The sequence below is a fragment of the Kineosporia sp. NBRC 101731 genome (assembly GCF_030269305.1).
GTDB lineage: Bacteria > Actinomycetota > Actinomycetes > Actinomycetales > Kineosporiaceae > Kineosporia.
The window spans coordinates 288,358-519,043 of sequence record NZ_BSTC01000005.1; the positions used below are offsets into that span (position 1 = coordinate 288,358).

A 230,686-nucleotide genomic window follows, 5' to 3' on the forward strand; every position below is an offset into this window, starting at 1 on the left:
GCAGGTTCTTCGTCAGCCCGCGCACGTGCGTCTCGTAGATCACCGTCCGGGCCCACGGCGTGTGCGGTTTCGTCGACGGGCCCGGCGGCGAGGCCGGCAGGACCACGCCGTGGGCGGCGTAAGGCATCGAGTCGCGGTGGTCGATCGCGCGCGGGTTGCCCTTCAGCTCGGCGTCCACCGGGTGACCGAAGAGCTCGGGGCGCAGTCCGTGTTCCGGTGGCACGACCGCCCGTGCGTACGGGTCGAGCAGTAGCTTGGCCGGGTTGTGCCGGTGCCCGCCGCGCGGGTCCCAGGGGCCGTGCACGCGGAGCCCGTAGCGCTGACCGGGCTGCACGTCGGGGACGAAGCCGTGCCAGATGCCGTAGGTCAGGTTCGGCAGATCGATCCGCCGTTCGCTCCAGCGCCCGGCATCGGCCGGATCGGGGTCGAGCAGGCAGAGCTGGACCCGGTCGGCGTGGGCGGCCATCACCGCCACGTCGACGCCCTGGTCGCGGGGGTGGACGCCGAGCGGATACGGAAGAGACCTGGCCACTGACTCAGTGTGCCGGAATCCTCGCTCCGGGGGCTGGTCCAGGGCCGGTCGGAGGCGGGTCGAGCGCGCTCCGGTGACGGGGAAGGGGACGAATGCATCGCTCGTCCGGGTGCCTGGACTAGGCTCTGGGACCATGACGGATCCCACCTCCCTGCCCTCGTTCCCGCCTCCGCCGGACGAGCACCCGCTGCGCGGCAAGGTGCTGGACGCCATGATCGACGAGGGCCACCAGCCCCGGATCGACGAGGACGGCGATGTCGCCATCTCGATCCAGGAGCAGATGCTGTTCGTGCGTACTCTCGACACCCAGCCGCCGATGATGCGTGTCTTCGGCCAGTGGCTGCTCGACGACTCGATGGCCGGTGACGAGCTCACCCGGCTGCGGGCCGCCAACGCCGTCACCAGCGCGCTGAACCTGGTCAAGGTCACGGTGAACGCCGACCGGCTGGCCGTCGCCGTCGACCTGATCGTCTCCGACGGTGTCGACCTCGGCCCCCTGCTCAGCGCCACCCTCGAGGCCGTGCTCGGTTCCGTGCGCACCTGGCACCAGACCGTCACCCAGCTGATCGAGAACACCAACGAGCCCGACGAGGCCTGAGCCTTTCCTCTCCGGGGCGATCGGGCGGCGGGCCTGCGTCGGGCCGCCACCCGGGGGAGCCGGATGGAGGACGAGGCTGCCGGCGGACGCGCGCCCGCGGGCGTCCGCCGGTCGGTCCCCCTACGCTCCGGTGAGGCATCTCCTCGGGCGCCGGATGTGGGGTGGCCGATAGGCTCGGGGGTTTCCGGGCACCGACCGCACCGAGTAGACAGACCGGGCAACCACTTGAGCAGCAGAACACCTGAGAGGGAGTGCTGACGTGGCAGAGCTCGTGCGCCTCGATGTGGAGGACTCGATCGGCACCATCCGCCTGATGCGGCCGACGATGAATGCCCTGAACGCCTATATGACCGAGGGCATCCGGGGCGCGGCCGAGGAGGCCTCGTCCCGCGCCGACATCGCCGCGGTGGTCGTGTACGGCGGCGAGAACGTCTTCGCCGCCGGTGCCGACATCAAAGAGATGCAGTCGATGGACTACACCGATGCCTTCGTGCGCGGTGCCCGGTTGCAGAAGGCGTTCGACGCGGTGGCCGCGATTCCCAAGCCCACCGTCGCCGCCGTCACCGGATACGCGCTCGGTGGTGGCTGCGAACTGGCTCTGGCCTGCGACTTCCGGGTCGCCGCAGACGATGCGCAGTTCGGCCAGCCGGAAATTCTGCTCGGCCTGATCCCCGGCGCCGGCGGCACCCAGCGTCTGCCGCGCCTGATCGGCCCGGCCCGGGCGAAGGACATCATCTTCAGCGGCCGTTTCGTCGATGCCGCCGAGGCCCTGGCCATCGGCCTGGTCGACGAGGTGGTACCCGCCCCGGAGGTCTACGCCGCCGCCCGTCGGCGGGTACAACCGTACGTCGGCGGTGCCGGCGTCGCGCTGCGCGCCGCCAAGGAAGCCATCGACCGGGGTCTGGAGACCGACCTGGCCACCGGTCAGGAGATCGAGCGAGGGCTGTTCTCCGGCCTGTTCGCGACCAAGGACCACGCCCTGGGTATCGCCTCGTTCATCGAGAACGGCCCGGGCAAGGCAAAATTCGAAGGACGTTGATGAGCGACGAGACGGCGACCGGCCCCATCCCCGACGACGCGAAGGCGTCCGCGGCGGTGAACAGTCCGACGGAGCGGGCGGCCGGTTCCGTCTCGTCCGCGCGGCAAGACCCAGCGGGGGGCAGAACCGAGGGCGGGCCGGGGGACCAGGCTCCCCGCCCCTCGAAGAACCCGGTGCGTAAGCCGCGGGCCGCCAAGACCGCGGCGCCGACCGGTGACGGGGGCAAGCAGACCGCGGCCCGCAAGCCCACGTCCAAGCGCGCCCCCGCGAAGAAGACCGCACCCCGCAAAGCCACGCCCAGTGTTGCCGGACCGGTTGCCGGGTCGCCTGCGGTGCCGGTGGCGGAGGTGCCTGCGGTGCCGGTGGCTGACATGCCCGCGGTGCCGGTGGCTGAGGTGCCTGCGGTGCCGGTGGCCGAGGTGCCCGTGGTGCCCGTGGCTGACACGCCTGCGGCCCCGGTGGCTCCCACGTCCGAGGTTCCGGACCAGGTGCTGGCCGAGGCGGCCAGTGCCGAAGTCCGGCGGACCCAGCCGGAAACCCTCGGTTCGGATGGCGAAAAGGCCTCGGGGAAGGTAACTCCGGCAGCTGTGGAGTCGCAGCCGCCGGCCACCGGCGAACCGGTCGCACCGTTCACCGACCCCCTGATCAAGCCGGGCACCGACCGTTCCGCAGCGGCCCGGCCGGCGGCCCCCGCAGCCCCCACGACCTCCCCGGTCGAGCCCGCGACCCGGACCGGCACGGCCGATGGTGAGAACCTCGCACCGTCGCTGCCCGGAACGGGCCTGACCGGCGGGGCTGCGAGCGGCGAGACCGTGACCGGGGCGGGTGTTTCGGTGCAGCCGGTGGCTGCCGAGCCGACGCCGGGTTTGCCGTCTGCCGGTCCGGCGATGCCCGCCACCTTCACCCCTGATGAATCGGTGGAGCAGGAAGTGGCGGTGCCGGTTTCTTCCACGCCGAAGACCCCCACCCCGAAGGTACCTAACCCGAAGACCTCGAACCTGACACCGGCGTCTTCGCCCACTTCTGACGAGAGTTCCGCCGAGGAGCCGGGGCCCGCGTCCTCTGCTGGAAAGACCGGCCCCACACCGGAGCCGGCCGGGGAAACAGCCTCGTCAACCGGCTTCTCCCCCACCGAGAAGACCAACCCGCCCACGATGTCTGCCGCGGTTCCCGCCGTCTCCGCGAAGGTGACCCCGCAGGAGGCGCCGGTTGCCTCGTCCACCATGGGTGGGGGTACCCGGCCCGGCGCCAAGGGAGCCCAGGGGGCGGGGTATGCCCGCGACCGGTTCTCGGCACTGGTGGGTGCGCGGGTGCAGCGCCGCGAGAAGCAGCCGTACGGCGATGCTCTCGAGGTGGGAGCAGGGTCGACGTTCGGGTTCTCGCTCGGCCTGCTGCAGTCGGGGGTGGTGAGTCGGCTGTCGATCAGTGACCTGGCCACGTCCGCGCTCGCGGCGGCGGGGCGTCGCGCCGAACAGCTGGGCCTGCGCATCGAGAACGAGGAGCTGGCCGACCCGGAGATGCTGCCCTTCGACGACGACAGCTTCGACCTGGTGGTGGCGCATGCCCTGCTGCACCGTCGGATGGACCCGGCGAGCACCCTGACCGAGATGCTGCGGGTGCTGCGGCCGGGCGGACGGTTCGTGATCACGGGCGAGTCGACACGGCTCAAGGACTGGGCCTCGCGAGGGTTCGCGCGGGAACAGGGCAGCGTGGGCCGGGTCGGCATGTCACGGGCCGGTAAGGCCCGCACCCTCCTGCCCGAACGGCTGCGCACGCTGACGGGGGCCCCGGACGCGTCCCCGACCGTCCCTGACCGGCTCGAGGCCGTCGCGGCCCAGGCCGGGGCGAAAGACGTGCGGGTGCGTCCCGAGGAGCTGCTCGCCACCGTGCTGCCGTATCCGGGGGCCGAACCGGGGCAGGCGGTGATCCGCTCGCGCGAGCGGCTGGCCGGGCTGGACCGCAAGCTCTCCCAGGTACTGCCGGTCACGGCCTTCCCGACGGTGGGGCTCACCGGCACCCGCTGAGGCTGACGGATCAGAGTCGGTCCGGTGGATGATCGCCGGCTGCGAGGGCGGGACGTGTCTACCGCTCACGGCCTGAACCACCTGATCTACCTGATCCGTAGGACAGGCTCCAGGTCACGCCCGGCGGCGGCTCAACGCCGGGCGTCGACCTGCCGACACCCCAGACGTGAGCCAGCGCCCTGCGGACAGTCCCGGGAACGACCAGCCGAGCGACCCGGTCCAGTCGGTCCAGTCGGTCCAGTCGGTCCAGTCGGTCCCGTCGGCCCCGTCGGCGCAGCCGGTGAGAAGCCTGGTCATGCCGGTGCGCCCGGGACAGATCCCGCCGAGTGTGCTGCGGGCCGACGGTCCTCCGCCGGAGGTGCTGCGGCAGTGGAGTGACGCCCTGTCGGCGGCGGGCCTGTACAGCGAGGCGCTCGACGTGCACCCGGCGCTCGAGCGGGCGGACGTGGTGCGCCTGGCGGAACTGGCCGTGCTGGCCGGGATCCATACCCAGGCCCAGGAACTGCTGCGGGAGCTGAACGAGGCCGAGAGCGAGCGCAGCCGCCGCAACGGCACGGTGCTCGGGCCGGACCGCCCGGCTCCGCCCAGCCCCTGGCTCGATCTGCTGGCCCGGGTGGCGGAACTGCTCGCCGGCACGGGCGACCTGGCGGCGGTCGATGCCGCGGCGAGCAAGGTGCAGCCCTCGGCGGGGATGGACTGGATCGTCGCGCTGGCCGCGGTCTCGGTGGGCGACCTGCTGGCGGCGGCGCCGCTGGCCCGGGCGGCCCGCCAGGGCGGCTGCCGGGACCTGCGGATGCTGACGATCGCCGCGGCTGACGAGGCGCGTCAGGGTCAGTACGCCCAGGCGCTCGCCCTCACCGCCCAGGCGCAGTGCATCGCTCTTCCCGACGAGGACCCGGCCGCGCTCACGGTGCACGTGCTGCAGCGCTGCGGCTTCGCCGACGCCGCCCGGGCCCTGGCGCTGGCCGGGGTGGGGGACTCCTCCCTGTCACCGGCTTCGCGGGCCGACTGGAAGGCTGCCGCGGCCTCCACCGGCGCGGGCGGGCTGGGCCTGCTGCGGGAGCGGGTGAAGGCGCACGGCCACCGGTCGCGGCGCCGCGCCGAGCGCAAGGCCCGGGAGGCCGAGGCGATCGCGTCGTACGACCTGACCTGCCGCTGCTACGCCTCCGGCGGCTGGATCGGCCCGTCGCGGCACTTCTACCTGCAGCATCACCTGCACGAGCTGCTGCCCGTCCCGGTCGCCGGCCTGGACGCCCGGCTGATGATCTGCCGCGCCACCAGCCTGACCTTCCTCGACCTGGTGGCCCGGGAGATCACGTTGCCCGTGCCGTCCACGCCGCCAAGTACCGTTCTCACCTCCGGTACGGACGAGGAGCGCCCCACCCCGGGCATGGGTGTCAGCCTGGGACTGGCCCTGCCCGCCTAGGCGAATAAAGGCACAATCGGGTGAGTTAATTCACAGGCCCCTGGTCAGAGTGGCCGTCCGGCCTGGGTAGCGTGGGGGATCAGCGCTCCAGGGGTGCTCCCGGGCGCTCCAGGGGTGGCCCTCCCGGCCCCGGATGAGAAACTTGTTCCGGGTCATTCCAGGTAAGCGGTCGCTCAGGTCGCGGAAGCCACCTCCTGGCCGGTTGTCCCCAGAAGCTACGCAAAGAGTCGAGAGGCGCTCATGAACATCGTGGTGTGTGTGAAGTACGTACCGGACGCCCAGGCGGACCGGACATTCTCGCCGGACGACAACACCACGGACCGCGAAAACGTCGACGGCCTGCTCTCCGAGCTCGACGAGTACCCCGTCGAGGAGGCGCTCAAGCTCGCCGACGCCACCGACGGCAAGGTCATCGTGCTCACGGTCGGCCCGGAAGACGCGACCGACGCGGCCCGCAAGGCGCTGCAGATGGGCGCGCACGAGGCGGTCCACGTCCAGGACGACGCGATCCACGGCTCGGACGCCCTGGCCACGTCCAAGGTGCTGGCCGCGGCCATCGCCAAGCTCGAGTACGACCTGATCCTCACCGGCATGGCCTCCACCGACGGCTCGATGGGCGTCGTGCCCGCCATGCTCGCGGAGCGTCTCGGCCTGCCCCAGATCACGCTGGCCAGCGAGCTCACGATCGAGGGCGGCAAGGCCGTCATCCGCCGCGACAACGACGCCAGCACCGAGATCATCGAGGCATCGCTGCCGGCCGTGGTCAGCGTCACCGACCAGATCAACGAGCCGCGCTACCCCTCGTTCAAGGGGATCATGGCCGCGAAGAAGAAGCCGCTGCAGACCTGGTCGCTCGAAGACCTCGGCCTGAGCGCCGACGAGGTGGGCTCGGCCGCCGCCTGGACCACGGTCACGTCGGTCGCCGAGCGCCCGGCCCGCACCGCCGGGCAGGTCGTCACCGACGAGGGCGACGGCGGCGCGAAGCTCGTCGAGTTCCTCGCCGGCGCCAAGCTGGTCTGACCCCCTCTTCCCCCCACTGAACTGAAGGACCGATTCGATGTCCCAGGTACTCGTGCTGGTCGACCACGTCGACGGCGCCGTCCGTAAGACCACCACCGAACTGCTCACCATCGCCGCGCGTCTGGGCGAGCCCGCCGCCGTCTTCATCGGCCAGGGATACGACAACGCCTCCGCCACGCTCGCCGAGTACGGCGCGCAGACCGTCTACCGGGTCGAGGGCGAGGGCATCGAGGACTACCTCGTGGCGCCCAAGGCCGAGGCGCTCGCCGCGGTCGTTCAGCAGGCGTCCCAGGCCGGTGCCCCGGCTGCCGTGCTGCTCGCCAGCTCCGGCGAGAACAAGGAGATCGCCGGGCGTCTGGCTGTGAAGCTCGACTCCGGCCTGATCACCGACGCCGTCGACGTGCAGCAGGGCGCTGACGGCCCCCTCACCACGCAGTCGGTGTTCGCCGCCGCGTTCACCGTCACCGCCTCGGTGACGAAGGGTGTCCCGGTCATCACGGTGAAGCCGAACTCGGCCGAGCCGATCGCGGTCGCCGGGGTCGCGCCCGAGGTCGTCACCGTCCCCGTCACGGTCTCCGACCTGGCCCGGGCCGCGAAGATCACCGAGCGCCGCCCGAAGGAGAAGAGCGGGCGTCCCGAGCTCACCGAGGCCGCGGTCGTGGTTTCCGGCGGCCGGGGCACCAACGGTGACTTCTCCCCGGTCGAGAGCTTCGCCGACGCCCTCGGCGGTGCCGTGGGCGCCTCCCGCGCCGCGGTCGACGCCGGCTGGTACCCGCACAGCAGTCAGGTCGGCCAGACCGGTAAGCAGGTCTCCCCGACGCTCTACGTGGCGAGCGGCATCTCCGGCGCGATCCAGCACCGGGCCGGCATGCAGACCTCGAAGACGATCGTCGCCGTCAACAAGGACCCGGAGGCGCCGATCTTCGAGCTCGTCGACTTCGGCGTGGTCGGAGACCTGTTCACGGTGCTGCCGCAGGCCACCGAAGAGGTGCTCAAGCGCAAGGGCTGACAACTGACGCCGGGGCGGTGACGAACCGCCCCGGCCCGGTCCGCGCACGCAGTGCCTACACTCGACTCCGTGACTGCTTATCTCGACCACGCGGCGACCACGCCGATGCTGCCCGCAGCGGTGGCGGCCATGGTCGAGGAGATGGCGTCCACCGGCAACGCCTCGTCCCTGCACTCCTCCGGGCGCCGGGCCCGCCGGGTGGTCGAGGAGGCCCGCGAGCAGTTCGGCGCGGCGCTCGGCGCCAGTCCCAGTGAGGTGATCTTCACCTCCGGCGGCACCGAGGCCGACAATCTGGCGGTCAAGGGCCTGTTCTGGGCCCGGCGCGCTCTCGACGGCCACCGGCGCACGATCGTGGCCACCCCGATCGAGCACCACGCCGTACTCGACCCCCTCGAGTGGCTGGTCACCCACGAGGGCGCCGAGATTCTCTGGGCCCCGGTCGATCACGCGGGTCGCGTGGATCTCGACGGCCTCTCACAGCTTTTGGACGCGCATCACGACGCGGTCGGCCTGGTCACCGTCATGTGGGCGAACAACGAGGTGGGCACCGTCCAGCCGATCCCGCAGATCGCGGAACTGGCCCACCGGTACGGCATCCCGGTCCACACCGACGCGATCCAGGCGGTCGGGCACCTCCCGGTCGACTTCGCCGGCAGCGGCGCCGACTGCCTCAGCGTGAGCGGGCACAAGCTGGGCGGCCCCGTCTCGGCCGGCGCCCTGCTGGCCCGGCGCGGGCTCGACCTGGTGCCCGGACTGCACGGTGGCGGGCAGGAACGCGGCATCCGCTCCGGCACCCTCGACGTCCCCGCGCTGAAGGCGTTCGCCGTCGCGACCATCCAGGCCGTGCAGACCCAGCCCGCCGAGGCCGCGCGCATCGCGGCCCTGCGCGACGACCTGGTGCGGGCGGTCTGGAAGGCCGTGCCCGACGCCGTGCTGAACGGCCCGGTGCCCGACGGCCTGGCCGGACTCGGCCCGGCCCTGGCCCCCGAAGGCCCCTTCGACCGCCTCCCCGGCAACGCCCACTTCACCTTCCCGGGCTGCGAGGGCGACTCCCTGCTCTACCTGCTCGACGCCCGCGGCGTGGAATGTTCCACCGGTTCGGCCTGCCAGGCGGGAGTACCGCAGCCCAGTCATGTGTTGCTGGCCATGGGCGTGCCCGAGGCCACGGCCCGGGGTGCGCTGCGCTTCAGCCTGGGCCACACCTCCACCGCCGCCGACGTGGCGGAGCTGGCCGAGGCGATCGGCCCCGTGGTCGACCGCGCCCGGGGCGCGGGCCTGAGTTCCGGTTTGTCGAAGGGGTAGCACTGATGCGAGTACTGGCTGCGATGAGCGGCGGGGTCGACTCCGCCGTGGCCGCGGCGCGCGCCGTCGACGCCGGGCACGAGGTCGTCGGCGTGCACCTGGCGCTGGCCCGCAACCCGCAGACCCTGCGGGCCGGCGCTCGCGGGTGCTGCACGATCGAAGACGCCGGGGATGCCCGCCGGGTCGCCGACATCCTCGGGATCCCTTTCTACGTCTGGGATCTGGCCGAGCGTTTCCAGGAAGACGTGATCGACGACTTCGTCGCCGAGTACAAGGTCGGCCGCACGCCCAACCCGTGCGTGCGCTGCAACCAGAAGATCAAGTTCGCCGCCCTGCTCGACAAGGCCGTGGCCCTCGGGTTCGATGCCGTCAGCACCGGGCACTACGCGCAGATGATCGACGGCCCGCACGGCCCGGAGCTGCACCGCGCGCTCGACATGGGCAAGGACCAGTCGTACGTGCTGGCCGTGCTCCCGCCCGACCGCCTGGCCCGGTCGCTGTTCCCGCTCGGCGACACGCTCAAGGACGACGTGCGCCGCGAGGCCGCCGAGCGCGGTCTGCGCGTCGCCAGCAAGCCCGACAGCCACGACATCTGCTTCATCTCCGACGGCGACACCCAGGGCTTCCTGGCCAAGCGGCTGGGTGCCCAACCCGGTCCGATCGTCGGTACCGACGGTCAGCAGCTCGGAGAGCACTCCGGGGCCTACGGTTTCACCGTCGGGCAGCGCCGCGGGCTCTCGATCGGGACGCCCGCCGCCGACGGCAGGCCACGGTACGTGCTGAGCATCGAGCCGGTGTCGAACACGGTGGTCGTGGGGTCGGCCGAAGAGCTCCAGGTGAACGGCATCAGCGGGGCCGAGGCCACCTGGTGCGCGCCCGTGCCCGACCTCGGTGAGCCGGTGTCGGTCCAGGTCCGGGCGCACGGACGTGCGGTGCCCGCGCGCGTGCTCTCGTACGGCCCGGCGGCGGGGGAGGGTGCTGTGCAGACCCTTCCGGCCACGCTCGAGGTGGCCCTCGACGAGCCGATCAACGGCGTCGCCACCGGCCAGACCCTCGTGCTGTACCGGGGCACCCAGGTGATCGGGTCGTCCACCATCAGCGCGACCAGCTGAAGCCCTGACCCGACCGACTCCATCGAATCAACCGAACCGGCCCGACCGGCTCGACCGGCTCGACCGGCCCGACTGGCTCGACCGGCCCGACCGGCCCGACCGGAGCGGGACGCTCGGTCATGTCGCGTGCAGCGGAGGCGCTCGGGCAGAAGACCTTTCGCGCGCGTTCCAGCAGTCTTGGAACGTCGTCAGCATCGCGGGGCCATGGCCAAAGAGCCCTGCGCGTTGTGTACACCTGGTACATCCGGTACCGGATGTACCAGGTGTACACAACGCGCATGATCCGGGGACTCCATGGTCCTACGCGCAGGAGCCGGTCCGGTCGCCGAATCCTCGCGAGAAACCATCACCGCGGCTGCCGATACACGGCTGCCGGGACAAGACCGCTGTCACGGAGCCCGCCAGGTCTGGGGGTTACAGGTCCGGGGCTGCCCGGTCGGGGGGGCTGCCCGGTCGGAGGGCTGCCGGGTCGGAGGGCTGCCGGGTCGGGAGGGGTGCCAGGGTGAGGGCTGCCCGGTCGGAGGGCTGCCGGGTCGAGGACTGCCAGGTCGGGAGGCTGCCAGGGCGAGGGCTGCTCGGTCGGGGGGTTGCTCGGTCGAGGGCTGCCTTCGCCCTGTCGGCCGGTCCCGGTTGTCCCCACCACCCCGGTTCCGTGAGGGGCGGCCCGCACCGTCGTGGTGCGCGTCCTCCATCGGGCTTGTGGGCGCCTGCATCATCGGCCGTGAAACCCGCCCGGTTCGAGCACCTATGCTCGATGGTCGTGTGTCATCTCCCCGAGGGACTGAGTCGTGCGCGGGCGTTGCGCGACGTGCTGCTCGCCCTGGCACTGATCGTCTTCGCGTTCGCGACCGGTGGCACGTTCGCCGTGGTGCTGGGAGCCGTGAACCGGGACCGGCCCGACGACCTTCTGTCGGTGGTTCTGTTACTGGCGCAGTGCCTTCCGCTGATCGTGCGGCGGACCCGGCCGGATCTCGCGCTGGGCGTGATCGGCCTGGCCTGGGGCGTTTACCAACTGATGGGGTATGAGGGCAGTAGCGCCGGGCTGGCCCTCTACATCGTCCTCTACAGCGCGGGCGCCCACCTGACGCGCAGACGCTGGCAGACCGCCGCCGGGGCGACGTTCGGTTACCTGGTGCTCGCTGTGACCCTGCACCGTACCCCGTACCACGAGACACCGCTCAGTTACGTGACGTTCGCGCCTGTGCTCGTGCTGTTCTGGATGATCGGTGAGGGAGTTCGCGCCCGGACCCGGGCCGAGGCGGCGCGCCGGGCGGCCCAGAAACGCGAGGCGGTGGCGCAGGAACGGGCCCACATCGCGCGGGAACTGCACGACGTGGTCACGCATCACGTCACGGCGATGGTGGTGCAGGCCGAAGCCCTGCCCTACCTGCTGCCGGGTAACCCCGACAAGGTCCGCGACGGGCTCGGAACCATCAGCGCCACCGGGCGTTCCGCGATGACCGACCTGCGTGAACTGCTCGACGTGCTGCACGACCCGGGCACCTCCACCGACCAGGAACGCACCCCGGCCCGCGAGTCCCTCGAGGTCCTGGTCGAGCGCGCCCGCGCCGCCGGGCAGGATGTCACGTTCGCCGAGCACGGCGACCCCGCCCCGATCCCCACCGGCCTGGGTCTGGCCCTGCAGCGCGTGGTGCAGGAATCCCTGACGAACGCCCTGAAACACGCCCCGGGCCGCACCACCGCGGTGACCCTGACCCATGGTGAGGACGAACTCGACGTCGCCGTGGTCACGTCCGGCGGGGCCACGACCCCCCGCCGCCCCTGGGCCCGTTCCGGGCGCGGCATCAACGGTATGCGCGACCGCGTGGCCGCTTTCGGCGGTGAACTGACGGTGGGACAGGAGCCGGGCGGCGGTTTCGCGGTGCGGGCGAAGTTGCCGCGCCGGCCGGCTGCCTGAGAGACCAGGCACCTGGTCACGGCGCCGCGGGCGGCTCCATCAGCCAGAGCCGGTTGCCGTCGGGATCCTTGATCGCGGCCATCCGCCCGAACGGGCTGTCGAAGTCGCGGCCGGTGATCCGGCCGCCGGTGCTCTCGACGAACTCCAGGGCCTCGGTGATGCTGCGGACCTGGAAGTACGCGAGCCAGTAGGGGGACGCGTCGTCCTCACCCATCATCGGGCCGATACCGCCCAGGGGCCATTCCTCGTCCGGATGCGAGTAGGTCTGGTAGGTGTCGCCCGCGCCCATCTCCGGCGGTAGCGGTGCGTTGTCGAAACCGAAGATCCGGCGGTAGAACTCGCGGGCGGCGGTCGGATCGGACGAGCGCAGGTCGTCCCAGACGAAGGCGCCGGCGTCGCGCACGTGGCCGCTGCCGATGGCATCGCCCGCCTGCCAGAGCCCGAACGGTGCCCCGGCCGGGTCGCAGGCCACCGCCCGATGTCCGCGGGTACCCGCGCTGCGGGGCGGCAGCAGGATCTGCCCGCCGTGCGCCACCACGGCCTCGGCGGTCGCCCGCAGATCGTCCGCGGCGAAGTGGATCAGCCAGCCGGTGGGCGCGTCCTCGTGGATCTCGGTGATCCCGGCCGCCTCGGCGCCGTCCACCGTCGCGATCACCAGGGAGTGCTCCGAGGGCGACCGCTCGAACGACCACCCCAGCAACGGCCCGTAGAACGCCCGGGCATCGTCGACGTCCACCGCCGAGAGCTCGGTCCAGCAGGGTGTTCCCGCGCGCCAGCGTTCGGTCCGGATGGCCACGTGCGTCTCCAGTTCCGTCGTGGTGCGGCGCTCGGGTGAGGAGCGCCGGCCGTCTACAAGATCTCGCGGACAGTAGCCGCGTGATCACCGTACTGGGTGGCGGCCCGCAACCGGGGCTGACGCAGTGGGTCGTTCGGCGCCGTAGGCTCGCAGGGTGTCGACCCCCACTGACAACCTTCATCTTCCCGACCCGGCCGATGCCTCCGGCGCCTCTGGTGAGGATGCGGTCGTGATCGGCCCGGGCGCGGCCACCGGCATCGGTTCGTGGCCGGGCACCGACGTCCTGGACACCATGCGCGTGGTCTTCGGCGAGCTCGGCGATCCGCCGGCGATCCCGCACCTGCCCGAACTGCCCGCGCGGGGGCCGGGCGCGGACATGATCGGACGGGGCGCCGGTCTGCTCGTCGACCTGCCCGTCGACCTTCAGCCGTCCGGGTGGCGCCTGGTCGACCACCCCGGCCGCGACCACAGCCGCACCCGGTCGTGGTTGCGGCAGGACCTGGACGTGCTCGCGGAGGTCGCCGACGGGTACGAGGGCCTGCTGAAGGTTCAGGTCACCGGCCCGTGGACGCTCGCGGCGAACCTGTGGTTGCCGCGCCTGGAGCGCGTGGTGGTGGACAAGGGGGCCTGTCGCGACGTGATCGAGTCCTTGGCCGAGGGCGTCCGACAGCATCTCCAGGAGGTGCAGCGGCTGGTGCCGAAGGCCCGGCTGGTGCTGCAGGTCGACGAACCCTCCGTACAGTCCGTGCTGGAGGGTTCGCTGCCCACGGCCAGTGGCTTCGGGCGGCTGCGGGCGGTTGACGGGCCGGTCGTGATCGAAGGGCTGCGGACGGTGCTGGAGGCGGCGACCGCGGCCGGTGCGGTGCGTACCGTGCTGCACTGCTGTGCCTCGAAACCGCCGGTGGAGGTGCTGATCCGGTCGGGCGCGTCGGCACTGTCGCTGGACGTGTCGCAGCTGGGTACCCAGCGCTGGGAGCAGGTGGCCGAGGCCACCGAGAACGGTCTGGGGCTGTGGGCGGGAGTCGTGCCGACGGCCTCCGGTCTGAAGCCCGCGGCCGTGGCCGACGCGGTCTGGAACCCGTGGCGCCGGCTCGGGCTGGATCCGAAGTCCGTCGCGGACGTCGTTCTCACCCCGGTCTGTGGGCTCGCCGGATCTTCTCCCCAGCAGGCTCGCTCGGCGCTGAAGGTGGCGCGTGAGGCGGCGCGCATCCTGAGTGAGAAGGCGTACGAGTAGCCGGCCCTCCGATGTCGGGCGGGTTGAGGTCGGGCCGGGCTGAGGCCGGGCCGGGCGTCGCGCCGACGCGAAACTGTCGGTGGGTCGCGGTTGAATGTGGACGTGGCTGAAGCAGAGATGGGTGCGGCGGACGACCTGCCCGGCGGCGAGGTGGCCGGTCAGGGGGAGATCCCCGAAGAGGCACGTCACCGGTGGGCCGATCTGGCCGACCAGATCCGCGAGCACCGCTTTGCCTACTATGTGCGGGACGCGCCGACGATCTCCGACGGTGACTTCGACGCGCTGATGAAGCGGCTCGAGGCGCTGGAGGAGCAGTACCCCGGCCTGCGGACGCCCGACTCGCCGACCCAGCAGGTCGGGGGCACGTGGTCCACGGACTTCGAACCGGTCGATCATCTCGAGCGCATGCTCAGCCTCGACAACGCGTTCAGCGTCGAGGAGTTGCGGGAGTGGGCGGCCCGGGTCGAGCGCGACGCCGGTGCGGTGCGGTACCTGTGCGAGCTGAAGATCGACGGCCTGGCCATCAACCTGCTGTACGAGGGCGGCCGGCTGATGCGGGGCGCAACCCGGGGCGACGGCCGCACGGGCGAAGACGTCACGCTCAATGTCCGTACCATCCAGGGCATCCCGCACTCGCTCACCGAGGTCGAGGGCGTGCCCTTCCCGGAGCGGGTCGAGGTGCGGGGTGAGGTGTTCTTCCCGATCGAGGCGTTCGCCGAGCTCAACGCCAAGCTGGTCGAGCAGGGCAAGCCGCCGTTCGCGAACCCCCGCAACGCCGCCGCCGGGTCGCTGCGCATGAAAGACCCGCGGGTCACCGCCACCCGGCCGCTGCACATGCTGGTGCACGGCCTGGGCGCCCGCACCGGGTTCGACATTGTCTCGCAGTCGCAGAGTTACGACCTGCTGAAGGCGTGGGGTCTGCCGACCTCCGGCACCTACCGGGTGGTGGGCAGCGTGGACGAGGTGGTGGAGTTCATCGAGTTCTTCGGTGAGCACCGGCACGACCAGATCCATGAGATCGACGGTGTGGTGGTCAAGGTCGACGAGGTGGCCCAGCAGCGCCGGCTCGGGGCCACCAGCCGGGCGCCGCGCTGGGCCATCGCCTTCAAGTACCCGCCCGAAGAGGTGAACACGAAGCTTCTCGACATCCGGGTGAACGTCGGGCGCACCGGCCGGGTCACGCCCTACGGCGTGATGGAGCCGGTGCTCGTGGCCGGTTCCACGGTCGCGATGGCCACGCTGCACAACGCTTTCGAGGTGAAGCGCAAGGGTGTGCTGATCGGCGACACGGTGGTGCTGCGCAAGGCCGGTGACGTGATTCCCGAGATCGTCGGACCGGTGGCCGAGGCCCGCGACGGCAGCGAGCGCGCGTTCGTCATGCCGACGCACTGCCCGGAGTGTGCGACGGAGCTGCGGTACGAGAAGGAGGGCGAGAAAGACATCCGCTGTCCCAACTCCCGTACCTGCCCGGCGCAGCTGCGGGAGCGGTTGTTCCACGTGGCCGGTCGGGGAGCCTTCGACATCGAGGCGCTGGGCTGGGAGGGCGCGATCGGCCTGCTGCAGGCCGGGGCGGTGAAAGACGAGGGCGACCTGTTCGACCTGACCCCCGAGATCGTGAGCACCGTGCCGCAGTACACCCGCAAGGACGGTGAGCTGTCGGCCAACGGGCAGAAGCTGCTCGACAACCTTCAGAAGGCCAAGAATCAGCCGCTGTGGCGGGTTCTCGTGGCCTTGTCGATCCGGCACGTGGGCCCGACCGCGGCCCGGGCCCTGGCGCAGTCGCATCGCTCGATGGATCGGATCCGGGAGGCCACGGAGGAAGAGCTGGCCGCCGTCGACGGCTGCGGCCCGGTGATCGCCGTGGCGGTGCGGGAGTGGTTCGAGGTCGACTGGCACACCGAGGTGGTGCGGCGCTGGGCCGACGCCGGCGTGCGGATGGCCGACGAGGTGGACGAGTCGGTGCCGCGCACGCTGGAAGGCATCACGGTGGTCGTCACCGGTTCGCTCGAAGGCTTCAGTCGCGACGAGGCCAAGGAAGCCATCCTGAGTCGCGGTGGCAAGGCCTCGGGCAGCGTCTCGAAGAAGACGAGTTTCCTGGTCGCGGGGGAGAGCGCGGGCAGCAAACACGACAAGGCCGTGCAGCTGGGCGTGCCGGTGCTCGATGAGGCAGGCTTCCGGCTACTGCTGGAACAGGGGCCGGAAGCGGTGACACCGGTTGTCGAGGCGGTGCCTTCTGAGGCGGTGCCTTCTGAAGCTGTGGCCTCGAAGGCAGTGGCCTCAAAGGCGGTGCCTTCCGAGGCTGGCGATGGCGAGACAGCCGTGGATTGACCCGCTGCGGTCCGGCCCTACGCATCGTGCCGACCCCGCGCATCGTGTGCATTCCTCGCGCCCCGGCCGCAACGACTGCACACGATGACTTCTCAGACCCAGCTGGTGACCGCCGACAAGACCTGGCGCACGGTGGTGGCGACCGGCCGGATCAGGGTCTCGTTCACCTGGCGGGCTTCGGCGGCGACTCCCCGGCCGATCGAGCGGGCCAGGGCGGCGATCGCCCGGCCGAAGGGGGCGACGACGTTCTGCCAGATCCAGCGGGTCGCCAGGCCGAGGGGGCGCAGGGTGTAGCGGTAGGCGAGGTGCAGCAGCCATCCGGCGCCGCGCCGGCCGGGACGCAGGAAGTACACGTAAAGGCTTCTGATCAGCCAGGTTACGGGTTTTACCACGAGTAGGTGGAGAGCTCGTCCGATCGCGACGAAGACCGGCGTCAGGAGCTCGGCCAGCCGGGTCACCATCCACTGGAGCCCGTGCGCCGCCGGCGCGATCAGGTAGTTCCGGACGAAGCCCAGCACCGGGACGACGACCACGTGCCAGATGAAGCGGCCCGGCACGACGACCAGGTACCGGATGAGGAAGAGCGCCGGAACGACCAGCAGGTGGCGGCCGAGGAAGAGCCCCGGGACGACCAGCAGGTAGCGGCCGATGAAGCATGCCGGGACGACCACTAAGTAGCGCCAGAGAAAGAGCACCGGCACCAGGACCAGCTTGTCGAACAGCCAGACCGCGGGCCGGAGTACGTAGTCGGCGAACAGCCTGCCGGCCACCCGGAGCAGCTCCCACGCCAGGCGGAACGGCAGCACGACGATGATGGCCAGCACCCGCACCGGCCACGGCACGGTGGGGTCGGGGGAGTAGGTGCGGTGTCCGGGCTCGCTCACGGCCCAGGGACGACACCGCGGCCCAGCTTGTTGCACGTCGCCGGTCCGGAGCGGGTTGCGGGGAGACTGCTGAACAAGACATTCGCCGGCCCCTTCGTTCGTGATCATGCGATCCCCCAGCCCTCGGCCGGGAGGTGCCCCACTTCTCCGGTGTTCCAGAACTTCCACGCCCAGAGTTCTAGAACTCTGGGGAGGTTTTGCATGATCACGGAAGAAGTTGGGGGGATTACGTGAGGGTCAGGGGGCGAGTGCGGTGAACGGACTGGGCGGATCGGGGGCGGCGTGGTGGGATTCACGGATGGACGCTGACGTCATCGTGGTGGGGGCCGGGCTGGCTGGGCTGGTAGCGACGGCCGAGCTGGTGGACGCGGGACGGCGGGTGATCCTCGTCGACCAGGAGAGCGACCAGAACGTGGGGGGTCAGGCGCACTGGTCGTTCGGCGGGCTGTTCCTCGTGGACTCGCCGGAGCAGCGCCGGATGAAGATCAGGGACTCGCACGAGCTGGCCTGGCAGGACTGGCAGGACACCGCCGGGTTCGACCGCGACGAGGACCACTGGCCGCGGCGCTGGGCGGAGGCCTACGTCGACTTCGCCGCGGGGGAGAAACGGTCGTGGCTGAGTCAGCGGGGCCTGAAGTGGTTCCCGCTGGTGGGCTGGCCCGAGCGCGGTGAGGGCCGGCCCGGCGGGATCGGCAACACCGTGCCGCGGTTCCACATCACCTGGGGCACGGGGCCAGGCGTGGTGGAGCCGTTCGAGCGCCGCGTGCGCGAGGCCGTGGCCCTGGGCCAGGTGACACTGGCGTTGCGGCACCGGGTGGACGATCTGGTCGTCCGTGACGGTGCGGTCACCGGGGTCGCGGGGCAGCGACTGGAGGCGGACCGGCGTCCCCGGGGTGTGAACGGAAATCACCGGGAGATGGGTGAATTCAGTTTCAGTGCGGAGGCGGTGATCGTGACCTCCGGCGGTATCGGAGGCAGTCACGACCGGGTGCGGGAGGCATGGCCGCAGCGACTGGGCACCGCCCCGTCCACCATGGTCACCGGTGTCCCCGCGCACGTGGACGGCCGGATGATCCCGATCACGCAGCGCGCGGGCGGCTGCGTGATCAACCCGGACCGGATGTGGCACTACACCGAGGGCCTGCACAACTGGGACGAGGTCTGGCCCGGCCACGGCATCCGGATCCTGCCCGGTCCCTCGTCGCTGTGGCTGGACGCGACCGGCCACCGGCTGCCGGCCCACCTGTACCCGGGCGCCGACACCCTGGGAACGCTGGAGTACCTGCGCACCACGGGCCACGACCACAGCTGGTTCGTGCTGAACCAGAAGATCGTGGAGAAGGAGTTCACGCTGAGCGGTTCCGAACAGAACCCGGATCTCACCGGGAAGTCGGTGCGGCAGCTGCTGCAGCGGGTGAAGCCCGGGCCGACCCGGCCGGTGCAGGACTTCCTCGACAACGGCAAGGACTTCGTCATCGCCGACAACCTGCCGGACCTGGTGCGGGCGATGAACGAGACCACCCCGCAGCCGCTGCTGGACCTGGCCGACGTCGAGGCCGCAGTGCTGGAGCGCGACCGGCAGATCGTCGACCCCTCGTCCACCGACGACCAGATCCTCGCCATCCGCGACCTGCGCAGTTACTTCGGCTACCGGCTGCTACGGACGGCGGGCGAGCGGCGGCTGCTCGATCCGACGGCGGGCCCGCTGATCGCGGTGCGGCTGAGCGTATTGACCCGCAAAACCCTGGGTGGCCTGCAGACCGATCTCGGCTCCCGGGTGCTGACCGAGGCCGGCGAACCGGTGCCCGGCCTGTACGCGGCGGGCGAGTGCGCCGGGTTCGGCGGCGGCGGGATGCACGGATATCGCGCTCTGGAAGGAACTTTCCTGGGCGGGTGCATCTTCAGCGGGAGAACAGCGGGGCGATCAGCAGCCGAGGCAACCCGCGCCTAAAACCTCACGGAGGGGTTGGTCGGGGGTTTACCGCGTCGTATCGCGGTTGATGCAGGATGTGGGCATGGCCGTCAGTCTGCGACCGGGACCCCCGCTGCGCTTCATCACCCCTTCGATGACCCCTGCCCTGCGCCGTTACATCGACAACGAGGCGAGCAGCGCAGCCGTCCTGCTGGTCGCGAGTCTGGTGGCTCTGCTGTGGGTGAACTCGCCGTGGGGCGAGAGTTATCACCACCTGTGGGAACTGCCGGTGCGGATGTCCTTGGGCGACGGGGTGTTCGAGCTCGACCTGCATCACTTCGTCAACGACGCCGCGATGGCCGTGTTCTTCATGGTGGTCGGGCTGGAGGTGGCGCGCGAGACCACGGCCGGTGAGCTGAGCGACCGCCGGGTGATGAGCGTGCCCGCCATCGGCGCGGTCGGCGGTCTGACCGTGCCGATCGTGATCTACCTGATCATCAACGGCGTGTTCGGTGACGGTGGCGAGGCGATGCAGGGCTGGGGCATCGTGATGTCCACCGACACGGCGTTCGTGCTCGGTGTGCTGGCCCTGTTCGGCCCGCGCTGCCCCGACCGGCTGCGGATGTTCCTGCTGGCTCTGGCCGTGGTCGACGACATCGGCGCGATCACCGTGATGGCGATCTTCTACTCCGAGGAGATCCGGATCGGGCCGCTCCTGGTGATGATCGCGATCGTCGGGCTCTTCGTCGCGCTGCGCTGGGTCGGCTACTGGAAGCTCACGCCGTACGTCTTCCTCACCGTGGCCCTGTGGTTCGCCGCCTACGCCTGCGGGGTGCACCCCACGCTGGCCGGCGTGCTCGCCGGTCTCCTGATCCCCGCGTCCACCCCCCAGAGCCGTGGCCGGGAGCTGGTCATCTTCGGCCGGGCCCTGATCGAGAACCCCTCGGCCGACGGCGTGCGGCTGGCGAACCTCGCGGCCAACTCCACCGTCTCGGCCAACGAGCGCCTGCAGAGCTGGCTGCACCCCTGGTCGGCGTTCGCCATCATCCCGGCGTTCGGCCTGGCCAACGCCGGGGTCGAGCTCAGCGCCGAGACCCTGAACGCGGCCCTGACCTCCACCGTCACCATCGGCGTGGCCGTCAGCCTGCTCGTCGGCAACGGGGTCGGGATCACCCTGTTCGCCATCGCGGCCCTGCGCAGCGGTGTGGGCGTGCTGCCCGGCGGGGTGCGCTACAGCCACCTGTTCGGCGCGGCGCTGCTGGCCGGGATCGGGTTCACCATCTCGCTGTTCATCACCGACCTGGCCTTCACCGACCAGCTCCTGCGCGACGAGGCGAAGATCGGCATCCTGGTCGGCTCGCTGGTCTCCGCCGTGGTCGGGGCCTGGGTGCTGCGGGTCATGGGTGAGCGCATGCCGCTGTGCTCACCCGCCGGCGACACCGCGCCGCCGCAACTGCCGCCGCTGCCCTGGACCGCCCCCGGCTTCCCCGCGCCCTTCCCGAGGTGACCACCGATCACCATGGTGGACGCCCACCCGCGCGGGTGGGCGTCCACCATGGTGGTCACCCCCGACCGAACCGGCGCCGCCGCGCCGGAGCCGAGTTACCGAGTGCCGCGCGCCGCAGCGACGGGACGTCGACGACCCCCTGATAGGGCGCACCGTCGATGAACAGGGTCGGCGTGCCGACGACCCCGCTCGCGATGCCCGCCGCGTAGTCGGCCTGCACCAGTGGGGCGAACTCCTGGGCCTTCTCGCCCGCCGCCCGGTCCGGATCGGCGCCGACGAACTCGGCGTAGAGCCGCAGGTCGCCGTCGGTGAGCCGGGTCTGGTTCTTGAACAGCTTGTGGTGCATCTTCCAGAACACCTCCGACCCGCCCGTGACCTCGGCCGACTCCGCGGCCAGGGCGGCGGTGAGGGCGAAGGGATGGGTCTCGAAGAGCGGGAAGTTCTGGAAGACCAGCCGGATCCGCCCGTCCGACGACTCGACCAGCTCGTGCAGCGCGGGAGCCGCCCCGGCGCAGTACGGGCACTCGTAGTCACCGAACTCGACGATGCAGATCTCGGCGTCGGGATTGCCGAAGACATGACGGGCCCGCGCGGTGACGGCTTCGGCGGTGGTGTCCATCTCGCGGGGCCGGACGGCGTTGAAGGGCTCGAGCTCGGGTGTGCCCTCGTCGGTGGGCACTGGGGTGCTGGTGGAATCCACGTCCTGGGACACGGGACGACCTCCGGAAGCAGGGCGGGCGGGGACCGGCTGACGTAGCCGGACCCGGGGCCACCAGATTACGTAGATGAAACAGCCGCCGCAGGCGAGCGGCGCATGGCCTGGGTGATCGTGACCGTAGGATGTTCACCGGTGTAGGACGACACTAGGAAGGTTGTCTGATGCACCCGAATTCTTTGAAGTAGTTGCACTGTCACCGACTGCAAGGGAGATGCTCCTCATGCCCGCCATCTCGCGCGATGAGGTGGCCCACCTCGCCGGACTGGCCCGGATCGAGATGAGTCCCGACGAACTGGACCGGATGGCCGGTCAGCTCGACGTGATCCTCGGTGCCGTCGCCCAGGTCCGTGAGGTGGCCGGGGACGACGTGCCCGCCACGTCGCACCCCATGCCACTCGTCAACGTGACCCGCCCGGACGTGCCGCGCCCCGGCCTGTCCGCGGAGCAGGCACTCGCGGGAGCCCCGGCACAGCAGGAGCAGCGCTTCCGTGTGCCCCGCATTCTTGAGGAGGACTGATGAGCGAGCTCACCCGCCGCACCGCCGCCGACCTGGCACAGCTGCTGTCCTCCGGTGAGGTCTCCGCCGTCGAGGTGACCCAGGCGCACCTCGACCGGATCACCGAGGTGGACGCCGGCGTCCACTCGTTCCTGCACGTCGCCACCGAGTCGGCGCTCGCCGACGCGGCCGCCGTCGACGCCGCCCGCGCCGCCGGTGAGAACCTCGGCCCGCTGGCCGGGGTGCCCATCGCGGTCAAGGACGTGATGACCACGCAGGGCCTGCCCACCACGGCGGGCTCGAAGATGCTCGAGGGCTGGGTGCCGCCGTACGACGCGACCGTCGTTCGCAAGCTGCGCGAGTCCCGGTTGGTCATGCTCGGCAAGACCAACATGGACGAGTTCGCGATGGGCTCCTCCACCGAGCACTCGGCCTACGGCCCGACCCGTAACCCGTGGGACCTGAACCGGATCCCGGGTGGTTCCGGGGGCGGCTCGGCCGCCGCGCTGGCCGCCTTCGAGGCGCCGCTGGCGACCGGTACCGACACCGGTGGCTCCATTCGGCAGCCCGCCAGCGTCACCGGCACGGTCGGCGTGAAGCCGACCTACGGCGCGGTCTCGCGCTACGGCCTGATCGCCATGGCCTCCAGCCTCGACCAGGGTGGCCCGTGCGCCCGCACCGTGCTCGACGCGGCCCTGTTGCACGAGGTGATGGCCGGGCACGACCCGCTCGACTCGACCAGTCTCACCGACGGTTACCCGGATGTCGTGGCCGCTGCCCGCGCCGGCGCGAAAGACGGTATCGCCGGGCTGAAGATCGGCGTCATCCGCGAACTGCACGGCGGTGAGGGCGGTTACCAGGCCGGTGTGCTGGCCCGCTTCGACGAGTCGCTGGCGCTGCTGACCAAGGCCGGCGCCGAGATCGTAGAGGTCTCCTGCCCGAGCTTCACCGCGGCCCTGCCCGCGTACTACCTGATCATGCCGAGCGAGGCCAGCAGCAACCTGGCCAAGTTCGACGCCATGCGGTACGGCCTGCGCGTCGGCCCGCAGGGCGTGGAGGGACCGAGCGCCGAGCAGGTCATGGCCGCCACCCGCGCCGCCGGTTTCGGCGACGAGGTGAAGCGCCGCATCATCCTCGGTACCTACGCGCTCTCGTCCGGTTACTACGACGCCTACTACGGTTCGGCGCAGAAGGTGCGCACGCTCATCCAGCGTGACTTCGCCGCCGCGTTCGCCCAGGCCGACGTGCTGGTCAGCCCGACCGCGCCGACCACGGCGTTCGCGCTGGGCGCCAAGCTCGACGACCCGCTGTCGATGTATCTGCAAGACGTGGCCACCATCCCGGCCAACCTGGCCGGGATCCCCGGCATGTCGCTGCCCTCCGGCCTGGCCGACGAAGACGGGCTGCCTGCCGGTATTCAGCTCCTGGCCCCGGCCCAGGCCGACGACCGGCTCTACCGGGTCGGCGCGGCGCTGGAGTCCCTGCTGGTCGAGAGCTGGGGCGGCCAGATCCTGGACAAGGCCCCCGTGCTCGACGCCAAGACCCTGGAGGCGATCCGATGACCTCGCTCAGCCAGTTCGCCGAGGTGCTCGACTACGACGAGGCCCTGGCGACGTTCGACCCGGTGCTCGGCCTCGAGGTACACGTCGAGCTGAACACGAACACGAAGATGTTCTGCGGCTGCTCCACCGAGTTCGGCGCCGAGCCGAACACCCAGGTGTGCCCGGTCTGCCTGGGCCTGCCCGGCGCGCTGCCGGTGCTCAACCAGATCGGCCTGGAGTCGGCGATCCGGATCGGCCTGGCGCTGAACTGCTCGATCGCGCAATGGTGCCGGTTCGCCCGGAAGAACTACTTCTACCCGGACATGCCGAAGAACTTCCAGACCTCGCAGTACGACGAGCCGATCGCGTTCGAGGGTTACCTCGACGTCGAGCTGGAAGACGGCGAGACCTTCCGGGTGCAGATCGAGCGCGCCCACATGGAGGAGGACACCGGTAAGTCGCTGCACGTCGGCGGTGCCACCGGCCGGATCCAGGGCGCCGAGTACTCGCTGGTCGACTACAACCGGGCCGGTATCCCGCTGATCGAGATCGTCACCAAGCCGATCACCGGCGCCGGTGATCGCGCGCCCGAGGTGGCCAAGGCCTACGTCAGCGCGCTGCGTGAACTGCTGCGGGCGCTGAAGGTCAGCGACGTGAAGATGGAGCAGGGCTCGATGCGCTGCGACGTCAACGCCTCGCTGCGGCCGAAGGCCGAAGACCCCCAGCAGCAGGACGCGGTGCCGCTGGGTACCCGCACCGAGACCAAGAACGTCAACTCGCTGCGTAGTGTCGAGCGCGCGGTGAAGTACGAGATCTCGCGGCACGCGGCGGTTCTCACCGGTGGCGGGAAGATCCTGCAGGAGACCCGGCACTGGCACGAAGACACCGGCATCACCACCTCCGGCCGGGAGAAGTCCGACGCCGAGGACTACCGCTACTTCCCCGAGCCCGACCTGGTGCCGATCGCACCGGACGCGGCGTGGGTGGAGGAGCTGCGCGGCACCCTGCCCGAGCCCCCGGCCCTGCGCCGGCGCCGGCTGCAGGGGGAGTGGAACTTCTCCGACAAGGAGATGCGCGACCTCTACAACTCAGGAGCGGTCGAGCTGGTCGAGGCCACGGTCGCGGCCGGTGCCTCGCCCCTGGCGGCCCGTAAGTGGTGGACGGGTGAGCTGTCCCGGCTGGCCAACCTCGAGGAGAAGCAGCTCTCCGAGATGCCGGTGACGCCGGCGCAGATCGCGCAGCTGCAGTCGCTGGTCGAGTCGGGCAAGCTCACCGACACCCTGGCCCGGCAGGCGCTCGAGGGTGTGTTGGCCGGCGAGGGTGACCCGGAGCAGGTCGTCGAGAAGCGTGGTCTGGTCCTGGTCTCCGACGACGGCGCGCTGGGCGAGGCCGTCGACCGGGCGATCGCGGCCAACCCGGGTGTTGCCGACAAGATCCGCGCGGGCAAGGTGCAGGCGGCCGGCGCGCTGATCGGTTCGGTCATGAAGGAGATGCGGGGGAAGGCTGACGCGGCCCGGGTGCGCGAGCTCGTTCTGGAGCGGCTGCCCGTGGACGCCCCGGATGCCTGATCCACATCGATATCCACATCGATGCTGTGGGGCGCGGTGACCGCCCACCCCACCACCACGGTCAGGGACGTCGCGTACGGGGCGGTGGTCCTCGTGGCCGTCGCCTGCGCGGCGGCCCTGACCGTGGCCGGCATCACCCAGGGTGCCGACGCCCGGCCGCTGGCGACCGGGCTGACCGGCATGGTCGCGCTGCTGTGCGGTTCCCTGCTGGCCTGGAACGGAACGTGGGCGGGCTCCCCGGACGGTGAGCCCGTTCGGTACCGGCAGATCCTCGGCGCCGCCCTGATCCTCTGGGGCACCGGCCAGATCATCAATGCTCTGTCCGACCGCGGTTTCCCGACCATCGGCGACTCCATCGCGTTCGTCGCCGCGCCGCTGGGCGTGTGGGGCCTGCTGTCGGTGCCCCGGGCCGTGCCGGGCCGGCACCCGGCCTGGCGCCTGGGCCTGGACTCGGTGTTGCTCGGCGTCACGGTGGCGCTGCCCGCCTGGCACTTCGCCTTCGCCCACGTGTTCACCGACCGGCCGTTCGACGCCGATGCCGTGATGGCGGCGCTGGTGCTGATCGCGGATCTCACCGTGATCTGCTTCGCCACCCTCGCCTACGTGCGTGACCTCGACCGCAACCTGTTCATCGCCGCGGTCGGCGCCGGGCTCTACACGGTCGGCGACCTGGTGACGATGCGTGCCGGTCTGGCCGGAACCGATCCCTGGCCCTGGTGGGCGTCGCTGCTCTGGTGCCTGGCCTGGCCCGTGATTGCCTACGGACTGCTGCATTACGAGCCCCGGCCGGCCGACGAGCTACGCGTCCCGGTCGACCCGGACGCCCGCGGCGTCATCATCACGACCACCGTCAGCCTGGTGCTGCTGGTCGTCTCGCTGGCCGCGCTGCTGGTGGACGACCACACCGACCGGATCGCCCTGGTCCTGGTGATGATCGCGGTGGTCGTGTTCGGCGGCCGCGAGATGCTGAACACCCGCATCCGCTCGGCCCTGCTGCGCCGGCTGAACGAGGAGGCCACGGCCGACCCACTGACCGGCCTGGCGAACCGCCGCGTGTTGCAGGCCCAGATGGCACGCCTGCAACAGGGCGAGCCGTGGTGCCTGCTGACCGTCGACCTGGACGGCTTCAAAGACGTCAACGACCTGCTCGGCCACGCCACCGGTGACAAGCTGCTCGTCGCCGTGGCCCATCGCCTCGCCGCCGCGGTACCGCCCAACGCACTGGTCAGCCGCATCGGTGGTGACGAGTTCGCCGTGCTCCTGCCCGGCAGCATCGAGATCGGTACCCAGGTCGGTCAGACCATCGTCACCGCCGTGCGGCAGTCGGCCGCCGACGTCGAGGGCGTCACCCGGGTCGAGGTCTCGGCCAGCATCGGGGTCGCGGCCGTCGACGCCAAGGCCCGGATCGAGGGGGCGGCGTCGCTCGGGGGCAGCGACCCGAGTGACCCGAGCGACCTGAGCAACCTGAGCCCGGTCACCGCACCGGCCGACGACCCTGACGCCCCCGACCTCGCTGACGACTCCGACGATGCTGACGACGCGGCTGCACAGCCGGACCCCTCCGTGCAGACCGTGGTCGACCCGCTCGGCGCGCTCTCGGCCTCGGGCGCGGCGCTGCGCGTGGCCAAGGCCACGGGCCGCAACCGGGTCGAGGTGTACGACTCCACGGTCGCCCGCATCCGGCAGCGCCGCCTGCGGGTGGAGGAGCGGCTGCGTACCGCCGTCGAGACCCGTGCGATCACCGTGCAGTTCCAGCCCATCGTCGACCTGCGTCGCGGGGTGGTCACCAGCGCCGAGGCCCTGGCCCGCTGGACCGACCCGCAGCTCGGCCGGGTCGGGCCGGACGAGTTCATCACCGTGGCCGAGCAGACCGGGCTGGTCGTCGACATCGGCGAGCAGATCATGGAGGCCACGCTCAGCAGCGCCGTGAAGGAAGGCCTGTTCGACCGCGGCCTGCGCATCAACTGCAACGTGTCGCCCGTGCAGTTGCGGGTGCCCGGCTTCCACCAGGTGGTGCAGGAAGCGCTCACCGCCCACGGCGCGCCCCGCGAGCAGTTCGTCATCGAGGTCACCGAGCAGGTACTCGTGGAGGAGGGTCAGGCCGCGCAGACCCTGCACCGCCTCGCCGCCCTCGGTTTCACCATCGCGATCGACGATTTCGGCACCGGCTACTCGGCCCTGGGGTACCTGCAGCGCCTGCCCGCCGACATCCTGAAGATCGACCGGGCCCTGACCAGCAGCCTGATCTCCGAACCGCGATCGCGCGCCATCACCCGCGCCGTGCTCGACCTGAGCCGCACCGTCGGCGTGAGCGTCGTGGTCGAGGGGGTCGAGACCAGCCAGGTCGACGACCTGGTGCGCCGCATGGGGGTCGGCTTCGGCCAGGGACTGCACTACGGTCACGCGATGAGTGCCGGTGATCTGGCCGCCATGACCGATCGTCTGGGCCGCAACAACCCCTAAACCTTCCGATCTTCTCGATTCGGTAAAGATGCCCCTTTGATGGCCGGGAGCAACGGATACACCGATACCGTCGGCGAGGCCTTGCCGGGACGGTCGGGAGGCCGTACTCGACGGAAGGCGAGGAGCCATCGGATGGCCGACCTGCACGATCCTCGGCCTGCCCCCTCCCGCCGCGGTCCCGGACGGCACTCGTCCGGGCAGGCCGCTTCGCCGCAGGCCCCTCAGGAGCCTGAACAACCGGTGGAGTTCGGTGCCTCCGAACCCCTTCCCGAACGTCCGGGCCGTCCCCGTCCGCCCGGCCGCCGGGCGGCGGCCATCACCACGCCCAACGGTATGCCGGTGCTCGACGTGCTGCTCTCGAACTGGGAGCGCAGCGGTGAGATCTACCTCCAGGACAACGCTTCCCCCGACGGGGCCGGCCACCGTCCGCTGAACACCTACCTGCCGGAGTTCAGCCAGAACGCGACCCAGCCACCTCAGGCCGTAACCCGTTCCACCCAGCCCGACCCCGCGTCCTCAACGGTGGCCCGGCCCGTGCCGCAACCCGTGCCGGAAGCACGACCGGAACCGGCGTCCCAGCCGTACCTGTCCCGTGCCGAACGCCGCCGGGCCGAGGCCCGTCGCAGCGCCCAGGACGCGCCACCACCGGCACCAGCGACGGCCCCCGAGGCGCCGTCCGCCGATGCCTGGTGGCAGGGCCGGGAGCCGGAAGAGCGACGTCCGTCCCGGTCACGTGCCCGCGAGACAGATCCGGGAGTGCACGCCGACTTCGGCGCACGGGTGCACGGCGATCGCGGCGTGACGACGGGCGGCCCGGCCTCCGAGAGCCGGTCACCGAGCGCTGATGTCGATTCACCGCGGGTGACCGAGGGTTACGGCGGTCAAGCAACGGACGAGGTCCCCGGCGACCCAGGGCCCCTCGCCTCGGGTGACCCCGGGGGCAGCCGGCCGGAGCCCGGCGGCCGAGGATACGCGGAGCTCGACGTCAGGTCGCTGGGCGGCCCACCCCCGGAGCGCACACGCAGTGGACGCCGGGGGTCACGATCCGGCGCGGAACCGTTCGGCCCGCCCGTCGCCGACGACCTCGGTTCACCGAGACGGCAGCCGGGTGCCGCGGGCGAGCCCGGCGGGCGGACGTCTGACGCCGGCTTCGGGGAGTCCGGGGGACACGGTTCGCGCCGGCAGGATCCCGGTCGTCAGGCCGAGAACGACGTTGCGTCCGGCGTGCGTCCGCGGGGTGTGGGTTTCGACGCGCCGGGTGCCGACGGAAGCGGTCTGCGCAGGCGTGGTCCTGGATCCGGTGCGTCCGGCGTGGGTGAATCCGGTCTCCGGCCGCGTGCTGTGGGTATGGATGAGTCGGGTGCTGCCGGGAGCGGTCTGGAGCGGCGGGATCCGGGCTTCGGTCGGCCGGCTTCCGGTGAATCAGGGATGCGGACGAGGGGCGCACGCTCGGGTGGCTCGGGTCTGAGTGAGTCCGAGGTGCGGGTGCTGGGCGCGGACGTCGCGGAGCCGGGTGCCGGTGGGCGGCGCGGGGCCTCAGCTCCGGGGCTCGCGGCCACGGGCGCCCTGGGGTTCGTGTCCCGCATGCCCGACGCGGATTTCGGTCTGCCGAACGCGGGTGACGGGGGCTCACGGATGCTGGGGGCGGGCCCGCGGGCCCTCGGCGCGTCCGGTGCGAGTTCCGATGCGCCCGAGTCCCTGTCCGAAACCGAGCCTTCCGTTGCGGGGCAGCAGTTCTCGGGAATATCTGGATCGTTCGCAGAGGCCCCCGCCGACGATGATGCGTGGGCCCACGAGGAGCTCTGGTCGCCGGACGACGCCCGCGGGGATGTTCAGGAGGTGTCCTCGGATCAGCGGTCAGGGTCTGCGGGCACCCCGGATGTCAGTCGCGCCCGGCGGCGGTCACGGGCATCCAGGTCTGGCCCGGACGAGGATTTCGGTCCCGGGAACCCTTCCGGTTCCGACGCTGCTCCCGGATCGGATCCGGGAGCGCCCCAGGCGTTCTGGACCGAAGGCCCGACGGTTCTGCGGCACGGACGGACGCAGTCGCGGGGCGGCGATCTCCGGGGGCGGGCTCCGGGGTCTCCCGCAACCCCGCCCGGATTCCGGAACGTTCAGGGAAGCGTCGGTACGGGTGACCCGCAGGCGTTCTGGACCCAGGACCTGCCGATCCCCGGCCGTCGCAACGCCTCTCCCGCCCCGGCCGGTCACAGAGGACCGGGCTCCGAAAAGCCGGTCGATAACAGGCCGTCTGCCAACTATGACGACCGGGCCAACTATGACGACCCGGCAGGTCATGGCGACCAGACCGGTCATGGGAATCAGGCCGGCTACGGCAACCAGGCCGGTTACCCAGATGGGGCTGGTGACGGAGACGAGACCCGTTACCGAGACGGGGCCGCCGGCGAGGAGAGCGAGGAGAGCGCTGGTTACGGGGACCGCGACGAGACCGAGGACCGGTCACCGGATCAGCGCGGCCCGATGCCCGACGAGTTCCGGGCCGGGTCACGGTCACCGGGTGGACAGAACCGTGCTCCCCGGCTGGGTGCCGGGCGTGGTCCGCGTGGCCACAACCGCCAGCAGCGGGAGGAACGTGTCCACGACGAACAGGTTCGCGACGCGTCCGACGCCATCTGGCTGAAAGACCTGGCGCGCCCGGCCACTCCCGCGAACCTCTTCCAGCCCCGGCAGCCCGGCCCGCCCCGACCCCCGAACACCTACTCGCCGAACACCTACTCGCCGAACACCTACTCGCCGAACACCTACTCGCCGAACGCCCACGCTCCGAACCAGGGCTCCCCGAACCAGGGCTCACTGAACCAGAGCGCGCCGTACGGCAACCGGCCGGGGCAACCAGGACGTCCACCATCGGCCGGATCCCGACCCGCACAGTACCCACCGGGTGCGAACAACCGGCCGGGAGGCCGGCCGGGTCCGGTCTGGGTCGACTCGGCGCGCGGCCTGGCGATCGTGCTGGTCGTGTTCCTGCACGCGGCCGGATGGGTACAGCAGTCGGCGAGCACCATGCCACTGCTGAACGACCTCAACCAGATCGTCAGCACCGTGTGGACACCGCTGTTCTTCCTGAGCGCGGGCCTCCTCGCGACCCGGTGGCTGTACGCGTCCTGGTCGGAACTGCTGTCGCAGAAGGTCTTGTCGCTGGTCTGGGTATATCTGCTGTGGCAGGTCGTGAGCACCGTGCAGTCGGTGGTCGCGTCGACGTTCACGGGTGCGTCGCCGGGCCCGGCGAGCCTGCTGACGTCGCTGGCCCTGTCCCCGGCCCGCCCGGCGTTCGAACTCTGGTTCGTCTGGGCGCTGGCCATCTTCTTCGTGGTGGCCCGGCTGTGCTCCCGTTTCCCGCTGGCGCCCCAGCTGGCGGTGGGCGCGCTGATGGGGGCGCTGACGTTCTCCGACCTGATCCCCGCGATCAACCTGGGCTGGAGCGGTACGCCGAGCTACTACCTGTTCTTCCTGATCGGCTGCTACTACAGCCAGTTGCTGCAGATGCTGGCCGAACGCTTCACCCCGAAGGTCGCCCTGGGATCGGTCGGGGGCTGGCTGCTGATCTCCACGCTGATCCACGTCACCGGTCTGGACGGGCTGCCGGTGGTCGGGGTGATCGTGCACCTGCTCGGTCTGGTGGCGGGAGTCGGAGCGGCCGTGCTGCTGCAGAATGTGCAGCTGCTCAGCTATCTCGGCGCCCGCACGATCCCGATCTACCTGACCCACACCTCGGTGATCGTGCTGCTGGTGGCGGTTCTCCACCCGATCATGGGCGCGGTGCCGGGCCTGACCTGGATCCTGCCGTTCGCCCTGACGGTGCCGGCGATCTGGTTGTCGCTGAAGCTGTACGACGCGGTGATGCAGACTCCGCTGCGGTTCATCTACGAACCGCCCGAGAACCTCACCGACCTGGTCCGCAGCACCGTCGGGCAGCGTCGCGGCGGCGCCGACCGGCTGCCTCCCGCGCTGGTTCCGGGGCTGGTGCGCCAGCCGTTCGACCGTCAGATCGAGAGCGTGCTGATGTAGGAGTTACCCGAGGTCGATCCGCAGCACCCGGTCGTCGGTCTTCCCCGGCTCGCCGCGTCCGTCGGTGTTCGACGTGGTGATCCACAGGTGGTCGCCGGCGGGGGTCGCGGCGACGTTGCGGATCCGGCCGAAACGCTGGTGGAAGAGGCTCTTCGGAGTGCCCGCGGTCTTGTTCTGCAGGGGCACGGCCCACAGCCGCTCACCCCGCAGCGCACCCAGGTAAGCCACGTCGTCCACAATCGCCAGACCACTGGGAGAGGCATTCTCGGTGTGCCACTGCACCTTGGGTGCGACGTAGCCCTCGCGCTTCTTCTTGCCCTCCACCACCGGCCAGCCGTAATTCTTGCCGGGCAGGATGCGGTTCAGCTCGTCCCAGGTGTCCTGCCCGAACTCGGCGGCCCAGGGGTGCTTCTTCGAGTCGAAGGCGATGCCCTGCACGTTGCGATGGCCCAGCGAGTAGACCGGAGAACCCGGATACGGGTTGTCTTTCGGCGCCGAACCGTCGCTGTTGATGCGGAGGATCTTGCCGCCCAGGCTCTTCTTGTTCTGGGCGTTGCTGGTGTTCGCGCCGTCACCGGTACCGATCCAGAGCTTTCCGTCCGGGCCGAAGGTGATCTCTCCGCCGTTGTGGATGCTCGACGCGGGAATCCCGGTGAGCACGGCCTTGGGTTTGCCCAGCGAGTTGCCGTCGTAGCTCATCCGTACCACCCGGTTGTCGCCCTGCGTGCTGTGCACGTAGGCCCACACGTTCACCGGCTTGGCCTTCGTCGGTCGGGCACCCGGCTTCAGGGCCAGCCCGAGCAGTCCGCCCTCGCCGTCGTCACTCACCCCGGGCACGGTGCCGACCGTCGACTTCTTGCCCTTCGGGGTGATGCGCACGATGTCGCCGCTGGGCCGTTCCGACACCAGCGCCGAGCCGTCGGCCAGGAAGGTCACACCCCAGGGCACGTCGAGCTTCGTCGCGAGGGTCTTGCCCAGGGTCGCCTTGGGTACCTTGATGGTGGACGTGGTGGCGCCTGTGTCGCTCGGCTCACCCCCCGGGGTGGCCGGGGTGGTCTGCTCGTCGCTCGCCCCGACGCTCACCTGACCCGAGCCGCCAGAACCGTCCGAGGCCGACGAGCAACCGGACAGAGCCATGACGACGAGTGATCCGGCCGCGATCGTGTGTGACGTCTTCACCCGTCCGATACTGCTGGAAAAACCGGGGAAGTGCGAGCCGTCACACCCCCGTCAGCTCGGCCAGCTCGGCCACTGCCGCGTCGTACCTGTTCAGGGCCAGTTCGGTCAGCACGGGATGGGGCGCCATCGGGGCAGTGACGCGGTCGGCGCCGGCCGTGGCGAGCTTGCTGACGAACTGCCCGGGAGCCAGCAGGTAACCGGCGATCGTGACGGGCGTACCGGGATGTTCCTCGCGCAGCCGGGCGACGGCGTCGGCCACGGTGGGGGTGCCGGCGGCGGCGTAGGCCGGCACGACCACGGCTCCGTCCCGCGAGCGCGACAGGGCGGCCGCCATCTCCTCCACGGCTCTGGACGCGGCCGGATCGCTGGAACCTGCGGCGGCCAGCACGATCGCGTCCCCCGGCGCGGCCCCGGCCCCGGCCAGCCGGTCGTGCAGCACCTCCAGCAGGCGGGTGTCGGGACCGAGCGGATCCGCGGCCCGGGCCCGGCCCGGCGCGGAGGCCACGGCGTTGCCGATGTCCGTCTTCACGTGGAAGCCGGTGGAGAGCAGCAGCGGCACCACGACCAGGGACAGGCCCTCGGCCTTCAGCCGGTCCACCACGTCGGCGACGAACGGTTCCTGCACATCCACGTGCGCAGCCTCGATCCGCAGCCCGGGGCGGGCCCGGGCCAGGTCGGCGCGGAACTGGTCGATCACCTCCCGCCCGGCCGGGGACCGGGTGCCGTGGGAGCAGGCGACGAATACGGGCGCAGACATGACCGGGAAGTCTGGCACGACCGGACGGAACCCGGAGGTGTTCCGCGTCACTCGTCCGGAACGAAAAAACCTGCCGAAGCAGGAAACCTGAGGGCCGGTCGCCGGCGTCCTGGTTGCTGTCCGCGTCGTTCGTCGTTGTTCGTCCTGTGGGGGAGTCCACGTGATCGCCTTGTTACCGGCACTGCGCTTCTGGCGCATGCTGTCCCGACCGGCGGAGTCACCCGGTCATCGTCAGGAGTCCTTCCTCGAGAAGGGCTCCCGGAGCCGGGAACTGGACGACGAACCGGCCGAGATCGGGTTCCGCCGGTTCGTCGCTGCCCGCTGGGGGGCCCTGCAGCGGTACGCGTTCCTGCTCACCGGCGACCATCAGCTCGCCGAGGACGTGGTGCAGGCCGCGCTGGAGAAGTGCTGGCGGCGCTGGGGAAAGATTCAGAACGACTCGCCGGAGAGCTACGTGCGGGCCGCGATCGCGAACACCGCGGCGTCCCGTCACCGTAAGCGCTCGCTGCCGGAGACCTCGCTCGACGACCTGCTGGTCTCCCCGGCCGCACCCGGTGACCACGCGGAGAGTCACGCCCTGCGGTCCGGGCTCTGGTCGGCCCTGAGCGACCTGCCCCCGCGTCAGCGAACGGTCGTGGTGCTGCGTCTGTGGGAGGACCGCTCGGTCGAGGAGACCGCGCGGATGCTGGGCATCTCGTCCGGAGCGGTGAAGTCACAACTGTCCAAGGCGGTCGCTCACCTGCGGGAACACCCCGGGGTTCGCGGTCTGCTCCAGAACACCGGTGGGGAGGTCATCCGATGAGGAACACCGACGACCGGCTGGTCACCGAGGTGAAGGCTGTGTTCGACGAGGTCGACCGGGCGCTCGCCGCGCAGCCCGACCAGACCCCGCCGTGGGAGAACATCCAGGCGTTCGTGAAGCGGTCGCGCAACCGTCGCCGGCGACGTGTCGCCCTGGTGGCGGGCGCGGCGGCGATGGCCGTGGTCACCCTTTTCGTGTTGCAGGGCAAGCTGTTCCAGGTCTCCAACCAGGGACAGCCGCAGCCGGCCGCTCCCTCGTTCGAGGAGTGGGACAAGACCCAGGGGTCCCTGCGGGACGATGACGACTGGTTGTCCGACCTGCGGGAGTTCGCCGCCTACAGCGACGTGGCGAGTCCGGACGCGACCGGCGAGCCGCTCCAGACGCCGGGCAAGAACGTCAAGGTGCTCTTCGCGTCCGACATCGGCGAGTACCGGGTCGCGGTGGTCACGGCCGACTGGGAGTCGAACGACGGCACCCAGATGGCCGAGTTCGTCGGACCGCGCGGTGCCGCTGCGGAAGACATGGAACCGGGGGAGGGCGGCGGGTCGATCGAGGAAATGGGCAGCCTTCAGCAGGGTCTGGTCTATCCGGAGATGCTCCCCGATGGCTCGGACGTCGACCCGAACTCGGCCGCGGTCTACGTGCTGGCCACCGGTGACGTGCCGACGGTGCAGGTGCAGCGGCCGCCGACCATCGATGCACAGGGCAAGGTCACGCAGCACACCAGCCTGCTCGAGTTCGACGGTGGGGCCGCCACCGCCGCCTTCGACCAGACGGGGCACTACGCGGTCGTCATCCCCTCCATTTTGAGAAGTGGTGAGGAGTACGCCCTTTCCGACGGTTACCAGGACTTCACGATCGGGAGCGTAGATGCCGTGGACGCCCCGCCGGTGAACGTTGAATCGGTCCGAGGTGATCAGAGCCGGGTGGCCGAGATCGTGAACACGATGGCGCTGTACACCTGGTACGCGGTACGGCAGACGCCCGATCAGGGGGAGTGGCAGCTGCTGCTGGCCGAGCCGGGCGGACTGACCGCCACCGGCCCGAACCGGGTGGTCGTCGGGGTGCTCACCCTGCCGGGCGGAGCCCGGGTGGTCTCGGCCGGGCAGGTGGAGGCGGATACCTCGAACGACGGCTCGGCCGGGCTGTCGTGGCTCGACACGGCCCGGATCCTGCCGGCCGGTGATCCGGACGACGTCTCGATCGCGTGGCGTCTGGGCGAGGGCGGGGCGAAGGCGAAGCGCACCGCGGCGGTGGGGCCGGCCGGCACCGAGTCGGTGGAGTGGAGCACGAAGAACGGCGGGACGATCGAGGGGCAGGCCGTGGACACCCTGGCCACGATCGACCGCACCGACATCACCTCCGTGCGGTTCCTCGACGGCCAGGGGCAGGAACTCGGGTCGCAGAAGGTGCTGGCACCGGCGGAGCAGCCCGACCAGGAGTTCGGTGAACAGACGCTGGAGTCGCCCGACGTGATGGGGTACTGGCAGCTACCGGAGATCGAGGACGGTCTGGCCGGTTTCTGACCGCTTTCGGACAGCGATTTCGCGGACGCGGGTGCGGATGGGCTCCGGAGGGGGGAGCCCATCCGCACCTGCGGCGTAAAGTCGCCCGACGTGACCCAGCACACGCGCAACAGTGAGCACGACATCAAGCCACGCAGCCGGCAGGTGACCGACGGGATCGAGGCCACGGCCTCGCGCGGGATGCTCCGTGCGGTCGGTATGGGCGACGACGACTTCGCGAAACCACAGATCGGGGTGGCGAGTTCGTGGAACGAGATCACGCCGTGCAATCTCAGCCTGGACCGGCTGGCGAAGGCGGTGAAAGACGGTGTGCACGCCGGTGGGGGATACCCGCTGGAGTTCGGCACCATCAGCGTCAGTGACGGCATCTCGATGGGGCACGAGGGGATGCACTTCTCGCTGGTCTCGCGGGAGGTGATCGCCGACAGCGTCGAGACCGTCATGCAGGCCGAGCGTCTCGACGCCAGCGTGCTGCTGGCCGGGTGCGACAAGTCGCTGCCCGGGATGCTGATGGCCGCCGCCCGGCTGGACCTGGCGTCGGTGTTCCTCTACGCCGGGTCGATCCTGCCGGGCAAGGCGACATTCACCGACGGTACGGAGAAGGACGTCACGCTGATCGACGCCTTCGAGGGGGTCGGAGCGTGCGCCCGGGGTCTGATGAGCCGCGAGGACCTGGACATCCTGGAACGCGCCATCTGCCCGGGCGAGGGTGCCTGCGGCGGGATGTACACGGCCAACACGATGGCGAGTGCGGCCGAGGCGCTGGGCATGTCCCTGCCCGGCTCGGCCGCGCCCCCGGCCACCGACCGGCGCCGCGACGGGTTCGCCCGGCGCTCCGGCGAGGCCGTGATCAACCTGCTGCGCCGCGGCATCACGGCGCGCGACATCCTGACCAAGGAGGCGTTCGAGAACGCGATCGCCGTGGTGATGGCGTTCGGCGGCTCGACGAACGCCGTGCTGCACCTGCTCGCGATTGCGCACGAGGCCGAGGTGGAGCTCACGCTGGACGATTTCGCCCGGGTCGGGGCCCGGGTGCCGCATCTGGCCGATGTGAAGCCCTTCGGGCGGTACGTGATGTTCGACGTCGACCGGGTGGGCGGTGTGCCGGTCGTGATGAAGGCCCTCCTCGACGCCGGGCTGATGCACGGCGACGTGATGACCGTGACCGGCGCGACGATGGCCGAGAACCTGGCCGGCATCAATCCGCCCGATCTGGACGGCAAGGTGGTGCGGGCGCTGTCCGAGCCGATCCACCGCACCGGTGGTATCACCGTGCTGCACGGCTCCCTGGCCCCCGAGGGCGCGGTGGTGAAGAGCGCGGGGTTCGACAGCGACGTGTTCGAGGGCACCGCGCGGGTGTTCGAGCGGGAGCGGGCGGCCCTGGACGCGCTGGAGAACGGGACGATCACGGCGGGCGACGTGGTGGTGATCCGTTTCGAGGGGCCCAAGGGCGGGCCCGGGATGCGCGAGATGCTGGCCATCACCGGGGCGATCAAGGGCGCCGGTCTGGGCAAGGACGTACTGCTCCTGACCGACGGCCGGTTCTCGGGCGGCACCACCGGGCTGTGCGTCGGGCACGTGACCCCGGAGGCCGTGGACTCCGGTCCGATCGCGGCCGTGCGGGACGGCGACCGGATCCGGCTGAACGTCGCGGACAGCACCCTCGACCTGCTCGTGCCGGCCGAGGAGATCGCCTCCCGAATGCAGGATTTCATTCCGGTACCGCACCATTTCACCCGGGGCGTGCTGGCGAAGTACGTCAAGCTGGTCGGCTCCGCCTCCCAGGGGGCCGTGCTGGGCTGACCGCTCTTACCGCTCAACCGTCGCCCTTCCGCCGCCGATGGGGTGAGAGCGGCCTGACCAGGGTCGACGGTGAAAGTGGTGCACGGGTGGACTCATGCTGATTGCACTGATCGCGACGGGAGCTACGGCCGTGGCGGCCGCGAGCGTGGCCTTCGCGGCCGCCGCGCGCGAGCCGGCCTACCGGCGTGGCACCGTGCTGTCGGGACTCGGGATCCTGATCTGGGGCGGCGCCTCGATCGCCGTTCTCCAAGGGCTGCCGGACGTCTGGTTCTGGTGCCTGTTACGGCCCCTGGTCCTGGTGCTGTTCCTGTTCGGCACGGTCAGCAACCCGGCCTCCCGCCTGACCGGGCGCGACTACGCCGCGATGCTGGCCGACGGCTGGCTGGTGATCGCCAACCTGGTCGGGGTGGTCTGGATCGCCGCCTACCACCAGAACGTCATCGGCGTGCGTGAGCACGTCGTCCCCACACTGTTCTGGATCTTCCCGCTGATGCTGCTGGTGGGCATGGCCACCGGGGTGGCCCTGCGCACCCTGCCCACCGACCGCCGCGGATCGTTGATGGCCATCGGCTCGGGGGCCGTGTCGCTGACCGGTGACCTGGTCGGTCTGGCCACCCGGACCGAACTGGCCGTGCCGTTCTGGGGTGCGGCCTGGCTGCTGCTGGCCCTGACCACCCGGATGGAGAACGGCCGCGTCTACGGCCGTCTCGCGCTCGACCCGCGCCCCCGCACGCTGCGCCTGTGGCAGCTGCCGGTCCCGCTGGCCGTGATCCTCATCTTCGTCCCGGTCGGCACCGACCCCGTCGTCGGCATGGTGCTGGCCGGCACTTCGGTGGCCGCCTGCGCCGCCCTGGTCAACCAGTCCCGGCGCACCGAGGAACTCTGGCAGGACCTGACCGCCCGCAGCCAGCTCTACGAGGAACTGCTGGAGAACACCCAGGACGTGATTGTCCAGGTCGACGACTTCGGGGTGATCGAGTTCGCCAACCCGGCCTCGGCCCGGGTACTGGGTATGCGTCCGGACCAGCTCGTCGGCACCACCCTGATGGACTACCTGCACGAGGACGACCAGAAGATGTCCCGCGTCGTGGCCGGAGCACCGCAGTGGCGCCGGGGCGAGCAGCGCGTGGAGACCCGTTTCCTGCCGGTCGTCCCGGGGATGCCGCCGGAACCCGAGACGAAGAAGGAACCGCGCACGGCCGGTCTGGTCGGCAACATGTGGGCGGCGAACGAGTCACGCTGGCGGGTGATCGAGTGGGCCATCACGCCCCGCGAGGACGGCGGCGCGGTGCTGGTCGGGCGGGACGTCTCCGACCGGGTGCGGATGCAGACCGAATTGGTGGACGCCGCCCAGACCGACGCTCTTACCGGCCTTCTCAACCGCACGGCGTTCCTCGAGGCGGTCAACGCCCGGCTCGCCTCGGGTCAGCACGCCGCCGTGATGTTCATCGACCTCGACAACTTCAAGGAGGTCAACGACACCATGGGCCACGCCGAGGGCGACCGGCTGCTGCACCGCGCGGCCGAGTGCCTGCGACAGGCGGCCGGCCCGGGTGACTCGGTGGCCCGGCTGGGCGGTGACGAGTTCGCGGTGATGCCCGCCTCCGCCGACCCGGACGAGGCCAAGGCCGCGGCCGAGGCAGTGATCACCGCCTTCAACGGGTTCGACGAGACCGCGCACGGGCGGCCCTCGGTGTCGGCGAGCCTCGGTCTGGTGGTGGCCGACCCGGTGGTGACCCGCACCGCGCGGGAGGTGCTGCGCGACGCCGACCTGGCGATGTACCGGGCCAAGCAGCGCGGTGGCGCCGGGGTGGTGGATTTCGAGCCGTGGATGTCCGAGCGCGTGATGGAGCACCACCGGCTGCGCGGAGACCTGGAGACGGCGGTGCGGGACGAGAGCCTGGCGATCTACCTGCAGCCGGTCGTCGATCTGCACACCCGGCAGTGGGAGGGCTTCGAGGCCCTGGTGCGCTGGCCGGTCGGCGCCGAGACCTGGTCACCGGCGCAGTTCCTGCCGGTGGCCGAGGAGAGCGGCCTGATCGTGCCGATGGGTGCCTGGGTGCTGCGGGAGTCGCTGCGCCAGCTGTCCGGCTGGCGCGACCCGAAGCTCGGCATGGCGGTGAACGTGTCGGCCGCGCAGCTGGTCGGCACCGACTTCTACGACGTCACCATGCAGGCGCTCGCCGACAGCGGTGTCGCCCCCGGCCGGCTGACCCTGGAGATCACCGAGCAGGCCGCGATCCAGGACCTGGGCCGCACCGCCTCCCGCCTGGACATGCTGCGCTCCGAGGGCGTGCACGTGGCGATCGACGACTTCGGCACCGGTTTCTCGTCGCTGCAGTACCTGTCCCGGCTGCCCGTCGACATCCTCAAGATCGACCGCAAGTTCGTCTGGGGACTGGGGCAGCAGGCCGAGGACGACGTGCTGGTGCGTTCCATGCTCGGTCTGGCCGCGGAGCTCGGCCTCGAGGTGATCGCCGAGGGCGTCGAGACCCGGCGTCAGGCCGAGCTCCTGCTGGAGTACGGATGCCGCCTGGCCCAGGGCTTCCTGTTCTCCCCACCCCGCCCGATCGAGGAACTACGGGCCAGCGACCCCTTCGTCAGCCCCGCCCCGCCCATGCTCGCGGTCCCACAACCCCGCCGGGCCAGCACCGAGCGAGTCACGGGCTGATCCAGCAAAACCTTGTCGTGATCATGCAAAACCTCCCCGGCGTTCTAGAACTCCACGCGCGAGAGTTCTAGAACTCTGGGGAGGTTCTGCATGATCACGGAGGGGGTCTGGGGATCCCTCGCTCGCCCCTGATCACCCGGAAAAACCGCGTGATCACTGACAGTTGAGACTGACTGCGTTCGTGGCATTTCGGCGCTTACGGCGCCGGGTGCCCGGATACTGTCGTCACCGTGGTGCCCGCGATGCTGATGGCGGCCGCGGCCGTGGCTGCCGGGGCCGCCTGGACGCATGCCTTCGTGCGTACTCTGCGTCGCCGGCCCGGCCTGCTCACCCCGACGATCGCGATCGGGGGTCTGTGCTGGGCGCTCGCCTCCGGGGCCGCGCGGCTGCTCGATCCCTCGGCCTCCCTGGCGGCCGGGCAGATCGCCGACTTCCTCATGGTCATCGCGGCCGGCGGACTGCTCACCGCGACCGCCGGCACGGCCGACCGGATCGTGCCGGTGCGCCGGCCCGGCATCGGGGTCGCCGAGGCCGCGGTGCTGGCGTTCAGCGCGGCGACACTGGTCTGGCTGGCCGTCGACGCGCCGCTGCGGCTCCCGTCCAGCACCGCGTTCTCGCTCCTGCCCGCCGTGCTCGACCTGATCGCGCTGCTGACGATCCTGCGGCTGCCCACCCGCACCTCGTCATTGACGTCTCGGGCCGGGTTGATCGGCTACGTCGGGCCGGAGGGCAACCGCACCCCGGGCCGGTCGTGGGGTCTGCTGGTCACCGCCCTGACCGGCGTGCTCGCCGCCGACCTGCTGCGGGGCACCCGCATCACCGGTGCCGCCATCCCGCAGTGGCCACACGTGTCCGACGCCGGACTGGTGCCGGTCGTGCTGGTCTCGTGCGGGCTGCTGGTGCTCTACAGCGTCCGGCTGGCCCGGTTCCGCGGTTCGCCCACCCCTGCCCGGCACGAGAAGTCCGCCGACGACGTCCATTTCCTGCCCCGCCGCCGAGGGCGGGTGGTGCCCTACAGCGTCGCCCTGGCCGCCACGTCCGGCGCCGTGATCCAGGCCGCCACGAGCGGCACCGGCCCGATCCCGCTCTTCGGCCTGGGTTGCCTGGGCGTGGCCTTCACGGTCTGGCAGACGTTCCTGCTACTGGAGCAGGACGAGCTGCTGCGGGGGCAGGTGGAGGCCCGCCGGCAGCTGGGCGCCCTGGTCGAGAACACCAGCGACCTGCTGCTGCGGCTGGACACCAATGGCCGCATCGTCGCCGTGAACGCCGCTGCCACCCGCCTCCTGCACCGGCCACCCGCGTCCATTGCTCATCGCCCCTTCGAGGAGCTCGCCCGCACCGAGGACCAGCGCCGGGTGCGTGAGGCGGTGCTGGAGGTGACGCGGGGGCACCGGGACTCCGCACAGATCGAGGTGCGCCTGGCCGCGCCCGCCACCGGCACCGCCCAACTGCGGCTGCGGGCCGTGGACGGTGGTGCGGTGGCGAACCTCAACGACGTCACCGACTCGGTGGAGCTGCGACAGCGGCTGGAACGCCTGGCCCGGTTCGACCAGATGACCGGCCTGGCCAACCGCAGCCATCTGCTGGACGAGGTGAGCACCTGGCTGGACGCCTCCGACGAGGGCGAGATCGCCGTGCTCTACGCCGATCTGGACGGTTTCAAGGCGGTGAACGACCGGTTCGGCCACGCCGCCGGTGACCGGGTGCTGGTCGATGTCGCGGCCCGGCTGGACGCGGTGGCCGGGGGAGTGGACGCCCGGCGGCGGATCATCTCCCGGGTCGGGGGCGACGAGTTCATCCTGGCGCTGGAGGGCCTCGGGCCGGACACGGCCGCCACCGCCGCGCAGCGTCTGGTGGAGGCCGTGGCCCCGCCGTTCCGGGTGGTCGGGCGCACCGTGCAACTGGGTCTCAGCGTCGGCGTGGCGCACTGCGACGGCCGTCACGACGTCTCGGCCTCGACCCTGGTGCATCGGGCCGACCTGGCGATGTACGCGGCCAAGTCGGACGGCCGGGCCCGCTACGAACTCTGGCAGCCCGAGCTGGACGCCCGGGTGCGCCGACGGGTCGACCTGGCGCTCGGTCTGCGCGAGGCCCTGGAACGCGGTCGTCTCGCCGTGGCCTACCAGCCGATCGTGCGGCTCTCGGACGGCCGGGTGCAGGGTGTCGAGGCGCTGTTGCGCCTGCCCGCCGATCAAGCCGATCAAGCCGATCAAGCCGATCAGGCCGATCAGGCCGATCAGGCCGATCAAGCCGATCAGGAAGGCGTCGAGCACAGTCTGGCCGGCCTGGTCAGCCCGGCCGAGCTGGTCGAGGTGGCCGAGGACACCGGCGCGATCACCGAGCTGGGCGAGTGGGTGCTGCGCCAGGCGGTCACCCAGGCCGCGGGCTGGGCCCGGCAGGGCTATGGGATCTCGGTCAGCGTCAACATGTCCGTGGCCCAGCTGGTCTCGCCGGCCTTCGTGGAACTGGTCACCGGCATGCTCGAGGCCACCGGTCTGCCCCCGTCGCAGCTGGTGCTCGAGCTGACCGAGAGCCAGCTGGTCGAGCACTCCGGCCCGGCGCCGCAGGCTCTGCAGGCGCTGCGCGACGCCGGTATCCGCCTGGCCATCGACGACTTCGGCACCGGCTACTCCTCGCTGTCGTACCTGCGCCGGATGCCGGTCAGCATGGTCAAGATCGACCGCTCGCTGCTGGCCGGGCTGGGCACCGACCCGCGGGCGGCCGCCCTGCTGGAGGCCGTCGTCGCGATGGCCCGGGGACTCGACCTGGCCGTGGTGGCCGAGGGCATGGAAGACCTGGCGACCGCGCGGGCCCTGCGTGACCTCGGGGTGCAGGCGGGCCAGGGGTTCGCCCTCTCGAAGGCCCTGCCGGCCTCCGAACTGCGGCGCCTGCTGGAGTCCGGCCCGATCGACCTCGAAGACCCGACGGGGCCCGGGGAACTACCGGAAAAGGGTGCCGGGTCAGGAGCGATCGATCTGCCCGATTCCGCCGCACCTGGTCTGCTGCCCGAGGGGCGGGCGGGCCATCTCAGTCAGTGAGACCAATCGCGTCCCGATTGACATCCCCGTCATCCGGAGGCAACGTGTGAGCGTGCGTAAGACTCTCGTACTTGGACGGCGCGCCCGCTGAGGTCATGAAGACCCGCGAGCGCGCGACCCCTTGTGCCCATTGGGCCGAGGGGTCTTTTCGTCCCTGCCGACAGTTGTACGCAGTTCACCTGCCGGCATCGAGCAGTCCGATGCATGACAGTGATCCGACGAGCGAAGGAACCCCCTGATGCCCGGCCAGTCCCACACCGAGCCCTCCGGCGCACCCCGCGCCACCGCCACCCCGGTCGTCGCCGAGCCGATGACCGGGGCCCAGAGCCTCGTCCGCTCGCTGGAGTCGGTCGGCGTAGAGACGGTTTTCGGGCTACCGGGTGGGGCGATCCTTCCGCTCTACGACCCGTTGATGGACTCCACGAAGATCCGCCACATCCTGGTGCGCCACGAGCAGGGCGCCGGGCACGCGGCGGAGGGTTACGCCCAGGCCACCGGCAAGGTCGGGGTCTGCATGGCCACCTCCGGACCGGGCGCGACCAACCTGGTCACGGCCATCGCGGACGCCTACATGGACTCGATCCCGATGGTGGCCATCACCGGCCAGGTCAACAGCAAGCTGATCGGGACCGACGGGTTCCAGGAGGCGGACATCGTCGGCATCACCATGCCGATCACCAAGCACAACATGCTGATCACCGACGCCGCGGACATCCCGCGCGCGGTGGCCGAGGCGTTCCACATCGCGGGTACCGGCCGGCCCGGCCCGGTGCTGGTGGACGTGCCCAAGGACATCCTCCAGGCGCAGACCACCTTCTCCTGGCCGCCGAAGCTCGACCTGCCCGGCTACCGGGCCGTCACCCGGCCCCACAACAAGCAGATCCGGGAAGCCGCCCGGCTGCTCACCTCCTCGACCCGCCCGGTGCTCTACGTCGGTGGTGGTGTGCTCAAGGCACACGCCAGCGAGGAGCTGCGCCGGCTCACCGAGGAGTCCGGCGCCCCCGTCGTCACCACCCTGATGGCACTGGGCGCGCTGCCCGACTCGCACCAGCAGAACCTGGGCATGCCGGGTATGCACGGCACCGTCGCCGCCGTCACCGCGTTGCAGAAGGCTGACCTGATCGTCAGCCTGGGCGCGCGTTTCGACGACCGGGTCACCGGCAACCTGGACTCGTTCGCCCCGCACGCCAAGGTCGTGCACGCGGACATCGACCCGGCCGAGATCGGCAAGAACCGGCTGGCCGACGTGCCCATCGTGGGTGACGCCAAGGAGGTCATCGCCGAGCTGACGCTGGCCGTCGAGGCGGAGCACAAGGCCGGCCACCGGGCCGACCTGACCGCCTGGTGGTCGCAGCTGGACGGCTGGCGCGAGGCCTTCCCGCTGGGGCACGCCCCGGCGCCGGAGGGCGAGGTCTCACCCCAGCACGTGATCGCCCGGATCGGCGAGATCTCCGGCCCGGAATCGATCTACGTGGCCGGTGTCGGCCAGCACCAGATGTGGGCCTCGCAGTTCATCAAGTACGAGAACCCGCACACCTGGATCAACTCCGGCGGTGCGGGAACGATGGGCTTCGCCGTGCCCGCGGCGATGGGGGCCAAGGCCGGCCTCCCGGACACCGTGGTCTGGGCCATCGACGGCGACGGCTGTTTCCAGATGACCAATCAGGAACTGGCCACCTGCGTGATCAACCAGATCCCGATCAAGGTCGCCGTCATCAACAACTCCAGCCTGGGCATGGTCCGGCAGTGGCAGAACCTGTTCTACGACGGGCGATACTCCAACACCGACCTGCACACCTCGGTCGGCAGCCGGATCCCCGACTTCGTCAAGCTGGCGGAGGCCTACGGTTGCGTCGGCCTGCGCTGCGAGACGCCGGAAGACGTCGACGCGACGATCAAGAAGGCGATGGAGATCAACGATGTCCCCGTCATCATCGACTTCGTCGTGCACCGGGACGCGATGGTCTGGCCGATGGTCCCGTCCGGGGTCAGCAACGACCTGATCCAGATCGCCCGGGACACCCGCCCGGAATTCGACAGCGAAGCCTGAGGACGACAACAGTGACGCAGAAGCACACTCTCTCCGTGCTGGTCGAGGACCGGCCCGGCGTGCTCACCCGGGTCGCGGGCCTGTTCGCCCGGCGTGGGTTCAACATCCACTCCCTGGCGGTCGGCCCGACCGAGCACTCCGGCATCAGCCGGATGACCGTCGTGGTGGACGTCGACGAGCTGCCCCTGGAGCAGGTCACCAAGCAGCTCAACAAGCTGATCAACGTGATCAAGATCGTCGAGCTGGAGCCGGGTGCCTCGGTCCAGCGCGAGATGCTCCTGGTCAAGGTCCGCGCCGACTCCGCGACCCGCAGCCACGTGCTCGAGACCGTCGAGTTGTTCCGGGGCCACGTCGTCGACGTCGCTCCCGACGCGGTGACGATCGAGGCCACCGGCAGCCCGGACAAGCTCGCCGCCTTCCTCAAGGTGCTCGAGCCGTTCGGCATCCGCGAACTGTCGCAGTCGGGCCTGATCGGCATCGGCCGCGGCAACCGGTCGATCACCGACCGGGCCCTGCGCAGCGCCTAACCTCGACCCTGCTATTCGTTTACCACCCTCAATAAGGAGCACCAGCACCGTGGCAGCAAAGATGTACTACGACGACGACGCCGACCTGTCCGTGATCGCCGGCAAGGCCGTCGCCGTGATCGGCTACGGCAGCCAGGGCCACGCCCACGCACTCAGCCTGCGCGACTCCGGTGTCGACGTCCGCGTCGGCCTGGCCGAGGGCAGCAAGAGCCGGGCGAAGGCGGAGGCCGAGGGCCTGCGCGTGCTCAGCGTCGCCGAGGCCGTGCAGGAGGCCAACGTGGTCATGCTGCTCACGCCCGACCACATTCAGCGTCACGTGTACACCGAGTCCATCGAGCCGCACCTGGCCGAGGGTGACGCGCTGTTCTTCGGCCACGGCTTCAACATCCGCTTCGGCTACATCACCCCGCCGGCCGGCGTGGACGTCTGCATGGTTGCCCCGAAGGGCCCCGGCCACCTCGTGCGCCGTGAGTACGTCGACGGCCGGGGCGTCCCGGTGATCGTGGCGGTCGAGACCGACGCCACGGGCAAGGCCTGGGACCTGGCGCTCTCCTACGCGAAGGCGATCGGCGGTCTGCGGGCCGGCGGTATCAAGACCACCTTCACCGAGGAGACCGAGACCGACCTGTTCGGTGAGCAGGCCGTGCTCTGCGGCGGCATGTCGCAGCTGGTCCAGTACGGCTTCGAGACGCTGACCGAGGCGGGTTACCAGCCCGAGGTCGCGTACTTCGAGTGCCTGCACGAGCTCAAGCTGATCGTCGACCTGATGTACGAGGGCGGTATCGCCAAGCAGCGCTGGAGCGTCTCCGACACGGCCGAGTACGGCGACTACGTGTCCGGCCCGCGCGTCATCGACGAGCGTGTCAAGGAGAACATGCAGGCCGTTCTCGCCGACATCAAGTCCGGCGCGTTCGCCAAGCGGTTCATCGACGACCAGGACGCCGGCGCCCCGGAGTTCAAGGCCCTGCGCGCCAAGGGTGAGCAGCACCCGATCGAGGCCACCGGCCGCGACCTGCGCAAGCTGATGAGCTGGGTCAAGAGCACCGACTCGGACTACGTCGAGGGCAGCGCCGGCCGCTGACGCCAGTAGCACCCTTGAAAGCCCCCGGCCGCTGAAAAGCCCCGGGGGCTTTCGCCTGCCCAGAGCCCCAAAAAGCCTTCCGTGATCATGCAAAACCTTCCCAGCGTTCTAGAACTTTGTTGCCGAGAGTTCTAGAACTCCGGGGAGGTTTTGCATGATCACGAACAAAAATTGGGGGGGACGCGCGTCCTCATCGAACGCTCGGAGGCTCAGGTCAGAGGGGCGTGGAGGTCGATGTGGGTCCCGTCCGGGTCCTGCACCGTGGCCACCCGCCGGCCCCAGGGGGCGTCGAGGGGTTCGCGGAAGCCGAAACCGTCCTCGTCCAGCCAGGTGTAGAGCTCGTCCAGGTCGGTGGTCGAGTCACAGCCGACGGCCAGGGTGACGCCGGTGCGGGGGGCGTCCGGGTCGATGTCCCAGTTCAACTCGCGGAACAGCGCCTCGGTGTAGAGCAGCAGCTTGAAGCCGCCGAGGTCGGCGAGCACGGTTCCCTCGTGCCCGCCGGGCCCGAACGAGGCGCCCAGGCGCTGGTAGAAGGCGGTCGACTTCTGGATGTCGGCGACGACCACACCGACGGCGTCCATCCTGAATCCCATGGCGATCACCTTATTGAGATGAGTCGCCCGGGCCAGGCGAAACGCGCCCGGGGCGGGCCGCGTCCTCCTCTTGGCGCACTCCTGGCGGACCCGAAAAAGCATGTCCACATAGCGAGACCGAGTGACCGCCATCCGGACTCAAGGAGTAACATCCATGTCATGAGCACCTCGACCGCACCCACATCCGTCCGGCTGGCCGTCATCCCGGGTGATGGAATTGGCCCGGAGGTGGTGAGCGAGGGACTGAAGGTCCTGAACGCCGCTGTCGGTTCCGAGGTGTCCTTCGAGACCACCGAGTACGACCTCGGTGCTCGCCGTTGGCACCAGAACGGCGAGACACTGCCCGACTCCGTGCTGGCCGAGATCCGGCAGCACGACGTCATCCTGCTCGGCGCCATCGGTGACCCCGCCGTGCCGAGTGGTGTTCTGGAGCGGGGCCTCCTGCTGCGCCTGCGGTTCGAACTCGACCACTATGTGAACCTGCGGCCGGCGCGGCTGTACCCGGGCGTCACCTCGCCCCTGGCCCCCCACGTCCTCGAGAACGGGCTCGACTTCGTCGTGGTCCGCGAGGGCACCGAGGGTCCGTACGTCGGTAACGGCGGCGCGGTGCGCACGGGTACTCCGCACGAGATCGCCACCGAGGTCAGCATCAACACCGCGTTCGGCATCGAGCGGGTGGTGCGTGACGCGTTCACCCGCGCCGCCGCCCGTCCGCGCCGGCACCTCACCCTGGTGCACAAGCACAACGTGCTCACCCACGCCGGTCACCTCTGGCGTCGCACGGTGGAAGCGGTCAACGCCGAGTTCCCCGAGGTCACCACCGACTACCTGCACGTCGACGCGGCCACCATCTTCATGGTGCAGAACCCGGGCCGCTTCGACGTGATCGTCACCGACAACCTCTTCGGTGACATCATCACCGACATCGCGGGCGCCATCGCCGGAGGCATCGGCCTGGCCGCGTCGGGCAACATCAACCCCGACCGCAGCGCGGCGCCCAGCATGTTCGAGCCCGTCCACGGCTCCGCCCCCGACATCGCCGGTCAGCAGAAGGCCGACCCCACCGCCACCGTGCTGTCCGTGGCGATGCTGCTGGAGCACCTCGGCCTCGACAAGGCCGCCACCAAGGTCGAGCAGGCAGTCGCCGAAGACCTTGCCGCACGCGGTGACCGAGTACGCACCACGTCGGAGATCGGCGAGGCCATCGCCTCGCGTCTCGCCTGACCACAGGTCCAGTACGGCCGGTCGGGTGAATCCCCGACCGGCCGTCCGCATTTTCACGTCCGGACGGTTGCCGCAAGAAAGCCGGCGCCTCCGACGGACACCCCGTCGCGTGCTTTCTCCGCTGCTACCGTCGTCAACAGATTCTTTCCGGCCCATTCGCCGGGCCGGTTTGCGAGGGAGTATCGCGATGAACGCCAAGATTCTCGGCACCACCGAAACGCTCGACACCACAGACGTCGTCGACCCGGCCGGAACATCGGCACAGACGCCGGCGCAGCCGCTGACCTTCACCACCACGCTGAACCCCACGCCCGCCACCCCTGAGCGCCGCGCACAGATCCACGCCCAGCCGGGTTTCGGCAAGTTCTTCACCGACCACATGGTGTCGATCGACTGGACGCACGGTCAGGGCTGGCACGACGCCGGCCTGATCCCGTACGGCCCGATCCAGATGGACCCGGCCGCGGCGGTTCTGCACTACGCGCAGGAGATCTTCGAGGGGCTCAAGGCCTACCGTCACGCCGACGGCTCGGTCTGGTCGTTCCGTCCGGAGGCCAACGCGGCCCGGCTGGCCCGCTCGGCCCGCCGTCTGGCCCTGCCCGAACTGAGCACCGAAGACTTCCTGGCCTCGGTCGACCTGCTGGTCAAGACCGACCAGGCCTGGGTGCCCGACCACGAGAGCGGCGAGAGCAGCCTGTACCTGCGGCCGTTCATGTACGCGTCGGAGAGTTTCCTGGGTGTGCGGCCGAGCAAGACGGTGCGGTACCTGCTGATTGCCTCGCCGGTCGGCCCGTACTTCTCCGGCGGGGTCAAGCCGGTGAGCATCTGGCTCTCGAGCACGTACACGCGGGCCGCGGCCGGGGGCACGGGCGCGGCCAAGTGCGGCGGCAACTACGCGGCCGGTCTGGCGGCCCAGCTCGAGGCCGAGGCGCACGGCTGTGAGCAGGTCTGCTTCCTCGACGCGGCCGAGCACAAGTGGGTCGAGGAACTCGGCGGCATGAACATCTACTTCGTGACGAAAGACGGCACGCTGGTCACGCCGACCGTCTCCGGCACGATCCTCGAGGGCATCACCCGCTCGTCCATCCTCACCCTGGCCGGCGAGCTCGGCCTGAAGGTCGAGGAGCGCCCGATCAGCATCGACGAGTGGCGGGCGGGCGTGGCCTCGGGCGAGATCACCGAGGTCTTCGCCTGCGGCACGGCCGCTGTCATCACCCCGCTGGGCGCTCTGGCCTGGGAGGGCGGCGAACTCGAGATCCCGACCGGTGAGGTCGCGATGAAGATCCGCCAGTCCCTGCTCGACGTCCAGTACGGCCGGGCCGAAGACACCCACGGCTGGATGCGCCGACTGGCCTGACTTTTCGGGAATTGAGGACGAGGCGGGCACCCCGGGTGCCCACCTCGTCCTCAATTCGGAGAGGTTCCCGGACCGTTCACCGCCAGGTGTGGCAGAATCGGCGTCACCATGTACAGCACCAGCGTGATTATTCGCAGGCGCGTCGACACCGCCTAAGGCTCCCCAGGGCACCGTCGACGCGCAGACCTCTCGCATCCGCGAGGGGTCTTTTTTCATGCCAGCCCCACGACCAGAGGCGATCAACGATGGACACCACGTTCCAGGTGTACGACACCACCCTGCGCGACGGCGCCCAGCAGGAGGGGCTCAGCCTCTCGGTGCAGGACAAGCTGGCGATCGCCGGGCATCTGGACGAACTGGGTGTCGGGTTCATCGAAGGCGGCTGGCCGGGGGCGATTCCGAAGGACACCGAGTTCTTCCGCCGGGCCGCGACCGAGCTGAACCTCAAGCAGGCGGTCCTGGCGGCCTTCGGCGCCACCCGCAAGGCGGGCGTGGCCGTGCACGAGGACCCGCAGGTGAAGGCGCTGCTCGACTCACTCGCCCCGGCCGTGACGCTGGTGGCCAAGAGCGACATCCGGCACGTGGAGCGGGCTCTGCGCACCACCGCGCAGGAGAACCTGGCGATGGTCACCGAGACCGTGCACCATCTGCGCGAGCACGGGCGCCGGGTGTTCCTCGACGCCGAGCACTTCTTCGACGGTTACGCCTTCGACCGGGGGTACGCGCTGGAGGTCGTACGGGCCGCGGCCGAGGCCGGCGCCGAGGCGATCGTGCTGTGCGACACCAACGGTGGCATGCTGCCGCACCAGATTGCCGACATCGTGCACGACGTGCGCACGGAATCGGGTGCGGCACTGGGTATCCACTGCCACAACGACACCGGGTGCGCGGTGGCGAACTCACTGGCCGCCGTCGAGGCCGGGGTGATCCAGGTGCAGGGCACGCTGAACGGGTACGGCGAGCGCACCGGGAACGCCGACCTCGTCACTGTTCTCGCCGACCTGGAGCTGAAACTAGGCCGCCGGGTGCTGCCCGAGGGCCGGATCCAGGACATCACGCGGATCGCGCACGCGGTCAACGAGATCGCCAACGTGTCGCCCTACAACCGCCAGCCGTATGTGGGGGCCTCGGCGTTCGCGCACAAGGCGGGTCTGCACGCCAGCGCGATCAAGGTCGACCCCGACCTGTACCAGCACATCGACCCCTCGGCCGTGGGCAACGACATGCGCATGCTGGTCTCGGACATGGCCGGGCGCGCGTCGATCGAGCTGAAGGGCAAGGAGCTGGGTTTCGACCTGTCCAGCGACCGGGAGCTGCTGGGCGAGGTCACCGACCGGGTGAAGCACCTGGAGGCCCGGGGATACACGTTCGAGGCCGCCGATGCATCGTTCTCCCTGCTGCTCACCGAGGCGGTGCACGGCGCCCGCCCGGTGTTCTGCGAGGTCGAGAGCTGGCGCGTGATCACCGAATTCCGCGGTGCCACCGGTGAGGCCGTGTGTGAGGCGACGGTGAAACTGACCGCGGGCGGGAACCGGGTGGTCGCCACGGCGGAGGGCAACGGCCCCGTCAGCGCCCTCGACCGGGTGCTGCGCCAGGCGCTGCTGCCGGTCTATCCGGAGCTGGACCGGATGAAGCTGACCGACTTCAAGGTCCGCATCCTCGACGGGGAATCGGCCACGGATGCCGTCACCCGGGTGCTCGTGGAGACGACCGGCGCCGGGTCGGTCTGGCAGACCGTGGGGGTCGGGCCGAACATGATCGAGGCCAGCTGGCAGGCCCTGCTGGAGAGTTTCGTGTACGGGCTGTCGTCGATGGGTGTGGCTTCCCGGGTGTAGAGCACGAGGGAGGACGTGGTTGCCAGGTGGGCAACCACGTCGTCCCTCGTGCTGTCAGTGGTCTACAGCGGCGCGATCCCGCTCAGGACCTTCTTGCCCAGCGGCACGAGGAGATAGCTCGCCGTCGCCGGGTCGGCCACTCCGAAGCGGGCGTTCACGGCCCACAGGGTGTGGTTGACGAAGGTCGCGGTGCTCGGCACGTCGAGCTGCGGCGAGGTCAGCGTCCGACGCCAGGTGGCGCGCCAGCCTTTGCGGCTGTGGTGCAGTTTCAGGGCCTCGACCGCGTTGCGGCTGTTGCCACGGACCACGAACAGGGTGTGGCCCTTACGCTCCAGGCCATCTCCGCCGGTGATCCCCGGACCGCGCTTGACGAGGATGTTCTTGGTCTCGCCGGTGTGCGGGTCGACCGTGTAGATGCCGCCGTGCGTGCTGTTGTCCAGCAGCAGCGTGCCGTCCCACAGGTTGTCGATGCCGTTCGCGCCGTTGCCCGTGGTGGTTGCCGGCCAGGCGCCCTTCAGCGTGATGAAGTTCGTCTGGCCGGTGGGAAGCCCGGTCGCGGCCCGCAGATCGATGCGGGTCAGCCGGTCCACCCGGGAGTCGGTGACCCACACCGCGTTCGGCTCGATCAGCACGTCGTTCAGGAACGCCGATCCGGGCACCTCGATCCGGTGTTCCACCGCACCGGAGGTGGCGTCGACGGCCAGCACGATGCCCTGGGAGCCGTCCTGCCCCGCGGCCCAGAGCAGGTTCGAGCGCTGGTCCCACTGCAGACCACGCAGGGACCGGCCGGGCACCCCGGCCGTGAGCCGGTGCCCGGCCCCGGTCTTCAGGCTGCCGGTCCAGATGCAGCCGTCGGCCACGGATCCGGCGAAGAAGGTGCGACGGGGACCGGATGTGATGCCCTCGGGCCGGAAACCGGTCGGTAGATCGATGGTCGTCAGCGCCTTCTTGCTCGAGGCCGCCTTTGCCGGCGCGGGGCTCGACGGGGCTGCGCCGGTGAACTCCCCGGCGAGCGCGGGGGAAGCGAGCAGGGCCGTGCCGATCACCGCAGCGCCGGCGGCCGTGCGGATGCGCCCGAGATACGTGAGCCTTCTCGTATTCATACGTTCAGGGTCGAGGACGCAGGGCCGTCACCGACCGCGGAACACACGGCACGTTCGGCGTACTCGCTGGTCAACCGGTTGGTTAACCAGATGACTCCTGCCCCACCGGCCTCAGACGAAGCTGATCAGGGCTTCCAGGACGACGATCAGCCTCGCACGGAGTGCCTGGGAACGTTCGGCGAATTCCCTTTGCCGGGCCACGTACTCGGCCTTCCCCTCGGGGGTCTCGATCTTCACCGCGGGTTCGCCGTAGGCGGTGAGGTCGTAGGGGGAGGCCCTCATGTCGAGCAGCCGGATGTCGAGCGCCAGCTGGAAGCAGTCCAGGGCCAGGTCTCCGGGCACGGCCGGGCCGAGCTTCATGGCCCACTTGTGCCCGTCCATCGAGGCATGCAGGCAGCCGGGCTGATCCAGTTCGACCTGGGTCTCGCGGGTGGGCTGGAGCCGGTTCAGGCCCACGGCCTCGGGGGTGAAGAAGCGGAACGCGTCGAAGTGGGAGCAGCGGATCGGGTGCGCCTCGACCACCTCATCGGTGCCGGCCTGCCCCAGCCGCAGGGGGAGGGGATGCCGGTGCTCGCCCTGCCGATAGACCATCGCCCACTCGTGCAGGCCGAAACAGCCGGTGAAGGTGGGCCTGCCGCTGATGTTCGTGAGCAGGCGGTGGATGAACTGCACCGAGTCGCCGCGCTCGTCCATGAACCGGGCCGCGTCGAACCCGACCGTGCCCGCCTCGTCCTTCGTGTACCAGCGCCACTTCTCGTGCGGGGTCTCCCCCTGGAGACGAAGGCCGACGCCCGGGTGCCAGCGGCGCAGCGTCGAGGGACGTGTGGAGTAGTACTCGTAGAGGAAGTCCTCGATCGCGTGCTTGGTGTGCGTGGCCCTGCGCGCGCGCCGGCCCTGGGTGAGGCCGTCGGCGCGCTCCTCGTGCTGCCGTGCCAGAGGTTGCCACTCGCCCTCGGCCAGAACCCGGCTGCTGATCGTCGTCCCACCCGCCCTCGTCACACCGTCCAGTATCTCCCCTTCGGTAATGACATAAGGTCAAGGGCGTGCTCATCGCGAGATTCACCACCGGCGAAGACCCCAGGTACGCGATCGTGGAGGGCGGGCAGGGCAGCGGCTTCCTGCACGTCATCAGTGGCGATCCGCTTTACCAGACGGTCCAGATGACCGGGGAGAAGGTCAGGTTCGACGACGCGGTGCGGTTGCTCGCACCGGTCATCCCGCGCAGCAAGGTGGTTGCGGTCGGCAAGAACTACGCCGACCACGTGGCCGAGATGGCCACCACGCCGGGGGAGGCCCCGCCGGAGGAGCCGCTGCTGTTCTTCAAGCCGAACACCTCGGTGATCGGCCCGGGCGACCCGATCGTGCTGCCGCGTCAGTCGACGAACGTGCACTACGAGGGCGAGCTGGCCATCGTCATCGGCAAGCTCTGCAAAGATGTGCCGGTCGAACGGGTCAACGAGGTCGTGCTCGGCTACACGATCGCGAACGACGTCACCGCCCGCGACCTGCAGAAGTCCGACAAGCAGTGGGCGCGGGCCAAGGGCTTCGACACGTTCTGCCCGATCGGCCCCTACCTGGTGCTCGACACCGACCCCACCGACCTGCGGCTCACCACCCGCGTGAACGGCGAGGTCAAGCAGGACGGCAGCACCTCGCAGCTGATTCACAAGATCCCCGAGATCGTCGCCTACGTCTCGGCCGCGTTCACGCTGCTGCCCGGTGACATCATCCTCACCGGCACCCCGGCCGGGGTCGGCCCGATCGTGGCCGGCGACCGCGTCGAGGTCGAGATCGAGGGCATGGGTGTGCTGAGCAACCCCGTGGTCTCGCGCGACTGAGGCTCTTTCGTCCGGGCCAAAGTGAGGACGCGTGTGGGCTCCCCTCCTGGGGCCCACACGCGTCCTCACTTTGGCCCGTGATCGGCTCAGCGCGCCTCGGCCAGGTGCCCCTCACGCGCCGCGAGCCAGTCCATGAAGCCGGCCAGGGGCATCGGGGCGGCCAGGTAGAAGCCCTGCATGTTGGTGCAGCCCATGCGCTGCAGCTCGGCCCGGGTGGCCGCGTCCTCCACACCCTCGGCCACCACCGCCAGGTCGAGATTGGTGCCCAGATCGACGATGGAGCGCACGATCGCGGCGTCGTTCGGCTCGGCCAGCATGTTCATCACGAAGCTCTTGTCGATCTTCACCTCCTGCACCGGGAGCTGGCGCAGGTAGGACAGGGACGAGTAGCCGGTGCCGAAATCGTCGATGGACAGACCCACTCCGAGCGCATGCAGCTGATCGAGCACGATCCGGGTACGGGCCGGGTCACGGATCACCGAGCTCTCGGTGATCTCCAGCGTCAGCGCCTTCGCCGGAACCCCGTGGCGGTTCAGCAGCTGCTGCACGTTCTCGATCAGCTTCTCGTTGAGATTGCTGCGGGCGGAGAGGTTCACGCTCACCGTGAGCCGATGACCCGCTCGCCGCCAGCGCCCGCACGCGGCCACCGCCTGCTCGAGCACGGCGTCGGTGAGTTGCGGGATCAGGCCGTTGCGTTCGGCCAGGGGGATGAAGGTGTCGGGGAAGAGCAGCCCGTGCCGGGGGTGACGCCAGCGCACCAGAGCCTCCGCCCCGAGCACCATCCCGGTGCGCAGACTGGCCTGTGGCTGCACGTAGACCTCGAGCTGCCCGGCCGAGATGCCCTGCCGGAGCTCGGCGGTCAGGGCCAGTCGCTCGGGGGTCTCGTTGGCGTCGAGCCCTTTGTCGTACACATGCAGACCCGAACCGGAGTTCTTCGCGTAGTACATCGCCGCGTCGGCCCGTTTCAGCAGCGTGTGCCCGTCAGCCCCGTGCAGCGGCGCGACGGCGATACCGATCGAGACGCCGACCTCGACGTCCACCCCCTGGATGCTGACCGGCTTCTCCAGCCCGCAGCGCAACTGGGCGGCGATCTCGAGGGCCGCGGCCACCGAGTCGACCGCCGGCAGGAGCACGGTGAACTCGTCACCGCCGGTGCGGGCCAGCACGCCCCGTCCGGCCAGCCGGTCGTGCAGCCGCCGGCCCACCTGCTGCAGCAGCAGATCACCGAGGGCCAGTCCGAAGGTGTCGTTGACCTGCTTGAAATTGACCAGGTCGAGATTCAGCACAGCCAGGCCGGGGGAGCGGTCGTCGCGCATCTCCTGGATGGCCTGCAGCATCTCTTCCTGCAGCAGATTGCGGTTCGGCAGGTCGGTGAGCTTGTCGTGCAGGGCATCGTGCTTCAGCCGGTCGACCAGTTGCCCGTTCTGCAGGGCCATGCTGGCGTGGTTGGCCACGGTCATCAGTAACTGCACGTCGTCGGAGTCGAACGAGCGCACGTCGCTGATCCGGTCTCCGACCAGGATGGTGCCGACGATGCCCGCCTCACCCCGCAGCGGCACCAGCACGGCGTCGCGCAGGTCGCGGTCGGCCAGCAGGGCGCGGTGGCTGCGGTCGCCGCGGGGGATGAGCAGCGGACCTCCGCTGCCGAAGACCCCGGCCCAGCTCGGGTCGTTCGCGGCCTCGTCGCTCAGCCGCACGCGGCGCAGCTTGCCGTTGGAACCCCGGCTGTCGATGCGCAGCGGCTGGTGCCCGGCCTCGGAGGAGACGAAGACGATCTCGGCGTAGTCGGCCCGCAGCACCTCGCGGGCATGCTGCAGCACCCCGGTCAGGATCTCGTTCACCTCAGGAGTGCTGCTCACCGCGTGGCTGAACCGGTACAGCCGCTCCAGGCTCAGGTGGCGCTCGGAGAGGCTGCAGTAGCTGCGATAGGCGATGAGCAGCAGCACCATCGAGACCGCCAGGGGCACCGCGGCCCGGCTGTCGGCGTCGAGCGCGTGCACCGCGACCAGCGCGATGCAGGTGACCCAGGCCGAGGTGGTGGCACCCCGGCCGGCCTCGAGAAGGAAGTCACGGCGTTTGGTCTCACCGTCGACCACGGCGATCACCACGGTGACCGCGACGGCCGAGAGCAGCCCGCCGCAGATCGTCGCGACCAGCGCGGCGGCCCAGGCCCGGGGGTCGATGTGGACGTCCGAGCCGCGGATCAGGTTGAACAGCATCAGGGCCAGTACCGACTCGGCGAACAGCATCGAGCCGTTGAAGAACACCTTCACCGGGCCCTGCCGGCGCCACAGCACCAGTGCCACGAGCACCCCGACGAGCCGCCCGGCGACGAAACCACCCGGAGTGGCGAAGAACAGGCCCAGCACGGTGGCGATCTCGTTCATCGAGATGGCGCGGACCTGCCGATGGCCGTTGACCTGCACCATCTGCACCACGATCTCGCAGGCGGCGGCCAGCGCGGCCACCGTCCACCAGTCCAGGCGCAGCAGACGCCCCCGGGCGCCCATCTCCTGGGTGACGGGACACAGCCACAGCAGCGCGCCGAAGGCCACCAGCAGCAGACTGACCGCGATGATCCGCAGCGACGTGGCCCGGGGGGCCTTCGGCCGGGTACGCGTGTCGGTGTGCCCGGGGCTCGGAAGGAGAGCCAGCGGGGACAGTTCGAAGAGCCGGATACCCGAGACGGCCACTCGTCACCCCCTGCAACCGGGGTCGTGCGGGCACACGCGACCACGAGCCCGCAGGACGGATACCCCAGCGGCCCCGCGTGAGGTCATGGGCGCGCGCATCATCAGCGTCATCAGGCCGTCTCCGGCATTCCGCAACACCTGAAAAGCAGTGCTTGAACTGTGAACATCCCCGTCCCCCGGTGATCACGCTCCCCTGAACTGGAGCGTAGCTGAATCGCCGATACGCCAAGAGCGGAAGTCCGGACGAAACCTGTAGCCGACACCTTACCCATAGTCATTTCGCCGCCTGGAGATGTCGGACACATTCCGTCGTCCCGGAGGGGCGCAGGGGGCGCGGTTCGTGCGGCGCAGAGTTCCGGGGGATGACCCAAAGTAGTGGAAAGTTGTGTGGCTGAGGGTGACCTACGTCCCGTTCGCGTAGGTGTCCCGCGTGCCCGGCCTGATGCGGTCCGGGATCACCCGGCCGCTCGCCGACCCGGAAGTGTGACGTGCGTCTGATGTGCGACGGATTGATCGCTCACGCGGCCACCTGCCCGGGCTTGCGGTGTGGCGCTGGTCGCATCGGGGTGGATGGATGGGGAGTGGTTGGCGGGATGGTGGCCGGGCACTTTCGGATGTGGTGCCGGTCGCATCGGGGGGCGTGGCCGCGAGGGAAGGGACGGGGCTGCGAACGGGCTTGGAGCCGGAGCCGGAGCCAGAGGCGGAGGTGTGCGGTGGGGGTGCCGAGGGTGACTCCTCCGGGTCCGTTCGCGGGTCTCTTCGCGGGTCTGCTCGCGTGGCCGACGGGGGGAGGGCGCACGTGCCGGGCAGGTCGAGTGCTCCGAAAGGGGGTGGGTTTCTCCCCGGCGGGTGCACCGGCCGGCCGGTTCCTGATCTTTGAAGGCAGAGATTCGGTTTCTGGGCAGGCGTTTTCGGAGGTTGCACGGGCGGGGCGGGAGATTCGAGGGCGTCGTTCGGGATCCCTGATTTGGGCCAGCGCCCCCGGACCGGTAATGTTCTCGGTGGGCGCTCACCCAACGGAAAGATCTGAACCGCAAGACGAGGATCTGACCACCGGGTGTTTACCTACCATGGGGTATGGTGTAATTGGCAGCACGACTGTTTCTGGTACAGTTAGTCTAGGTTCGAGTCCTGGTACCCCAGCGCGGTTAGATCGCCGAAAAGCGGGCTTCGTGCTCGCTTTTAGAGCGGGTCGGACCGATTCGGTGAACAGCCAAGCAGTTGGCTAGAATCGAACAGCTGACCTGGTCAGCAAGGCCCCGTTGTGTAGTGGCCTAGCACGTCGCCCTCTCAAGGCGGTAGCGCGGGTTCGAATCCCGTCGGGGCTACATGAGAGACGGCCCTCGACCTCTTCTGGTCGAGGGCCGTCTTCATGTCCGGTAATCTCTCGCCGACCTGCGAGAACCCAAGGATGCTCGGGGGTGGAGCGCCGCCGCGGCGGCGCCACCGATCGATGGAGGTAAAGCTCATGACGGCCCAGATCGGCCAAACGGTTCGGGAGCTGCTGGTGGGCGATCTGAACGCCTACTTCGAGCAGACCAAGTCCCTGGACGAGCACGGCTGGAACGCTTTCGGCGAGGTTGTCGGCGCGGCCTTCTACAACGCCGTCGGGCGCAGCCTGTCCGGCCCGCAGGCCGACGTGCCGGGATTCGTCGCGGCTGCCGCCGTGCCCTACGCCCAGACCCCCGTCGCGATCGACGAGAACGCCGCACAGGCGCTGGTGCGCTCGGTGCTCGGTGACGACGCGTCGGTCGCCGAGGTGCTCGAGCAGCTGGACGAGCCCGACCTGGCTCGCATCGAGCTGGTGCTGCTGCGTCGCCTGATCGACGACAGCAGGGGCGAGATCACTGTCGACGCGCTGATCACTTCCGCGCAGGACGAGGCCGCCGAGTTCAGCGGCGAGGCCGGGGCTTCCTGACCCACGTCCCACCGGAACACCGACGAGCCCGTCACCCCCGGATCGGGGTGGCGGGCTCGTTCCGTTGGTCTCGGCGAGTTTTCGGCCCGGCCCTAAGCCTGGATCTGCCCCCGGCGCAGCACCTCGGTCAGCCGCCCGGCCGCGGCCACCACGGCGGTGGCGTGCTGCCGCCCCGGCTGACGGGTGAAACGCTCGATGGGGCCCGAGATCGAGACCGCGGCCACCACCCGGCCGGACGGGCCCCGCACCGGCGCCGAGACCGACGCGACACCCGGCTCCCGCTCGGCGATGCTCTGGGCCCACCCGCGCCGGCGTACGGCGGAGAGGGTGCTGGCGGTGAACTTGGCCCCGTTCAGCCCGCGGTGCAGGCGATCCGGCTCCTCCCAGGCGAGCAGCGTCTGCGCGGCCGATCCGGCGTGCATCGAGAGTGCCGATCCGACCGGGATGGAATCGCGGAGGCCGACCGGCCTTTCGGCGGCGGCCACGCAGATGCGCTGATCACCCTGACGGCGGAACAGTTGTGCGCTCTCACCGGTGTGGTCGCGCAGCGCCGCGAGAACCGGCCCGGCGGCGGCCAGGAGCCGATCCTCCCCGGCCGCGGCGGCGAGCTCGCCCAGGCGCGGCCCGAGCACGAAACGCCCCTGCAGGTCACGGCCCACGAGCCGGTGGTGCTCCAGCGCGACGGCCAGGCGGTGCGCGGTAGGGCGGGCGAGCCCGGTTGCGGTCACCAGCTGGGCCAGTGTCGCCGGCCCCGCCTCCAGGGCGTCGAGCAGCACGGCTGCCTTGTCCAGGACGCCGACTCCGCTACTCTTGTCCATGGAGCGATACTGGCGTCTCACGAAGCGAGACGCAAGTCCGGCGTCCGCGAGCCGGTCGCGAGGACCGGGAATCGCTGGGAACCACGGGTGCCGACAACGGTGCCCGTGAAACAAGCCGAACGGGTTCTGTCCCGGATGGAGGATGATCAGCGTGGGCCGCACTCTGGCGGAGAAGGTATGGGATGCGCACGTGGTGCGCGCCGGCGAGAACGGCGAACCCGACCTGCTCTACATCGATCTCCACCTGCTGCACGAGGTCACCAGCCCGCAGGCGTTCGACGGTCTGCGTCTGGCCGGGCGACCGATCCGCCGCCTCGACCTCACCATCGCCACCGAGGATCACAACACCCCGACGGTCAACATCGACCAGCCGATCGCCGACCCCGTCAGTCGCACGCAGATCGAGACGCTGCGGAAGAACTGCGCCGAGTTCGGTGTCCGGCTGCACTCGCTGGGTGACATCGACCAGGGCATCGTGCACGTGGTCGGCCCGCAGCTGGGGCTCACCCAGCCGGGTATGACCGTGGTCTGCGGAGATTCACACACCTCCACCCACGGCGCCTTCGGGGCCCTGGCTTTCGGTATCGGCACCAGCGAGGTGGAGCACGTCATGGCCACCCAGACGCTGCCGCTGAAGCCGTTCAAGACGATGGCGATCAATGTGGACGGCGATCTGCCCGCCGGAACCAGTGCCAAGGACATCATTCTCGCGGTGATCGCGAAGATCGGTACCGGCGGTGGCCAGGGCTACGTGCTGGAGTACCGGGGATCGGCCATCCGGGCGCTGTCGATGGAAGCCCGGATGACGATCTGCAACATGTCGATCGAGGCCGGCGCCCGGGCGGGCATGATCGCCCCCGACGACATCACGTTCGAGTACGTCAAGGGTCGCCGGCACGCGGCCGAGGGTGAGGACTGGGACGCCGCGGTCGAGTACTGGCGCACCCTGCGCACCGACGACGACGCCACGTTCGACACCGAGGTCCACCTCTCGGCACCCGACCTCGAACCGTTCGTCACGTGGGGTACGAATCCCGGTCAGGGCTCTCCGCTCTCGGCCGCGGTCCCGGACCCGGCGAGCATCGCCGACCCGGACGCCCGCCAGGCCGCCGAGCGTGCGCTCACCTACATGGACCTCACCGCGGGCACTCCGCTGCGTGAGATCGCCGTCGACACCGTGTTCATCGGCTCCTGCACCAACGGTCGCATCGAGGACCTGCGCACCGCTGCCGCGGTCGTGAACGGGCGGCAGAAGGCGGACTCGGTGCGGGTTCTGGTCGTGCCCGGTTCGGCGCGCGTGCGGTTGCAGGCCGAGTCCGAGGGGCTGGACAAGGTGTTCACGGCGTTCGGCGCAGAATGGCGTCAGGCCGGGTGCTCGATGTGTCTGGGCATGAATCCCGACCAGCTGGCGCCCGGTGAGCGCAGTGCTTCCACCTCCAACCGGAACTTCGAGGGACGGCAGGGAAAGGGCGGCCGTACGCACCTGGTCTCGCCGGCCGTGGCCGCGGCCACCGCGGTGCGCGGAACACTCTCCTCACCGTCCGACCTGGAGCCCGCCACCGGTCAGGGCGGCCCCGGTCTCGAGGTCTCGTCGCAGCAGGGCGCTTCCACCGGTCGCTGAGAGGAAGTTTCGGCGGTTCACGCGGTCCACTCAAGACTTCACATCGAAGGAACAGCGAAAACCATGGAGAAATTCAGCACCCACACCGGGGTCGGCGTCCCGTTGCGTCGCTCGAACGTCGACACCGACCAGATCATCCCGGCGGTGTACCTCAAGAGGGTGACGCGCACGGGATTCGAGGACGGGCTGTTCGCCGCCTGGCGTCAGGACCCCACGTTCGTCCTGAACCAGGAGGCCTACAAGGACGGTTCGGTGCTCGTCGCGGGCCCCGACTTCGGCACCGGCTCGTCCCGCGAGCACGCCGTCTGGGCCCTCAACGATTACGGCTTCCGGGTAGTTCTCTCGTCCCGCTTCGCCGACATCTTCCGGGGGAACTCGGGAAAGGCGGGACTGCTCGCGGGGATCGTCGAGCAGGCCGATATCGAGAAGCTCTGGACGGCGCTGGAAAGCCGCCCGGGCACTGAGGTGACGGTCGATCTGACGGCCCGCACCGCCGTCTGCGGCGACCTGACGGTGCCGTTCGAGGTCGACGACTACACCCGCTGGCGGCTCCTGGAGGGTCTGGACGACATCGGGCTGACCCTCCGGCACGTCGATGCGGTGACTGCTTTCGAGTCGAATCGGCCACACTTTCTGCCGACCACTCTTCCGGCCCGCTGAGCCCCCTCCGGCGGCCAAGCGGAATCACCATTCATTACTGGAAAACCTTCTGAGGTAATGAATCTCGTTAAACTCGGCGGCTCGTGCACGGCCTCGGAAGGGGCCGTGCGAGGGCCGCCGAGGGCCGTTTGCGGACCGGTTTTGCCTTGAGACACAACGACAAAACCTCACTCTGTATTGGATTTATAGGCCGGAGTGCGTTTACCTTCATCTTCCATCGGGCTGTCCGCTCGACCCCAAGTACCGGAGGATTGAAAGTGAACAAGGCAGATATCGTTGAGATTCTCCAGGAGCGTCTCGGGGGCCGTCAGTCCGCCGCCGACGCCCTGGACGCCGTGATCGACACCATCACCCGCGCCGTCGTCCGTGGCGAGAAGGTGACCATCAGCGGTTTCGGCTCCTTCGAGAAGGCCGTCCGCAACGCTCGTACCGGTCGTAACCCGCGCACCGGCGAGAAGGTCCGCATCAAGAAGACGTCGGTCCCGCGTTTCCGCGCCGGCACGTCGTTCAAGGCGTACGTCGCCGAGCCGCGCACCCTGCCGAAGCCGGTTGCCGGTTCGACCCGCGCCGCCACCACGCGTGGTGTGGCCGCTGCCGCCAAGGCCGCCGCCCCCACCCGCGCCACGAAGACCACGGCCGCGAAGAAGACCACGGCCACCAAGGCCGCTCCGGCGAAGACCACCGCCGCGAAGACCACCGCCGCCAAGACGACGGTCGCCAAGACCACGGCCGCGAAGAAGACCACGGCCACCAAGGCCGCTCCGGCGAAGACCACCGTGGCCGCGAAGAAGACCGCGACCAAGGCTCCCGTCGCCAAGAAGGCTCCGGCCACGAAGGCTGCTCCGGCCAAGACCACGGCGGCGAAGACCACCGCGGCCAAGACCACCACGGCCCGCAAGACCGCCGCGAAGAAGACCGCCACCACGGCTTCCCGCAGCACCGCGGCCGCGAAGACCCCCGCCCCGACCGCCGCGAAGCGCACCACCACGCGTCGTCGCAGCACCACCGCCTGAGCTCGCTCGCGCGGTACCCGCACCGAACAGCACCACAGCAGCACCACCCCTCCACACGTGGCGGGTGCTCCGGCTGAACGCCGGGACGCCCGCCACGTGGCTGTTTTGGTGGCCGGGACGACTCGGTGGCCGTCCGGACTTCAGTCCCGGCCGACCTGGACCGACGCCAGTCACATGAGGTCTTGTCGGGACTGGAATTGGTACCTGGCCCGACGTGGTCCACGATGTCCTTCATGAACGACGTACTCACCGTGCACGGCGGCACCCCGCTGGTCGGCAGCATCCAGGTCAGGGGCGCCAAGAACCTGGTTTCCAAGGCCATGGTGGCCGCACTCCTCGGTGACGAGCCGAGCGTGCTGCGTAACGTTCCGCAGATCCGCGACGTGGGAGTCGTCAGCGGGCTGCTGGAACTCCACGGAGTTCATGTCGAGGAGATTCCCGGCCCTGAGGGCGAACTCCGTCTCGACCCGAGCAATGTCATTCAGGCGCACGTCGCCGACATCGACGCTCACGCGGGGTCCAGCCGTATCCCCATTCTTTTCTGCGGTCCTCTGCTTCACCGGCTGGGAGAGGCATTCATTCCCGATCTCGGTGGGTGCCGGATCGGTGACCGTCCGATCAATTACCACATGGATGTGCTGCGGCAATTCGGTGCGGTGGTCGAGAAGGAGCCGAACGGAATCGCCATCCGCGCACCGCGGCGGCTGCAGGGCACGAAACTCAAGCTGGAGTACCCCAGCGTCGGCACCACCGAGCAGGTGCTGCTGACGAGCGTGCTCGCCGAGGGCGTCACCGAGCTCACCAACGCGGCCATCGAGCCCGAGATCATGGACCTGATCGCGGTGCTGCAGAAGATGGGCGCCATCATCAGCGTCGACACCGACCGGGCGATCCGGATCGAAGGCGTCGACCGGCTCGGCGGTTTCACCCACCGGGCGATGCCCGACCGGATCGAGGCCGCGTCCTGGGCCAGCGCGGCGCTGGCGACCAAGGGCGACATCACCGTGCTGGGTGCCCGTCAGCAGGAGATGATGACCTTCCTGAACGTGTTCCGGAAGGTCGGAGGCCTCCTCGACATCGGCGACGACGGCATCCGGTTCAGCCACCCCGGCGGGGAGCTCAACTCACTGGTGCTCGAGACCGACGTGCACCCGGGCTTCGCGACCGACTGGCAGCAGCCGCTGGTCGTGGCCCTGACTCAGGCCAGCGGCCTGAGCATCGTGCACGAGACGGTCTACGAGAACCGGCTGGGCTTCACCCACGCGCTCAGCCAGATGGGCGCCCAGATCCAGCTCTACCGTGAGTGCCTGGGGGGCCGGCCGTGCCGTTTCGGCCGCCGTAACTTCATGCACTCGGCGGTCATCTCGGGCCCGGCCAAGCTGCACGGCGCCGACATCACGGTGCCTGACCTGCGCGGCGGGTTCAGCCACCTGATCGCGGCGCTGGCCGCGGAGGGCACCTCACGGGTGCGCGGGATCGGCCTGATCGACCGTGGTTACGAGCACTTCGAGCAGAAGCTGCAGATGCTCGGGGCCAACTACGAGCGCTGATATTTCCTGATCCGAACATCCCCGCCGGGCCGTTGGCCGGGCGGGGATGTTGTGTTTGCGAGCTTGAGGACGCGGGTACGCACCCAGGGCGCGCGTGCGCGCGTCGGTGCCGGCAGGCGTCCGAAAGCGGATTTCAGGGGAGCGGCCGGTCGGCCGCGCCGATCGTGCCGAGCGTCAGGCTGACGATCTCGTCGCCCTCCCGGACGGCGGAAAGCCGCTGACCAGGGCGCAGATGACGCAGACCGCTGTGCTCCAGCGCCCGGGCGGTGAAGGGCAGCACGTCGCCGGAATCGGTGAGGACGGACCCGGAGCCGGTCTCGGCGTCGTAGCGGTACACGGTGGCCTGCACAGGAGCAGCGTAGTCAAAGCGGGGCGGCCCCAAGCCTTTGTTCGTGATCATGCCAAACCTCCCCGGGGAGGTTTGGCATGATCACGAACAAAGGGTTTTGCTGAGGACTCAGTTCGGGTCCAGCGCCGCTCTCGTCCGCCGGCCGAGGCCGATCTGCCGGGCCACCGCCAGGTCGGCCTGGGTGTCCACGTCGCGGCGCAGGGCCGGGAGGTCCAGATCCAGCCGCCGGGCGCCGGACTCGGTGTGCCGGCGGGCCGACTCCGGACCGAACGAGGGACGCAGGGTCGACGGGTCGGCGGCGGCCAGGAGGACGGTGCCGATGCCGTCCGCGTCCGGGACGAAGACCATGCCGGGGCGATCGTCCTTCGTTGTCAGCGCCTCCCAAGCCCGCTGGAGCGCCTGGTCGAGGTCGGGCGGCCTCAGGGCCGGGAGGTCACCCAGCAGGACTGCACAGGGCCCCTGGAGCCCGTCCAGGCCATCGGTGATGGCCGCGAGGAGTCCGGCCCCGGGCCGGGACTCGTTCCGAACGGTCGCGCCCGCGGCCGAGGCAGACTGTGTCAGAGAGGAATCCGCGGTGACCACGACGACCCGTGCCACCCGCTGCGCGGCCACGACCGCGTCCAGACAGTCCAGGGCGATCGCACTGGCCAGACCGGGTGGTGCGGCCAGTCGCGACTTGGCGTTCGGGCCGCCCTTGAACGGCAGGACCATGGTCCAGACCCGGTGGGACCCTCCCGAAACCCCGGTGACCCCAGGACGCGTGGTGCGGGCGTCGTCCTCAATCATGATGTCCGGGTTCCCCGGCGGTCGGCGGGAGGGCGTGGGGACGGCAAGATGGTCTGATGGCGTCGCGTCGATGCATGCGCTGATGTCCCGGATGCAGAGGTCTCGGAATCGGAAGGTGGCACTCTGGTGAGTCGGCGGAGGATCGGCGGCTGGTACCGGCTGGCCGTGATCGTGCTGAAACCGGCCCTCCTGCTGACGACGAAGAGAAACTGGCGGGGTGCCGAGAATCTTCCGGCCACCGGCGGGGTGATCACGGTGACCAACCACATCTCCTACGTCGATCCGTTCACCTTCGGGCACTTCGTCTACGAGCGGGGCCGGCTGCCACGCTTCCTGGCGAAGGAGAGCGTGTTCCGGCTGCCGCTGCTCGGGCGGCTCGTGCGTGGTGCCGGGCAGATTCCGGTCTACCGCGATACGAACGACGCCGGCGCAGCCTACTCGGCGGCGGTGACAGCGGTCCGGGCCGGCGAGTGCGTCTCGTTCTACCCGGAGGGCACGCTGACGCGAGACCCGGGTCAGTGGCCGATGCGGGGCCGGAGCGGGGCGGTGAGGGTGGCCCTGGAGACGGGGGCGCCCCTGGTACCGATCGCGCAGTGGGGTGCCCAGGAGATCCTCCCGGCCTACTCCAAGCGCTTTCACCTGGTGCCCCGGCAGACCGTGTGGGTGAGCGCCGGGCCTCCCGTGGACCTGAGCCGTTTCGCCGGTCAGCCGGTCACCGTGGCCGTGCTGGAGGAGGCGACCGGGCAGATGATGAACGAGCTGACGGCGCTGCTGGAGGAGATCCGCGGCGAGACGGCGCCCGCACAGCGGTACGACCCGCGGACCAGCGGGAACACCTGGTACGGCAATCCCAACCCGAAACAACCGAAACAGCAGAAGCGGAAGAGGTCAGGACGATGAGTCGCGTCGCGGTGATGGGCACCGGATCCTGGGGGACCACGTTCGCCGTGGTGCTCGCTGATGCCGGCTCCAAGGTGACGATGTGGGGCCGCCGCCCGGAGGTGTGCGAGGCGATCGCCGGGCGGCACGAGAATCCCGACTACCTGCCGGGGCTCGAGCTGCCGCACACGATCACGGCCGACCCCGATCCGGCGGTCGCGCTGGACGGCGCCGACATCGTGGTGCTGGCGGTGCCTGCGCAGACCCTGCGCACCAACCTGGCCACCTGGAAGCCGCTGATCGGGCCCTCGGCCGTCACGGTCAGCCTGATGAAGGGCGTCGAAAAGGGCACCCTGAAGCGGATGAGCGAGGTCATCGGCGAGGTCCTGGAGATCGGCCCGGAACGTAATGCCGTGGTGTCCGGCCCGAACCTGGCCGCCGAGATCGCCGCCCGCCAGCCCACCGCCACCGTGGTCGCCTGCACCGACCACGACACCGCCGAACAGGTGGCGGCGGCCTGCTCCGCCCCCTACTTCCGGCCGTACACCAACCACGACGTGATCGGCGTGGAACTGTCCGGTGCGGTGAAGAACGTGATCGCGCTGGCCGTGGGCATGGTCGAGGGCATGGGCCTGGGCGACAACTCGAAGGCCTCGATCATCACCCGGGGCCTGGCCGAGATCACCCGCCTGGGCGTTGCTCTCGGTGCCGAGCCGGCCACGTTCGCGGGTCTGGCCGGGATGGGCGACCTGGTCGCGACCTGTGCCTCGCCGCTGTCCCGCAACCGCACCTTCGGCGTGCACCTGGGGCAGGGCATGACCGTCGACGAGGTCGTGGCCATCACCAACCGCACCGCCGAGGGAGTGAAGAGCACCGGCGCGATCCTGGGTCTGGCCCGCGAACACGGCGTCGACATGCCCATCGCCGAGGCGGTGACCGGCGTGGTGAACGGCGAGGTCCCGCTGTCCGAGCTGGCCGGGAGCCTGCTCTCCCGGGCCCGGAAGTCGGAACTCGCCTAACGACCGGCGGCGTCGAGGGCCTGTGACAGGTCGGCCCACAGGTCCTCGACATCCTCGATCCCCGCCGACAGGCGGATCAGCGATTCGGGTACCAGCTTCGACTCGCCCCCGTGCCGGCGCCGGCGCTCCAGGCTGGACTCCACCCCGCCGAGACTCGTCGTGTGGACCCACAGTCGCGTGGCGGCACAGACCTTCTCGGCCTGCTCCGCGGAGCCGTTCAGCTCGAAGGAGAGCATCGCCCCGAATCCGCGCATCTGGGCGCGCGCCAGCTCGTGCCCCGGGTGACCGGGCAGGCCCGGGTACCGCACCTTCGCGACGGCCGGGTGATCACCCAGCCGGCGGGCCAGTTCGGCGGCGTTCGCACTCGCCCGTTCCACCCGCAGAGCCAGGGTGCGCAGGCCGCGCAGGACCAGCCAGGCCTCCATCGGGCCGGGGATGGCTCCGTTGATCGTGCGGTGGCCGTGCAGGCGCTGCTGCAGCTGCGGCGACTCCTCCGCCGTGACAACGATTCCCAGGAGTACGTCGCTGTGCCCGCTGAGGTATTTCGTGGCGGAGTGCACCACCATGTGCGCACCGAGTGACAGCGGTTGCTGCAGGAGGGGCGTGGCGAAGGTGTTGTCCACCGCCGTCAGGACCTCGCGCGAGCGGGCGGCGGCGATGATGGTGGCCAGGTCGGCGACGTCCATCAGGGGGTTCGTCGGGGTCTCCAGGATCACCAGGTCGGCCCCCTCCAGGGCGCCCACCACGACATCGGTGTCAGCCATCGGCACCGGGCGCACGGCGAGCCGGCCGGCCGCGGCGAGTTCACCGGCGAGCTGGGCGGTTCCGGAATATGGCGCGTCCGGGATCACCACCGTGCCGCCGAGGGGCACCAGGTTGAGCACCGCCGAGATGGCCGCCATGCCGGAGCCGAAAGCCAGTGCCGGACCACCCTCCAGCGCCCCGACCGCGTCCTCCAGGGCGGTCCAGGTCGGGTTGCCCCACCGGCCGTAGCCCAGATCACCCGGCTGGTGCGAGAAGTCGGAGGCGGTGTAGGTGGACGTAAGCACCACCGGCACGTTCATCGGCTGGTTCGGCGTGCCCGCGGGGCGGCCGGCCGTGACCACGAGGGTGGCGGAAGCCAGCTTGCCCTGGGAGGAGTCACTCATGCGCACAGAGTAGAAGGTGGCTGGTGTCACCCGTGCAGGCCCCAGGGTGCGGGGGTGCGCCCGGGATGCGCACCTCGAATCCCCGGTACTCTCCCCGGTCATGGACGCTATCCAGCCCGTGACTTCCACGGATCCGGGAATCACGGCCCCCCGCAAGCCCCGGGTGGCCGTGCTCTTCGGCGGGCGCTCGAGCGAGCACGCGGTCAGTTGTGCCACCGCCTCGTCGGTGCTGCGCGCGATCGATCACGACGCGTACGACGTGATCCCGATCGGTGTGACCAACACCGGCCGCTGGGTGCTCGCCGCCGACGACCCCGACCGCTGGGCGATCTCGGCCGGGGTGCTGCCCCAGGTGAAGGACGGCGACGGCCCGGGCGTCATCGCCCCGCTGCAGACCACCGACAGCAACCTTCAGGTGCTCGAGCCCGGTCAGGTGCCCCGTGAGCTCGGCCAGGTCGACGTCGTGTTCCCGCTGCTGCACGGTCCGTTCGGTGAGGACGGCACGCTGCAGGGCCTGCTCGAGCTGACCGACATCCGCTACGTCGGCGCCGGCGTGCTGGCCTCCGCGGCCAGCATGGACAAAGCCGTGATGAAGGTCATGCTGAAGGGCGCGGGCCTGCCGATCGGCGAGTACGTCGTGGTGCGGCCGGGCGCCTGGGAGCGAGACCCGGACGCCGTGCGCGACGACGTCGAGGAGCTCGGCTGGCCGGTGTTCGTGAAGCCGGCCCGGGCCGGTTCCAGCGTCGGCATCAGCAAGGTCGACGGTCCGGAGGACCTCGACGCCGCGATCGCCGAGGCGCTGAAGCACGACCGCAAGCTGGTGATCGAGGCGGCCGTGGCCGGACGCGAGATCGAGTGCGCGGTGCTCCAGGCGGCCGACGGCAGCGTCGCGACCAGCCTGCCCGGCGAGATCGAGTTCGTCGGCGAGCACACCTTCTACGACTTCGAGGCCAAGTACCTCGACAACGCCACGAAGCTGAGCTGCCCGGCCGACCTGCCCCACGACGTGCTCGCGCGGGTGCGGGACCTGTCGGTGCGCACGTTCGAGGCGATGAACTGCGAGGGCCTGGCCCGGGTCGACTTCTTCGTGCAGGCCGACGGCAGCGTGGTGGTCAACGAGATCAACACGATGCCCGGCTTCACCAGCTCGTCGATGTACCCGCGGATGTGGGCGGCCACCGGCCTGGAGTACCCGGAGCTGATCGACCGGCTGATCCGCACGGCTCTGGCCCGTCCCACCGGCCTGCGCTGAGACATCTGAGACATCGGATGCCGGGTCCCCTCACGAGGGGCCCGGCATCGGTGTTTTGCTCAGCTGGGTGTTTTGCTCAGCTCGCGCTGGTGCTCGGTGCCGAGTCCACCAGGTCCGAGCACTGACGGGCGGTGGTTCCCAGCGGTTTCACGGCCTTCTCGAGATCGACGAGGGCAGCGGTGGCTGCGCTGCGTTCCACCGAGGTCGGCACCTGCACCTGGACAGCCGGATCGCGGCCGTAGGTGATGAACGTGTACGCGGTCGAGGTCTCGCTGAACACCCAGGCCACATCGTTGATGTCGATGCACCGGTCGGTGGTCGGGCCGGTCGGTGTGGCTCCGCAGCTCAGTGAGATCGCTGGATCACCCCAGGTGGCGATGCCGGTGGGCTCCTGGGTGGTGTTACGGGCCCGGGAGAGCACAGTCTCCGGCAGGCGGTCCATCAGATCGGTGCAGGCGGCAACGGCGGCATCCGGGCCCGGGGTCAGTGAGGGAACGTCGGTGTTCCCCGCTGACGAACCGGATCCGCATGCGGCCAGGGCCACCAGTGTTCCGGTCGCCCCGAGAGCCACCGGAACAGCGATCAGGGCCCGGCGCCGAGGCCGGACCCTGTACTGGCCGATGTCACGCAGGACCTGGCGCATCAGCTCACATCTTCACAACAGTGCAGGTGAGCGTGCGGGTGATTCCCTTCACGTCCTGAATCTTCGCGATCACGCCGGAGCCGAGCTCATCGACGGAGGGGGCCTCGATCCGGGCGATGACGTCATAGGGGCCCGTGACGTCCTCGGCCAAGGTCACGCCCGGGATCTGAGCGATCTCGGTGACGATCGACGTCGAGCGCCCGACCTCGGTCTGGATCAAGATGTAAGCCTGCACCACCACGTGTTTCTCCTGTCCGAACTGCCTGAGGGTCTGCAGAGGCTCCACGGTGCGGGCCGGTCTCAGACATTGGGCGGTCACGCTACCGTGTCGATCCGCAGCCGCAGCAGAGGGTTGACCACATCGAGGCCGAAGGTTGGGGATCAGTTTGGGTACGGCCCGGGACGAACCAGACCGGAACGACCCCTCCATCGGTACTCTGGGTGAGGATTCCCTGGTGGCCGGTGTACTCGATCGTTATCCCTCAGCGCCCTGGCTGACCGTGGGCCCGGGGGACGACGCAGCAGTTCTCGACCTGACCGGCCCGCTCGCCGGGCCGCTCGTCGCGTGCACCGACACCCTCGTGGAGGGCCAGGACTTCCGCCGCGACTGGTCAACAGCCCGTGACATCGGGATCAAGGTCGCTGCACAGAATTTCGCCGACGTCGCCGCCATGGGTGGCAGGCCTCACACACTTCTCGTGAGTCTGACCACTCCCGCAGATGTCCCGGCGTCGTGGGCCAACGAGATGGCGGACGGTCTGGTCGCCGAGTGTGCCCGGGCCGGTGCGGTCGTGGCCGGGGGAGATGTCTCGGCCGGGTCCGAGATCGTTGTGACAGGTACCGCACTCGGCACTCTGGCGGGTCCGCGGGCGGTTCTGCGGTCGCAGGCCCGGGCCGGGGATGTGGTGGCCGTCACCGTGGGCAGTGGACGTTCGGCGGCGGGCTGGGCCCTGTTGCGGGCCTTCGGCGGTGCCGCGGCCGACGACCTGGAACCGGCGCTGTCGGCCCTGGTGCGTGAGCACCGCGCCCCGGTGCCGCCGTACGAGGCCGGTGTCGAAGCCGCGCTGGCCGGGGTGAATGCCATGATCGACACCAGCGACGGCCTGGTGCGCGACGCCGCCCGGATCGCCCACGCGTCCGGCGTCGTGCTCGACCTCGACCCCACCGCACTGGTGCCCACCCCGGATCTGCTGAGTGCTGCGTCGGTGCTGGGGATTTCCGCGCAGGAGGCGCAGGACTGGGTGCTCACCGGTGGTGAGGACCACGCCCTGCTGGCCTGTTTCCCGCCCTCGGTCCCGGTGCCACCCTCCTTCCGGGTGATCGGCGTGGTGCGCGACGGCGAACCGGGTGTGTGGGTGGACGGCAGGCCCTTCAGCGGTGAGGGCGGCTGGCGGCACTGGAGCTGAGGTCATTCCCGCAGGACCGGAAACGTTCCGTGCGGCATGCGCGGACGGATCTTCCCCGACGACGGGGGCCGGACCGGATCCCGGTCCCGCCCCTCGTGCGATGTGTACACATGGCACACCTGGTACCAGGTGTACATGTTCCGAGCGCTCCCGTGCTCCGGCCCGGTCGCGGGGCGGGCCGGGCATTTCAGATCTTCGAGGACGGAACTCCAGCCATGAGCGCGCAGGATCAGACCGATCACGACAACCAGCAGGCCGAACCGGCTGAGGTCACCAGGCCGGCCGCCGTTTCCGCGGTGTGGTCCGCGCCGACGCCACCGGACCTGCTGGTGCTCAAGGAACAGGTCTTCGACCCGCTGGGCATCGTCTGCACCGGTCTCACGCCCGAGGCCGCGGCCGAGGGCGCTGAGTACGCCGCGCACAAGGTCCGCCTCGACGGCGCCCCGGTGCGACTGCGCTCGGCCCGTAAGACCCCGGAGAAGAACGGCCTGTTCGTCACCCTCTGGCTGCGCCGGCCGACCGGGACGATCCGGCCGTTCGCGGTCGGCGACAAGGTGCGGCTCTTCGTCGTCACCGCCCGCGAGGACGATCACTTCGGGCACTTCGTGTTCCCGGCCGGGGTCCTGGCCCGCCAGCGGATCCTCTCCTCCCCGGACGCCGACGGGAAACGGGCGTTCCGGGTGTACCCGCCGTGGTCGGCCCCGCACAACGCGCAGGCTGCCCGCACCCGCGGCTGGCAGCGCGAGTTCTTCCTGCCCCTGGACTCCGCCACCGGAGTGGATCTGGAGCGGGCCCGGCAGCTCTACGCCCCCGCGATCACCGGCTCCTGACGCCGGCGGACGCCCTACCAGGGCCTGGCGTGGGCTCCCCTCGCCCTTTCGTGATCATGCCGAACCTCCCATGACATCCCGGGCCTCCCGGGCGCGTCGTGAAGGTCCATGCCCCCTGCAGGGCACCCGGCACCGGGCGTGGCCCGTCGGAGAAGGGTGGGGGCGCAAACGAGAACCGCCGGGCCACCCAGAGGGTGCCCGGCGGTTCCTGAAACTGTGTATCAGCGGCTGACCTTGCCGGCCTTCAGGCAGGAGGTGCAGACGTTGACGCGCTGCGGCGTGCCACCGATGGTGGTGCGGACGCGCTGGATGTTCGGGTTCCAGCGACGCTTCGTCCGGCGGTGGGAGTGCGAGACGCTGAAGCCGAAGCCCGGCCCCTTCTTGCAAACGTCGCAGTTGGCGGCCACGTTCATCTCCTGAGGTATCGAACTGATGCTTGGTGCGGGCGGTCGGATCTCTTGCCCGGCGGCACTTGGGCCGCCGCGGGCAGGGCAGACCTACCACGCTCCCGAGCAGAGTAGCCGAAGCGCAGGCCCCGGCCCAAACCGGAGCCTGCGCGAGCAGGGCAGCTCCGCCGATCGGATCGTCGCTCTGAACGTGACAGGCCCGGGCAATCGGTGTCCAATTCGGATGAACGGTGCATGAATGGCAGGTGAGCCGTGCGGGCGGATACATTCCGGCTGAAGCGGAATCTCGATCGGTGCCGACCAGTGGGAGGAGTGCGGGTGCTGGACGTTCTCGACCCTCCGGCCGCGCGACGCTGGGCGCTGACCGCGCTGGGTGCGCTCGCCGACGCCCGTGAGGAGATCGACGCCCTCAACGTGTTCCCGGTTCCGGACGGTGACACCGGCACCAACATGTACCTGACCCTCGAGGCCGCCGTCGCCGCCGTGCAGGCGCTGCCCCCGCACGCATCCGTCGCCACCGTGGCCGACGCCTTCGCCCGGGGCGCCCTGCTGGGGGCCCGGGGCAACTCCGGGGTGATCGGTGCACAGCTGCTGCGGGGCTGGGCCCAGGTGCTGGCCGAGCACAGCGAGCTCACCGCGCAGACCGCCGTCGAGTGCTTCCGCCGGGCCGACGAGCAGGCCTGGAAGGCCGTGCACCACCCGCTCGAGGGCACGATCCTCTCGGTCAGCCGGGCCGCGGCCGAGGCCGCGCGCACCGCGGCGGAGTCCGACCTCGGCGCCGACCTGGAGACCGTGGTGAGCGCCGCCGCCGAGGCCGCCCAGCTGGCACTGGCCCGCACCCCCGGGCAACTGCCCGCGCTGGCCGCCGCCGGGGTGGTCGATGCCGGTGGCCGGGGCCTCGTCGTCCTGCTCGACGCCCTGGCCGAGGTCGTGATGGCCGACCACACCCATCGTCAGAAGCACCGTCAGTACCGCCGCCGGCGTCGTCCGGCCAACCTGCCCGCTCTCGACTTCAGCACCTGTCACGGGAGGACACCGGTCGCCCCGGCGACCCCGGCGATCGGGATCCCGGCCCGGGTCGGCCCGGGCGCGGTCGTCCACGAGCACGGTCGCGGGCGGGGTCACGGTCCCGCCGCGGACGGCGTGCGGCGGCTGGTCGATCTCCGCACCGTGCACGACCACGAACCCGAGTGGGGTGACGGGACCGAGCTGCAGGAGCTGCACGAGGTGGTCCGGCAGGGGATTGCCCCGCGGGGGAGCGCGCGGTGCGTGACCGGTCCGGAGGCCGGCAACGAATGGGGCGCCGACGTCCCGGGGCCGGCCCGCCGGACGGGCAGTGAGCTGTACGAGGTGATGTTCCTGCTCGACACCGATCCCGAGCACGGCGACGAGAGGGTGGACGAGCTACGCGCCGAACTGGGCCGGATCGGTGACTCGCTGGTGATCGTCGGCGGCCCGGAACTCTGGCAGGTGCACGTGCACACCCCGGACGCGGGCGCGGTGGTGGAGCGCGCGATCGTCGCCGGGCACCCGCACCAGATCCGGATCAGTCATCTCGGGGGGCCGAACCGGGCGGAGCCGCCGGGGGCTCCCGGACCAACCGGTCCCGAACGTCGTTCCCGCACCACCGGCCTGGTGGCCTGTGCCGCCGGGCCGGGGCTGGCCGAGCTCTTCGCGAGCACCGGAGCGGTCGTGGTCGCGGGAGGACCGGGGCGGCGACCGTCGACGGCTGCGATCCTGGCCGCCATCCACCGCACCCACAGCACCGAGGTGGCCGTGCTGCCCAACGACGCCGACACCCTCAGCGTCGCCCGTATCGCCGCGGCCTCCGCGCGGGCCGAGGGCGTGCGGGTGACGGTCGTGCCGACCCGGGCCCAGGTGCAGGGACTGGCCGCGGCCGCCGTGCACGACGGGCACCGGCGGTTCGACGACGATGTGGTGGCGATGTCCGCGTCGGCCGGCGGGGCCCGCGACGGTGCGGTGACCGTGGCCGTGCGGAATGGACTCACCAGCGCGGGGGAGTGCAGGATCGGGGACGCGCTCGGGGTGGTCGACGGGGACTTCTCGGTGGTCGGCGCGGACCTTCCCACGGTCGCGACCGAGGTCCTGGACCGGCTGCTGGCCTCCGGCGGGGAACTGGTCACCATCGTTGTCGGTGCCGGAGGGCATGATGCCCTTGCCCGCTCGGTGGCGGCGCACGCCCGCGGTCTCGGCCGGGGCCTGGAGGTGAACGTCGTGAACGGCGGTCAGCCCAGGTACCCGCTCCTGATCGGGGTGGAGTAGACACAGCTTCGGACAGGGGTGAGCGCTCGGTGGCGACAGCGGGGCCGACGGAATCGATGCCGGAACGTCTCCGGGAACCCCTGACCAAGGTCCTCGGCAGCCGCACGGCGAACATGCTGAAGCGTGAGCTGGGCCTGGACACGGTGGGCGACCTGCTGCGGCACTACCCGCGCCGCTACATGGAGCTGGGTGAGCTCACCCCGATGGACTCGCTGCCCGAGGACGAGCCGATCAGCCTGGTCGCCGAGGTGCGCAAGGTCAGCGTGCGGGAGATGAAGACCCGCCGCAGCCGGATCATGAACGTCGAGGTCACCGACGGCCACGCCTCGCTCGACCTGACGTTCTTCAACAACGTGCACAAGCCGCAGAAAGAGCTGACCGTCGGGCGGCGGGCGCTGTTCAGCGGCAAGGTCTCGCGCTACAACAACCGCAAGCAGCTGGCCCAGCCGATGTACGAGCTGCTCGACGACGACGAGGACGGCGCGAGCGAGGAGAAACTGCAGGAGCGGCTGAACATGCCGCTGCCGATCTACCCGGCCACCGGCAAGGCCGGTTCCAACCTGATCCGGAACTCGATCCGCCCGGTGCTCGACACCCTGCCGCCCGACCTGCCCGACCCGGTGCCGGCGAAGATCCGGATGAAGCTCGGCCTGATCGACCTGAGCTCGGCGCTGCGGCAGATCCACCGGCCCGGCGACCGCGCCCAGCTGGCGGCGGCTCAGCGGCGGCTGAAGTTCGAGGAGGCCTTCATCCTGCAGACGCTGCTGGTCTGGCGGAAGGCGACCGACCGGCAGCAGCAGGCCACCCCGCGTCCGTACGTCCCCGGTGGTTTCCTCGACGCCCTCGACGAGCGGCTCCCGTTCCGCCTCACCGAGGGCCAGACCCAGGTCGGCGAGGAGATCGCGGCCGACCTGGCGCAGGAACACCCGATGCACCGGCTGCTCCAGGGGGAGGTGGGCTCGGGCAAGACCCTGGTGGCGCTGCGGGCGATGGCCCGGGTGGTCGACTCCGGCGGGCAGGCCGCGCTGCTGGCCCCCACCGAGGTGCTGGCCACGCAGCACCACCGCTCGATCTCGGCGATGCTCGGCGACCTGGCCGCGGGCGGCATGCTCGGCGGCGACGAACGGGGCACGAAGGTCACGCTGCTGACCGGCTCGATGAACACCGCCACCCGGCGCAAGGCGCTGCTGGAGGCGGCCTCGGGCGACGCGGGCATCGTGATCGGCACGCACGCCCTGATCCAGGACACGGTCCAGTTCGCCGACCTCGGCCTGGTGGTGGTGGACGAGCAGCACCGGTTCGGGGTGGAGCAGCGCGACGCGCTCCGGCAGAAGGGCGAGAACACCCCTCACCTGCTGGTCATGACCGCCACGCCGATCCCGCGCACGGTCGCGATGACGGTGTTCGGCGACCTGGAGACCTCGGTGCTCGACCAGCTCCCGGCCGGTCGCAGCGAGATCGTCACCCACGTGGTGCCGGCCCGCGACCCGCGCTGGATGAGCCGCACCTGGCAGCGGGTGGCGGAGGAGTGCCGGGCCGGGCACCAGGCCTACGTGGTCTGTGCCCGCATCGGTTCCGACGAGCCGACGCAAGACCTGCACGACCTGGAAGACCTGATCGACGAGGGCCAGCTGCACCTGGTCACCGACGCCGAGGCGGCGAAGTTCGACCAGAAGCTCAGCGAGGACAAGCGCCCGGCCGCCGCCGCGATCGACGTGCTGGCCACGCTGCGCGAGCAGCCCGAGCTGAAGGGCCTGGTCATCGAGCTGCTGCACGGCCGGATGCCCGCCGACGAGCGGGAGGAGGTGATGCGCCGCTTCGCCGCCAACGAGGTGCACGTGCTGGTGGCCACCACGGTGATCGAGGTCGGCGTGGACGTGCCGAACGCCACCGCGATGGTGATCACCGACGCCGACCGGTTCGGGGTCTCCCAGCTGCACCAGCTGCGGGGGCGCGTGGGCCGGGGCAAGGCGGCGGGCATCTGCCTGCTGCTGACCGAGGCCGGTCAGGGCCCTTCGCTCGACCGGCTGCGCGCGGTGGAGAGCACCCGCGACGGTTTCGAGCTGGCCCGTGTCGACCTGGAGACCCGTCGCGAGGGCGATGTGCTCGGTGCCCGGCAGTCCGGCCTCAGCTCGTCGCTGAAGCTGCTGCGCGTGCTGCGCGACGAGAAGGTGATCGTCCAGGCGCGCGAGGTGGCCACCGAGCTTTTGGACGAGGATGTGCGGCTGCGCGCGTACCCGCACCTGGTCGACGCGTTGCGTCCGTGGGTCGGTTCCGACCGCGCGGCCTTCCTGGACAGAGGTTGAGAACTCCGTGACACGCATCATCGCCGGTAGCGCCGGCGGACGTACGCTGGTGGTGCCCAGGGGCGATGCCACCCGTCCCACCAGCGACCGCACGCGCGAGGCACTGTTCGGTTCGCTGGACGCGCGGGGCCTGATCGAGGGCCTGCGGGTACTCGACCTGTTCTGCGGCTCCGGGGCCCTCGGGCTGGAGGCGATGAGCCGGGGCGCCAGCGAGGTGATCCTGGTCGACTCGGGCCGCCCGGCGGTCGACGCCGCCCGGCAGAACGTGTCCACCCTGAAGCTGCCCGGCGCCTCGGTGGTCATGTCGCCGGTACAGAAGTTCCTGGACGGTCGTCCGGCCGCCCCCGTCGGCCTGGTCTTCGCCGACCCGCCCTACCCCCTGACCGAGGACGAGCTGGAAGCCCTCCTGACCTCGCTGGCCACGAACGGCTGGCTGGCGCAGGAGGCCACGGTCGTGGTGGAGCGCAGCCGGCGCTCACCCGAGCCCCGCTGGCCCGAGGGCCTGCACCGGGAGGCCCACCGCCGCTACGGCGACACCTCGGTGTGGCAGGCGGTCTGGGACCCGGACCCGCCGGCGGCCGTCTAGGGCGTGTTTTGAAAGTCCATGCCTACTCCGGGCACCTCCTCGCTACGGCAGCGACTTCCAAAACACGCCCTAGCGCGGAGGCCACGAACGTCCGCCACTCCTGCGCCGCTCGTGATCATGCGAACTTTCCCCGGGGCTGACCGCGAGCGGGGGCGGGGAGCGGTAGGTGACAACAACGTCCTCCATCAGTGATCTACGCCCCACCCGTGGTGCGCCGCCCCCCGGGTAGCGTCGTGCCCGTGACCCGTCGTTGCGTGTGCCCCGGCAGTTTCGACCCGGTGACCAACGGTCACCTCGATGTGATCCGGCGGGCGGCGTTGCTGTTCGACGAGGTGGTCGTGGCGGTGGCGGGCAACCCGGCCAAGAAGTCGATGTTCCGGCTGTCCGAGCGGGTGGAGCTGATCGAGCGGAGCCTGGCCGATGTGCCGAGTGTGACGGTCGCGACGGTGGAGGGTGGCCTGCTGGTCGATTTCTGCCGCCGGGTGGGGGCCGTGGCCGTGGTGAAGGGACTGCGGGGCGGAACGGATTTCGCCTACGAACTCCCGATGGCCCTGATGAACCGCCACCTGAGTGGTGTCGAGACCGTCTTTTTGCCAGGAGAGCCCCGGTTCGAGCACGTTTCGAGTAGTTTGATCAAAGAGGTTGCGGCGCATGGTGGTGACGTGTCCGGACTTGTCCCGGACCATGTCCTGGCGCGCCTCCTGGAACGAGTCGGACGGGTTGGTCAGACTGAAAACGGTCAGCCCGATGCGGCCGGTTAAGAGCTCTCCGTAACGAATAAGTTACTCTGGGTTGTTTTCCACTTCCCCTCGCATCGGACCGAAGCGTGGAGGGAGGTCCCCGGTGAGTCTTCGCCGAACCTTGGATGCAATGGGCGCGATGGTTGAGCGTGCGTCGTCGGTGCCGCTCTCGGCGTCCTGCATGGTGAACCGCGCCGAGATGCTGGCCCTGGTGGAACGTGCCCGGGCCGAGCTGCCGGTCGAACTGGACCAGGCGGCCGAATTACTGGTGGCGCACCAGGAGGTCATCTCGCGCGCCGAGACCGAGGCCGAGGAGCTGCTGGCGCAGGCCCAGGCCGACGCCGAGCAGATGATCATGGAGAGCGCGCTGGTCGCGAGTGCCCGGGCGCGATCGGAACAGATTCTCGACGCCGCCCGGGACGAGGCGGCGCGGCTGCTGCGTGAGTGCGACATGTACACGGACAACCGGCTCGCGGCCCTGGAGGCCGACCTGCAGCGCACGATGGGACAGGTGCGGCGCGGTCGTGACCGTCTGCGCGACCGCAGTGAGCTGGACTATCTCGATCCGCTGGCGGACGACGCCGATCCCGAGGGTCGGGACGTGCAGGCCGAGCACGAGGCGGCCGTGGAGCGCCGGCGGGAGCAGGGTGCCCAGGAGGAAAGGACGCGGGCGCGGGCGCAGGCCTACGACCACCAGGTCGATACCGAAGACGCCTACGACCAGGAACGGGAGGGTGCGCCCGGGATTGCGTCCGGCGTTGCGTCCGGGGTTGCGTCCGGGCTGGACGGCGAGGTCACCGGGATCGACGCGGTGCCCGGGAACCCCGAGCCGTCGGGTGCCGGCCTGACGTCGCCCCCGCAGGAGCCCGAGCTGGTTCCGGTGGGCGTGGGAGCCGGGCCGGAGAGACGCGTGATAGATCTGACCGCGGTCGAGCGAGCTGCAGATCGCTCCGGTTTGGTTGACAGGGCGACCTGAAGTAACCTTGCCAGCTGGTCTTAGTGTGTCAGTCCGATCCCTGCGTGTGACCCGCCCCTGGTGGCGGCCAGCCCGCTCCGGACCGGAACTGTTTCGTGTAAGGAGAACACCATTCGTCTGAACGCCCGATCGCCCTACGTTCTCGACACCCGGGAACTCGGCCGGCGCCCGGGCACCATGCGGAAGGTGCAGCGGACAGTCCCGGCCCCGGCCGAGCTGGGCACCGAGGTGATCGGCATCCCCGAGGGCACCAATGTCGAGCTGGATCTCCGGCTCGAAGCGGTGATGGAGGGCGTGCTGGTCAGCGGCACGGTCTCGGCCGAGGCGGTGGGTGAGTGCATCCGCTGCCTGGAAGAGGTCCGGCTGGGTCTGAACGTCCAGATCGCCGAGCTGTTCAGCTACCCGGAGAACCGGGTCGCCGAAGACCAGGACGACGACCGGCAGGAAGTCGAGGACGACTTGATCAACCTCGAGCCCGCCCTGCGCGACGCGGTGGTTTCCGAACTGCCGTTCCAGCCGGTCTGCCGGGAAGACTGCCCGGGTCTGTGCTCCGAATGCGGAGTGCGGCTCGCAGACGACCCGGACCACAGTCACGAGGTGGCCGACCCCCGGTGGGCGGCACTTCAGGGCATCCTGACCGACGGGGTGTCATCGAAAGATTCCGGATCGCCCACAGTGGGCGTTGCGGACGAACCGAAGGAGAGCTGAAGGCGTGGCCGTTCCGAAGCGGAAGATGTCCCGCAGCAACACGCGGTCTCGCCGGGCGCAGTGGAAGGCGACGCCGACGGCGCTCACCGCCACGACGTCGGGTGGCACCACCACCTACTCCCGGCCGCACCAGGCGCAGGTCGTCACCGACTCCGCCGGCACCCCGCTGTACCTCGAGTACAAGGGTCGCAAGGTCAAGGACCTCTGAGTCTGAGCATGACTGCCGGGCATGCGTCGGACGGGAGATCCGTCTCCCTCTCGGGTCAGGAAACCGAAGCTGTGACTGACCTGTCTGACGCATCACCCGCGGTCCTGGATGCCGAGGCGCTCGCCAAGCACGACAAGCTTGTCGAGGTCCTCGGTGTCCAGGTCAGTCACGGGCTGCTCTTCAAAGCACTGACCCATCGCTCGTACGCGTACGAGAACGGTGGTCTGCCGACGAACGAGCGGCTCGAGTTCCTGGGCGATTCCGTCCTGGGTCTGGTCGTCACCTCGGCGCTCTACCGCAGTCATCCCACGCTGCCCGAGGGGCAGCTGGCCAAGCTGCGTGCCGCTGTGGTGAACATGCGCGCGCTGGCCGGCGTCGGCCGTCGCCTCGGTCTCGGCGAGTACCTGATGCTCGGCCGGGGTGAAGAGGCGAGCGGTGGTCGCGACAAGTCGTCGATCCTCGCGGACACCGTCGAGGCACTGATCGGTGCCGTCTACCTGGAGTCCGGTACGGAGATCGCCACCGAGCTGGTGCATCGTCTGGTCGACCCGCTGCTCGAGACGAGCGCGGAACTGGGCGCCGGTCTCGACTGGAAGACCAGTCTTCAGGAGCTCACCGCCACGGAGGGTCTCGGGGTGCCGGAGTACGCGGTCACCGAGGAAGGCCCCGACCACGCGAAGCTCTTCCACGCCGCGGCCCTGGTGCAGAACACACCGCGGGGCGAAGGAAGCGGCCGGAGCAAGAAAGAGGCCGAGCAGGAGGCTGCCGCGGCCGCGTTCGGCCGGCTGACCGCCGACCGTGCCGCCAAGGCTGCCGAAGAGACGGCCGAGAACCCGCCCGCCGGAGGCTGAACCGTGCCGGAACTGCCCGAGGTCGAGGTGGTACGGCGCGGTCTGGCCCGCTGGGTCATCGGCACCACGATCGACGAGGTCGAGGTGCTGCACCCGCGCCCGGTGCGCCGTCACGAGGCCGGGATCGACGACTTCGTCTCCCGGCTGAACGGCGTCACCGTGCTCGACGTGGTGCGGCGGGGCAAGTTCCTCTGGCTGAGCCTGGACTCCGGTGAAGCCCTGCTCGCCCACCTCGGGATGAGCGGCCAGTTGCTGCTCGAGGCGCCCGACGCCCCCGACGAGAAGCACCTACGGGTGCGGCTCGGACTGCGGGGCGGCACCGGTCGCGAGTTGCGGTTCGTGGACCAGCGGATGTTCGGCGGCCTGGCCGTGGTCGACCTGGTGAAGACTCCCGACGGTGGGCCCGGTGGTCTGGGCGGTGTTCCCGCGCAGGACGCCGCGGTGCCGCTCGGGTTGCCCGGGGAACCCGTGGGAGAGGGTCCGGTAGAGGGCGAGTATGCGGCCGGCGAGGCCCTGATCCCGGTGCCCGTGGCGCATATCGCCCGCGATGCGCTGGATCCCCGGCTCGATGTCGACCTGCTCGCCGCCCGCCTGCGCCGCCGCGAGACCGGCCTGAAACGTGCCCTTCTCGACCAGACGCTGATCTCGGGCATCGGCAACATCTATGCCGACGAGGCGCTGTGGCGGGCCAAGCTGCACTACGCCCGGGCCACCGAGACGCTGAACCGGCCCACCCTGAACCGGGTTCTGGCCGCCGCGCAGGACGTGATGCGCGAGGCCCTGGCCCAGGGCGGCACCAGCTTCGACAGTCTCTACGTCGATGTGAACGGTCAGAGTGGTTATTTCGAGCGGGGTCTGGACGCGTACGGGCGTGAGGGCGAGGCCTGTCACCGCTGCGGCAGTCAGATGCGGCGCGAGACCTTCATGAACCGGTCGTCGTTCTTCTGCCCGAAGTGTCAGCCGAAACCTCGCAGCGGCCGCTTCTAGTCCAGAGCTGATCCAGAGCTGATCCAGAGCTAATCCAGGCGGTAGCCGTAGCCCCGCAGCGTCACCAGGCGGTCGGCGTGAGCGCCCAGCTTCACCCGCAGACGGCGCACGTGCACGTCGATGGTGCGGTCGCCCGAGATGTAACCGGTGTGCCAGACGGCGCGCATCAGCTCGTCGCGGCCCAGGGCCTGGCCTCGGTGACGTTCCAGGAACGCCAGCAGGTCGAACTCGCGGCGGGTCAGCTCGACCGGTGAACCGTCGAGCTCGAGCGTGCGGCGTGTGGTGTCGACGTCGAACGGTTCTCCCGGCTCGCGGGGTTCGGTGCCCGAGGACGAGGTGCTTGAGGACGAGGTGCCCGCCGGCACCGGTGCCAACGCCGGCGTGCGGTGGACGGCGGGGGAGAGCCCGTCGGTGTCGTCGGACGCGGGGGCGGCCCAGCGTCGGGCGCCGTTCAGCGCAGTGCCGTTCAGTGCGGAGCCGTTCGTGGTCACCGGCGCGCCCCGGCCGGTACGCACCGGCTCGCGCAGCTCGATCTCCACGCTGGTCACCACGTCGGGTGCGACGGCGTGCACCAGATCTTCCACGGCGCGGGCGATTCCGCGCAGATCGGGCCCCGGGCGCTGCGGGGAGCGCTGATTCTGATCCTCCGCGCCCACCTCACGCGTGCCGCGGCGACCTTCGGCCGCCGCGCCGGGCACGCTGAGGCGGACGACCAGGCCGGACTGCGCATGGTCGCCTCGGTTGGCATCTGGTCCGGGTGAGGTCAACATTGAAAAGCTCCGGTCGCGTAGATCAGCAAGAACAGCCCACTGCGTGAGAGCCACGACGGCTGCCGTCGTGACAGGGCGCCATATGCCCGGATCAGCTACGAAAAACAACTACCCATGAGATCGAGTGAAGCACTCGTTCGGCCGCACTACAAGTAACTCTATCGGATTGGTCTAGAATTTCTCCCCACGCTGATCCCGGAGGCACCGATGGCCTTGCCCGACTTCTTCCTGCTCGGTGCCCCCAAGGCGGGGACCACCGCTCTGCACGCCGCGCTGGCACAGCATCCGCAGCTGTACCTGTCTGCGGTGAAGGAGCCGAAGTTCTACCTGTGTGACGGTCGCCCGCCGCCGCGATCCGGGCAGCGAGGGCCAGGCGATGCCCACAGTGCGCAGGAATGGGTGTGGCGCCGCGGTGAGTACGAGGCGCTGTTCGACGTCGCCCCGCCGGGCACGCTCAAGGGCGAGAGCACACCCTTCTACCTCTACGACCGCACCGCCCAGCGCCGCATCCACGCCGATGTTCCGCACGCGAAAATGCTGGTGGTGCTGCGGGACCCGATCGACCGGGCGTACTCGAACTGGATGCACCTGTGGTCGGACGGGCTGGAACCGATCGGTGACTTCGCCGATGCCTGGGCCGCGGAAGACGCCCGGGTGGAGGCCGGCTGGGCCCCGTTCTGGCACTACCGGCGGCTCGGGCTCTACGGCGAGCAGCTGCGCGACCTGATCGATCTGTTCGGCCGGGAGCAGGTGCACGTGCTGCGCTACCGCGACCTGGTCGAGGCCCCGGATCTGGCGCTGGACAAGGTTTCCGCCTTCCTCGGGGTCGACCCCGGGCGGGTGGAGCAGCCGGCCCGGGAGAACTCCCGGCCGTACGTCGAGCCCGGCCGCCGCACCGCGGTGCTCTCGCGGGTCGTGCGAGCCGGTGCGGCCGCGGGCGCCTACGCGCCGCCGCAGGTCTGGAGACGGGCGAGCGAACCGTTGCTGGGCCTGCTGCAGCAGGGCGGGGCCCGGCGCCCGGTGCTCGAGCAGGAGGTGCGCATGCGTCTGGTCGAGGCCTACCGCGAGGACAACGCGCTGCTCAACGAGCTGGCCGGGCAGTCGTTCGGTGACTGGATGGGCACGACCTCACGCGGCCAGTTCGCACCGACGGCGGGGGAGAGCTGAAACCACCACGTGCGCAAGCCGTGGTGACCCGCGTCCTCAAGCCGGAAAGGGGTTGAGCGGCGTGCTCACGCACGGGTTGGTGGGCATGCTCACGCCGGGGGTCGGGGGCGGCTGGTCGCCACGATCAGGGCCACGCCGATCGCCGCCCCCAGGGCGGTCTCGACCAGGCGGTCGGTGCTGGTGGCCAGGGGGTCGCTCGTCACGGCCAGATGCTGCATGAGCAGGGCCAGAGGGGTGATGCCGACCACGGCCAGGCCGTAGTTGCGCATCACGAAGAGCTCCGCCCAGGCCTGGGCGAGCAGGGCGATCACGAGCGTGGTGACGACGTTCGGGTCGAACACGAGGATCGCCAGGCTCAGCAGTACACCGGCGGCTGTGCCCCAGACCCGGTGCAGGGCCCGGGCGACGCGATGGGTGCTGCTGGGGCCGGTGAGCGGGGCCACCGCCGACACCATGGCCCAGTACGGATGGGCGCCACCGATCGCCGCCGCGACGGTGCCCGCGATCGCCGGGCCGGCCGCGTAGGCCAGCAGGTCGCCCCGCACGCCCTGCGCGCCGAACAGTTCCGCCCGGCCCAGACGTACCTTGCCGGGTCGCTTCTCGCGGTGGCGACCGGCCGGGAAGAGCCATCCGGACTGGCCCACGAGCACCGACCAGAGCGCGGCGCAGGCGCTCACGGCCAGGGCGATCGGCACCATGCCCCACTCCTGGGGATGGGACGAACAGGCGCCGACGGCGAAGACGGCGAACAGCGCACCGGGCGGGGCCCACTGGGCCCAGCGGGAGACCAGGTAGGTGGTGACGCTGACCGCGGCCGTGGCGGTGATCGCCAGCCAGGTGCCCCCGATCGCCGCGACCACCACGCCGAGCGTGACCACGCCGACCATGAACGCGCCGGTCTCGGTCTGCATCCGCAGGCGCGAGGAGTACATCGAGTGCCGGCCGTACAGGCTGTTGAACGCGCCGAAGCTGGCGAACAGGGTGAGATCGGAACGGCCCAGGGCCAGGACCACGGCGATCGGCGCCCCGACCGAGAGCACGGCGCGCAGCGCGGCCCAGTGGGCGTGCTCATGGGGCCGGAGCTCGGTCAGTCCCCAGCTACGGACCAGGGCGCGCGGGGTGGAGAGCTCGGTCGGCACCCGGTCATTGTCTCCCCGGGCCGCCAATTCTGCACGGGGTGACAAAAGGGATCAGGCGAGCTGGGTGCGCAGATCGTGCGAGCCGTCGGGCGCAGCGGCCTCGTAGTACAGCCGCCGCGTGCCGTCCGGCAGGTCCACCACGTCGAGGTAGCGCAGGGCCTGGTCGCCGTGCGGGGAACGGGCGATCGGCTGCTCCCCGACGGCGGTGAACGACGCCCCCGAGGCCGGACCCCGGGCCACCCCGGTGCGCTCGAACCAGTTCTCCTCGGAGGTGGCGCGGCCGTCGTAGTAGGCGACGAGACCTTCACCCTGCCCGACCACCGCGGTGACCCGGGCGCCGCGGGCGTCCCAGTGCCCCGCGCGTCCTTCGATCGCCACCGGCCCGAGGTTCCAGACCAGCCCGTCGTCACTGGTGGCCAGGCGGGAGCTCATCCGGTCGGTGGCGTCCGGGTCGTCCAGGGGGTGGCAGCACACCCACATCCGCCAGCCGTTCGCGTCGCGGTGCACGACCGGGTCCTTGAGACCCCACGAGTCGTCGCCCGGCAGGATCATCGTGCGTCGCCCGGTGGGGAGGTCGGCGACCTTGTCAGCGTCCAGCGCCTCGATCCACCAGTGCTTGGAGTTCGGCGTCGAGCAGCTCAGGTAGAGCCGCCAGCCACCGTCACCGGTGGGTAGCAGCGCGGGGCGCTCCAGCGAGGCCGCCCCGAAGATGTCCCGGCCCACGGAGGCCACGGTCTCGAAGTGCACGCCGTCGTCGCTGCGGGCGAGCGTGACCGCCACCCCGCGACCCGCGTCGAGTGGCCGGCGGACCCGGTAGGCCAGCCAGAACACACCGTCCTGGAAACAGACGCTGGGGGCACCCGTCCAGAAACCCGGGCCGGAACCCGGGGCGTCGACACAGACCTGCGACGCGGAGTGGTCCGGCACGGTGATGCCGGACAGTGCCTCGGATGTGGGGGCCATCGTCATAGGGGGCTCTTCCTCCAGGCGGTTCGCCCTCGTCGTGGGGCGGCCTTCCAGTGGGGCGCCCAGTGTGCCAGCACCGCGGGGGAGTATCCGACGACCCGCGGGACGGGTCCCGGTGCTGAACGCCTATACCCTGGGCCTGTCCGCATCAGCGCAAGGAGCCAGACGCCCGTGCACCTGAAGACACTCACCCTGCGCGGGTTCAAGTCGTTCGCCTCCGCCACCACGCTGCGCCTGGAACCGGGCATCACCTGCGTGGTCGGGCCCAACGGCTCGGGCAAGTCGAACGTCGTGGACGCGCTCAGCTGGGTGATGGGTGAGCAGGGCGCCAAGAGCCTGCGCGGCGGCAAGATGGAAGACGTCATCTTCGCGGGCACCTCCGGCCGCCCCCCGCTGGGCCGGGCCGAGGTCGCGCTGACGATCGACAACACCGACGGTGCCCTGCCGATCGACTACACCGAGGTGACGATCTCGCGCACCATGTTCCGCTCCGGCGGCAGCGAGTACGCGATCAACGGTTCCCCCTGCCGGCTCCTGGACATCCAGGAGCTGCTGTCCGACTCCGGCATCGGCCGCGAGATGCACGTCATCGTCGGTCAGGGCCAGCTCGACCAGGTGCTGCACGCCACCCCGGAGGAACGCCGCGCCTTCATCGAGGAGGCGGCCGGTGTGCTGAAGCACCGTCGCCGCAAGGAGAAGGCGATCCGCAAGCTGGACGCGATGCAGGGCAACCTGCAGCGCCTGGCCGACCTCACCACCGAGATCCGGCGCCAGCTCAAGCCTCTCGGCCGGCAGGCCGAGGTCGCCCGCAAGGCTCAGGTGGTGCAGGCCGATCTGCGCGACGCCCGGGCCCGGCTGCTCGCCGACGACCTGGTCACGCTGACCGGGACGATCGCGGCGGAGATGGCCGACGAGGCCGCGGTGCAGGAACGGCGCACGGCCGTCGAGGGGGAGCTGGCCGCGGCCCGGGCCCGGCTGTCGTCGCTGGAACTGGCCGCCAGTGCCGCCTCGCCGCAGCTCACGCACGCCCAGAACACCTGGTACCAGCTCTCCTCGCTGCGCGAGCGCACGCGGGGCACGAACAGCCTGGCCGCCGACCGGGTGCGGCTGCTGTCGGAGTCCGAGCCGGACGACCGGCAGACCGGCCGCGACCCCGACGACCTGGAGGCCCAGGCCGCCCTGGTGCGCGAGCAGGAGGAGCAGCTTCAGGCCGAGGTCGAGGGCGCCAATGAGCTGATGCTGATGGCCGAGGACCGGCGCCGCGAGGCCGAGCAGGCCGCGCGCGCCGAGGAGCAGCGGCTCGTCGAGCTGGCCCGCCGCGCGGCCGACCGGCGTGAGCAGCTGGCCCGGCTGGCGGGCAAGGTGGGGGCCCAGCGCAGCACGGTGGACGCGTCGGCGGGCGCGGTCGAGCGGCTCTCGGGCACGATTGCGGACGCGGAACAGCGGGTTCTCGAGGCGGCTGCGGCTGTCGCCGAGCTGGACGGGGCGGCGGAGACCTCCGAGGACTCCACCGAGGTCGCGGAACAGACCGAGGCGCTGCAGGTCGAGGCCGAGCAGGTCTCCGGCCGGATCGCCGCGGACGAGGCCACCCTCGACGACGCGCAGGCCCAGCTCACGGCACTGAACCGGGAACTGGAGGCGCTGCGGCACACCGAGCGCGAGGCGCACGGTGAGCGCAAGGAGTGGGCGGCCCGGCGCGACACCCTGGCCCTGGGCCTGCGGCGCAAGGACGGTGCCGGGGCGGTGCTCGCCGCCGGCGACCGGGTGCCCGGGCTGATCGGGTCGCTCGCCGCGGTGCTCGCGGTGGAGCCCGGGTTCGAGACGGCGGTCGCCGCGGCGCTGGGCCCGGCGGCCGAGGCCGTGGCCGTCGGTGACCTCGCCGGTGCGCTGTCGGCCCTTTCCTACCTGGCGGAGCAGGACGGGGGGCAGGCGGTGCTGGTGCCGGCCGCGGTCGCCGCGGTTCCGGACGCCGATCCGGCCGGCTGGCCCACCCTGAGCGCCGGAGGGCGCTGGGTGCGCCCGCTCGTGCGTGAGCCCTCCGCCCTGACGTCCGCCATCGATCGGCTGCTGTACAAGGTCGCCGTCGTCCCCGACCTCACCGCCGCGTCCGACCTGGTGCGCCTGTGGCCCGACGTCACCGCGGTCACCACCGCGGGTGAGCTCGTGTCGGCCGCGCTGGTCCGGGGCGGATCGGCCTCCGCGCCCTCCACGATCGAGACCCAGGCCGCCGTCGAGCAGGCCACCGAACGGGTCGCCGCGGCCGGGGAGAAGGCCGAGTCGGCGGGCGCGGCCCTGACCGAGGGCCGTGACCGGCAGCAGGCCGTGCAGCAGCAGGTGCGTGACCTGCAGGGCACGATCAAGCAGACCCAGGCCGACCTGCGCCGGGTGGAGAGCCGGATCTCCGAGCTGGACGGGCGGCGCGCGGCTGCGGCCGCGAAACTCGCCCAGCAGCGCGGGCAGCTGGCCGGCACCGCCCGGGCCGCCGAGGCCGAGGTGGAACGTCTACGCCAGCAGCACGACCGGGCCCAGCAGGCGCAGGAGAATGCCCGCGAGGTCCTCTTCGAGCTGGAGGCCCAGCTCGAGGCGGCGCAGGAGGCCGCCGAGATCTCGGACGACGACGAGCCCGACACCTCCGAGCGGGACCGGCTGGCCGAGACCGCCGCACGGCTGCGCGCCGAAGAGACCGACACCCGCCTGGCCCTGCGCACCGCCGAGGAACGCAGCCGCGCGGTGGCCGGCCGGTCCGAGCAGCTGATGCGCCGGGCCGCCGAGGAACGTGCCGCCCGGGCCCGGGCGGTGGCCCGGGAGGAACGCCGGCAGCGGCAGATCCAGATCGCCCGGGCCGTGCTGGCCGGTGGCGAGTACATGCTGGTGCTGCTGGAGCAGTCGCTGGCCACGGCCGACGGGGAGCGGACGCGCCTCGAGGCCGAGCGGGACGCCCGCAACACCGAGTTGCAGCAGGTCCGGGAGAACGAGCAGAGACTGGCGTCCGAGCAGGCCCGGCTGATCGACTCCGCCCACCGCGACGAGGTGGTGCGCACCGAGCAGCGGCTGCGCATCGACGCGTTCCGCCAGCGCAGTGTCGACGAGCTGGGCATGGACCCGGACGTGCTGATCGACGAGTACGGCCCGCACCAGCTGGTGCCACCCAGCCCCTTGGCCCCGGGCGACCCGGAGCCGGTCAAGCCGCCGGAACCCGTGCCGTTCGACCGCGCGACCCAGGAGAAACGCCTGCGTAAGGCCGAGCGTGGCCTGAACCTGCTGGGCACGGTCAACCCGCTGGCCCTGGAGGAGTTCGCGGCGCTGGAGGAGCGGCACACGTTCCTCAACAAGCAGCTGGACGACCTCAAGGTCTCGCGCCGCGACCTGCTGCAGATCATCGAGGACGTGGACAAGCGGGTGGAGGAGGTCTTCACCCAGGCCTTCAACGACACCGCGCGCGAGTTCGTCGGCGTCTTCCAGCGGCTCTTCCCCGGGGGCGAGGGCCGGCTGATCCTCACCGACCCCTCGAACATGCTGACCACGGGCCTGGACGTGGAGGCGCGGCCGCCGGGCAAGAAGGTCAAGCGACTGTCGCTGCTCTCCGGCGGCGAGCGGTCCCTCACCGCAGTGGCCCTGCTGGTGTCGATCTTCAAGGCCCGCCCCAGCCCGTTCTACGTCATGGACGAGGTCGAGGCGGCGCTGGATGACACCAACCTGGGCCGGCTCATCGGCATCTTCTCCGAGCTGCGGGAGTCGTCCCAGCTCATTGTGATCACGCACCAGAAGCGCACCATGGAGGTCGCGGACGCCCTCTACGGCGTGACCATGCGGGGTGACGGGGTGACGACGGTGATCAGCCAGCGACTGTCGGACGACGAGCCGGACTCGGGTTCGCGGCGGCGGGCCAAGGCCTCGGTGGCGCCTGTGTCGGGTGAGCCTGAGGACGCGGTGAAGCGCCCGGAGGAAACGTCACCTTCGGTTCCGGTGGACCGGGTCATCGATCTGGCCGCGGCCGAGCCGGTGGTATCGATGGAGTCGACGGAGTCAGCTGATGCGGCAGCGACGGATTCGACGGGTTGAGGTGGCGATCGGATCCCGTTGAGGTAGAGATGACATCGTGAAGGCCTTCGGGTGCAGCCCGGGGGCCTTTTCTGTTCTGTCTCGATTGATCCGGTGAGCAGCCAGGTTTCGCGGAGCGGTCACAACGTGCGTCCAGCGGTGACAGTTCCCCTTATTGGCTGGGACTTTTCCGGTAATCGCCGGTGTCGTTCCTGTGACTGCTCCGGTCGGGCGATCTTCTCTCGGCGTTCGGGGTGCGGTCTCCTGACCTGGGTGGTCATCTGAAAGACCCTGTCGGGCAGGGACTTCCGAGGTGCGTAAATGGGCACGAATTCGCCCGGGTGTCCAGAGTGGAAGGGCAAGAGTGACGCGATCGCAACAATTGGCATGCCCGTTCCCATTGGGTCGAAGCGAAATACCTCGTAACGTAGGCATGTGCTTGCCGCAATCGTGGGACTCTTGCTCATCCTGACCATTGCGATCGGATTTCTCTACCTGATCGCCGCACCTCAATTGCGCTCCGGTTCAAGGATTCTCACACCTGAGGGTCAACGGGCCGTGAGTGCGGCCGCAGCCGCGCCCACCGCGGCAGGGCGCGGGACCGCCCGTGGCGCCATTGCCTCGTGGCGGGCATCAATCGCGACAGCCCACTGGTTCCAGCGCATCTGGCATCCGCTGAGCGAGGCGATGCACGCGGGGTTCGACCGGCTGGAAGACCGCCAGGGGGCGACCGGGGGCAAGGGGCTGCCGACCGTCGGCGCGGCCAACCTCACGTCCGCGCTGGGTCACTCACAGCCCCGGGGGCACGCGCGCAACGCCGGCAACGGTGGCAATGGTGGCCAGGAGCGCTCCGCGTCCGCCTGGCTCGGCCAGACCGGTGAGATTCCGGTGCGTGACATCGCGGTGCCCCACGACCCCGAGATGCTCGACGACGGCGACCGTCCGATCGCCGACACCGAGATGACCATGCCCCTGGCCCCGGTCCCCGCGGAGAGCCCGACACGTAGCGCCCTCACCCCGGCCCCGGTGAAGCCGACCACGAAGGGCGCTCGCCGGCCCGAGTCGCAGCCGGTCGTCACCAGCCGCGCCGCTGGCGGCAACGATGCTGGTCAGAGCGGCGTGACCGAGAGCGGTACCGACCCGGTGGAGACCGGTGTGCGGCACACGGGTGCCCCGGCCGCGCCTGCGGCCAAGCCCAAGGGCCCCCGGCGCGACCGGTTCGATGTGGCGGCGATCATCGGTAGCCGTGGTCGTGGCAAGGCGAAGAAGGAGCCGTCCGTGGCGGCGGTCGACCCGTCCGACGAGACGGTGATGATCGAGCCGGTGAAGGCCCGGGTGCAGCAGAAGAAGGTCGCGGCGAAGGCCGAGGTCAAGGCCACGCCCAAGGCCGAGGCCAGGGTGCCCGAGGCCAAGCCCGCCGGGTCTGCTGTGTCTGCCGGTGCCAAGACCCCTGAGCCGGTGGATCCGTCCGACGAGACGGTGATGATCCAGCCGGTCCGCGAACCCGTCGCCACGGCCCAGCCCGAGAAGGCCCAGCCCCAGAAGGCTCGGCCCCAGAAGGTTGAGCCGCAGAGGGCTCAGCAGCGCACGGTCGAGGCGGAGAAGATCGAGAGCCCGAAGGCCCGGCCGCAGAAGGCTCAGCCGGGCCAGGCCGGGCCGCAGCGGGTCGCCGAGGCGCCGGTGCTGTCCGACGAGACCGTCATGATGGCGCCGATCAAGGACGAGGTGGCCGGGTCGGCCACGCCGGTCACGAAGGTGGCGGACGAGGTCCCGGTGCTGTCCGACGAAACCGTCATGATGGCGCCGATCAAGGACGAGGTAGTTGGGGCGCCCGTGCCGTCGCCGGCCAAGGCGTCCAGTCCCGCGGTAGGGGAGGCGGCCCCGGCCAAGGCGTCCAGTCCCGCGGTAGGGAAGGCGGCCCCGGCCAAGGCGCCCAGTCCCGCAGCAGGGAAGGCCGCCCCGCCCAAGGCGTCCAGTCCCACAGCCGGGAAGATCACCCCGGCCAAGGCAGAGGTGCTCAAGGTTGCGCCGGCTGAGGTTGTGTCGGCTGAGACGGAGCCGGCCAAGACGGAGCCGGCCAAGACGGAGCCTGGGAAGACCGCGCCGAGCACGACGGAAGCGGCCAAGAATGCGTCGGCCAAGACCGTGCCGAGCACGACAGAAGCGGTCCAGGGTTCGCCGGTCAGGTCCGAGGCTCCGGTGCTGTCCGACGAGACGGTGACCATGGCACCGATCAAGGACGAGGTGCCGGTAGCGGGCAAACCCACTGCCGGCAGTTCGGTGGCGGACAGGGGGGTGACGGCCGGCTCGGCGTCCACCAGGTCCGCGTCGTCGGCCGGGAAGCCGACGGTGGCCCCGGCCAAGGACGAGGTTGCCGAGCCCAAGACAGGCGTGCCGGTCGAGAAGGCCGACCGGGCCGACCGGGCCGACCGGACTGCGTCGGCGGAAGCGATGCCCGCGCCGTCCGACAAGACTGCGGTGATGGCTCCCGTGGAGGAGGCGTCGTCCCGGACCGCCGGGCCGGAGACGTCCGCGCAGAAGGTTGCCGACAAGGCGGCGGCCGCCCGGGTCGCGGCGTCGGCGGGCGCCGACGAGACCGCTGTTTTCGCCCCGGTGCGTGAGCCGGTCCTGCGGGCCGGGAAGAAGGCGCCCGCCCAGCCGACTCCTTCGGCGGCCGCGACCGAGGTGATGAAGCCCGTCGGTCAGGAGCCCGCGGCGGAGACCGAGGTCATGCGCCCGGTGCACGAGAAGCCGGTGGCTGCCGAGACCGAGGTCATCAGTCCGGTCCGGGAGGTGACTGCGGCCGACGCCACCGAGGTCATGCGGCCGGTTCCCGAACCGGGTCCGGTCGGGGAGACGCCCGTCGCCGAGCAGCAGACCGCGGTGATGGCACCGGTCCGCGGGGGCAAGGAGGCGGCGTCCGACGAGGCCGCGGCCGACGAGACCGCGGTGATGGACCCGATCGACGCGACGATGACCGGGCCGCAGAGCACAGGCAACGCGCGTAACAACAACCGCTCGCGGGGCAAGAAGGCGCGGGGCGGGGGCAAGGTGCGTCACGGCCGCTGAGGCCGTGGTCAGCGGCCGGTAGGCGGGTGCTGGTCGTTCCCCCAAAACGTTCGTGATCACGCAAAGTGTCCCCAGACCCACCCTTCGGTCCGGGGACACTTTGCATGATCACGGGCAGGGGAAGAGGGGTGTTTCTCCTGCGGTGTCCGGGGGACTCGCCGGGCTGGGGGACACCCGCCACGGGCGGGACGGCGGACGGGCTGGCATGCTCGGGTACGGCCGAAACGTCATCGGCGCCGGGGATCCGGCGCCGTCCTGTGCCTGAGGAGGCTCGTCCGGAGTGGACACCGTCCAGTGGATCATTCTTGTCGCGATCGTTGCGCTCGCCGGACTCGGCGGCACGATCGGGCTTGTCGCGGGTCGTGGGCGCCGGCAGCCCCCGCTGCCGCCGGGCGGTGGGGGCACCACGACTCTGGAACGTCCCGCACCGGAGGAGGGGGACGGTGACCGCTCCGGTGACGTCGACGTCCTCGATGCTCCGACCGCGACGCCCGGGACTCCCGCGACCACCGGCGCACCGACCGCCGAACCGGAGCTGCTCGAGCCCGAGGCCCCCGCGGTCGAGCGGCCGGAGGCACCGCAGGGCCGCCTGACGCGGCTGCGTGCCCGTCTCGCCCGCTCGAACAATGCCCTCGGTCGGGGCCTGCTGGAACTACTCAGCCGCGACAAGCTCGACGCCGACACCTGGGACGAGATCGAGGAGACGCTGCTCCTGGCCGACCTCGGTGTCGACCCCACCACCGAGCTGATCGACCGGCTGCGCGAACGCGTCGCCGTGCTCGGCGTGCGGGACACCGAGCACGTGCGGGAGTTGCTGCGGGAGGAACTGAAGGCGCTCGTCGACCCGGGCGAGGGTATGGATCGCTCGCTCGCGATCGATCACGCGCCCGGGCGTCCGGCGGTCGTGATGGTCGTCGGCGTCAACGGCACCGGTAAGACCACCACGGTCGGCAAGCTGGCCCGGGTGCTGGTGGCCGAGGACAAGGACGTGGTGCTCGGCGCGGCCGACACCTTCCGGGCCGCGGCCGCCGACCAGCTGGCCACCTGGGGCGACCGGGTCGGCGTACCGACGATCCGTAGCGACCGGGACGGCGCCGACCCCGCCTCGGTGGCGTTCGACGCGGTCAAGGCCGGTATCGAGTCCGAGGCCGATGTCGTGCTGATCGACACCGCGGGGCGTCTGCAGAACAAGGTCGGTCTGATGGACGAGCTGGGCAAGGTCAAGCGGGTCGTGGAGAAGCACGGACCGGTGGACGAGATCCTGCTGGTGCTCGACGCCACCACCGGCCAGAACGGCATGCAGCAGGCCAAGGTCTTCAGCGAGGTGGTCAACATCACCGGCATCGTGCTGACCAAGCTCGACGGCACGGCCAAGGGCGGCATCGTGGTGGCCGTGCAGCGGGCACTGGGAGTGCCGGTCAAGCTCATCGGCCTGGGCGAGGGACCTGACGACCTGGCCCCGTTCGACCCCGACGCCTTCGTGGACGCGTTGCTCACATAACGGCGCCGTCACCATCGGAGCGGGTCCGTCCCCGGAAGGGGCGGGCCCGCTCCGTCGTTTGCCGGGATCGTCAGGAAATGGCCGCCGGCGCAACGGCCAACTGCCCGGAGTGGTTGAGCCAACACGGATTTGATCTCTCCGTGACGCGCAGCTCGGTAGAGCATCGTTCTGGTCACCGTTCCGTCACAGCTGCCTAGGCTGACGTTGTCGGCCCTCGCGCACGGACGCCCGAACGGGCTAACCCCCAGGACGAGTAACTGAGCGGAAACAACACCGCAGCAAACGTTACGACGGGGAAACCCACCAGGTGTCGCGAGGAAACCGATTCACAGCAATTTTTTCCTTGAGCGAGCGGCCCCGTTGTGGGTCGCAGTCAGTCGTCGTCACCCTGCGCTGCCGACGGCAACTGCTCGATGGTCCCGACGACGGCCCCTTCACTGGGGGCAGTTAACTCACTTTGAAGGGGTGCGGATGGATACCGGCGCAACCGCGTGGGTGATGACGAGTGCTGCGCTCGTTCTGCTCATGACTCCCGGTCTGGCGTTCTTCTACGGCGGCATGGTCCGCACGAAGAGCGTTCTCAACATGATGATGATGAGCTTCAGCTCGCTGGGCATCGTCACCGTTCTGTGGGTTCTCTACGGCTATTCGATGGCGTTCGGCGACGACGTCGGCGCCGGTCTCCTCGGCAACCCGGGTGACTACCTGGGCCTGAAGGGCCTCATCAACGACGTCGGCTCGATCCCGACCCTGGCCTTTGTCGGCTTCCAGGCCGTGTTCGCCATCATCACCGTCGCGCTGATCTCCGGTGCGATCGCCGACCGGGCCAAGTTCGGCGCCTGGTGCGTGTTCACCGTGGTCTGGGCGACGATCGTCTACTTCCCGGTCGCGCACTGGGTCTTCGACTTCACGCTCACCGATGAGGACACCGGCGCGGTCACCCACACCGGTGGCTGGATCGCCAACAACCTCGCCGCGCTCGACTTCGCCGGTGGTACGGCTGTCCACATCAACGCCGGTGCGGCGGGCCTCGCCCTCGCCCTGGTGCTGGGCAAGCGCGTCGGCTGGCCCAAGGAGCCCATGCGGCCCCACAACCTGCCGTTCGTGATGCTGGGTGCCGGTCTGCTGTGGTTCGGCTGGTTCGGCTTCAACGCCGGCTCGGCCCTGGGCGCCAACGAGACCGCTGCTCTCGCCTGGGTCAACACGATCGCCGCGACCGCTGCCGCGATGCTCGGCTGGCTGATCACCGAGCGCTTCCGTGACGGTCACGCCACCTCGCTGGGCGGCGCTTCCGGTGTGGTTGCCGGTCTGGTCGCCATCACCCCGGCCTGCGGTTCGGTCAACCCGATCGGTGCGCTGATCATCGGTGTCCTCGCCGGTGTGTTCTGCGCACTGGCCGTCGGCCTGAAGTTCCGCTTCGGCTTCGACGACTCGCTCGACGTGGTCGGCGTCCACCTGATCGGTGGCCTCTGGGGCACCCTGTCGATCGGCTTCTTCGCCACTCACACGGCTCCCGCCGCGTTCGACAACGACGGTCTGCTCATGGGCGGCGGCGTCGAACTGCTCGGTAAGCAGGCCCTGGCCGCGTTCGCCGTGCTTGCGTACTCGTTCATCCTGACCTACATCATTGGTCTGATCATCCAGAAGACCATGGGCTTCCGCCTGGACGAGGAGTCCGAGGTCGAGGGCATCGACGGGCACGAGCACGCCGAGTCCGCGTACGACTCCTCCACCGGTGGTGGCTCGACCCGTCCGGTGGCTGCTGCCGCCAAGGCTGAGAGCGAGGTTCCGGCATGAAGCTGATCACCGCAGTGATCAAGCCGCACAAGCTCGACGAGGTGAAGGCTGCACTGGAGACCTTCGGGGTCCAGGGCATGACCGTCAGTGAGGCCAGCGGCTACGGCCGTCAGAAGGGCCACACCGAGGTCTACCGCGGTGCTGAGTACACCGTGGACCTCGTCCCGAAGTCCCGTCTCGAGGTGCTCGTCGACGACACCGACGTGGCTGACGTCGTCGACGTCATCACGAAGGCCGCCGCCACCGGTCGTATCGGTGACGGCAAGGTCTGGACGACGCCGGTCGACGACGTCGTGCGGGTCCGCACCGGCGAGCGCGGCGCGGACGCCCTGTAACACCCTGGTTCACCGGGCTCCCGGCACCCCCGAAAGACGAGGGGGTGCCGGGAGTTTCCCGATGCCAGCGGATCCCCGCCGACGCACCGCCCTGACGCGGGCGTTGGGACGAAAGGTGAACGGTGACGGCTGGCCAGTTCGAGGGCCTGGACGACGGTCCGAGCGAGAACATCCCGCACGACGACGATGAGACCGCGGAAGACCGGGCCCGCGCGGTCGCTCACGCCGCCCGTGACCTCCGCAAGGAGCGGCTCACGCTGGCGCTGCGGGGCGGAACGGCCGGCCCGGAACGGCGCCGCGCCATGACCGCGATGGTCGAGAAGGCCCTCCAGCTGGACTGGGCTGCCGCTGTCGCCCCCCTGAACGACCGGCCCAGACGCCGTCGGCAGAGCGGTCTCGACGGCCTGGCGCTCGCCGCCGTCGGCAGTGTTGCCCGCGGTCAGACCGGCCCGGCCAGCGACCTGGACCTGGTACTCCTGCACGACGGTCGCCGGCTTCCCGCCGACGAGGTGGGCGAGCTCGCCCAGCGACTCTGGTACCCGTTGTGGGACGGGGGACTTCGACTCGACCACTCCGTCCGTACACCTAACCAGTGCCGTGAGGTCGCGTCCGCCGACCTGTCCGCGGCCATCGGCCTGCTCGACCTGCGCGTCATCGCGGGTGATGCGGCCCTCGTGGTGAAGACCCGTACGTCGCTGCTCAGTGACTGGCGCGGTGGGATCCGCCGCCGCCTGCCGCAGCTGCTGGAGAGCCTGGACGAGCGTGCCGAGCGTTACGGCGAGGCCGCCCACCTGCTCGAGCCCGATCTCAAGGAGGCCCGCGGCGGGCTGCGCGACGTCACCGTGCTGCGGGCCCTGGCCGCGAGCTGGGTCACCGACCGGCCGCACGGATCGGTGGACGAGGTCCACGAACTCCTCCTCGATGTGCGGGACTCCCTCCAGGCCGTCACCGGCAAGAACAACGACCGGCTCCTGCTGCCCGAGCAGGACTCCGTCGCCGTGCTGTGCGGTCTGACCGACGCCGATGAACTGCTGGCGCGGGTTGCCGACTGCACCCGGTCGATCGCCTACGCCGTCGACGTCACGGCCCGCCGGGCCCGGCAGTCGCTGCCCACACGTCGTCTACGCCCGGGCCCGCGTCGTCCCCGTCTGCGTCCGCTGGGCCACGGTCTGGTCGAGCACGACGGTGAGGTCGTGCTCGGCGTCGGTGTCGAGGCCGCCCAGGATCCGGTGCTACCGATCCGCGCGGCCGCCACCGCTGTCCGCGCCGGGCTGCCGCTGAGCCCGGTCACCGTCGAGCACCTGGCGCAGGACTGCCCGCCCCTGCCCGACCCGTGGCCGACCGCCGCCCGCGAGGAGTTCGTCGGGATGCTGGCCGGTGGCCCGAGCCTGGCCCAGGTCTGGGAGTCGCTCGACCGCGCCGGAGTGATCGCCCGCTGGATCCCCGAGTGGACAGCGGTGCGGAACCGACCGCAGCGCAACGCTATTCATCGGCATACCGTCGACCGGCACCTGATCGAGACGGTCATGCAGATCCAGGGGGCGCTGCGCGACACCTCGCGTCCCGACCTGCTGGTGCTCGCCGCACTCCTCCACGACATCGGCAAAATTGCCGGAGCGCAAGACCATTCGATTGCCGGTGCACCCATTGCCGGGAAGGTCGCACGCCGGATGGGGCTCAGCGAACAGGACAGTGAGCTGATCGAGCGGTTGGTGCGCGAGCACCTGACCCTGATCGAGCTCGCCACCCGTCGCGACCCGGACGATCCGCGCACCGTCGAGGCGCTCGTCGGTGCGGTCGGGGAGCGCCAGGAAACCCTGCATCTGCTGCGGGCCCTCACCGAGGCCGACGCCACGGCCGTGGGCTCGGTGGCGTGGACCGCGTGGCGGGCCCGGCTCGTCGACGACCTGATGGCCCGCGCCGCGACCGCCCTGAGCGGTGAGGAGCCGCCCGGCCCGGCGCCGATCGCCCAGGCCGAGGTGGAGCTGGTGCGCACCGTGCTGGCCGACGGCCGCCCCCGCGTCGCCGTCACCCCGATGGACGAGTTGTTCACCGTCACCGTCGTCGCCCCCGACCGCTCCGGTCTGCTGGCCGACATCGCCGGCGTGCTGGCCAGTTTCCGGCTCACCGTGAAGTCGGCGCTGGTGCGTACCGTGGGCTCCGACCATCTCGGTGAGGCTGTGGAGGGCGACCATGACATCGATATCGCGGTCGACACCTGGTGGGTCGAGAGCCGCGGCGACATGCCCCCGCCGGAGCTCCTGGAGCAGCACCTGCGCCGTCTCAGCGAGGGCGACCAGAGCGTGCTCGATCCCCTGATCCGCCGCGACGCCGGCTTCCGCAGCCGCGCCGGTGCGCCCGCGCGTCCCCGCGTGGTGCTCCTGCCCGGTGCCTCGGAAGACGCCACGGTGCTGGAGGTCCGCGCGGCCGACCGCCCGGGCCTGATGCACGCCATCGGCTCGGCACTGGCCGGCGTCGGCGTGGACCTGCGGTCGGCCCATGTCGCCACTCATGCGGGACAGGCCGTGGACGTGCTCTACGTCTGCGAGCGTGGCGGCGGCCCGCTGGCCCCACCACGCGTGGCGGAGACGGTGTCGGTGCTGGTGGACGCGGGATCGGTGCCGTCGGCCTGAGGGCCGGAAACGGTCCCTAGGGGCGGTTCGCGGTGTCCGGGCCCAGGCAGATCCGGTAGCCGTCGAGCAGTACGCTCGTGGTGGTGGTGCCCTGGGTGACGTCACCGCCAGCTGCCCCGTCCACGCACATCGAGTCGCCGTACATGGTGCCCCGCCAGGTGAGATCCTCTCCACCGCTGAAGCTCGCGGTGAACGAGCTTCCGCTCACCGTGCTCCGCCGGCCGCCGACGCCGGCCACCAGGTCCTGGTCGCAGCGGCCGAGCCGCATCGACAGTTCCCATTCGCCCCGGACTGGTTCGCCGCAGGTCTCCGTGGCCCAGAACTGAGTCAGGGCCACGGCATCGATGTCACTCTCCGCCACTCCTTCGTTGCAGGAGTCCTTGGCCCGGACGCCGATGCTCGTGTTCGAGAGCCTGGGGTCGGTCCAGCCCGGGCCACCCAGGCTCCAGGTAGGGGACCTGTACCTGGCCGTCATCGTGCCGGCGAGCGTCAACTGGAGGCAGTGACCCAGGTCTTCGGACGCCACCTGCTGAGTGATGGAGTAGTCGCGCGTGTAGACGCCCGCCGCGATTCCGCCGCCCGCGTTCCAGGGGTGGGTGAAGCCCGCGGCCACGACCAGGGCGACGACGAGGGGAGCGATGACGGCGAACGCGATGAGCGGCCCGCGGCCCGATCGGCCTCCGGGCCCGGTGCTGTCGTCGTGGCACTGCTCGACGTTCACGGTCATGCTGGGGATCCACCTCTCGTCAGAACCGGCCGAGGCGGTCCGGCGCCTTCGTCAGGACCCTTGGACGGCCCCTGGCCACAGGACGTTGCACTCCTGTCCGAGGAAGATCTCACCACCCGGAAGATCGCGCACGGCTGTTCGTCGCCACCTCGTGGTGCTCGCGGACGTTCCGCGCTCCGCAGCCATTAAGCTAAGAGGGTGTTCGCCACCCTTTCCGATCGCCTGACCGCCACCTTCAAGTCGCTGCGTGGCAAGGGTCGGCTGTCCGAGGCCGACGTCGATGCGACGATCCGTGAGATCCGTCGCGCCCTTCTGGATGCCGACGTCGCCCTGCCGGTGGTGCGGCAGTTCACTGCCCGCATCCGGGAGCGCGCGGTCGGGATCGAGGTCTCGCAGGCCCTGAACCCCGCCCAGCAGGTCGTCAAGATCGTCAACGAGGAGCTCGTCGGCATCCTCGGTGGCGAGACGCGCCGGCTGCGCTTCGCCAAGAACCCGCCCACGGTGATCATGCTCGCCGGTCTCCAGGGTGCGGGTAAGACGACGCTGGCCGGGAAGCTCGGTCGCTGGCTGCGCGAGCAGGGGCACACGCCGCTGCTCGTGGCCTCCGACCTGCAGCGCCCGAACGCCGTCACCCAGCTCGAGGTGGTCGGGCAGCGCGCCGGGGTCCCGGTGTTCGCGCCCGAGCGCGGTGTCTCCGAGGGCCAGGGTGTGTCAGGCACCAGCCAGGGCGACCCGGTGAAGGTGGCCCGCGACGGTGTGGCCTTCGCCCGCGACAAGCACCACGACGTGGTCATCATCGACACCGCCGGTCGTCTCGGCGTCGACGGTGAGCTGATGCAGCAGGCGGCCGACATCAAGGCCGCGACCAGCCCCGACGAGGTGCTGTTCGTCGTCGACGCGATGATCGGTCAAGACGCGGTCACCACGGCCATGGCCTTCATGGAGGGCGTCGGCTTCACCGGTGTCGTGCTCTCCAAGCTCGACGGTGACGCGCGCGGTGGTGCGGCGTTGTCGGTGGTGGGCGTGACCGGTCAGCCGGTGATGTTCGCCTCCACCGGCGAGAAACTGGAAGAGTTCGAGCTCTTCCACCCCGACCGGATGGCGTCCCGCATCCTCGACATGGGTGACATCCTCACTCTGATCGAGCAGGCCGAGAAGGCGTTCGACGCCGATCAGGCCGAGAAGATGGCGGCCAAGCTGGCCGCCGACGAAGACTTCACGCTGGAAGACTTCCTCGCCCAGATGGCGGCCCTGAAGAACATGGGCTCGCTGAAGAAGATGCTCGGCATGCTGCCGGGCATGGGCGAGCTGCGCGAGCAGCTCGACAACTTCGACGAGCGTGAGATGGACCGCGTCGAGGCGATCATCAAATCGATGACACCGCTGGAGCGCCGTCAGCCCCGGGTGCTCAACGGTTCCCGGCGGCTGCGTGTGGCCAAGGGTTCCGGCACGCAGGTCAGCGAGGTCAACACGCTGATCGAGCGTTTCGGTGAGGCGCAGAAGATGATGCGCGCCATGCGCCGCGGCGGGGGGATGCCCGGCATGCCGGGGATGCCCGGCATGCCAGGGATGCCGCCGGGCATCGGTGGCGGCAAGAAGGGCAAGGGCAAGAACACCGCCCCGCGCAAGGGAAAAGCCAAGTCGGGCAACCCGGCCAAGCGCGCCCAGCAGCTCGCCGACGGTGGCAAGAAGGGGCCCGCGGGTCAGCCTGGCGGAGCCTTCGGCGTGGGTCAGCCGCCGGCCATCGACCCGGCGAACCTCGAGCTGCCGCCCGGTTTCGAGAAGTTCCTGGGCCGCTGAGGTCATAGATCGACAATGATGGACGTCGTGGTCGCCCGGCGCTGATCGGCCCGGGCGACGCGGTGGTCGGGCCGAGGGGGCGGTGCTCGCGTGCAGGCGATCCGGTTGTCCGGCCCGGTGCTCATCGGGCCCGACGAGATGCACGACGGCGCCTGGATTCTCGGGGGCCGGATCACCTTCGAGCGCCCCACCGGTCCCGGGCTGGACGAGACGGTCGTCGACGGCTGGGCCATTCCCGGTCTGGTCGACGCCCACAGCCATGTCGGCCTCGACGCCCACGGCGCGGTCGACGCGAAGACCAGCGAGCAGCAGGCGCTCGCGGACCGCGACGCCGGGGCCCTGCTGCTGCGTGACGCCGGGTCGCCGGCCGACACCCGCTGGATCGACGATCGCGACGACCTGCCGGTGATCGTGCGGGCCGGGCGGCACATCGCCCGCACCCGCCGCTACCTGCGCAACTACGCGCACGAGATCGAGCCGGAACAGTTGCCCGCGATGATGGCGGCGCAGGCCCGGTTCGGCGACGGCTGGGTCAAGATCGTCGGCGACTGGATCGACCGCGACACCGGCGATCTCGCACCCTGCTGGCCTCTCGACGCCCTCACCGCGGGCCTGGCCGCGGCCCACGCCGAGGGCGCCCGGGTCACCGCGCACTGCTTCGGTGAAGACTGTCTGCCGGATCTGCTCGCCGCCGGTATCGACTGCATCGAGCACGCCACCGGTCTCGGCGACCACCCGCGCACGCACGCCGCGAGAAACGGCGTGCCCATCGTCCCCACTTTGATCAACATCGCCACCTTCCCGCAGATCGCGGCGCAGGCGCAGGAGAAGTTCCCGCTCTACGCGGCCCACATGCTCACGCTGCACCGGCGCCGGTACGAGACGGTGCGTGCGGCGTACGAGGAGGGCGTGCCGGTCTACTGCGGAACGGACGCGGGTGGTTCCCTGCCGCACGGACTGATCGCCTCCGAGGTGTCCGAGCTGCACGTGGCCGGGCTGCCGCGCACCGCCGCGCTCGACGCTGCCTGCTGGTCGGCACGGACCTGGCTGGGCAAGCCCTCCCTGGCCGAGGGCGCACCCGCCGATCTGGTGGTCTACGAGGCCGATCCCCGCCTGGATCTGCGGGTCCTGAGCGCGCCGAGCGCGGTCGTGCTTCGCGGAGCTGTGACATCTGGCAGAATGGTCGGCTGAACCCGGCCGGTGCGGACCCTCTCACCGCAGGCGTTGCCGAGTCCAAGGCTCATCCGATCCACCGGAAACCCCACTCCGGAGGAAAAGTGCGGCCGCATCCATGCATATGAGGAGTCCACTCCAGTGGCAGTCAAGATCCGTCTCAAGCGGATGGGCAAGATCCGCGCGCCGTACTACCGCATCGTTGTCGCCGACTCGCGCACCAAGCGTGACGGTCGCGCGATCGAGGAGATCGGTAAGTACCACCCGACCCACGACCCGTCGGTCATCGAGGTCGACAGCGAGCGCGCGCAGTACTGGCTCGGCGTCGGCGCGCAGCCGACCGAGCAGGTCCTGGTTCTCCTCAAGGTGACCGGTGACTGGCAGAAGCACAAGGGCCTGCCGGGCGCCGAGGGCACTCTGCGTGTCGCCGAGCCGAAGGTCGAAGACCGTTCGGGCTTCGCCGAGGCGAAGGGCCTGAACGAGAACGAGGCCAAGACCCTGCGCGCCAAGCGCAAGGACGACGACGCCAAGGCGAAGGCCGAGAAGGCTGAGAAGGCCGAAGCGAAGGCTGAAGCGAAGACCGAGGCCAAGGCCGAGGAGAAGCCGGCTGCGGCCGAGGCTCCGGCCGAGCAGGCCTGACGTGCTCACCGACGCGCTGGAGCACCTGGTTCGCGGCATCGTCGCCCATCCGGACGACGTGGTCGTGCGCAGTCGCTCGCTGCGGCGGGGTTCCCTGCTCGAGGTCCGGGTCCACCCCGAAGACCTCGGCCGGGTGATCGGTCGTTCCGGTCGTACGGCCACGGCGCTGCGCACCGTGGTCAAGGCCATCTCCAACGGTGAGCCGGTCCGTGTCGACGTCGTCGACGTCGACCGCGGCCGCTGACCCGACCCCACCTAGCAGGAGAACCAACTCACCGTGCGTCTCGTGGTTGCAAGAATTGGTCGTGCCCACGGTCTGCGCGGCGAGGTGAGCATCGAGGTCCGGACTGATGCTCCGGACCAGCGGTTCGTGACGGGAGTCGTCCTCCATGTGGAGGACGGCTCCCTTCGCCGTTCCCTGGCGGCGGCGAACATCGCCACCTCACTCACCCTCGGCCGCGTCCGTGACAACAACGGCACGCTGCTCCTGACTTTCGAAGAGATCACCGACCGCACCACGGCCGAGGCACTGCGCAACGCGGTGCTCGAGGTCGATCTGCCGGAGGCCTCCGACGAGCCCGACGCCTGGTACGACCACGAACTGGTCGGTCTGGGGGCGGTCGACCCGGCGGGGGAGAAGCTCGGCGAGATCGTTGCCGTGCAGCACCCCGGCGCCCAGGACCTCCTGGTCGTCCGCACCGTCAAGGGCGAGAACCGGCTCGTGCCGTTCGTCGGGGCGATCGTGCCCGAGGTGGATGTGCCCGGTGGCCGGATCGTCATCGACGCCCCGGCCGGCCTTCTGGAAGACATCGACGACTAAATGCGCATCGATGTTTTCTCGATCTTCCCGGACTACCTGACGCCGCTCGACCTCTCACTCATCGGCAAGGCCCGGCGCACCGGTCTGCTCGACCTGACCGTGCACGACCTGCGCGACTTCACCCACGACCGGCACCGCACCGTCGACGACGCCCCCGCCGGGGGTGGCGCCGGCATGGTGATGAAGCCGGAGCCGTGGGCGGAGGCGCTGGAGACCCTGGCTCGGGGCCAGGCCAGGCCGACGCTGCTCGTACCCAGTCCCTCCGGTCAGCCGTTCACCCAGGCGATGGCCCGCGAGCTCGCTCAGCAGGAGTGGCTGGCCTTTGCCTGCGGACGCTACGAGGGCATCGACGAGCGGGTCTACGAGCACGCCGCCACTCTGATGCCCGTCCAGCCCTTCAGCCTGGGCGACTACGTGCTCAACGGTGGCGAGGTCGCCGTGCTGGCCGTGGTCGAGGCGGTCGCCCGGCTGATCCCGGGGGTCATCGGCAATGCCGAGAGCCTGGTCGAGGAGAGCCACGAGGACGGCCTGCTGGAGTACCCGGTGTACACGAAACCGGCCGTCTGGCAGGACCGCGAGGTGCCACCCGTGCTGATGTCCGGTCACCATGCCCAGATCGAGCGCTGGCGCCGCGACGAACGACTCCGCCGGACCGCGCGCCGCCGACCCGACCTCATCGGCGTCCTCGATCCCGAGGACACCGACCGGCAGGACCGCGCCGTACTGCTGGACGAGGGCTGGGACCTCGTGGGTTCCCGATTTCGGCCCGTGACCGACCCTGTGGCAGACTGACCCTTCGTGCCGCCTGTCGGCTGCGCCCCTGCCACAGGGGGAGAGCGCGGACCCGACGTCAGAGCTGTGCACGACCGTGAACCGTAGAACCTTCTACCTTCGCTGGTGACCTGTGGCATCTGCGAGAGAGCGACTTTCTCATGCACGCACTTGACGGTCTCGACGCAGCATCGCTGCGCACCGACGTCCCCGCCTTCCGCGCCGGTGACACCCTGAAGGTTCACGTCCGGGTCATCGAAGGCACGCGCTCCCGTGTGCAGCTCTTCCAGGGCGTCGTGATCCGTCGCTCGGGTGGCGGCGTCCGCGAGACCTTCACGGTCCGTAAGGTCAGCTTCGGTGTCGGCGTCGAGCGCACCTTCCCGGTGCACTCCCCGGTCATCGAGAAGATCGAGGTCGCGATCCGCGGTGACGTGCGTCGCGCCAAGCTGTACTACCTGCGTTCGCTGCGCGGCAAGGCCGCGAAGATCAAGGAGAAGCGCGACGCGATCCCGGCGCGCTGATCAATCCTGATCAATCCTGATCAATCCTGATCAATCCTGATCAATCCTGATCAATCCTGTTCCATCGCATCCGGCCCTGGCTCCCGACGGGAGCCAGGGCCGGATCGCTTTGCCCCGTCCGGCACCCTCTGAGTTCGGCTGGCACAGCTTGGGATGAGAAGCTGTGAATCGCTGCCCGCCGTGGCCGGGCGCGTGGTTCGGTGCCCATCGCGCCGTCCGCGTGCGAGGATCGGCGCCAGCAGACACTGTGGTGCAGAAGTTCATTGGAATCACCCCGGCAGGGTCACTGTGACCGCCTCTGCCGCCGAGTCTGAAGAAGGGGTGGGATCGGGTGCTGACCGGCCGGACCGCGCCGACGTCGCCCCGCCCGGCGATGCCTGATCGTTCCCCGGCGAGCCCGCTACGGCGGGCCGCCGTCGTCCTGATCGCTGTCGCGGTGACGATCGCCCTGGTGCGGGCCCTCATCGTGCAGTCGTTCGTGGTGCCCACCGGCTCGATGGAGCCGACGGTGCAGATCGGCGACCGGGTGCTGGTCTCACGCCTCTCCTACACGTTCGGCGACATCCACCGGGGCGACGTGATCGTCTTCAACGGCTCCGGTGTGTTCGACGCGGAGGACGACGGCCCCGACACCCTGCTCGGCAGCGTCGGCCGCGGCCTCGCCTCCGTCTTCAGCATGCCCGTCGGATCTCACGACTACGTCAAGCGAGTGATAGGCCTGCCCGGTGACCACGTCGCGTGTTGTGACTCCCAAGGACGTCTGACGGTGAACGGCACGGCGATCGACGAGGCCTACGTGGCCGAGGGCAACGCCCCCAGCAAGGTGGCCTTCGACATCGAGGTGCCGCAGGGCCGGCTCTGGGTCATGGGTGACCACCGTTCCGAGTCCGCCGACTCACGCGCCCATCTCGGCTCTCCCGGAGGAGGCACCGTGCCCGTCGACCGGGTGATCGGGAAGGTCGCCGGCATTTACTGGCCGGTGTCACGTATCGGCGGTCTCGACGACGGGTCCGGCCGATGAGGGCCGACGGTGACCAGTACGCATCGGAGGAACCGGTGACCCCCTCAGACCCGTGGAACGCGTCCGGGTCGTCTGTCACACCGACCCCGCCGCAAGCTCCTGAGGACACCCAGGTGGACAAGCCCACGCCCGGCCCGGTGGCCGCCTTCTTCGGCCTGGTGCGTGAGCTCGCGCTGGTGCTCGTCATCGCGCTCGGTCTTTCCCTGCTGATCAAGACCTTTCTGGTGCAGGCGTTCTTCATCCCCTCCCCGTCGATGGAGAACACGCTGCTGACCGGCGACCGGGTGCTGGTGAGCAAGCTGACGCCCGGCCCGTTCGACCTGCACCGCGGCGACATCGTCGTCTTCCAGGACCCGGGCGGCTGGCTCGGTGACAGCACGGCGGCCCCCGCGGGCCGCGTCCACCAGGCCCTGAGCTTCGTCGGGCTGGTGCCCAGCAACTCGGACGACCACCTGATCAAGCGCGTCATCGGTCTGCCGGGCGACACCGTCGCCTGCTGCGACGACCAGGGGCGGGTGACCGTCAACGGTGTGCCGATCGACGAGCCGTACCTGTACCCGGGCGACCAGCCGAGCGAGAAGACGTTCTCCGTGACGGTTCCCGCCGGGCACGTCTGGGTGCTGGGCGACCATCGTTCGGTGTCCCAGGACTCCCGCTACCACCCCGACATCAACAACGGGATGGTGCCGGAAGACAACATCGTCGGCCGGGCCTTCGTGAACGTCTGGCCGCTGGACCGCTTCAGCTTGCTGCGTAACCCGTCCTCGACGTTCGCGAACGTCCCGGCTCCGTGACCTCAGGCGTGAGCTCGCATCGCGCCCCGGGGCGACCCGACCCGGACGAGGGCGAGGAGGCCTGGCGCCGCGCCCGCCGCACCCCGGCGAGCCGTCCGCGGGGGATGAGCCGCCGCGACGCTCTCGACGCCGAGCGGGTCCGCGCCGGAAAGCCCCCGCGCCCGAAGAAGTCGGGCCCGGGCAAGTTCCGGCCGCTGGCCCACCGGCCGAAGCCGGAAGACCCGCCGCTCACCCCGGTCCAGGCTGCCGGCTTCCTCGTCCGCGAGGTCTTCCTGGTGCTGCTCATCGCGCTGGGTCTGTCGCTGCTCATCAAGACCTACCTGATGCAGGCGTTCTTCATCCCGTCGTCGTCGATGGAGAACACCCTTCAGGTCGGTGACCGGGTGCTGGTCAGCAAGATGACGCCCGGCCCGTTCACCCTCAACCGCGGCGACATCGTGGTGTTCCAGGACCCGGGCGGCTGGCTTCCCGCGTCCGAGAAGGCCCCCGCGAGCAGCCCGACCGTGGAACGCGTGCACAGCGCGCTGATGTTCGTCGGCCTGATGCCCAGCGATGCCGACAACCACCTGATCAAGCGACTCATCGGCCTGCCCGGCGACAAGGTGGTCTGCTGCGACAAGCAGGGACGGGTCACGGTCAACGGCACGCCGATCGGCGAGCCGTACGTGAAGACCGGAAGTGCTCCCAGCGAGGACGAGTTCACGGTCACCGTTCCGGCGGACCACGTCTGGGTCATGGGCGACAACCGGGGCGACTCGGCCGACTCCCGGTACCACCGCGACAACGCCGACGGCACGGTGCCGATCGACAACGTGGTGGGCGTCGCGTTCGCCCGGGTGTGGCCGCTGAAACGGATGTCGCCGCTGACGAACCCGTCGGACGTGTTCGACGCCGTGGACTCGTCGTAGAACACACGTAACTTCTGCCCCTTCGCGCCAAGATCCCGCCCAAGTCAGGTAGCGTCGGGCAGTCCGAGTGATTCCGGACTTTCGATCTCTGCCGTCGATCCCTCCAGGTGGTGACTACACGATGACCCCGGCGTCCGCTCCCAGGCCGCCGACGAAGAAGGCCCTGGCCCAGCAGGCCGCCGCGCAGCGGGCGAAGGCCCGCAAGGCCGCGGCGAAGAAGGCCCTGCTGAAGAAGCTGTCGGCACAGCCGCCCACGCTGCGCGAGGAGCGCAAGCTGCTGCGCGAGGGTCATCGTTTCGTCGCGGGGATCGACGAGGTCGGTCGCGGTTCGCTGGCCGGGCCGGTCACCGTCGGGATCGTCGTGGTGGATCTGGAGACGCCCTCGGCGCCGACCGGCGTCCGCGATTCCAAGCTCCTAGCCCCCGCAGCCCGCGAGAAGCTCGTTCCGAAGCTGCGTCGCTGGGCTCCGATGAGTGCTGTCGGGCACGCCGGGGCGGACGAGATCGACGAGATCGGCATCATCGCCGGCCTACGTCTGGCGGCCGCGCGGGCGTTCGCCACGCTCGAGGTGAAGCCCGACTGCGCATTGCTGGACGGCTCGCACGACTGGCTGAGCGTGCCGGCCGAGGCGGTCGAGGAGGCCCCGCAGGGCACGGCATTGTTCGACTTCGAGGAGGACCCGGTCGCGGTCGGGCATCCCCTGACCTTCGTCGACGGGGTGCCGATTGCGTCTATCGTGCCCGCCCGGGTGGTCACGCAGGTGAAGGCCGACCTGCGGTGCGCGGCCGTGGCGGCCGCGAGTGTGCTGGCCAAGGTCGAGCGGGACGGCCTGATGGTCCAGTTCGCCGACGAGTACCCGGGCTACGGCTGGGAACTCAACAAGGGCTACTCGGCGCCCGATCACCTGGCCGCGCTCCGGCGTCTGGGTCCGAGCCGGTTGCACCGGCTCTCCTGGAACATCCCTGGTTCCGACGGCGTGTACGGCGAGACGCTCGATCTGGACGGGCTGGGGTCGCAAGAAGATGCGGCCGAGCTCGCGGATTCGATGGGGCCGGTTCCCGATGAGGTCACCGAGGACGTTGCGAACGGTTTGGTGGACGCTGAAGGTCTGGTGGACGCTGAAGGTCTGGTGGACGCTGAAGGTCTGGTGGACGCGGGAGCCGCGGGAGCCGCGGGAGCCGGTGGGTCGCCGGTGGCGGCCGGTGGCCGGCCGGTGGAGCTGGCACCTCCCCAGCACAGCCGGGCGGTGGGGTACGACCACGAAGAACTGACCCTCTTCCCATGACAGACGGTGCCCTCCGGCCGGAACAGACCCGTTCCGCCGGTCCGGAGACTCCTCGGAAGGCGGCCGGTGCCGGTCCCGCGACGCTCGGGGCGATCGCCCTGGGCGGGGTGGTCGGTGCCGAAGCCCGCTACGGTCTGACCCAGATGATCCCCGCTGTGCCCGGCTCCTTTCCGTGGGCGATCGTGGCCATCAACATTGCCGGTGGGCTGTTCATGGGCGTACTGATGGCGCTGCTCGCCCGCTTTCCCCGGGCGCATCCCCTGACCCGGCCGTTCATCGGGGTCGGCATTCTCGGGGGCTTCACCACCTTCTCCACCTACAGCACCGACACTTTTCACCTCATCGACGCCGGTCGTCCTCTGGTCGCCGGGGGATACGTGACGCTGACCCTGGCCGGAGCGCTGCTGGCCGTGGTCGGGGGCCAAGCCCTGGTGACAGCATTCGTCAGCGCGACCCCGGCCCTTGCGTCGCGGCTGTCGGGCTCTTCCACCTCGTCCAGCTCGTCGACCTTGTCTGGCCGGTCGGTCCCGTCAACTCCGTCAGCCCCGTCCGGCCTTCCAGGCGAAACTGAGCCGGAAGGGCTCCCGTGATCCCGCTGATGGTCGCTCTCGGTGCCGCGCTCGGGGCGCCGTGCCGGTACCTCCTTGATCGATGGGTGCAAGCCCGGCACTCCAGCGGACTGCCCCTGGGAACGCTGCTCATCAACCTGTCCGGATCGTCCGTGCTCGGGCTGCTCATGGGTCTGGCCGCGGGCGGGGCGATCAGCAGCGAGGTGCTGGCCGCGGCCGGGACGGGCTGGTGCGGGGCGTTCACCACCTACAGCACGTTCAGTTTCGAGACCGTGCAACTGGCCCGGCAGAAGCGGCTCGGGGTGGCTACGGGGTACGTCCTCGTGTCGATCGTGGCCGGACTGATGCTGGCCTGGGGCGGTGTGGAGCTGGGGCTGGCACTGGGCTGAGCCGTTGCTGCTTGACCAGAGCCGCCCGGACCCAGCCCGCCTCATGCGTTGCCGCTCAAGGGCTCGGAACCTTGATCGGGGAATTTCCGTGCGCTCAGTGCGCACGGAAATTCCCCAGTCATGGATGCGGGCTCCGGTGGGAACCGGTCGAGGCTCGTGGACACTGCGCCGGCGCTGGTTGGTGGGGCGCTGGTTCGTGCGGCGCTGGTTCGTGAAGCCCCGTTCGTGCTGCCCCGGTCTGCGCGGGCCCGGGTTTGCTGTTCCCAGGTTCGCTGCGACCCGAATGATTGACCCGGTCCGCAGCGCTCCCGTGAGAAGCCCGCCGGTGCCCACCCGCGTCCTCTGCTCCGGTCACACCAGCCCCTTGAGGCTCGATTTTTCGCGGGGATGGGTGAGTGGCCGGGGTGTTGTCGCAGGCCGGGACGGGGCGATTCGGTGGAGGCCGGGGCGTCTGCGGCGAAGAGCCGCGCGGCATGAGTCACCGGACGCTGCGTTCTGCGCCATCATGGGACGAAAGCGGGGCCGTGAGCGCGCTGATGCGGGCAGATGGTAATCATGTCCTGGCAGTGCGTGACGGTCCCGACCAGCGGCACACAGGAGCAAGCGGCAGGTATGAACGAGCGACGGCAGGCCTGGCGAACCCGGACGGTCCTCACCCCGCCGACCGGAACCGGAGGGGAGGCCAGATGAGCGCCGAAGACCTGGAGAACTACGAGACCGAGATGGAGCTACAGCTCTATCGCGAGTATCGCGACGTGGTCGGTCTCTTCAGTTACGTGGTCGAGACCGAACGCCGTTTCTATCTGGCTAACCAGGTGGATCTGCAGGTGCGGTCCGCGGACGGCGAGGTCTACTTCGAGGTCTCGATGAGTGATGCCTGGGTGTGGGACGTCTATCGTCCGGCCCGGTTCGTGAAGGCGGTCAAGGTGGTCACGTTCAAGGACGTGAACGTCGAGGAACTCACTCCGAACGACCTGCAGCTGCCGAAGAACGGTGGCTTCGGCAACGCGAGTTGAACACAGAACAGCGAACTGCCCGCACCCTCGTGGTGGTGGGCAGTTCGCTGTTTGGGTGCTCTACTCCTCGCCGCCGATGCGGATGCTGCGCAGACGGAATCCGGTGTAGGCCAGCCCGCCGAAACTCACCACGAACAGCAGCACCAGGCCGGTGGTCAGCCCCACGGCCGAGTCCACCCCGAGGCCTGGTGCGGCGTCACCGAGCATCTTCTCGGTGACAGCCAGGGCCCACTGCTGGATGCTGAGAGTCTGGGCGCCGGGTACGTACCCGCCGATCGCGGCCTCCCAGACCAGCGCGTAGAGCAGGCCGATCACGACCGCGTTGCGGGTGATCACGGCCAGCAGCAGGAAGACGGTGATGTACGCGACGCCGGCCAGCAGCGCCCCGGTGGCGAAACCGGTGGCGACACCGTCCTGGTTGCCCGCCAGGATGAAACCCGAGACCAGGGTGGGCAGAACGCCGAACAGTACGATCACGCCGATGGCAACGATCCATTTGCTGACCGCGATCACGTACCGGTTCAGCGGTTTCGCCAGCAGGTAGACGATCGATCCGTCATCGATCTCCGGCCCGATTGCGCCGGTGCCGGCGATCAGGCAGAGCAGCGGGATCAGGAAGCCGAGTGAGAACGAACCCAGCAGATCGGTGGCGCTGCCGCTGGACTCGCCGCTGACCAGCCGCACCAGCACGGCAAGGGCGATCAGTACGACGGGGAGGATGAACAGCAGGAGGGCGCGACGGCGCCCGACCAAACTGTGCCAGGTGAGCCCGGCGACGGTGGCGTTCATCGGTTCACCAAGTAGGAGAAGACCTTTTCCAGCGACTCGTCGGCCGGTGTGACCTCGTACAGGCGGATCCCTCGTTCCCGGGCGAAGACCGGCAGGCGGTGCGCGAACCGGTTGAAGTCGGTGGCCTGCACGTTGAGCACGGGCGACCCGGTCTTGCGTCCCAGTTCCACCCCGGAGGTGGAACCGTCGGCGATCAGGGCCGCCGCCAGGGCGCGGTCGTCGCTGGATCGGATCGTGTACTGGTGCGGGCGCTCGGTCATCAGACGGCGGATCTCGCGGAAGTCACCGGACGCCGCATGCCGTCCGGCAACCATCACTTCGATCCCCGCCGCGATCTGCTCGACCTCCTCGAGGATGTGCGAGCTGAACAGCACCACCCGGCCGCTGCGGCCGAGTTCGGTCATGAGGTCCATCAACTGCAGACGCTGGCGCGGGTCCATACCGTTGAAGGGCTCGTCCAGCAGGAGTACGTCCGGGTCGTGCACCAGGGCGGTCGCCATCTTGATGCGCTGCTTCATGCCCTTGGAGTAGGTGCCTACGTCGCGCGAGGCGGCCGCTTGCATGTCGACGGTCTCGATGGCCCGCTGGGCCGCGGCCCGGGGGTCGGGCAGCCGGTGCAGTTTCGCGTTGGCCAGCACGAAGTTCCAGCCGGAGACGCCGTCGTACATCGCCTCCCGCTCGGGCACCAGGCCGATGCGGCGGTAGATGCTCTCGTTGTGCCAGGTCGGCTCGCCACCCACGGTGACGGTGCCCGACGACGGCGGCAGGAAACCGCTCATCAGGTGGATCAGGGTGGACTTGCCGGCGCCGTTGGGGCCCAGCAGCCCGGTGACCCCGGGCCGGATCGTCATCGAGACGTCGTTCACTGCGACGACGTTCCCGAACCAGCGGCTGACCTGCTCGAGCTTCATCTCGACCGGGGCCGCTTCGGTGCGGGGTGCGTAGGGGAGTGTTGCGGTCATGACGCCGACACCTTTCGGTAGCGGGCGAGGAGGAGGGCGTAGCAGCCGGCGATCACGGCGAGCATGGCGGCGGTGAACACCAGGCCGCCCGTCGTGCCGGGAGGGGGCTGCGGGTAGGAGACGTCGGCGTCGACCAGCCAGTGCAGTACGCCCTGGACCAGGGAGACCGGGTTCAGCAGGGCGAAGTACCCGGCCAGGTCGGGATGGCCGTTGATGTCAGCGAGGGACGCCAGTGCGCTGCTGACCAGTCCCAGGAGCAGCAGCACGGTGATCACCGCGGCGACCCCGAAGCCCCGGCGCGGGGTGATCGAGGCGATCAGCAGGCCGATCCCGGCCAGCACCAACGACAGGAGCAACGCTCCGAGAAGCCCTGCGGCCCAGTCTTTCGCGTTCGGCCAGAACGACATCTTGGCCAGCAGGGCGCCGAGGAACAGAACGGTCTGCGGCACCGCGATGAGGATGAAGAGCGCCGTGCTCATCGCGCCGTACTTGGCCGCCACATAGTCATTGCGGGACAGCGGCCGCGACAGGTACAGCGGCATCACCCGGAACCGGAGGTCACGCGACACCGTGGCCGGTGCCTGGGCCGCGAGGAAGATCGCGATCGCCGACTCCAGGGCGAACATGTAGCCCACGTAGTCGATCGGCAGCTTCTTCATGTTCGTCACGCCCGCCACCACCGCGATGATGATCGCCGGGGCGACCAGTACCACCAGCAGCAGGAACGGCATGATCTTCGACTTGGCCGAGCGGCCGAGACCGTAACAGCCCCGCAGGCTCTCGACGTACAGCGACCGGATCAGGTAACCCCGGCCGAGCCTGGGCCCGTCGTAGTGCCGGAACCCGATGTCGTGGATGACACCGCCGTTGCTGCTCATCGCTGCCTCCCCTCGTCCGGTTGCTGTTCGTGGTGCGGCGTGCTCTGCGGTCCCTGGCCGGCGGCCGCGGCCCAACGTTGCTGCAACGCTGCGGCTGCTGCCTGCGCGGTGCCGTTCGAGGCGTCCTGGCCGTCCTGTCCGTTCGGGTCGAGAGTGGGGTCGGCGCGGAAGATCTCGGCCATCCGGTGACGGCGACGCTCCAGCCGGTGCAGACCCACGCCGAGCTGCACCACAGTGTCGAGCACGATGTCGTAGGTGGTGTCGTCGATCAGTTCCACCTCGATCTGCCGTCCGGCGGGGTGCACCGAGAGGCCCGCGGCGTGCAGGGCGCGGCCCAGGTCGTCGGCCCGCTCGTTCACCTCGATCGCCAGGATGCGGCTGGCGGAGGTGACGTCCGCGGTAGAGGTGGAGCGCAGCAGCCGGCCGCCGTCCACCACCACGATGTGGTCGCACACCTGCTCGAGTTCGCCCAGCAAGTGGGACGTGACGAGCATCGGGATGCCGAACTCGGTGCCGATCCGGCGCAGCAGTGCGAGCATCTGGTCGCGCCCGGCCGGGTCGAGTCCGTTGGTCGGTTCGTCGAGCAGCAGCATGCCCGGGTCGTGAACCAGGGCCTGGGCCAGCTTGACCCGCTGTTTCATGCCGGTCGAGTAGCCACCCATGGAGCGGTACCGCTCCTCGTAGAGACCGACGTGACGCAATGTGTCCGCGGTGCGTTCACGGGCCGCAGTGAGTGGGAGACCGGACATGCGCGCCATGTGCAGCACGAACTCGGTGGCCGACATGTCGGCCGGAAGGCAGTCGTGCTCGGGCATGTAGCCCACACGTTGCCGGATGGTGGGGCCGTCGGTGGCAACGTCAAGATCCAGTACCCGGGCACTGCCCGTGGTGGCGGGTAGCAACCCGAGCAGGATCTTGATCATCGTGGACTTGCCGGCGCCGTTGGCGCCGACCAGACCGACGACACCTGGCTCGATGGCGAAGGTCAGCCCGTCGAGCGCGGTGACAGCGCCGTAGCGTTTGGTGAGGTTCTCGACCGAGATCATCATGACCCGGCCGACTCTAGTGGTGCCCCCCGACAGATCACGTCCGGTTCAACGCCCCGTTCGACGGATTCGTCCCCTTATCTTTCGGTCAGGGTCCCACGGATGCGGGGGTGCACCCCTGCCGGACGTGGCATCGGCACCAAACGCCGGGACGGCGGCGATTGCGCCAACGGTGGGAAACCTGTCCGGAAAGCTGTCTTCACCGGCCCCTGGGCATTTAGCATGACCGTCGTGTCCCAGCACTATGCGTTCACCGACAACGTGCGTGACCTCTCGAACAACGACGGTTTCCAGTTCGAGTTCTATTGCGAGCGCTGCGGCAACGGTCACCGGTCCCCGTTCGTGCGGGACAAGGTGGAGATGGCGCAGAACGTCCTGCGCACCGTCGGCAACTTCCTCGGCGGTAATGCCGGCCGGATCGGCAACCTGGCCAACTACTGGGACCGCGGAACCAATTCCGCGGCCAAGGACAAGGCGATGAGCGAGGCGGTCGAGACCGTCCGCCACGAGTTCCGCCAGTGCCGGGGCTGCAGCGACTGGGTGTGTCACGAGGTCTGCTGGAACGAGCAGGTCGGCCAGTGCGCGCGGTGCTCGCCGTTCGTGCACGAGGAGCTGTCCCGGGCCCAGTCGCAGGCCCAGGTGCAGCAGATGTACGACCAGGCCCGGTCGGTCGACTGGAACAAGGATCTCAACGTCTCCGAGCGCAGCGTCGTGACCTGCCCGCACTGCGCCGCGAAGGTGGACGGCGGCAAGTTCTGCTCCAGCTGCGGCCGGAAGTTCCAGCAGCAGCAGGCCTGCCCGGGCTGTGAGTCAACGAAGAACGTGCCGGGTGCGGCCTTCTGCTCGGAGTGCGGTTCCTCTATGCATCGCTGAGGTCCGGTTTTCCACCGGCCGGGTTTTCCACAGGTCGGCAAGACCCGGGGTTTGTCCACAGGCGGCATTTCGCGGCTGACGGGGAACCGCTTCACAGCGCAAGCTTTCGGCCATGCAGATGGCGAAGGCCGAACTCGGCCGGTACGGGGAGGATCTGGCGGCCGCTCACCTGAGGGCAACGGGCTGCCGGATCCTGGCACGCAACTGGCGGTGCCGGGTCGGGGAGATCGACCTGGTGGCGCTGGAGGGTCAGTGCCTGGTGGTGTGCGAGGTGAAGACTCGGCAGTCCCTCCGGGCGGGTGACCCGTTCGAGGCTGTCACGGCCGTGAAGGTGGGCCGTCTGCGTCGCCTGACCGGCTTCTGGCTGGCATCGCAGAACCAGTTCTTCCGCGACGTGCGCGTCGACGTGGTCGGCATCGTCCGCCCGGTCCGCGGCACCACGCGCCTGGTGCACCTGAAGGGGGTGCTCTGATGGCGCTGGGCCGGGCGTTGTCCGTCGCCATCGTCGGCATGGCCGGGCACGTGATCGACGTGGAGGCCGACATTGCTCTCGGACTACCGGCTTTCACTCTGGTCGGACTTCCCGACGCCTCGCTCACCGAGTCCCGTGACCGGGTGCGAGCCGCCTGCTTCAATTCCGGGCACCCCCTGCCGCAGCGCCGCATCACGGTGAACCTGTCCCCGGCGGCACTCCCCAAGGCCGGAAGTGGGTTCGACCTGGCCATCGCCGTGGCCCTGCTCACCGCCCAGACAGTGCTGGACGCATCGGTGGTGCAGAACCACGTCCACATCGGCGAACTCGGGCTGAACGGCCGGGTCCGCCCGGTGCGGGGGGTGCTGCCTGCGACGCTTGCGGCGGTACGCAGCGGGCATCCCGACGTGGTCGTGCCTGCGGCCAACGCCGCCGAGGCCCGGCTGGTGCCCGGTGCCCGGGTACACGCGATGAGTACCCTCGCCGATCTGATTCACCTGCACGGTGGCACCGCCGGAGGTTCGCCGGCATCCGTGCAGCAGCTTCCGCTGCTGCACGCTTCGTCGCGCAGCGTCCTGCTCGCCGAATCCGACGATGACACGGCGAACCCAGGCGACGTGCTGGTGCGGCCGCGTGATCTGGCGCCGCTGCGGGGTCCGGTCCGGTCCGGCCCGCAGCCCGACCTGTCGGACGTGATCGGTCAGAACGAGGCCCGCCAGGCGCTGGAACTTGCTGCTGCCGGAGGGCATCACCTCCTGCTGATGGGGCCGCCCGGCACCGGGAAGACGTTGCTCGCCTCCCGGTTGCCGGGGCTCCTGCCTGATCTGGACGACGACGAGGCGGTGGAGGTGACGGCGGTGCACTCGGTGGCAGGCACCCTCGATCCGCAGACCGGCCTGATCCGCCGGCCCCCGTTCCAGAACCCGCACCACACCTGCACCGTCGTCTCTATGGTCGGCGGTGGCAGCGGGCTCCCTCACCCGGGGGCCGCCTCACTGGCGCACCGGGGCATCCTGTTCCTCGACGAGGCCGGTGAGTTTCACAGTCAGGTGCTGGACTCGCTGCGGCAGCCTCTCGAGCACGGTGACCTGGTGATCCACCGGGCCAACGGCATGGCCCGGTTCCCGGCGCGATTCCTGCTGGTGCTGGCCAGCAATCCGTGCCCGTGCGGCTTCGCCGTGGGTAAGGGGCTGGATTGCGTGTGCGCCCCGGTGGCGCGGCGGCGGTACCTGTCCAGGCTCTCAGGGCCGTTGCTCGACCGGGTGGACCTACAGGTCGACGTGCTGCCGGTCTCGAGGGCCGACATGGCTGCGGGAGATCGGGCAGAGAGCTCCGCGACCGTGAGACGCCGGGTTCTGGCGGCCAGGATGATCGCCCGTGACCGGCTGGCCGACACCCCGTGGACCTGCAACGGTGAGATCTCCGGCAGCTACCTGCGGGGGCCGCTGAGACTCTCCCCGAAGGTCACCCAGGACGTCGACCGGGCCCTGGATCATGGCCGACTCTCGATCCGTGGCCACGACAGGGTATTGAGGGTTTCTTGGACCGTGGCCGACCTGGCGGGTCGCTCCGAACCCGACCGCGACGACGTGTCCCGCGCGCTGATGTTGCGTCGGCGTGGGCAGGTGTCGGTGTGAGCGGGGGAGAGGGGTTCCGGGAGAGCCCGGAAGGCGCCGGGGCTGGTCGTTCCGAGGGAGCGTGGACGGTCCGGAACCGGCCACCCGGCATCGATCTGGGAGATGTTCCGCTGAACCGAAGTGTCCCACCCACAACAGACATCGGTGGGACGGACGGGATCGAGCTGGACGACCTCCGGGTGAGGTCAGAGAACACAGCGGAGACGGGGGACGTCGTGGTCGGTGGGACGGAACGCGACGGGAAGGTCGGGGTCGGGGCCATCGGTCGTGACGGGGCTGGTGGTGACAGGTTTGATGGTGACGGTTTCGGTGGAGCGAGTGTCGGCCACGGGGGCGTTGGTCAGTGGAGTGCCGGCGACGGTGCTGATCACGAGGAGCGTCTGGCCCGGGTGGCCTGGAGCAGGCTGGCCGAGCCGGGTGACATCCGGGCCGGTGCGTGGGTGGCCCGGCGGGGCGCGGTGGCCGCGCTGGCCGAGGTGCGGGCCGGTCGCGGCGAGAAGCGTTATGCCAAGCGTCTTGTCGCCCTCGATCCCGCGCGTGACCTGCACAACCTCCAGAGGCTCGGCGGTCGGTTGCTGATCCCGTCCGACCCGGAATGGCCCGACGGGCTGAACCGGCTGGAGACCGGGATGCCCTTCTGCCTGTACGTTCGCGGACCGATGCGCCTGGACGAGGCCTGCGTCGTCTCGGTCTCGATCGTCGGTGCGCGTGCGGCCACCAGCTACGGCGAACACGTGGCCACCGACCTGGGCACGGGCTGCGCCGACCGGGGTGTCACGGTCGTGTCCGGTGCCGCGCTGGGTATCGACGCAGCCGCGCACCGAGGTGCGCTCGCCGTGGGCGGTCCTACCCTCGCGGTGCTGGCCGGCGGTCTCGACCGGGCCTACCCGCCGACGAACGAGTTGCTGATCGGTGAGATCGGCAGGTTCGGAGCGTTGGTCAGCGAGGTCCCGCCGGGGCAGGTGCCGACGAAGTGGCGCTTCATCTTCCGCAACCGCATCATCGCGGCCCTCGGCCGGGCCACCTGCGTGGTCGAGGCCGGTAACCGCTCGGGCACGATGGGGACCGCCAACTGGGCCGACCGGCTGAGCATCCCGGTCGGGGCGGTGCCGGGCCCGATCACGTCACCCTCGTCGTACGGCGCCCACCGGTTGCTCCGTAACGGCGCGGTCTGTGTCACCTCGGCCGATGAACTCTGCGAACTGGTCGGCCCGATCGGGGCTTTCATGGCCGAGGATGAGATCGTCCCGGCTGCGGAGTACGACGGGCTCGAGCCACGTGACCTGCACGTGCTCGATGCCTTGCCGGTGCGCAAGGGAGTGCTGGTGTCGGTGCTGTGCACGAGGGCCGGGGCCCAGGAGAGATCCGTGACCGCGTCATTGGCCCGGCTGGAACTGCGCGGTCTGGCCGAGCGAGAAGGGGACGGTTGGCGCCGAGCCCCTGCCCGATTGCGCCGGGAGACAAGGGGATCCGGTCGATGACGTCCCGTCTGTCAGTCCACAGCCGTCAGCGGTTCCTGGCCTTCGATCCCGGTTGTCGGCTCGTTCGTCAGTGCTGGTCCGCGGACTCGTCGATCAGCTCCCTGGCACCCTGTCGCAGCAGGGTGATGGCGACCGAGGTGCCGAGCAGCACCGGGTCCGAGGCGCTGCCGGTCTCCTCGGCCTCCAGGGAGGTCTTGCCGTCCAGGGAGAAGACCATGGCGCGCAGGGTGAGACGACCGTCGGGCAGGGACGACGCGAACCCGGCGATCGGGCTGTTGCAGTGACCCTGCAGCACGTGCAGCAGCATCCGCTCGGCCGTGGTCTGCTGCCAGGTGTCGGGACTGCCCAGACGATCGACGAGGTCGATGGTGTCCGCGTCGTTCTCCCGGCACTGCAGACCGAGTACACCGGCACCGATCGGCGGGCACATCGTCCCGACATCGAGGATCTGGGTCGCGCGGACCGTCTCGCCGATGCGCTCCAGGCCGGAGTAGGCGAGCAGGAGGGCATCGGCGTGCCCGGCCTCCAGCTTGGCCAGCCGGCTGTTGGCGTTGCCGCGGATCGGCACGGTGGTCAGGTGCGGGTAGTGGCGGGACAACTGGGCGATGCGCCGGACGGCGGAGGTGCCGATGCGGGAGCCCGGGGGCAGCTGGTCGAGGGAAAGGCCGCCGGGGTGGATGAGGGCGTCCCGAACGTCGTCGCGTTCCAGGTAAGAGGCGAACGTGGTGCCGGCCGGTACCGGCCGGTCGCCGGGGACGTCTTTCATGCAGTGCACGGCCAGGTCGACCTCGCCGGACAGGAGCAGCTGGTCGACTTCCTTGGTGAAGGCGCCCTTACCGCCGAGTTCGGACAGGGCGCCAGGCCAGCGGTCGCCGCTGGTGGTGACCGGGACGACCTCCACCACCAACCCGGGCACGATTGCGGTGAGTTCCGTGCGCACGCGCTCGACCTGCGCCAGCGCCATCGGGGAGGACCGGGTACCGATCCGGAGGAGACGTTTTCCCGGTGCGTCGGGAGGTCGATTCATCCCCCGGAGACTAGTCCTGCTCATGACACCTGCACGGCACACCGCCCCCTGTGCTTGAGCCGTCCGCCCGAAAGGGGGACGGTGGGCAGATGCCCGACCAGCCCTCTGACCGATCGACCGAGCCCGCGGGCGTCCACCATTCCCCGAACGTGAGGAACGCACACGACGAGGTCCTGGTCGAGGAGTTCGCCCGTCACCTGGCGGTTGAACGCAACCTTTCCGAGCACACCGTGCGGGCCTACTCGGCCGACGCCACCGAGCTCCTGCGACACGCCCGGGGCTCGGTCGGCGCGGACCGGGCCCTCGATGATCTGTTCACGCTCGCCGTGCTGCGCTCCTGGCTGGCGTCGATGTCCTCGGCGGGTCAGGCCCGGTCCACCCTGGCGCGGCGGGCGGCGAGTGCTCGGGCGCTGAGCCGCTGGCTGTACCGCGGTGGCCGGCTCGGCACCGATCCAGGAGCCCGGTTGCAGGCCCCGAAGCGAGGGCAGCGGCTGCCCGGTGTCCTCCGCCAGGACCAGGCCCGCGGTGCTCTGGCCGAGGCCGCCGGAGCGGTCGAGAACGGTCTGACGGAAACTGGTTCTGAAACACTCAAGGTCCCGCCCGGCGACCCGATGCTCGTCCGCGATCTTGCTCTCCTGGAGTTGCTCTACGCGACGGGCGTCCGAGTGGGTGAACTTTGCTCGCTCGACGTCGACGACATCGACCGGGAACGCCGCACGATCCGGGTCCTGGGCAAGGGCGGCAAGGAACGCGTCGTTCCGTTCGGAGTACCGGCGGCCACTGCCCTGAATTCCTGGCTGGATCGCGCGAGACCGGCCCTGACCAGCGAAAATAGCGGTGCGGCGGCGTTTTTGGGAAAACGGGGAGGTCGGGTCAACCAGCGCCAAGTCCGACAGGTGGTGCATCAGGCACTCGAACGGGTGAAAGACGCTCCCTCGCTTGGCCCGCACGGGTTACGTCACAGCGCTGCGACTCATCTTCTCGACGGCGGCGCGGACCTTCGTAGCGTACAGGAACTGCTCGGTCACGCTACGCTCACGACTACGCAGCTCTACACCCACGTTTCCGTGGACCGGCTGCGCGCGAGCTACCGTCAGGCCCACCCCAGGGCCTGAGCACAACCAAGCAGCCTGACCGGATGACTAGGCGCTGAGCAGGGAGGGACCCGGGTGACTGCCGACAGCGACGCTCTCGTCGACGTGACCGCGGAGGACGCCGTCGCGGCCAACGAAGCCGCTTTGCGGGCGCGCTGGGAGAAGTTCAAGCTCACCGGCGACCAGACGACCCGCGAACGCCTGATTCTGCATTACTCGCCGCTGGTGAAGTACGTGGCCGGCCGGGTCGGCGTAGGTCTGCCGCCGAACATCGAGCAGGCCGATCTGGTCTCCTACGGCATCTTCGGTCTGATCGACGCCATCGAGAAGTTCGACATCGACCGCGCGATCAAGTTCGAGACCTACGCGATCTCCCGTATTCGGGGCGCGATCATCGACGAGCTGCGGGCCATCGACTGGATCCCGCGATCGGTGCGTTACAAGGCCCGCGAGGTGGAGCGCGCCTATGCCTCCCTCGAGGGCGAGCTGCACCGTTCACCCACCGAGCCTGAGGTGGCCGAGCGTCTGGGAATGACGCTCGAAGAGCTGCACGCCGTCTTCTCCCAGGTCTCCTACGTCAACGTGGTGGCGCTCGACGAGCTCCTGACGGTCGGCGGCGAGAAGGGCGACAAGCTCTCGCTGGTCGACACGCTCGAGGACACCAAGGCCGAGGATCCGGTCCAGGCGTTCGAGAGCGAGGAGACCAAGTTCATGCTCTCCCGCGCGATCAACCAGTTGCCGGAGCGGGAGAAGATCGTGGTGACCCTCTATTACTACGAGGGCCTCACCCTCGCCGAGATCGGCCGGGTGCTGGGGGTCACCGAGTCCCGGATCTGTCAGATGCACACCAAGGCCGTGATGCAGTTGCGCGGGAAGCTCTCCGAAGCGAGCTGAGCACTCTCCGGCCGGGTACTTTCCACAGGTCGGCACGACGGGCGGGTTGTCCACAACCCGCCCGTTCGTCGTTCCCGGTCTGCTTCCGGCCCGGCACCCTGAAGTGGTGACGACGACACTGATCGTGATTCTCGCTGCTGTACTCGGCTTCTCGCCGGTGGTCCCGTCCCGGGTAGTTGATCCGGTGTCCCATGGGCAGTGGCCACTGCAGCCGCGGCCCGCGATCGTGCGGGGGTTCGCGGTGGGGCCGCACCCGTGGTCCCCCGGCCATCGAGGAGTGGATCTCGCGGGATCGGCGCAGCAGGTGGTGACCGCACCGCTCGGGGGCACGGTCAGTTTCGCCGGCGTGGTGGCCGCAACTCCCGTGGTCAGTATCGATCACGGCGATGGCCTGGTCAGCAGCTTCGAACCGGTGCGCGCCCGGGTGCATCGCGGGCAAGTGGTCGGTCCGGGGGCCGTGCTGGGTGAACTGCTCGACGCCGGCCCGGGAAGTCACTGTCTACCGGGAGTCTGCCTGCACTGGGGGGTACGACGAGACGGCACCTACGTGGATCCGCTGGGACTGCTGGGAATCTCCCGGGGCCCGGCGGTACTGCTCCCGCTGAACCCGGCGGCCGCCGTTCTCAGGCCGCGTGCCGCGCCTGTACCCGGGTCCAGAACGGCACCAGATCGGCCGGCTCCCGCAGCATCTCGGTCAGTGGCTTCTCAATGATCCGGTATGCGATGAGCGACGAGACGAGCACGGCCACCAGCGAGAAAATCAGGGCCGCACCATGAATCAGCGAACTCTCGGGAAGCCGCACGAGCACCACCCGGCCGAGTGCGGTCAGGACGAGTACGTGCCACAGGTACATCGAGTACGAGGCGTCGCCCACGGTCTGCAGCCATTGCGGGGCGACCAGGTCCGAGCGGCGTTCGAGTCCGACGATCCCGTAGACGGCGACGGCGATCGGCAGACCGACGAGGGCGCGGTACCAGGGGCCCGGAAAGTCGCCGAGGGCCAGGGCGGCCACGGTGCCGCCCACACCGGCCAGGGTGAAGAGCCACGGCAGGACGAACGTCCCCCGCACGATCAGCCAGCCGATCACCGCGCCGAACAGGAACTCGAGCACGATGGGCGCGGCGGTGGTGGCCAGCCAGGGGTTCGACGATCCCTCGAAAAGATAGGCGAGCCCTACGGTCGCGACGCCCCAGACGGTCAGCGCGGGCAGGCGTGCCGCCAGCGGCAGGAACAGCACCAACGCGAAGATCAGGTAGAAGTACAGCTCGAAAGTCAGCGTCCAGCCGACCATCAGCAGGGGCAGGCCGGGCTGGGGCAGCAGCAGCAGCGATTCCAGGATGCGCGGCGGGTCTTCCATCGAGGAGTTCACCATGTCCGGCTTCACCAGGAAGAGCGCCAGGATCGGCAAGGTGGCGATCCAGTAGGCCGGGTAGATCCGGATCGCGCGTCGCAGCAGGAACCGTCGCGCGGTCGCGTCGCCCGCCACCAGGCGTTTCGTGGTCACGACCATGATCAGGCCACTGATCACGAAGAACAGGTCGACCCCGGCCTGGCCCGGGTCGTGCATGAACCCGGTCCAGTACCAGTCGCCGGCGAGCCACTTGCGCTCGATGCCGGACGAGTCGCTGATATGCGCGATCACAACGGCCAGCGCGGCGATGCCGCGCAGGGCCTGGACGTTGCGAAGCATCGAACCGCCTGTCGTCGATCGACCCCCGTCGGTCGCTGGTCGCAGCGTCGACGGTAACTGGTGTTACGTCTGATGCGCTCGGTATTGGGTTAAAAACTAGAGATCGAGAATTTTGCCCCTCCTGTAATTAACTGCCCACAAAGGAGAGGGTTCGCGCGGCTGAAGACAAGAGGCAAGGGTGGGACGGGGCCGATGACCAGGCAGAAGCCGGTGGGTCCGGGGGCCTATGGATGAACCGATGTCAGCGTGACGGCGGGACTCCATGAGAGTGGTCGTGTTCGGTCGATGGAAGTGGACCCGCCGGTCCTGACCAGGGCAGTTCTGCTCTTGCGCGGTTCCGGCCCACTTCCTTCAAGGGCGAATTCCGGCGAACTCGTGGTGAATCGTGGCGCAACCGATGTGGCGGTGTGAGCCCGGGACGGCGTGGGTGAAGCCGGGATGGCTGTGAGGGAGCGGCGACGTGTCCGACCGTGGCTTGGCGCTTGGCGCTTGGCGCTTGGCGCTTGGCGCTTGGCGCTTGGCGCTTGGCGCTTGGCGCTTGGCGCTTGGCGCTTGGCGCTTGGCGCTTGGCGCTTGGCGCTTGGCCCGGCCAGATACCGGTGTCGGGCGCCAAGGGCCGGTGTCGGGTGTCAGGTGTCGTGGGGAACCCCGTGCCGGCACGGGCGGAAACCGCTCCGGTGCTGGATGGGGGCGCCGGAAGGGTCGTCTGTTATTCCTGGCACACGCGGATATCGCCGCTGTGTCCGGCGGGCACAGTGGGCCGGCGGTGGACCCAGGCCCGGAACCTGTCGTCCGGGCCGGAGGTGATGAAGTCGCCGGACCGGTCCCGGCTGGGCCAGGCCACCTGGTACCAGCCGCCACCACTGCCGCCACCACTGCCGCCACCACTGCCGCCACCACTGCCGTCGCGACCGAGTCCGGACTCGGTCCGGCACCACGTCCAGAGCGTCGTACCGAAGCTCGCGGCACCGACCTGGTGACCTCCGGCGGCGCGTCGGCTACGGACCTCCAGGCCCGCCGACGAATCCTCCACGACGGTGACGGGCCACGGTCCGGTCCGGGCGGGAGGGCTGTCGGCGTAGTGCTCAGCCAGGATGCGGACAGCCTCCGCATCCTTCAGGTCTTCGATGCCCTCCTGCCACTGGATCAGCCGGGACGAGGGGTCACCGGTGGTGGCCGGAGCTTCCTCCGGCTCGAGGCGAGCGGCCGTCACGAACAGACCGACCAGGCCCATGACCAGTCCGACGGCGAGCACGATGGCCAGAACCCGTGGGCGACGTCGACCCGGTGCGGGGTCCCGGTCCGCGACGTCCTGCCGATCGACGGTTCTGGGCATGGTCCGTCCTTCGCCGGGAGACCGGGCACGGTAGGTGGAAACCGCGTGCGACCCATCCTGGCCGGGTCGGGCAGCGGGCGCCGGGGAAAGCGCCGACCGGGGGGCAGTGCGCGCCAGAACCTCAGGTGCGCATCCCGGCCAGCCGCCCGGCTGCCTCCGCGATCACCTCGGGCCGCTTGCAACAGGCGAAACGCACCAACGAACTGGGGACCGACGGGTCTTCCGAGAAGGCCTGCACCGGCACACCCACCACCCCGGCCAGACGCGGCAGGTCGTCGCACAGCGCGGCACCGTCGGTGTAACCCAGCGGCGCGGCGTCGGCGATGACGAAGTAGGTTCCGTCGCTGGGCCGGACCCCAAACCCGGCAGCGGCCAGCCCTTCGGTGAGCAGGGTGCTGCGCCGGCCCAGATCTTCACCGATGGAACGGATCTCGTCATCGGGTAGAGCCAGTCCCAGGGCCACGGCGGGCTGGAAGGGGCCCCCGTTCACATAGGTCAGGAACTGCTTCACGGCGGTGATCGCATCCACGATGTCCCGCTGGGCGTGCAGCCACCCGATCTTCCAGCCGGTCACCGAGAAGGTCTTGCCCGCCGAGGAGATCGTGACGGTCCGCTCCGCCATGCCGGGCCGGGTCGCTATCGGCGTGTGCCGGTGAGGAGCGAAGGTCAGGTGCTCGTACACCTCGTCCGCCACGACGATCAGGTCGCGCTCGCGGGCGACGGTGGCGACGAGGTCCAACTCGGCCCGGTCCAGCACCCGGCCGGTCGGGTTGTGCGGAGTGTTGAGCAGGATCAGCCGGGTCCGGCCGGAGACCGCCGCATTCAGGGCCTCGGCGGTGAGGCGGTACTCGGGCCACTCCAGCCGCACGGTGCGTCGCACGGCGCCGGCCATCTCGATCGCGGCCGAGTAGGAGTCGTAGATCGGCTCCAGCACGACCACCTCGTCACCGGGCTCGGTCAGCGCGATGATGCTGGCGGTCAGGGCCTCGGTGGCGCCGGCCGTCACCAGGATCTCGGTGTCCGGATCGGGTTCCATCCCGTACCAGTGGCTCTGGTGCCGGGCGATCGCCTGCCGCAGGGGAAGAACGCCCCGCCCGGGCGGGTACTGGTTGGCGCCGGACCGGATCGCGTCGACGGCCGACTCCAGCACCACAGCCGGCCCGTCCGTGTCCGGGAAACCCTGCCCCAGGTTGATCGCGCCGGTGCGTGAGGCCAGCTCACTCATCCGGGCGAAGATCGTCGGCGTGGGCACGCCGTTGCGATCGAGCAGCCCCGCCGCCTTCGCGACCCTCCGCCACGTACCGTCCACCATGCGCCGAACCCTAAGCCAGCGCCTGCCTCAGCCCTTCGTGATCATGCACAGTGTCCCCGGGATCCAGAACTCTTGTCGCGACAGTTCTAGAACTCCGGGGACACTTTGCATGATCACGAAGGGTTTGGGTGGCGGCTTGCCGCCGGCGGAAGGGCTGGAAGGGCTGGAAGGGTTGGGGGGAGCGGCGCGTTGGGGCGTGGCGGGTGCGTGATGACCGGTGGACGTCGTGCCCGGGTTCTCGGTGGAGGTGGCTGTGGACGTTGCTGAGCAGGTGTTCGGGCGGCTGCCCGGGCGCTGGACGCTGAGCCGGGTGATGCATCCGGACAAGGGCACGGCCTCGGGCTCGGCGACCTTCACCCCGGCGGGCCCCGGGCGGCTGCACTACCGGGAGGACGTCGAGGTGAGGCTTCCGGGCGGGTACGTGGGGGAGGCTTACCGCGAGTACGAGTACGTGCTGGAGCAGACCCTGATCCGGGTGCTGCTCGCCGACGGTACGACCATGCACCTGCTGGCTTTCGCGCAGGAGGAGGGTGGGGATGTCTGGACCGCTGCCGACATCCACGACTGCCGCGCCGACCAGTACCGCGGCACCTACCGCATGGGCCCGGGCGATCACCTGACGGTGGACATGAAGGTCGACGGCCCGGCCAAGGACTACCGGATCGTCACCGAGTACGGGCGGGCCTGAGCGCCGGGGACCGGCCCGGGAACCCACGAAAGGTGACCTGGAGCGTCCGTCGTGACGGACGTCCACCATCGACGGCATCGGCCCGGAATGTCCGCGTGCCCCCGGTGGTTATCCGACCGTCGTCCTCCCGCACCTCAGAGTGCGGGTAGACTTCCCACGCGACCGGCGCGCGCCGGTCGACTTCGCGTGTCCGCGTTCAGTCCGTCGCAAGACGGTGGGGCGCCTCACTCGGTCCTGATTCTGACGGCTGCACTCCAGTCGGCGGAAGGGTCTGGGGCGTCACGGGCACCAGGAGCGACACCGCCGGTGTCGTTAAACAACCGAGAGAAACTGCGCCCACCCATCGGTGGTGCGCGCCAAGGAGATTGACATGGCCGTCGTTACGATGCGCCAGCTGCTGGGCAGCGGTGTGCACTTCGGGCACCAGACCCGTCGCTGGAATCCGAAGATGAAGCGCTTCATCCTCACGGAGCGCAATGGCATCTACATCATCGACCTGCAGCAGTCGCTGTCGTTCATCGACAACGCCTACGACTTCGTCAAGGAGACCGTCGCCCACGGCGGCAGCATCCTTTTCGTCGGCACCAAGAAGCAGGCCCAGGAGCCCATCGCCGAGCAGGCGACGCGCGTCGGGATGCCCTACGTCAACCAGCGCTGGCTGGGCGGCATGCTCACGAACTTCCAGACGGTGCACAAGCGTCTGCAGCGCCTCAAGGAGCTCGAGGTCATCGACTTCGAGGACGTGGCGAAGAGCGGCATGACGAAGAAGGAACTCCTCGTCCTGCGCCGCGAGAAGGACAAGCTGGAGCGCACCCTCGGCGGTATCCGCGACATGGCCCGCGTCCCGAGCGCGGTCTGGATCGTGGACACCAAGAAGGAGCACCTGGCCGTCGACGAGGCCCGCAAGCTCGGCATCCCGATCGTCGCCATCCTGGACACGAACTGTGACCCGGACGAGGTCGACTACAAGATCCCGGGCAACGACGACGCGATCCGCTCCGTCACGCTGCTGACCCGCGTGGTCGCCGACGCCGTGGCCGACGGTCTCCTGAGCCGTCACGGTGGTGGCCAGAACACCGCGGCCGAGACCACGACCGCTGCCGCCGAGCCGCTGCCGGAGTGGGAGCGCGAGCTGCTCGCCGGCCAGGCCGACGCGCCGGTCGTCGAGGGTGCTGCCGCTGAGGGCACCGCCGCCGAGAGCGCCGCCCCCGAGGCCCCCGCCGCGGAGGCCACCCCGGCCGCCGCCGAGGCCCCCGCGGAGAGCGCTGCTGCCGAGACGACCGAGGCCACCCCGGCCGAGGCCGCCTCCAACTGAGTCGGTTCGTAGGCGCGCCGGGAGACCGGCGCGCCCGATCCGGCACTTATTCCACCTGACGACCTCCTTACGACAACAGGAGTCAGTGCAATGGCGAACTACACCGCCGCCGACGTCAAGAAGCTGCGTGAGCAGACCGGCGCCGGAATGCTGGACTGCAAGAACGCTCTCGTGGAGAGCGACGGCTCGTACGAGAAGGCCGTCGAGTACCTCCGCGTCAAGGGTCAGAAGGGCGTGGCCAAGCGGGAGTCCCGCACCGCGTCCCAGGGCGCCGTGGCCGCTTTCACCGAAGCCGGCGTGGGCGTCATCGTCGAGCTCGACTGCGAGACGGACTTCGTCTCCAAGGGCGAGAAGTTCCAGGTTCTCCTGCAGCAGGTGCTCGACCAGGCCGTGGCCGTCAAGGCCACCGACGTGGACAGCCTGCTGAAGAGCGAGCTCTCCGACGGTCGCACCGTGCAGGCCCTGCTCGACGACGGCAACGCGTCCATCGGCGAGAAGATCGAGCTGCGCGGCGTGGGCCGGATCGAGGCCCCGGCCGTCGCGGCGTACCTGCACCGCACGATGCCCGACCTCCCGCCGCAGGTTGGCGTGCTGTTCGGCGCGAGCGGTGAGAGCGATGTCGTCCGCGACGTCGCCCTGCACATCGCCGCCCTGCCGCCGCTGTACCTCTCGCGCGACGATGTCCCGGCCGACGTGGTGGAGAACGAGCGCCGCATCGCCGAGGCCACGGCCCGCGAGGAGGGCAAGCCCGAGGGCGCCCTGCCGAAGATCGTGGAGGGTCGCGTGAGCGGCTACTTCAAGGAGAACGTGCTCGTCGAGCAGAAGTTCGCCAAGGATCAGGGCACGACCGTCAAGAAGGTTCTGGACGCCGCGGGCATCACGCCCGTCGGCTTCATCCGGTTCCGGGTGGGCGTCTGAGCAGTACCGGCTGCTGATCCACAGAGCCGGTAGCAACACCCGGTCGCTCCCCGAGAGCGACCGGTGACAAGCCGGTGAGAGGCGCCACATGCCTCTCACCGGCTTTTTCTCTGTCTGCCGCTCCATGCGGCAGACTGCCCCCCGACGCCCGTACTGCGGGCGCGACGAACCAGGAGGTACGGCTGGATGTCTGAGTCCCCGATCGAGGGCCCGCGTTTCCGGCGGGTGCTGCTGAAGCTCTCCGGCGAGGTCTTCGGCAACGGTCAGCTCGGTGTCGACCCTGACGTCGTCGCAGCGCTGGCCGAACAGATCGCCGGGGTGGCCCGGGAGGGCATCCAGATCGCCATCGTGATCGGCGGTGGCAACTTCCTGCGTGGCGCCGAGCTCTCGCAGCGCGGCATGGACCGCGGCCGCGCCGACTACATGGGCATGCTCGGCACGGTGCTGAACTGCTTGGCACTGCAAGACTTCCTGGAGAAGGCCGGGATCGACACGCGGGTGCAGACGGCGATCACGATGGGCCAGGTCGCGGAGCCGTACATCCCGCGCAAGGCTATCCGTCACCTGGAGAAGAACCGGGTGGTGATCTTCGGCGCCGGGCTCGGTGCGCCGTACTTCTCCACCGACACCGCTGCCGCGCAGCGGGCGCTCGAGATCAAGGCGCACGCGGTGCTGATGAGCAAGAACGGTGTGGACGGCGTGTACACCGCCGACCCCCGCAAGGACCCGACGGCCAGCAAGCTCGACGAGGTCACTTACTCCGCCGCGCTGACCCAGCAGCTGAAGGTCGTCGACGCGACCGCCTTCAGTCTCTGCATGGACAACAAGCTGCCCATGATCGTGTTCGGCATGGAGGGCGAAGGGAACATAGCGGCCGCCGTGCGGGGTGAGAGAATCGGAACGCTCGTCACCGCCGGCTGAGCCGGCCGGGGTCGGAGCTGATTTCCCTTAGCACGGTTGGCGGCAGTGGTGCCGCCCACAACGGTTCGTCCCAGACAGCGATGAAGGAGCGACAGTGATCGACGAGACCCTCCTCGAGGCCGAGGAGAAGATGGACAAGGCGGTCGAGGTCGCCAAGGAAGACTTCGGCGCCATTCGCACCGGCCGGGCCACCCCCGGCATGTTCAGCAAGATCGTCGTCGAGTACTACGGCGCCCCGACGCCGCTGCAGCAGCTGGCGTCCTTCACCGTTCCCGAGGCTCGCACGATCCTCATCCAGCCCTACGACAAGGGTTCGCTGGGTGGCATCGAGAGGGCGCTGCGCGACTCGAACCTCGGCGTCAACCCGAGCAACGACGGCAGCATCATCCGGGTGGTGCTCCCGGTGCTGACCGAGGAGCGCCGCAAGGAGTACATCAAGATGGCCCGCACCAAGGCGGAAGACTCCCGGGTCTCCGTGCGTAACGTGCGGCGCAAGGCCAAGGAAACGCTCGACCGTGCGGTCAAGGACGGCGAGATCGGCGAGGACGAGGGTGCCCGCGCCGAGAAGGAGCTGGAGCAGTCGACCAAGTCCCACGTGGACTCGATCGATGAACTGCTCCGGCACAAGGAGACCGAGCTCCTCGAGGTATGAGCATGGCCGGAGATTCTGGTCCGTCCGATTCCTCGTCCCGCCGGGGACGCCGGGCCGCGCGCGGTCCGGCGTCCGGGGACTCCTGGCCCGACGGCGCCGGGGAGGAGGACGCCTGGCCGGCGGACGAGCCGGGTGAGGAGCAGAACAGCTCCGGTGGTCTGGGGGGCCGTCGCCTGGGCGGCGCCCCCGGCGGGGGGCTGGGTGGCGCGCGTCTCGGGCGCGGTGGTCGCGGTCGCCCGGGTGGCGAACCGCCGGCGGACGAGGCCGGGCCCGGCCGTACCTTCGGCCGGGACCGAGGGCACGGCATCCGTTCCAACGGGCCGTCCACATCATCGTTCGACCAGTTCCTGGATCGTTCCGCCGGCGGTCAGCCTGCCCAGGGCGGTCAGCCGGGTCAGCCGAGGCCGGGCAGCCGGCCTGCGCCGCTGCGCGGCACCTCGCACCCGGGGTTGCCGCAGCGGGCCACCCAGTCCGGCAGCATCCCGGTGAGCCCGTACCGCGACGCGCCCGCCGACGGCGCCCCTTCGGGAGGTTTCGAGACCCGGCTCCCGACGGACGAGGCGCGTCGCGACGGACGTCGCGGGCCCACCTCGAGCGGTCGGTCGGGTCGTGCAGCCGGTGCCGGCACCCCGGCCCAGGGCTTTGATCTCCTCGGGCAGCCGGATGACGACTCGGGGCCTTTCCCGGTCCCTACGCGTTCCACAAACCCCCCTGGCCCCTCACGTCCCGGCAGCAGCACGGGCTCCGGCCCGGTCGTTCGAGGCCGTCGTGACGAGGAGCCCGGTGACGAGCGCACGGCCACGGGTGGCCGTGGCCTGTTCGGTCGCGGTCGCCGTGCTCCCGAGCCCGACCCGTTCCCCGCCGGCCCGGCCGGTGGTCTGCTCGGCCGCACCCCGGACGAGCCGTTCGACGAGCCCAGCGGCAAGAGCCGTCGGGGCGCACCCGGCCGTGGTCGTCGTGACCCCGAACCCTCCACCGGAGGTGGGCTCTTCGGGCGAGGTGGGCCGGACACCGGCCCGTCCGGCCGGGGCCGTCGGGGTCCCGGGCCGTCCGGTCCGCCCACCGGTGGTGGCTTGCTCGGCGGGGGTGGTGCGCCGGATCCGTCCGATCTCGACGACTCCACCCACACCGGCCCGCAGGGTCGCGGCCGCTCGCGGGGCAACCCGTTCCTTGACACACCCGCCGATGAAAAGGGCCGCGGCGCATCCGGCCGGGGCCGTCCCGCCCCGGCCGGCCCGCCTGCCGACGGTGGCCTGCTCGGCGGGGGAAACAGCCCCTTCCCCGGAGCACCCGGAGCACCCGGATCGGCCGATGAGGGCCGTCGCGGGATGTTCGGCCGGGGCCGTCGGGGTCCGGAGCCGGCGGGTCCGCCCACGGGCGGTGGCCTGCTCGGCGGAGCTGGTGACCCGTTCCCCGGTGCCGCCGACGAGAACCGCCGCGGCCGCAGGGGTCCCGAGCCCTCGGGCCCGCCCACCGGTGGCGGTCTGCTCGGACCGGCCGATGAGAGCCGTCGCGGGATGTTCGGCCGGGGCCGTCGGGGCCCCGAGCCGTCCGGTCCGCCCACCGGTGGTGGCCTGCTCGGCGGGAACGACAGTCCCTTCCCGGAAGCGCCCGGTCCGGCGACGGGCGGTCAGGCCCGGATGACGGACGCGGGGGGCAGCGGTCCCGGGCGACGCCCGGGTGCGGGTGATCGTCCGGGTGGGGACGCGTTCCCCGACCCGTCCGCACCGGCCGAGGAGGGCCGGCGCCCAGGACGCAGCCGCCGCACCGCCGACCCGTCCGGTCCGCCCACGGGCTCCCGTGGTCTGCTCGGCCGCGGCCGGGCCGAGGTGGAGCCCGACCCGTTCCCCGCCCCCCTGGCCTCGAACGCCGTCGGTGAGAGCCGTCGGCGGGACTCCGATCCGTCCGGCCCGGCGACCGGTGGCCGGGGTCTGTTCGGCCCCGTTCCCGACGACGACCGGGACGATGACCCCTTCACCCCGGCCGAGGGCAGCCGCGGGCTGCTCGACGCGGCCGACGAAGGCCGCCGACCGGGGCGCTCGCGCCGCCGTGAGCCCGACCCGTTCCCGATGGCGGGCCCGGCCCAGGACGAGCTCACCCATCCCGTCCGACCGCGACGAGGAGACCGACCCGAACGAGGCGACCGCTCGATGGACCGATCGATCGAGAACGACCCGACCGGCCACGAGGCCGCCCGGGCAGCCTTGCGGAACATGGATCATCCGCCCCTGCCGGATGCGACGATCGTGGCTGTGGCGGCGAAGGACCACGGCCGGGCGGGCCGCAACCTGCCCGCGGCCATCGGTGTCGGTGTCGCCCTCGGCGTCCTGGCCCTGACGTCGCTGTTCGTGCGTCCCGAGGCGTTCGTCGCGCTGGCCTCGTTCGTCGTCGTGCTCTCGGTCTGGGAGCTCTCCGGCGCCCTGGCGGCCAAGCAGATCGTCGTGCCGGTCATCCCGGTCGCGGTCGGGGCGCTCGGCATGCTGGTCTCGGCGTACGTCGCCGGGCCGGAGGGGTTGCTGGTCAGCTACATGCTCACGGCCTTCGGCATCCTGCTCTGGCGGATCGTCGAGGGCCTCGACGGCGCGATGCGCGACGTCACCGCGGGCCTGTTCGTGGCGGCGTACGTACCGTTGCTGACCGGGTTCGCGATCCTCATGCTCGCGGCCGATCAGGGACCCCAGCGGGTGGTGACGTTCATCCTGGTCACCATCGCCAGCGACATCGGTGGATACATCGCGGGGGTGCTGTTCGGCAAGCACCCGATGGCGCCCAGGATCAGCCCGAAGAAGTCCTGGGAGGGCTTCGCCGGGTCGATGGTGGCCTGCTTGATCGCCGGTACGGCCTGCGTGGTGTTCCTGCTCAACGGCTCGCCCTGGGTGGGTGCGGTGATCGGCATCGCCGCCGTGTTCACCGCGACCGGTGGCGACCTGTCCGAGTCCTTGCTCAAGCGTGACCTGGGCATCAAGGACATGGGCAACCTGCTGCCCGGCCACGGCGGAATCATGGACCGGATGGACTCGTTGCTCCCCTCGGCGCCCGTCGTCTACCTGCTGCTGTTCTTCCTGCTCTAGACCCGAAGAAAGATCTGATGACCTCCGAAGCCCCGTCCGCACCGCTGCCCGAGCCGCGGCCGACCGCCCCCGAGCCCGGCAAGTTGCTCATGGTCGCGCCCCGACGGGGCAAGCCGCCGAAGCACCTGGCCGACCTGACGCTCGCCGAGCGGATGGCGGCGGTCAAGGAGCTGGGCGAGAAGCCGTTCCGGGGTCGTCAGCTGTCGGTGCACTACTTCGAGCGCCTGGCCGAGCTGGACGCGAAGAACCCGGACAGCGCGGCGGCCCTCACCGACCTGCCCGCGACCTCGCGTCAGCCGCTGCTCGACGCCCTGCTGCCGAACCTGATCCACCCCGTGCGTGAGCTGGTCTGCGACGACGGTGCCACGATCAAGACGGTGTGGCGGCTCTTCGACGGCGCCCTGGTGGAGAGCGTGCTCATGCGCTACCCCGACCGGGCCACGGTCTGCGTCTCCAGCCAGGCCGGGTGTGGTATGAACTGCCCGTTCTGCGCCACCGGCCAGGCCGGGCTCACCCGCAACCTGTCTACGGCGGAGATCGTCGAGCAGGTCCGCACGGCCGCGCGGCACATGCGCACGGCGGCGCCCCTGGGCAGGAGCACCGAGGGTGCGCCCCTCGGCGAGGAGGCGGAAGAGGGCCAGGCCGGCCGCGTCAGCAACGTGGTCTTCATGGGCATGGGCGAGGCTCTGGCCAACTACAAGGCCGCGATCGGGGCGATCCGCCGCCTCACCGACCCGGCTCCTGAGGGTCTGGGCATGTCCGCCCGGGGCATCACCATGTCGACGGTCGGCCTGGTGCCGGCCATCGACAAGCTCGCGGCCGAGGGCATCCCGGTCACACTGGCCCTGAGCCTGCATGCTCCCGACGACGAACTGCGGGACGAGCTGGTGCCGATCAACACCCGCTGGAAGGTCGGCGAGACCCTCGACGCCGCGCGCCGTTACTTCGACGCCACCGGCCGCCGGGTCAGCATCGAGTACGCCCTGATCAAGGACATCAACGACCACGAGTGGCGGGGCGACATGCTCGGCCGCGAGCTGAACAAGCGGGGCAAGGGCTGGGTGCACGTCAACCCGATCCCGCTCAACCCCACGCCGGGTTCCAAGTGGACCGCGAGCACCCGCCGCGCCCAGAACGCCTTCGTGAATGCCCTGCGCGAGCGCGGCGTGCCCACCACGGTCCGCGATACCCGGGGCCAGGAGATCGACGGTGCGTGCGGCCAGCTGGCCGCCACCGTCTGAGCCAACTCCGAGCAGCTCCGAGCAGCTCCGAGCAACTCCGAGCAGCTCCGAGCAACTCCGAGCAACTCCGAAGCGACGCTGTGACGGTGGGCGCCGGACAATGCCCACCGCACAGCTGACGCACCGGAACGCGCCTCGGGCGGACCACATCGGCATCAAAAAGTCACGGGTGCATCACAACTGGTGACCAGACGCAAATTTCACGTGTCCCATCTGCGGACCGGCTCCCACGGACGCGGTCGTCGGGTGCAGAATGTGAGCCGTGAGCGACACCTTTCCGCGGGCAGGCCGGCTATCCAAGGGCTACGACATCGACCAGGTCGAGTCCTTCCTGGGCCGGGCCCGGTCCGCGTACGAGGAGAACGGGCGTGGGCCCGCGATGACGTCGTGGCACGTCCGCACGGTCGGCTTCGACCTGGTGCGCGGCGGGTACGACGTGGACGCGGTCGACGCTGCCCTGGACCGCATCGAAGATGCCTTCGCCCGTCGTGAGAAGCAGCGCGGCGAGGAGCGCAGCGGGAGCCAGGCCTGGCAGACCCAGCTGCGCACCCAGGAGCAGTCGCTGCGCGCCCAGCTGGGCCGGGGCGACGGCGAGCGGTTCCCGCGGGGCAGCGGTATGGAGCTCACCTACGATCTCGACGCGGTCGACGACCTCTGCATCCGCATCGAGGAGTCGTTCGCGATGGGGCAGCCCCTGCCGCCCGACGCCGTGCGCCTGGCGGTGTTCAAGAGCCGACGCGGCTCGCGCGGTTACCGTGAGGCTTCGGTCGATGCCTTCCTCGACCGCGTGGTCGAGCTGCTGGTGGTCCAGACCGTCTAGAGCCAAAAACAGAATGGAGGACGCCCGACAGCCGAAAGCTGTCGGGCGTCCTCCATTCTGTGGTCGCCTCACCCACCACCCAAGGGGGGTTGGTGGAGGTGGGTCAGTCCATCTCGACGATCAGGTCGGCGCGGTGGCTGCTGGCCTCGATGAGCAGGGCGTTGGGCTGGTCGGTCTGCTCGATCCACTGCGCCGCGAACTCCGGCGTCTTGCCGAAGAGCACGTGCCGGGCGAGCAGGCGTTCCAGGCGCAGGTCTTCGGGAGTGCGGCAGAACCACACCTCGTCGAGCTGCTCCTTGGCCCGGTCCCAGTCGCCGCCGAGCAGGAGGTAGTTCCCCTCCGTGACCACGACCCGGGCGCTGGGCGGCACCGCGATGGCACCGGCGATCGGCTGCTCGATGGTGCGCTCGAAACCCGGGGCGTAGACCAGGTCGCCCGACTCCCGCAGCCGGTGCATCAGCGCCGAGTACCCGAGCGCGTCGAAGGTCTCGGGCGCCCCCTTGCGGTCACGGAGGCCGAGTCGCTCGAGGGTGACATCGGCCAGGTGGAAGCCGTCCATCGGCACGTGGGCCACGTGCTCGGGACCGATCCGGTCGGCGAGCACCGAGACCAGCTTCTCGGCCAGGGTGCTCTTGCCCGCGCCGGGCACCCCGGCGATGCCGACGATGACCCGGTCGCCCATCCTCGCGGCGGCGAGTTTCAGGACCCGGGTGCTGAGTTCGTCCATCGTCGGTCGCACCAGGGCATCATGCCCTGCCACCGTGTTCTGTGCCGGCACGGGCGCGCCGCTCACGGGTGACGAGCCGCGGAAAGGCCGTTCACCAGGTACCGGTGGGCATGCTGCGCCAGGTCCGCGCCGTCCGACCAGAGGTTGCGCCAGATCGCCAGGTCGTTGGACAGGCCGGGCGCCACGACGGCCGAGCTGAACGATTCGAACGTGATCGGGCCGGTGTAGTCGATGTCGGCGAGGGCGTGGAAGAACGCGGTGAAGTCGATGTGACCGCTGCCCAGGTAGCCCCGGTGGTTCTCGCCGATGTGCACGTAGCCGAGCCGGTCGCCGACCTCGTGCACGGGCCGCACCATGTCGGCCTCCTCGATGTTCATGTGGTAGGTATCGAGGTGGATCTTCACGTTGTCGGCGCCGATGTCGTCGGCCAGCCGCAGGGCGTCGTGGGCGGTGTTGATGACGTTGGTCTCGTAGCGGTTGCAGATCTCGAGCATCAGCGTGATGTCGTGTTCCACGGCCTGCTCGGCCAGGTCGCGCAGCACCGCGACGACGTTGTTGCGGCCCTTGTCGGACAGGGGCTGAGCGGCCTTGCCGAACGCGCTGTAGAGGGCGCCGGCGAACATCCGGCCGCCGAGCGCCGCGGTGATGTCGAGCGAGGCGCTGAGCAGGTCGGCGCCGCGGGCCACCACGGCCGGGTCCTCGCTGGACACGTCGGCGTCGGGGGCCAGTCCGCGCGAGCAGGCGACCTGCAGGCCGGCTCGTTCCAGGGTGGTGCGGGCGTGCGCCGTGTCCATGGTGAGGCCGTCGTGCAGGGAGAACTCCAGCAGGTCGTACCCGGCCTCCTTCGTACTCCTCACCGCCTGCTCGACCTCGGCGGGACTGGTGCTGCCGGCCCAGACCAGGGCATGTACACCCAGAGCGTTCGCGACCATGATGAATCTCCTTACCGGAAAGTGAAAGTCAGGACTGCTGGGCGCCGGTGATCAGCGCGACGATCTCCTCGCCGGTGGTCTGTGCGATCCGGCGTCCGGCCACGCAGCGGCCGGCGCGCATCACCCAGACGTGGTCGGCCAGGCGCATGACCTGGGCGAAGTTGTGGCTGATCAGCAGCACGGCGTGGCCGTCCTCGCGGAGCCTGGTGATGAGGCTCTCGACGCGCTCGGTCTCCTGTACGCCCAGGGCCGCGGTCGGCTCGTCCATGATCACCAGCTGGGAGCTGAATCCGGCGGCGCGGCAGATGGAGACGGCCTGGCGCTGGCCGCCCGACAGGCGACGCACGGTGGAGGTGACGCTGGGCACGTTGACCGCCAGCGTTGAGACCATGCGCTGTGCCTCACGCTTCATGGCGCGTTTGTCGAGGATCGCCAGCGGCCCGAAGCCGTGCACGATCTCGCGGTTCAGGAACAGGTTCTGCCAGACGGTGAGGTCTTCGACCAGGGCCAGATTCTGGTGCACGGTCTCGATGCCGGCGTTGCGTGCGTCCTGGGGGGTGGAGAAGTGCGTCGGCTGCCCGTCGAACCGGATCGTTCCGGCGTCCGGGCGGTGGATGCCACTGAGACACCGCACCAGGGTGGACTTCCCGGCGCCGTTGTCACCGACCAGCGCGGTGATCTCGCCGGGCTGCAGGGTGAGGGAGACATCGCGCAGGGCGCGGACGCTGCCGAAGGAGAGCGAGACGTCCTCGACGCTGATGAGGTCTTTCGTCACGGTGGTCGCGGTCACGGTGATCTCCTACTTCTGGAAGCGCATCAGGAGGGCGGCGAGCACCACGACGATGCCGACCGCGAGCGGCTGGTAGAACTGCGAGACACCGACCAGGGTCAGGCCGTTGACCAGTACGGTCAGCACCAGGGCACCGAGCACCGGGCCGACGATCGTGGCCCGGCCGCCGAGCAGGCTGACGCCGCCGAGGACTACTGCCGCGACGGTGTTGAGGGTCATCGTGGTGTCGGCGGCCGGGGAGGAGGCACCGATCCGGGCGACCAGCAGGATGCCGGCCAGGCCCGCCAGCACCCCGGAGACGGTGTAGACGGCGATCTTGATCCGGGCGGTGCTGATGCCGGTCGCGGTGGCCGCCTCGGGAGATCCGCCGGCGGCCAGCACGTGGGTGCCGAACCTGGTGTTGAACAGCACCACGTGGGTGATCACGGCGATGACGACGGCGAGGAGGAAGGTCCAGCCGAACAGGCCGATCCCGCGGGTGGAGAACGTGAGCAGGAACGGGCTGATCACGGTGGTGGGCTTGCCGTCGGCCAGGATCAGCGCCAGGCCCGAGGCCGCGCTCAGCGAGCCGAGGGTGACCACGAAGTCGGGGATCTTCCCCTTGGCGATCAGGGCGCCGTTGACCGCGCCGAACACCAGGCCGGTCACGACCGCGAGCACCATGCTCAACGGCAGGGCCCAGCCCTGGGTGAAGGCCCAGCCGAAGGCGCAGGCGGCGAAGGTCATCACCGAAGCCACGCTGAGGTCGATGCCGCCGGTGGCGATGGTGAAGGTCTGGCCGATCGACAGGATGATCAGGATGGCGGAGGCGACCAGGATCGACTGGACGTTGCCGTAGCTGAGGAAGGTCGAGTTGAGCGCCTGGAACACGATCGTCAGGCCGATCAGGCCGACGAGCGCGGCCCAGTCGGCCCAGAACGCGGGGTCACGTAGTCGCTGACTACGGGCGGGCGCCGGTGGTGCGGGGGGCGCCTCGACGGTGGTCGCGGTCATCGCAGAACCTTTCGGGTCTGAAGTGGTGGGTCACGAGCCGTGAACAGGGGTACCGGGGGTCGCCGACGAGACCGGTCGCGTCGGGATTCTGGTTGCCTGCGAACGGCTTACGGACGTTGTCGGCGGCGCGGACTACTCACCCGGCTCGGGCGTCCTCGGGTGTCTTCGGGCGTCTTCGGGAGGGGCGGCCCGTCGGGCCGACGGACCGCCCGGGCTGCTACTTGAGCAGGGCGGCGATCGGGTCCTCGTAGTCGCCGAACGGCTTCGGGGTGGCCTTGAGCGCCTTGTCCGCGACGTCCTGGGTGACCAGCTCGACCGGTGCGTTCACCGTGGTCGGCAGGGTCTTGCCGGCGGCCGCGGCGACGCAGGCCTCCACGCCCATCTCACCGATGGTGTAGGGGTACTGGGCCACGGTGGCGGTCAGGCCGCCGTTCTTGACCGACGTCAGGGCCTCCTCGACCCCGTCGGTGCCGATCACCGTGACGTCCCCGGTCTTGCCGGCGTTCTCGACGGCGCGCACCACGCCGAGAGCCATGTCGTCGTTGGCGACGTAGAAGCCCTTGAGGTCGGGGTGGGCGCGCAGCACGGTGGTGGCCTGGGTGAGGGCCTTCTCGCGGTTCCAGTCGGCGGCGACGGTCTGCACGACCTTCACCTCGGAGGAGAGGCCGGAGGTGAAGCCCTCCACCCGCCTGCCGCTGGTCACGTCGCCGGAGGTGCCGCCGATCACGGCCACCTCGCCGGAGGTGATCTGCTTGACCATCTCCTCACCGGCGAGCTTGCCGGCCTCGACGTTGTCGGTGCCGATGTAGGTGGCGGGGGTGGCGCCGGCGGCCTGGGCCGCCTCCTCCTCGACGGGGGAGTCGATGTTGACGATCGTCTTCTTCGCCGCGGCCAGCTTGGCCAGGCCCTGCACCAGGTTCGTGCCGGTGATCGGGTTGACGATGTAGCAGCTGTAGTCCTGCCCGGCGAGGGCGGTGAGCTTGTCGGCCTGACCGGTGGTGTCGGTGATCGAGTTCGCGGCCTGGATCGTCGGGTCGATGCCGGCCGCGGTCGCACCGGTCTTGATGCCGTCTTCCATCGTCTGGAAGAAGGGGTTGTCGAGGCCCTTGATCACCGCGGCGACCTTGGCCGGTTTCGACGGGTCGCCGGAGGAAGGGCTGGAGCCCGAGGACGAGCTGCCGCAGGCCGCGAGGGCGGCGGCGGTGAAGGTCATGGTGGCGCCGAGAGTGGCGATGCGTCGGATCGAGGTGCTGGCTCCCACGTTGGAGCCTCCTTTTCGAACGGGGTACGGCTTCGTACCGCCAACGGTCTGGTCGATTACATGTCCTGTTGCGTCCACTGTCAATCGTTAAGCGGCACACTTTTGCAAACTGGCTAGGCAGAAATAGGATGGGGCCGTGCCCGAATCCCGCGAGCTCAGCGTTGACTCGTACGTCCCCCCGGAGATGCTGCGATGACTGCCGTCCCCCAGGCCCCGGCCACAACCTCCGTGCCCCCGGACGGCTCAGCTCCGTCCGCGCCCGGGAGTGCGAGCGGCGTGGGCGAATTCCTCGCCCTGTTCCGCGACGGCACCGCTCTCACCCGGTCCGAGGTGATGACCCGCACCGGTCTGTCCCGCACCACCGTGAACCAGCGGCTCGACCAGTTGCTGCAGGCCCGCCTGATCGCGCCCGCCGGTGAGGACAGCCCCACCCGGGGCCGGCCCGCCACCCGGTTCGGCTTCAATGCCGCCCGGGGTGTGCTGCTCGTGGCCGACCTCGGCGCGACCGGGATGCGGGCGGCCGTGTGCGACCTGAACGGCGTCATCGCCTCGGAGAGCCAGCAGCGCATCGACATCACCGAGGGCCCGGACCGAATCATCGGCCTGGTCGGAGAGCATTTCACCCGCCTGCTGGCGGAGACCGGCAACACTCCGCACGACGTCCACGGCATCGGGATGTCGGTGCCCGGCCCGGTCGATTTCAGCCGTGGTGTCGTGGTGAACCCGCCGATCATGACCGGCTGGGACGGGTACGACATCCGGGGCTGGTTCGCCCGCTCCTACGGCTGCCCGGTGCTGGTGGACAAAGACGTCAACGCGATGGCGTTCGGTGAGTACCGCCGCAACTTCCCCACCACCGGCCACCTGCTGATGCTCAAGCTGGGCACCGGTATCGGTGCCGGGGTGGTGGTCGGTGGTCAGATCTACCGCGGGGCCGACGGTGCCGCCGGCGACATCGGCCACTCCCAGATGACCCAGCCCGACGACGAGGACCAGCCGTTGTGCCGGTGCGGCAACGTCGGTTGTGTGGAGGCGTACGTCGGGGGATGGGCCCTCCTGCGCGACCTCCAGGCGGCCGGCCGGGACGTGTCCGGCGTCGACGCCGCGATCGAGCTGGTCCTGGCCGGTGACCCGGTCGCCGTGCAGATCACCCGCCGGGCCGGACGCGTGCTCGGCGCGGCCGTGGCCGGCGCGGTGAGCCTGTTCAACCCGCGCGTCGTGGTGATCGGCGGTCAGCTGGCCCGGGTCGAGGGACAGCTCTTCGCCGGGATCCGCGAGATGGTCTACCGCCGCTCGCTGCCCCTGGCCACCACCCGCCTGCAGATCGTGCGCAGCTCGCTCGACAACACCGCCGGGCCGATCGGCCTGGCCCTCTCGGTCGCCGACGCGATCTTCGCCCCGGACGCGGTGGGCAGGCTGATCACCGATCCCGCCTGATCGATCGCGCCTACGGCGCGTCCACCCGGTTCACCGGGCAGGAGCAACCCCCACGCAACCCCACCTCCCGCAAGATGCACACCATGCACGACATGCCGGCCACCGCATCCCCTCGTGATCATGTACATCTGCCCGGGATCAGGAACATCCCCGGTCTCCGGGCGGGACGGGCACTTCGCTGGGAAATGGGGCACCTCCCGGCCGGGGAGCTACTCCTTCGGGAGGTTCCCCAGCACGCGGTCGACCTGGATCGCGAGCACCACGCGGGACGGGTTCTCCCGCGGCTCCCGGTACCGCTCCGCGTACCGGCGCTCGCCCTCCCGAACCTCCTCGTCGTTCTCCAGCAGGTGGGCCGGACCCTCCAGGGTGAGCCAGAAGCGCCCGTCCACCACCGACACCGCCGCGCGAGAGCCGCGCGCGGCGTTGTGAGCCTTGACGCTGTCGCGTGAGCAGATCACCCGCACCAGACGAGGAGGGGCGTCCCAGGTGAAACCGACGGGTACGACGTGCGGACTGCCGTCGGCGCGCAGGGTGGTGAGGGTCGCCAGATGCCGCTCGGTCAGCAGGGGCCGGGCGGAGGCGGGAAGATCAGCGGGGTCGAAGGCCACGGGGCAAGGGTGCCACGGGTCCTCGATACCGAGTGACGGAGGAGTGCACACATGACGAGCTACGCCGGTGAGTACCGCAAGAGCCTCGACGACCCGGCGGCGTTCTGGGGTGAGGCGGCGCGGAGCATCTCCTGGAACCGCAAGCCCCGGCAGATCCTGGACGAGGAGAACGCCCCGATCTACCGCTGGTTCCCCGGCGCGCGGCTGAACACCTGTTACAACGCGCTGGACCGTCACGTCGTCGCGGGCCGGGCCGACCAGGCCGCGCTGATCTACGACTCGCCGGTCACCGGCACCAAGCGCACCTACACCTACGCCGAACTGCTCGACCTGACGGCCCGTTTCGCCGGTGGTCTGGAGGCCTGCGGGGTGACGAAGGGCGACACCGTACTGATCTACATGCCGATGGTGCCGGAGGCGGTGATCGCGATGCTGGCCTGCGCACGGATCGGCGCCGTGCACTCGGTGGTGTTCGGCGGTTTCGCCCCGGCCGAACTGGCGGTCCGGATCGATGACGCGCGGCCCAAGGTCGTGGTCGCGGCGTCGTGCGGTGTGGAGCCCAGCCGGGTGATCGAGTACAAGCCCTTGCTCGACGAGGCGCTGCGCCGGGCCGAGCACGAGCCGGAGACGACGGTGGTCTTCCAGCGGCCGCAGGCGGTGGCCGAGATGGGCCCCCAGGACGTCGACTGGCGCACGTTGATGACGCCCAACGTGGTGCCGCCCGCCGCATGCGTCACGGTGGAGGCGACCGATCCGCTGTACATCCTCTACACCTCGGGCACGACCGGCCGGCCGAAGGGCATCGTGCGTGACAACGGTGGGTACGCGGTGGCCCTGGCCTGGTCGATGAAGGCCGTGTACGACATCGGCCCGGGCGACGTGATGTTCACCGCCAGCGACGTCGGCTGGGTGGTGGGGCACTCGTACATCGTCTACGCGCCACTGCTGGCGGGGGCCACCACGGTGCTCTACGAGGGCAAGCCGGTCGGCACGCCCGACGCCGGGGCGTTCTGGCGGATCGTGGACGAGTACAAGGTGAATGCCGTGTTCACCGCGCCGACCGCGTTCCGGGCCATCCGGCGGCTCGACCCGTTGGCGAAACTGCTCGAGGGCTATGACATCTCGAGTCTGCGCACCTTGTTCCTGGCCGGCGAGCGGCTCGACCCCGACACCTACCGATGGGCGTCGGAGAAGCTCGGGGTGCCCGTGGTGGACAACTGGTGGCAGACCGAGACGGGTTGGCCGATCTGTGCGAATCCCCGTGGACTGGAAGACCTTCCGCTTAAGGCAGGATCACCCTCGGTGCCGTTGCCGGGCTACGACGTGCAGGTGCTCGACCCCCTGGGGCAGCCGCTGGGCCCGGATCAGGAGGGCGCCATCTGCATCCGCCTGCCGCTGCCGCCGGGCACCCTGGCCACGCTCTGGCAGGACGATGCGCGCTACGTCTCCTCGTACCTGGCCGCCTTCCCGGGGTATTACCTCTCGGGCGACGGCGGGTACCGGGACGAGGACGGCTACCTGTTCGTCATGGGCCGCACCGACGACGTGATCAACGTGGCCGGGCACCGGCTGTCGACCGGTTCGATGGAGGCCGTGCTGGCAGCGCACCCGGCGGTCGCCGAATGCGCGGTGATCGGCGTGCACGACGAGCTGAAGGGCCAGCTGCCGCGCGGCTTCGTGGTGCTGAAGGCGGGTGTCGAGACCTCACCGGAGCAGCTGCGGGACGAATTGGTGACGCTCGTGCGCACCGAGATCGGTGCGGTCGCCTCCCTGCGGCGCATCGATGTGGTGGCCGCGCTGCCCAAGACCCGCTCGGGCAAGATCCTGCGGAAGACCATGCGGGAGATCGCCGACGGCGCGTCGGTGAACGTACCGAGCACGATCGAGGACGCGTCGGTGCTGGACACGCTCACCGCGGTGCTGCGGGACTAAGAGGTTCGGGGGACGACGAAGGCCCCGGTCCGTCGTGGGACCAGGGCCTTCGTCGTCACTAGTCGAGCGTGATCTTCAGGGAACCGTCGAACCGGATGCTGCGCACAGTCTCGACCTGTGCCCGGGCCTCCAGCGCCCTCGGGGCGGGGGTACCCCCTCAGATCTCGATGGTGCGCTCCAGGTTCGCCAGCTTGCGGCGGGCCAGGGCCAGGTTCGAGCGGTGCTTGTCCAGCGCCAGGTAGAGGAACAGGCCGATGCCGGACTGGTCGGTGATCAGGCGGATCAGGTGATACTGGGTGTCCAGCGTGATCAGGATGTCTTCGATGCCCTCACGCAGGCCCAGGGCCTCCATGGTGCGCAGCTTCGAGCGAACGACCTCGGTGTTGCCCGCCGCGGCGACCTCGAGGTTCAGGTTGGCGCCACCGGCCTGGCCGAGCGTCATACCGCTCGTGTAGTCCACCAGCGCGACGCCGACCGCGCCGTCGATCTGCATGGCTTCCTTGAGGACGATGTCGATGTTCGTCACGTTGTCTTCCTTCCGGCCCTGAAGGCTGGTGTGAGGGGAGCGGAGTTGCAGAGCGGTTCCGGGCCGGTCACCGGAACCGGAACCTAGGGGCCGGCGGGCAGGACTGACAGCAGACCCGTCGGGAATGCTCTCGGCTTGTCTTTCGGCAGTCCTGGCCGGATACCAATCCGCCGATTGGTCGGTCCGGCGACGCAGGGCGCCCTCCGGTGCCGACCGGGTGGTCGGCTGGGCCTGGGCCCGGACGCGACGCAGATCGATGGGCTCGGTGGTGGGGGAGACCCGGGCGGGCGGGCGTTCGGGAGCGCCGCTGGGCGGGGTGCCGTAACCGGTGCCGTCGTAGCCCGCGTAACCACCGGGTCGGCCCTGACCCACGGGGGCGGGCCGGGGAGCCTCGTACCCCGGCTGCTGCGGCTGGCTGCGGGGGGCCGGGTTCGGCACTCTCGGGGCTCCCGGCTGCGCCCCGGAACGGGCGGCGCGGTAACCCTGCTCGGTGCGGTAGTCGTGGGGGAAGGGCTGCCCGTACTCATCCCGGGGCTGGGCCGGCGGCGGCTGCACGTGCGGGGCCTGCCCGTGCGGCACCTGCGTGTGCGAGGCCGGTGCGCGACGGGGCTGTGCGGGAGTGCCATCGGTCATGGCCCGGCGAGCTTCTTCCTGACGGCGGGCCTCGGCCGCGATCGGCGACGACGAGACCAGGTAGGTGCCGGAGACCGGCGAGATGACAGTGGCGGAGGAGATGATCGACTCGGCGCCGGTGACGGGCGGTACGTCCGCGCCGGCCTGGGGGCGCCCACCCGGCTGGGGCGGCTGCTGCGGCTGGGGCTTCGGGCGCCGGTTCCGGGCCGGCAGCGGTGCGCCCGGCTCGAAGGCGAACAGGTGTTCCTGGTCCTCGGGCGACAGGTTCAGGTCGAGGCGGTCGCCGTCACGCATGTCGTCGGGACGCAGGGGCACGGGCATCTCACCGGAGTCGGTCGCAGTGGGTGCGGGGATCGCACTCGACGGGTTGCCGGTGGTCGCATGTCTCGGCTCGGTGCGGGCCATGCGCTGGCGCAAGCCGGCAAAGCCCCTCTGTGAATTGCTCATCGAGTCTCCAGTCATCGAGGGCCGAAGGCTCTAACGGACTGTGCCCTCCCCACTGTCCGACAATGGAAACACACGTTGTCAGGGCAGGGAAGCGGCATTCAGAATTGCCCGCCGACCAGGCGCTCCAGGTGGGGGTAAACACCCAAGTCGCCCCAGTCCGGCGACTCACGGTGACGAATTGGCGATCCTTTACGCGACAGCTTCGCAACGCCCCGTGAGAAGCGGCTGGTCGTCCGACCATGCTAGAGCGCCATTCCAGAACGCAATACTAACGTTGCGTAGCGATCCGGCAACTGACGGATACGGAATGCGAGCGACCTGCTCATGATATTTCTGAGAGTGATGAAGGTATGACGTTGTGCATTGTCACGGAGCGTTCGCCGAGTGATTTCTTTCCTCTCGTATTGATCTCTCGAATCCTTGGCGGTCACGATTCGATGACGCTTCTTTTCGGTGATCGAGCAATTGCGGGGGTCGGTCCATTCTCACCCGTTCGGGCGAGTCCGATGCAGGGTAAACCCCCCTCGAATCACGCCCGGAATGGGACGCCCGGCATTCTTTATGTCCGTTTACAGGCATTTGAGGATGGTTCATGGTTAAGGCCGGACCCGTTCTTGAAGGCCGGTCTTAACCGTTGGTGCCGGGCCGGCCCGGCGCTCTCCGGGCCGAGTCCCGGGTGCGCCGGACGGGACGCGGGACGGTGACCAGTGCCACGGTGGAGGTGGAGTCCACGCGGGCACCGAAAATGCCCCGGCCGGCCGTGCGGAAAACCTGGAGGAGCGCTGGACCGGGTCTTCGACCACCGGGCCGGGGTGATCGACCTCGGTGGGGAGAGGGCCCGGGGCGGGACTTACGGGATGATCGTCCTGGCGAAAACGGGTTCTCCGTCTCCCCCTTGTCCGTGATCATGCAAACTCGTTCGTGATCGTGCAAAGTGTCCCCGGGATCGACCGGACGTGCTCATACCGGCTCGTGCTGCCCGATCCCGACCGGTAACACTGGTGGGTATGAAGATCTTCGCCGGCGCTGCCGGATGACCGGGGGCCTGCCCACGCTCAGCGTGGTGATCTGCTGTCGCAACAGCGCGTCCACTCTCGCCGGCACCTTGGAATCGGTGGCGGCGCAGGAGTACCCGGGCTGGTGGGAGACCGTGGTCGTGGACAACGGCTCCCGCGACGCCACCGTCGAGGTGGCCCAGGGGTTCGCCGGGCGACTGCCGAATCTCCGGGTGCTGCGGGTGCCGGAGCCGGGCTTCCAGGCGGCGGCGCTCAACCACGGCATCGCGCAGAGCACCGGTGAGGTGATCGTCTTTGTCGACAGCGACGACCTGACGGCTGCGGGCTACCTGGAGAAGATGGCCCGGGTACTGGCCGCCGTTCCGTACGCCGGCGGTGAACTGGAGGTCGGCCGGCTCAACCCGCCACCCGTGCGTGCCCGCCGCGACCTGTTGCAGAGCCGGCATATCGACGTGTTCTGCGACTACCGCCCGGCCGTCGTCGGCGCCTCGATGGGGGTTCGGCGCGAGGCGATCGCCCGGGTCGGGGGTTTCGACGAGGCCCTGCCCACCCAGCACGACCTGGACCTCTCCTGGCGGCTGGCCGAGGCCGGCGTGCCCGCGACCTTCGTGCCCGGCGCGGTGCTGCACTATCGCTACCGCCCCGGATCACGTGAGACCTTCTGGCAGGAGCGTGGTTACGGCCTCGGTGAGGTGGTGCTGTATCGCAAGTTCCGGGCCCGGGGTATGCCCGGCCGCAGTCCCCGCCAGGCTGTCGGCAGCTGGGCGAGGGTGCTGTTCGCCCTGCCAGGGGCGCTCAGCCCGGCCGGCCGGGCGAGGCTCGCCACGGTGACGGGCAAGGCGGTGGGCCGGCTGGAGGGCAGCCTGAAGCACCGGACGAGCTACCTCTGAAACCGCGAGCCCGTGCACGTCGGCGGCAACGGCCCCCAACGAACGGTCTTCTTGGGGGTCAGTGGCCCAGGAGCGGGGACATCAGGCGGGCCGCCACCGACTCGCGCTTCGTCAGGCGTTCCTCGGTGTCGGCCGCCGTCATCGCGGTCAGGCCGGCATTGGTGCCCAGCCAGCGCAGGGGTTCGGGCTCCCAGGTGGGGGAGCGGTGGCCCACCCAGGGCAGGTGCACCAGCTCGGTGTCGTGGCCCAGCACCAGATCGGCCAGGGTGCGTCCGGCCAGGTTCGTGGTGGACAGGCCGTCGCCCACGTAACCGCCGGCCCAGCCGATACCGGACGAGGCGTCCAGCCCGACCGAGGCGTTCCAGTCGCGGGCGATGCCCAGCGGGCCGCCCCAGCTGTGGGTGAACCCGAAATCGCGCAGGGCCGGGAAGAGTTCGGTCAGGGTCCGGCGCAGGGCGGCGAACACCCGGGGGTGCCGGTCGAAGGACGGATCGATGCGGGAACCGAAGTGGTACGGGGCCCCGCGCCCGCCGAAGGCGATGCGGTCGTCAGCGGTGCGCTGCCCGTAGATCACCAGATGGCGTGCATCGGTGAAGGTCTCACCCCGTGACAGGCCGACGGAAGACCAGAACGAGGCGGGCAGGGGCTCGGTCGCGACCATCAGGGAGTAGATCGGCGCGATGGCCCGGCGGGTGCCCGGCAACTGCGACGTCCAGGCCTCGGTGGCCCGGATGACGTGCTGCGCGTACACCGTCCCCCGGGCGGTGCGCACGCGGGGACCGGCGCCACCGGTGCCGTTGTCCGGGGTCCGCGGCAGGATCTCCAGGGCCGGGGTGCGTTCCAGGACCTGCCCGCCGAGTCGCTCGACCACGTCGGCCAGACCACGCACGAGCAGGGCAGGCTGCAGACGGGCGCAGCTCGCGGTGAACCCGGCCCCGACCACCCCGGAAGCCCGCACCCGAGCCGCGGTCTGAGCCGCGTCCCAGATCTCGTACTGATCGATGCCACCGCGGGCCTCATCGGCGGCCACCGACGTCCGCACGCGTTCGAGCTGCACCGCCGAGCGGGCCAGCTCGATGGTGCCGCCCTTCACAAAATGACAGTCGATGCCCTCGGCGGCGGCCACCCGGCCGACCTCGTCGACCGTCTCGTTCATCGCCCGGCGCATGTCCAGCGCCGGGCCCAGACCGTGATGCCGGGCCATCGCCTGCACGCCGACGGGGAACAGGGCCGAGCACCAGCCACCGTTGCGCCCACTCGCCCCGAAGCCCGCGATCTCGGCCTCCAGCACCGCGACGCGCAACGTGGGATCGGCCCGCAGCAGGTAGTAGGCGGTCCACAGGCCGGTCAAGCCACCGCCGACGATGCCGACGTCGACCGTCAGATCGCCGTCCAGACCAGGTCGAGGGGCGAGCTGATCACCCGCGGTCGCCGCCTGGTCGAACCACAGCGACACCGACGGGTAGCTCACGAACGGCCTTCCGGCCAGTCCGAAAGAGCCGACGGCACAGCCGGATCACCGGGAATGCCGGGAGCGGTCAGGGGCTCGCCCCAGGTGTGGTGCAGCGGCACGATGCCACCCCACACCGAAGAGTCCAGATCTTCGGACGCGTCGTCGGGGGAGTCTTTCGCCGACACCTTGAGCGACCACTCGGTGAGCGGGAGGGCCAGCACCGACGTGGCCGCCAGTTCCTTGACCGACGGGGTGCGGGCCTGGGTCATGCCGGGCATCAGCGCCTCCGACAGCACGGCGAGGGCCCGGGCCTTCTCGTCGCCCTCCAGCGGGGAGTACCCGCCGAAGAGCATGGCACTGCGGTAGTTCATGGACGACTCGAACTGGCTGCGGGCCACCACCACCCCGTCGAGCAGGGTGATGGTGGTGCAGGTCTCCACGCCGGTCGCGAGGAAGCGGAACGCCTGGGACGCGGTGGATCCGTGGATCAGGAGGTGGTCACCGTCGCGGGCCATGCCGGTCGGCATGACGGCCAGCCGGCCGGGGGCCGGGACGGCGACGTGGGCCACCAGGGCCGCGTCGAGCACCGCGTCCAGTGCCTCCCGCGAGGTGACCTGCTTGTGCGGCGCCCGCCGTACCTGCGTCCTCAGACGTTCCTGTCTCACAGTCGGTTCCACGCCTCCGTCAGGACGGACCGGAGGATGCCCTCGATCTCGTCGAACTCCGCCGGCCCGATCGTGAGCGGCGGGGACAGCTGGATCACCGGGTCGCCCCGGTCGTCGGCCCGGCAGTACAGACCGGCGTCGAACAGCGCCTTGGAGAGGAATCCGCGCAGCAGACGCTCGGACTCCTCGTCGTTGAACGTCTCCCGGGTGGTCTTGTCCTTCACCATCTCGATGCCGTAGAAGAAGCCCTCGCCCCGCACGTCACCGACGATCGGCAGGTCGCGCAGCTTCTCCAGGGTGGCGCGGAAGACCGGGCCGTTCACCCGTACGTTCTCCAGCAGCCCCTCCTCCTCGAACAGCTCGAGGTTGGCCAGGCCCACGGCCGCCGAGACCGGGTGCCCGCCGAAGGTGTAGCCGTGCGGGAAGTAGGTGGAGTCCTGGCGGAACGGCTCGAACAGCTTCTCGCTCGCGATCATCGCGCCGATCGGGGAGTAACCGCTGGTCATGCCCTTGGCGCAGGTGATCATGTCGGGCACGTAGCCCATCTCGGTGCAGGCGAACATGCCACCGACCCGGCCGAAGGCGCAGATCGTCTCGTCCGACACCAGCAGCACGTCGTACTGGTCGCAGATCTCGCGCACCCGCTCGAAGTAGCCGGGCGGCGGCGGGAAGCAACCGCCGGCGTTCTGTACCGGCTCCAAGAACACGGCGGCCACGGTGTCGGGGCCCTCGAACTCGATCGCCTCGGCGATGCGGTCGGCGGCCCAGCGACCGAAACCCTTGGGGTCGTCGCGCCAATGCGGCTCGGCGCGGTAGATGTTCGTGTTCGGCACCCGGAATCCGCCTGGCACCAGAGGCTCGAAAGCCTCTTTCAGGCTGGGGATCCCGGTGATCGACAGGGCGCCCTGGGTGGTGCCGTGGTAGGCGATCGCCCGCGAGATCACCTTGGTCTTGCCCGGCTTGCCCTTGAGCTTGAAATACTGCTTGGCCAGCTTCCAGGCGGTCTCGACCGCCTCACCGCCGCCGGTGGTGAAGAAGACGCGGTTCAGATCGCCCGGCGCGTGGCCCGCCAGCTTCTCGGCCAGCTCGATCGCGGGCGGCGTGGCGTACGACCAGAGCGGGAAGTAGGCCAGCTCCTTGGCCTGCTTCGCGGCGGCCTCGGCGAGCTTTTCCCGGCCGTGACCGGCCTGCACCACGAAAAGCCCGGCCAGTCCGTCGATGTACCGACGGCCGGTGGAGTCCCAGATGTGGTGCCCCTCGCCCTTCACGATGACCGGCACCGGGTCGGGTGCTTCCCCGAAATACCCCGAGTGCCGGGTGAAATGCAGCCAGAGGTGGTCCCGGGACTTGTCCTGGAGGGCCTGGGTCAAAGCGTCGGTCATCTGGTACCCCAGTTGTAGAGCTGTTTGCGGAGTTTGAGATAGACGAAGGTCTCGGTGCTGCGGACGCCGGACAGGCCACGGATCTGGCGGCTGACCAGGTCGAGGAGGTGGTCGTCGTCTTCACACACCAGCTCGACCAGGAGATCGAACGAGCCGGCGGTGACCACGACGTAGTCCACCTCGGACATCGCCGACAGTTCGTCCGCGACCGGCTCGATCTCCCCGTCGACCCGCACACCGATCATGGCTTGCCGGGTGAAACCCACCTGCAGGGGATCGGTGACGGCGACGATCTGCATGACCCCACCGTCGAGCAGGCGCTGGACGCGCTGCCGGACGGCCGCCTCGGACAGGCCCACGGCCTTGCCGATGGCGGCATACGGGCGTCGGCCATCTTCCTGCAGCTGTTCGATGATCTGCTTCGAGGTCTCGTCGAGAGGCTGCGAGGCGGACCTGCCGGGCGCCGGCACGGGTTTACGCGTCACCTCTCGATCCTCGCCCGTCCGGAGCGGGTTCGGCAATAGATTTCGTTGTCTCTGGTGCGGAAACATTCGAATCCACGCCTGTGGTGCGTTCGGGACGACGGAACCGGTGGCCAGGTCGTAGCCACGCTCAGGACACATGATCGAAACATTGACGGCGAATTCCGCACTGCGTTTTCCAGCCGTCGAAACCCCCACAATCGACCGGTTTCACGGGCGCCTGTCGACATCCGGTAACGAATCCGTTGCGTTTGCCCGGTCAACGCTACGAAAAACCACGTTGACTCCTTGCCGTGTCTCTTAACTCCGTGTCAGTATCCGAGCTGTTCGGCCAGACCTATCCACCAGTGTTCACTGAGCGTTAAGTGCACCGGGTCACCGTGAAAGTTAACGACGTATTGCGAACCAAGCGTGATCGGCGTCGATGCCGGATTTCGTGCCTAGGCTGACGCCCCCCGCCGACGCCGCCCCGAGAACGTCACCCGTAGCGCCAGGAAAGGACTCTCGTCCCATGACCCAGCGTCGTCGTCCGCTCTCCCCCGAGGCCACGGCCGTGATCCGGGCGCAGCGGGGTTTCTCCCGCCGCTCCCTGCTCGGAGGCACCGGTGCGCTCGGCCTCGGCGCCGCCCTGGCCGCCTGCGGCACCGCGGGCACCACCACTGGTAGCAGTGACTCCAAACCCGCTGCCGCGCAGGACACGTCGGCCAAGGACAAGATGGTCAACTGGGCCAACTGGACGTTGTACCTGGATTACGACGAGAACAGCAAGTCCTACCCGACGCTCGAGGCCTTCCAGAAGCAGACCGGGATCGAGGCCACCTACGACGAGGCCATCGAGGACAACGACTCGTACTACGGCAAGATCCAGGGGCAGCTGCGCAATGGCCAGGACATCGGCAAGGACGTCATCGTCTTCACCGACTACATGGCCGCCCGGGTGATCGAGCAGGGCTATGTGCAGAAGCTCGACCTCGCCAACATCCCGAACAGCAAGAACATCCTCGACAACCTGAAGACCGTCGACTTCGACAGCGGCCGTCAGCACTCCCTGACCTGGCAGTCCGGCTACGCGGGCCTCGCCTGGAACAAGGAAAAGCTGCCGCAGGGCATCAAGAGCGTGGACGACCTGTGGCGGCCCTCGCTCAAGGGGCGCGTCGAGGTGCTCTCCGAGATGCGTGACACCCTCGGCCTGATCATGCTCGGCCAGGGCGTCGACATCTCCGGCGACTTCAGCAGCGACGACTTCGGCAACGCCCTCGACGTGCTCGAGAAGCAGCTCAACGAGGGCCAGATCCGCCAGGTCAAGGGCAACTCCTACAAGGAGGACCTGATCTCCGGCGACGCGGTCGCGGTGATCGGCTGGTCGGGTGACATCACGCAGCTCAACGCCGAGAACGGCGACAAGTGGGGTTTCGTCATCCCCGAGGCCGGCGGCACGCTGTGGAGCGACAACATGCTCGTGCCGATCGGCTCGCCGCACAAGGCGAACGCCGAGGCCCTCATGAACTACTACTACGAGCCCGAGGTGGCGGCCGAGGTGGCCGCCTACGTGAACTACATCTGCCCGGTCAAGGGCGCCCAGGACATCATGGCCGCCAGCAAGGACAAGGAGCTGGCCGCGCTCGCGAGCAACGCCAACATCTTCCCGACGGCCGCGGACCTGGCCAAGGTCAAGGTCTTCCGCACGCTGAAAGGCGCGGAGCAGACCGACTTCACGTCCGAGTTCCAGCGCGTGCTCGGTAACTAGTAACAACCCAGGAAGAGGGCACCGATGGCGACTGCGGAAGCAGGCGGAGACCTGCGGCTGAGCGGCGTGACCAAGCGGTTCTCGGCGTTCACCGCCGTCGACGGCATCGACCTGACGATCGCGCAGGGCGAGTTCTTCGCCATGCTCGGGCCGTCGGGCTGCGGCAAGACCACCACGCTGCGGATGGTGGCGGGACTGGAGGAACCCACCGAAGGGTCCATCCACCTGGGCGATCTCGATGTCACGCACAAGAAGCCGTATCAGCGGCCGGTGAACACGGTGTTCCAGAACTACGCCCTGTTCCCCCACCTGACGATCTTCGAGAACGTCGCGTTCGGCCTGCGCCGACGCGGTGCGAAGGACGTGAAGAAGCAGGCCACCGACGCCCTGGACCTGGTCGAGCTGGGGCACCTGGCCCAGCGCAAGCCGGTCCAGCTCTCGGGCGGTCAGCAGCAGCGCATCGCTCTGGCCCGCGCTGTGGTCAACCGGCCGCAGGTGCTGCTGCTCGATGAGCCGCTGGGTGCTCTGGACCTGAAACTCCGCCGCCAGATGCAGATCGAACTCAAGCGGATCCAGACCGAGGTGGGCATCACCTTCGTGCACGTCACGCACGACCAGGAAGAGGCCATGACGATGGCCGACCGGGTCGCGGTGATGAACCACGGGAAGATCGAGCAGCTGGGAGCTCCGAGCGACCTCTACGAGGCGCCGGACACCACCTTCGTGGCGAACTTCCTGGGTCAGTCCAACCTGGTGCCGGGCACCCGGTCGGGCACCGACGGCGAGTACGTCGTGGTGGAGAGCTACGGACAGAAGGCGCGGATCCTCCGGCGCCGCTGCGTCGAGGGGACCGATCTGCTGCTCGGCGTCCGGCCCGAGAAGATCCGGATCCAGGAAGCAGGGGACGCCGTTCCCCCAGGTCTCAACCGGCTCACCGGCGGAGTGGTCGTCGACGCCAGCTACCTCGGCGTCTCCACCCAGTACCTGGTGCGTCTGCCGTGGGGGCAGAACCTCACCGTGTTCTCCCAGAACCTGGGTATCGCCGAGCGTTTCCGCGACGGCTCCGCGGTGACCCTGGTCTGGGAACCGGACCACAGTTTCGGCCTCGCCGGTGACGCCACGGCCGGGGTCGACGAGGAAGCGGCCGCGCTGGCCGCGGCGGCTTCGGCTCCGGCCTCGCAGAGCTGATCGCCATGGCCGCCATCGCCTCCCGGCCCGACACCGCCGAAGAGCTGCCGACCGCCACCGGCCGTCAGCTGCGCACCGTCCTGATCCTGCTGGTCCCGGGCCTGCTCTGGCTCGGCATCTTCTTCGTCGTGCCCCTGTTCACCCTGGCCGGCACCTCGACCCAGACCCCCTCGGGCTCCGGCATCCCCGGCGAGTTCGTCCAGACCTTTCACCTGTCGAACTACTGGGACGTGATCAGCGAGTACAAGGGCCATTTCGGTCGCTCGTTCCTCTACTCGATCCTGGCCACGGTGCTGTGCCTGGCGATCGGCTACCCGCTGGCCTACTTGATCGCGTTCCGGGCCGGCCGCGCCCGCAACCTGCTGCTGGTGCTGGTCGTGGCCCCGTTCTTCACCAGTTTCGTGCTGCGCACGCTGGCCTGGCGGCAGATCCTGTCCGACGACGGCTGGGTGGTCTCCTCGCTGAAGTGGGTACACGTCATCCCGCAGGACATGGCGGTGACGGCCAGCCCGCTGGCCGTGGTCGCGGGCATCACCTACAACTTCCTGCCGTTCATGGTGCTGCCGCTGTACTCCAGCCTGGAGCGCATCGACCCGCGGCTGATCGAGGCCGGGGGAGACCTCTACGGCAACGGTTTCGCGGTGCTGCGCAAGGTCACCTTCCCGCTGTCGATGCCGGGGGTGGTCGCCGGCACGCTGCTGACGTTCATCCCGGCCTCCGGCGACTACGTGAACGCCGCACTGCTGGGCAACAACCGCACCACCATGGTCGGGAACGTGGTGGAGAGCCGCTTCTTCCGCGTCGTCGACTACCCGACCGCCGCTGCTCTCAGCTTCATCCTGATGGCGATCATCCTGGTGCTCGTCGTGCTCTACGTGCGCCGCGCGGGAACGGAGGAGCTCGTATGAGCACCGGGATCAAGGCCCGTCGCTGGCTCGGCCGTCACGCCCTGCACATCTACGGGGTGCTGGCCTTCGCGTACATCTTCACGCCGATCGCCTACGTGATGGTGTTCAGCTTCAACCAGCCCGCGCGCAGCAACCTCACCTGGCGTGGTTTCACGCTGGAGAACTGGACCAACCCCTGCAACGCCCCGGACGTCTGCAACGCCCTGGGCAACAGCCTGAAGATCGGCGTGGCCTCGACGGTCATCGCCACGGTGCTCGGCACGATGGTGGCGTTCGCGCTGGCCCGCTACCGGTTCCGCGGCCGCACGACCACCAACCTGCTGATCTTCCTGCCGATGGCCACGCCCGAGGTGGTGCTGGCCGCGTCGCTGCTCACGCTGTTCCTGAACATGCGGGTGCAGCTGGGCTTCACCACGATCATCATCGCGCACGTGATGTTCAGCATCAGTTTCGTGGTGGTGGCCGTGAAGGCCCGGATCGCCTCGCTGGACCCACGGCTCGAGCAGGCCGCACAGGACCTCTACGCCAACGAGTTCGAGACCTTCCGCCGGATCACGCTGCCGCTGGTCGCGCCCGGGATCGCGGGGGCCGCGCTGCTGGCGTTCAGCCTGTCGTTCGACGACTTCATCATCACCAACTTCGTCTCCGGCGACGTCAACACCTTCCCCAAGTTCGTGTACGTGTCGGCGGGGCGCGGCATCCCGGCCGACGCGTACGTCATCGGCTCGGCGATGTTCCTGCTGGCCATGGCGATCGTGCTGGCGGCGGAGCTGTTCCGCTGGCGGCGGGCCAAGAACATCTAGAAACAGGAGGCCGGGGATGGCACGGAACAGGCAGACGAGGTCCTGGGCCGGTGGCTCCCTGACCGGGGCCAGCCGCGTCCCGCTCTGGCTGGACAACGCCGGTGCACCCGCTCCCCGCGGGAGTCTCGACGCCGACCTGCTGGTCGATCTGCTCGTCGTGGGTGGCGGTTTCACCGGCCTGTGGGCGGCGCTCCAGGCAGTGGAGGAGAATCCGGGACGATCCGTCGCCCTGGTCGAGGCGGGTTCCCTCGGGTGGGCGGCCAGCGGCCGCAACGGCGGGTTCTGCTCGGCCACCCTGACGCACGGCCTGAGTAACGGGCTGTCCCGCTGGCCCGGTGAGATGGCGCTGCTGGAGCGTCTGGGCCGGGAGAACCTCGACGGCATCGAGCAGTCGATCGCGCGCCACGGCATCGATTGCGGATGGACGCGGGCGGGCGAGATGACCGCTGCGGTCGAGCCCTGGCAGGTGGACGACCTGGCCGAGTCGGTGCGCGTCGCACAGCAGCTGGGTGGCCGGGCGACGATGGTGGACGCGGTGGGCGCCCGGGCGGTCGCCGGTTCCCACACGTACCTGGCGGGTGCGGTGGACCCGGACTCCACGGCGGTCCTCGATCCGGCCCGCCTGGTGTGGGGGCTGGCCGACGCGGTCGAGCGGCTCGGGGTCACGATCGTCGAGGGGACGCGCGTGGTGGGTCTGCGCGACGAGGGGACGCGGGTGGCGGCCCGGGTCTGCACGGGTCTGGACACCGGTCTGGCGTCGGCCCCGGAATCTTCGGTCGTGCGGGAGTTCACCGTGCGGGCGAGCCGGGTGGTGCTGGCGACCAACGTGTTCCCGAACCCGCTGCGCCGTCTGCGCCCGTTCACGGTGCCGGTCTGGGACCACGTGCTGGCCACCGAACCCCTCACCGACCGGCAGTGGGACGACCTGGGATGGCACGGTGGGCAGGGCATCTCAGACGCCGGCAACCAGTTCCACTACTACCGCACCACGCCCGACCGGCGTGTGGTCTGGGGCGGCTACGACGCCCTGTACTACTACGGCTCGGACCTGGCCCAGCGCCGCATGCGCCGGGACGACACCGAGAAACGCCTGGCCGAGCACTTCTTCACCACCTTCCCGCAGCTGCGGGGCGTGCGGTTCAGCCACGCCTGGGGTGGTGCCATCGACACGAGCACCCGGTTCACGGCGCTCTGGGCCCGGGCGCTCGGGGGCAAGGTGGCGTCGGTCAACGGCTTCACCGGTCTCGGCGTGGGCGCGTCCCGGTTCGGTGCCCGCGTGGCCCTGGACCTGCTGGAGGGCACCGAGAACGAGCGCACCCGGCTGAGCATGGTGCGCCGGCCCCCGCTGCCCTTCCCCCCGGAACCCGTGCGCTGGGCCGGGATCGAGCTGACCCGCGCGAGCCTGGCCCGCGCCGACGCCTCGAACGGCCACCGCAACCTCTGGCTGCGCACCCTCGACCGCCTGGGCCTCGGCTTCGACAGCTGAACCTGACAGCTGACCCCTGACCCCTGACCCCTGACCCCTGCCAGCTGACCGCCCCAACCTTGTCCGTGATCATGCAAAACCTCCCCGGCGTTCTAGAACTCTCGGGCTCACAGTTCTAGAACACTGGGGAGGTTTTGCATGATCACGGATAAATAGGGGGGAGGGCGGTGCGCTCTTTCCTACGGCACCGGGAAGTAGTGGCAGGAGCGAGCGGTGCCCTCCACGTGGGTCAGGGCGGCGTCGAGGGTTTCGTGGTCGAAGCCGGTCCAGCGTTCCTGTCCGGCGCGGGTGTACTCGCCCCACGAGCGCACGGCGAACTGCTCGCGGTAGGTGTGATCGTTCTCGCCGCCGCGTTCCAGTCGCCAGGAGATCGCGCCGGTGCGGCGCCGTGACCGTTCCACGCCCTTCATCGCGGTGACGAACGCCGCCGCCTCGCCGGGGCGCACCGTGTACTCGATCTCGACGGTGACCGGGCCGTCGGTGGGGTCAGGCTCGAACACCAGCTCCGGTGCGCCGGAGCTGAGAGCGGTGACGGTGCGGTCCAGCGTGCCGGTGGCCGCGCGCAGCGGCAGCACGGTCACGCTCAGGCCGGTGAGGACGAGCAGGCCCGCGGCGATCAGGAGGGCGTCCGAGCTGCCGATGGCGTCGGCCACCAGGCCCCAGACGAACGACGCGACGCCTTGACCGCCCATGAAGACGAGCAGGTAGAACGCCACGCCCCGGGCCCGTACCCATCCGGCCAGGCTCAGCTGCAGGGCGGCGTTCAGGGTGGTCAGCGTGACGATCCAGGCCGTGCCGGTGACCAGGAACACCGGCACGAGCAACCAGACCGAACCCAGGGCGGGCGCGGCGCAGCCCACGGCGTAGGTGATCGCCGAGCCGGCCAGTAGCCAGGAGGAACTCAGCCGCCGGCGGAGGGCCGGGAGGGCGAAGACGCCGAGCACGGCTCCGGCCCCGAGTACCCCGAGCAGCACGCCGTACCCGCCCGACCCGAGGCCGAGCGTGCCGGTGGCGACGGTGGGCAGCAGCGCCCAGAGGGCGCAGGCCGGAACCGCGAAGAGCCCGGCGCGCAGCAGGATCCGGCGTACCCCGGGGGCTGAGCGAACGTATCGGGTGCCGGCCAGCAGAGCCTCGCCGAACCGCTCGTGGGCCAGTGGGGCCGGGCGCTGCGGGCGGTCCCAGCGCAGCAGCACCACGAGCACGCCGATGAACGACAGGGCATTGAGGGCGAACACCGACCAGGGGCCGGTGAACCCGACGATCAGGCCGGCGGCGGCCGGGCCGATCGCCCGGGCGGCGTTGACGGTCACGCTTCCCAGCGACGCGGCTGCCGGGATCTCCTCCCGGGGAACCAGTTCCGGCTGGATCGCTTGCCAGGCGGGACTGGTCAGGGCGGACAGGCAACCGAGGGCGAAGGTCGCGGTCAGCAGCGACCACGGAGCCAGGACCCCGGTGGCGTCGAGCCCGACCAGGACGGTGGCAGCCACCGCGGAGAGCGCGGTGGTGACGACCAGCAGGCGACGGCGGTCGAGCGAGTCGGCGAGCACCCCGGCCGGCAGGGAGAGCGCTAGAACGGGAAGGAGGGACGCGGTCTGCACCAGGGCGACGAGGCTCGCGGAGTGGGAGTGCTCGACCAGGAACCACTGGGCCCCGACGCTCTGCATCCAGGCTCCGACGTTGGACGCGAGCTGCGCGGTCCAGAGCGTACGGAAGACCGGTCGCCGTAACGGGGCCCACGGTGAGGCGGAGGACGGGGGAGCCTGCGTCACGGAAACCACGGTCTGAGTGTCTGCCGGGGCTGGGTCCGGTGGTGAGGGGGCCGTCGGCCACGAATGCCTCGGATTCGGACACCCGGCCGGTGAGGGCATGACCTCACCGGCCGCCCCGGCTCAGGGAACCGGCTCAGGGAGTGTGCTCAGGACAGCAGCCCGTCCAGCACCGGGCCCAACATGGCTGCGATCGTCCGGGCACCGCGGATCTGGCGGCGGGACCAGGGGGCGTCGTCGCGGCGGTAGCACTCCAGCAGGCCGATCACCCGGTCACGACTGATCACGGGCACCATCAGCACGGTCTCGAAATGCAGATGCCGCAGTAGATCCCGCTCGGTCTGCTCGCCCGGGGGGCTGTGGCCGAAGGGGTCGTGACCGCGGTGGACGGGGACGACGCTGCGGGTGTTCAGACAGAGTTGGGTGAGGGGATAGCGGGCCAGGGGATACGTCGGCGTGCTGTCGCCGGTCGGGACGGGACCCGTGCGGTGGCCGGCCGCGACCAGCGCCGAGTCGCCGTCGGTGAGCACGCTGATCTCGAGCGAGTCCGCGCCGAGCACCCGACCGCAGCCGGTCACCAGGGCGCGGAGGCCGGGCAAGGACGTGACGGAGGTGAGGCGGACCAGGAACTCGTCGATGTCGGTCAGGTTGATGTCGGCCAGGTTGATGTCAGTCAGATTCTGGACGCACTCCCCGCCCAGGATCGGCGGTCGGGGTCCGAAGGTGGTGGGTACCGGGTGGGATGGAGGCCCAGGGCGCACCGGTGGTGCGAGTTGGGACGGGGTCGCGATGTGTGATGGGGACGCAAGGTGTGACGGGGGTGCGGTCGGTGACGTAGGGCGGGGGTGTGGCAGAGGCCCGGGGTGCGCCGCACGACCGGGGCGCGCCGCACGACCGGGGTGCGTCGGCCGACCGGACATCAACACCACCAGGCAGTCGTGGGCCGAACGCACGGCGTCGGGCTCGGCTGCGCGGAACTCCGGCTGCGGCAGGCCGACGGCCCAACCCTGCGCGGAGGCGACGTCGAGAGCGGCGACGGCCTCCAGATCGTCGAGGTTCTCCACCCCCTCGGCACAGACGGTGGCCCCGATCTGCTCGGCGAGGTCCACGACGGCCCGGATCAGCGCGGCCTTCGACGGGTTGTCCGCCACGCCCTGCACCAGGGCCCGGTCGAGCTTGAGCTTGTCGGGCACGAGGTCCATCACCCGGCGCAGGCCGGAGTGAGCGGTGCCGACGTCGTCGATCGCTACCCGGGCGCCGCGTTCGCGCAGCTGGTCGAGCCGCCGGCGCAGGACGTCGGTGCCCGGTGACCACTCGTGCTCGGTCAGCTCGATCTCGATGCCGGTCAGGTCGGCGGGCAGCACAGCGACGAACGACGGGCTGGTCAAGACGGTCGGCGAGACGTTGACGGCGATCGTGGTGCCGGCAGGCCGCTCGTGCCGGCGGGCCAGGGCGCTCGCGACGGCCGCCGACTCCAGCGCGGTGCCGAGGCCGAGTTCGCGGGCGCGGGAGAACCAGTCCTCCGTCCCGCGGATCGGGCTCCCAGGGAACCGGGCTAGCGCCTCGTAGCCCTCGACCGTCATCCGCGACAGCGAGAGCTGCGGCTGGTAAACGATTTTCGGACCACCGTCGCTGAGTACGCGGCGCAGAGCGAGCCGCGCCGCGTTCGCCGACCACGGGTGTTCGTCCTCGTGGGTCGCCGGACCGCGCCGGGCGGACGGGACGGAGGCGGTTTCCATCGTGCGACCCCTGGGGGAGAAGGGCTTCAACGGGGCCGTGGGATTGCGGCCTGTTCGTGAAGCCTTCCACAGGGGTCCCACGGAGGAATCCTCTGAACGGCCCGGTTTTCGTTACAACCAGTGGAGGTGTCGTCACATCGGGGTGGGAGAATCCGGACGCCCGGGGCCGTCTGGTGATGCTCGGTGAGTGCCCGGCGGTCGACCCGGGCACGGCATCACGGAACGCTACCGGGGTGTGTTCCTGCGGCAGGCGGCAGGCGGCAGGCGGCAGGCGGCAGGCGGCAGGCGGCAGGCGGCAGGCGGCATGCGACCACGGCCGTCGGCATCTTCCTGTTCGTGATCGGGCGATACCTGACTCCCCGGCCGGGGTCTCTCGTTTCCGGGGAGGGTTTGCATGATCACGGGCAAGGGGACTGGGGCGGACGGGCGGCTGTCAGGCGACCTGTTCGGCGAAGGCCTCGGTGAGCACGGCGAGCGCGTCGTCGAGCAGGTCGTCGGTGATCGTGACGGGCGGTAGCAGGCGGATGACGTTGCCGTAGGTGCCGCAGGTCAGGGTGATCACGCCGTGCTGGTGGCAATGCTTCGCGACCCGGGCCGCCAGGCCCGCGTCCGGTGTCGCCGAGCCGGGGACGTTCAGTTCGATCGCCTGCATGGCTCCGCGCCCCCGGACGTCCGCAATCTGTGGGAACTTCGCCTGGAGGTCCAGCAGGAAGGATCGCAGCCGCTCGCCCAGCCGGCGCCCGGTGTTCACCAGATCGTCCTGCTCGATGGAAGCGATCGCGGCGAGCGCGGCGGCGCACGACACCGGATTGCCCGTGTAGGTGCCACCGATTCCGCCGGCGTGGGCGGCGTCCATGATCGACGCCCGGCCCGTGACCGCTGAGAGCGGCATACCGCCCGCGATGCCCTTGGCGGTGATCACCAGGTCGGGCACCACGCCCTCGTGCTCGCAGGCGAAGAAGTGCCCGGTGCGGGCGAAACCGGACTGCACCTCGTCGGCCACGAACACCACGTCGTTCGCCGTGCCCCAGGCGGCCAGGGCCGGGATGAAACCCGGTGCGGGCACGATAAATCCGCCCTCGCCCAGGATCGGTTCGATCACCAGGCAGGCCACCCGCCTCGCGCCGACCTGGCTCTCGATGTCACTGATCGCCCGGGCGGCGGCCGCGGCCCCGTCGGTACCGAGCGGGTCGCGCAGCGGGTAGGACATCGGCGCCCGGAACACCTCGCCGGCGAACGGGCCGAAACCGTCCTTGTAGGGCATGTTCTTGGCGGTCATCGCCATCGTCAGATTGGTGCGGCCGTGGTAGGCGTGGTCGAACACCACCACGGTGTCGCGGCCCGTGGCGCGGCGCGCGATCTTCACCGCGTTCTCCACCGCCTCGGCGCCGGAATTGAACAGTGCGGAACGCTTTTCGAAGTCACCGGGAGTCAGGCGGTTGAGCGCCTCGCAGACCGCCACGTACCCCTCGTACGGGGTGATGGTGAAACAGGTGTGACTGAACTGCGCGATCTGCTGCTGCACGCCGGCGACGACGGCGGGCACCGCGTGGCCCACCGTGGTGACGGCGATGCCGGAACCCAGGTCGATGAGGTGGTTGCCGTCGACGTCCACCACGATGCCGCCACCGGCCCGGGCCGCGAACACCGGCATCAGGCTGCTGACCCCCGAGGCCACCGCCGCGTCCCGCCGGGCCGCCAGCTCGCGGGAGCGGGGACCGGGCAATTCGGTGACCAGGTGGCGCTTCTGGGCGACGGCCGGGAGGCTGTACTGCGCGGCGATCCCACCGGTCGCGCCGGTCGGGGAGAGGGTGGAGTCGGGCATGGGCCCAGCATAGGTTCCGTAGAGATTTCTCGTGATCGCCCGGGCGCGGTCCGTCCTCACCTCCCCCGACGATCCTGAGCCGTCCGCCCCGGCACCGGGCCTGCGGTTCGGGATGCCAGACTGGCCGCCATGTCTGAACGTCGCGACGTCGTGCTCCTCGGTTCCACCGGTTCCATCGGTACTCAGGCGATCGACGTGGTGAACCGCAATCCCGATCTCTTCCGGGTGGTCGCCCTGGCCGCCGGTGGCGGCAACCTCGAGTTGCTGGCCACCCAGGCGGCGCAGCTGAGGGTGGCGGTCGTCGCGGTCGGGGACGCGTCGAAGCGCGCGGCCCTCGAGGATCTCCTGACCCATCACGCGGGGGCGGGACACGGCATCGAGGTACTGGCCGGGCCCGATGCTGCCGCGCAGGTCGCGGCGCGCCCGGGCGACGTGGTGCTGAACGGCATCACCGGAGCCATCGGCCTGGCCCCCACGCTCGCCGCGCTCGGCGCCGGCAGCACGCTGGCCCTGGCCAACAAGGAATCGCTGATCATCGGTGGCGAACTGGTGACGGGCGCGGCTGCTCCCGGCCAGATCGTGCCGGTCGACTCCGAGCACTCGGCGCTGGCCCAGGCCCTGCGCGGGGGGACGCCCGAGGAGGTGAAGCGGCTGGTGGTGACGGCCAGTGGCGGCCCGTTCCGGGGCCGGACCCGGGCCGATCTCGAGAGCGTCACGCCGGCCCAGGCCCTGAAGCACCCCACCTGGGACATGGGTCCCATGGTCACGACGAACTCGGCCACCCTGGTCAACAAGGGCCTCGAGGTGATCGAGGCGCACCTGCTGTTCGGCATCCCCTTCGACCGGATCGACGTGGTCGTGCACCCGCAGTCGATCGTGCACTCGATGGTCGAGTTCACCGACGGCTCCACCCTGGCCCAGTGCTCGCCCCCCGACATGCGCCTGCCCATCGCCCTCGGGATGGCCTGGCCGCACCGGGTTCCCGGGGCGATCGGCGGACTGGACTGGACCACCGCGAGCACCTGGGAGTTCTTCCCCCTCGACGACGAGGCCTTCCCGGGGGTGCGGCTGGCCCGTGCCGCGGGGGAGCAGGCAGGCACGTTCCCGGCCGTCTACAACGCCGCGAACGAGGAGTGCGTCTGGGCCTTCCACGACGGGCGCATCGGTTTCAACCAGATCCTCGACGTGGTCGGCGACGTTCTGGCCGACCACGCGCAGGAGGGTGACCTGACCATCGAGGCCGTGCTGGCCGCGGACACCTGGGCCCGGGAGCGCGCCCGGGAGCGCATGGCGAAGCTGACCTGACCTGACCGGTCTCGTCCGGGACGGTCCAGTTTTTCATCGAGCAAGCGATAACAGGCTTTCGCTGCGTTAATTCAAGGCATCGTGTGCATTCTCGGCGGACTGACCGCAAGGAATGCACACGATCCGGACCGGCTCGGCAGCGAAGGTGACGAGACCCGCGTCTTCTGCTCCGCCGACCAGGTGACCTCACCGCAAAGATGAGGTGATGGCTTCAGAACAGGATGGTCGCGTAGGTGCCGACCGTCTGGAACCCGACTCGCTCGTAGGCCCGGATGGCCCGGGTGTTGTAGCCGTTGACGTACAGCGACACGATCGGGGCGACCTCGCGCTGCACGATCTCGACCAGGCTGGCCATGGCCGGGGCGGCGACGCCCTGGCCCCGGTAGCGCGGGTTCACCCACACGCCCTGCACCTGTACGGCCTCGGGCACCACCGAGCCGAGCTCCGCCTTGAACACGACGACGGGGCCGGAGTCGGTCTCGTCCATGCGCACGAACGAACGGCCTGACGCGACCAGGCCGCTGACCTGGGCCCGGTAGACGGCGCCCCCGTCGGCGGCGACGGGGGAGTAGCCGACCTCCTCGGTGAACATCGCGACACAGGCCGGCACGAGCAGCTCGAGCTCGGACATCTGGCTGCGGCGCACCAGGGGGTCGGACTCCACCGTGGGCGGGGTGGACATGGCCATCAGCGGCTGGTTGGCGCGGATGTCACGGGCCGGACCCCACGACGCCTGCAGGTGCTGCCACAGTCCGAGCACCATGTGGGCGGGGCCGACGATGCTGGAGCACTGACGGCCACTGCGCCGGGCGCGGTAGGCGAATGCCTCCACGGCCTGCTCGTTGGCGTTGACGGGCACCAGGTTCGCGCCCGACCAGCAGGCGGCGCGCATGGCGCCGGACTCGTACCAGCCCCAGATCTCGCCGCCGTGCCGGCGCGGGTCACCCTTCAGGGCCCGCAGCCGGGCGGCCACGAAGAGGTTCGCGACCGGGTCCTGGGCACACAGGGCCAGGGCCTCTTCGACGTCGTCCCTGGCCAGAACCTTCAGCGCCGAGCGCAGCACGTGCAAACCTCACCTGTCGTCATGGTGCGCCCCGCAGCCGCCGCAGGTCAGCTGACGGACACCTGGGGAGAGCCCTCCGGCGCATCATCGCCCATCTCCTCGGCGATGCGCATCGCTTCCTCGATCAGGGTCTCGACGATCTTCGACTCGGGCACGGTCTTGACGACCTCACCACGGACGAAGATCTGGCCCTTTCCGTTGCCGGAGGCTACTCCCAGATCGGCCTCACGCGCCTCGCCCGGGCCGTTCACCACGCAACCCATCACGGCGACGCGCAGCGGCACCTCCATGCCCTCGAGGCCGGCGGTCACCTGTTCGGCCAGCGTGTACACGTCGACCTGGGCGCGACCGCACGACGGGCAGGAGACGATCTCGAGCTTGCGCGGGCGCAGGTTCAGCGACTGCAGGATCTGGATGCCGACCTTGACCTCCTCCACCGGCGGGGCGGAGAGGGACACCCGGATCGTGTCGCCGATGCCGTTGCCGAGCAGGTGGCCGAAGGCGACGGCCGACTTGATCGTGCCCTGGAACGCCGGGCCCGCCTCGGTGACCCCCAGGTGCAGGGGCCAGTCACCGCGCTCGGCGAGCAGCTCGTACGCGCGCACCATGACCACCGGGTCGTTGTGCTTGACCGAGATCTTGAAGTCGTGGAAGCCGTGCTCCTCGAACAGCGAGGCCTCCCACACCGCCGACTCGACCAGCGCCTCGGGCGTGGCCTTGCCGTACTTGGCGAGCAGGCGCTTGTCGAGGGAACCGGCGTTGACGCCGATCCGGATCGACGTGCCGGCGTCGCCCGCGGCCTTGGCGATCTGCTTGACCTGGTCGTCGAACTGCCGGATGTTGCCCGGGTTCACCCGGACGGCGGCGCAGCCGGCGTCGATCGCGGCGTACACGTACTTCGGCTGGAAGTGGATGTCGGCGATCACCGGGATCTGCGACTTGCGGGCGATCGCCGACAGTGCGTCGGCGTCGTCCTGGCTCGGGCAGGCGACCCGCACGATGTCGCACCCGGCCGCCGTGAGCTGAGCAATCTGCTGCAGAGTGGCGTTCACGTCGGAGGTCAGCGTGGTCGTCATGGACTGCACCGAGACCGGTGCGTCGCCGCCGACCGCGACCTTGCCGACCTGGATCTTGCGGGATTTACGGCGGGGGGTGAGAACGGGCGGCGGCGCGGTTGGAATACCCAGACTGACGCTCATGACCTGAACCGTGCCTCCTTGGGAAAACCCCGTTTTAACTGCCCTTCCGTCCATTCAGAACGGATCGGAGCGTCAATTATGCCGTGCCCGGAGGGTGCTCCTTCTCACCTGTCCTCACCCGCACGGTGGGTACACCGGATGTTCATCCCGGCCGACAGAGCTCCCGGAGAACGAACCCGGGCTGTCGTGTGCCACCGGTCGACAGGCCGGGCGGGTATAAAAGTGGGGCGTTCCCCGATCCGGGCGAACAGGGTGCATCTGACAGCGATCAGGGAGTAACGGCGGGGATGAGTTACACGATCGGGGTGGTCCTGTTCGCGCTCGGCCTTCTCATCAGCGTCTGTCTGCACGAGGCCGGGCACATGCTCTCGGCGAAACTGTTCGGGATGCGGGTCACCCGCTACTTCGCCGGTTTCGGGCCCACGGTGTGGTCGTTCCGCCGGGGTGAGACGGAGTACGGCTTCAAGGCCGTGCCGCTGGGTGGGTTCGTGAACATTATCGGGATGGCGCCCGGTGTGGAGGAACCCGAGGCCGAGGAGACCGAGGCGCAGGGCCGGGCCTTCTGGCAGAAGCCGTTGTGGCAGCGCACGATCGTGCTCGCCGCCGGTTCCATGACCCATCTGGTCATCTGCATCCTGCTGCTGGTGCCGGCCTTCTGGCTCTTCGGGGTGCCGACCGCCAAGGCCCTGGACCAGACCCCGGCCGTGGTCGGAGCGGTCTCGCAGTGCGTGATCCCGGACTACGACGTCACCAGTGACGGCGCCCTGCGCGCCTGCACGGCCGACGACCCGAAGTCGCCCGCGGCTCTGGCCGGGCTGGAACAGGGCGACCGGATCACCCGGCTCGGCACCTCCGACATTCCCTCGTACGCGGCGTTCCAGAAGGCCGTGCGGGAGCAGCCGACCGACCAGGCCGTGGCGCTGACCTACGTGCGCGACGGTCAGGAGAGCACCACCCAGGTGACGTTGGTCAACACCCAGCGCCCGCCGCTGGGGGCCACCGACTCCAGCTCCCTGGTCGCCACCCCGACCATCGGCATCCAGAACCAGACCGAGGTCTACAACGACCGCTACGGCTTCGTGGACAGCGTCGGCCAGGCGTTCAAGACCACCGGGGAGACGCTGGTCAGCGGCGTCGAGGCGATCACCCGGCTGCCCAGCAAGATCAGCTCGTTGTGGAACGCCCTGCTCGGGGGCGAGCGCTCTCCCGACGACCCGGTGAGCGTGGTCGGCGCCAGTCGTCTGGGTGGGGAGATCGTGCAGACCAGCGGCCTGCAGGGCGGGGCCACCTTCCTGTCCATCCTGGCCGGGTTGAACGTCTTCCTGGGCTTGTTCAACCTGTTGCCGCTGCCCCCGCTCGACGGTGGTCACATCGCGGTGGCCTGGTACGAGGCGGCCCGCCGCAAGCTGGCGCTGCGTCGTCAACGTCCCGACCCGGGCCCGGTCGACCGGGAGAAGCTGATCCCGCTCACCCTGGCGATCATCGTGATCTTCGGTGCCTTCACGCTGCTCACGGTCTCCGTCGACGTGGTCAACCCGATCCGCCTGCAGTAGATGTCCTCCACCCTCGGTGAGTTCCTCCGGGCGCGGCGCGAGCAGACCCGGCCGGAAGACGCCGGTGTGCGGGTGACCGGGGTGCGCCGCACCCCGGGCCTGCGCCGCGAGGAGGTGGCCACGCTCGCCGGGATCAGCGCCGACTACTACCTGCGACTGGAGCAGGGGCGCGACCTGAACCCGTCGGTGCAGGTGCTCGAGTCCGTGGCCCGGGTGTTCCGGCTCGACGCCACGGCCACGGAGTACCTGCTCGGGCTGGCCGGGTCCCGGCACCAGCGCCACCGGCCGCAGCGCGAGGTGGTGCCCACACGCGTCCTTCAATTTCTGGACGCCATCGGCCTGCCGGCCTTCGTGGAGGGCCGCACGTTCGACGTGCTGGCCGCGAACCCGATGGCCACCGCGGTGATCCCGAGCCTCGTCCCGGGGCGTAACCGGCTGCGGTCGGTGTTCCTGGAGAACGACGAGTGGCCGCTGTACGAGGAGGGGATGCCCGCGTTCGCCGGTCTGGTGGCCGCCCTGCGCACCTCGGCAATGGACGACCCGGCCGACCCCCGGCTGACGGAACTGGTCGCGGAGCTGTCGGCCGGCAGCGACGAGTTCCGCCGGATGTGGGCCCGGCACGACGTGGTTCCGCTGGGCGGCGGGTCGTTCCGGTTGCGTCATCCGGTGGTCGGCCTGCTCGAGCTCTCCCGGGAGAAGTTCCCGCTGACCGAGGCTCCGGGCCAGATCCTGGCGGTCTACCACGCCGAGCGCGGGTCGGAGACGGCCCGGTCCCTGTCCCTGCTGGGATCGCTCTCGGCCGCACCCGTGGAGTAAAACCACTGGTGGTGAAGGACTAGGCTGTAGAGCTGTTCAGTCCACCCCCAGGAGGATGAGTCACGTGCTGCTTCGGATGTCGTCGTTGTTCCTGCGAACGCTTCGCGAGGACCCGGCGGACGCCGAGGTTCCGGGGCACCGCCTGCTGGTCCGCGCTGGCTACGTGCGCCGCGCGGCGCCCGGGATCTACTCGTGGCTGCCCCTGGGCTACCGCACCTTCCGCAACGTCGAGCGCATCGTCCGTGAGGAGATGGACGCCGCCGGCTTCCAGGAGGTGCACTTCCCGGCCCTGCTGCCCCGCGAGCCCTATGAGGCCACGAACCGCTGGACCGAGTACGGCGACAACCTGTTCCGCCTGAAAGACCGGCGGGGCAACGACTTCCTGCTCGGGCCCACGCACGAGGAGATGTTCACCCTCCTGGTGAAAGACCAGTACTCGTCGTACAAGGACCTGCCGGTCTCGCTCTACCAGATCCAGACCAAGTACCGCGACGAGGCGCGGGCCCGCGGCGGCCTGCTGCGCGGCCGCGAGTTCGTGATGAAAGACAGCTACTCGTTCGACATCGACGACGCCGGTCTCGCAGCCAGCTACCAGCGGCACCGTGACGCCTACATCAAGACGTTCGAGCGGCTCGGCCTGGACTTCGAGATCGTGTCGGCCACGTCCGGCGCGATGGGCGGCAGCCGCAGCGAGGAGTTCCTGCACCCCACCGAGATCGGTGAGGACACGTTCGTGCGCTGCACCACCGGGCACTACGCGGCCAACTCCGAGGCGGTCATCACGCCCGCGCCGGCCGCGATCCCCCTGGAGGGCCTGCCCGCCGCGCACGTCGAGGACACGCCCGACACCCCGACCATCGACTCGCTGGTCACCGCGGCCAACGCGATGTTCCCCGGCCGCGACTTCACCGCCGCCGACACCCTGAAGAACGTCGTCGTCACCCTGGTGCACCCCACCGGCGAGCGTGAGCCGCTGGTGATCGGGGTGCCCGGCGACCGTGAGGTGGACACCAAGCGTCTCGAGGCGGCGGTGGCCCCGGCCGAGATCGACGCGTTCGAGGCGGCCGATTTCGCGAAGCACCCCGGTCTGGTGAAGGGTTACATCGGCCCGCAGGCGCTGGGCACGGAGTCCGAGACGAAGATCCGCTTCTTGCTCGACCCCCGCGTGGTCGAGGGCAGCGCCTGGATCACCGGCGCCAACCAGCCCGGTCAGCACGTGTTCGACCTGGTCGCCGGCCGGGACTTCACCGCCGACGGCTTCATCGAGGCCGCGAACGTGGTCGAGGGCGACGCCTGCCCGGTCTGCGCCGCCGAGGGGGGCGAGGGTCGCCTCACGCTGGCCCGCGGCCTGGAGATCGGCCACATCTTCCAGCTCGGCCGCAAGTACGCCGACGCCCTCGGGCTGAAGGTGCTCGACCAGAACGGCAAGCTGGTCACGGTGACCATGGGGTCGTACGGCATCGGCGTCAGCCGGGCCCTGGCCGCGATCGCCGAGGCCTCCTGGGACGAGAAGGGCCTGTGCTGGCCCCGTGAGGTGGCCCCGGCCGACGTGCACCTGATCGCGCAGGGCAAGGCGGCCAAGGACACCGCGGTGTTCGAGGCGGCCGAGAAGCTGTCGCGGGAACTGGAGGCCGCGGGCGTCCGGGTGCTGTTCGACGACCGCCCCAAGGTCTCGCCCGGCGTCAAGTTCAAGGACGCCGACCTGATCGGGGTGCCCTCGATCCTGGTGGTGGGCCAGAAACTGGCCGACGGCGTGATCGAGTTCATCGACCGCAAGAGCGGCGACTCACAGAACGTGCCGGTCGGCGAGGCCGTGAAGCACGTGGTGGCAGCGATCAACGAGTAGGCGGGTGGGGTTCCATGCTCGATCTGGCATTGGCACAGCAACTGCGGAAGGCCGGTCTGGCCTGGAACCCCCTGCCCGGAGACCGCTTCGTCCTGCCCGACCGGGGCATGGACGACGAGGTCTTCGTGGTCAGCAACATGGTCGTCGAGGTGCACGACGTGCCCGGCGGCCAGGTGATCGGCTTCAACGGCACCACCGAGTGGGCCCTGGACTCCCTCGAGCAGCAGCAGGTGGTCTGGATACCGCGTGAGACCCAGCTGCGGGAGCTGCTCGCGGAGCGCTTCGTGAGCCTGGAGAGCGTCACCGGAGGGTTCGCGGTGACATTCTCCCCGAACGACGGCACGACGGCGCGGGAAGTCGATGCGGACGTCGAATCGGCTTACGCGCGAGCTGTTCTCGCCGTTCTCGCGACGCAGGGGTGAACCGTGGCGATCGATGCCGTGATCTTCGACTGGGGCGGCACGCTGACCCCCTGGCACGCGATCGACCTGGACCGGCAGTGGCAGGTGTTCGCGCAGGTCTACGCCGCCGATCATCCTGACGGTGGCACGGAGCTCGCCCGGCGCATGCGCCAGGCCGAGCGGGACTCCTGGGCCCGGCTGCAGGAGAGTGGCGCCAGCGCTCGCCTTACCGAGCTGTTCGAGGCCGCCGGCGTGCAGACCGACCACCCGGGGCATGACGCCGCCCGGGTGGCCTACGAGGAGTTCTGGGAGCCGCACACCTATCTCGACCCGGACGTGCCCGAGGTCTTCGCCGGGCTGCGGGATCGCGGCATCCGGATCGGCGTGCTCTCCAACACCATCTGGTCGCGGGAGTACCACCGCGGCCTGTTTGCGCGCGACGGCATCCTGCACTTCATCGACGGTGACGTGTACTCGTCCGAGATCCCTTACGTGAAGCCGCATCCGGAAGCGTTCGGGGCGGCTCTGAGGGCTGTCGGATCACCCGACCCGACGGCGTGCGTCTATGTCGGCGACCGCGTCTACGAAGACGTGCACGGGGCCCAGCGGGTCGGGATGCGGGCCGTTCACGTGCCGCACAGCGACCTCCCGCCCGATCAGCAGGTGCCGGTCGAGGTGACTCCGGACGGCACGGCGCACCGGCTCCTCGACGTGCTCACCCTGGTGGACGGCTGGCGCTGATCAGCTGCGGCCCGGGTCGGCGACCGGCTTCTTCGTCCAGGCCGCCTGGCGCCGGGTGCAGTCGACCAGCACCCCTGCGCCGGTCGTGGTGACCTCGTCGTCCTGCGCCACGGCGATGACGTCCACGGCCAGCCCGGCCAGACGCTGCTCGACCGTCGCCGCCAGGTCCGCGGCCTGGCCGGCACTGGTCGGGGTGGTCACCGCGTAGGCCGCACTGCCCTGGACCGGGTCCACGTTCGCGGCCAGCAGCAGACGCTCCAGCTCGTCACGCTGCTGCCGGTGCACCTCCCAGATCTCGTCGGCCAGGTCCCGCCGGGCACCATCGATATGGGCCACCACCAGCGGGTACGCGTAGAACGCGGCGTGTTCTCCGGCCAGCAGACGGTTCAGGGCGCCGCTCTCGTCGGTGGTGAGAGTGCTGGAGGACGCGGTGGCGCTCGTTCCCGAGGGTTCGGGGGTTGCGGAGGTGGAGGCGGTCGGGGTCCCGTCGCCGGTGGGCGAGGGTTCCGCGTCGTCGGTCGTGGAGACCGTGAGCTCACCGAAGGCCTTGCCCCCGGTGGCCGAGCGCAGCAGGTCGGCGTTGGCCGCGCACGAGGCCGCGAGCCGGTAGAACAGCCCGGCGAAGGCCGGGCTCAGGCCGGCGGCGTCACCCAGAAGTGTTCGGGCCGCAGACCATTCGGCCTTGGCCAGGGCGTCGGGGGAATCTGCACCGGAAGTGTCGGAAGTGCCGGACGAGGTCGGCCCCGGGGTGGGGGAGGCGGTCCCGGACACCGGGGAGCCGAGCTCCGTGAGCTGGGCCGTGTGCGCCTCGGCCGTCCGGGTGAGCAAGGTCGCCGTGCTGCCCTTGATCCGGAGGGTCGCGCCGTTCGGCAGCGTGCCGGAGGCGAGCGCCGAGGCACTGGCGTACAGCGCCGTCACGGTCGTCACGGCCCGCGCGACGGCGGCCGCCTCGGGTCCGGCGTCGGTATTCGCTGCCGCCGTGGTGCCGGCCGCGGAACTCGCGGAACTACAGGCAGTGAGCCCCACGCTCGTCAGGGCCAGGGCACCGAGAGCGAGGAACGCCCTGCGACCGGCCGGTGGCATCGGCGCGGATACGGGTGGGGCAAGGGGCGTTCCGGTGTTCGGGCTCAGCACCGGGGGATCATTTCACGAGACGGATGTGAACCGTGGGTTCCGGCAGATCTTGACAAGTCGGGCACAGGTCAAGGGAAGCCCGCCAGGGACGGTATGTTTGTCCGCTGGCGCGCCCGCCCGGGTGCGCCACCATGGTTTCCCAATCCAATATCGAGGAGGTCGGCATGAGCGCGTCCTCCGGACAACAGGCAGCCGACGGTGTGCGGGCCCTGGCGGAACCGCTGGCCGCAGACGCCGGGCTGATGATCGAGAGCGTCATCGTGACGCCCGCCGGCAAACGGCGCGTACTGCGAGTGACGGTCGATCTTCCCGAGACCGAACTCGGCGGTGTGCCCATGGAGTCCGTGGCCATCGTCTCGCAGTCGATCTCGCAGGCGCTGGACGAGAGCAACGTGATGGGCGGTCTGCCCTACGTGCTCGAGGTCAGTTCTCCGGGTGCCGACCGTCCGCTGACCGAGCGCCGCCACTGGATGCGTGCCCGGCGGCGCCTCGTGCGCACCCTGGCCGTGGCCGGTGCCACCCCGCAGACGGGCCGGCTCACCGACGTCACCGACGCGGGCATCGTGCTGGACGACGAGCGCCAGGTGCCCTGGGCCGAGATCACCGGCGGCCGTATCGAATTGGAGTTCGGGCACCCCGACGACTTCGCCGACCTCGACGACCTCGAGGCGGACGACGACTCCGACGAGGACGAGGGCTGAACGATGGACATCGATCTGGCGGCCTTGCGCGCGCTCGAGCGCGAAAAGGAAATCCCGCTCAACACGCTGGTAACGACCATCGAGACGGCTCTGCTGCAGGCCTACCACCGCACCGAGGGAGCCGAGCCGCTGGCCCGGGTGGACCTCGACCGCAAGAGCGGGCACGTGGTGGTCTGGGCCCGCGAACTGGACGACACGGGCGCGATCAAGCGTGAGTGGGACGACACCCCGGCGGGTTTCGGCCGGATTGCGGCCACCACCGCCCGGCAGACGATCTTGCAGAAGCTGCGCGACGCCGAGGACGAGCAGGTGCTCGGCGAGTTCCGGGGCCGTGAGGGCGACATCATCTCCGGCATCGTGCAGCAGAGCGCCGACCCGCGCATGGTGCATGTCGACCTGGGTACGGTCGAGGCGGTCCTGCCGCCGGCCGAGCAGGTGCCGGGGGAGACGTACCCGCACGGAACCCGGCTGCGCTGCTACGTGATCGGTGTGCGCAAGGGCCTGAAAGGGCCCTCGATCACGCTCTCCCGTACGCACCCCAACCTGGTGCGCAAGCTGTTCGCGCTGGAGGTGCCCGAGGTCGCCGACGGTACCGTCGAGATCGCCGCGCTGGCCCGGGAGGCCGGTCACCGGTCGAAGGTGGCCGTGCGCGCGACCGTGGCCGGGGTCAACGCCAAGGGCGCCTGTATCGGCCCGATGGGGCAGCGGGTGCGGGCCGTCATGACCGAGCTACGCGGCGAGAAGATCGACATCGTCGACTACAACGAGGAGCCCGAGGCGTTCGTGGCCAGTGCGCTGTCCCCGGCCCGGGTGTCGTCGGTCGAGGTGCTCGACCTGGACGCCCGTTCGGCCCGGGTGATCGTGCCGGACTACCAGCTGTCGCTGGCGATCGGCAAGGAGGGGCAGAACGCCCGCCTGGCCGCGAAGCTGACGGGCTGGCGGATCGACATCCGGTCCGACACGGCCCAGTCGGGTCAGTCGGGTCAGTCGGGTCAGTCGGGTCAGTCAGGTCAGGCAGGTCAATCGGGACGATCCGGTCCGGATCTACCGGCGGCGCCGGCCGGTCCGGGGAGTTTCTGAGCGAGCCTTGAACGACCCTGGGAACAAACGCGCCGGATCCGGGGCTATGCTGGGCGGGGCCGGTGACGCGGCCACGAATCCCGAGCGCTCGTCCTCGGTCCCGCACGGACCGATTCGTACGTGTGTGGGCTGTCGTGAACGCGCCGAGCGGTCCGACCTGTTGCGGGTGGTCGCGGCAGAGGTCGACGGTAAGTGGTGCGTCGTCCCCGATCCGGGCCATAAGCTGTACGGCAGAGGTGCGTCACTGCACCCTGTGCCGGGCTGCCTTGAACTCGCTGAACGCCGCAGGGCTTTTCCCCGGGCACTCCGCCGTGGAGGTCCGCTCGACGCGGTGCAGGTACATGAGTTCGTCGCAGCGAAGTCGTAACAGGTGTCAGATGTGTCCAGACGAAAGCGGGTCCAACGCCATGAGCAGCACTTCGAAGGCAGAGTCGGCGCTGTGAGCACCCGATGAGCGCGCTCCGATGAGCACCCCCTTTACGTAACTACGGTCCGTAGCCTCCTCCTGGCTCGGGCCGAGACAGGAGTGATGTGGCAAAGGTCCGGGTCTATGAGCTCGCGAAAGAGCTCGGAGTCGACAGCAAGACCGTACTGAGCAAGTTGCAGGACATGGGCGAGTTCGTCCGTTCCGCGTCGTCCACCGTCGAGCCCCCTGTGGTGCGCCGCCTCCGTGAGGCGATGCCCGCCGCAGAAGGCGCCGGTGGCCGTAAGCCGGCCAAGCCGGCTCGTCCCACGCCGTCCCCGGCCCCGGCCGCCCCGGCTGCACCGTCGGCACCCGCCGCCGCTGCAACCCCGGCCGCACCGGCCCGGCCCGGCCCGACACCGGCCGCGCCGACCCCGTCCCGTCCGGCTCCGAGCCCGGCCGTAGCGGCTCCGTCCGCGCCGGCACCGGCTCCCAGCCCGGCCAGTGACACCCCGTTCACGGCTCCGGCCCCGGCCCGTGCCGAGGGTGGTCGTCCGACCCCCGGTCCGCGTCCCACGCCCGGTCCGCGCCCGACGCCGGCTCCGGCCGAGCGCCCCGCCGCCGCGGCTTCCGCCCCGGCTCCGGAGCGCACGGAGCGTCCCGAGCGCCAGGACCGTGGTCCCCGCCCGGAGCGTTCCGACCGTCCGCACTCGGGTGACCGTCCCGAGCGGGGTGGCCCGCGTCCCGGCCCGAGCGCCCGTCCGCAGGCCCCGGCCGCGCGCGGCGATCGTCCCGAGCGTCAGGACCGTGGACCCCGTCCCGGTGGCGACGCCCGTCCGGGCCCGCGTCCGGGTCCCGGCGCGCCGCGTCCGGGCAACAACCCCTTCGCGTCCTCCCAGGGCATGCCCCGTCCGGGTGGTCGTGGTGGTCCCGGTGGTGGCGGCGGCGGTGAGGGCAACGGCCCCACGCGTCCCGGCAACAACCCCTTCGCACCTTCCCAGGGCATGCCGCGCCCGCAGCGCGGCCCGCGTCCCGAGGGTGCTCCGGCTGCCCGTAGTGGCGACGCCGGCGACCGTCCGGCACCCCGTCCGGGCGGCCCGCGGCCCAGTCCCGGCAGCATGCCGAACCGTCCCAACCCGGGCATGATGCCCGGTCGTACCAGCGTCGGTCGCCCCGGTGGCGGTGGGGCCGGCCGTCCGGGTGGTCCCGGTCGCGGTGGCCCCGGTGGTGGCGGCGGTGGCGGTAACCGCGGTGGCTTCGGCGGTCGTCCCGGCGGTCCGGGTGGTCCCGGTGGTGGCGGCGGCGGTTTCGCCGGGCGTCCCGGTGGTGGCGGTAACCGCGGCGGTCGCGGTGGCACGCAGGGCGCGTTCGGTCGCGCCGGTGGCCGTCCGGTGCGAGGCCGTAAGTCGAAGCGTCAGCGGCGTCAAGAGTTCGAGAGCATGGCGGCACCGGCTCCCGGTGGCGTCACGGTTCCCCGCGGTGACGGCAACACGATCGTCCGCCTGCGGCGTGGCTCTTCGCTGACCGACTTCGCCGACAAGATCAACGCGAACCCGGCCAGCCTGGTCACCGTGCTGTTCCACCTCGGTGAGATGGCCACGGCGACGCAGTCGCTGAACGAGGAGACGTTCGACGTCCTCGGTGAGGAACTGGGTTACGTCATCCAGGTCGTCTCGCCGGAAGACGAGGACCGCGAGCTGCTGGGCACCTTCGACATCGACATCGAGGGCGAGGCCGAGGCCGACGAGGAGTTCCTCGTGGCGCGGCCGCCGGTCGTGACCGTGATGGGTCACGTCGACCACGGTAAGACGAAGCTGCTCGACGCGATCCGGCAGACCGACGTGGTGGCGGGTGAGGCCGGTGGCATCACCCAGCACATCGGTGCCTACCAGATCCACACCACGCACGATGGCCAGGACCGCGCGATCACCTTCATCGACACCCCGGGTCACGAGGCGTTCACCGCCATGCGTGCCCGTGGTGCGAAGGTCACCGACATCGCGGTGCTGGTGGTCGCGGCCGACGACGGCGTGATGCCGCAGACGATCGAGGCGCTCAACCACGCCCAGGCGGCGGACGTCCCGATCGTGGTGGCCATCAACAAGGTGGACAAGGAAGGCGCGAACCCGGACAAGATCCGGCAGCAGCTGACCGAGTACAACCTGGTCGCCGAGGAGTACGGCGGTGACACGATGTTCGTCGAGGTCTCGGCGAAGCAGCGGCTCAACATCGACGGTCTGCTCCAGGCCGTCCTGCTGACCGCCGACGCGGCGCTCGACCTGCGGGCCAACCCGGAGAAGGACGCCCGCGGCGTCGCGATCGAGGGCAACCTCGACCGTGGCCGTGGTCCCGTCGCGACCGTGCTGGTCCAGTCCGGATCGCTGCGCATCGGTGACTCGATCGTGGCCGGCACCGGCCACGGCCGCGTCCGCGCCATGATCGACGAGCACGGTGAGACCGTCGAGGTGGCCACGCCGTCCCGTCCGGTCATGGTCCTGGGTCTGACGAGCGTGCCCGGCGCCGGTGACACCTTCCTGGTGGCGCCCGACGACCGCACCGCCCGTCAGATCGCCGAGAAGCGTGAGGCGATCGAGCGGAACGCGGCCCTGGCCAAGTCCCGCAAGCGCATCAGCCTCGAGGACTTCACCAAGGCCCTCGAGCAGGGCAAGGTCGAGACCCTCAACCTCATCCTCAAGGGTGACGGCGCGGGTTCGGTCGAGGCCCTGGAAGACGCGCTGCTCCAGATCGATGTCGGCGAAGAGGTCGAGCTTCGGATCATCGACCGTGGTGTCGGTGCGATCACGAAGAACAACATCAACCTGGCGGTGGCCTCCAACGCCATCATCATCGGCTTCAACGTGAAGTCCGAGGGCCAGAACGCCGAGTACGCCGACCGCGAGGGCGTCGACCTGCGCTTCTACTCGGTCATCTACCAGGCGATCGAAGAGGTCGAGGCGTCCCTCAAGGGCCTCCTCAAGCCGGAGTACGAAGAGGTCGAGCTGGGTCGCGCGGAGATCCGCGAGATCTTCCGCTCCAGCCGGTTCGGCAACATCGCGGGTTGCATCGTTCGCTCCGGGGAGATCCGGCGCAACAGCAAGGCCCGGGTGTTCCGCGGCGAGAAGATGGTCGCCGAGGGCCTCTCGATCGAGTCGCTCAAGCGGTTCAAGGACGACGCGACCGAGGTCCGCGAAGGTTTCGAGTGCGGTATCGGACTGGGGTCGTTCAACGACATCCAGAACGAGGACACCATTCAGACCTACGAAATGCGCGAGAAGGCACGCGCCTGATCGAGCTGAAGGCAGGTGAGGCCGGCCGCACCGGCCGGCCTCACCGCCGTCAACCGCGGGAGGTGCCGTGTACATCGGATCTCTGACGCTCGACCTCCTGCTGGGCGATGTTCATTCGCTCAAGGAGAAACGGTCGGTGATCAAACCGATCGTGGCCGAGCTGCGCCGCAAGTTCGAGGTGCATGCCGCTGAGACCGGCGAGGCGAATCTCCACCGGCGCGCCGAGATCGGCGTCGCCCTGGTGTCCTCCGAGTCCGGTCAGTGCCGCGAGGTCCTCGAGTCCTGCGAACGGCTCGTGGCCGGCCGACCCGAACTGCAAGTGCTCTCCGCCCGTCTGCGGGTGTGGAGCGACACTGACGACGATTGACGAGCGGGACGGACGATGACCGACACGGCACGGGCACGCAAGCTGGCTGACCGGGTACGCGAGGTGGTGGCCGAGGCCCTGGAGAAGCGGATCAAAGATCCGCGACTGGGTTTCATCACGGTCACCGATGCCCGGGTGACGGGTGACCTGCAGCACGCCACGGTCTTCTACACCGTCTTCGGCGACGACACCGAGCGGGCTTCGACCGCCGCGGCCCTGGAGAGCGCCAAGGGCGTTCTGCGGTCCGAGGTGGGCAAGCGCACCGGGATCCGGCTCACGCCGACCCTGGAGTTCATCGCCGACGCCCTGCCGGAGACGGCGGCGCAGATGGCCGAGCTGCTGACCAAGGCGCACGAGAAGGATGCGCAGGTCGCGGCCCTGGCGAACGGCAAGCAGTACGCCGGCGACGCCGACCCGTACAAGAAGCCCGCCACCCCGGCGGATGAGGACGACGAGGACGACGACGCGTGAAGTCCCGTGAGCCGGGTCCCAGCGGCCTGGTGATCGTGGACAAGCCGGCCGGGATGACGTCGCACGACGTCGTCAGCCGGATCCGCCGGCTCGCCGGCACACGTCGTGTCGGCCACGCCGGCACGCTCGACCCGATGGCCACCGGTGTGCTGGTGATCGGGGTCGAGCGCGCCACCCGGCTGCTGACCTATCTGGTCGGCGCGGACAAGGCCTACGCGGCAACGATGCGGCTCGGGATCGGCACGATCACCGACGACGCCGAGGGCACGCCGTCGTCGATGCCGGGCCAGGCGCCGCTGGGGCGGGCCGAGGTCGACCTGGCCGCGGAGTTCCTGCGCGGCCAGATCCAGCAGGTGCCGAGCTCGGTCAGCGCGATCAAGAAAGACGGTAAGCGGGCCTACACCCGGGTGCGCGAGGGCGAGGACGTACAGCTCGAGGCGCGTCCGGTGACGGTGTCCGAGCTGAGCGTGCTGGCGGTGCGCCCGGCGGAACAGGACGGCACGCCGGTACTGGACGTGGACGTGCACGTGGTCTGCTCGTCCGGCACCTACATCCGGGCCCTGGCCCGCGATCTCGGTGCGGCTCTGGGCAGTGCCGGGCACCTGACCGCGTTGCGGCGCACCCGGGTCGGCCCTTACCTGCTCGACGGGGCGCACACGCTGCCGGAGCTGGAAGAGTCGTTCGCCCTGTTGCCCATCGCTGAGGCTGCTCGGGCCGCGTTCACCGGCCGTGACCTCACCCAGGACGAGGCGCGCAAGCTGGCGCACGGTCAGCGGCTGGAAGCGAGCGAGCTGGGCCCGGGACCCGTTGCGGCGTACGCACCGGACGGGTCACTGGTGGCTCTCATCGCCGACGCCGGGCTGACCGCGCGTCCGCTCGTCGTACTGACAGGCTGAGAGCCGGATCAGCTGTTGCTGGTCGCCATGGCTTTCTCGTCGCTGGTCTGCGGAGCGGCCTGGCTGCACGGCCAGACGGTTCCGCAGATCACGCAGAAGCCCCCACCGCTGCTGTGGAGAAAACTGTCGATCCCTCGTTGGGCGGGCATCGGAGCCCGTCCGGCGACACGCTGGCTGTCCATAGTGGTGTCCTCGCTGGACTTGGTTAACTGAACGTGCTTTCTCAATCGCCGATCGTGAGGGGCTTGTTATCTTGCTCTCACGACGAGCGTCTGATTTCACCACATCGGAGCACCGAACGTGGAACTGAAGTGGCCACCTGGCAGAGTTGTCCCGTGAAAGAGAGCCAGGTGCACGTGTGGCGGGAACTGAGCGAGGTTCCTCCCGGCTTCGGCCCCTCGGCGGTGACCATCGGGAACTTCGACGGTGTGCACCGGGGTCATCTCGCCGTTCTGGACCGGACCGTGCAGGCCGCGGTCGCCCACGGGTGGCGTTCGGTGGCGATCACCTTCGCCCCGCACCCCTTGGCGGTGCTGCACCCGGAGCGGGCTCCCCAGCCGCTCTCGACCGTGGAGCACCGGCTCGAGCTGCTGGCCGACACCGGCCTGGACGCCGTGCTGATGCTGCCGTTCACCCCGGAGCTGGCGCAGTGGAGCCCCCGGCGGTTCGTCCAGGAAGTGATGGCGGACGCCCTGGGGGCGCGTGAGGTGGTGGTCGGTTCCGACACCCGGTTCGGCCGTCGCAACGCCGGTGACATCGGCACGCTGCGCGAGCTCGGGTCGGAACTGGGCTTCTCCGTGGACGAGGTGGCCGACCGGCTGGCGGCGGACGGCGCCCGGCGCTGGTCGTCGACGCTGGCCCGGGAGCTGATCGCCTCGGGCGAGGTGGTCGAGGCCGCCGACGTGCTGGGCCGCCCGCACCGGGTGACCGGCGTGGTCGTGCACGGTGACCACCGCGGCCGGGAACTGGGTTTCCCGACCGCCAACATGACCGCCGACGCGATCGGGGCCGTGCCCTCCGACGGGGTGTACGCCGGCTGGCTGGTGCGCCCGGGCGCGAACGGTGAGCCCGGGGCCTGTTCCCGGCACGACACCGGGGAGCGGCTGCCCGCGGCGATCTCGGTCGGCACCAACCCGACGTTCGACGGTGAGGAGCGTCGGGTCGAGGCCTACGTGCTCGGCCGGACCGACCTGGACCTGTACGGGGAGCGGGTCGCCGTGGAGTTCGTCGAGCGGTTGCGGCCCACGCTGCGGTTCGACGGCATCGCGTCGCTCATCGACCAGATGAACGCCGATGTGGCCCGGTGCCGCGAGGTGCTGGGAGTGAACACACCGGCTTGATCGACACACCACCCGTTGCTCAATTGGGATGACTGCCCGTTGCGCTGTTAACGTAGCTGGTGCCGTTAGATCGGCCGCGGATTCCAGAGTGCCCGGGTGGATGTGCCCCGGCGCGCCGCGCAGCGATTTTCAGGAGGACATCGAGTGCCGCTCGACGCCGAAAAGAAGCAGAGCATCATCGCGGAGTACGCGACTGTCGAGGGTGACACCGGTTCCCCCGAGGTCCAGATCGCGATGCTGACGCAGCGCATCAAGGACCTGACCGAGCACCTCAAGGAGCACAAGCACGACCACCACAGCCGTCGTGGTCTGCTGCTGCTGGTCGGTCAGCGTCGTCGCCTTCTGAAGTACGTCCAGAAGAAGGACATCACCCGCTACCGGGCGCTGATCGAGCGCCTCGGCCTGCGCCGCTAACTGAAGTGAGGCCGTGACCGGGGCTCCCGGGCACGGCCTCTTCGGTGTGTCAGGTTGTGTCGTCGGCCCGTCGTTGCCCGATCATCGGGTCATCGGTGGGCCGTAGCGCAAAGCAGCACCGCCCTATCACCCGCACCACGCACCAACCTCAGGTAAGAAAACAGGAGGGGTCGGCGAGCACCGGTCACCGGTCCTCGGTAGTGGCCTCCGCGAGGCGCCGTCAGTACAGCGACAGGCAACCCGCGTGGGCCTCGATCGAAGACCGGAACGCCTCGACCACGACTCCCGCACCACTCCTGCCCGATGCCGCGGCGAAAAGCCGCGGAAGAACAGGAGAGTGACCCTTGGAGGGTCCCGAGATCACCGCGGCCGAGGCCGTTATCGACAACGGCTCCTTCGGCCAGCGCACGGTCCGGTTCGAGACCGGCCGCCTGGCGAAGCAGGCCGCCGGTTCCGTCGCCGTCTACCTGGACAACGACACCATGCTCCTGTCGGCCACCACGGTCGGCAAGCAGCCGAAGGACCAGTTCGACTTCTTCCCCCTCACGATCGACGTCGAGGAGCGGATGTACGCGGCCGGGAAGATCCCCGGCTCGTTCTTCCGTCGCGAGGGCCGGCCCAGCACCGACGCGATCCTGGCCTGCCGCCTGATCGACCGCCCGCTGCGCCCGACCTTCGTCAAGGGTCTGCGCAACGAGGTCCAGGTCGTCGTCACCGTGCTGGCGCTCAACCCGGAAGACCCGTACGACGTCGTCGCGATCAACGCCGCGTCGCTGTCCACGCAGATCTCCGGCCTGCCCTTCTCCGGCCCGATCGGTGGCGTGCGTATCGCCCTGATCGACGGCCAGTGGGTCGGCTTCCCGCGCCACAGCGAGGTTGAGCGCGCCGTCTTCGACATGGTCGTCGCCGGTCGCGTCGTCACCCTCGAGGACGGCACCGAAGACGTCGCGATCATGATGGTCGAGGCGGAGGCCACCGAGGGCTCCTGGACCCTGATCAAGGACCAGGGCGTCGCGGCCCCCACCGAGGACGTCGTGGCCGCCGGCCTCGAGGCCTCCAAGCCGTTCATCTCGGCGCTGTGCAAGGCCCAGGCCGAGGTGGCTGCGGCCGCCGCCAAGCCGACCGCCGTGTTCCCGCTGTTCCCGGACTACCAGGACGACGTCTTCCAGGCGGTTTCCGCCGCGGCGTCCGACGATGTCTCGCAGGCCCTCACGATCGCCGGCAAGCAGGAGCGCGAGAGCCGTCTCGACGAGCTCAAGGACGGCATCAAGGCCAAGTTCGCGGCCGAGTTCGAGGGTCGTGAGAAAGAGGTCTCGGCCGCTTTCCGGGCCGTCAACAAGAAGCTGATCCGTCAGCGCATCCTCAAGGACAAGGTCCGCATCGACGGCCGTGGCCTGGCGGACATCCGCCAGCTCGGTGCCGAGGTCGAGGTCATCCCGCGCGTGCACGGTTCGGCCCTGTTCGAGCGCGGCGAGACCCAGATCATGGGTGTCACCACGCTGAACATGCTGCGCATGGAGCAGCAGCTGGACACCCTCTCCCCGGTGACCCGCAAGCGCTACATGCACAACTACAACTTCCCGCCCTACAGCACCGGTGAGACCGGCCGCGTCGGTTCGCCGAAGCGCCGCGAGATCGGTCACGGCGCCCTGGCCGAGCGTGCGCTCGTCCCGGTCCTGCCGAGCCGGGAAGACTTCCCGTACGCGATCCGTCAGGTCTCCGAGGCCCTCGGCTCCAACGGTTCCACCTCGATGGGCTCGGTCTGCGCCTCGACCCTGTCCATGCTGAACGCCGGTGTGCCGCTGCGCGCCCCGGTCGCCGGTATCGCGATGGGCCTGGTCTCCGACACGGTCGACGGCAAGACCGAGTACGCCGCGCTCACCGACATCCTCGGCGCTGAAGACGCTTTCGGCGACATGGACTTCAAGGTCGCCGGTACGTCGGAGTTCGTCACGGCGATCCAGCTCGACACCAAGCTCGACGGCATCCCCGCCTCGGTGCTGGCGTCCGCGCTGACCCAGGCACGCGACGCGCGTCTGCACATCCTCGACGTGATGAGCGAGGCGATCGACCGGCCGGACGAGATGTCCCCGTTCGCCCCCCGCGTGATCAGCGTGAAGGTTCCCGTCGACAAGATCGGCGAGGTCATCGGGCCCAAGGGCAAGATGATCAACCAGATCCAGGACGACACCGGCGCCGACATCTCGATCGAGGACGACGGCACGGTGTACATCGGTGCGGTCGACGGCCCCTCGGCCGAGGCGGCCCGGACGGCGATCAACGCGATCGCCAACCCGACCATGCCCGAGGTCGGGGAGCGCTACCTGGGTACCGTCGTGAAGACGACGACCTTCGGTGCGTTCGTCTCGCTGGTGCCGGGCAAGGACGGCCTGCTGCACATCTCGCAGATCCGCCGCATGGTCGGTGGCAAGCGGGTGGAGAACGTCGAGGACGTGCTCAGCATCGGCCAGAAGGTCCAGGTGCAGATCGCCGAGATCGACCCGCGGGGCAAGCTCTCGCTGGCGCCGGTCCTGGAGGAAGACGCTGAGGGCAAGTCCGAAGCGGCCGACGCGACTGCCTGACGTGACGGCGACTCCTCTGCCGCTGGTCGCAGCGGGAGCCTCCGGATCGTCCCAGATCATCGCTGGGGAGGACGGCGGCGCCATCGTGCGCCGTACCGTTCTCCCCGGCGGGGTCCGGGTACTGTCCGAGGCCATGCCCGGCCTGCGCTCGGCCACGATCGGTTTCTGGGTCGGGGTCGGTTCGCGCGACGAGACCACCGGGCACCACGGTTCCACGCATTTCCTCGAGCATCTGCTGTTCAAGGGCACGAGCCGGCGCACGGCGATGGACATCGCCACCGCGTTCGACCGGGTGGGCGGTGAGTCGAACGCCGTCACGGGCAAGGAGCACACCTGCTACTACGCCCGGGTGCTCGATGACGACCTGCCGATGGCTGTCGACGTGCTCTGCGACATGGTGACGGGCGCCAAACTCGACGCCGATGACGTGGAGAGCGAGCGGGGGGTCATCCTCGAGGAACTTGCGATGAACGACGACGATCCCGCGGACGTCGTGCACGAGCGGTTCGCCGAGCTCGTCCTGGGGCAGCATCCCCTGGGCCGGCCCATCGGTGGCACGCCCGAGACGATCCGCGCCGTCGTGCGCGACAACATCGTCGACCACTACGCCGAGCACTACCGGCCTCCGGGCCTGGTCGTCACGGTGGCCGGGGGCGTCGACCACGACCGGGTCTGCGAGCTGGTCTCCGCCAGCCTCGCCCGGTCCGGCTGGGCGCTCGAGGCGGGTCACACTCCGAAGGCGCGGCGCGACGTCTCTCTCCCCGAGCGGGAGGAGGCGCAGCTCTCCGTCGACGGTGCCCCGCACCGGCTCGTCGTGGTGAACCGGCACACCGAGCAGGCACACGTCGTGGCCGGCACCACCTCGCTGGTCGCCACGGATCCCCGCCGTTACGCGATGTCCGTGCTCAACGCCGTGCTCGGTGGCGGCATGAGCAGCCGGCTGTTCCAGGAGATCCGTGAGCAGCGCGGCCTAGCCTACTCGGTCTACTCGTTCGCGAGCGGCTACTCGGACGGCGGTTACTTCGGTCTCTACGCGGGCTGCACCCCGGCGCGCGTCGACGAGGTCATCGCCCTGATGGTCGCCGAGCTGCGGCGTCTGGCGGCCGACGGCGTGCCGGAGGAAGAGCTGTTCCGGGCCCACGGCCAGCTGGCCGGCGGTCTGGTGCTGGGCCTAGAGGACACCGGTTCGCGCATGTCCCGTCTGGGCAAGGCAGAACTGGTGCACGGCGAGTACCTGGGCCTGGACAAGGCACTGACCCGGATCCGTTCGGTCAGTGCGCAGGACGTGCAGGACCTCGCCACCGACCTGGCCTCCCGTCCGCTGTCCCTGTCGGTGGTGGGCCCCTTCGAGGAGAACCGCCCCTTCCGGGTCGGCTGACCGAACCACCTGCATTGAGGACGCCCACCAGCCCACGGGCTGGTGGGCGTCCTTCATTTCTGGCGGGGTTCCCGGTCCGATACCCTCCCTGACTCTTCGGGACGGGGAGGTCGATGACGCTTCTGCGGAGGCGGGCTGCGGAGGCGTACGGCGAGGTCGCGGCGCTGTTCGCGAGAGCCGAGGCGCTGCGGGACGACGCGGTCGTGCATGGCTGGGACAGCCTGGCCGAGGGCTTGCAGACCTGTTCAGCGGCCCTGGACGCAGCCGCGGCCCAGCTGGACGAGGCGATCGAGGCGATCAGTGAGACGTCCGATCCCCTGGAGACCGCGATGTCGGCGGTCCCGGGACTCACCGACGTCGCGTCGATCCTGACCACGGCCCACGAACGCCTGACTGATGCGGCCCTCGCACTGCACTCCTGCTCGGAACACCTGGGTGAGGCCCAGAACTGGGCCGAACTCACGGGTTTCGAGGTGCTGGCCGGGCGGATCGAGCAGGTCCGCGAAGAGATTGAGGAACTGCACCAGGACACCGAGACCCGGGTGGAGCAGGTCCGCGCCGACCTGGGCCTGGCGCGTGAGGAGTCCGGCCCGGCACCGGACGAGCCGCAGATGTCCTGGCCGGGGCAGAACCCGCCAGGGTGCACAGGTCTGCCGGGCACGGATCTGCTCGACCCACGCCGTTTCGCGGAACCACCGGACGCTGAGGACAGCCAGGATGCCGAGGCGATGCGCATCTACGCACGCATTATTCAGATGAGCGACGACGTTCCGCGCATTGCTCAGGTGGTCGGTGCACCGATCGAGGTCATCGCGACGGTGAAGCGTCACTTCTTCCTGACCCGGCATGTGACACCCACGGGTCCCGAACAGACCGCCTACGGGTATTTCTCACCGGACGGAGCTCAGGCCTGGCGGTGGGAATCGGTCGCGACGGGGCGTGAACTGGATGCTGACGGCCTCGAGCTCCTGAGGAAGTTCGTCGCGCACGAGTATGTGGAGGCCAGGCTCATGGCGAGAGGACTGCCGTACAGATCGGCGCATCCGGACTGTTATGCGAATCCGACAGCAAGCAACCAGGCAACCCGGCAGCATTATGGAGCTCATGACGTGGCTCCGAATGCACATGCCTCCGACGTCCTGAAGCACTGGCGACGCTGGGGCGGGACCAGGCCGAGCACCGGTGCGGTCGGCGATCTCTCCCGCATCGACGAGATAGTGGAGGCAGCCATGACCCTACTCAGGGAGTCCGGACGAGATGTTCGATGAGAAGATCGGCCAGACAGGCACCAGCCCTGCGATGATCAAGGCAGCTGAGGACCTGGTCGACCGGATCGAGCAGGTTGTCTGGGACGTCGAGTACGACGACGACGGGAAAGACCCGGTCACATCGCGGGTACTGCTCATGCGGGAGCATCTGCGCAGGTCAGCGGTCTGGTGCACAGCGATTGAGTCTCATCTGCCCGAGGGGCGGGTGCAGCGTCAGTGGTACTTCAGAGATCTCGCGCAGCTCGTCGCGCCGGGGGTCCGGGCGGAACAGGCCACGTTGGACCGGTTTCGGGCGCACTGGGACGGTCGGTTCGGCGGAGTGCACACGATCAACTCGATCTACCAGGCGCTGCATTGGTCCGCGCTCTCGGTGGCCGGCGATCCTCGGCACGACAATGTCGCGCATCGGCTCGGCCCGGATGCCGATCCCTATGAACCTCTCCTGCGTTTCTTTGAGCGCGGGGGTGCCTACAGTCTGGCCGGGGGTGGTGAGATCGACATCGACTTCTACACCGGATTCCGGGCCGGCCAGACCGAGGACATCCTCGCCCACGAGCCCCTGTACGACCTCTCCCAGGAGAACCTCGACCGCATCGACGGCTTCCGCTGGGTCGCGCCCGGCCCCTCACAGCCGCTGGTGTCCTGAGCTGTCCGCAGGCTGACCGGCGACCGGCGAAACACAGTGACCCATGACCGAAACGGCCCGTTCGTTGACCCGGTCGGCCTCCGGTGATGGGATGCGGTAAACAGACGGATGAGGGCGTGCCATGGGCGTTTACACGCAGACGAGCAGAGGCACGACGTACCGGTTCGACGGGCTGGTCGAGCTGATGGCGAAGGCCACGCCGGCGCGCTCGGGTGATGAGCTGGCCGGATGTGCCGCCGGCAGCGATGCCGAGCGGGTGGCAGCGCAACTGGCGCTGGCCGACGTCCCCCTGGTGCAGTTTCTCCAGGAACCGCTGGTGCCGTACGAGACGGACGAGGTCACGCGGCTCATTCTCGACACGCATGACGCGGTGGCGTTCGAGCCGGTGAAGTCACTGACGGTGGGGGCGTTCCGGGACTGGCTGCTGGAGCTGACGCCGCGTGCTGAAGCGGGTTCGGTGCTGAGTGCGCTCGCCCCCGGGCTGACCCCGGAGATGGTGGCCGCGGTCAGCAAACTCATGCGCAACCAGGACCTCATCGCGGTGGCGAGGGCGACCCGGGTGACCACGGGGTTCCGGTCGACGGTGGGGTTGCCGGGCCGGCTGGCGACCCGGTTGCAGCCCAACCATCCCACCGACGACCTGCGGGGTATTGCCGCCGCGACCCTCGACGGGCTGCTGCTCGGCTGCGGTGACGCGGTGATCGGCGTGAACCCGGCGGGCGACTCGCCGCAGACCTGCGCCGATCTGCTGCACCTGCTCGACGGGATTCGCTCGGAGTACGAGATTCCTACGCAGACCTGCGTTCTCACGCACGTGACGACCACGATCGGATTGATCGAGGCCGGGGTGCCGGTCGACCTGGTGTTCCAGTCGGTGGCGGGTACGCAGGCGGCGAACGAGGGGTTCGGCGTCTCGCTGTCGATGCTGCAGGAGGGCTACGAGGCGGGGTTGTCGCTGGCCCGGGGGACGGTCGGCCAGAACGTCATGTACATGGAGACCGGACAGGGGTCGGCGCTGTCGGCAGACGCCCACCGAGGTGTGGGGGGCCGGCCCGTGGACCAGCAGACCCTCGAGGCCAGGGCCTACGCGGTGTGCCGGGAGTACAAGCCGTTGCTCGTCAACACCGTGGTCGGGTTCATCGGGCCGGAGTACCTGTACGACGGCAAGCAGATCATCCGGGCCGGGCTGGAAGACCACTTCTGCGGCAAGCTGCTCGGCCTGCCGATGGGCGTCGACGTCTGTTACACCAACCACGCCGAGGCCGACCAGGACGACATGGACAACCTGCTGACCCTGCTCGGTGTCGCCGGTTGCTCGTTCGTCATCGCGGTCCCCGGGGCCGACGACGTGATGCTCGGCTACCAGAGCACGTCCTTCCACGACGCGCTCTACGCCCGGCAGGCACTCGGGTTACGTCCCGCCCCGGAGTTCGAGGCCTGGCTGGGGAAGATGCAGATGATGGACGACGACGGTCGGGTACTGCCGGTCGAGGCGTCGTCCTCCGCCCTGAGGGCCCTGACGGGAGTGGCTCGGTGACGGATTTCTGGGACGAGCTGCGCGCGACGACCCAGGCCCGGATCGGGCTCGGCCGCGCCGGTGACGGCATGCCGACATCGCGCGTGCTGGAGTTCCGGCTGGCCCATGCGGTGGCCCGCGACGCGGTGCACGACCCGCTGGACGTGGATGCCCTGGTGGGCGAGCTGGTGCGGTCGGGCGTCTGTGCGGGAATGAAGGACGACGTTGGCACCGGTGCGGTCGGCCCGCCGGTGGTCGACGGGGAGCCCGGGAGGGCTCGGCCCGGTGCTCGGCTCGGTGCTCCGGTCGTGGTGACGAGCCGCGCGGCGAACCGCGCGGAGTACCTGCGACGGCCTGACCGGGGCCGGCTGCCCCGAGACCTCTCGGGTCTGCCGTCGACCGGTGCGGACGTCGGATTCGTCCTGGCCGACGGTCTTTCCGCCCGGGCTCTGCAGACCCACGGCCCGGCCCTGCTGGAGGCGCTGGTCGAGGTCCTGCCCGCGACCTTCACCCTGGCCCCGCCCGTCATCGCCACCCAGGCCCGGGTCGGCCTGGGAGATCACATCGGCGCGGCCCTGGGCGTGACGACGGTGCTCGTGCTCATCGGTGAACGGCCCGGCCTGTCGGTGGCGGACAGCCTGGGCGTCTACCTGACCCACCACCCGGAACCGGGCCGGCCCGACTCCGACCGCAACTGCGTCTCGAACATCCACAGCCCGGGCGGTCTTCCGTACGAGGCCGCGGCCCGGGTGGTCGGTGGCCTGATCGCCGGTGCCCGTCAGCTGGGCCGATCCGGCGTGGCCCTGAAAGACACCAGCCGCGAGGCGGCGATCGTCGCGTCCACCCCGGACGCCGCCCTGTCATAGCGTTCGGTGAAGGTGGGGGTGCCGTGCCTCCCCACCTTTTCGTGATCAGGCAAAGTGTCCCCGTTACCCGAGCGCGGCGTCCGCCCGCTCGGTGACCTTCAGCAGAACGCTTGCCGCCGTGGCCTTCTCAGCCTCGGTGAAGCCCGCGAACAGATAGCCGGTGAGGGGCCTGACCTCGTCGTCGACCCGGGTCCAGAGCTGTCGGCCGGAGTCGGTGAGGGCGAGCTCGTGGTTCTCGTCCACCGTGAGATACCCGGCCTCGACCAGAGTGGTGATGCTCTCGCGGGCCCGCTGCTCGCTGATCCTGAGCCCGCCGGTGACGAACACGATCAGGTCCCGCGGCGTGATCGGGCCACCGGTGCCGACGGCGTTCAGCGGGATCCAGGTCTCGAAGCCGAATCCGGCCGGGGCAAGTTTCTGCTCCAGCAGGGCGCGGACGGCGTAGTGGGCGCGGCCGATGTGCTGACCGGTGAGGGCAGTGCTCATGGTGCTGCTCCTTCGGGTTCCGGTGCGAGATCGAGCAGGGTGTTGAGGTCTTCGCGGAACTGCCGGGCACGAGGGCTTTCCGGGCCGCCGAGGGGTTCCAGCAACTGGGCGACGAGATGGCGGACGACGTCCACGGCCTTTTCCGTGACCTCGGCTCCCGCCGGAGTGAGGGAGAGCCGGACCGCGCGGGTGTCGGCCGGGTCGGGCTCACGCGTGATCAGCCCGGCCGCCTCGAGCCCTCGGGCCAGCTTGGAGACGTAGAGCGGCTCCAGGCCGGTGTGGTCGGCGAGAATGCGCTGGCTGGGCGCATGGCCGTCGGTGCTCAGGGCGGAGAGCGACGCCAGGGCGACGTACTGGGCGTGGGTCAGGCCGAGCGGGGTCAGGGCCCGGTCGACGGCCACCCGCCAGCGCAGGGAGAGCCGCCAGATCAGGTGACCGTGCGGGTGGACCGGTTCCGGAGGAGCCATGGATTCACGGTACATGGCAATAGTAGCCATGGCTAGTAAATAGCTGGGGCGTGAAGGGCGGCGTCCTGTCGCAACCGTCCCGGTCGTCCGTGCGTCATGGGGTGAGACGTCCCTGAGGACAGCGAGGCGGGGCATGACGGACTCGGACGAGTTCTCTGCAGCGGGGTCGCGACGGGTGATCGTCCGTCGGCCGCTGGTACCTTCGCCCTCGTGACAGCGGTAGCAGTGATCGGCGCGGCCGGTCGGATGGGCAAGGCCACCTGCGAAGCGGTGGAGGCCGCCGGCGATCTGACGCTCAGTGCGCGGATCGGCCGGGGCGACGACCTTCTCGCCGGGATCAAGGGGGCCGACGTCGCGGTCGTCATGACCCCGCCCGACGGGGTGGACGACGTGGTCGCCACGTGTGTCGAGCAGGGCGTGCACGCGGTGGTCGGCACCACCGGCTGGACCGCTGGAGGTCTGGCGAAGGTTCGTGCGGCGCTGGAGAAGTCGCCGTCCACCGGGGTTCTGCTGGCGCCGAACTTCGCGCTCGGAGCGGTGCTGCTCATGCGTTTCGCGGCCGAGGCGGCCCAGCACTTCGAGTCGGTCGAGGTGGTGGAGCTGCACCACCCGAACAAGGCCGACGCTCCCTCGGGCACGGCCCGGCACACCGCCACGAAGATCGCCGAGGCGCGCCGTGAGGCCGGACTGGCGCCGTCGCCGGATGCCACCACGTCGGCCCTCGACGGTGCCCGCGGTGCGGACGTCGACGGGGTGCGGGTGCATGCGGTGCGACTGCGCGGCCTGGTGGCCCACGAAGAGGTGCTGCTCGGTAACGTGGGGGAGCAGCTGACGATTCGCCACGACAGCTTCGACCGGATCTCGTTCATGCCGGGAGTGCTGCTGGCCGTGCGCCAGATCGCGGACCGCCCGGGTCTGGTGCAGGGGCTCGAGAACTATCTGTAGCTGGTGACCGTCCCGGCCGCCGCCGTCGCGATCATGTCTTCGATCGGGCCGCGGCGCCGGGGCGCACCCCACAGCAGGGCGATGACGATCGCCCCGACCACGTTCAGCACCAGGTAGGGCCACGGCGGCACGAGGTCGCCACTGCTGTTGAACCCGACCGCGAGCACGTGCAGGCAGTAGAGCGTCAGCGTCATCGAGCCGGCGGCGGCCAGCATGTGCAGCGGTACCCGCGCGATCGCCGGCCTTTCACCGCGACGGCCCAGAGCGTGCACGACCAGCAGCGTCAGGCCGATGACCAGCATCGACGTGCCGGTGGTGTGCACCAGGTCGGTGATCGAGCCGCTGTGGGCCACCCGCACGAGCAGCCACCACGGGTCGTTGACCGGCGTGGTGCCGTAGAACCCGTCGTTCGGCGTCTGCCCGTCGGCGGAGTAGCGGCTCAGCAGGTCACCGGTCACCAGCGTGGCGAAGCCCCCGCCCGCCCGGACGGCGAACTCCGACACCAGCCAGGCCCCGGCGGCCAGAACGGCACCGGTAGAGGCCACGGCCCCGGCGACGCGAGGTTTCCGCAGGGCCAGTCGGCCGATCGCCAGACCCGCGAAAAGGTACGTGGTCCAGGTGAGCACGGGGTAGTAGCCGGTCAGCAGCAGATGCCGGACCACCGACGTGACATCGGTGAGCGAGCGCCAGGACAGATTGCTGCCGGAGTGCTCGTCCAGACCACCTGCGCCCCGCAGCCAGTAGCTGATCGCCGGTGTCACCACCGCACCGAGCACAGCCGCCGCCGCGAGCGATCGAGGACCCCGCGCCAGCACCGGAACCGCGACCAGGAACAGCAACCCGTAGTAGGCCAGGATGATCGCGACCGGCGTGTCGACCAGCCCCAGCGTCAGGCCGAGCACGACCAGCGCCCCCGACCGCACCAGTGTGGTGCGCCGCACTCGCGAGACCTTCTCAGCCGTCGGCCGGTCACCCCCGGAGGCCAGCGCCAGCCCCAGCCCGGCCAGCACGGCGAACAGTGCGGCCGCCCGGCCCCCGGCAATGTCGTGCACCACGCCCATCGCGCCCGTGTCCGACTCGCTGCCGGACAGCACGTGCGTGGCCATCATCCCGAACAGTGCGAACGAGCGGGCGATGTCGATCCCGGTGAGACGCGGAGCCAAGGACGCGGAGGTCCCGGTGGTCGTGGCCTCCGGGGGAGACGGGGGCGTGCCGGTCATCGGAACAGGGGTGCGGAGCCGGACGGGAGGCGAAGAGATTTACCGGTCAGGGAACCGGACCGAGCGGCGAGCCTCACCCCGGAGACGCCGGAGGAGGAACGGGCGAGCGGGGCGGCCGTCACCTCCGGGGTCGGTGGCACCTGGTTCACCCGGGTACCCGACTCAGGCATCCGACGACTCCGCGATGTCTGCGCCGTAGCGCGCTTCGGTGACCGTGGCCCCGTCGGTGCCGGCGAACGAGCGGCGGGCGCCGTCGGCGACCATGCCCGCGGAGGCGAAGAAGGTCGCCCGGGGCTCGTCGGCCTCGGGTACCCAGACCGTCATCGAGGTCAGGCCGTGACCCCGCAGATGGTCGACCGCCGCCGCCAGGAGCCGGGAGCCGTGCCCCGCCCGCTGGTACCCGGGGTCGACCGCGAGCACACCCAGGGAGCCGACGCCTTCGGTCGCGTCCTTGTCGTCGCTCGGCGCGACCGCGGCGAAGCCGATCACCAGATCGTCGGAGACAGCCACGAACACGCCGTGTTTCGGGCTGGGGGGCCGCAGCACCGCCTCCCGCCAGACCGGTGTGAGCTCTTCGGGATTCAGCGCGGCCAGGGCCGGCGCGGGCAGCAGACTCGCGTACGCGAGCCCCCAGGCGCGGGCCTGGATGGAGCCGATGACGGCGGGATCGCCGCCGTGGGCGGGCCGGACCAGGACGTTCGATGCCATGTGGGACATCATTCCACCCGGCACCGACAACACCGGCAGTTCTGGGTTGGCGGCCATCGCCTCCTGCGGACCATCGCCTCCTGCGGGCTCACGGAGCACCACTGCGAGGGGGCTTCGGCCCCGCCCGGTCCACTCACCGGGGCACCTCCGCAGCTAGCGGCAGCGACGTCCCCAACACGCCCTAGTCTGGCGTCGTGGCCGACAACGTTTCCCTGGGTCCGCTGGCCGGGCGCACCTTCGCCGCCGTCCTGTTTGACATGGACGGCACGCTGATCGACTCCACCCCCGCGGTGGAGCGTTCCTGGCTGCGCTGGGCCGACGAGTTCGGGGTCCACCTGACCGGTTTCGGAAGCTGGCACGGCATCCCGGCAGCACAGATCGTGACGCGGTTCCTGCCCGAGGAACAGTGGGAGACCGCCGTGCGCCGCATCGAGGAGATCGAGACCCAGGACGTCGAGGGCATCGTGGTGCTGCCCGGCGCCGCCGACGCCCTGGCCGCGCTGGCCCCTTCGGGCCGTTCGGCGATCGCCACGTCCTGTGTGCGGAACCTGGCCCTGGCGCGGATCGGGGTCACCGGTCTGGTCCCGCCGCCGGTTCTGGTGACCGCGGACATGGTGAAGGTGGGAAAGCCCGACCCGGAGCCCTACCGGCTGGCGGCGCAGCGTCTGGGGGTGAACGCCACGGACTGTCTGGTGGTGGAGGACGCACCGGCCGGCCTGGCTTCCGGCCGCAACGCCGGCGCGGCCCGGCTCGCGCTCGCGACCACGCACCCGGCCGGCGCACTGGAGGCCGAGGCCGTGGTGAAGGACCTCTCCGCCGTGCGTTTCGTGGTGACCGGCGAGGGCGCACGGGTCGTCCCGGCCTGAACTGGCCTGAACCGGCCTGATCGGGAAGGCTTCACCGGAACTGTCGGTGGGGCCGCGTACGATCCCAGCCATGAAGTCGACGCAGTACGAAGACCTGCTCAGGCACGTGATGGCCACCGGCGTCACCAAGTCCGACCGGACCGGTACCGGCACGCGCAGCGTCTTCGGTCACCAGATGCGCTTTTCCATGCGCGACGGCTTCCCGCTGATCACCACGAAGAAGGTGCACTTCAAATCGGTGGCGGTCGAGCTGCTCTGGTTCCTGCGCGGCGACTCGAACATCAGCTGGCTGCACGAGAACGGCGTCAGCATCTGGGACGAGTGGGCCTCCCCGGAGGGTGAGCTCGGCCCGGTGTACGGCGTGCAGTGGCGCTCGTGGCCGAAACCCGACGGGGGCCACGTCGACCAGATCGCCGACCTGGTGCAGACCATCCGCACCAACCCCGACTCGCGCCGCATGATCGTGTCGGCCTGGAACGTCGCCGAGATCGAGAACATGGCGCTGCCGCCGTGCCACCTGTTGTTCCAGTTCTACGTCGCGAACGGCGAGCTGAGCGTGCAGGTCTACCAGCGCAGCGCCGACCTGTTCCTCGGCGTGCCGTTCAACATCGCCAGTTATGCCCTGCTGCTGCACCTGGTCGCCCAGCAGACCGGTCTTGTCCCGGGCGAGCTGATCTGGACCGGTGGCGACTGCCACATCTACGACAACCACGTCGATCAGGTGGCCGAACAGCTGGGTCGCGACGTGCGTCCGTTCGCCGAACTGAAGGTCCGCAAGGCAGCGAGTCTCTTCGACTACACCTACGAAGACCTCGAGCTGGTCGGGTACGACCCGCACCCGCTGATCCGCGGCCAGGTGGCGGTGTGACGCTCTCCCTGATCTGGGCGCAGGCCCGTGGCGGGGTGATCGGGCGTGACGGCGACATCCCCTGGCACGTCCCGGAAGACCAGGCGAACTTCCGCCGTCTCACGCGGGGGTGCGCCGTGATCATGGGCCGCGCCACCTGGGACTCCCTGCCCGAGCGCTTCCGTCCCTTGCCCGACCGGGTCAACGTGGTGCTCACCCGCGACCCGTCGTGGAAGGCCGACGGCGCAGTCGTGGCCCACACTCCGCACAAGGCCCGGGAGCTGGCCGGTGACGGTGACATCTGGGTGATCGGCGGGGGAGCGGTCTACGCCGAGTACCTGCCGGCGGCCGACCAGCTCGTGGTCACCGAGGTCGATCTGGCCCCGGCCGGCGACACGTACGCCCCGGAGACCGGCTCCGAATGGGTGCCGGAACCCGGTGACTGGCTGGAGTCACGAACGGGCACCCGGTATCGCTTCATTACCTACCGTCGCCGGTAGTTGATCACTCAGCGTGGGGGAGGAATTCGTGAACCACCAATCGTCATGTGACCCGCATCACTTCTCGACGGTTTCCGTAACATCCCCGCGTGGCAGACCGATGAGCCTGGTGAGTCCCGACGCTGCTCGAACCCCCGAGCGAGCCAGCGTCGGGACTCATTGTTTTGCCGCACGCCCCGGGAGGATTCACTTTCGGTGCGGTTCGGTCCGGGGCGCCGGATTTCCGGTGCGGGCCGGTGGCGGGCCTTGCATCCTCCGGCCGCGGCCGTGGGTGGGCAGGAGCACTTACGGTGCCCAGGTCGCAGGGGAACGCGGTCGGTGCCGGTCGCTCCCCGCGAGCCCGGTGACGGCCGACGGCTGCTCACCGTGACAGCGAGCCCTGGGGCGGCCGTCATCGAACAGGCCCCCGCGCCGGGTACCTTTGGCGCCATGCCCGTGGAACCTGTCACCCGTTCGTTCGGTTCTGTCGGCGTGGCCATGGTCACGCCCTTCACCGACACCGGGGAACTCGATCTGGACGTCGCCCAGAGCCTGGCGACGCACCTAGTCGAGGGCGGGTGCGACGCCCTGGTGGTCTCCGGCACCACCGGTGAGTCGCCCACCACGAGCGACGTGGAGAAGGAACAGCTCCTGCGGGCGGTCGTGGAGGCGGTCGGGTCGCGCGCGGTGATCATCGCGGGTGTCGGCACCAACGACACGGCCCACACCCTCGAGCTGAGCCGCCAGGCCGCCAAGGCCGGGGCCCACGGCCTGCTGGCCGTGACGCCCTACTACTCGAAGCCCTCGCAGGCCGGCCTGATCGCGCATTTCACCGCGGTCGCCGACGCGACCGGGCTACCCGTGATGCTGTACGACATCCCGGGCCGGTCGGGCATCCCGATCCAGACCGAGACCCTCCTGCAGCTGGCCGAGCACCCGCGCATCGTCGCGGTGAAAGACGCCAAGGACGACCTGTACGCCGGGTCCTGGCTGCTCGACCGGACGGGTCTCGAGGTGTACTCGGGCTCCGATCAGCTGAACCTGCCCTGGCTCAGCATCGGCGGCTCCGGCATGATCAGTGTTGTCGGCCATGTCGCGGCCGCGCAGTACCGGCGAATGGTTGAGGCCGTTGACGCAGGTGACCTGGTCACCGCGCGACGGATCAACTCCGAGGTACTGCCTGCGGTCCGTGGCGTCATGACTCGCGCACAGGGCGCGGTGATGGCGAAGGCTGCCCTGGAACTCATGGGTGTACTGCCCAACAGAACAGTACGACTGCCGCAGACGGCGGCGACGAACGAGGAGGTAGCGCTGCTGCGCAGCGACCTCGAGGAGGCAAAACTTCTTTGAACCTGGCAATTGAGACCGGTGCCTCACAGCAGCGCGCCGGTAATGGCGCCTGCCGCGAGGTGACCGCGTGAACAAGACCCCGAACGAGCAGCTCGGCCTGCCCAAGCCCATGAAAGACGGCGCACTGCGCGTCGTCGCTCTGGGCGGTCTGGGTGAGGTCGGCCGCAACATGGCCGTCCTGGAACACCGGGGCAAGCTCCTGATCGTCGACTGCGGAGTCCTCTTCCCCGAGGACCACCAGCCCGGCGTCGACCTGATCCTGCCCGACTTCTCCTATATCGCCGATCGCCTCGACGACGTGGTCGCCGTGGTGCTCACGCACGGCCACGAAGACCACATCGGCGCCGTGCCGTACCTGCTGCGCCTGAAGAACGACCTGCCGCTGATCGGTTCCCAGCTCACCCTGGCCCTGGTCGAGGCGAAGCTGAAGGAACACCGCATCACCCCGATCACGCTCGCCGTGAAGGAGGGGCAGACCGAGACCTTCGGTCCGTTCGAGTGCGAGTTCGTCGCGGTCAACCACTCGATCCCGGACGCGCTCGCGGTCGCCGTCAAGACCAGCGCCGGCACCGTGCTGCACACCGGTGACTTCAAGATGGACCAGCTGCCGCTGGACGGCCGGATCACCGACCTGCGCGCCTTCGCCCGGCTGGGCGAGGCGGGCGTCGACCTGTTCATGCCGGACAGCACCAACGCCGAGGTGCCGGGCTTCACGATCTCCGAACGGGAGATCACGCCGGTCCTGAACTCGGTGTTCGGCGCGGCCGAGCGCCGCATCATCGTGGCCTCGTTCGCCTCGCACGTGCACCGGGTGCAGCAGGTGCTCGACGCCGCGCACGCGCACAACCGCCGGGTGGCCCTGGTCGGCCGTTCCATGGTGCGCAACATGGGCATCGCCCGTGACCTGGGCTACCTGAACGTGCCGCCGGGTGTCCTGATCGACATCAAGGCCGTGGGCGACCTGCCCGACGAGCGCGTCGTGCTGATGTGCACGGGCTCGCAGGGTGAGCCGATGGCCGCGCTGTCCCGGATGGCCAACCGCGACCACCGCGTCGAGGTGGGGGTGGGCGACACCGTGGTGCTCGCCTCGTCCCTCATTCCCGGCAACGAGAACTCGGTCTTCCGCGTGATCAACGGGCTGACCCGCCTGGGTGCGAAGGTCGTGCACCAGGGCAACGCCCGCGTGCACGTCTCCGGTCACGCCAGCGCCGGTGAGCTCCTGTACTGCTACAACATCATCAAGCCGAAGAACGTCATGCCGGTCCATGGCGAGATGCGGCACCTGGTGGCGAACGCGGAGCTGGCCGTCAAGACCGGCGTCCCGCGCGACCGCGTACTGGTGGCGGAGGACGGCGTGGTCGTCGACCTGATCGACGGCAAGGCCACGGTCGTCGGCAAGGTCGAGTGCGGCATGGTCTACGTGGACGGTTCCACCGTCGGCGAGATCACCGAGGCCGATCTGAAAGACCGCCGCATCCTCGGTGAGGAGGGTTTCATCTCCATCATCGTGGTGGTCGACCCGACCAGCGGCAAGGTGGTGGCCGGGCCGGAGATCCACGCCCGGGGCTTCGCCGAGACCGAGGCCGTGTTCGACAAGGTCCGTCCCCGCATCGTCGACGCCCTGCGCGACGCGGCGAACAACGGCACCAACACCGACACACACCAGCTCCAGCAGATCGTGCGCCGCGTCGTCGGCCGGTGGGTGAACGAGTCCTACCGCCGTCGTCCGATGATCATCCCCCTGGTGATCGAGGCCTGACATCACGCATGTGCTGTGCGCCGGCGGCGCGGTGGTGGATCTCAAGATCCGTTTCACCGCGCCGTCCGTCGTCGGCACGTCCAACCCGGGCACCGGGGTCACCTCGCTGGGTGGGGTGGCCCGCAACGTCGCGGAGAACCTGGCGGTGCTGGGTGTTCCCGTGAGCCTGCTGTCAGCCGTCGGTGACGACGCGCCGGGCGCAGTGCTGCTCGATCTGTCCCGCGAGCGCGGCATCGGTACCGAGCACGTCGCCGTGCTGGCGGGCCGGACGACCGCGCAGTACGTGGCCCTGCTGGAACCCGGCGGTGACCTGACCATCGGCGCCGCCGCGATGGACGTGCTCGACGGCATCACGGTCGGGCACCTGCGCTCCGCGTGGCCCTCGACGAAAGACGCGTGGGTCTTCTGCGACGGGAACCTCAGTTCCGCGGTGATCGCCGAGGCCCTGGGTGGCGATCTGCCCGTGGTCTTCGACGCCGTCTCGACCCACAAGGTGATCCGGCTCCCGCGTGACCTGACCGGCCTGACCCTACTCAGCTGCAACCGCGACGAGGCCCGGGCCTGGCTGGCGCACCACGGCTTCCCCGCCGATGACGACGATCCCGGGCTGGCCCGCCGCCTGCTCGAGGCGGGAGCACAGTCGGTGCTGCTCACCCGGGGTGCCGACGGCGTGGTCGTGGCCGGTGACGGGGTGATGGCCCAGCTCCCCGCTGTCCCCGCCACCCCGATCGACGTGACCGGCGCCGGCGACGCGATGGTGGCGGGCACCCTGGCCGCCCTGGTCGAGGGCCTCGACCTGGTGGGAGCGGCCCACCGAGGTGCTGAGCGCGCGGCGAGGACGGTCGAGAGCGAGTTCAGTGTGCTCCCGCACCCCTGACACCCGTGCTCCGTCGCGAGTGGCCACCGCCCTGGAACCGCAGGTGACGTGCGTCCTCCATCGTGCGTGCCCAGCCACCCCCGAACCGCGCGTGACCCGCGTCCTCCACGAACGTGGTCGCCACCCTCATCGTTCGTGATCAGGCAGAGCGTGCCCAGAGTTCTGGAACTCCGCGTCGCCGGGACATCCGGAAAGCCTTGGCGCGCCCCCGTCGGCGGGGGGAGGATTCGTCAGGTGGCCTCTTCTTCCGAGTTCGCCGTCCGTCATCCCTTTCTCGACGTCGGCGACGAGGTCGCCGCGGCCCTGTCCCATGGGCTTGCCGTGGTGGCGCTGGAGTCGACGATCATCAGCCACGGCATGCCCTATCCACAGAACCTCGCCACGGCCCGGGCCGTCGAGCAGGTCGTGCGTGACCACGGCGCCGTCCCCGCCACGATCGCCTTGATCAAGGGCCGGCTACGAGTCGGCCTGGACGACGCCGCGCTGGAGGAACTGGCCCGCCCCGGTGACGTGGCCAAGGCCTCCCGCCGGGACCTCGCCGCCCTGGTCGCGGCCGGGGCCACGGCGGGCACCACCGTTGCCGCCACGATGTATGTCGCGGCGGCGGCCGGTATCGGCGTCTTCGCCACCGGAGGCATCGGCGGGGTGCACCGGGGTGCCGACCAGACGTTCGACGTCTCCGCCGACCTGATCGAGCTCGGCAGTACCCCGGTGACCGTGGTGTGCGCGGGGGCCAAGTCGATCCTCGACCTCCCGAAGACCCTGGAGGTACTGGAGACATACGGGGTGCCGGTGATCGGCGTGGGGACGGACGAGTTCCCGGCGTTCTTCTCCCGCACCAGTGGCCTGCCGGTCGCCCACCGGGTGGAGTCGGCGGGTGAATTGGCCCGGCTCGTCGACGCGCAGCGCCGGCTCGGCCTGGCGCAGGGAGTGCTGGTGGCCCACCCGATCCCTGAGGCCGACGCCCTGGCCCCGGACGAGATCGACGGCATCATCGAGCAGGCCCTGACCGACGCCGACGAGCAGGGCGTGACCGGCAAGGACGTGACGCCCTACCTGCTGGCCCGCGTCAACGAGCTCACCGGCGGGCGGAGTCTGACCGCCAACGTGGCCCTGATCCGCAACAACGCCGCCTTCGCGGCCGACCTGGCCGTAGAGCTCACAGGTCTATCCGCAGCCGAGGTCGGCGGCGTCGCCGAGGGCCTTGACGTAGACCGGGATCCCGGCCGGTGACAGGTGGATGGTGTCGGCGCCGAACCAGGCGTCCGCCGTGCCGGTCGCGTGCTGGTCGGCCTGCGTGCCCCAGTCGTAGAAGGCCAGGCGGGGCTGGGATTCGGCGTTGGAGCGCAGCACCGCGTTGATCCGGGCAGCGGCCAGCTCGAACCGGTTGCCCCGGGGCGTGCCGGCGTACTTCTTGCCCTGGCTGGCCATGCTGACCAGCACGGTGCAGTGGCCGTGCTGGGCCATCTCGTCGAGCGTCGCCTGCAACGTCGACAGGGTCCAGCTGAGCCGGATCTCGAACTGCGCGTCGTTCGGGGCGAGGCTGGCGTAGGTGGAATCGTTCGTGCCCAGCGCCACGACCACGGTGCCGGCTTCCCGCAGTCCCCGCAGCTCGTCGAGCATGGTGCCGTTGGCCAGGTCCAGCGCGTCGGACGGCTCCTGGGCGACCACCCAGCGACGCCCGCCTTGCCCGTCCACCTGCGGGCGCAGCCCTTTCGACGTCAGGAGGGACACCAGAGGTCCCGAGCCGGCGGCGCCGACGGTGGCCTGTGCGGTCGACGCGCTCGAGGGGGAGGGGGACTCCGTCGGCTCACCCGGGATCGGGGAGACCGTGGCCCCGGACGAGCCGAACTCGGTGCCGTTGGAGGGAATCAGCTGGGCGATCAGGCTGTCACCGACCACCGCGACCGACCCGCGACCGGCGGCGCCCGGGCCGAAGGCCGCGGCATAGACCGTGCAGGCGCCGTCCGGGGTGACGAACCGCGGTGAGAGGGAGGCCGAGATCGCGACCTGCGAGAGGCCGGACAAGGGTGCGGTCAGGGAGTGGTCCCAGGCGAAGTCGGTACCGGCCACCTCGGCCGGGGCCTGGTTCCAGCGCAGCTGCCACTGGTCGGCGCCGCGGTCGGTCCAGGCGCCGTCGGGCAGCGTGCGCACCGCCATCGCGGTGGGCAGCACCCCGGTGCGGTCGGACACCGTCCACGACACCCGCCACTGCTGGTTCGTGGACGGGTCGGTGCAGGTGGACGAGCCGTTCTGGTCGGCCTGCGCGGGGTACGTGGGTACCGGGTCGGGGGTCAGCCGCCGGACCCCGACCACCCCGGCGATCAGGGCGATCGCGACGAGCACGATCACGAAGAGGGCCGGACGGGTGAACGGGTGGTGGTGGGACGTCCGGGCCGGGTTGTTCCCCGGTTCGGCGTCGATCCACTCCTGCTGGGCCGGCACGCCCCTGAATGTAGAGGGGACGGGCGCAACCGGGTAATGCAGAGCGGTGGTGTGTCCGTCTCGGACGGGTAAAGAGTTGACTGCGCCCCCCGGTGAACTGCCCGGCGGCGGGCCGCCGCCGCTGACCGTGACGCTCGGCGTTGCAGCCGTGATCGGACGTGCCTATCGCGTAACCTCGCCATCATGGCGACCCGTACGTCCACATCTGGCGGCAGTTCGGCACGCTCGAATGCCTCCAGGAGTGCGTCGGGCCGGGGCCGCGGGACCGCTGCGTCCAAAGGTCGCACCACCAAGCCCCGGGCCTCGTCGAAGACCAAGGCCACGACCAAGGCCGCGGCGAAGCCGGCCGCCCGGGGCACCACGAGGGCGCCGGCCCGGCGCACCGCGGCGTCGCGTCCGTCACTCCCGTTCCGGATGGTCCGCAGCGTCTACCTCGGCGTCGCGCACCTGATCGGCGGGGGAGCCCGGGCCGTCGGTCAGGGTGCCCGCGACCTCGACCCGGACCACCGGCGTGACGGCGTCGGCTTCATCCTCGTCGCCGCCGCGATCGTGGTCGCCTCGCGGGAATGGTGGGGCCTGCCCGGGAACCTGGGCGTCGCCGTGCACGCGATCGCCGCTGGCACGGTCGGCAAGGTCGCGCTGGTCCTGCCGATCCTCCTGCTGGTCGGCGGCTGGCTGGTGATGCGCCGCCCCGACGAGATGGCCTCGGTGCACCGGATGGCGATCGGCACCACCGCGATCGTCGTCTCCGCCACCGGCCTGACCCACCTGGCCTCCGGCCTGCCCAGCCCTTCCGACGGAGCGCGCCAGATGCGCGGCGCCGGCGGCATGATCGGCTATCTGGCCTCCGCCCCGCTCAACGCCGGGGTGAGTGCCTGGGCCGCCGTGCCGATCCTGCTGCTGCTCGCCTTCTTCGGCATCCTCGTCGTCACCGCCACGCCGGTCTACGCCATCCCGGAACGCCTGCGGTACGTGCACGACATGCTCACCGGGATGGGTACGGACGAAGACGTCCACTACCGCAACCGCCGCAACCGCCGCTTCGACGACGAGGGCCCGCTGCACGGTGACGAGGCCTACGCGACCCCTCTCCTGAAACCCGACGACGAGGAAGAACCTCAGCCCGCCCGCGGCCGCAAGAGCAAGGCGCAGCGCGTCTTCGACGTCGATGCCGCGGAACAGGCCGACCGGGACCGTGACGTCAACGAGGTGGACCTGCAGGATCTGCTCGACGCGGGCCGGGGAACCCCTCTCAAGAAGTCCCCACCTCCTCCGCCCCCGCCGGTCGAGCGCACCCAGCCGGTCCCCGTCGCGCCGGTGCCCTCCACCCCGCCCGAGCCCCCGGAGACCACCCAGCTGCCCGGCCGGGTGGAGCAGTTGCTGCTCGCCGGCGACGTGACTTACCACCTGCCGCCCTCGGACATCCTCAGCGGCGGCCCGCCGCCGAAGGAGCGGAGCGAGGCGAACGACAAGGTGGTCGAGTCGCTGACCCGGGTGTTCGAGGACTTCGGCATCGACGCGCAGGTCACCGGCTTCAGCCGCGGCCCGACGGTGACCCGGTACGAGGTCGAGGTCGGCCAGGCCGTGAAGGTCGAGAAGGTCACGGCGCTCAGCAAGAACATCTCCTACGCGGTGGCCAGCGCCGACGTGCGCATCCTGTCGCCGATCCCGGGCAAGTCGGCGATCGGTATCGAGATCCCGAACACCGACCGCGAGACCGTGGCGCTCGGCGACGTGCTGCGCAGCCAGACGGCGCGGCGCTCGGAGCACCCGATGGTGATGGGTGTGGGCAAGGACGTCGAGGGCGGCTTCGTCATCGCGAACCTGGCCAAGATGCCGCACCTGCTGGTGGCGGGGGCCACCGGTGCGGGTAAGTCCTCGTTCGTGAACTCGATGATCACGTCGCTGCTCATGCGCTCGACGCCGGACGAGGTCCGGATGGTGCTGGTCGACCCCAAGCGGGTCGAGCTGACCGCCTACGAGGGCATTCCGCACCTGATCACGCCGATTATCACCAACCCCAAGAAGGCCGCCGAGGCTCTGCAGTGGGTGGTGAAGGAGATGGACACCCGTTACGACGACCTGTCGGCGTTCGGGTTCAAGCACATCGACGACTTCAACAAGGCGATCCGCAACAACAGCGTCGTGCTCCCGCCCGGCAGCGACCGCGCGCTCCAGCCCTACCCCTACCTGCTGGTCGTGGTGGATGAACTCGCCGACCTGATGATGGTCGCTCCGCGTGATGTGGAAGACGCCATTGTCCGTATCACCCAGCTCGCCCGGGCCGCCGGCATCCACCTGGTGCTGGCCACGCAGCGACCCTCGGTCGACGTCGTCACCGGTCTGATCAAGGCCAACGTGCCGAGCCGGATGGCCTTCGCGACCAGCTCGGTCACCGACTCGCGGGTGGTACTCGACCAGCCCGGCGCAGAAAAGCTGATCGGTCAGGGCGACGGGCTCTTCCTGCCGATGGGCGTGTCCAAACCGATCCGTGTGCAGGGTGCATGGGTCACTGAGAGTGAAATTGAACGTGTTGTCGAGCATGTGAAGGAACAGCTCCAGCCGGTCTATCGTGAAGACGTGGCCGTCGTGGCGGTGCGCAGGGAGATCGACGAGGACATCGGTGACGATCTTGAGTTGCTGCTCGCGGCTGCCGAGCTCATCGTTACCTCCCAGTTCGGGTCGACCTCGATGCTGCAGCGCAAGCTGCGGGTCGGGTTCGCGAAGGCGGGCCGGCTGATGGATCTGCTGGAGTCCCGTGGCGTAGTGGGACCGAGTGAGGGCAGCAAGGCTCGTGACGTCCTGGTGAAACCTGACGATCTTCCTGGCACGCTGGCCCTTATTCGGGGGGAGACCCCGCCGGATGACGATGCCGGGCGGGTAGAAGATCTATGGGAACCAGGTATGGATGATGATTGATGACATGGGCGACGACGCCCCCCTTTCGGTGGACGACCTGATTCCGGGTGGCGCCGAGCTTGATCTTCTGGTGTGGGATGCACCCAATATCGATATGACGCTCTCGAACGTGATCGGCGGCCGTCCCTCGGCGCAGTCCCGGCCCCGGTTCGACGCGGTGGCGAAGTGGCTGCTGGCGCAGGCGGGTGACCGTGAGGTCGAGGGCGCGGTGTTCGCCAACGTGCCGCCGGGAGGTGCCGCGACCATGCGGGGCTGGGTCGAGGCCATCCGCTCGTTCGGTTACGCCGTCTTCGCCCGGCCGAAGCTGGGCCCGCTCGACGACGTGGACGCCGACATGCTGGCCCACATCGCCGAGCGCCACCGCACGCACCGGCTGCGCCGTCTGGTCGTGGCCAGTGGTGACGGGCGTAACTTCAACGAGCCGCTCGAAGAGCTGGCCCGTGAGGGTGTCGACGTCACGGTGCTGTCGTTCGTCGAGGTCGCGGGCTACGCCCAGGAGTCCGACGTGATCCGGTTCGTCGACCTGGAAGACGTCCCCGGCGCGTTCACCACTCCGCTCCCGCGGGTGCGGCTCGACAACCTCCCCGCCGGTGGTGCGTGGCTCCAGCCGACCCGTTCGATGCGGTCGTTGCTCAGCGAGAACGCCTGATCAACGACACCTTGAAGACGCTCTGACCGGCGCCCGCACGAAGGTGGACGCCGGTGGTGGTGCAGTTCGGAGGGCCCCGGTCGTCACGACCGGGGCCCTTCGGCGTTCATCGGTGTTCGGGAGGCGTTCAGGAGGTATCGGGGGCCCATCTGACCAGGGCAGAACCGCGACCCCGAAACGGCCAGTAGTCTGTGGGCGTGGTTGCCCCTCGTTCCAACACCCGCTCCGTCGCACTGGTCACTCTGGGATGCGCCCGGAACGAGGTCGATTCGGAGGAATTGGCCGGCCGCCTGGCAGCAGCCGGGTGGGAGCTCGTCGACGACGCCGAGAACGCCGACGTCGCGGTGGTCAACACCTGCGGCTTCGTCGAGCAGGCGAAGAAAGACTCCATCGATGTGCTGATGGAGGCTGCCGAGCTGAAAGACAGCCCCGCCCGCACGAAGGCCGTCGTGGCCGTCGGCTGCATGGCCGAGCGCTACGGCGAGCAGCTGGCCGACTCGCTGCCCGAGGCCGACGCGGTGCTGGGCTTCGACTCCTACGCCGACCTCTCCAGTCACCTCGACGCCATCCTTCACGGTGAGAAGCCGAAGTCGCACGTGCCGGTCGACCGGCGCACGCTGCTGCCGCTGACGCCGTCCGCGCGCTCCGCCGCGAACGTGGCCGTGCCCGGGCACAGCTCCGACCCGGTGATCATCGACGACCTGCCGACCGGCCTGGCCCCGGTCAGCGGCCCGCGCGTCATCCGCCGCCGGCTCGACGGCCGTCCCTGGTCCCCGCTGAAGCTGGCCTCCGGCTGCGACCGGCGGTGCACGTTCTGCGCCATCCCGGCCTTCCGCGGCGCCTTCCTCTCGCGCCGCCCGGCCGAGGTGGTCAACGAGGCCCGCTGGCTGGCCGAGCAGGGCGTCAAGGAGCTGTTCCTGGTCAGTGAGAACTCGACCTCGTACGGCAAAGACCTCGGCGACCTGCGGCTGCTCGAGACGATGCTGCCCGAGCTGGCGGCCATCGACGGCATCGACCGGGTGCGGGTGTCCTACCTGCAGCCCGCCGAGCTGCGGCCCGGCCTGATCGACGCGATCGCGGCCACCGAGGGCGTGGCGCCCTATTTCGACATCTCGTTCCAGCACTCGGCCAACACCGTGCTGCGCCGCATGCGCCGCTTCGGCAGCACCGGCGACTTCACCACCCTGCTGCGCAGCATCCGCGAGCGCAGCCCGCAGGCCGGCATCCGCTCCAACGTCATCGTCGGCTTCCCGGGTGAGACCGAGGCCGAGTTCGAGGAGCTCGCGGGCTTCCTCACACAGGCCCGGCTCGACGTGGTCGGTGTGTTCGGCTACTCCGACGAGGACGGCACGGAGGCGGCCACGCTCGAGGGCAAGCTGCCCGACGAGGAGATCGCCGCCCGGGTCGCGCACATCACCGGCCTGGTCGAGGAGCTCACCGCCCAGCGGGCCGAGGAGCGCATCGGCGAGCGGGTGCGGGTGCTGATCGAGGGTGTGGACGAGGACGACCCGGACACGATCGTCGGCCGTGCGGCCCATCAGGGCCCGGAGGTCGACGGGCAGATGCTGCTGCCCGGGGTGAAGGCCTCGCCGGGCGACTGGATCGACGCCGTGGTCACCGAGTCCCTGGGGGTCGACCTGATCGCGGTCCCGGCCGACGATGCGGTCATGTCGGCCACTTCTGCCTCGGTGACCTCAGCAGGGTGAGCGCCACGACCACGGCGCCCAGTAACTGGAACATCGCCAATGCGCTGACGGGACTGCGCATCGTGCTGGTGCCGTTCTTCGCCGTGCTGATGCTGCACGAAGACGGGCACCAGACCAGCTGGCGCATCGCGGCCACCGTGGCCTTCGCCGCGGCGATCATCACCGATCGCATCGACGGGGACCTGGCGCGCAGCCGTGGTCTGGTCACCGACCTGGGCAAGATCGCCGACCCGATCGCCGACAAGGCGCTCATCGGTGCCGCGCTGATCTCGCTGTCGATCATCGGGTCGCTGTGGTGGTGGGTGACCGTGATCGTGCTCGTGCGCGAGCTCGGCATCACCATCATGCGGTTCTTCATGATCAGGTACGGCGTGATGGCGGCCTCGCGGGGCGGCAAGGTGAAAACTGTCGCCCAGTCGGTCGCCATCCTGCTGATGATCTGCCCGCTGCCCGATGCGGTGGAGCCGGTGTCATTCGCCGCCATGGGTATCGCCGTGGCACTGACGATGATCACCGGGCTGGACTACGTGTTCCAGGCCGTGCGTCTGCGACGGGCCGGACGGCCGTCCTGACCGGCGTCACAGCTGCGGATGTCGACCGGGTTGCGGCCCGGATCGTTTCAGCCCTCAGCGAACAGGGGCGCACTCTGGCGGTCGCCGAATCCCTCACCGGGGGCCTGGTCTCGGCCTCCCTGGTGGCAGTTCCGGGTGCGTCGGCGGTGCTGCGCGGGGCCGTCGTCGCTTACGCAACTGAGGTCAAGAAGGACGTCCTGGGGGTCGATCCGGATCTGCTCTCGGCGAAAGGGCCGGTCGATCCGGACGTCGCGGCGCAGATGGCGACCGGTGCGCGGCGCCTGCTGAAGGCCGATATCGGCATCGCCACGACCGGGGTCGCAGGGCCCGGACCGGCCGACGGGGCGCCCGCCGGGCGCGTGTTCGTGGCCGTTGCCGGCCCCCCGGTCGAAGATCGGGAACCTGCTACTGATCAGCGCTTTTACCCGGTCGTAGGTCACGGCGGGGTCACGGTGCGGGTGGTTCGGCTCGACCTGCCCGGCGATCGCGCAGCCGTGCGCCTGGGCAGCGCTCTCCAGGTCCTGGAACTCCTTGCCGACACGATCGGCTGAGGTGTGCCCGGTGGCCCCACGCCGGACGCCTTTCGTCAAGGGCCCATCAAAGATGAGTCAGGTAGCCTCAACCCCGGAACACCACGGCCCTGTCTGCCGTTGATGCTCACATGTCGCCAGCTGCCAACCGGTCCGAAAGCGCTGTCTCGGCACGCGCAGTTCGGACTCCTACGCGACCGTTGTCGGTGCCGCGGGGTACGGTAAATCCACCACGACGTCCATCGGCCGGTCCCCGCGATCCGCGCACGCTGAACGACCGGGGTATAGAACAGTCCGTCAAGACGAACGGACGCCGGACTGTCGGCCACACGGTCGTAACGGTTCGGGGGCAAGATGGTGCCAACACCGTCGAGTCCCGTCTTCCGGGCGGGGCGCCGAGGGTAGGACCACAGAAAGGAGGGCGCGCCATGGTGCTTCTACGGCAGGAGATCGGCGACGTGCTCCGCGATGCCAGGCGCCAGCAGGGTCGCACTCTGCGAGAGGTGTCCTCGGTCGCCCGTGTCTCCCTCGGCTACCTGAGCGAGGTCGAGCGCGGTCAGAAGGAAGCGTCGTCCGAACTGTTGGCCTCGATCTGCGGAGCGCTCGCCGTTCCGCTGTCTTCGGTGCTGCACGAGGTGAGCGAACGGGTCGCTGCGGCCGAGAGCCTGGTACCCGCCGCCGTCCGCGTGCCCGACACCGTTCCCGACGGTCTGGCCGACGAGCTGGCCGGGGCCGCATAACCCCAGAGCTTTGCCCACGGCACTGTCCCAGGACCGCATGGTCCGGGGGCAGTGCCGTTTTGCGTCAGTCGCCGGGTCGCCGGGTGGTCATTCCGGCGTACCGCAGCCCGCTTCTGCGCGACGTGGCGCCCCGTTTTTCTTCGTGATCATGCAAGGGGGGGCGGTCAGAGAGGTCAGAGAGGTCAGAGAGGCTAGGTGGACCGGAGTTGTCGGGGTAGGTCGGTGGGACGTTCTGTCGGCTCCGAGTCTTTGCTCGTGTCGGTGCCCGGGTCGCCGCCCGCACCGAGCAGGGCGACCGCCCCGGCGCTGATCAGCAGACCGAGCACGGTCGTGGCCCGGAGCGGCTGGCCGAACATCGGTATCGCCCACAGAGCTGTGGCCCCGGGGGTCAGGTAGAGCAGGATGCTGGCGCGGGCAGCCCCGTCGCGGGCGGTGACGAGGTAGTAGAGGCCGTAGCTGCCGATGCCGGCCGCGACCGACCAGGCCACGGCCGTCCAGAAGCCCACGGACGGGGGAGGTGTCAGGTGGCCCGCCCCGGCGGCGTAGACGGTGAAGAAGCCTGCGGTGACAAGGGACTGCACGGCCAGGGTCAGCATGAGTGGCGGGCTGTTCTGCGCTGACCAGTGTTGCTGGAGCAGGGTTCCGGCGGTGATGGCCAGCGTGGCCAGCAGCGGCAGGAGCAGGGCCACCGCGGTGACCCCGGCGCGCAGATCCCCGGCCGCGGTCAGCGCCACTCCGGCGGTGCCCAGGACCAGACCGGCCAGATGTCGGGCCCGCAGCTTCTGCGCGTCGAGCAGGACGGCGGCCGTGAACACCAGGGCCGGCTGCAACGCGGCGATGAGGGCTGAGGTGCCGGCCGGAACTCCGGCCGACGCGGCCCAGAAGACGCCGCCCAGGTACAGGCACTGGCACAGCAGCGAGAGCACGGCCTGGCGGATCCACTCCTGCCGGTCCAGGCGCGGGCCGGCACGCAGCGCCCAGGGCAGCAGGACGACCGCGGTCACCAGACACCGCCAGGCCAGCAGGGTGTCCGGGGCGGCGTGCCGGGCTCCGAGCTCGGCCCCGATGAATCCGGAACTCCACACCACGACGATGGCGGCGCCGCGCAGTGGAGCGTTCGACAGGAGGTTTCCGATAGCCATGGCGGCAGGTAACCACACCGGTCGGTATACTCGCAGTGCACCGACAACGAGGAGAGCCCCTGTGCTGCAGATACCCACCGCCCTCGACGAGACCACGCCCGTTTCCCTGCGCCCGGTGCTGACACCGATGCCGGTGATGACCCCGGCGGGCGTGCGGCTGCTGGACGCGGCGGGTGATCTCTTCTACGACCGGGGAGTGCGGGCCGTCGGGGTGGACCTGATCGCCGAGACCGCCGGCACGACGAAGAAGACTCTCTACGACCGGTTCGGCTCCAAGGATGCGCTCGTGCGGCTGTACCTGCTGCAGCGGGCCGGCCGCTGGCGCGAGCATCTCCTCGCCCGGCTCGAGAGTGCTCCTGCGGACCGCGAGTCCCAGGTGCTGCTGGTCTTCGACGTGCTGGAGGCATGGATGGGGCCGCAACGGCGAGGTTGCGCCTTCGTCAACGCCTACGCCGAACTCGGCGACACCGACCACCCGGCCGTGCCGGTCATCCGGGCCGAGAAGGCCTGGATGCGCGCCCTGTTCGACGCTCTCACCGATGACCCGGCCCTGGGCGCCCACCTGCACCTGCTCTACGAGGGCACCCTCGTTCTCCTCACCGCCGGCGCGAATCCGAAAGCGGTGCCCGAGGGCCGAGCCGCAGCCCGGTCGGCGATGGCCCCTCCATGATCACGGAGGGGTGGGGGTGCGCCCGCCGCACGAAGCCAGATGTGCACGAGCCGGCCTGATCAGCGGCGGTAGGGCGCCCGGCCGGGCCGGCGGGCTGCGGAACGTACGCCGGGGCCGTCGCGACGGACCGCACCCAAGGGGCGTCGTGCGCGTCCGTCATCAGTAGGGACGACCCCCGGCTGGCAGTGGGGGCACCAGAAGATCGGGCGGTCGGTCGGGGGCTCACCCAGCGGGGCGACCCGGATCGTGGTGCCGCACCGACGACAGGGGCGGCCCGAGCGGGCATGCACGTACGCCTCCTGCCCCTTGCGCGCGTTGCCGGTGGTGACCTGGGTGGCACGGTCGACGTTCACCGTCATCAGCCGGTGCGCCATCTGCACGAGCTCGGCTAGCCGGGTGACCTCGGCAGTCGGCGTCCAGGGATTCACGCCGCGCAGGAACGCTGCCTCACTCATGAAGAACGTACCGATCCCGGCGATCACCCGCTGATCGAGCAACACCAGGCCGATCTCCCGTTCGCCCTGGTCACGCACGCGTTGCGTGGCAACGGCGGCGTCCCAGCCGGGCGCGAGGACGTCCATGCCCAGATGGCCGACGAGCGTGTGCTCGCGGTCGGTGGCGACCAGATCCATCATGCCGAGGTGATGGCCGATCGCCGTCCACTCCGGATTGGCCAGGATCGCCCTGATCTCGTGCTCGGTGCGCGCCCGTCGCCAGGGCTCGCCGGTGCGGTGGACGTGCCACGAGCCCTCCATCCGCAGATGGCTGTGCAGGGTGGCGTTCTGCTCCAGGCGCATGAGCAGGTGCTTCCCCGTGGCCACGACCTCGAGTACCTCCAGCCCGACCAGGTTCTCGTCGGCGAGGGAGGGCCAGCGCAGGTCGGCGGTGATCAGCTTCCGCCCGGCCAGCGCGGAGTGCAGCCGGCGCGCGGTCCGCAGCACCACATCACCTTCGGGCATCCGTCCAGCATGCCTTCCGGTCGGGGGTGCGTCGTGCCGACGTGGCCGCAGGAATATCGACAACATATGTTGTACAAGAATCCTTGTGTAACTATGGTGGGTCTCATGGCGCGGTCGAGTGATCGAGATGAACAGGGGACGCCCCGGGAGACCGGGACGCACGAGATCACCGTGTCCGGTGGGGGCGGCGAAGAACTGGGGACGCCCGCCACCAGGTCGGTGGGTGGCCCCGTCCCGGAGTCGGGAGACACGGCGGAACCGCCCCGCTCCGGCGCCGGCACGGTCAACCTCAGTGACCCGAAAGCGATGCGGGCGCTGGCTCATCCGCTCCGGATCGCGGTGCTCGGTGAGCTACGGGTGCGGGGGCCGCAGAGTGTGGGCATGCTCTGCGACCTGCTCGACGAGGCGCCCGGCTCGATCAGTTACCACGTGGGCAAGCTGGCCCAGTTCGGATTCGTCGAGGAGGCGCCCGAGCTGGCCCGTGACCGGCGCGAGCGCTGGTGGAAGGCCTCGCACACGCACACCTCGTGGTCGCCGGCCGACGACCTGAAAGACCCCGAACGACTGCTGGCCTCGGGAGCCCTGCGCCGGACGATCGCGCAGCGCTACGCCCAGACCTTCGACCAGTACCTGACCGCGGAGCCGGCGATGGACCCGGACTGGGTGGCGGCCGCGACCACCGGGGACTCCTTCCTGCATCTGACCCTCGAGCAGATGCGTGAACTGCAGGACGAGCTCAACGATCTGGTCGCGCGCTGGGAGGACAAGGCGGCCCCGGGCGCCCAGGACGGTACGGAGACGGTCACCCTCATCTACCAGCTCTTCCGGAGGCCGGAATGACGCTCGGGACGAAGCGCGCCACACCGCTCTACGCGCTCTATGCGGCGCACACGATCTCCCTGACCGGCAACATGATCACGCTGATCTCGCTGCCCCTCTACGTGCTCGCACGCACCGGGTCGGCGTCCGCCACCGGGGTCGCGGGTGTGGTCGCGACGCTGCCCATCGTGCTGGGTGATCTGTTCGGCGGGGCGGTGGTCGACCGGCTCGGTTACCGGCGGGCGAGCATCCTCACCGATGTGTTCGGCGGCTGCGTGATCGCGATGGTGCCGCTGCTGCACGTGAGTGTCGGCGTTCCCCTGTGGGCGGTGTTCGCGTTCGCCTTCGTCGGGGCTCTGGTCGACGCGCCGGGGCAGACCGCGCGCCGGGCCCTGTTGCCGGAGGTCGCCCAGGAGGCCGGCGTTCCCCTGGAACGCGCCGTCGGCTGGATGGAGGCGGCCGAGCGCGGGGCGCGGTTGCTCGGTGCGCCTGCGGCCGGGTTCCTGGTCGTGGCGCTGGGTTCCCTGGAGGCCCTGTTCGTCGACACGGCCACGTTCATCGTCTCGGCGCTGCTCGTGGCCCGCCTCGTGACTTTCCGGCAACCCATGGTGGACGCCCACGAGGGCGCAGTTTCTTCGTCCACCAACGGTGAGCGACCGGTGGAGGAGGGTTATTGGAAGGGCCTGAGGGAAGGGCTGGCGTTTCTTGCCCAGGACCGGTTGCTGCGGGCCATCGTGCTGCTCGTCGTGGTCACGAATCTCTTCGACGCCGCCAGCAGTACCGTGCTGCTGCCGGTCTACGCGCAGCGGGAGCTCGGGGGGGCGGTCGCGCTCGGCCTGCTGATCGGCGCCATGGGCGGTGGGGCCATGGTCGGGTCCCTGCTGTTCGGTGTGATCGGTCATCGGCTGCCGCGACGGCCCACCCTCGTCATCGCGTTCACCCTGGCCGGCGGGCCGGTGTTCCTGGCCCTGGCCGCCGGGGTGCCGTTCTGGATGCTGCTCGTGGTGAAGGCCCTGGCCGGGTTCAGTGCCGGGGCGGTCAACCCGATCCTCGGCACCGTGGAACTGGAACGCATCCCGCCCCGCATGCGCGCCCGGGTGTTCGGCCTGGTCGGCGCCGGATGCTGGGCCGGGATGCCGCTCGGCAGCCTGCTCGCGGGGTTCGCCGTCGATCACGCGGGACTGCGTCCGACCCTGGTCTTCATCGGCGTCCTCTACATCGTCATGACCCTGCAGCCCTTGCGGGGTGGCGCCTGGCGGGAGATGGACCGTCAGGCCTCTGCCACCCCGCAGTCCCGGCCCGTCACCGGGACCGTCGAGGTCTAGGCCGTTGACCACGAACGTTCGTCGGCTGCCCCCTTGCTCCGGTGTTCGTGCTGCCTCACCGTGACCTGTCCCACGGCCCGGTCACCGGCCCGAACGGCCGCTTGCGGTCGCCCTTCGTGCGGTGCTGTACTTGCGCTCGCAGAAGTAATTGAGTTCTCAAGTATGGAGAAGGTCATGAAGATCGGCATCATCGTCGGATCCATCCGTGACGGCGCCCGCCGCAGCGAGTCGATCGCCAAGTGGGTGCTGTCGGCCACCGACGGGCGTACCGACGCGCAGTTCGAGCTCATCGACCTGAAGTCGTTCGACGTGCCGCTGCTGACCTCGCCCGTGGTCCCGGCCGCGGCCGGCAAGCAGTACGAGTCGGAGAACGTGCGCCGCTGGAGCGCCGCCATCGACGCCTGCGACGGATACGTCTTCGTGACGCCGGAGTACAACCACAGCGTCCCCGGTGCCTTCAAGAACGCCGTCGACTCGCTCGGCTCGGAGTGGGCGAACAAGCCGGTCGGCTTCGTCTCCTTCGGCGCCGACGGTGGCATCCGCGCCGTCGAGCACTGGCGTCAGATCGTGGCGAACTTCCACATGATCGACGTGCGGGCCCAGGTGGCTTTCTCGATGTTCTTCGACGTCGAGGCGAGCACCCAGGAGTTCGCCCCGCTGGAGCGCCGTCAGGGTGAGATTCAGGGGCTGCTCGACCAGCTCGTCACATCGGCGAAGCTGCACTCGCAGTCCCCGGCCTGATCGGCTGAACTCTGTCCCCGGCCCGGTCGGCCGGTGCCGGGAGGGGCTTCCCCGGCCGACTGCGTCTGCGTGATCGTGCACGTCCCGCTCCTGATCCCTCGGGCTGAGGGCCGGATCGTGCATGATTGCGGAGGTGATGTGGCGACGCGGTGAACCTGGCCCGGCGGTGGTCGGCCCGGCCCGGGTGATCCTCGGCCGTACTCCGGAACCGGTGTGCTTCACATGACCGGCCCACCGGCTCAGGACGCGCCGTGGCAGCCCCTCGACCGGGGTGTGCTGGAACTGCCCTCCGGTCGTCTCGTGCGGGGCCGGGGTCTGCGGGACGGCCCACCCGCCGGGCCCGCACCGCACTTCGGGATCTACCTGCTCGGCCAGCAGCCGCCGGCCGTGGCCTGGGAGTCCGGCTGGATCCGCTGGCCCGACTTCCGTCTGCCCGCCGACCACGACGCCGCCCGGAAAATGTTGCTTCAGGCATGGTCCCGCGCGGGCGACGAACGCGTCGAGCTGGCCTGCCGGGGCGGACGCGGACGCACCGGCACGGCACTCGCCTGCCTCGCGGTGCTCGACGGGGTGCCGTCCGAGCTCGCCGTGGCCTACGTACGGGAGCGGTACTCCCGGCACGCTGTCGAAACGCCGTGGCAGAGACGGTACGTGGAGCGCTTCGGGTCCGCCTGAGACGTTTGCGCCTGAGGTGTGTGCGCCCACGGCGCGGGTGCGGGGCCGCGAACGTTCGTCACGTATTCACGCCCTCAGTCGTAGCCCTCTGGGCGTCGCCCGGAATCCGGCCTGTTCCAGGGCCAGGGACAGGGGATTGTCGCGACTGAGAACTCCTTCTCCATCTGCCTTCTCGACGGTCAGTCGACCGAGGGCGCCTTCCCGTACCGCCAGGGCGAGGGCGTCGGCGGCCGCACCGAGCAGCTCTTCCTCGTCGGTCCAGGAGAGCAGGGTCCGGCCGCCGCGCTCGACGTACAGGGTGAGCGCGCCGTCGACCAGGATCACGATCGACCCGGCCTTGCGGCCCGGGCGGTGCCCGGCGTTGTCGGCCGGGCGCTCGGGCCAGGGCAGCGCCGCGCCGTACGGATTGGCCGGGTCGGCGGCCGCGAGAACCACGGTGCGCAGTCCGCCCTCGGAGGCGAACGTCTCGCCGGTGGGCCTCGCCGACGCCCGGAGCCGGTCGACCGCTCCGGTGCCGGCGAACTGGGAGGCGCCCAGCCCTTCGACGAAGTAGCCGCGGCGCACCCGGCCGGCGTCTTCGAACCCGGCCAGCACCCGGTAGGCCGCTGCAAAGCCACCGGCCACCCGCTCGGCCATCACCGCGCCCCGGGTGACCACGCCGTGCCGTTCCAGCAGTACCTCCGCCTGGGCGTGAGCCCGGGCGGTCGGGTCGGCCTCCCGTTCGGGTAGCAACGACCAGCGTCCGGCGGCGAGCGGCGGCCCGGTGCGGCTGGGCATCGCGGCCCGGCCGGCTCCCGCTCCGGCCCGGGCCGCGCGCAGGCCGCCGTAGCGTCCGTACCGGGCCCGCGGTGCGGTGGGCCGGGTTTTGTGTGCCGTTCTGCCCCCGGCGAGTTTCGCCCGCAGCGCGGTCAGGGTGTCGTTGCCGATCTGCCCGGCCCAGACCAGGTCCCACAGGGTCTGCGTGAGCTGCTGGTCGTCGGTGCTCGCCACCGCGTCGCTGAGGGCGCGGAAGAAGTAGGCCCCGCCGCCGGCCAGGGCGTCGAGCACCGCCAGATGCTTTTCCTCGGGCTCGAACTCGGCGTCCGGAGCAGCCAGCGTCAGTGGCGCCAGGTCGGCCGGATGCAGCGAGACCCAGCCGTCGTCACCGGGCAGGCTGCCGTGACCGGCCCAGACCACCTCACCCGCCGAGGTCAGCTCGTCGAGCATCGACGGGGTGTAACCGGGTACCCGGCCGGGGATCACGAGCGTCTCCAGGGCGCTGGCCGGGAGCCAGGCCCCGGCCAGCTGCTCGACGGCCCGCATCACCCCGTCCACCCCCCGGGTGCGAGCGCCGACGCCCTGCCAGCCGGGCAGGAACCGGGCCAGGTCGATCGCGGGCACCGGTTCCACCTCGGCCCGCAGCGCCGCCAGCGACCGCCGCCGCAAGGTACGCAATACCTCCGCGTCGCAGTAGTCCAGGCCCTGCCCGCCACCGCATTCCAGCGGACGTAACTCGCCTTGCACCAAGCGGCCACTGTCGACGAGCCGACGCAGGCCGTCGACCACCACGACCGAACCGAGCCCGAGCCGCGTCGCAAGATCTCCGGCCGTGAACGGGCCGTGCGAACGCGCGTACCGGGACAGCAGATCGCCCAGTGGATCGGGCACCGGCTCGGTGAACACCTCCGCCACCCCGACCGGCAGCGCCGTGCCCAGGGCATCTCGCAGGCGGCCGGAGTCTTCCACGGCCGCCCAGCGTTCCTCCCCGGCCACCCGCACCCGGATCAGCCGCCGCGCGCCCTCGAGATCACTGAGCCAGCGCGACACCTCGCCGGGATCGGCGGACGGGGCACGAGGCGACGCCGTTTGCCGCCGAACCACCGGTCCGGTGGCCGTGGTGCCAGGACCCGCCGGCTCTTCACCGGCGCGGGATTCCACGGATCCCGTAGAGGTCTCGCCGTCGGACGAGACGGCTTCCGGAGAAGCCGAACCAGCCTCCGGGGACGTGGGATCAGCACCGGCAGCGGCGATCTCGGCCTCGGTCGCGTCGTTGCCCCAGCCCTCCTGAGTATCGGGCGCGGCCGGCGCGGCCCCCAGGGGCGCCCCCGCCTCGACCAGGGCCCAGGCCTCGGCATCGATCGTGCGGTCGACCACCTCGGTCGTGGACAGTGGGCCGATCATCCGGACCAGGTCGGCGACCTGTTCCAGGCTGCGCGCCCGGCGGTTCGGGGCCAGACGCTGTAGCTCCTCCTCGGTGCGCCGCAAGGCGTCCGGGTCGAGAAGGTCACGCAGCGAAGCACCCTCGCCGCGGCCGAGCAACTCGGCCAGCAGCGCGGGGTCGAGGGACAGGGCCGCGGCCCGGCGCTCGGCCAGCGGCGAGTCACCTTCGTAGAGGAACTGGGCCACGTAACCGAACAGCAGGCTGCGCGCGAACGGCGACGGCTGCTGGGTGGTCACCTCCAGCACCTTCACCGAACGGGCTCGCACGTCGCGCATCAGCGACTCCAGGCCCGGAACGTCGAACACGTCTTGCAGGCACTCGCGCAGAGTTTCCAGCACGATCGGGAAACTGCCGTACCGGGAGGCGACCTCGAGCAACTGGGCCGATCGCTGACGTTGCTGCCACAGCGGCTGGCGCTTGCCCGGCTGACGGCGCGGCAGCAGCAGGGCCCGTGCCGCGCACTCGCGGAACCGCGAGGCGAACAGCGCCGACCCGCCGAGCTCGGCGGTCACCATCTCCTCGATGTCTTCCGGGTCGAGCACGATCAGGTCGATGACGTCGGGCGCGGAACCGTCGTCGGTCTCGATGTCGGGCAGGCGCAGCACGATGCCGTCGTCACCCGGTGCAGCCTGCACGTCGACCCCGAAGCGCTCACGGAACCGGGCGGCCAGGGCCAGGGCCCAGGGGGAGTGCACCTGACCGCCGAACGGCGAGTGCACCACCACGCGCCAGTCGCCGATCTCGTCACGGAAGCGTTCCACCACGATGGTCTTGTCATCGGGGAGATGACCCGTGGCCTGCTTCTGCTCGGCCAGGTAGCCGAGGAGATTGTCGGCCGCCCACTCGTCCAGACCGGAGGTCATCACCCGCTCGCGCGCGGCTTCTTCCTTCATCCGGCCGACCGAGCGCACGTAGGCACCGACGGCGCGGCCCAGCTCGGCGGGACGACCCTGCTGGTCTCCCTTCCAGAACGGCAGCCGACCCGGCTGGCCCGGCGCCGGGGTGACGAGAACCCGGTCGTGGGTGATGTCTTCGATGCGCCAGGCCGAGGAGCCGAGGGTGAAGACGTCGCCGACGCGGGACTCGTAGACCATCTCCTCGTCCAGCTCGCCGACGCGCCGCCCGGCACCCTTGCGGGCCTCGTCACCGCCGGCCAGGAAGACGCCGAACAGCCCTCGGTCGGGAATCGTGCCGCCGCTGGTGACCGCGAGCCGTTGGGCCCCGGGCCGGGCGGTGAGCACGTCACCGTGCCGGTCCCAGACGAGCCGGGGCCGCAGCTCGGCGAACTCGTCACTGGGGTAGCGGCCGGCCAGCATGTCGAGCACCGACTCCAGCACGCCGCGGGTGAGCCCGGCGAAGGGTGCCGACCGGCGCACCAGTTCTTCCAGATCGGCGACGGCCCACTCGTCCATCGCCACCATGGCGACGATCTGCTGGGCCAGTACGTCGAGCGGGCTGGCGGGCACGGCGAGCTGCTCGATCGCGCCCTCGCGCATGCGCTCGACCACGACCGCCGTCTGCACCAGGTCGCCGCGGTACTTCGGGAACAGCGCCCCCTGGGACACCGCCCCCACCTGGTGCCCGGCCCGGCCGACGCGCTGCAGGCCGCTGGCCACGCTGGGCGGCGACTCGACCTGCACGACCAGGTCGACCGCGCCCATGTCGATGCCCAGCTCCAGGCTCGACGTGGCGACCACGGCCGGCAGGCGCCCGGCCTTCAGCTCGCCCTCGATGATGGCCCGCTGCTCCTTGCTGACCGAGCCGTGGTGTGCCCGCGCCAGCACCGGCAGGGCCCCGGCCGAAGCACCCGACCCACCCATCAGCTCGGCCGGGCGCACCGAGCCGTGGTCCGGCAGCGGATTCGCAGCTTCCCCGTCACCCGCTTCCTCGGCCTGCAGGGCGAGTCGCTCGGTCCAGATCTCGTTGAGCCGGGAGGTGAGCCGTTCGGCCAGCCGCCGTGAGTTGGCGAAGACCAGGGTGGAACGGTGCTCGGCGATCAGGTCGACGATCCGCTCCTCGACGTGTGGCCAGATCGACGGGCGGCGGGCCGCACCGGCCGCCGCACCGGTCAGGTCGTCGTCCGGATCGGCGCCGGCCCCCGGCACCCCGTTCGCGTGGTTGTCGAGCTCGGCCATGTCGGGCACCGGCACGACGACCTTCAGGTCCCACTGCTTGGTGGAGGGCGGCTGCACGATCTCGACCGGGTTGCGCCCGCCCAGCCACCGGGCGATCTCCTCGATCGGGCGCACGGTGGCGGACAGCCCGACCCGCTGGGCCGGACGCTCGAGGAGCGCGTCGAGTCGTTCCAGCGAAAGCGCGAGATGGGCACCACGTTTTGACCCCGCGACGGCGTGCACCTCGTCGATGATCACGGTCTCGACGCCGGTCAGCATCTCCCTGGCCTGCGAGGTGAGCAGCAGGAACAGCGACTCGGGCGTGGTGATCAGCACGTCGGGCGGATTGCGGGTGAAGGCCCGGCGCTCGTCGGCCGGGGTGTCACCCGACCGCAGTGCCACCTTCACCTCGGGCAGCGGCAGACCCAGGCGACCCGCGGCTTGGCGGATGCCGGCCAGCGGCGAACGCAGATTGCGTTCGACATCGACCGCGAGTGCCTTCAACGGCGACACGTACAGCACCCGGCAGCGCTTCTTCGGCTCGTCGGGGGCCGGTGTGGAGGTGAGCCGGTCGAGTGCCCAGAGGAACGCCGACAGCGTCTTGCCGGACCCGGTGGGCGCGACGACCAGGGCGTGGCGGCCCGCGCTCACCGCGTTCCACGCTCCGGCCTGCGCGGCCGTGGGCGCGGCGAAGGCCCCGGTGAACCACGCACGCGTGGCCGGGGAGAAGCGCTCGAGCACCGGATCCGTCACATCAGCGATCCTCACACGGACCACCGACAATTTCGGTTAGATCACCGTCCCCGCAGGTCAGTACCGCTGAAATGGACGCCGGGTGCGGGGTGGGCAGATCAATCGGGGAGCGCACCCGGCCGGACGGGTGGCATGCTCGTGCAGTGCGCGACAGCGAGTTCTGGGAACTGGTGGATGACGAGTTCGGTGCCGCAGGAGGCCGCGCACTGGTCCGGGACCACGTGTTGCTGGCTCTGGGCAACCGGACGGCTCAAGAGGCCATGGAGGCCGGCGAACCAGTGCGTGAGATCTGGTTCGCGTTGTGCGATTCATTGGACGTGCCCCGCGAACGCCGTTGGGGCAAGGACGAGAAGGAGCACCGCCGGGGATGACAGGACGGGCAGGGGACGGGCCCACGACCGGTTCACGGAAGACCGGCGCGGAGCCCACCCAGCCAGGGGCGGGGCAGGACGACCTGAGCATCGTGCATGATGCCGATCCGGGTCAGGGGCAGGACGAGGCCGGCCGTGGTGCGGGCGTCGTCGAGCCGGACGACAACCATGACTGGGCCCATCTCGTCCGCCCGGAGCATCCGCAGGTCACCCGGTCGCCGGAGTCCTCCGGCCGGTCAGGCGCCCGTCACCAGGCGGAGGCCGGTCAGGGCTCGGGGAGCACAGGCAGTTCGGGCCGGTCGGCCGGCCCGCGAGCCGCAGAGGCAGCCCGCACCGCGGACGTCCAGCGGCCGTTGGACGTCACAGATCGGAACCACGTTCTGCGGCAGCCGGATGCCGGTGCCACCCGGTCGGCCCACGGGCGCGGACCGGGAGACACATCCGGGTCGGCCCGGATCCCTCAGCTACCTGGTGGGAGGGGGCCTGGCGACGTGGCCGGGCAGACCGGCGTCCCCGAGCGGAGCGACGAAGGTGGACCCGACAGCGTGACCGGGCGGGAAGGCGTCCCCCGTTCGACAGCCACAGATGGGCCCGACAGCGTGACCGGGCGGGCGGGCGTCCCCCGTTCGACGACCGGAGGTGAGCCCGACGACGTGACCGTGAGGAAACGCGTCCCTCATCGGACCGACGGGGACGAAACGGCCCGCGCACGCGCTCACGGACCGGAAACCAATTCCGGTCCGGACGTTCTCATCAGCGCCCGGGGCCTGACCAAGGTGTTCGGCGATTTCGTCGCCGTCGACGGGATCGACATCGACGTGCATCGTGGGGAGGCCTTCGGTTTCCTCGGCCCGAACGGGGCCGGGAAGAGCTCGACCATGCGCATGATCGGCTGCGTCTCACCGCTGACGGAGGGGTCGCTGACGCTGTTCGGGATGGATCCCGAGACCGACGGCCCGGCGATCCGCGGGCGGCTCGGCGTGGTGCCACAGAAAGACCTGCTCGACGAGGAACTGACGGTCCGCGAGAACCTGCTGGTGTACGGCCGGTACTTCGGGTTGTCCCGTTCGGTGGTGGCGGGACGCGCCGACGAGCTGCTGAGGTTCGCCCAGCTCGGCGACCGGGCCGACAGCCCGGTGGAACCGCTCTCGGGAGGGATGAAACGGCGGCTGACGATCGCCCGCGCGTTGATCAATGCCCCCGAGATCCTGCTGCTCGACGAGCCCACCACCGGCCTCGACCCCCAGGCCCGGCACGTGCTCTGGGACCGGCTCTACCGGCTCAAGCAGCAGGGCGTCACGCTGGTGCTGACCACGCACTACATGGACGAGGCGGAGCAGCTGTGCGACCGCCTGGTGGTGATGGACGGCGGCCGGATCGTCGCGGAGGGATCACCCCGGCAGCTGATCGAGCGCTACTCCAGCCGGGAGGTGGTGGAGGTGCGGTACCCCGACTTCGACCTCGAACCGCACCGTGACCAGCTGGATCTCGGTGATCTGGCCGAACGGGTGGAGGTGCTTCCCGATCGGCTGCTGATCTACACCCACGACGGTGACGCGGTGGCCCGGATCGTGGACCAGGGTGCGGACCGCCCGGTGTCGGTGCTGGTCCGGCGCAGTTCGCTGGAAGACGTCTTTCTGCAGCTGACCGGCCGTTCGCTGGCCGACTGAGGGGGTGCCATGACCACGGCCACACTGAAAGTACCGCCGCTGGGCGACTTCTCGCGATCGATGGCGGCCCTGGAGTACTGGCTGCGCGCCTACCGGCGCACCTGGCGATCCAGTGCGGTGACTGCCTTCGTGATGCCCCTGGTGTTCCTGGGGGCGTTCGGCGCGGGACTGGGGAGCCTGGTGGACACCGACCGGGCCGGTGAGCTCGGTGATGTCTCCTACCTGGCGTTCGTCGCGCCGGGCATTCTCGCCGGGGCCGCGATGCAGAGCGCGTTCGGCGAGTCGACCTGGCCGATCCTGTCCAGCCGCAAATGGAACGGTCACTACCACGCCCAGGCGGCATCCCCCCTGACCATGCCCGACATCGTCACCGGGCACCTGCTGTTCATCGTGTTCCGCCTGACGCTGGGTGCTGTCGCGTTCGTGCTGATCGGTGCGCTGTTCGGCGCCTTCGGCTCGGCCTGGGTAGTTCTCGCCGTGCCGGCCGCGGTGCTCACCGGCCTCGCCCACGCCGCCCCGCTCATCGCCTTCGCCGTCACCCGGGAGTCCGATACCGACTTCTCGATGCTCGTGCGCTTCGTGATGACCCCGCTCTTCCTCTTCGCAGGCACCTTCTTCCCCGTCAGCCAGCTCCCGGCAGCCGTGGAGTTCCTGGCCTGGCTCACCCCGCTGTGGCACGGAACACAGCTCTGCCGCGGACTTTCCATGGGGGACGCCGGTCTGCTCGGATCGGTGGGTCACCTCGTCTACCTGCTGGTGTGGGTGATGGGTGGCTACGCGCTCGCGCTGCGCTCCTACCGGAAGATGCTGCTGTCATGAGCGCGCTCGCGGACGAGGAATCGGCGACGGGCTGGGCACATCGGCTGGCGGCGGAACTGGGGCAGTTCCGCGGGGCCGGTTCCGTGGTCGCGCGCAACGGCCTGGCCGCCCGGCGGGGCCTGCCGGTGCTGCTGTCCGGGTTCTTCGAGCCGCTCTTCTACCTGCTCTCCCTGGGCACCGGTATCGGTGTGCTGGTGGGAGGCGTGGAGTACGGCGGGAAGTCGTTCAGTTATCAGGAATTCATCGCTCCCGCACTGCTCGCGGCCTCGGCCATGAACGGTGCGGTGGCGGACTCGACGTTCAACGTGTTCTGGAAACTCAAATATGCGCGGGTCTACGACGGCATGCTCGCCACACCCCTGGGGCCACGCGCGGTGGCGGCCGGGGAGATCTGCTGGGCCCTGCTACGGGGCGCGGGATACGCCACGGCGTTCTTGCTGATCCTGCTGATGGCCGGTTATGTGCGGTCCTGGTGGGCGGTACTGGCGGTACCGGCGGCCACGCTCGTCGGGCTGGCCTTCGCCGGGGCGGGCATGGCGGCGACCACGTTCATGCGCTCCTGGCAGGACTTCGACCTGGTGCACCTCGTGGTCCTGCCGTTGCTCCTGCTGAGCACGACCTTCTACCCGCTCTCCACCTACCCGCAGCCCTTCGGCGTGCTCGTTCAGCTCACCCCGCTTTACCACGGGGTTGAGCTGGAGCGGGCGCTGGTGCTCGGCACGATGGACGCATCGGTGGCCGTGCACGTGCTGTACCTGCTGGTGCTGGGTACGGCCGGGTTGTTCCTGGCCGGCCGTCGGCTGGAGCGGTTGCTGCTGTCCTGACCCGGGCTGGGCCAGGACAGCTCAGTCGCGCTGGCGGGGGAGGGCGAACGAACCGGTGGGCGGGCTGCTGGTGACCCGGGTGCTGGTCAGCTCGCCCAGGCCCATGCGCTGCGCGAGGCGGCGCGGGCTGATGCCGGTGGAGTTGGCGGCGTCCGGGTCGGCGCCGTGGGCCAGCAAGGCGTTCGCGGCCGCGCGCTGCCCGTGCGCGGTGAAGATCGCGCGCCACAGAGGGGTGTTGCCCCAGCGGTCGGTCGCCGTGGTGGCGGACCCGGCGGCGATCAGCAGGGCGATCACCTCGGGGTGCTGCTCCTGGGCGGCGAAGTGCAGCGGTGTGAAGCGGACAGCGTCGGGCTGGCTCGGGTCGGCACCCTCGGCCAGGAGACGCGCCACCTCGGCGGCATCGCCGTCAGCAGCGGCGTAGTGGAGCGGGGAACGCCCGAACTCGTCGGTTTCGCGGAGAGCATCGATCATGTCCAGCATTGTGCCTCTAAGTAACGTCCATCGCCACCCCTTAGAAGCGTGTGTCACTACGTGTTCCCGAATTTGTCATCCCCGTCTTGGCCAGTGATGATGCTGGGTCAGCAGGGAACTACGGGGCGAGAGTTGTATAACTTTGGGGCTCGTTCCCCGTGCAGTCTGTGATCACGCAACGTGTTGGGCTGCGATTGCAGAGAGTTAAAATTCCAGGTCCCCGAGTTCTCTGATCGCGAATGCAATGTGGGCGTTTTCGCTCATTTGCCGGGTTCGTGTGACGACTCGATCGCTGGGCGTGTCGAGGTGTCCGTCCGAACACTTGTTCGGATAGAGTCCCCGTGTTCCGGTGGTCGTGGGTCGACGAGGATCGTGCTTTCCACCGGCGCATCGAGTGCCCGGTTTTCCACAGGGCGAAGTTACTCGGCGAAGATTGTCGGTGGTCACGTCTAGCGTCTCCACCGACGCGAAGAACCCCGGCGCACCGCGACACCTCGCGAAGCCGGCCGACTGTGAGGTGAACCTCCATGCCCGCTCCCGCGGACCGTGAAAAGGCTCTCGAAGCCGCTCTTGCCCAGATCGACCGGCAGTTCGGCAAGGGCTCGGTGATGCGTCTCGGCGACGACACGCGTCCCCCCATCGAGATCATTCCGACCGGCTCCATCGCGCTCGACATCGCCCTCGGCATCGGTGGTCTGCCGCGTGGCCGGGTGGTCGAGATCTACGGCCCGGAATCATCCGGTAAGACGACCGTGGCCCTGCACGCCGTGGCCAGCGCCCAGCGCGCCGGGGGTATCGCCGCCTTCATCGACGCCGAGCACGCCCTCGACCCGTCCTACGCGGAGAAGCTCGGCGTCGACACCGACGCCCTGCTGGTCTCCCAGCCCGACACCGGTGAGCAGGCGCTGGAGATCGCGGACATGCTGGTCCGATCCGGTGCGCTCGACATCATCGTCATCGACTCCGTCGCGGCCCTGGTGCCGAAGGCTGAGATCGAGGGCGAGATGGGTGACAGCCACGTCGGTCTGCAGGCCCGCCTGATGTCGCAGGCACTGCGGAAGATCACCGGTGCGCTGAACAACTCGGGCACCACCGCGATCTTCATCAACCAGCTGCGCGAGAAGATCGGCGTGATGTTCGGGTCTCCCGAGACCACCACCGGTGGTAAGGCGCTGAAGTTCTACGCCTCGGTCCGGCTCGACGTCCGTCGCATCGAGACCCTGAAAGACGGTACCGACGCTGTCGGTAACCGCACCCGGGTCAAGGTCGTCAAGAACAAGATGAGCCCGCCGTTCAAGCAGGCCGAGTTCGACATCATCTACGGCCAGGGCATCTCCCGTGAGGGAGGCCTGATCGACATGGGTGTCGAACACTCGTTCATCCGTAAGTCGGGTGCCTGGTACACGTACGAGGGCGACCAGCTCGGCCAGGGTAAGGAGAACGCGCGCGGGTTCCTGCGCGACAACCCCGACCTGGCGAACGAGCTGGAGAAGAAGATCAAGGAAAAGCTTGGTGTGGGCGCAAAGGTGGACGCCCCCGCCGAGGTCGCGGTCAGCTTCTGATCCCGGTGACAGCACGCCCAGGGTTCCGGCCGACCTCCTCCGGTACCGGTCGGAACCCTGGGCGGGCCCATCACTGGGCGCACCTCCCGACCCTCCGGGGTCAGAAAAGGTGAAGTAGGCATGACCGAAGACCAGCGACGGTCCCGGGGTGTCCCGGAGGGGGGCACCCCGGGGCTGGCGTCTGTCCACGATCTCTTCTCCGGCCGTCCAGGTGGCGCCGCGAAACGCAGCACGGGGAAGAGCGCCAGGAAAGACGACGCTTCCAGCAGCGAGGTCGTCAGTCTCGACGGCACGAAGCTGAATCGGCACGACCTGCGCGACATGATCGCCCAGAAGGAAGCCGAGTGGCGTGAAGCCCCGGCCGGTGACGACGATCCCGGTCAGGCATCCACCGGGCCGGAGCTGCAGCCGCAGTGGTCCAACCCCGACTGGGTACCTCGCGCGAGCAGAGCCGCGGACGATGATCCGGCGGGTGCTCACGACCGTGGCGCCGACCAGGGTTTCGAGGGCGAGACCCGCCGTGGCCGAACGGCTTCGGGTGGTCGTGGCGCGGTCGGGCGTGGCGTCTCCGGCCGGGGTGCCCGGGGGCGTGATCCTTCCGGCCGTGACTTCTCTGGCCGTGGTTCCTTCGACCGAGACGCTTCAGAGCAT

At 70.0% G+C, this 230,686-nt stretch carries 197 protein-coding genes and 2 tRNA genes (2 of these 199 running past the window's edge); 141 read left to right on the plus strand and 58 right to left on the minus strand.

The window, feature by feature from the left end; all coding sequences use genetic code 11:
• A protein-coding gene (gene glgX, locus QSK05_RS16825; RefSeq protein WP_285598173.1) for a glycogen debranching protein GlgX crosses the window boundary here: on the minus strand, window positions 1–532 show its 5' end (the start). It extends 1,610 nt beyond the left edge of the window; only the first 532 of its 2,142 coding nucleotides appear in the window; the start codon lies at window positions 530–532; its stop codon lies off the left edge, out of view.
• A 133-nt stretch (window positions 533–665) separates the two neighbouring features.
• Here glgX and QSK05_RS16830 point away from each other — a divergent pair, with 133 nt between their 5' ends.
• From QSK05_RS16830 to QSK05_RS16840, 3 genes are all read left to right on the plus strand, one after another.
• Entirely contained in the window at window positions 666–1,130 is a 465-nt protein-coding gene (locus tag QSK05_RS16830; RefSeq protein WP_285598174.1) for a T3SS (YopN, CesT) and YbjN peptide-binding chaperone 1, read from the plus strand.
• A gap of 259 nt (window positions 1,131–1,389) precedes the next feature.
• A complete protein-coding gene (locus QSK05_RS16835) occupies window positions 1,390–2,169 on the plus strand; it encodes an enoyl-CoA hydratase/isomerase family protein (protein WP_285598175.1) in 780 nt (259 codons plus the stop codon).
• Window positions 2,169–4,193 carry a class I SAM-dependent methyltransferase gene (locus QSK05_RS16840; RefSeq protein WP_285598176.1) on the plus strand — a complete coding sequence of 675 codons (2,025 nt, stop codon included), beginning with the start codon at window positions 2,169–2,171 and terminating at the stop codon, window positions 4,191–4,193. Before QSK05_RS16835 ends, QSK05_RS16840 begins: the two co-directional genes overlap by 1 nt.
• 114 nt (window positions 4,194–4,307) lie before the next feature.
• On the opposite strand, the gene QSK05_RS16845 is transcribed toward QSK05_RS16840, so the two are convergent.
• The gene (locus QSK05_RS16845) at window positions 4,308–4,490 is read right to left on the minus strand and encodes a hypothetical protein (RefSeq protein WP_285598178.1); all 183 of its coding nucleotides are present in this window, start codon (window positions 4,488–4,490) and stop codon (window positions 4,308–4,310) included.
• Here QSK05_RS16845 and QSK05_RS16850 point away from each other — a divergent pair.
• From QSK05_RS16850 to QSK05_RS16875, 6 genes are all read left to right on the plus strand, one after another.
• Window positions 4,489–5,619 (plus strand): hypothetical protein, encoded by a 1,131-nt coding sequence (locus QSK05_RS16850; protein ID WP_285598179.1) that lies wholly within the window; start codon window positions 4,489–4,491, stop codon window positions 5,617–5,619. The two genes, QSK05_RS16845 and QSK05_RS16850, sit on opposite strands and share 2 nt — an antisense overlap.
• Before the next feature lie 240 nt (window positions 5,620–5,859).
• Window positions 5,860–6,639, plus strand: a complete 780-nt coding sequence (locus QSK05_RS16855; RefSeq protein ID WP_285598180.1) for an electron transfer flavoprotein subunit beta/FixA family protein — start codon at window positions 5,860–5,862, stop codon at window positions 6,637–6,639.
• 37 nt (window positions 6,640–6,676) lie between these two features.
• Window positions 6,677–7,648: an electron transfer flavoprotein subunit alpha/FixB family protein gene (locus QSK05_RS16860; protein WP_285598181.1), complete on the plus strand. Its 972-nt coding sequence runs from the start codon at window positions 6,677–6,679 to the stop codon at window positions 7,646–7,648.
• A gap of 69 nt (window positions 7,649–7,717) precedes the next feature.
• On the plus strand, window positions 7,718–8,950 hold the full coding sequence (locus QSK05_RS16865; protein ID WP_285598182.1) for a cysteine desulfurase family protein: 1,233 nt from the start codon (window positions 7,718–7,720) through the stop codon (window positions 8,948–8,950).
• Between the two features lie 5 nt (window positions 8,951–8,955).
• Entirely contained in the window at window positions 8,956–10,062 is a 1,107-nt protein-coding gene (gene mnmA / locus QSK05_RS16870; RefSeq protein WP_285598183.1) for a tRNA 2-thiouridine(34) synthase MnmA, read from the plus strand.
• A 760-nt stretch (window positions 10,063–10,822) separates the two neighbouring features.
• Window positions 10,823–11,980 (plus strand): sensor histidine kinase, encoded by a 1,158-nt coding sequence (locus QSK05_RS16875; protein WP_285598184.1) that lies wholly within the window; start codon window positions 10,823–10,825, stop codon window positions 11,978–11,980.
• A gap of 16 nt (window positions 11,981–11,996) precedes the next feature.
• Here QSK05_RS16875 and QSK05_RS16880 read toward each other — a convergent pair whose 3' ends face one another.
• Window positions 11,997–12,776: a VOC family protein gene (locus QSK05_RS16880; protein WP_285598185.1), complete on the minus strand. Its 780-nt coding sequence runs from the start codon at window positions 12,774–12,776 to the stop codon at window positions 11,997–11,999.
• Between the two features lie 292 nt (window positions 12,777–13,068).
• Here QSK05_RS16880 and QSK05_RS16885 point away from each other — a divergent pair, with 292 nt between their 5' ends.
• Both QSK05_RS16885 and ligA read left to right on the plus strand, forming a co-directional pair.
• Window positions 13,069–14,010 (plus strand): uroporphyrinogen decarboxylase/cobalamine-independent methonine synthase family protein, encoded by a 942-nt coding sequence (locus QSK05_RS16885; RefSeq protein ID WP_352301654.1) that lies wholly within the window; start codon window positions 13,069–13,071, stop codon window positions 14,008–14,010.
• A gap of 117 nt (window positions 14,011–14,127) precedes the next feature.
• Window positions 14,128–16,338: an NAD-dependent DNA ligase LigA gene (ligA, locus tag QSK05_RS16890; protein ID WP_352301657.1), complete on the plus strand. Its 2,211-nt coding sequence runs from the start codon at window positions 14,128–14,130 to the stop codon at window positions 16,336–16,338.
• Between the two features lie 92 nt (window positions 16,339–16,430).
• Here ligA and QSK05_RS16895 read toward each other — a convergent pair whose 3' ends face one another.
• On the minus strand, window positions 16,431–17,222 hold the full coding sequence (locus tag QSK05_RS16895) for a hypothetical protein (RefSeq protein WP_285598188.1): 792 nt from the start codon (window positions 17,220–17,222) through the stop codon (window positions 16,431–16,433).
• A gap of 298 nt (window positions 17,223–17,520) precedes the next feature.
• Here QSK05_RS16895 and QSK05_RS16900 point away from each other — a divergent pair, with 298 nt between their 5' ends.
• Window positions 17,521–19,173, plus strand: coding sequence for an FAD-binding dehydrogenase (locus tag QSK05_RS16900; RefSeq protein ID WP_285598189.1), 1,653 nt, complete (start codon window positions 17,521–17,523; stop codon window positions 19,171–19,173).
• A gap of 64 nt (window positions 19,174–19,237) precedes the next feature.
• Window positions 19,238–20,641, plus strand: coding sequence for a Na+/H+ antiporter NhaA (gene nhaA, locus QSK05_RS16905; protein WP_285598190.1), 1,404 nt, complete (start codon window positions 19,238–19,240; stop codon window positions 20,639–20,641).
• A gap of 55 nt (window positions 20,642–20,696) precedes the next feature.
• On the opposite strand, the gene QSK05_RS16910 is transcribed toward nhaA, so the two are convergent.
• Complete coding sequence (locus tag QSK05_RS16910; protein WP_285598191.1) at window positions 20,697–21,353, minus strand: DsbA family protein; 657 nt, start codon at window positions 21,351–21,353, stop codon at window positions 20,697–20,699.
• 226 nt (window positions 21,354–21,579) lie between these two features.
• Between QSK05_RS16910 and gatC the strand changes: the two genes are divergently transcribed.
• From gatC to QSK05_RS16935, 5 genes are all read left to right on the plus strand, one after another.
• On the plus strand, window positions 21,580–21,876 hold the full coding sequence (gene gatC / locus QSK05_RS16915; RefSeq protein ID WP_231487366.1) for an Asp-tRNA(Asn)/Glu-tRNA(Gln) amidotransferase subunit GatC: 297 nt from the start codon (window positions 21,580–21,582) through the stop codon (window positions 21,874–21,876).
• Window positions 21,876–23,417 (plus strand): Asp-tRNA(Asn)/Glu-tRNA(Gln) amidotransferase subunit GatA, encoded by a 1,542-nt coding sequence (gene gatA / locus QSK05_RS16920; protein ID WP_285598192.1) that lies wholly within the window; start codon window positions 21,876–21,878, stop codon window positions 23,415–23,417. Before gatC ends, gatA begins: the two co-directional genes overlap by 1 nt.
• Window positions 23,414–24,964 (plus strand): Asp-tRNA(Asn)/Glu-tRNA(Gln) amidotransferase subunit GatB, encoded by a 1,551-nt coding sequence (gene gatB, locus QSK05_RS16925; RefSeq protein ID WP_285598193.1) that lies wholly within the window; start codon window positions 23,414–23,416, stop codon window positions 24,962–24,964. Before gatA ends, gatB begins: the two co-directional genes overlap by 4 nt.
• Window positions 24,965–24,985: 21 nt before the next feature.
• The gene (locus tag QSK05_RS16930; protein WP_285598194.1) at window positions 24,986–27,427 is read left to right on the plus strand and encodes a putative bifunctional diguanylate cyclase/phosphodiesterase; all 2,442 of its coding nucleotides are present in this window, start codon (window positions 24,986–24,988) and stop codon (window positions 27,425–27,427) included.
• Window positions 27,428–27,559: 132 nt separating this feature from the next.
• A complete protein-coding gene (locus tag QSK05_RS16935; protein WP_285598195.1) occupies window positions 27,560–31,456 on the plus strand; it encodes an acyltransferase family protein in 3,897 nt (1,298 codons plus the stop codon).
• 3 nt (window positions 31,457–31,459) lie between these two features.
• Here the strand turns inward: QSK05_RS16935 and QSK05_RS16940 are convergent, their stop codons facing one another.
• Together QSK05_RS16940 and QSK05_RS16945 are read right to left on the minus strand one after the other, a co-directional pair.
• The gene (locus QSK05_RS16940) at window positions 31,460–32,635 is read right to left on the minus strand and encodes a PQQ-dependent sugar dehydrogenase (protein WP_285598196.1); all 1,176 of its coding nucleotides are present in this window, start codon (window positions 32,633–32,635) and stop codon (window positions 31,460–31,462) included.
• Window positions 32,636–32,675: 40 nt separating this feature from the next.
• Complete coding sequence (locus tag QSK05_RS16945) at window positions 32,676–33,392, minus strand: sirohydrochlorin chelatase (RefSeq protein ID WP_285598197.1); 717 nt, start codon at window positions 33,390–33,392, stop codon at window positions 32,676–32,678.
• A gap of 160 nt (window positions 33,393–33,552) precedes the next feature.
• Between QSK05_RS16945 and QSK05_RS16950 the strand changes: the two genes are divergently transcribed.
• The 8 genes from QSK05_RS16950 to ilvC all read left to right on the plus strand — a co-directional run bounded on the left by QSK05_RS16950 (window position 33,553) and on the right by ilvC (window position 46,890).
• The gene (locus QSK05_RS16950) at window positions 33,553–34,194 is read left to right on the plus strand and encodes a SigE family RNA polymerase sigma factor (RefSeq protein ID WP_285598198.1); all 642 of its coding nucleotides are present in this window, start codon (window positions 33,553–33,555) and stop codon (window positions 34,192–34,194) included.
• Entirely contained in the window at window positions 34,191–35,720 is a 1,530-nt protein-coding gene (locus QSK05_RS16955) for a hypothetical protein (RefSeq protein WP_285598199.1), read from the plus strand. Before QSK05_RS16950 ends, QSK05_RS16955 begins: the two co-directional genes overlap by 4 nt.
• 90 nt (window positions 35,721–35,810) lie before the next feature.
• Window positions 35,811–37,523, plus strand: coding sequence for a dihydroxy-acid dehydratase (gene ilvD, locus QSK05_RS16960; protein ID WP_285598200.1), 1,713 nt, complete (start codon window positions 35,811–35,813; stop codon window positions 37,521–37,523).
• Window positions 37,524–37,617: 94 nt separating this feature from the next.
• Window positions 37,618–40,194: a putative bifunctional diguanylate cyclase/phosphodiesterase gene (locus QSK05_RS16965; protein WP_285598201.1), complete on the plus strand. Its 2,577-nt coding sequence runs from the start codon at window positions 37,618–37,620 to the stop codon at window positions 40,192–40,194.
• 230 nt (window positions 40,195–40,424) lie between these two features.
• On the plus strand, window positions 40,425–43,232 hold the full coding sequence (locus tag QSK05_RS16970) for a putative bifunctional diguanylate cyclase/phosphodiesterase (protein WP_285598202.1): 2,808 nt from the start codon (window positions 40,425–40,427) through the stop codon (window positions 43,230–43,232).
• Window positions 43,233–43,542: 310 nt separating this feature from the next.
• A complete protein-coding gene (locus QSK05_RS16975; RefSeq protein WP_352301659.1) occupies window positions 43,543–45,282 on the plus strand; it encodes an acetolactate synthase large subunit in 1,740 nt (579 codons plus the stop codon).
• Window positions 45,283–45,293: 11 nt separating this feature from the next.
• Window positions 45,294–45,809 carry an acetolactate synthase small subunit gene (ilvN, locus tag QSK05_RS16980; RefSeq protein ID WP_231487376.1) on the plus strand — a complete coding sequence of 172 codons (516 nt, stop codon included), beginning with the start codon at window positions 45,294–45,296 and terminating at the stop codon, window positions 45,807–45,809.
• Between the two features lie 49 nt (window positions 45,810–45,858).
• Window positions 45,859–46,890: a ketol-acid reductoisomerase gene (ilvC, locus tag QSK05_RS16985; RefSeq protein WP_285598204.1), complete on the plus strand. Its 1,032-nt coding sequence runs from the start codon at window positions 45,859–45,861 to the stop codon at window positions 46,888–46,890.
• A 209-nt stretch (window positions 46,891–47,099) separates the two neighbouring features.
• On the opposite strand, the gene QSK05_RS16990 is transcribed toward ilvC, so the two are convergent.
• On the minus strand, window positions 47,100–47,483 hold the full coding sequence (locus QSK05_RS16990) for a VOC family protein (RefSeq protein WP_285598205.1): 384 nt from the start codon (window positions 47,481–47,483) through the stop codon (window positions 47,100–47,102).
• 159 nt (window positions 47,484–47,642) lie between these two features.
• Between QSK05_RS16990 and QSK05_RS16995 the strand changes: the two genes are divergently transcribed.
• From QSK05_RS16995 to cimA, 3 genes are all read left to right on the plus strand, one after another.
• Window positions 47,643–48,707: a 3-isopropylmalate dehydrogenase gene (locus QSK05_RS16995; protein WP_285598206.1), complete on the plus strand. Its 1,065-nt coding sequence runs from the start codon at window positions 47,643–47,645 to the stop codon at window positions 48,705–48,707.
• Between the two features lie 187 nt (window positions 48,708–48,894).
• Window positions 48,895–50,064 (plus strand): branched-chain amino acid aminotransferase, encoded by a 1,170-nt coding sequence (locus QSK05_RS17000; RefSeq protein ID WP_285598207.1) that lies wholly within the window; start codon window positions 48,895–48,897, stop codon window positions 50,062–50,064.
• Window positions 50,065–50,309: 245 nt separating this feature from the next.
• Window positions 50,310–51,899, plus strand: a complete 1,590-nt coding sequence (gene cimA, locus QSK05_RS17005; protein WP_285598208.1) for a citramalate synthase — start codon at window positions 50,310–50,312, stop codon at window positions 51,897–51,899.
• Between the two features lie 62 nt (window positions 51,900–51,961).
• On the opposite strand, the gene QSK05_RS17010 is transcribed toward cimA, so the two are convergent.
• Both QSK05_RS17010 and QSK05_RS17015 read right to left on the minus strand, forming a co-directional pair.
• Window positions 51,962–53,002, minus strand: a complete 1,041-nt coding sequence (locus QSK05_RS17010; protein ID WP_285598209.1) for an NHL repeat-containing protein — start codon at window positions 53,000–53,002, stop codon at window positions 51,962–51,964.
• A 111-nt stretch (window positions 53,003–53,113) separates the two neighbouring features.
• Window positions 53,114–54,001, minus strand: a complete 888-nt coding sequence (locus QSK05_RS17015; protein WP_285598210.1) for a 3-methyladenine DNA glycosylase — start codon at window positions 53,999–54,001, stop codon at window positions 53,114–53,116.
• Window positions 54,002–54,045: 44 nt separating this feature from the next.
• Here QSK05_RS17015 and QSK05_RS17020 point away from each other — a divergent pair, with 44 nt between their 5' ends.
• Window positions 54,046–54,840 (plus strand): fumarylacetoacetate hydrolase family protein, encoded by a 795-nt coding sequence (locus QSK05_RS17020; RefSeq protein WP_285598211.1) that lies wholly within the window; start codon window positions 54,046–54,048, stop codon window positions 54,838–54,840.
• An 86-nt stretch (window positions 54,841–54,926) separates the two neighbouring features.
• Here QSK05_RS17020 and QSK05_RS17025 read toward each other — a convergent pair whose 3' ends face one another.
• Window positions 54,927–57,533 (minus strand): putative bifunctional diguanylate cyclase/phosphodiesterase, encoded by a 2,607-nt coding sequence (locus QSK05_RS17025; protein ID WP_285598212.1) that lies wholly within the window; start codon window positions 57,531–57,533, stop codon window positions 54,927–54,929.
• A 1,071-nt stretch (window positions 57,534–58,604) separates the two neighbouring features.
• Here QSK05_RS17025 and QSK05_RS17030 point away from each other — a divergent pair.
• The 3 genes from QSK05_RS17030 to QSK05_RS17040 all read left to right on the plus strand — a co-directional run bounded on the left by QSK05_RS17030 (window position 58,605) and on the right by QSK05_RS17040 (window position 59,451).
• Window positions 58,605–58,676: transfer RNA gene (locus QSK05_RS17030), tRNA-Gln, on the plus strand.
• 112 nt (window positions 58,677–58,788) lie between these two features.
• A tRNA-Glu gene (locus QSK05_RS17035) sits at window positions 58,789–58,861 on the plus strand.
• 140 nt (window positions 58,862–59,001) lie between these two features.
• The gene (locus QSK05_RS17040; RefSeq protein WP_285598213.1) at window positions 59,002–59,451 is read left to right on the plus strand and encodes a hypothetical protein; all 450 of its coding nucleotides are present in this window, start codon (window positions 59,002–59,004) and stop codon (window positions 59,449–59,451) included.
• Window positions 59,452–59,543: 92 nt separating this feature from the next.
• Here the strand turns inward: QSK05_RS17040 and QSK05_RS17045 are convergent, their stop codons facing one another.
• Window positions 59,544–60,269, minus strand: coding sequence for an IclR family transcriptional regulator (locus QSK05_RS17045; protein ID WP_285598214.1), 726 nt, complete (start codon window positions 60,267–60,269; stop codon window positions 59,544–59,546).
• A 151-nt stretch (window positions 60,270–60,420) separates the two neighbouring features.
• Here QSK05_RS17045 and leuC point away from each other — a divergent pair, with 151 nt between their 5' ends.
• The 4 genes from leuC (at window position 60,421) to murA (ending at window position 65,113) form a co-directional block, all read left to right on the plus strand.
• Window positions 60,421–61,890 (plus strand): 3-isopropylmalate dehydratase large subunit, encoded by a 1,470-nt coding sequence (gene leuC, locus QSK05_RS17050; protein ID WP_285598215.1) that lies wholly within the window; start codon window positions 60,421–60,423, stop codon window positions 61,888–61,890.
• Between the two features lie 63 nt (window positions 61,891–61,953).
• Entirely contained in the window at window positions 61,954–62,550 is a 597-nt protein-coding gene (gene leuD / locus QSK05_RS17055; RefSeq protein ID WP_285598216.1) for a 3-isopropylmalate dehydratase small subunit, read from the plus strand.
• A 257-nt stretch (window positions 62,551–62,807) separates the two neighbouring features.
• Complete coding sequence (locus QSK05_RS17060) at window positions 62,808–63,563, plus strand: HU family DNA-binding protein (RefSeq protein ID WP_285598217.1); 756 nt, start codon at window positions 62,808–62,810, stop codon at window positions 63,561–63,563.
• A gap of 233 nt (window positions 63,564–63,796) precedes the next feature.
• The gene (gene murA, locus QSK05_RS17065) at window positions 63,797–65,113 is read left to right on the plus strand and encodes a UDP-N-acetylglucosamine 1-carboxyvinyltransferase (protein WP_231487391.1); all 1,317 of its coding nucleotides are present in this window, start codon (window positions 63,797–63,799) and stop codon (window positions 65,111–65,113) included.
• A gap of 133 nt (window positions 65,114–65,246) precedes the next feature.
• Here murA and QSK05_RS17070 read toward each other — a convergent pair whose 3' ends face one another.
• Both QSK05_RS17070 and cofC read right to left on the minus strand, forming a co-directional pair.
• On the minus strand, window positions 65,247–65,462 hold the full coding sequence (locus QSK05_RS17070; RefSeq protein ID WP_285598218.1) for a hypothetical protein: 216 nt from the start codon (window positions 65,460–65,462) through the stop codon (window positions 65,247–65,249).
• Between the two features lie 108 nt (window positions 65,463–65,570).
• Window positions 65,571–66,248, minus strand: coding sequence for a 2-phospho-L-lactate guanylyltransferase (cofC, locus tag QSK05_RS17075; protein ID WP_285598219.1), 678 nt, complete (start codon window positions 66,246–66,248; stop codon window positions 65,571–65,573).
• Window positions 66,249–66,374: 126 nt separating this feature from the next.
• Between cofC and QSK05_RS17080 the strand changes: the two genes are divergently transcribed.
• Both QSK05_RS17080 and QSK05_RS17085 read left to right on the plus strand, forming a co-directional pair.
• Entirely contained in the window at window positions 66,375–67,148 is a 774-nt protein-coding gene (locus QSK05_RS17080) for a lysophospholipid acyltransferase family protein (RefSeq protein WP_285598220.1), read from the plus strand.
• Window positions 67,145–68,146: an NAD(P)H-dependent glycerol-3-phosphate dehydrogenase gene (locus tag QSK05_RS17085; RefSeq protein WP_285598221.1), complete on the plus strand. Its 1,002-nt coding sequence runs from the start codon at window positions 67,145–67,147 to the stop codon at window positions 68,144–68,146. The genes QSK05_RS17080 and QSK05_RS17085 overlap by 4 nt, the downstream gene beginning before the upstream one ends.
• On the opposite strand, the gene QSK05_RS17090 is transcribed toward QSK05_RS17085, so the two are convergent.
• Window positions 68,143–69,294: a trans-sulfuration enzyme family protein gene (locus QSK05_RS17090; protein WP_285598222.1), complete on the minus strand. Its 1,152-nt coding sequence runs from the start codon at window positions 69,292–69,294 to the stop codon at window positions 68,143–68,145. The two genes, QSK05_RS17085 and QSK05_RS17090, sit on opposite strands and share 4 nt — an antisense overlap.
• 100 nt (window positions 69,295–69,394) lie before the next feature.
• Between QSK05_RS17090 and QSK05_RS17095 the strand changes: the two genes are divergently transcribed.
• Window positions 69,395–70,546, plus strand: a complete 1,152-nt coding sequence (locus tag QSK05_RS17095; RefSeq protein WP_285598223.1) for a D-alanine--D-alanine ligase family protein — start codon at window positions 69,395–69,397, stop codon at window positions 70,544–70,546.
• 76 nt (window positions 70,547–70,622) lie between these two features.
• Here QSK05_RS17095 and QSK05_RS17100 read toward each other — a convergent pair whose 3' ends face one another.
• Both QSK05_RS17100 and QSK05_RS17105 read right to left on the minus strand, forming a co-directional pair.
• Window positions 70,623–71,189 (minus strand): DUF3515 family protein, encoded by a 567-nt coding sequence (locus QSK05_RS17100; RefSeq protein WP_285598224.1) that lies wholly within the window; start codon window positions 71,187–71,189, stop codon window positions 70,623–70,625.
• 4 nt (window positions 71,190–71,193) lie between these two features.
• A complete protein-coding gene (locus QSK05_RS17105) occupies window positions 71,194–71,427 on the minus strand; it encodes an Lrp/AsnC family transcriptional regulator (RefSeq protein ID WP_231487456.1) in 234 nt (77 codons plus the stop codon).
• A gap of 148 nt (window positions 71,428–71,575) precedes the next feature.
• Here QSK05_RS17105 and QSK05_RS17110 point away from each other — a divergent pair, with 148 nt between their 5' ends.
• Window positions 71,576–72,595 carry a thiamine-phosphate kinase gene (locus QSK05_RS17110; RefSeq protein WP_285598226.1) on the plus strand — a complete coding sequence of 340 codons (1,020 nt, stop codon included), beginning with the start codon at window positions 71,576–71,578 and terminating at the stop codon, window positions 72,593–72,595.
• Between the two features lie 215 nt (window positions 72,596–72,810).
• Window positions 72,811–73,425: a MepB family protein gene (locus tag QSK05_RS17115; RefSeq protein WP_285598227.1), complete on the plus strand. Its 615-nt coding sequence runs from the start codon at window positions 72,811–72,813 to the stop codon at window positions 73,423–73,425.
• A gap of 221 nt (window positions 73,426–73,646) precedes the next feature.
• Here QSK05_RS17115 and rpmB read toward each other — a convergent pair whose 3' ends face one another.
• Window positions 73,647–73,832, minus strand: coding sequence for a 50S ribosomal protein L28 (rpmB, locus tag QSK05_RS17120; protein WP_231487458.1), 186 nt, complete (start codon window positions 73,830–73,832; stop codon window positions 73,647–73,649).
• 318 nt (window positions 73,833–74,150) lie between these two features.
• Here rpmB and QSK05_RS17125 point away from each other — a divergent pair, with 318 nt between their 5' ends.
• The 9 genes from QSK05_RS17125 (at window position 74,151) to QSK05_RS17165 (ending at window position 83,477) form a co-directional block, all read left to right on the plus strand.
• The gene (locus QSK05_RS17125; RefSeq protein WP_285598228.1) at window positions 74,151–76,115 is read left to right on the plus strand and encodes a DAK2 domain-containing protein; all 1,965 of its coding nucleotides are present in this window, start codon (window positions 74,151–74,153) and stop codon (window positions 76,113–76,115) included.
• 56 nt (window positions 76,116–76,171) lie between these two features.
• Complete coding sequence (recG, locus tag QSK05_RS17130; RefSeq protein ID WP_285598229.1) at window positions 76,172–78,421, plus strand: ATP-dependent DNA helicase RecG; 2,250 nt, start codon at window positions 76,172–76,174, stop codon at window positions 78,419–78,421.
• Window positions 78,422–78,428: 7 nt separating this feature from the next.
• Window positions 78,429–79,007, plus strand: a complete 579-nt coding sequence (gene rsmD / locus QSK05_RS17135; RefSeq protein WP_285598230.1) for a 16S rRNA (guanine(966)-N(2))-methyltransferase RsmD — start codon at window positions 78,429–78,431, stop codon at window positions 79,005–79,007.
• Between the two features lie 233 nt (window positions 79,008–79,240).
• Complete coding sequence (coaD, locus tag QSK05_RS17140; RefSeq protein WP_352301561.1) at window positions 79,241–79,768, plus strand: pantetheine-phosphate adenylyltransferase; 528 nt, start codon at window positions 79,241–79,243, stop codon at window positions 79,766–79,768.
• A 118-nt stretch (window positions 79,769–79,886) separates the two neighbouring features.
• Window positions 79,887–80,723 (plus strand): ATP synthase subunit B family protein, encoded by an 837-nt coding sequence (locus tag QSK05_RS17145; RefSeq protein ID WP_285598232.1) that lies wholly within the window; start codon window positions 79,887–79,889, stop codon window positions 80,721–80,723.
• A gap of 177 nt (window positions 80,724–80,900) precedes the next feature.
• Window positions 80,901–81,431 (plus strand): YceD family protein, encoded by a 531-nt coding sequence (locus QSK05_RS17150; RefSeq protein WP_352301665.1) that lies wholly within the window; start codon window positions 80,901–80,903, stop codon window positions 81,429–81,431.
• 4 nt (window positions 81,432–81,435) lie between these two features.
• Entirely contained in the window at window positions 81,436–81,639 is a 204-nt protein-coding gene (gene rpmF, locus QSK05_RS17155) for a 50S ribosomal protein L32 (RefSeq protein WP_231445300.1), read from the plus strand.
• Between the two features lie 71 nt (window positions 81,640–81,710).
• Window positions 81,711–82,490 carry a ribonuclease III gene (rnc, locus tag QSK05_RS17160; RefSeq protein ID WP_285598234.1) on the plus strand — a complete coding sequence of 260 codons (780 nt, stop codon included), beginning with the start codon at window positions 81,711–81,713 and terminating at the stop codon, window positions 82,488–82,490.
• A 3-nt stretch (window positions 82,491–82,493) separates the two neighbouring features.
• Window positions 82,494–83,477, plus strand: coding sequence for an Fpg/Nei family DNA glycosylase (locus tag QSK05_RS17165; protein WP_285598235.1), 984 nt, complete (start codon window positions 82,494–82,496; stop codon window positions 83,475–83,477).
• Between the two features lie 29 nt (window positions 83,478–83,506).
• On the opposite strand, the gene QSK05_RS17170 is transcribed toward QSK05_RS17165, so the two are convergent.
• Window positions 83,507–84,247, minus strand: coding sequence for a winged helix-turn-helix domain-containing protein (locus QSK05_RS17170; protein WP_285598236.1), 741 nt, complete (start codon window positions 84,245–84,247; stop codon window positions 83,507–83,509).
• A 207-nt stretch (window positions 84,248–84,454) separates the two neighbouring features.
• On the opposite strand from QSK05_RS17170, the gene QSK05_RS17175 reads away from it, so the two are divergent.
• Window positions 84,455–85,414, plus strand: coding sequence for a sulfotransferase family protein (locus QSK05_RS17175; protein ID WP_285598237.1), 960 nt, complete (start codon window positions 84,455–84,457; stop codon window positions 85,412–85,414).
• Window positions 85,415–85,503: 89 nt separating this feature from the next.
• On the opposite strand, the gene QSK05_RS17180 is transcribed toward QSK05_RS17175, so the two are convergent.
• Together QSK05_RS17180 and QSK05_RS17185 are read right to left on the minus strand one after the other, a co-directional pair.
• On the minus strand, window positions 85,504–86,553 hold the full coding sequence (locus QSK05_RS17180) for an FUSC family protein (protein ID WP_285598238.1): 1,050 nt from the start codon (window positions 86,551–86,553) through the stop codon (window positions 85,504–85,506).
• A 51-nt stretch (window positions 86,554–86,604) separates the two neighbouring features.
• Window positions 86,605–87,522: a hypothetical protein gene (locus QSK05_RS17185; protein ID WP_285598239.1), complete on the minus strand. Its 918-nt coding sequence runs from the start codon at window positions 87,520–87,522 to the stop codon at window positions 86,605–86,607.
• A 168-nt stretch (window positions 87,523–87,690) separates the two neighbouring features.
• On the opposite strand from QSK05_RS17185, the gene smc reads away from it, so the two are divergent.
• The 6 genes from smc to QSK05_RS17215 all read left to right on the plus strand — a co-directional run bounded on the left by smc (window position 87,691) and on the right by QSK05_RS17215 (window position 100,895).
• On the plus strand, window positions 87,691–91,581 hold the full coding sequence (gene smc / locus QSK05_RS17190; RefSeq protein ID WP_285598240.1) for a chromosome segregation protein SMC: 3,891 nt from the start codon (window positions 87,691–87,693) through the stop codon (window positions 91,579–91,581).
• 537 nt (window positions 91,582–92,118) lie between these two features.
• Window positions 92,119–94,629: a hypothetical protein gene (locus QSK05_RS17195; RefSeq protein ID WP_285598241.1), complete on the plus strand. Its 2,511-nt coding sequence runs from the start codon at window positions 92,119–92,121 to the stop codon at window positions 94,627–94,629.
• A 280-nt stretch (window positions 94,630–94,909) separates the two neighbouring features.
• Window positions 94,910–96,130 carry a signal recognition particle-docking protein FtsY gene (ftsY, locus tag QSK05_RS17200; RefSeq protein ID WP_285598242.1) on the plus strand — a complete coding sequence of 407 codons (1,221 nt, stop codon included), beginning with the start codon at window positions 94,910–94,912 and terminating at the stop codon, window positions 96,128–96,130.
• A gap of 471 nt (window positions 96,131–96,601) precedes the next feature.
• Window positions 96,602–97,927: an ammonium transporter gene (locus tag QSK05_RS17205; protein WP_285598243.1), complete on the plus strand. Its 1,326-nt coding sequence runs from the start codon at window positions 96,602–96,604 to the stop codon at window positions 97,925–97,927.
• Complete coding sequence (locus QSK05_RS17210) at window positions 97,924–98,262, plus strand: P-II family nitrogen regulator (protein WP_231487417.1); 339 nt, start codon at window positions 97,924–97,926, stop codon at window positions 98,260–98,262. Before QSK05_RS17205 ends, QSK05_RS17210 begins: the two co-directional genes overlap by 4 nt.
• A gap of 122 nt (window positions 98,263–98,384) precedes the next feature.
• Window positions 98,385–100,895 carry a [protein-PII] uridylyltransferase gene (locus QSK05_RS17215; protein WP_285598244.1) on the plus strand — a complete coding sequence of 837 codons (2,511 nt, stop codon included), beginning with the start codon at window positions 98,385–98,387 and terminating at the stop codon, window positions 100,893–100,895.
• A 16-nt stretch (window positions 100,896–100,911) separates the two neighbouring features.
• Here the strand turns inward: QSK05_RS17215 and QSK05_RS17220 are convergent, their stop codons facing one another.
• Window positions 100,912–101,622: a hypothetical protein gene (locus QSK05_RS17220; RefSeq protein ID WP_285598245.1), complete on the minus strand. Its 711-nt coding sequence runs from the start codon at window positions 101,620–101,622 to the stop codon at window positions 100,912–100,914.
• A gap of 198 nt (window positions 101,623–101,820) precedes the next feature.
• Here QSK05_RS17220 and ffh point away from each other — a divergent pair, with 198 nt between their 5' ends.
• From ffh to QSK05_RS17290, 14 genes are all read left to right on the plus strand, one after another.
• Window positions 101,821–103,422, plus strand: coding sequence for a signal recognition particle protein (ffh, locus tag QSK05_RS17225; RefSeq protein ID WP_285598246.1), 1,602 nt, complete (start codon window positions 101,821–101,823; stop codon window positions 103,420–103,422).
• Window positions 103,423–103,560: 138 nt separating this feature from the next.
• A complete protein-coding gene (locus QSK05_RS17230; protein ID WP_352301670.1) occupies window positions 103,561–104,613 on the plus strand; it encodes an amidohydrolase family protein in 1,053 nt (350 codons plus the stop codon).
• A gap of 123 nt (window positions 104,614–104,736) precedes the next feature.
• Entirely contained in the window at window positions 104,737–105,234 is a 498-nt protein-coding gene (gene rpsP, locus QSK05_RS17235) for a 30S ribosomal protein S16 (protein ID WP_285598248.1), read from the plus strand.
• Window position 105,235: 1 nt separating this feature from the next.
• Window positions 105,236–105,478, plus strand: coding sequence for an RNA-binding protein (locus tag QSK05_RS17240; RefSeq protein WP_231487423.1), 243 nt, complete (start codon window positions 105,236–105,238; stop codon window positions 105,476–105,478).
• 33 nt (window positions 105,479–105,511) lie between these two features.
• Window positions 105,512–106,054, plus strand: coding sequence for a ribosome maturation factor RimM (rimM, locus tag QSK05_RS17245; RefSeq protein WP_352301571.1), 543 nt, complete (start codon window positions 105,512–105,514; stop codon window positions 106,052–106,054).
• Window positions 106,055–106,846: a tRNA (guanosine(37)-N1)-methyltransferase TrmD gene (gene trmD, locus QSK05_RS17250; RefSeq protein WP_285598250.1), complete on the plus strand. Its 792-nt coding sequence runs from the start codon at window positions 106,055–106,057 to the stop codon at window positions 106,844–106,846.
• 140 nt (window positions 106,847–106,986) lie between these two features.
• Window positions 106,987–107,346 (plus strand): 50S ribosomal protein L19, encoded by a 360-nt coding sequence (gene rplS / locus QSK05_RS17255; protein WP_285598251.1) that lies wholly within the window; start codon window positions 106,987–106,989, stop codon window positions 107,344–107,346.
• Between the two features lie 331 nt (window positions 107,347–107,677).
• Window positions 107,678–108,367, plus strand: coding sequence for a signal peptidase I (gene lepB, locus QSK05_RS17260; protein WP_285598252.1), 690 nt, complete (start codon window positions 107,678–107,680; stop codon window positions 108,365–108,367).
• 113 nt (window positions 108,368–108,480) lie between these two features.
• The gene (lepB, locus tag QSK05_RS17265; protein WP_285598253.1) at window positions 108,481–109,161 is read left to right on the plus strand and encodes a signal peptidase I; all 681 of its coding nucleotides are present in this window, start codon (window positions 108,481–108,483) and stop codon (window positions 109,159–109,161) included.
• Between the two features lie 8 nt (window positions 109,162–109,169).
• Window positions 109,170–110,069, plus strand: a complete 900-nt coding sequence (lepB, locus tag QSK05_RS17270; protein ID WP_285598254.1) for a signal peptidase I — start codon at window positions 109,170–109,172, stop codon at window positions 110,067–110,069.
• Window positions 110,070–110,190: 121 nt separating this feature from the next.
• Window positions 110,191–111,354 (plus strand): ribonuclease HII, encoded by a 1,164-nt coding sequence (gene rnhB, locus QSK05_RS17275; protein WP_285598255.1) that lies wholly within the window; start codon window positions 110,191–110,193, stop codon window positions 111,352–111,354.
• Window positions 111,351–111,944 carry a fluoride efflux transporter CrcB gene (gene crcB, locus QSK05_RS17280; RefSeq protein ID WP_285598257.1) on the plus strand — a complete coding sequence of 198 codons (594 nt, stop codon included), beginning with the start codon at window positions 111,351–111,353 and terminating at the stop codon, window positions 111,942–111,944. The genes rnhB and crcB (QSK05_RS17280) overlap by 4 nt, the downstream gene beginning before the upstream one ends.
• Before the next feature lie 8 nt (window positions 111,945–111,952).
• Entirely contained in the window at window positions 111,953–112,312 is a 360-nt protein-coding gene (crcB, locus tag QSK05_RS17285; protein ID WP_502879779.1) for a fluoride efflux transporter CrcB, read from the plus strand.
• 686 nt (window positions 112,313–112,998) lie between these two features.
• On the plus strand, window positions 112,999–113,328 hold the full coding sequence (locus tag QSK05_RS17290) for a DUF2469 domain-containing protein (RefSeq protein ID WP_231487432.1): 330 nt from the start codon (window positions 112,999–113,001) through the stop codon (window positions 113,326–113,328).
• Window positions 113,329–113,388: 60 nt separating this feature from the next.
• On the opposite strand, the gene QSK05_RS17295 is transcribed toward QSK05_RS17290, so the two are convergent.
• Genes QSK05_RS17295 through QSK05_RS17310 form a run of 4 tightly spaced genes read right to left on the minus strand, consistent with a single transcriptional unit; the run spans window position 113,389 to window position 117,003 of the window.
• Window positions 113,389–114,117 carry an ABC transporter permease gene (locus tag QSK05_RS17295; RefSeq protein ID WP_285598259.1) on the minus strand — a complete coding sequence of 243 codons (729 nt, stop codon included), beginning with the start codon at window positions 114,115–114,117 and terminating at the stop codon, window positions 113,389–113,391.
• Window positions 114,114–115,079 (minus strand): ABC transporter ATP-binding protein, encoded by a 966-nt coding sequence (locus QSK05_RS17300; RefSeq protein WP_285598260.1) that lies wholly within the window; start codon window positions 115,077–115,079, stop codon window positions 114,114–114,116. Before QSK05_RS17300 ends, QSK05_RS17295 begins: the two co-directional genes overlap by 4 nt.
• Window positions 115,076–115,957 (minus strand): ABC transporter permease, encoded by an 882-nt coding sequence (locus QSK05_RS17305; RefSeq protein ID WP_285598261.1) that lies wholly within the window; start codon window positions 115,955–115,957, stop codon window positions 115,076–115,078. Before QSK05_RS17305 ends, QSK05_RS17300 begins: the two co-directional genes overlap by 4 nt.
• Window positions 115,954–117,003, minus strand: coding sequence for an ABC transporter ATP-binding protein (locus tag QSK05_RS17310; protein ID WP_285598262.1), 1,050 nt, complete (start codon window positions 117,001–117,003; stop codon window positions 115,954–115,956). Before QSK05_RS17310 ends, QSK05_RS17305 begins: the two co-directional genes overlap by 4 nt.
• Window positions 117,004–117,234: 231 nt before the next feature.
• On the opposite strand from QSK05_RS17310, the gene QSK05_RS17315 reads away from it, so the two are divergent.
• From QSK05_RS17315 to dprA, 4 genes are all read left to right on the plus strand, one after another.
• Entirely contained in the window at window positions 117,235–117,876 is a 642-nt protein-coding gene (locus tag QSK05_RS17315) for a zinc ribbon domain-containing protein (protein WP_285598263.1), read from the plus strand.
• 112 nt (window positions 117,877–117,988) lie between these two features.
• Window positions 117,989–118,348 carry a YraN family protein gene (locus QSK05_RS17320; RefSeq protein ID WP_285598264.1) on the plus strand — a complete coding sequence of 120 codons (360 nt, stop codon included), beginning with the start codon at window positions 117,989–117,991 and terminating at the stop codon, window positions 118,346–118,348.
• Window positions 118,348–119,985, plus strand: a complete 1,638-nt coding sequence (locus tag QSK05_RS17325) for a YifB family Mg chelatase-like AAA ATPase (RefSeq protein WP_285598265.1) — start codon at window positions 118,348–118,350, stop codon at window positions 119,983–119,985. The genes QSK05_RS17320 and QSK05_RS17325 overlap by 1 nt, the downstream gene beginning before the upstream one ends.
• 389 nt (window positions 119,986–120,374) lie before the next feature.
• Window positions 120,375–121,466 carry a DNA-processing protein DprA gene (gene dprA, locus QSK05_RS17330; protein WP_285598266.1) on the plus strand — a complete coding sequence of 364 codons (1,092 nt, stop codon included), beginning with the start codon at window positions 120,375–120,377 and terminating at the stop codon, window positions 121,464–121,466.
• Window positions 121,467–121,533: 67 nt separating this feature from the next.
• On the opposite strand, the gene hemC is transcribed toward dprA, so the two are convergent.
• Window positions 121,534–122,493, minus strand: a complete 960-nt coding sequence (gene hemC, locus QSK05_RS17335; protein WP_285598267.1) for a hydroxymethylbilane synthase — start codon at window positions 122,491–122,493, stop codon at window positions 121,534–121,536.
• 149 nt (window positions 122,494–122,642) lie between these two features.
• Here hemC and QSK05_RS17340 point away from each other — a divergent pair, with 149 nt between their 5' ends.
• From QSK05_RS17340 to QSK05_RS36380, 3 genes are all read left to right on the plus strand, one after another.
• Entirely contained in the window at window positions 122,643–123,608 is a 966-nt protein-coding gene (locus QSK05_RS17340) for a tyrosine recombinase XerC (protein WP_352301583.1), read from the plus strand.
• Window positions 123,609–123,692: 84 nt separating this feature from the next.
• Window positions 123,693–124,481, plus strand: coding sequence for an RNA polymerase sigma factor WhiG (whiG, locus tag QSK05_RS17345; protein ID WP_331282992.1), 789 nt, complete (start codon window positions 123,693–123,695; stop codon window positions 124,479–124,481).
• A 277-nt stretch (window positions 124,482–124,758) separates the two neighbouring features.
• Window positions 124,759–125,193 carry a M23 family metallopeptidase gene (locus QSK05_RS36380; protein WP_352301673.1) on the plus strand — a complete coding sequence of 145 codons (435 nt, stop codon included), beginning with the start codon at window positions 124,759–124,761 and terminating at the stop codon, window positions 125,191–125,193.
• On the opposite strand, the gene QSK05_RS17350 is transcribed toward QSK05_RS36380, so the two are convergent.
• From QSK05_RS17350 to QSK05_RS17360, 3 genes are all read right to left on the minus strand, one after another.
• A complete protein-coding gene (locus QSK05_RS17350) occupies window positions 125,105–126,172 on the minus strand; it encodes an acyltransferase family protein (RefSeq protein ID WP_285598269.1) in 1,068 nt (355 codons plus the stop codon). The two genes, QSK05_RS36380 and QSK05_RS17350, sit on opposite strands and share 89 nt — an antisense overlap.
• Before the next feature lie 709 nt (window positions 126,173–126,881).
• Window positions 126,882–127,508: a hypothetical protein gene (locus QSK05_RS17355; RefSeq protein ID WP_285598270.1), complete on the minus strand. Its 627-nt coding sequence runs from the start codon at window positions 127,506–127,508 to the stop codon at window positions 126,882–126,884.
• A gap of 121 nt (window positions 127,509–127,629) precedes the next feature.
• On the minus strand, window positions 127,630–128,820 hold the full coding sequence (locus tag QSK05_RS17360) for an aminotransferase class I/II-fold pyridoxal phosphate-dependent enzyme (RefSeq protein WP_285598271.1): 1,191 nt from the start codon (window positions 128,818–128,820) through the stop codon (window positions 127,630–127,632).
• Window positions 128,821–129,037: 217 nt separating this feature from the next.
• On the opposite strand from QSK05_RS17360, the gene QSK05_RS17365 reads away from it, so the two are divergent.
• The 8 genes from QSK05_RS17365 to QSK05_RS17400 all read left to right on the plus strand — a co-directional run bounded on the left by QSK05_RS17365 (window position 129,038) and on the right by QSK05_RS17400 (window position 138,446).
• Entirely contained in the window at window positions 129,038–129,508 is a 471-nt protein-coding gene (locus QSK05_RS17365) for a DUF6314 family protein (protein WP_285598272.1), read from the plus strand.
• Window positions 129,509–129,878: 370 nt separating this feature from the next.
• Window positions 129,879–130,823: a 30S ribosomal protein S2 gene (gene rpsB / locus QSK05_RS17370; protein ID WP_285598273.1), complete on the plus strand. Its 945-nt coding sequence runs from the start codon at window positions 129,879–129,881 to the stop codon at window positions 130,821–130,823.
• 90 nt (window positions 130,824–130,913) lie between these two features.
• On the plus strand, window positions 130,914–131,741 hold the full coding sequence (gene tsf / locus QSK05_RS17375) for a translation elongation factor Ts (protein ID WP_285598274.1): 828 nt from the start codon (window positions 130,914–130,916) through the stop codon (window positions 131,739–131,741).
• A gap of 186 nt (window positions 131,742–131,927) precedes the next feature.
• Window positions 131,928–132,662, plus strand: a complete 735-nt coding sequence (pyrH, locus tag QSK05_RS17380; RefSeq protein WP_285598275.1) for a UMP kinase — start codon at window positions 131,928–131,930, stop codon at window positions 132,660–132,662.
• 94 nt (window positions 132,663–132,756) lie between these two features.
• Complete coding sequence (gene frr / locus QSK05_RS17385; RefSeq protein WP_285598276.1) at window positions 132,757–133,314, plus strand: ribosome recycling factor; 558 nt, start codon at window positions 132,757–132,759, stop codon at window positions 133,312–133,314.
• A 2-nt stretch (window positions 133,315–133,316) separates the two neighbouring features.
• Window positions 133,317–136,385: a phosphatidate cytidylyltransferase gene (locus QSK05_RS17390; RefSeq protein ID WP_285598277.1), complete on the plus strand. Its 3,069-nt coding sequence runs from the start codon at window positions 133,317–133,319 to the stop codon at window positions 136,383–136,385.
• Window positions 136,386–136,402: 17 nt separating this feature from the next.
• Entirely contained in the window at window positions 136,403–137,626 is a 1,224-nt protein-coding gene (gene rlmN / locus QSK05_RS17395) for a 23S rRNA (adenine(2503)-C(2))-methyltransferase RlmN (protein WP_285598278.1), read from the plus strand.
• Between the two features lie 262 nt (window positions 137,627–137,888).
• Complete coding sequence (locus QSK05_RS17400; RefSeq protein ID WP_231487823.1) at window positions 137,889–138,446, plus strand: DivIVA domain-containing protein; 558 nt, start codon at window positions 137,889–137,891, stop codon at window positions 138,444–138,446.
• 103 nt (window positions 138,447–138,549) lie between these two features.
• Here QSK05_RS17400 and QSK05_RS17405 read toward each other — a convergent pair whose 3' ends face one another.
• From QSK05_RS17405 to QSK05_RS17425, 5 genes are all read right to left on the minus strand, one after another.
• Window positions 138,550–139,185 (minus strand): nucleoside/nucleotide kinase family protein, encoded by a 636-nt coding sequence (locus QSK05_RS17405; RefSeq protein ID WP_285598279.1) that lies wholly within the window; start codon window positions 139,183–139,185, stop codon window positions 138,550–138,552.
• A 50-nt stretch (window positions 139,186–139,235) separates the two neighbouring features.
• Window positions 139,236–140,105: a sugar phosphate isomerase/epimerase family protein gene (locus QSK05_RS17410; RefSeq protein WP_285598280.1), complete on the minus strand. Its 870-nt coding sequence runs from the start codon at window positions 140,103–140,105 to the stop codon at window positions 139,236–139,238.
• Window positions 140,106–140,133: 28 nt separating this feature from the next.
• A complete protein-coding gene (locus QSK05_RS17415) occupies window positions 140,134–140,895 on the minus strand; it encodes an ATP-binding cassette domain-containing protein (protein WP_285598281.1) in 762 nt (253 codons plus the stop codon).
• Window positions 140,896–140,904: 9 nt separating this feature from the next.
• Entirely contained in the window at window positions 140,905–141,888 is a 984-nt protein-coding gene (locus QSK05_RS17420) for an ABC transporter permease (RefSeq protein WP_285598282.1), read from the minus strand.
• Window positions 141,889–142,105: 217 nt separating this feature from the next.
• The gene (locus tag QSK05_RS17425; RefSeq protein WP_285598283.1) at window positions 142,106–143,149 is read right to left on the minus strand and encodes a substrate-binding domain-containing protein; all 1,044 of its coding nucleotides are present in this window, start codon (window positions 143,147–143,149) and stop codon (window positions 142,106–142,108) included.
• Window positions 143,150–143,425: 276 nt separating this feature from the next.
• On the opposite strand from QSK05_RS17425, the gene QSK05_RS17430 reads away from it, so the two are divergent.
• Entirely contained in the window at window positions 143,426–144,586 is a 1,161-nt protein-coding gene (locus QSK05_RS17430; RefSeq protein WP_285598284.1) for an ROK family transcriptional regulator, read from the plus strand.
• Between the two features lie 209 nt (window positions 144,587–144,795).
• Here the strand turns inward: QSK05_RS17430 and QSK05_RS17435 are convergent, their stop codons facing one another.
• Window positions 144,796–145,194, minus strand: a complete 399-nt coding sequence (locus QSK05_RS17435) for a PPOX class F420-dependent oxidoreductase (RefSeq protein WP_285598285.1) — start codon at window positions 145,192–145,194, stop codon at window positions 144,796–144,798.
• A 51-nt stretch (window positions 145,195–145,245) separates the two neighbouring features.
• Between QSK05_RS17435 and QSK05_RS17440 the strand changes: the two genes are divergently transcribed.
• On the plus strand, window positions 145,246–147,126 hold the full coding sequence (locus tag QSK05_RS17440; RefSeq protein ID WP_285598286.1) for a propionyl-CoA synthetase: 1,881 nt from the start codon (window positions 145,246–145,248) through the stop codon (window positions 147,124–147,126).
• A 157-nt stretch (window positions 147,127–147,283) separates the two neighbouring features.
• On the opposite strand, the gene QSK05_RS36385 is transcribed toward QSK05_RS17440, so the two are convergent.
• A complete protein-coding gene (locus QSK05_RS36385; protein ID WP_502879780.1) occupies window positions 147,284–147,619 on the minus strand; it encodes a hypothetical protein in 336 nt (111 codons plus the stop codon).
• Between the two features lie 2,146 nt (window positions 147,620–149,765).
• Between QSK05_RS36385 and QSK05_RS17450 the strand changes: the two genes are divergently transcribed.
• Window positions 149,766–150,638, plus strand: coding sequence for a glycosyltransferase family 2 protein (locus QSK05_RS17450; RefSeq protein WP_285598288.1), 873 nt, complete (start codon window positions 149,766–149,768; stop codon window positions 150,636–150,638).
• Window positions 150,639–150,696: 58 nt separating this feature from the next.
• On the opposite strand, the gene QSK05_RS17455 is transcribed toward QSK05_RS17450, so the two are convergent.
• Genes QSK05_RS17455 through QSK05_RS17470 form a run of 4 tightly spaced genes read right to left on the minus strand, consistent with a single transcriptional unit; the run spans window position 150,697 to window position 154,689 of the window.
• Complete coding sequence (locus QSK05_RS17455; protein WP_285598289.1) at window positions 150,697–152,109, minus strand: NAD(P)/FAD-dependent oxidoreductase; 1,413 nt, start codon at window positions 152,107–152,109, stop codon at window positions 150,697–150,699.
• Window positions 152,106–152,756, minus strand: coding sequence for a pyridoxamine 5'-phosphate oxidase family protein (locus tag QSK05_RS17460; RefSeq protein ID WP_285598290.1), 651 nt, complete (start codon window positions 152,754–152,756; stop codon window positions 152,106–152,108). The genes QSK05_RS17455 and QSK05_RS17460 overlap by 4 nt, the downstream gene beginning before the upstream one ends.
• Window positions 152,753–154,138, minus strand: coding sequence for an aspartate aminotransferase family protein (locus QSK05_RS17465; RefSeq protein WP_285598291.1), 1,386 nt, complete (start codon window positions 154,136–154,138; stop codon window positions 152,753–152,755). Before QSK05_RS17465 ends, QSK05_RS17460 begins: the two co-directional genes overlap by 4 nt.
• Window positions 154,135–154,689 (minus strand): Lrp/AsnC family transcriptional regulator, encoded by a 555-nt coding sequence (locus QSK05_RS17470; protein WP_502879781.1) that lies wholly within the window; start codon window positions 154,687–154,689, stop codon window positions 154,135–154,137. Before QSK05_RS17470 ends, QSK05_RS17465 begins: the two co-directional genes overlap by 4 nt.
• Window positions 154,690–155,131: 442 nt before the next feature.
• Between QSK05_RS17470 and QSK05_RS17475 the strand changes: the two genes are divergently transcribed.
• From QSK05_RS17475 to QSK05_RS17495, 5 genes are read left to right on the plus strand one after another with little or no spacing between them, the layout of a single operon-like run.
• Entirely contained in the window at window positions 155,132–156,367 is a 1,236-nt protein-coding gene (locus tag QSK05_RS17475; protein WP_285598293.1) for a polyamine ABC transporter substrate-binding protein, read from the plus strand.
• Between the two features lie 24 nt (window positions 156,368–156,391).
• Complete coding sequence (locus QSK05_RS17480; RefSeq protein ID WP_285598294.1) at window positions 156,392–157,555, plus strand: ABC transporter ATP-binding protein; 1,164 nt, start codon at window positions 156,392–156,394, stop codon at window positions 157,553–157,555.
• Window positions 157,556–157,560: 5 nt separating this feature from the next.
• On the plus strand, window positions 157,561–158,463 hold the full coding sequence (locus QSK05_RS17485; protein ID WP_285598295.1) for an ABC transporter permease: 903 nt from the start codon (window positions 157,561–157,563) through the stop codon (window positions 158,461–158,463).
• Entirely contained in the window at window positions 158,460–159,266 is an 807-nt protein-coding gene (locus tag QSK05_RS17490) for an ABC transporter permease (RefSeq protein WP_285598296.1), read from the plus strand. Before QSK05_RS17485 ends, QSK05_RS17490 begins: the two co-directional genes overlap by 4 nt.
• Window positions 159,267–159,282: 16 nt before the next feature.
• The gene (locus QSK05_RS17495; protein WP_285598297.1) at window positions 159,283–160,752 is read left to right on the plus strand and encodes an NAD(P)/FAD-dependent oxidoreductase; all 1,470 of its coding nucleotides are present in this window, start codon (window positions 159,283–159,285) and stop codon (window positions 160,750–160,752) included.
• A 179-nt stretch (window positions 160,753–160,931) separates the two neighbouring features.
• Here the strand turns inward: QSK05_RS17495 and QSK05_RS17500 are convergent, their stop codons facing one another.
• The 3 genes from QSK05_RS17500 to gabT all read right to left on the minus strand — a co-directional run bounded on the left by QSK05_RS17500 (window position 160,932) and on the right by gabT (window position 166,082).
• Window positions 160,932–162,521 carry an MFS transporter gene (locus tag QSK05_RS17500; RefSeq protein ID WP_285598298.1) on the minus strand — a complete coding sequence of 530 codons (1,590 nt, stop codon included), beginning with the start codon at window positions 162,519–162,521 and terminating at the stop codon, window positions 160,932–160,934.
• Between the two features lie 146 nt (window positions 162,522–162,667).
• Window positions 162,668–164,257, minus strand: a complete 1,590-nt coding sequence (locus QSK05_RS17505) for an EAL domain-containing protein (protein WP_285598299.1) — start codon at window positions 164,255–164,257, stop codon at window positions 162,668–162,670.
• Window positions 164,258–164,690: 433 nt separating this feature from the next.
• The gene (gene gabT / locus QSK05_RS17510; RefSeq protein ID WP_285598300.1) at window positions 164,691–166,082 is read right to left on the minus strand and encodes a 4-aminobutyrate--2-oxoglutarate transaminase; all 1,392 of its coding nucleotides are present in this window, start codon (window positions 166,080–166,082) and stop codon (window positions 164,691–164,693) included.
• Window positions 166,083–166,211: 129 nt separating this feature from the next.
• Between gabT and dxr the strand changes: the two genes are divergently transcribed.
• Window positions 166,212–167,387 carry a 1-deoxy-D-xylulose-5-phosphate reductoisomerase gene (gene dxr / locus QSK05_RS17515; RefSeq protein WP_285598301.1) on the plus strand — a complete coding sequence of 392 codons (1,176 nt, stop codon included), beginning with the start codon at window positions 166,212–166,214 and terminating at the stop codon, window positions 167,385–167,387.
• 211 nt (window positions 167,388–167,598) lie between these two features.
• Here dxr and QSK05_RS17520 read toward each other — a convergent pair whose 3' ends face one another.
• A complete protein-coding gene (locus QSK05_RS17520; protein ID WP_285598302.1) occupies window positions 167,599–168,450 on the minus strand; it encodes a GNAT family N-acetyltransferase in 852 nt (283 codons plus the stop codon).
• Between the two features lie 47 nt (window positions 168,451–168,497).
• Window positions 168,498–169,649, minus strand: coding sequence for a flavodoxin-dependent (E)-4-hydroxy-3-methylbut-2-enyl-diphosphate synthase (ispG, locus tag QSK05_RS17525; RefSeq protein ID WP_285598303.1), 1,152 nt, complete (start codon window positions 169,647–169,649; stop codon window positions 168,498–168,500).
• Window positions 169,650–169,936: 287 nt separating this feature from the next.
• On the opposite strand from ispG, the gene QSK05_RS17530 reads away from it, so the two are divergent.
• The 5 genes from QSK05_RS17530 to QSK05_RS17550 all read left to right on the plus strand — a co-directional run bounded on the left by QSK05_RS17530 (window position 169,937) and on the right by QSK05_RS17550 (window position 175,006).
• Window positions 169,937–171,202: a M50 family metallopeptidase gene (locus QSK05_RS17530; RefSeq protein ID WP_285598304.1), complete on the plus strand. Its 1,266-nt coding sequence runs from the start codon at window positions 169,937–169,939 to the stop codon at window positions 171,200–171,202.
• Complete coding sequence (locus tag QSK05_RS17535; protein WP_285598305.1) at window positions 171,203–172,018, plus strand: helix-turn-helix domain-containing protein; 816 nt, start codon at window positions 171,203–171,205, stop codon at window positions 172,016–172,018.
• 64 nt (window positions 172,019–172,082) lie between these two features.
• On the plus strand, window positions 172,083–173,864 hold the full coding sequence (locus QSK05_RS17540; protein WP_285598306.1) for a proline--tRNA ligase: 1,782 nt from the start codon (window positions 172,083–172,085) through the stop codon (window positions 173,862–173,864).
• Between the two features lie 14 nt (window positions 173,865–173,878).
• A complete protein-coding gene (locus tag QSK05_RS17545) occupies window positions 173,879–174,286 on the plus strand; it encodes a pilus assembly protein CpaE (protein WP_285598307.1) in 408 nt (135 codons plus the stop codon).
• Window positions 174,287–174,289: 3 nt separating this feature from the next.
• A complete protein-coding gene (locus tag QSK05_RS17550) occupies window positions 174,290–175,006 on the plus strand; it encodes an HAD family hydrolase (protein WP_285598308.1) in 717 nt (238 codons plus the stop codon).
• Here the strand turns inward: QSK05_RS17550 and QSK05_RS17555 are convergent, their stop codons facing one another.
• On the minus strand, window positions 175,007–176,140 hold the full coding sequence (locus QSK05_RS17555) for a ferritin-like domain-containing protein (RefSeq protein ID WP_285598309.1): 1,134 nt from the start codon (window positions 176,138–176,140) through the stop codon (window positions 175,007–175,009).
• Window positions 176,141–176,304: 164 nt separating this feature from the next.
• On the opposite strand from QSK05_RS17555, the gene rimP reads away from it, so the two are divergent.
• The 7 genes from rimP to truB all read left to right on the plus strand — a co-directional run bounded on the left by rimP (window position 176,305) and on the right by truB (window position 183,345).
• A complete protein-coding gene (rimP, locus tag QSK05_RS17560; protein ID WP_285598310.1) occupies window positions 176,305–176,841 on the plus strand; it encodes a ribosome maturation factor RimP in 537 nt (178 codons plus the stop codon).
• Between the two features lie 3 nt (window positions 176,842–176,844).
• Window positions 176,845–177,921, plus strand: a complete 1,077-nt coding sequence (gene nusA, locus QSK05_RS17565) for a transcription termination factor NusA (RefSeq protein WP_285598311.1) — start codon at window positions 176,845–176,847, stop codon at window positions 177,919–177,921.
• A gap of 46 nt (window positions 177,922–177,967) precedes the next feature.
• Complete coding sequence (locus QSK05_RS17570; protein WP_285598312.1) at window positions 177,968–178,288, plus strand: YlxR family protein; 321 nt, start codon at window positions 177,968–177,970, stop codon at window positions 178,286–178,288.
• A 164-nt stretch (window positions 178,289–178,452) separates the two neighbouring features.
• Window positions 178,453–181,611 carry a translation initiation factor IF-2 gene (gene infB / locus QSK05_RS17575; protein WP_285598313.1) on the plus strand — a complete coding sequence of 1,053 codons (3,159 nt, stop codon included), beginning with the start codon at window positions 178,453–178,455 and terminating at the stop codon, window positions 181,609–181,611.
• Window positions 181,612–181,678: 67 nt separating this feature from the next.
• Complete coding sequence (locus tag QSK05_RS17580) at window positions 181,679–181,978, plus strand: DUF503 domain-containing protein (RefSeq protein ID WP_285598314.1); 300 nt, start codon at window positions 181,679–181,681, stop codon at window positions 181,976–181,978.
• A 15-nt stretch (window positions 181,979–181,993) separates the two neighbouring features.
• Window positions 181,994–182,449, plus strand: a complete 456-nt coding sequence (rbfA, locus tag QSK05_RS17585; RefSeq protein ID WP_285598315.1) for a 30S ribosome-binding factor RbfA — start codon at window positions 181,994–181,996, stop codon at window positions 182,447–182,449.
• Window positions 182,446–183,345 (plus strand): tRNA pseudouridine(55) synthase TruB, encoded by a 900-nt coding sequence (gene truB / locus QSK05_RS17590; RefSeq protein ID WP_285598316.1) that lies wholly within the window; start codon window positions 182,446–182,448, stop codon window positions 183,343–183,345. The genes rbfA and truB overlap by 4 nt, the downstream gene beginning before the upstream one ends.
• Window positions 183,346–183,353: 8 nt before the next feature.
• Here the strand turns inward: truB and QSK05_RS17595 are convergent, their stop codons facing one another.
• Window positions 183,354–183,527: a hypothetical protein gene (locus tag QSK05_RS17595; protein ID WP_285598317.1), complete on the minus strand. Its 174-nt coding sequence runs from the start codon at window positions 183,525–183,527 to the stop codon at window positions 183,354–183,356.
• 153 nt (window positions 183,528–183,680) lie between these two features.
• Between QSK05_RS17595 and QSK05_RS17600 the strand changes: the two genes are divergently transcribed.
• From QSK05_RS17600 to eutC, 8 genes are all read left to right on the plus strand, one after another.
• Complete coding sequence (locus QSK05_RS17600) at window positions 183,681–184,685, plus strand: bifunctional riboflavin kinase/FAD synthetase (RefSeq protein ID WP_285598318.1); 1,005 nt, start codon at window positions 183,681–183,683, stop codon at window positions 184,683–184,685.
• 144 nt (window positions 184,686–184,829) lie between these two features.
• Entirely contained in the window at window positions 184,830–185,099 is a 270-nt protein-coding gene (rpsO, locus tag QSK05_RS17605) for a 30S ribosomal protein S15 (RefSeq protein WP_231487863.1), read from the plus strand.
• A 344-nt stretch (window positions 185,100–185,443) separates the two neighbouring features.
• A complete protein-coding gene (locus tag QSK05_RS17610) occupies window positions 185,444–187,681 on the plus strand; it encodes a polyribonucleotide nucleotidyltransferase (protein WP_285598319.1) in 2,238 nt (745 codons plus the stop codon).
• A gap of 1 nt (window position 187,682) precedes the next feature.
• Window positions 187,683–189,059: a M16 family metallopeptidase gene (locus QSK05_RS17615; RefSeq protein WP_285598320.1), complete on the plus strand. Its 1,377-nt coding sequence runs from the start codon at window positions 187,683–187,685 to the stop codon at window positions 189,057–189,059.
• Between the two features lie 113 nt (window positions 189,060–189,172).
• Window positions 189,173–190,327: a hypothetical protein gene (locus tag QSK05_RS17620; RefSeq protein WP_285598321.1), complete on the plus strand. Its 1,155-nt coding sequence runs from the start codon at window positions 189,173–189,175 to the stop codon at window positions 190,325–190,327.
• A complete protein-coding gene (locus tag QSK05_RS17625) occupies window positions 190,317–190,973 on the plus strand; it encodes a hypothetical protein (RefSeq protein WP_285598322.1) in 657 nt (218 codons plus the stop codon). Before QSK05_RS17620 ends, QSK05_RS17625 begins: the two co-directional genes overlap by 11 nt.
• 121 nt (window positions 190,974–191,094) lie before the next feature.
• Window positions 191,095–192,510: an ethanolamine ammonia-lyase subunit EutB gene (locus QSK05_RS17630; protein WP_285598323.1), complete on the plus strand. Its 1,416-nt coding sequence runs from the start codon at window positions 191,095–191,097 to the stop codon at window positions 192,508–192,510.
• Window positions 192,507–193,355, plus strand: a complete 849-nt coding sequence (gene eutC / locus QSK05_RS17635) for an ethanolamine ammonia-lyase subunit EutC (RefSeq protein WP_285598324.1) — start codon at window positions 192,507–192,509, stop codon at window positions 193,353–193,355. Before QSK05_RS17630 ends, eutC begins: the two co-directional genes overlap by 4 nt.
• Before the next feature lie 63 nt (window positions 193,356–193,418).
• On the opposite strand, the gene QSK05_RS17640 is transcribed toward eutC, so the two are convergent.
• Entirely contained in the window at window positions 193,419–193,841 is a 423-nt protein-coding gene (locus QSK05_RS17640; protein ID WP_285598325.1) for a MarR family winged helix-turn-helix transcriptional regulator, read from the minus strand.
• Window positions 193,838–194,308 (minus strand): MarR family winged helix-turn-helix transcriptional regulator, encoded by a 471-nt coding sequence (locus QSK05_RS17645; RefSeq protein ID WP_285598326.1) that lies wholly within the window; start codon window positions 194,306–194,308, stop codon window positions 193,838–193,840. The genes QSK05_RS17640 and QSK05_RS17645 overlap by 4 nt, the downstream gene beginning before the upstream one ends.
• A gap of 210 nt (window positions 194,309–194,518) precedes the next feature.
• On the opposite strand from QSK05_RS17645, the gene dapB reads away from it, so the two are divergent.
• Window positions 194,519–195,253, plus strand: coding sequence for a 4-hydroxy-tetrahydrodipicolinate reductase (dapB, locus tag QSK05_RS17650; RefSeq protein WP_285598327.1), 735 nt, complete (start codon window positions 194,519–194,521; stop codon window positions 195,251–195,253).
• On the opposite strand, the gene QSK05_RS17655 is transcribed toward dapB, so the two are convergent.
• Complete coding sequence (locus QSK05_RS17655; RefSeq protein ID WP_285598328.1) at window positions 195,244–196,473, minus strand: heparan-alpha-glucosaminide N-acetyltransferase domain-containing protein; 1,230 nt, start codon at window positions 196,471–196,473, stop codon at window positions 195,244–195,246. The two genes, dapB and QSK05_RS17655, sit on opposite strands and share 10 nt — an antisense overlap.
• Before the next feature lie 162 nt (window positions 196,474–196,635).
• Window positions 196,636–197,181 (minus strand): GNAT family N-acetyltransferase, encoded by a 546-nt coding sequence (locus tag QSK05_RS17660; RefSeq protein WP_285598329.1) that lies wholly within the window; start codon window positions 197,179–197,181, stop codon window positions 196,636–196,638.
• Between the two features lie 194 nt (window positions 197,182–197,375).
• On the opposite strand from QSK05_RS17660, the gene QSK05_RS17665 reads away from it, so the two are divergent.
• The 7 genes from QSK05_RS17665 (at window position 197,376) to QSK05_RS17695 (ending at window position 204,592) form a co-directional block, all read left to right on the plus strand.
• Window positions 197,376–198,047 carry an HAD-IA family hydrolase gene (locus QSK05_RS17665; protein WP_285598330.1) on the plus strand — a complete coding sequence of 224 codons (672 nt, stop codon included), beginning with the start codon at window positions 197,376–197,378 and terminating at the stop codon, window positions 198,045–198,047.
• Between the two features lie 70 nt (window positions 198,048–198,117).
• The gene (locus QSK05_RS17670; protein WP_285598331.1) at window positions 198,118–198,915 is read left to right on the plus strand and encodes a thymidylate synthase; all 798 of its coding nucleotides are present in this window, start codon (window positions 198,118–198,120) and stop codon (window positions 198,913–198,915) included.
• A complete protein-coding gene (locus QSK05_RS17675; RefSeq protein WP_285598332.1) occupies window positions 198,912–199,394 on the plus strand; it encodes a dihydrofolate reductase in 483 nt (160 codons plus the stop codon). Before QSK05_RS17670 ends, QSK05_RS17675 begins: the two co-directional genes overlap by 4 nt.
• A 429-nt stretch (window positions 199,395–199,823) precedes the next feature.
• Window positions 199,824–200,723, plus strand: coding sequence for a 4-hydroxy-tetrahydrodipicolinate synthase (dapA, locus tag QSK05_RS17680; protein ID WP_285598333.1), 900 nt, complete (start codon window positions 199,824–199,826; stop codon window positions 200,721–200,723).
• Between the two features lie 109 nt (window positions 200,724–200,832).
• Window positions 200,833–202,482, plus strand: a complete 1,650-nt coding sequence (locus QSK05_RS17685; protein WP_352301687.1) for a ribonuclease J — start codon at window positions 200,833–200,835, stop codon at window positions 202,480–202,482.
• Between the two features lie 34 nt (window positions 202,483–202,516).
• Window positions 202,517–203,359 (plus strand): carbohydrate kinase family protein, encoded by an 843-nt coding sequence (locus tag QSK05_RS17690; protein ID WP_502879776.1) that lies wholly within the window; start codon window positions 202,517–202,519, stop codon window positions 203,357–203,359.
• Window positions 203,360–203,593: 234 nt separating this feature from the next.
• Window positions 203,594–204,592 (plus strand): pseudouridine-5'-phosphate glycosidase, encoded by a 999-nt coding sequence (locus QSK05_RS17695; RefSeq protein ID WP_285598336.1) that lies wholly within the window; start codon window positions 203,594–203,596, stop codon window positions 204,590–204,592.
• Here the strand turns inward: QSK05_RS17695 and QSK05_RS17700 are convergent.
• Window positions 204,527–205,804, minus strand: coding sequence for an SGNH/GDSL hydrolase family protein (locus tag QSK05_RS17700; RefSeq protein ID WP_285598337.1), 1,278 nt, complete (start codon window positions 205,802–205,804; stop codon window positions 204,527–204,529). The genes QSK05_RS17695 and QSK05_RS17700 overlap by 66 nt on opposite strands.
• Before the next feature lie 183 nt (window positions 205,805–205,987).
• On the opposite strand from QSK05_RS17700, the gene QSK05_RS17705 reads away from it, so the two are divergent.
• From QSK05_RS17705 to QSK05_RS17730, 6 genes are all read left to right on the plus strand, one after another.
• On the plus strand, window positions 205,988–208,723 hold the full coding sequence (locus tag QSK05_RS17705) for an FtsK/SpoIIIE family DNA translocase (RefSeq protein WP_285598338.1): 2,736 nt from the start codon (window positions 205,988–205,990) through the stop codon (window positions 208,721–208,723).
• Window positions 208,724–208,727: 4 nt separating this feature from the next.
• Window positions 208,728–209,372 carry an NYN domain-containing protein gene (locus tag QSK05_RS17710; RefSeq protein ID WP_285598339.1) on the plus strand — a complete coding sequence of 215 codons (645 nt, stop codon included), beginning with the start codon at window positions 208,728–208,730 and terminating at the stop codon, window positions 209,370–209,372.
• Window positions 209,373–209,569: 197 nt separating this feature from the next.
• Complete coding sequence (gene rimO, locus QSK05_RS17715) at window positions 209,570–211,078, plus strand: 30S ribosomal protein S12 methylthiotransferase RimO (protein WP_285598340.1); 1,509 nt, start codon at window positions 209,570–209,572, stop codon at window positions 211,076–211,078.
• On the plus strand, window positions 211,075–211,650 hold the full coding sequence (pgsA, locus tag QSK05_RS17720; RefSeq protein WP_285598341.1) for a CDP-diacylglycerol--glycerol-3-phosphate 3-phosphatidyltransferase: 576 nt from the start codon (window positions 211,075–211,077) through the stop codon (window positions 211,648–211,650). The genes rimO and pgsA overlap by 4 nt, the downstream gene beginning before the upstream one ends.
• On the plus strand, window positions 211,647–212,201 hold the full coding sequence (locus QSK05_RS17725; protein WP_285598369.1) for a CinA family protein: 555 nt from the start codon (window positions 211,647–211,649) through the stop codon (window positions 212,199–212,201). The genes pgsA and QSK05_RS17725 overlap by 4 nt, the downstream gene beginning before the upstream one ends.
• 407 nt (window positions 212,202–212,608) lie before the next feature.
• Window positions 212,609–212,920 (plus strand): helix-turn-helix domain-containing protein, encoded by a 312-nt coding sequence (locus tag QSK05_RS17730; protein ID WP_231487886.1) that lies wholly within the window; start codon window positions 212,609–212,611, stop codon window positions 212,918–212,920.
• A 191-nt stretch (window positions 212,921–213,111) separates the two neighbouring features.
• On the opposite strand, the gene QSK05_RS17735 is transcribed toward QSK05_RS17730, so the two are convergent.
• Window positions 213,112–214,062, minus strand: coding sequence for a DMT family transporter (locus QSK05_RS17735; RefSeq protein ID WP_285598342.1), 951 nt, complete (start codon window positions 214,060–214,062; stop codon window positions 213,112–213,114).
• A 61-nt stretch (window positions 214,063–214,123) separates the two neighbouring features.
• On the opposite strand from QSK05_RS17735, the gene QSK05_RS17740 reads away from it, so the two are divergent.
• Window positions 214,124–214,732 carry a TetR/AcrR family transcriptional regulator gene (locus tag QSK05_RS17740; protein WP_285598343.1) on the plus strand — a complete coding sequence of 203 codons (609 nt, stop codon included), beginning with the start codon at window positions 214,124–214,126 and terminating at the stop codon, window positions 214,730–214,732.
• 59 nt (window positions 214,733–214,791) lie between these two features.
• On the opposite strand, the gene QSK05_RS17745 is transcribed toward QSK05_RS17740, so the two are convergent.
• Entirely contained in the window at window positions 214,792–215,691 is a 900-nt protein-coding gene (locus QSK05_RS17745) for a DNA-formamidopyrimidine glycosylase family protein (RefSeq protein ID WP_285598344.1), read from the minus strand.
• A gap of 105 nt (window positions 215,692–215,796) precedes the next feature.
• On the opposite strand from QSK05_RS17745, the gene QSK05_RS17750 reads away from it, so the two are divergent.
• From QSK05_RS17750 to QSK05_RS17765, 4 genes are all read left to right on the plus strand, one after another.
• Entirely contained in the window at window positions 215,797–216,531 is a 735-nt protein-coding gene (locus tag QSK05_RS17750; RefSeq protein ID WP_285598345.1) for a winged helix-turn-helix domain-containing protein, read from the plus strand.
• On the plus strand, window positions 216,528–217,835 hold the full coding sequence (locus QSK05_RS17755) for an MFS transporter (RefSeq protein ID WP_285598346.1): 1,308 nt from the start codon (window positions 216,528–216,530) through the stop codon (window positions 217,833–217,835). The genes QSK05_RS17750 and QSK05_RS17755 overlap by 4 nt, the downstream gene beginning before the upstream one ends.
• A 174-nt stretch (window positions 217,836–218,009) precedes the next feature.
• On the plus strand, window positions 218,010–218,576 hold the full coding sequence (locus tag QSK05_RS17760) for an NADPH-dependent FMN reductase (RefSeq protein WP_285598347.1): 567 nt from the start codon (window positions 218,010–218,012) through the stop codon (window positions 218,574–218,576).
• A gap of 222 nt (window positions 218,577–218,798) precedes the next feature.
• Complete coding sequence (locus QSK05_RS17765) at window positions 218,799–219,251, plus strand: protein-tyrosine phosphatase family protein (RefSeq protein WP_285598348.1); 453 nt, start codon at window positions 218,799–218,801, stop codon at window positions 219,249–219,251.
• Between the two features lie 66 nt (window positions 219,252–219,317).
• On the opposite strand, the gene QSK05_RS17770 is transcribed toward QSK05_RS17765, so the two are convergent.
• Window positions 219,318–224,318 carry an Lhr family helicase gene (locus QSK05_RS17770; protein ID WP_285598349.1) on the minus strand — a complete coding sequence of 1,667 codons (5,001 nt, stop codon included), beginning with the start codon at window positions 224,316–224,318 and terminating at the stop codon, window positions 219,318–219,320.
• 143 nt (window positions 224,319–224,461) lie between these two features.
• On the opposite strand from QSK05_RS17770, the gene QSK05_RS17775 reads away from it, so the two are divergent.
• Window positions 224,462–224,689 carry a DUF3046 domain-containing protein gene (locus tag QSK05_RS17775; protein ID WP_285598350.1) on the plus strand — a complete coding sequence of 76 codons (228 nt, stop codon included), beginning with the start codon at window positions 224,462–224,464 and terminating at the stop codon, window positions 224,687–224,689.
• 32 nt (window positions 224,690–224,721) lie between these two features.
• On the opposite strand, the gene QSK05_RS17780 is transcribed toward QSK05_RS17775, so the two are convergent.
• The gene (locus QSK05_RS17780; protein ID WP_285598351.1) at window positions 224,722–224,859 is read right to left on the minus strand and encodes a hypothetical protein; all 138 of its coding nucleotides are present in this window, start codon (window positions 224,857–224,859) and stop codon (window positions 224,722–224,724) included.
• A gap of 582 nt (window positions 224,860–225,441) precedes the next feature.
• Between QSK05_RS17780 and QSK05_RS17785 the strand changes: the two genes are divergently transcribed.
• Genes QSK05_RS17785 through QSK05_RS17795 form a run of 3 tightly spaced genes read left to right on the plus strand, consistent with a single transcriptional unit; the run spans window position 225,442 to window position 228,002 of the window.
• Window positions 225,442–226,359: an ABC transporter ATP-binding protein gene (locus QSK05_RS17785; protein ID WP_352301693.1), complete on the plus strand. Its 918-nt coding sequence runs from the start codon at window positions 225,442–225,444 to the stop codon at window positions 226,357–226,359.
• A gap of 9 nt (window positions 226,360–226,368) precedes the next feature.
• Complete coding sequence (locus tag QSK05_RS17790; RefSeq protein ID WP_285598353.1) at window positions 226,369–227,178, plus strand: ABC transporter permease; 810 nt, start codon at window positions 226,369–226,371, stop codon at window positions 227,176–227,178.
• Window positions 227,175–228,002, plus strand: coding sequence for an ABC transporter permease (locus QSK05_RS17795; protein ID WP_285598354.1), 828 nt, complete (start codon window positions 227,175–227,177; stop codon window positions 228,000–228,002). Before QSK05_RS17790 ends, QSK05_RS17795 begins: the two co-directional genes overlap by 4 nt.
• 21 nt (window positions 228,003–228,023) lie before the next feature.
• Here the strand turns inward: QSK05_RS17795 and QSK05_RS17800 are convergent, their stop codons facing one another.
• Complete coding sequence (locus tag QSK05_RS17800) at window positions 228,024–228,473, minus strand: ankyrin repeat domain-containing protein (protein WP_231487901.1); 450 nt, start codon at window positions 228,471–228,473, stop codon at window positions 228,024–228,026.
• A gap of 527 nt (window positions 228,474–229,000) precedes the next feature.
• On the opposite strand from QSK05_RS17800, the gene recA reads away from it, so the two are divergent.
• Both recA and QSK05_RS17810 read left to right on the plus strand, forming a co-directional pair.
• Window positions 229,001–230,035 (plus strand): recombinase RecA, encoded by a 1,035-nt coding sequence (gene recA, locus QSK05_RS17805; protein WP_285598355.1) that lies wholly within the window; start codon window positions 229,001–229,003, stop codon window positions 230,033–230,035.
• Window positions 230,036–230,155: 120 nt separating this feature from the next.
• Window positions 230,156–230,686: the 5' end (the start) of a regulatory protein RecX gene (locus QSK05_RS17810; RefSeq protein WP_285598356.1), read on the plus strand. Its footprint extends 729 nt past the window's final position; only the first 531 of its 1,260 coding nucleotides appear in the window; its start codon is at window positions 230,156–230,158; its stop codon lies beyond the right edge, outside the window.

Excerpts from the sequence above, each read along its gene's own strand:
- QSK05_RS17495 (WP_285598297.1), top strand. The coding sequence starts at position 159,283 with ATGGCACGGAACAGGCAGACGAGGTCCTGGGCCGGTGGCTCCCTGACC.
- QSK05_RS17505 (WP_285598299.1), bottom strand. The coding sequence starts at position 164,257 with ATGGAAACCGCCTCCGTCCCGTCCGCCCGGCGCGGTCCGGCGACCCAC.
- rplS (WP_285598251.1), top strand. The coding sequence starts at position 106,987 with ATGCACGCACTTGACGGTCTCGACGCAGCATCGCTGCGCACCGACGTC.
- tsf (WP_285598274.1), top strand. The coding sequence starts at position 130,914 with ATGGCGAACTACACCGCCGCCGACGTCAAGAAGCTGCGTGAGCAGACC.
- QSK05_RS17220 (WP_285598245.1), bottom strand. The coding sequence starts at position 101,622 with ATGACCGTGAACGTCGAGCAGTGCCACGACGACAGCACCGGGCCCGGA.
- crcB (WP_285598257.1), top strand. The coding sequence starts at position 111,351 with ATGACAGACGGTGCCCTCCGGCCGGAACAGACCCGTTCCGCCGGTCCG.
- QSK05_RS17390 (WP_285598277.1), top strand. The coding sequence starts at position 133,317 with ATGGCCGGAGATTCTGGTCCGTCCGATTCCTCGTCCCGCCGGGGACGC.
- QSK05_RS17485 (WP_285598295.1), top strand. The coding sequence starts at position 157,561 with ATGGCCGCCATCGCCTCCCGGCCCGACACCGCCGAAGAGCTGCCGACC.
- QSK05_RS17625 (WP_285598322.1), top strand. The coding sequence starts at position 190,317 with ATGTTCGATGAGAAGATCGGCCAGACAGGCACCAGCCCTGCGATGATC.
- rlmN (WP_285598278.1), top strand. The coding sequence starts at position 136,403 with ATGACCTCCGAAGCCCCGTCCGCACCGCTGCCCGAGCCGCGGCCGACC.
- QSK05_RS17595 (WP_285598317.1), bottom strand. The coding sequence starts at position 183,527 with ATGGACAGCCAGCGTGTCGCCGGACGGGCTCCGATGCCCGCCCAACGA.
- QSK05_RS17735 (WP_285598342.1), bottom strand. The coding sequence starts at position 214,062 with ATGGCTATCGGAAACCTCCTGTCGAACGCTCCACTGCGCGGCGCCGCC.
- QSK05_RS17760 (WP_285598347.1), top strand. The coding sequence starts at position 218,010 with ATGAAGATCGGCATCATCGTCGGATCCATCCGTGACGGCGCCCGCCGC.
- QSK05_RS17170 (WP_285598236.1), bottom strand. The coding sequence starts at position 84,247 with ATGTTGACCTCACCCGGACCAGATGCCAACCGAGGCGACCATGCGCAG.
- gatA (WP_285598192.1), top strand. The coding sequence starts at position 21,876 with ATGAGCGAGCTCACCCGCCGCACCGCCGCCGACCTGGCACAGCTGCTG.
- QSK05_RS17490 (WP_285598296.1), top strand. The coding sequence starts at position 158,460 with ATGAGCACCGGGATCAAGGCCCGTCGCTGGCTCGGCCGTCACGCCCTG.
- QSK05_RS16955 (WP_285598199.1), top strand. The coding sequence starts at position 34,191 with ATGAGGAACACCGACGACCGGCTGGTCACCGAGGTGAAGGCTGTGTTC.
- nhaA (WP_285598190.1), top strand. The coding sequence starts at position 19,238 with ATGGCCGTCAGTCTGCGACCGGGACCCCCGCTGCGCTTCATCACCCCT.
- QSK05_RS17090 (WP_285598222.1), bottom strand. The coding sequence starts at position 69,294 with ATGAGTGACTCCTCCCAGGGCAAGCTGGCTTCCGCCACCCTCGTGGTC.
- QSK05_RS17475 (WP_285598293.1), top strand. The coding sequence starts at position 155,132 with ATGACCCAGCGTCGTCGTCCGCTCTCCCCCGAGGCCACGGCCGTGATC.
- leuD (WP_285598216.1), top strand. The coding sequence starts at position 61,954 with ATGGAGAAATTCAGCACCCACACCGGGGTCGGCGTCCCGTTGCGTCGC.
- QSK05_RS17185 (WP_285598239.1), bottom strand. The coding sequence starts at position 87,522 with ATGACGATGGCCCCCACATCCGAGGCACTGTCCGGCATCACCGTGCCG.
- rimP (WP_285598310.1), top strand. The coding sequence starts at position 176,305 with ATGAGCGCGTCCTCCGGACAACAGGCAGCCGACGGTGTGCGGGCCCTG.
- QSK05_RS16830 (WP_285598174.1), top strand. The coding sequence starts at position 666 with ATGACGGATCCCACCTCCCTGCCCTCGTTCCCGCCTCCGCCGGACGAG.
- QSK05_RS16975 (WP_352301659.1), top strand. The coding sequence starts at position 43,543 with ATGACCGGGGCCCAGAGCCTCGTCCGCTCGCTGGAGTCGGTCGGCGTA.
- QSK05_RS17305 (WP_285598261.1), bottom strand. The coding sequence starts at position 115,957 with ATGAGCAGCAACGGCGGTGTCATCCACGACATCGGGTTCCGGCACTAC.
- QSK05_RS17730 (WP_231487886.1), top strand. The coding sequence starts at position 212,609 with ATGGTGCTTCTACGGCAGGAGATCGGCGACGTGCTCCGCGATGCCAGG.
- QSK05_RS17440 (WP_285598286.1), top strand. The coding sequence starts at position 145,246 with ATGACGAGCTACGCCGGTGAGTACCGCAAGAGCCTCGACGACCCGGCG.
- QSK05_RS17705 (WP_285598338.1), top strand. The coding sequence starts at position 205,988 with ATGGCGACCCGTACGTCCACATCTGGCGGCAGTTCGGCACGCTCGAAT.
- rbfA (WP_285598315.1), top strand. The coding sequence starts at position 181,994 with ATGACCGACACGGCACGGGCACGCAAGCTGGCTGACCGGGTACGCGAG.
- QSK05_RS17710 (WP_285598339.1), top strand. The coding sequence starts at position 208,728 with ATGGGCGACGACGCCCCCCTTTCGGTGGACGACCTGATTCCGGGTGGC.
- QSK05_RS17115 (WP_285598227.1), top strand. The coding sequence starts at position 72,811 with ATGAGCGCGCAGGATCAGACCGATCACGACAACCAGCAGGCCGAACCG.
- QSK05_RS17310 (WP_285598262.1), bottom strand. The coding sequence starts at position 117,003 with ATGATCTCGGTCGAGAACCTCACCAAACGCTACGGCGCTGTCACCGCG.
- QSK05_RS17290 (WP_231487432.1), top strand. The coding sequence starts at position 112,999 with ATGAGCGCCGAAGACCTGGAGAACTACGAGACCGAGATGGAGCTACAG.
- cimA (WP_285598208.1), top strand. The coding sequence starts at position 50,310 with ATGGACACCACGTTCCAGGTGTACGACACCACCCTGCGCGACGGCGCC.
- QSK05_RS17800 (WP_231487901.1), bottom strand. The coding sequence starts at position 228,473 with ATGATCGATGCTCTCCGCGAAACCGACGAGTTCGGGCGTTCCCCGCTC.
- QSK05_RS17040 (WP_285598213.1), top strand. The coding sequence starts at position 59,002 with ATGACGGCCCAGATCGGCCAAACGGTTCGGGAGCTGCTGGTGGGCGAT.
- QSK05_RS17570 (WP_285598312.1), top strand. The coding sequence starts at position 177,968 with ATGCTGGGCGGGGCCGGTGACGCGGCCACGAATCCCGAGCGCTCGTCC.
- QSK05_RS17795 (WP_285598354.1), top strand. The coding sequence starts at position 227,175 with ATGAGCGCGCTCGCGGACGAGGAATCGGCGACGGGCTGGGCACATCGG.
- crcB (WP_502879779.1), top strand. The coding sequence starts at position 111,953 with ATGGTCGCTCTCGGTGCCGCGCTCGGGGCGCCGTGCCGGTACCTCCTT.
- QSK05_RS17320 (WP_285598264.1), top strand. The coding sequence starts at position 117,989 with ATGCAGATGGCGAAGGCCGAACTCGGCCGGTACGGGGAGGATCTGGCG.
- QSK05_RS16850 (WP_285598179.1), top strand. The coding sequence starts at position 4,489 with ATGCCGGTGCGCCCGGGACAGATCCCGCCGAGTGTGCTGCGGGCCGAC.
- QSK05_RS16840 (WP_285598176.1), top strand. The coding sequence starts at position 2,169 with ATGAGCGACGAGACGGCGACCGGCCCCATCCCCGACGACGCGAAGGCG.
- QSK05_RS16995 (WP_285598206.1), top strand. The coding sequence starts at position 47,643 with ATGAGCACCTCGACCGCACCCACATCCGTCCGGCTGGCCGTCATCCCG.
- QSK05_RS17465 (WP_285598291.1), bottom strand. The coding sequence starts at position 154,138 with ATGACCGACGCTTTGACCCAGGCCCTCCAGGACAAGTCCCGGGACCAC.
- rnhB (WP_285598255.1), top strand. The coding sequence starts at position 110,191 with ATGACCCCGGCGTCCGCTCCCAGGCCGCCGACGAAGAAGGCCCTGGCC.
- rpsB (WP_285598273.1), top strand. The coding sequence starts at position 129,879 with ATGGCCGTCGTTACGATGCGCCAGCTGCTGGGCAGCGGTGTGCACTTC.
- QSK05_RS17045 (WP_285598214.1), bottom strand. The coding sequence starts at position 60,269 with ATGGACAAGAGTAGCGGAGTCGGCGTCCTGGACAAGGCAGCCGTGCTG.
- QSK05_RS17325 (WP_285598265.1), top strand. The coding sequence starts at position 118,348 with ATGGCGCTGGGCCGGGCGTTGTCCGTCGCCATCGTCGGCATGGCCGGG.
- QSK05_RS17640 (WP_285598325.1), bottom strand. The coding sequence starts at position 193,841 with ATGAGCACTGCCCTCACCGGTCAGCACATCGGCCGCGCCCACTACGCC.
- QSK05_RS17480 (WP_285598294.1), top strand. The coding sequence starts at position 156,392 with ATGGCGACTGCGGAAGCAGGCGGAGACCTGCGGCTGAGCGGCGTGACC.
- dxr (WP_285598301.1), top strand. The coding sequence starts at position 166,212 with ATGTCTGAACGTCGCGACGTCGTGCTCCTCGGTTCCACCGGTTCCATC.
- ispG (WP_285598303.1), bottom strand. The coding sequence starts at position 169,649 with ATGAGCGTCAGTCTGGGTATTCCAACCGCGCCGCCGCCCGTTCTCACC.
- QSK05_RS17645 (WP_285598326.1), bottom strand. The coding sequence starts at position 194,308 with ATGGCTCCTCCGGAACCGGTCCACCCGCACGGTCACCTGATCTGGCGG.
- gatB (WP_285598193.1), top strand. The coding sequence starts at position 23,414 with ATGACCTCGCTCAGCCAGTTCGCCGAGGTGCTCGACTACGACGAGGCC.
- QSK05_RS17150 (WP_352301665.1), top strand. The coding sequence starts at position 80,901 with ATGCGGAAGGTGCAGCGGACAGTCCCGGCCCCGGCCGAGCTGGGCACC.
- QSK05_RS16930 (WP_285598194.1), top strand. The coding sequence starts at position 24,986 with ATGCTGTGGGGCGCGGTGACCGCCCACCCCACCACCACGGTCAGGGAC.
- QSK05_RS16885 (WP_352301654.1), top strand. The coding sequence starts at position 13,069 with ATGCGCGTGGTCTTCGGCGAGCTCGGCGATCCGCCGGCGATCCCGCAC.
- QSK05_RS36385 (WP_502879780.1), bottom strand. The coding sequence starts at position 147,619 with ATGCAGATCGACGGCGCGGTCGGCGTCGCGCTGGTGGACTACACGAGC.
- QSK05_RS17230 (WP_352301670.1), top strand. The coding sequence starts at position 103,561 with ATGCACGACGGCGCCTGGATTCTCGGGGGCCGGATCACCTTCGAGCGC.
- nusA (WP_285598311.1), top strand. The coding sequence starts at position 176,845 with ATGGACATCGATCTGGCGGCCTTGCGCGCGCTCGAGCGCGAAAAGGAA.
- QSK05_RS17350 (WP_285598269.1), bottom strand. The coding sequence starts at position 126,172 with ATGCTTCGCAACGTCCAGGCCCTGCGCGGCATCGCCGCGCTGGCCGTT.
- gabT (WP_285598300.1), bottom strand. The coding sequence starts at position 166,082 with ATGCCCGACTCCACCCTCTCCCCGACCGGCGCGACCGGTGGGATCGCC.
- QSK05_RS17095 (WP_285598223.1), top strand. The coding sequence starts at position 69,395 with ATGGACGCTATCCAGCCCGTGACTTCCACGGATCCGGGAATCACGGCC.
- QSK05_RS17210 (WP_231487417.1), top strand. The coding sequence starts at position 97,924 with ATGAAGCTGATCACCGCAGTGATCAAGCCGCACAAGCTCGACGAGGTG.
- QSK05_RS17630 (WP_285598323.1), top strand. The coding sequence starts at position 191,095 with ATGGGCGTTTACACGCAGACGAGCAGAGGCACGACGTACCGGTTCGAC.
- QSK05_RS17175 (WP_285598237.1), top strand. The coding sequence starts at position 84,455 with ATGGCCTTGCCCGACTTCTTCCTGCTCGGTGCCCCCAAGGCGGGGACC.
- hemC (WP_285598267.1), bottom strand. The coding sequence starts at position 122,493 with ATGAATCGACCTCCCGACGCACCGGGAAAACGTCTCCTCCGGATCGGT.
- ligA (WP_352301657.1), top strand. The coding sequence starts at position 14,128 with ATGGGTGCGGCGGACGACCTGCCCGGCGGCGAGGTGGCCGGTCAGGGG.
- QSK05_RS17360 (WP_285598271.1), bottom strand. The coding sequence starts at position 128,820 with ATGGTGGACGGTACGTGGCGGAGGGTCGCGAAGGCGGCGGGGCTGCTC.
- QSK05_RS17205 (WP_285598243.1), top strand. The coding sequence starts at position 96,602 with ATGGATACCGGCGCAACCGCGTGGGTGATGACGAGTGCTGCGCTCGTT.
- QSK05_RS17620 (WP_285598321.1), top strand. The coding sequence starts at position 189,173 with ATGACGCTTCTGCGGAGGCGGGCTGCGGAGGCGTACGGCGAGGTCGCG.
- QSK05_RS17745 (WP_285598344.1), bottom strand. The coding sequence starts at position 215,691 with ATGCCCGAAGGTGATGTGGTGCTGCGGACCGCGCGCCGGCTGCACTCC.
- QSK05_RS17545 (WP_285598307.1), top strand. The coding sequence starts at position 173,879 with ATGCTCGATCTGGCATTGGCACAGCAACTGCGGAAGGCCGGTCTGGCC.
- QSK05_RS17790 (WP_285598353.1), top strand. The coding sequence starts at position 226,369 with ATGACCACGGCCACACTGAAAGTACCGCCGCTGGGCGACTTCTCGCGA.
- QSK05_RS17660 (WP_285598329.1), bottom strand. The coding sequence starts at position 197,181 with ATGGCATCGAACGTCCTGGTCCGGCCCGCCCACGGCGGCGATCCCGCC.
- QSK05_RS17355 (WP_285598270.1), bottom strand. The coding sequence starts at position 127,508 with ATGCCCAGAACCGTCGATCGGCAGGACGTCGCGGACCGGGACCCCGCA.
- murA (WP_231487391.1), top strand. The coding sequence starts at position 63,797 with ATGAACGACGTACTCACCGTGCACGGCGGCACCCCGCTGGTCGGCAGC.
- QSK05_RS17450 (WP_285598288.1), top strand. The coding sequence starts at position 149,766 with ATGACCGGGGGCCTGCCCACGCTCAGCGTGGTGATCTGCTGTCGCAAC.
- mnmA (WP_285598183.1), top strand. The coding sequence starts at position 8,956 with ATGCGAGTACTGGCTGCGATGAGCGGCGGGGTCGACTCCGCCGTGGCC.
- QSK05_RS17300 (WP_285598260.1), bottom strand. The coding sequence starts at position 115,079 with ATGACCGCAACACTCCCCTACGCACCCCGCACCGAAGCGGCCCCGGTC.
- QSK05_RS17000 (WP_285598207.1), top strand. The coding sequence starts at position 48,895 with ATGAACGCCAAGATTCTCGGCACCACCGAAACGCTCGACACCACAGAC.
- QSK05_RS17010 (WP_285598209.1), bottom strand. The coding sequence starts at position 53,002 with ATGAATACGAGAAGGCTCACGTATCTCGGGCGCATCCGCACGGCCGCC.
- QSK05_RS16945 (WP_285598197.1), bottom strand. The coding sequence starts at position 33,392 with ATGTCTGCGCCCGTATTCGTCGCCTGCTCCCACGGCACCCGGTCCCCG.
- QSK05_RS17755 (WP_285598346.1), top strand. The coding sequence starts at position 216,528 with ATGACGCTCGGGACGAAGCGCGCCACACCGCTCTACGCGCTCTATGCG.
- QSK05_RS16935 (WP_285598195.1), top strand. The coding sequence starts at position 27,560 with ATGGCCGACCTGCACGATCCTCGGCCTGCCCCCTCCCGCCGCGGTCCC.
- QSK05_RS17085 (WP_285598221.1), top strand. The coding sequence starts at position 67,145 with ATGAGTCGCGTCGCGGTGATGGGCACCGGATCCTGGGGGACCACGTTC.
- QSK05_RS17470 (WP_502879781.1), bottom strand. The coding sequence starts at position 154,689 with ATGTTTCCGCACCAGAGACAACGAAATCTATTGCCGAACCCGCTCCGG.
- QSK05_RS16860 (WP_285598181.1), top strand. The coding sequence starts at position 6,677 with ATGTCCCAGGTACTCGTGCTGGTCGACCACGTCGACGGCGCCGTCCGT.
- cofC (WP_285598219.1), bottom strand. The coding sequence starts at position 66,248 with ATGATTGAGGACGACGCCCGCACCACGCGTCCTGGGGTCACCGGGGTT.
- QSK05_RS17750 (WP_285598345.1), top strand. The coding sequence starts at position 215,797 with ATGGCGCGGTCGAGTGATCGAGATGAACAGGGGACGCCCCGGGAGACC.
- QSK05_RS16900 (WP_285598189.1), top strand. The coding sequence starts at position 17,521 with ATGGACGCTGACGTCATCGTGGTGGGGGCCGGGCTGGCTGGGCTGGTA.
- QSK05_RS17410 (WP_285598280.1), bottom strand. The coding sequence starts at position 140,105 with ATGGTCGCGAACGCTCTGGGTGTACATGCCCTGGTCTGGGCCGGCAGC.
- QSK05_RS17535 (WP_285598305.1), top strand. The coding sequence starts at position 171,203 with ATGTCCTCCACCCTCGGTGAGTTCCTCCGGGCGCGGCGCGAGCAGACC.
- QSK05_RS16845 (WP_285598178.1), bottom strand. The coding sequence starts at position 4,490 with ATGACCAGGCTTCTCACCGGCTGCGCCGACGGGGCCGACGGGACCGAC.
- QSK05_RS17295 (WP_285598259.1), bottom strand. The coding sequence starts at position 114,117 with ATGAACGCCACCGTCGCCGGGCTCACCTGGCACAGTTTGGTCGGGCGC.
- QSK05_RS17685 (WP_352301687.1), top strand. The coding sequence starts at position 200,833 with ATGAAAGACGGCGCACTGCGCGTCGTCGCTCTGGGCGGTCTGGGTGAG.
- QSK05_RS16965 (WP_285598201.1), top strand. The coding sequence starts at position 37,618 with ATGCTGATTGCACTGATCGCGACGGGAGCTACGGCCGTGGCGGCCGCG.
- QSK05_RS17420 (WP_285598282.1), bottom strand. The coding sequence starts at position 141,888 with ATGACCGCGACCACCGTCGAGGCGCCCCCCGCACCACCGGCGCCCGCC.
- QSK05_RS17145 (WP_285598232.1), top strand. The coding sequence starts at position 79,887 with ATGGTTGAGCGTGCGTCGTCGGTGCCGCTCTCGGCGTCCTGCATGGTG.
- QSK05_RS17655 (WP_285598328.1), bottom strand. The coding sequence starts at position 196,473 with ATGACCGGCACGCCCCCGTCTCCCCCGGAGGCCACGACCACCGGGACC.
- dapA (WP_285598333.1), top strand. The coding sequence starts at position 199,824 with ATGCCCGTGGAACCTGTCACCCGTTCGTTCGGTTCTGTCGGCGTGGCC.
- QSK05_RS17530 (WP_285598304.1), top strand. The coding sequence starts at position 169,937 with ATGAGTTACACGATCGGGGTGGTCCTGTTCGCGCTCGGCCTTCTCATC.
- pyrH (WP_285598275.1), top strand. The coding sequence starts at position 131,928 with ATGTCTGAGTCCCCGATCGAGGGCCCGCGTTTCCGGCGGGTGCTGCTG.
- QSK05_RS16990 (WP_285598205.1), bottom strand. The coding sequence starts at position 47,483 with ATGGGATTCAGGATGGACGCCGTCGGTGTGGTCGTCGCCGACATCCAG.
- QSK05_RS17765 (WP_285598348.1), top strand. The coding sequence starts at position 218,799 with ATGACCGGCCCACCGGCTCAGGACGCGCCGTGGCAGCCCCTCGACCGG.
- QSK05_RS17100 (WP_285598224.1), bottom strand. The coding sequence starts at position 71,189 with ATGCGCCAGGTCCTGCGTGACATCGGCCAGTACAGGGTCCGGCCTCGG.
- QSK05_RS17670 (WP_285598331.1), top strand. The coding sequence starts at position 198,118 with ATGAAGTCGACGCAGTACGAAGACCTGCTCAGGCACGTGATGGCCACC.
- gatC (WP_231487366.1), top strand. The coding sequence starts at position 21,580 with ATGCCCGCCATCTCGCGCGATGAGGTGGCCCACCTCGCCGGACTGGCC.
- recG (WP_285598229.1), top strand. The coding sequence starts at position 76,172 with ATGCCGGAACGTCTCCGGGAACCCCTGACCAAGGTCCTCGGCAGCCGC.
- recA (WP_285598355.1), top strand. The coding sequence starts at position 229,001 with ATGCCCGCTCCCGCGGACCGTGAAAAGGCTCTCGAAGCCGCTCTTGCC.
- QSK05_RS17780 (WP_285598351.1), bottom strand. The coding sequence starts at position 224,859 with ATGGTTGTCGTCCGGCTCGACGACGCCCGCACCACGGCCGGCCTCGTC.
- QSK05_RS16855 (WP_285598180.1), top strand. The coding sequence starts at position 5,860 with ATGAACATCGTGGTGTGTGTGAAGTACGTACCGGACGCCCAGGCGGAC.
- trmD (WP_285598250.1), top strand. The coding sequence starts at position 106,055 with ATGCGCATCGATGTTTTCTCGATCTTCCCGGACTACCTGACGCCGCTC.